This window comes from Burkholderia mycopellens, from assembly GCF_964265025.1.
Classification (GTDB): Bacteria; Pseudomonadota; Gammaproteobacteria; order Burkholderiales; family Burkholderiaceae; genus Burkholderia.
In genome coordinates this window covers 1,953,413-2,179,616 of record NZ_OZ183803.1, presented here as the reverse complement: position 1 = coordinate 2,179,616, position 226,204 = coordinate 1,953,413, and the positions used below count along the sequence as shown (strand labels likewise).

The following is a 226,204-nucleotide window of genomic DNA, read 5'->3' as shown; positions in this document are numbered from 1 at the left end:
ATGCCGACAAGGCAAAGCTGGACGCGGCGCGTCCGCTTCCGCCGCATACGCTGGCGTCATTGCGCGAAAAGCTGATGCTGGAGTGGACTTATCATTCGAATGCGATCGAAGGCAATACGCTGACCTTGCGGGAAACGAAGGTTGTGCTCGAAGGCATTACGGTCGGCGGAAAGTCGCTGCGCGAGCATTTCGAAGCCACCAATCATCGCGACGCGATTCTCTATGTCGAAGAAATCGTCGGCAAGCAGGAAACGCTGTCCGAATGGCAGATCCGGAATATTCACGGGCTGGTATTGAAGGGGATCGACGACGGCGAGGCCGGCAGGTATCGCCGGGAGAACGTCGTGATCGCCGGCGCAAGCACGACGCCACCGGATTTCCTGCATTTGCCGGCTGAAATGGCCGCGCTCATCGATTGGGACACGCAGGCGGGAGCGATGCATCCCGTGGCACGCGCCGCCGAACTGCATACGCGGTTCGTGAAGATCCATCCGTTTGTCGACGGCAATGGAAGAACGGGGCGGTTGCTGCTGAATTTCGAACTGATGAAGTCTGGCTATCCGCCCGCGGTCATTCGCAAGGAAGATCGGCTGGCTTACTACGATACGCTGGACGACGCGTGCACGACCGGCGACTACAGCGGCATTACGCGCCTGGTGGCCGAGTCGGTGCGGCGCTCACTCGATGCCTATCTCGGCGTGCTTGGGTTGCGCCCGTAGGCGAGCCATTCCGAACGCCTGTCGGGACGGCCCGATCACTGCAGCGTCCTGTCTGGGCCGATCAATTCGACTCCGGTAAATGTACCGTCCGCCCGGTGTTCTTTTCCCCACGGAAGGCATTCGTATCCGGTGGTACGGCTGGACTTCAAATCCAGTTGGGGGTGTCAGACAATCCCGGGTAGGTTCGACTCCTGCTGCCTTCCGCCACCCCGTCTTTTCTTTTCGACCCGATACGCTTCAATCCACGTGCAATTGCGGGACTGTGCCGGCGATCGCGCTCAACGAAACTTGATCGGGAAAATTACCAAAGGTATGCGAATTATTTCCCGGCTATAGTGGAGTGGAACGACTGAGGGTAGATGCGGCGTCTTCTGCCGATACCGTTCAGGTAATGACTGTAGACGGGTGCTGTATGAAAAATAAAATTGAAAGGACCGCCGGACCGATCTGGGGCGTGGCTGCGGGATTGCTTCTTGCTGTCGCGGGATTGAGTCTCGGCATTTTCCCGAAGTCCCTGCAAAGCTCGGGAAGCGCGAATGACTTCATGGCGTCCGGTGTTGCGATGCTGGGCATCTTCCTGGTCGTCTATTCCACGCACGAGTTGCGAAGAAGGCGCTCGCACTGAGCGCTCACGCGCCGCTGATTCACGTACGACGATCCGAGCCGTCCGCCGGCTCATCACTGCGCTCGTCCGTCACGCGCTACGCCTTGCTGATTTCGTGTTGATAAACGAGTTCGACGATTCGCTTCGTCGGAATGCTCGCGCGCAACCCGTCGACGCTGTCGATCGGAAACCACTTGCATTTCGCGATCTCGTTGTTCGCTTGCGGCGTATGGTCCGGGCCGACTTCCGCGAAGAACACGTGATGGATCTTTGCGAGCCCGGTGAACTGCATCGAGTAGACGAGAGGCTGGCCGGTCATCCCGGTTTCTTCGCGCAACTCGCGATGCGCGGCTTCGAGCGGCGTTTCCCCGCGCTTGATCGTGCCGCCGGGAAGGGCCCAGCGCGATGCCGCGCGGGCGACGAGCAAAACTTGTTCGCCGCGGTGGCAGACGATGGTCGCGCGTTCCTTGACCGGAGCGGCGCTCGCTTCGGGGGCGGTATTGGGTGCGGGGATTCGGGGCATGGTGTGATTCTACCCAGCACAAATTGATCGGCCAAGGCAGCCTGACCGGGTTTGACGTTTGACCTCAGTCGACACGCGGCCGATGGTCCAGGGACACGTCGAAAGTGCAGGGTGGGGTGCGGGACACATGGCGTGGACCGGCCCGGCCGGGCGCCCTTGCGAAGGTTGGGGTATGCAGCGCCGCATCGCGGCGATGCGTTACGATCGCCGGACCGTCCGTACGCGCTTTCTCTGCGAGCAAGCGTCGCACGGAGCCCGACGTCGTGCGATTCATCCGGTTACTTCTTCTCCGGCAGGAACCAGTTCATCACGAGCGCGCAGATGCCGCCCGTCGCCACCCCCGATTCCAGCACGTTCTTCAGCGCGTGCGGCAGGCTGTTGAGGATGTCCGGCACTTGCGACACGCCGAGGCCGAGCGCGAGCGACACCGCAATGATCAGCAGCGCGCGACGATCGAGATGGACGCCGGCAAGGATGTTGATGCCCGATGCGGCCACCGCGCCGAACATCACCATCGCCGCACCGCCGAGCACGGGCTCCGGCACGGCCTGCAGCACGCCGGCGACGACCGGGAACAGCCCGAGCACCACGAGCATCCCCGCGATCCAGATGCCCACGTAGCGGCTCGCGACGCCGGTGATCTGGATCACGCCGTTGTTCTGCGCGAACACCGAGCTCGGGAACGTGTTGAACACGCCGGCCAGCAGCGAGTTCGCACCGTTCACGAGCACGCCGCCCTTGATCCGTTGCATCCACACCGGGCCTTCGACCGGCTCGTTCGAGATCTTGCTGGTGGCCGTGACGTCGCCGATCGCTTCGAGCGACGTGACGAGGTAGATGATCAGCATCGGCACGAACAGCGACCACGAGAAGCCGATGCCGAAGTGCAGCGGCGTCGGGACCTGGAACAGCGCGGCCTGGTGCATGCCGGTGAAGTCGAGGCGGCCGAGGAACGCGGCCGCGAGATAGCCGATGACGAGCGCGATGACGAGCGCGGTACTGCGCACCCACACGATCGGCACACGGTTCAGCAGGATGATCGTGCCGAGCACGAGGCCGGACAGCGTCAGGTTCTCCGCGCTCGCGAACGTGCCCTTGGCCATCGCGCCATAGCCGCCGCCCATGCTGATGAGGCCGACCTTGATCAGCGTGAGGCCGATCAATAGCACGACGATGCCGGTGACGAGCGGCGTGATCAGGCGCTTCACGAACGGCAGGATGCGCGATACGCCCATCTCGACGAACGACCCGGCAATCACGACGCCGAAGATCGCGGCCATCACGGTCTCGACGGGTGTGCCTTGCTTGACCATCAGGCTGCCGCCGGCGATCAGCGGGCCGACGAAGTTGAAGCTCGTGCCCTGGACGATCAGCAGGCCGGCGCCGAGCGGGCCGAAGCGCTTGCACTGGACGAAGGTGGCAAGGCCGGAAATCATGAGCGACATCGACACGATCAGGGTCGTATCGCGGCTGGACACGCCGAGCGCCTGGCAAATCAGCAGGCCGGGCGTGACGATCGGCACGATGATCGCCAGCAGGTGCTGCAGCGCGGCGACGAAGGCGACCATCGGCGCCGGCCGGTCGTTCGGGCCGTAGACGAGGTCGCGGGCCGAATCGGCGGCGTCGGCGCCGTGGACGGCGGACTGGGCGGGGGAGGCGGGATGCATGGCGAGCGGGCCGGACAAGGTGGAAAGTGCGGCATTTTAGCCGAACGGCCAGCCGGCGCCGCTGCGATAGCGGGGATTCGACGGATCGGGAAAACGGCGGCGGATCGGCGCCCGGGCCGGCCGTGGCCGCGGCGCCCGTCGGTCAGCGGGCCTGCCGCGAGGCGGGCGCAGTCGGGATGTCAGTCGGGGCGGTAGTCGCATGGAACCCGGGCAGCGCCGGAATCCGCCGCTCCATGAACTGCAGGAACGTGCGGGTCCGAAGCGGCAGATACCGGCGCGACGCGTACACGAGGTGCAGCGCGTGCGGCGGCACCATGTCCCACTTCGGCAGCAACCGCACGAGTTGGCCGCTGTCGATCAGGTCCTGAACGAGCCACGCAGGCCCGCTGCCTACCGCGTTGCCTGCCAGGAAGCATTCCCGCAGGGCCATCGAGCTGTTCACGCGATACCGGCCACGCACCGGAACGACGGCTTGCTCGTCGCCGCGGGCGAAGGTCAGTTCGTTGCCGATGTCCGCGCGCGCGTAGCCGACATACTCGTGCTTCGCGAGGTCGTCCGGCCGGCGGAGCGTCGGCGCCTGCGACACGTACCCCGGCGTGGCGACCAGCAGGCGCGGCGATGACGCGATGTGCCGGGCCACGGCATCCGGCGGCAGCAAGTGGCCGAGGCGAATCGCGACGTCGACGCCTTCTTCGACCAGGTCGATCACGCGGTCGGTCAGTTGCAGTTCGACCTCGATTTCCGGCCACGCGGCGAGGAATTCGAGCACGAGCGCGTTCAGTCTCAGCTCGCCCAGCCCCAGCGGCGCATTGACGACCAGCTTGCCGACCGGCCGCACCGTTTGCCCGCGCACCTCGGCCACCGCGCTCGCGTATTCGTCGATCACGCGCTTGCAGCGATCGTAGAACCGGCGGCCTTCGTCGGTGGGCGCGAGGCTCGTGGTCGAGCGTTCCAGGAGACGAACGCCAAGTTCCCGTTCGAACGCGGCGACGATCTTGCTGATCGTCGGCTGGCCGGTGCCTTCCTCGCGCGCGACGGCCGAGAAATTGCCGAGTTCGATCGCGCGGACGAACACGCGCATGGATCGCAGCGAATCCATCTTATTCCTTTATGGCATGAACCTTATTCAAGTCTCCCATGTTCCCGCGCAATTGAGAATGACCTAACGTTCGCGAACCTTCAATCCCTGATGAGGAGTCGACATGAACATGAACGAGGCAACGCAATCTTCGCCACTGAACGGAGCGCACGTCGTGGTATTCGGCGGGAGCTCCGGAATCGGCCTCGAGGCCGCGGCCGCCGTGAAGGCGAAAGGCGCCGGCGTCACGCTGGTCGGCCGGACCCGCGCGAAGCTCGAGTCTGCCGCACAGGCGATCGGCGGCGCGCGCATCGCGGTGGCCCACATCGCCGACCGGCATGCGGTGCAGGCTGCCTTTGACGGGATCGCGCGCGTCGACCATCTGGTCGTCACGGCCGGCCGGTTCATTGCCGGCAAGCTGAACGAGACCGATCCCGATCACCTGCTCGCCGCGCTGCACGAGCGGATCGCCGGGCCGGTCTACGCGATCCGCGCGGCGTTGCCGCGGATGCCCGCGACCGGCTCGATCGTGCTGACCGGCGGGCAATTGTCGGATCGTCCGGCCGCGCAGGGCGTGTCCGTCATTGCCGCCGCCGTGCGTGGTGTCGAGGCGCTGGCGCAGTCGCTCGCGCTGGAATTGAAACCGATTCGCGTGAACGTCGTCGCACCGGGCTTCGTCGAGACGCCGCTGTACGACGCGTTCGGCCCGGAAGCGCGCGACACGATCCTCGCGGGCGCCGCGGCGGCGTTGCCCGGCGGCCGTGTCGGGCGCGCCGACGAAGTGGGAGAAGCGATCGCGTTCCTGCTGGGTAACGGCTTCATGAACGGCGAGATCCTGCACATCGACGGCGGCGGCCGGCTGGTCTGAGCCGCGTGTCAGCCCGCCGCGCGCGTGCCGGTGCGGCGCGCCGGCGGGCGTGGCGCGCGGCCCTCCGGATACGCGCGCTGGCAGACGGCGATGACCACCTCGCGCAGGCGGCGATGCACGGGATCGCCGTGCATGCGCGGATGCCACAGCGCGGACACGAGGATCTCGGGCAGGCGCACCGGGATCTCGAAGCTGCGCAGCCCGAGGGCCTCCGTGAGCCCCGGCGCGAACGCATTGCCGAGGCTCGAGCGCGGCACGAGCGCGATCAGGTCGGTGCTGGCCGCGACCCGCATCGCATCGGGGTAGCCCGGTACGACGACGTGCACGGTGCGGTGCGGGCCGGCCTGGTCGGTCGAGTGGTCGGCCGGCCCGCCGAAATCGCCGAGCTGCGACGCGATCACGTGATGGCAGGCCGCATAGCGCGCCGGCGTGATCCTGCCCGATGCGAACAGCGGGTGTCCGGCGCGTGCCACCGCGACGTGCCAGTCGCGAAACAGCATGCGGGTGTGCAACTCGGGTGCATCGTCGCCGCGCTTGCCGATTTCCAGGTCGACGGCGCCGTCGCGCAGGGCTTGCGGATCGCGGTCGGGCTTCGGGACGAAGCGGATGCGCACCTGCGGCGCGATTTCGCCGAGTGCGGCGACCACCGGGCCGGCCAGCATTTCCATGAACGATGCGGCCGTGCGGATCGTGAACGTGGATGCGTGCGTCGCGATGTCCACGTCGGCCGTTGCCGGCCGCAGCACCGTGCGCGCATCGCTGGCGATCGCGTGCACGCGGTCGCGCAACGCCGCTGCGTGCGGCGTCGGCACGAGCTTGCGCCCCGCGCGCACGAGCAACGGATCGCCGATGGACAGCCGCAGCCGCGTGAGCGTGCGGCTCATTGCGGACGTGCTCAAGCCAAGCCGGCGCGCGGCGCCGGTCACGCTGCCTTCCGACAGCAGTACGTCGAGCGCGGTGACGAGGTTCAGGTCGATGTCTTCCATGGAGACAGGATACGCCTCCACGCGGTTTGGCATGGCGTTCGATGCAACGATGAGTTGAATCGGGTGCGTCTGGCGCCTGTCGTGATGCGCACCTATAGTGGCGGCATGACGAAACCAGGCAAAGGCGGAAACCATGCAATCAACTGTATCTGACGGGAACGCGCCCGCGATCCTGCTCGTCGCGGCCTCGCGCGGCCTCGGGCTCGCGATGGCGGAGGCGTTCCTCGACAAAGGCTGGCGCGTGACGGGCACCGTGCGCGCAGGATCGGGGCGCACCAAGCTGCACGACCTCGCCGACCGGTTCGACGGCCGGCTCGAGATCGAGACGCTCGACATCTGCGAGCCGGTGCAACTGGCTGCGCTGCGCGAGCGGCTGTCGGGCCGGCGCTTCGACATGCTGTTCGTGAATGCGGGAACCACGAACGAGCCCACCGAAACGATCGGCGAAGTGACGACCGACGAGTTCGTGCGCGTGATGATCACGAATGCGCTGGCGCCGATGCGCGTGATCGAGACGCTGCAGGATCTCGTGACCGCGGACGGCCTGATCGGTGCGATGTCATCGGGGCAGGGCAGCGTCGCGAACAACGTCAGCGGGATGCGCGAGGTCTATCGTGGCAGCAAGGCCGCGCTGAACCAGTTCATGCGCAGCTTCGCGGCGCGTCAGGCCGATACGCGGCGTGCGATGGTGCTGATGGCGCCCGGCTGGGTCCGCACGGAACTGGGTGGGCCGGATGCGCGCCTGACGATCGAGGAAAGCGTGCCGAGTCTCGTCGACGTGTTGATCGCAAAGCGTGCGCGCCCGGGGCTCGAATATCTCGACTATCTGGGGAGGACGGTGCCGTGGTAGTCGGCGCGTCGCGCGAGTAGAGGCCTATTGCGATCCGCCGTGTTTTTCGTTGCACGGTAGTGCCGCTGCGAAGGTCCCGCCGATTCAATACAATGCGACGACCCGCCCGTGACACGGCGTTGCGCCGTCGCGTTCGAATCCTTCCGGTTCGCCGCACATCGCATGCGTCCCCGTCGCGACGGCCCCCAGTCGAACCCGGAGCGCAACATGAACGAACCTTACCTGCAGGTCATCGCGCATTTCCACGCCAAACCCGGCAACGGCGATCGCGTGATCGAATTGCTCGCGGAGCTCGCGCTGGCGACGCGCGCCGAGCCGAAGAATCTCGACTACGCCTATTTCCGGTCGCCGGAGGACCCCGACCACGTCGTGATCCTCGAACGCTATCGCGACGCGGATGGCCTCGACGTGCATCGGGAAACGCCGCATTTCCAGCGGATCGGGTTCGGCGAGATCATTCCGTTGCTCGATCGCCGCGAAGTGTCGCACTACATGGTGCAGCCGGACACCGGCACGGCGACGCCACCGGGAGGCACCCGATGAACCCGTTTCAATTCCGTACCGTTGCGACGCAGGTCGTCGAATTCGGCGCCGCGCGCCGGCTCGGCGCGTTGTTGCGCGAGCGCTTTCCGGCGCTCGTGCGGCTGTGTGTCGTCACCGACGCGTTCCTGCATCGCAGCGGCGTGCTCGCGCCCGCGCTGGAGAGCCTCGCCGCGCACGGCTGGCAGGTCACCGTGATCGACGACGTGATCGCCGATCCGCCCGAGCACGTGGTGCTGGACGCGACCGAACGGGCCGTCGCGGCCGATGCCGAGATCGTGCTCGGCCTGGGCGGCGGATCGTCGATGGACGTCGCGAAGCTGATCGCGGTGCTCGCGCCGGGGCGGCAGGCGCTGGCCGACATGTACGGCGTCGACCAGGTCACGAGCGCGCGACTGCCGCTCGTGCAGATGCCGACGACGGCCGGCACCGGCTCCGAGGTGACGGCCGTGTCGATCGTCACGGTCGGCGAGGCGCGCAAGATGGGCGTCGTGTCGCCGCACCTGTTCGCGGATCTCGCGATCCTCGACGCCGAATTGACGCTCGGCCTGCCGCGTGCGGCGACGGCCGCGACGGGCATCGATGCGATGGTGCATGCGATCGAAGCCTACACGTCCGCGCGGCTCAAGAACCCGGTATCCGACATGCTGGCCGTGCACGCGCTGACGCTGCTGTCGCGCAACCTGCTCGTGGCGTGCGACGACGGCCACGACCGCCACGCGCGTGAAGCGATGCTGGTCGGCGCGATGTTCGCGGGGCAGGCGTTCGCGAATGCGCCGGTCGCGGCCGTGCATGCGCTGGCCTATCCGGTCGGCGGAATCTTCCATGTGCCGCACGGGCTGTCGAATGCGCTCGTGCTGCCGCACGTGCTGCGTTTCAACGCGCCGGCCGCCGCGCCGCTGTATGCGGAACTCGCGGCGATCGTCGCGCCGTCGGCGACGGGCAGCGATGAAGCGCGCACGCACGCGCTGATCGCCGAGATCGACCGGCTGATCGTCGCGACGGGCATCCCGCGCACGCTGCGCGAGGTCGGCATCGGAGAAGGTGACCTGCCGAGGATGGCGTCGGATGCGATGCTGCAGACGCGCCTGCTCGTGAACAATCCGCGCGAGGTGACGGAGGCCGACGCGCTGGAGATCTACCGGCAGGCGTGGTGATGCGGTGGGCGTGCGCGTCGTGCCGCCCGTCACGCATTCACGCATTCACGATGCGCTCGCAGCCGGTCGCGCGGGCCGCGTCGCGATGCATGCGCACCCGAGCGCAACGGCCACGCGCCCGCATCCGGCCCACGGCGTGACATGCTCGGCAGCCTGTGCGTGTGCCTGGGCTGGACGCTGTTCGGCTTCGCCAGCGCGCGCTTCTGCCGGATGGAAGTCGGCGCCCATGCGAAGGCGCCGGGGAAGTCGCCGCAGGCGTGACGGGGCAGCGGTCGCCGCCGTTATCGGGCAGGGCGGGCCAGCAGCGGCGGGAGGTCCTGCTTCAGCAGGTCGACAACGGCCCGCACGCGCGGCGGCAGCGGCCGCTGCGCATGCACGAGCACGTTGAGCGCGAAGTCGGGAATCACGTACCGCGGCAGGAGCTCGACGAGCCTGCCGGCCGCGAGCGCCTCGGCGCAGGCCGGCTGCTGGACCACGCCGATGCCGCCGCCGGCCATGATCGTGTCGAACATCGGGCGCCAGTGGCTCGTCGTGATGATCGTGCGGATGCGCGCGTATTCGAGCGAGCCGCCGTCGCGCTGCAGCGGCAACCGTTCGCTGGCGAAGACGCCTTTCACGCGGATGAACGGATGGTTCGCGAGATCGGCCGCCGTGTCGATCGGGCCATGCCGCTCGAGATACGACGGCGCGGCGACGAGCCGGCGGCCGACCGCGCCGACCGGATGCGCGACGAACCCGCCGTCGCCGAGCTGTCCGACGCGGATCGAGATGTCGACGCCTTCGGTGACCGGATCGACGAGGTCGTCGTTCAGGACCAGATCGATGTGCAGATTCGGATACGCGGTGCGGACATGCATCAGCACGCCCGGCAGTACGACCTCGCCGACGCATTGCGGCGCCGCGAGCCGGATCGTGCCGTCGAGCGCGTTTTCCGTCTTCGACACCGACGCGACCGCGTCGTCGGCCGCTTCGAGCAGCGCCTTGCTGCGTTCGTAAAAGATCCGGCCTTCTTCCGTGCATGCAAGGGTGCGTGCGCTGCGCAATAGGAGCCGTGTGCCGAGATGCTTCTCGAGTCGCTCGATGCGTTCGCTGACGGCCGGCTGGCCCATGTCGAGATCCCGCGCCGCGCCGGACATCGTGCCGCGCTCGACCACCCTGACGTAGATGCGCATCGTCGCCAGCAAATCCATGAAGTCGCGCCCCTTGTCCGGTTCCGGTTGATGCCGATCGACGGATGGTATCAAAGCGGGGCCGCCCGAAGGTGCGCGGCGAACCGATACTGACCATCGGTTGCCGAAGCCGCGTGTGTTCGTCGGCGCGATGCGTGACAATGCGCTTCCGTGCGAACGACTGGAGACGAAGACATGACGCAACAGGATGACGTGGTGCGCACGCGCTGCGTCGCATGGCAGACCGTGCGGACGTGGCAGGCGGCCGAATGGTGCAGGCTCGTCGAGTCGCGAACGGGAATCGACCTGTCGGGTTCGGTGTCGGGCGCGATCGACGGCTCGCCGTTTCGCATCGACTATGCGATCGCATGCGGCGCCGACTGGCTCACGCGCTCGGCACGCATCACGCAGTGGGGCGGCACGCAGCCGCCGCGGCAGTGGGATATCGCGTGCGACGCGGGGCGATGGACGATCGATGGCGTCGACGTACCGGCGCTCGCGGGCGCGACCGACGTCGATCTCGGTTTCAGCCCGTCGACGAATACGCTGCCGATCCGACGGCTCGGGCTGGCCGTCGGCGAGTCGGCCGTGATTCGTACCGCGTGGCTGCGCTTTCCGGATTTCGCGTTCGTGCGCGGCGAGCAGCGCTATACGCGTACCGCGGAGCGCGTGTATCGCTACGAAAGCGACACGTATGCGGCTGATGTCGCGGTCGACGCAGCGGGCCTCGTCACCGACTACGACGAATGGCGGCGCATCGGCGCGACGCCCGCATGCTGATGCACGCGTACCGCGCCGTGTGCCGGTAGCGGCGGCGCGTCAGCGTGCGCTCGCGACCGACAGCTTGCCCGGAATCAGTTTCAGCACGCTGAAGGTATCGGCGATGGTCTGCTGATAGGCGAGCGTCGCGTCGCCGATCGGCTGCACGCCGTAGCCGGCGCGCTTGAGCGCGACTTCGAGCGTCGGCGCGTCGAGGCCGACGAGCGGCGACAGTTGCGCGGCGACTTCCGGCACGTGGTCGCGCGCCCAGCGATCGACCGCGTCGACTTCGTCGAGCAGCGCGCGCAGCACCTGCGGGTGAGCGGCCGCGTATTTGCGCGCGGCGAGGTAGTACTGCGTATTGCGCACGAGCCCTTCGCCGCTCGCGATCACGCGTGCGCCGATCTGCCGCTCGGCGGCGGCCAGGTACGGATCCCAGATCACCCACGCATCGACGCTGCGCTGCACGAACGCGGCGCGGGCGTCGGCGGGCGTCAGGTAGATCGGCTGGATGTCGGCATACGTCAGGCCCGCGCGTTCGAGCGCCTTCACGAGCAGGAAGTGGACGTTCGAACCCTTGTTGAACGCGACCTTCTTGCCGCGCAGCTGCGCGACGGTGCGGATCGGCGAATCGGGCAGCACGACGATCGCCTCGCCCTGCGGCGCGGGAGGCTCGTTGCCGATATAGACGAAATCGACGCCGCCCGCCTGCGCGAAGATCGGCGGCGTCTCGCCGACCGTGCCGACGTCGATCGCGCCGGCGTTCAGGCCCTCGAGCAATTGCGGGCCGGCCGGGAATTCAAGCCACTGCACGGTGACGCCCTGGCTCGCGAGCCGCTTCTCCAGCGTGCCGCGCGCCTTGAGTACGACGAAGTTGCCGTATTTCTGGAAACCGATGCGCAGCCGCGTGCCGCTGTCTTGCGCGTGCGCGGGCAGGCCCGCGAGCGGGCCGAGCGCGAGCCCGGCCAGCCCGGCGGCCGCGCCTTGCAGCCACTGGCGGCGATGCGGGTTCGCCGGTGTCGGTTCAACGTCTGCGTGCGGTGTGTCGTTCATCGAGGCGTCCTGCGTGCGAGGGAGCGGGCCGCGCGCGAACGGCGCGCGGTTGGCGCAGGGCGGGGCCGGGTGCGGGCGCTGCACGCCACGGGCCGGCCCGCGCCGGACTCGTGACGATACGTCCGTGTGCGCCGGCGGCCAACCAACGAATGCGCATATGCAAATCAGCGGCGGCGCGTTGACGATGTTCGAACCGGTGATTCGCACAAGCGAGCGCCGTCGGCACGGCGGGCCGCGCCGGCGAAATCGCCGGATTGCACGCGCGGCCGCGCCGACGCTCGATAAACGGCTGACGCGACCCTCAATCGGAGCCGGCCGGGCTTTCCTCGATCGAATCGACGCGATCCGGATAGAACGCGAGATGCCCGCGGATCGCATCGACGGCCGGATAGGGCGCCTCGTAGGTCCAGACGGCATTGACCGCGCGCTCGCCGCCGGCCGGAATCGAGTAGTAGGCGGCGTCGCCCTTGTACGGGCAGTACGTCGCGTGATCGGTGCGTTGCAGCAGCGTCAGGTCGGCGTCCTCGCGCGGGATGTAGAACACGGCCGGGTAAGCGGCTTCGCGCAGCGCCAGCGCGCGGCACGTATCCGCGACGACCTTGCCGGCCGCCTTGACCACGACGCGCCGCGGGTGCGGTTCGACCGTGATCGGATGATCGGGGCCCGGCGTCTTCACCGGGCGAGCGGACGTATCGGAGCTGACAGGCATCGTGGGTCCTCCTGGAATCGGCGGCGCGGCGCTGCCGGGCGGATCCCGGCGCGTCCGTGCCGACGTTGGCCAGCCGATACGATGCGCCATTTCGGGCGAGTCTGCAGGGGGCCGGAAGACGGCGACGCGGGACGGCCGCCCGGCGCTCGCGTGGACGTTTTCATGCGCGGGCAGCGGGACGCATCCACGACGATAAGCAACGCGAAATTAATTGGTAAGCGATCGGCGGGCGGCGCGCGAAGATCGGCCGTCGTCATTTGCATGACAGCCCTCTGCTGTCTCCGTCACCATGAAGAACGCTTTCGTTTCGTCAGCCGCGCGTCGTGCGCGTGGCGCATTTCCTGCCGCGACGGCCCTGCGCTGCATTGCGGCGTCGCTGCTGCTTGCCGGCGCGGCCACGCAGGCGCTCGCCGCGCCGGCCGGCAAGACGCTCGTGTACTGCACCGAAGGCAGCCCTGCCGGCTTCGATCCGGGCCAGCACACGACGAGTACCGATTTCGACGCGAGCACCTACCCGGTCTACAACGGGCTCGTGCAGTTCAAGCGCGGCACGCTCGATCTCGAACCCGCGCTCGCGACGAGCTGGGACGTGTCGCCCGACCAGCGCACGATCACGTTCCACTTGCGGCGCGGCGTGAAATTCCAGAGCACCGCGTGGTTCAAGCCGACGCGGCCGTTCCAGGCCGACGACGTCGTTTTCACGTTCCGCCGGATGCTCGATCCCGACGATCCGTTCCGCAAGGCCTACCCGGTCAGCTTCCCGTATTTCAGCGACCTCGGCTTCGACCGCAATGTCGAGCGCATCGACAAGGTCGACGACGACACGGTGCGCTTCGTGCTCAAGACGCCCGACGTCGTGTTCGTGCGCAATCTCGCGATGGCGTTCGCGTCGATCCTGTCGGCCGAGTATGCGTCGCAGCTCGCGGCGCGCCACCGTGAGGCCGACATCAACCAGTTTCCGGTCGGTACCGGGCCGTTCCTGCTGCGCATGTACCAGAAGGATGCGCTGATCCGCTACGACGCGAATCCCGACTACTGGAAGCCGGATGACGTGAAGCTCGCGCGCCTCGTGTTCGCGATCACGCCCGATCCGGCCGCGCGCCTGCAGAAGCTGGTGGCCGGCGAGTGCCAGGTATCGGCATTCCCGCGGCCGGCCGATCTCGACACGGTGCGGCGCGACCCGAAACTGACGTTGTTCTCGGGAATGGGCTTCAACGTCGGCTTCGTCGCGTACAACACGCAGCATGCGCCGCTCGATCGCGTCGACGTGCGGCGTGCGCTCGACATCGCGATCGACAAGGCGGCGATCGTGAAGACCGTGTTCAACGGCGACGCGAAGATCGCGACGAACCCGATGCCGCCCGCGCAATGGTCGTACAACCCGCGCCTGAAGGATGCGCCGCGCGATCCGGCGGCCGCGAAGGCGCTGCTTGCGCAGGCCGGGTTCCCGAACGGCTTCGACCTGACGCTGTGGGCGATGCCCGTGCAGCGGCCGTACAACCCGAATGCGCAGCTGATGGCGCAGCTGATCCAGCAGGACTGGGCGAAGATCGGCGTGCGCGCGAAGATCGTCAGCTACGAATGGGGCGAGTACAACCGCCGCGCGAAGCACGACGGCCAGCACGACGCGATCCTGTACGGCTGGTCGGGCGACAACGGAGACCCCGACAACTGGCTCGGGACGCTGCTCGGCTGCGACGCGGTGCACGGCAGCAATCTCGCGAAGTGGTGCAACCAGGATTTCGAGAAGCTGGTGGATGCGGCGCGCGCCAATGCGGACGTCGCGAAACGCACGGCGCTGTACGAACAGGCGCAGGTCGTGTTCAAGGACCAGGTGCCGTTCACGCCGATCGCGACGTCGATCGTGTCGCTGCCCGTGTCCAAGCGCGTACACGGGCTGACGTTCTCGCCGCTGGGTGGGCACCGCTTCGACGGCGTCTGGCTGGATTGACGGGAGAGCCGCGCGGACGGTGCTTTCGTCCGCGGGGTGTGACGGCGGGAACGGCCGGCGCGATGCGGTGCGCGCCGGCCGCCGTCAAGCCGGTTCAGTTGAGCGCGACCGCCGCCGCGGCTTCGACCGGCGAGCCTTCGAGCGCGACCGACGGCCGGCCGTCGGGGCCGACCGGCACGTCGCCGGTGAGCGTCGTGCGATAGAGCTGGCGATCGAAGTCGAGATCGAAGATGTCGGCAGGCGCGAGGTGGGCGGTCGCGCGGTTGTCCCAGAACGCGATGCTGCGCGGTTCCCACTTGAAGCGGATCGTGAATTCCGGCCGCGTCACGTGTTCCCACAGCAGCTCGAGCAGTGCCTGGCTCTCGCGCGGCGTCAGCCCGACGACCGATTTCAGGAAGCTCGGGCTCACGTACAGCGCGCGTTCACCGGTCTCCGGATGCACGCGCACGAGCGGATGCTCGGTCACGAGCGGACGGCGCTCGACCGCCTCGTCGAACGCGTCGGTGGCGCGCGCGCCGGCCGGCGGCGTGAAGCGATGAATGCCGCGCAGCCCGTCGACGAAGCCGCGCAGCGGCGCGGACAGCGTTTCGTACGCCCGCACGAGGTTCGTCCAGTGCGTGTCGCCGCCGTACGGCGGGATCGTCACGCCGCGCAGGATCGACGCCCACGGCGGGTTCACGGCGGCCGTCACGTCGGTGTGCCAGCCGGTCCACGGCCGGCGCACCGGTTCGCCTTCGAAGCGCGTCGCCTTGCGGTGCTTCGCGATCGAGTAGACGGCGGGGTGTCCGTCGACGTGCCCGAACACCGGATGGCCGACCGTCGGCTCGCCGAACTGCGCGGAGAACGCGACGTGCTGCTCGTGCGTGAGGAATTGCTCGCGGAAGAAGATGACGCGCCATTTCAGCAGCGCGGCGCGGATCGCCGAGATCTGCGGCGTGGTCAACGGTTGCGTGAGGTCGACGCCGCGTATTTCCGCACCGATATGGGCGGACAGCGGGATCACGTCGACCGGCTGGGCGGCGGGTTCGAGTAGGGCGCTCATGCGACGCTCCTGGCGGAAGTGAACGGGGCGGATGGCCGACATCGTTGCGGGTGCAAGCGTCGGTCCGGTGGCGGGAGGTTCATCGTGGTGTGTCCGGTGGCGAATGGCGGGGAACACGCGACGGCGCGCATGGAACGGCACCGCCGCGAGACGCGGGCGTTATTGCAGCGTCGCGCCCGGCCCCTTCAGCACGACGCTCCGGCGGCCGTCGATGCCGACCGGCACGTCGCCATGCACGGTCGCGCGGCGCACGACGCGGCGCGCATCGCCGTAGTCGTTGATCGCGTAGTGCTGCGTCGCGCGGTTGTCCCAGATCGCGACGTCGCCTTCCTGCCAGTTCCAGCGCACGGTGTTCTCGAGACGCGTCACGTGTTCGTGGAACACCTGCAGCAGGTGCGCGGAATCCTGCGCCGACAGGCCCTTGAGTCGCTGCACGAAATGCCCGAGCACGAGCGTGCGTTCGCCGGTTTCCGGATGGACGCGCACGACCGGGTGCTCGGTTTCGTAGACGGTCGACGTAAACACTTCGCGGTAGCGCTTCAATTGCGTATCGTCGGCATGCACGTGCGTCGACGCGTAGTCGTACGCGTTGGTATGCAGCGCCCACAGCGTGTCGGCGAGCGCGCGCAGCGGGTCGGGAAGGTGCGCGTAGGCGGCGGCCGTGTTGGCCCACACGGTATCGCCGCCGAACGGCGGAATCACGACGGCGCGCAGGATCGAGATTTTCGGGTACGCATCGACGAAGGTCACGTCGGTATGCCACGAATTGGCGCGGGCGCCGTGCGCGGAATCGAGTTCGAGCAGGTGCGCGCTGCCGTCGACGGACGGCACGGTCGGGTGCGCGACGGTATGGCCGAAGCGGCGTGCGAACGCTTCCTGTGCGGTGTCGTCGAGATGGTGCTGGCCACGGAAGAACAGCACCTTGTGGCGCAGCAGTGCGGCCTGGATCGCGTCGAACGTCGCGTCGTCGAGCGTGCCCGACAGCCGCACGCCGGCGATCTCGGCGCCGATCCGGCCGGCGACCTGGCGAAGCTGGAGCGGGGCGGCGGCCGTGCGCGGCGCGGCGTGCGAAGCATGCGAGGACGGGTGAGCGGCGTGCTGGACTTCGGACATCGGGAGTCTCCTGGAGTCGGGTCGGTCGAGTTCCCATTCAAGCAGGGACCGTGCGTAATCGGAACCGATGAATCGTCACAACCTTAGCGTGTGCGCAGCGATGATCGATATGCGTCGTCGTGCTGAGCAATCCGGCGCGTCACGCGTGCTACCACGCCATCCGCCATTCGCCGATCCGGTGCGGGCGCGGCGCGTCGATACGCTTGCCGCCCGCGCGATCGTCACCCGGCGGTTCGCGCTCGTCGAAATCCGCGAGCACGGTGTCGCGCAGCCGCGCGAATGCCGGCGAATCGCGCCGGCGCGGGCGTGGCAACGCGACGTCGACGATGCGTTCGATGCGGCCCGGGCGTGGCGCCATCGTCACGACGCGGTCGCCGAGATACACGGCTTCGTCGACGTCGTGCGTGACGAGGATCATTGTGATCCGCTCCTGTTCCCAGATGCGCAGCAGCTCGTTCTGCATCCGCGCGCGTGTTTGCGCGTCGAGCGCGCCGAACGGCTCGTCGAGCAGCAGCACGCGCGGGCGGTTCACGAGGCCGCGCGCGATCGCGACGCGCTGCGCCATCCCGCCCGACAGCTGGTTCGGATACGCGTGCTCGAAACCGTTCAGCCCGACGAGCGCGATGTGATCGGCGACCGCGCGCCGCTTCGCGGCCGCGTCGAGCGGGGCGTTGCGCAGCGCGGCCGCGATGTTCTGCGCGACGGTCAGCCACGGGAACAGTCGGTGATCCTGGAACACGATGCCGCGCTGCAGCGACGTGTCGCGCACGCGTTCGGCGCCGGCCCGGATCTCGCCCGTGTAGTCGGCGTCGAGCCCGGCGATCAGCCGCAGCAGCGTCGACTTGCCGCAGCCGCTCGCGCCGACGATCGTGACGAATTCCCCGGCGCGCACGTGCAGCGACACGTCGTCGAGTACGGCGAGTGCGGCGCCGCGTTGCGCGTAGTGCTTGCTCACGTGGAGGATGTCGAGCGAATCGGAGGCGAGGGTCGTCATGGCGGTGCGAGGAAGGGGGCGGGGAAGGAAAGGGCGATCAGCGCGGCAGGTCGCCGCGCCGGGCCAGCACCTTGCGTTCGATCGCACGCGCGATCGCGTTCAGTGCCCAGCCGGTCACGCCGACGACGATGATCCCGAACAGCACGAGATCCATCCGGAATTGTTCGCTGCCGTCGATCAGCGTGTTGCCGATCCCGCTGCCGGCGACCAGCAGGTATTCGGCGCCGAGCGTCGCGAGCCACGAGTAGATCAGGCCGAGATACAGTCCGGTGAAGATCGACGGCAGCGCGGCCGGCAGGATCACGTAGCGCACGAGCTGGCGCCGCGAGTAGCGCAGCGCGCGGGCAACGTCGACATACGCGCGCGGCACCGCATGAATGCCGTCGCAGGTGTGCGCGGCAACGGGCAGCAGCGCGGCGAGCGACAGGAACACGACCTTGGCGACGTCGCCGAGTCCGAACCACACCGAAATCAGCGGAATCCACGCGAACAGCGAGACCTGCTTGAACGTGTCGAAGCTCGGGCCGATCATTCGCGCGGCGACGCGCGACAGCCCGAGCGCAGCGCCGAGCAGGAGCCCGCCCGTCGCGCCGAGCGCGAAACCGCACGCTTCACGCGCGAGCGATGCGGACAGCGCGCGGCCGAGTGCGCCGCTCGCGGCTTGCGCCCATGCGGTGCGCAATACGTCGGCCGGGCCGACGAGCAGCCCGCTGTTCACGAGGTGCGCGGAAGCGATCGCCCACCACAGCGCGAATGCGGCGAGCGGCAGCACGAAGCCGCGCCAGTCGGGCGCGTGCAGGCGGCGGGCGGCCGGGGCGGGCGGCGATGCAGCGTCGGGCGAGGCGGGGTGCGTCACGGGGGGATCTCCTTCGGTTACGCGGGCAGGGCGGGCGGTTCAGCCGCGGAACGCGGACGGCACGCCGCGGCGCAGGCGCGCTTCGAGTGCGTCGAGCAGCCGGTTGATCAGCAGGCCGACCGCCCCGACGACGATCACGGCCGCCATCACGAGATCGAGCTGGAACAGTTGCCGCCCGTACACGATCAGGTAGCCGAGCCCTTCGGACGATGCGACGAGCTCGACGACGACGAGCGCGAGCCACGACTTCGTGAACGCGAGCCGCACGCCGGTCGCGAGCGTCGGGATCGCGGCGGGCAGCACGACGTGCACGATGCGTTGCCGGTGCGTGTAACCGAATACGCGCGCGACTTCGTCGAGCGCGGGCGGTGTCTGGCGAAACCCTTGCAACGTGCTCAGCGTGACGGGCACGAGCGCCGCATGCGCGATCAGCAGGTACTTGAGCGGTTCGCCGACGCCGACGAGCAGCAGCAGGAACGGTAGCCAGCCGAGCACCGGAATCTGCACCAGCGCGTTGAAGCTCGGCAGTACGTACGCTTCCAGCGTGCGCGACAGGCCGAGCGCGACGCCGGTCGCGAAGCCGAGCAGCGTGCCGGCGGCGAACCCGACCAGCACGCGCTGCAGGCTGATCAGCGTGTGGCGCACGAGATCGCCGCTCGTGGCGAGCTCCTCGAGCGCGTCGAACACGCGTTCGGGCGGCGGCAGGATCTGCGGCGCGATCCAGCCGCGCGCGCTGCCGACGCTCCACAGCGCGAACAGCAGCGCAGGCAGCAGCCACGGCGCGAGCCGCCACGACCACCGTTGCACGGCCGCCGCACGGTGCGGCGGCGCGGCCAGCGCGTGGCGCTCGGATGACGGGATGGAAACCGCGGTGTCGCTCATCGGGGCGGGTCCGGGTCAGGAAAGGGGCTTGCCGGCCGCGTCGTAGCGTTGCCAGTAGCGTTCGAGCTTCAGCGTGCGCAGCGCATTGTCGAGATACTTCGGCTCGAACCAGCCATCGACGTCGACCGGCTGGCGGATCAGCTTCAGCGCCAGCGCATCCTGCGCGACGGACTTGTAGCGCGCGACGACGAACGGGTCGATCAGCGGTGACAGGCGATCTTTCAGCCGCTGGTTCGCATAGTCGGCCTGCCACGACGAAACGGGCACGCCGCTCTTCGCCCACAGCTTGAACAGCGCATCGCGGTTCGCTTCGTCGGACGACCATTGCGCGCCCTTCACGAGCGCGTTGACGACGCGCTGCACGATGTCCGGATGCGCGCGCTCGAAATCGTCGAGCACGAGCAGGTGGGTCTGGCGCGTGAACTGCGGGCCGTCATTCTGCGATTCGTAGATGATCTTCGCGAGCCCCGCGTCGCGCAGCTTGTACAGCTGGTAATCGCCCACCGACGCATCGATGCCTTTCGACGCGAGTGCGGCGAGCGAGCTCGCGGAGTCGAGATTGATCACGCGCAGGTCGCGTTCGGTGAGGCCGTTTTTCGCGAGCGCATTGTCGGCGACGAGCTGCAGGTTCGTGCCGCGGAAGATCGACACGCGGCGGTCCTTCAGGTCCTTGATCGAGCGGATGGTGGAGTCGGGCGGCACCGCGATCTTCACGCCCGAACGCACGCTCGCGGCGAGCAGCAGGCGCGTCTTGATCCCGTTCGCACGCGCGAGCACGGCGGGCAGGTCGCCCTGGTACGCGAAGTCGAGCGCCTTGTTCGCGATCGCCTCGTTGACGGCCGGCCCGGCGCCCTTGAAGAACAACCACTGCACCTTGATGCCGTCGGCCGCGAACTCCTTTTCGACCAGTTGCTGCAGCTGCGCGGTGGCGGCGCTCGATCCGCCGAACGTCGGCGGATCGCCGGCGCCTTGCTGGGCGACACCGATGCGGATGGTGGCGGGCTTGTCGGCGTGCGCGGCGGCGGCCGGCAACGCGATGAGGGACGCGATCAGCAGCGATCGAAGCAGGCGCAGTGGAAGCATGAATCGATGGATCCGGAACGTTGGGGGGAGCGAGTCCGGGCCTCAGCCCGTCGGCGCATTCTCGATGACGGGCCGGGGCCGGACAAGAAACGATTTGAACTATGCTTATCGCCGCCTGGCGGGTTGCCGCGCCGGGCGTTTCGTTCCATATGAACGTGAATTCCATTCACATGCATCTGAAATTCATTCTGAATTCAAATCAAGTCGATTGATAACGAAAGCCGAATCAGGAAATTTCCAATTGAAAAATCGCGGTGAAGACGAGCACGGATTCGCGTGGAGATCGCTCGTCGAATCGGGGCGTGAAAACGGGGTCGGGTAATCGTGGAAATGTGATGTGAGCCCGTCATGTGTGCCGGGACGGTCAATCTGGCGCGGCCAGACGGGCGCATGTGAAGCGCCCCGGCATGTCGGTAAATCGAATGGAAACGGTTAGGTTTTCGGCTGGTAAATCATGCCAAGAAACAGTTCATGCGTCTGTTCAGATAAGCGAATCATTCGATCCGATGTGAGAAAAAATGACCGCAAATGAACGGAATCGCTTTCATCGTTGCAGGGTTAAATCCATAAATACATTTCGACGCCAAATAATTTGAATTCGCCTGAAAAATTGTCTATACCCTAGACGAATCAGCGCGGTTGCCTTGTGCGGGAAAGACCGCACCGTGGATGCAGGCACGCACGACCGAAGTCGTCGTTGCACGCCGCGTGTTGCAGTGATCGAGAGGATTCCGGGGGGGCGAACGACCTCGTGCCAGAGGCGTGCGCACGTGTCGCAACGGGCGAATGTCCTGCGCAACCGCCGGAGCAACGGAGCGTCTTTGCGTTCAACGGTCGGTCACCGACCCCGTTACACGGAGGTTGCCATGCTGCAATACGTCAAGTCCCTGCTGCGTGACGAACGTGGCGTCAGCGCGCTCGAGTACGCCGTGCTGGCCGGTATCGTCGTGGTCGCGCTGGCGGCGGTCGGCGTGATCCTCAGCAGCACCACCGGTGGCTTGCCGAGCGTGTTCACGTCGCTGATGAGCAAGGTGACGAGCCTGATCTGATCCCCTGAACCCGCGCGCCACCGACGAACACCGGGATCCGCTGCGGTAGAACGTATCCGGCCGGGGCGTGTCGACGGACGGCTCTCTCATGCTCACGTTCGTGCAGTCGGTGGCCACGGTCTTGCTGGCCGCGCTCGCGGCGCAGGATCTGCGCGACCGGCGCCTGTCCAATCGCGTCGTGCTCGCGTTCGCGGCGCTGTATTTCGTCGCGGCGGCGCTCGCGCACGACGGGTTCGCGCCGCTGGCCGGCCACGTCGCCGCCGGTGCGTCGATGCTGCTGTTGTTCGGCGGCATGCGCCACGCGGGCTGGATCGGCGGAGGCGACGTCAAGCTGGCGGCGGCGGTATTCCTGTGGGCCGGCCCGGCATGGGCGTTTCCGGTGCTGACGGGCGTCGGCGCGTGCGGTGCGTTGTGCGGCCTCGCGTTGCTGGCTTCACGGCGGCGGCACGCCGCGCAGGTCCGCGCGGTCGCCGCGCGCGGCGTGCCGTACGGCGTTGCGCTCGCGCTCGGCGGCACGCTGGCCGTCTGGGCGTCGTTTCCACACACGGTTTCGCTTATCTAGCCGGGGGGACGCACGCCGCCATGCCCAAACCGCTGAGACTGGCCGTGCTGGTCGTTGCCGCCGGCATCGGTGCGTTCATCCTGCGCGAACTGTACGTCGCCGCGTCGACGCCGTCGGTGCCGGCCGAAACGGATCAGGCACGCGTGCGGGTCGCTGCCGCCGATCTGCCGGAAGGGCTGCTGCTGCGCGACAACGATCTGGCGTGGAAACGCATGCCGCGCGCACAGGTGCCGGCCGGCGCGTTCGTCGAGTCGCAGCCGGGCGCGGACCTGAAGGGCGCGCTGCTGCGCAACCACGTCGGCGCCGGCGCGCCGATTCGCGTCGAGAACGTGATTCCGGCCGGTGCGCCGGATTTTCTCGCGGCGGCGTTGCAGCCCGGCATGCGCGCGATCTCGGTGCCGGTCGACGACGTGTCGGGCAATGCGGGGCTGATCCAGCCGGGCGACTTCGTCGACGTGCTGCTGACGCAGCAGATCGGCGGCTCGGCGACGTCGCCCGGCACGTTCGAAGCGGAAACGGTGGTGCGGCGCGCGCGCGTGCTGGCGGTCGGTTCCGAATTCCAGCGCGCGAAGGCGCCGGCGAGCGCTCCGGACGCGGCAGCCCGCGCGCGCACGGTCACGCTCGAGGTCGCGCCGCGCACCGCGCAGGTCGTGCTGGTGGCGACACGCCTCGGCTCGTTGTCGCTCGCGCTGCGCAGTTTCGCGACGAGCGACCGGCGGCAGCCGGCAGGCGGCGGCGAACAGGAGCCCGATACGCAACCCGTATGGGCCGGCGACGTGTCGCGCGCGGCCCGCGAGGCCGCACGCGAGCCGTCCGCCGGGCCGGATACGGGCGCGCGGCCGGCGTGGCGGAGCAACGCGGTCGTGATCTATCGCGGTTCGTCGGTCGACGACGGTTCGCGTGGCGGCGGCACCGGCACGCCGGGCCTGCCGCCGCTGCCGTCCGGGCTGCCGGCCTGGCCGGCGATGCCCGCGACGACGGGGGGCGCCAATGTCGCGGCGGAGACGACTGCGCAGCCACCGGCCGTGGCGGCGCAGTGACGGATTGACGATTCGGGCCGGCCGCCCGGCGGCCGGCATTTGACGGGAACACGCATGGTGCGCATGGTTCGTTGGATCGCTTTCTGGTGCCTGGCCTGCATCGTTGCATCCGGGAGCGCGTCCGCGCAGGTCGCACGCGCGCCGGACGCGGGCGCGGCGCTGTCGATCGCGACCGGCAAGGGGGAGCTGCTGTCGCTGCCCGAGCCCGCGACCGCGATGTTCGTCGCCGATCCGACCATCGCGGACATCCAGGTGCCGTCGCCGCGCACCGTGTTCGTGTTCGGCAAGAAGGCGGGCACGACCACGCTGATCGCGCTCGGCGCGAACCATCGCCCGATCCTGCGCAAGACGGTGATCGTGCAGGTCGACACGGCGTCGCTGCAGGGCGTGCTCGACAGCCGCTTTCCGCAGCTGAAGCTGGCGGTATCCGGTGCGCCGGGCTCGCTGATGGTGTCGGGCAAGGTGCCGAGCGCGGCCGACGCGGACGCCGTGATGCAGTCGCTCGCGCCGTACCTGCACGACAAGGAGAAGATCGTGAACCGGCTCACGCTGTCGCGCCCGATCCAGGTGAACCTGCGCGTGCGGGTGACCGAGGTGAGCCGCAACCTCACGCAGCAGCTCGGCATCAACTGGAGCGCGCTGGGCGGCGCCGGCAACTTCGTCGGCGGGCTGTTCAACGGGCGCACGCTGTTCGATCCGACGAGCGGCCTGTTCAACCTGTCGCCGACGGGCGCCTTCTCGGTGCTCGGCGGATTCCGCGCGGGGCGCTGGTCGATCGACGTGGTGCTCGACGCGCTCGACCAGGAGGGCCTGATCACGATGCTCGCGGAACCGAACCTCACCGCGATGTCCGGCGAGACCGCGAGCTTCCTCGCGGGCGGCGAGATTCCGATCCCGGTGGCGCAGGCCGGTTCGTCGACCGGCGCGATCACGGTCGAGTTCAAGCCGTTCGGCGTGTCGCTCGATTTCACGCCGACCGTGCTCGCCGACAACCGGATCAGCCTGAAGGTGCGGCCGGAAGTGAGCGAGATCGATGCGAGCAACAGCGTGACGACCGGCGGCGTCAAGGTGCCGGGGCTCACGGTGCGGCGCGTCGAGACGACGGTCGAGCTGTCGAGCGGGCAGAGCTTCGCGATCGGCGGGCTGCTGCAGAGCCAGACGGCCGACACCGTGTCGCAGATTCCGGGGCTCGGCCGGCTGCCGATCATCGGCCGGCTGTTTTCGTCGAAGAACTTCCAGGACAACAAGACCGAGGTGGTCGTGATCGTCACGCCGTACATCGTGCAGCCGACCGGGCCCGGCCAGCTCGAGCAGGCGATCGACACCGTCGCGCGGCCGAGCAGCGACCTGGAGTTCGCGGTGCAGCGCAGCCTCGGGCTCGACCTGCTGTCGGGCGACACGCCGCGCCTCGTCGGCGCCGCGGGCTTCGTGTACTGAACCGGAGGAACGCGCATGCGAACCCGATCGACCGTCGCCGCACTGCTGCCGCTGGCGTTGGCGGGCTGCCTGTCGGCGCCGCCGCCGGTCAACCTGCCCGATGCGCGGTCGATCGGCTTCGACGGCGCGCACGCGGTGGCGCCCGATTGCGCGAAGCTGATGCAGCCGTCGCATCTCGTCGACGCGGGGTTCGCGCGGCCGGGCGTGCCGTTTGGCTGCGCGACCTACTCGAACCTCGCGGCGATGCTCGCGCGGCCGGAGGATCTCGTCGCGCCCGTGCCGTACGGCGGCGCGGACGCGCAGACCGCGGCCGAAGCGGTGCGCCGCTACGTCGAGGATCGCGTGAAGCAGCCGACGCCCGACAAGACGCTGACGACCGGCTCGCCCAGCCATTGAACCGACCCGGATGCCATCACGATGCCGCCCATGAACCTCCTCGACCGTCAGCACACCCGGCGCGCCGCGTCCGCGGGCGCGGCCGATCTCGTCGCGGTCGTCTCCGATGCGGGCAGCGATGACGTGATACGGCGCGTCGCGCAGGAGCTGTCGATCACGCGTACCCATCTGCAACTGGGCGTCTGCGACGATGCGATCCGGCTGCTGCAGCAGTCCGAGCGTTCGCCGCGCCAGCTCGTCATCGACGTGTCGGATTCGGTGCTGCCGGTGTCGGACCTGATGCGGCTCGCCGACGTGTGCGATCCATCGGTGCGGGTCATCGCGATCGGTACGCAGAACGACGTGGGGCTGTTTCGCAACCTGCTCGGCATCGGCGTGCAGGACTACATCGTCAAGCCGCTGACCGTCGAGCTGATGCGGCGGGCGCTGACGGCGACGGAGTCGGTCGTCCAGGCGCGCACCGGCAAGGTCGTCAGCTTCGTCGGCGCGCGCGGCGGGGTCGGCGCGACCACGATCACGGTGAGCCTCGCGCGCTTCCTGGCGGGCGAGAAGCGCCGCCGCGTGGCCTACGTCGACCTGAACCTGCATGGCGGCGGTGCGAACGCGATGCTCGGGCTGTCCAGCAACAACGGGCTGATCGAATTGCTGAACATGGGGCAGCGCCCCGACGACGCGTTGTTCGAGCGCATGTTCGTGACGAAGGGCGACCGGTTGCACGTCCTGTCCGCCGAGCTGGCGTACGGCGCCGACGCGCCGGTGGGCGACGAGGCCGTCGCGCGCCTGGTCGACATGCTGAAGGACCGCTTCCACTACGTGCTGTTCGACGTCGGGAGCGGCGCCGGCAAGCTGCTCGAGGACGCGCTCGCGGCGTCCGATCTCGTCCATGTCGTGGTCGACCGTTCGGTGCACGCCGCGTACGAAGCGGCGCGGCTCGTGCGTTTCGTGCGGGAGCTGCCCGGCGAGCGGCTGCTGTCGCTGGTGCTGAACAATCCGCTCGCGCCGGTCGCGGGCCGCGTCGAGCCGGTCGATTTCGAGGAAGCGTTCGGCGGCGCGAAGCTGCATGAACTGCCGCACGAGCCGCAGACGCTCGCGGTTGCCGAGAACCTTGGCGAGCCGATCGAAGGCGGGAAGCGGAACGGCTTCGTGGACCAGATCCGGCAGCTCGCGAGCGGCATCACCGGCGAACCGATGGTCGTCGCCGAGCCGTGGTATGCGCGGCTCGTCAAGTGGAGGAAGGGATCGTGACGTTCGGTACCCGCAACCGGCCGCCGGCGGACCCCGTGCCGGCCGCGACACAGGCCGCTGTACAGGCCGCAACGCCCGCCGTGAAGCGTGAGCCCGCACCGGCCCCGGTCTCGGCCGCGGCAGACATGCCTGCGCCGGCTTCGGCCCGCGCGCCCGTGGCCGCGGATACCCACGAAGCGCTGATCCGGTCGAGCAAGTTCGACGCGATCCGCACCGCGGTGTTCGCGTCGATGAACATGTCGGCGGCGTTGATGAGGACGCGCGACGAAGTGCGCGCAGGCATCGAGCAGGTGGCCGCGCACACGGTCGATCGCGAGCGCCTGAAGATCTCGGCCGGCGAGCAGGTGCTGATCGTCGATGCGATCCTGAACGACATGTTCGGGGTCGGGCCGATCGAGCCGCTGCTCGCCGACGACACCGTCACCGACATCCTCGTCAACGGGCCCGACCAGGTCTACGTCGAGCGCGCGGGCCGGCTCGAGCTCACGTCGCTGAAGTTCCGCGACGACGCGCACGTGGCGAGCGTCGCGCAGCGGATCGCGGCGGCGGTGGGGCGTCGCGTCGACGAGAGCAGCCCGATGGTCGATGCGCGGCTCGCCGACGGCAGCCGCGTGAACGTCGTGCTGCCGCCGATCGCGCTGCGCGGCCCGTCGATCTCGATCCGCAAGTTCGCGAAGCGCGACATCACGCTCGCGCGAATGGCGCAGCAGGGCAACATCTCGCCGCCGATGCTGCAGGTGCTGAAGGTCGCGTGCGCGTGCCGGCTGAACATCGTGATCTCGGGCGGCACCGGCTCGGGCAAGACGACGCTGCTCAACGCGCTGTCGCAGCACATCGAGCAGCACGAACGGATCGTGACGATCGAGGATGCGGCCGAGCTGCAGTTGCTGCAGCCGCACGTCGTGAGCCTCGAGACGCGGCCGGAAAATACCGAGGGGCTCGGCGGGATCTCGCAGCGCGATCTCGTGCGCAACGCGCTGCGGATGCGGCCCGACCGCATCATCCTCGGCGAGATTCGCGGCCCCGAGGCGTTCGACGTGCTGCAGGCGATGAACACGGGCCATGACGGCTCGATGACGACGATCCACGCGAATTCGCCGCGCGATGCGATCAGCCGGCTCGAGAGCATGGTCATGATGGCGAATGCGAACCTGCAGCTGCTGTCGATCCGGCGCCAGATCGCGAGCGCCGTGCACCTGTTCGTGCAGATCGAGCGGATGCGCGACGGCGTGCGGCGCGTCACGCGGATCACCGAGATCGTCGGGATGGAAGGTGAGGTGGTCATCACGCAGGACCTGTTTGCGTTCCGCCAGGAAGGCGACACGACGCGCGATGCGGTGAAGGGCGTGTTCGAGGCGTCGCCGCTGCGGCCGGGATTCGCGGCGCGCGCCGCGTATTACGGCGTCGAGGATGCGCTCGCCGAGGTGTTCCGGACATGAGGGCCGCCGACCTGTTCGCGGTGGGCGTGTTCGTGATGATCGTTGCGATCGGGCTCGTGCTGTCGTCGCGGTTCGATCGCGCGAGCCGCACGCCGGCCCAGCGCATCCGCGCCCGGATGCGGCGGTTGTCGCCGTCGCTGGCCGGACGCGACGGGCACGCGCCCGCCGCACCGGGTGTCGCGCTGCTCAACCTCGAGCGTCGCCAGGGCCGCCTGCGCGCTTGGCTGCAGCGCCGCGTGACCCGCGTGCGCGCGGTCGGCGGCAAGGGCGGCGTGAGGATCGTCGTCGCCAGCACGATCGCGGGCGCGATCGCGGCGATCGTCGCGGTGAAGCTGATCGGGCCGCCGGGCTTCCTGCGTCCGCTGATCTACGCCGGGTTGCCGCTGGTCGCGATGCGCGCCAGCTACCGTGCGCTGGTCGAGCGTTTCCGGATGCGCTTTCTCGAAGCGTTCCCCGACGCGATCGACGTGATCGTGCGGGCCGTGCGCGCGGGCATTCCGGTCACACAGGCGATCAGCATGGTCGGCGACAGCGCGGCCGAGCCGGTGCGCGCGACGTTCCGCTCGATGGGGGACGGCCTGCGGGTCGGCGCGGATCTCAAGGACGTGCTGACGCACGCCGCGGACCGGCTGATGATCGCGGACTTCTCGTTCTTCACCGTCTACCTGCTGTTGCAGCGCGAGACCGGCGGCAGCCTCGGCGAGACGCTCGACGAGCTGTCGAGCATCATCCGCACGCGCCGCGACATCCGCGTGAAGACCCGCGCGCTGACCGCCGAAGGACGCATCACGACGAACATCATTTCGGCGGTGCCGTTCGTGATGATCGGCGCGCTGTTCGCCGTGAACCGCGACTACGTGATGCTGCTGTTCACGACGCACCCGGGGCACACGATGCTGACGATCGCGGCCGGGTTGCTGACGGTCGGCCTGCTGGTGATCCGCAGGATCTCGAAACTGGATACCGCGCGATGACGCTGTCGATACTGGCCGCCCGCGGCCTCGAGTTGCTGTTGTTGCTCGCCTGTGTCGCGGTGGCGCTCGGCACGCCCGGCGGGGGCACCCGCCAGCGGATCGCCGCGCGCGTGCGGCTGGCGGCCGGCCAGCATCCGCCGGCACCGGTGGCGGGGTGGCGGCAGCCGGGCGGCGTTCGCCTGGATCTCACGCGCCGGCTCGCGCAGCTCGGTGAACGGCTGCCGGTGCTCGACCCGATGCAGCGCGTGAAGCTCGGCCTGCAACTGACGCGCGCCGGCTTTCGCGAGCGCCGCGCGGTGTCGGTGATGATCGGGATCAAGCTGAGCTGCGGCGTGCTGTTCGCGTGCGGCGCGATCGTGTTCAGCCCGCTGATTCCGCGCTTCGGCGAATACTTCGTGATCCGCGCGCTGGCGATGATCGCCGCGTTCGTGATCGGCGTGATCGTGCCGGAATACGTGCTCGGCGTGATGATCCGGCGGCGGCGGCGGATCGTCGCCGCATGCTTTCCCGATGCGCTCGACCTGCTGGTGATCTGCACGATGGCCGGCAACAGCCTCGCGTCGGGCATCCGACGCGTCGCGCACGAACTGTCGCGCATCTGCCCGCCGCTCGCCGACGAGCTGACCGTGTGCGCGGACGAGCTGACGCTGAGCGGCGACGTAGCCGCGACGCTCGCGCATTTCGCGACGCGCGTCGATTTCACGTCGGCACGCTCGCTCGCGACGACGCTGACGCAGTCGCAGCGGTTCGGCACGCCGATCACGCAGGCGCTGCGCACGCTGTCGCGCACGGAGCGCACCGAGCAGATCGTCGCGCTCGAGGAACGGGCCGCGAAGCTCGCGCCGAAGATCACGCTGCCGATGATGCTGTTCATCCTGCCGACGGTCTGCCTGATCGCGGCGGGCCCGGCGGCGATCCGCCTGCTCGAGGTATTCAGATGACACGATCCGTCGTACGCGCATTCGCACTCGCGGCCGTACTGCCGGTGCTGGCCGGCTGCGGCACGCCGGGCATCCAGACGCGGCCGGTGCTGTCGCACAAGAGCGACGACCCGCAGGCCGAATTGCGCATCGCCGACAGCGCGCTCGCCGGCGGCAACGTCGATCTCGCGTCGACGCTGTACGAGAAGGTGCTCACGACGCATCCCGACTCGCTCGCGGCGCGGCTGGGGCTCGGCGACGTCAACTACCGCGCGGGTGACCTGGAGCGCGCGCGGATCCTCTACGACGAAGCGCAGCGGCAGGCGCCGGCGGAGCTCGGCCCTCGGCTCGGGCTCGCGCGCGTCGCGTTGCGGCAGCGGCGTCTCGACGAAGCCGCGCAGCGCTATCGCGACCTGCTGGCCGCGCAGCCGAACCATCCGCTCGCGGCGGAAGGGCTCGGCACCGTGCTCGACCTGCAGGGGCGTCATGCGGATGCGCAGGTCGTGTATCGCGACGCGCTGCGCGCGCATCCGGACGCGCAGGGGCTGCGCGTCGACCTCGGGTTGTCGCTCGTGCTGAGCAACCGGCCGCGCGAGGGCGTGAACGTGCTGCTCGACGTCGCCGGGCTGCCGTCCGCGCCGTGGCAGGCGCGCCAGAATCTCGCGTTCGCGTACGGCGTGCTCGGCAATACCGATTCGGCGAAGAAGCTGCTGTCCGCTGAATTGCCCGCGTCGGCGGTGGCCGACAACCTGCGCTTCTACCAGGCGGTGCGCGCGCGGCTTGCGTCGCGCGGGGTTTCCGGAGGCGCCGGTAGCCCGCCGCCGCTGTCCGGCGCGGCGCTGGAGCCGGGCGTCGTGCCGCCGGGCGCGGGGGCTGAAAAATGACACGCGGGGCGACGGGCGCCCGCCATGCGCGCGGCGTCGTGTCCCTCGAGTTCGTGCTGATGCTGCCGTTCCTGCTGATGGTGCTGATCGGCATCATCGACACGAGCCTGATCCTGTGCGACAAGGCGGTCATCACGAACGCGAGCCGCGAGGCCGCGCGCGCCGGCGTCATGCTGCGCGTGCCGATGCTGACCACGACGCAGATCGCCAGCATCGCGCAGAACGCCATGCAGAACAGCCTGATCACCGGCGGCACCGCGACGACACCGGCGGTGACCGTGACGCAGGCGAACGGCACGACGTCGGGCACCGCGCTGACGGTGACCGTGACCTACACGTATTCGGGGCTCGTGCTCGGGTCCGCGTTCAGTGCGCTGACCGGCCCGGTGACGGTCTCGGCGACGTCGGTGATGCTCTATGAATGACGTGACTGCGACGCAGCCCGTCGGCCCCGTGCGGCAGCGCGGTTCGGTTGCGCTGTTCTTCCTGCTGTTCCTGATTCCGCTGCTGTCGTTCGGCGCGCTGGCGATCGACATCGCGTGGGTGGTCACGGTGAACAACCAGTTGCAGAACGCGGCCGACGCGGCCGCGCTCGCGGGGGCCGATGCGATGATGTCGCCGAGCGGCGGCGCGGTGAACTGGTCGCAGGCCGCAGCGGCGGCGAACGGCGTGATCGCGCAGAACTCGGCGGCCGGTGCGGCGCTGTCGACCGGCACGGTGACTACCGGATACTGGAACGTGACGCGCAACCCCGCATCCATGCAGCCGACGACCATCACGCCCGGCCAGTACGACGTGCCGGCGGTGCAGGTCACCGTGTCGCGCGCACCCGGTGTGAACGGCGGTTCGATTCCGCTGCTGCTTGGCGGGCTGCTGGGGATCCCCGGTGCATCCGATAGTGCGACCGCGGTGGCGGTGCTGGCGGCGCCGGGCGGGGTCGGGGCAGGCGGGTTGTTTCCGGTCGCGATCGACCAGTGCGTGTACAACCTGTACTGGAACGCGGCAACCAACCAGCCGCTGATCAATCCGCTGACGGGCCAGCCGTTTGAATTCTCGATCACGAACGGCCAGATCTACGGCCTGCTGTGCATGGGCGGGCAGTGGACGTCGTTCCTGTCGACCGCGACCGACACGGCGACGATGAGCGGCCTGATGGCGACCGGCAACCCGACGACGCTCAACATCGGCGACAGCATCAATCTCGCGACCGGCGTGAAGGCGACGCTCTATACGTCGGTGCCGGTCGGCAAGACGGTGGTGCTGCCGGTCGTCACGCAGACCGCGACCAGTACCAGCGTGCCGATCGTCGCGTTCGCGCCATTCCATATCGACGTGTCGCTCGGTGGCTCGTACAAGTATATCCAGGGCCACTTCGTCGCCGGTGTGAAGATGACAGGCGTGGCGACCGGGGTCGGGCCGTACTATGGCGTCTACGTGCCGCCGCGGCTCGCGTTTTGAGCCCCCGGGCCGGCGCGGCGCACCAGCACGAGGAGCGCGAACAGCGTCACGACCGGGCCGATCTGCGGCCATTGCAGCCACGGGTTCAGGTATTCGACGACTGGCAGCAGCCACATGAGCGCGATCGCGGTCTGCTCGCCGCGCAGCCAGCCGTCCTGCCATCCGGCCGCCAGCATGCACGCGATCGCGATGCCGAGCCAGGCGAGCTCGTAGTGCCACACGTACGGGTTCGCGACGAGCGTTGCGACCGCCAGCACCGCCGCGCGCAAGCGGATGTCGCGCGAGCGCGTCCACACGAGGCAGGCGGCGGCGATCGCCAGCGCCGCGATGCACGCTTGCGCGACATACGCGACACCGGGCGGCAGGCCCGCGAGGCGGAACGCGGCGAACGGCGTCGGCGACACGAGCCAGAACATGATGCTTTGCTCGAGGAGGAGCGAGCGCGCGACCGCCGTGCCGGCGACGAACAGCCGTAGCGACTCGACCCCGCAGATCAGGACGCTCAACGCGGCGAACGCGGTGGTGGCCAGTGCGGCCCACGCGATCGTGCGCCATGCGCGCGTGGCGACCAGCACGAACGGAAACAGCAATGCCATCTGCGGCTTGGCCGACAGCAGGCCGATGCAGAGGCCGGCCCACATCGGCCGACGCTCCGCCCAGCAGACGGCCAGCGCCGCGCACGACGCGGTCAGGAACGCGTTCTGCCCGAATATCCCGGTGACGAACACGCATGGGGCGGCGACCAGCGCGAACCCGCCGACGCGCGATGCGCCCGGGATCGCGCCGAGCCGCGATACGCGCGAGGCGGCGAATCCGAAAACGCCGACGCCGAACGCGACGAACAGCGGATAGCCGATCGCAAAGGGCAGCAGCGCCAGCGGCGTCACGAGCAGCAGGTTGGTGGGCGGGTACAGCCACGCGACGAGGTTTCCCCGGCGGAACTGCGGGAACAGGTCGGCCGCCAGCCGCGAGAAGGTCGGCAGATCGTACGCTTGCCATGGCGAGCCATGCAGCATCACGTACGACGCCGACCAGAACACCGCGTAGTCGGGGCCCGGGCGCGTCAGCGCGGTGGCGGGCGCGTCACGGACGACGGCTGCCCAGGTGGCGAGCAGCAGCGCGTAGCACGCAAGCGCGACCGCGCTGTACGCAACGACGCGCCGGGGTGTCAGCCACGCGCGGACGGGATGATCCGCCGATCGTATCGATTGCCGGGGGAGATCCATGCGTCGTGTGTGTGGTTACTTGACGGACGCTTTCCGCGCCGCACCGTGGCCGGCGGCCGCGGGCAGCGCCGTCCGGCGGCGGGCCGCGTGCGTGCGCTTGAGCGGGAACTGCAGCAGCTTCGACGCGGGATGTGCGGCGGCGTCCCGCTGCGCGTGGTAGCGCCGCCGCACGAGATAGACCGGACGCTGCTTCGACTCGTGATAGATGCGGCCGAGGTATTCGCCGATCACGCCGATACCGATCAGCTGGATGCCGCCGACGAACAGCATCACGGAGATCAGCGATGCGTAGCCGTGCACGGGATTGCCGAACAGCAGCGTGCGCATGACGATGAACGTGCCGTAGACGAACGACAGCGCGGCGAACGCGAGACCGATGTAGGTCCACACGCGCAGCGGTACGGTGCTGAAGCTCGTGATGCCTTCGAGCGCGAAGTTCCAGCGCCGCCATCCGGAGAATTTGGAGCGGCCGCCGCTGCGTGGCGCACGCGTGTATTCGACGATTTCGGTGCGATAGCCGACCCACGCGAACAGGCCTTTCATGAAGCGCCGGCGCTCGGGGAGCGCGCGCAGCGCGTCGACGACCTGGCGGTCCATCAGGCGGAAATCGCCGACGTTCTCGGGCATCTCGACTTCGGAGAGGCGGTTGTGCACGCGGTAGTAGAGCGCGGCGGCCACGCGCTGCAACAGCGGGTCGCACATGCGGTCGGTGCGCTTCGCGGCGACGACCTCGGCGCCGGCGAGCCAGCGTTCGACCATCGTGGGGATCAGCGCGGGCGGGTCCTGCAGGTCGGCGTCGATCAGGATCACGGCGGTGCCGGCGGCTTCGTCGAGGCCGGCGGTAAGCGCGGCCTCCTTGCCGAAGCGCCGGGTGAGATCGACGATGCGCACGCGCGGGTCGCCGGCGGCGACGTCGATCAGCCTGCCGAGCGTGTCGTCGCGGCTGCCGTCGTTGATGCAGACGATCTCGAAACGGATCGACTCGACCGATTCGAGGATGGGCAGCGTTGTTGCAAAGAACGTGTCGATTGCTTCGTCCTCGTCGTGGAACGGCACGACGAGCGAGACCAGTGGCTTTCTGGCATGCGCGGACATACGTCCCCCGAGAGATCCGGCCTGCGCTGCACCGTATGGATCCGGTTGTCGTCCGCGGCAGGCCGGGCGACAGGTGTTTCGATCCATTGTAGGCAGGAATCGGGGATTCGTAACACGAATTGAGGCGGGTGCGGCAGCCCAATCGTCGAGCGGCTGCCGTTCGCTGCATTCGAGCGCGCCGGCGGTCGCGGCGCGTGGCGGGCCGCGCGGCATCGCGCCGTGCCTGCCGCATTCGAGCGCGGCACGTTCAACCCGTCGGAGCCGACGCGGCTGGTCGCCGCGATGCGCACGCTCGTCGCCTCGACGTTCGGCGACGACCTGCCGCCCCTCGACATGGCGCGCCCACGCTGAACGCAGCCCTGCGCGGCCTCGCTCAGGCGGATACGTTGCGGATCGCGATCGATCCGACATCGACGCGCCGCGGCAGGATCGCGTCGGCCGCCGCGCGGTCGGCGACACGCTGCAGCACGTCGATGTCGGCGTCGCTGAGGCTGCGCTGCGCGAGCGCGGCCCGGCGCGCGATGTCGGTGGCCGCGTCGGTCGGCAGACGCGTGAGCGACGCATAGACGCCCGCATAGTCGGCCGGATGCGCAAGCGCCCATTGCCCCGCGCGGGCGAGCCGCGCCAGCACGTCCGCGAGTGCCGCGCGCTTCGCGCGATCGTCGAGCGTCTCGACCGGCGACGTCAGGAACGCCAGCCCGGAATTGATGCCGCTGCCGTCGCGGACGATGCGCGCGCCGCGCCGTACCGCATGCCCGTAGTACGGGTCGAACGTCGCCCAGATGCCGATCCGTTGCGCCTCGAACGCGGCGAACGCATCGACGGGCAGCACGAAGCGCACGTCGACATCGCGCGGCGCGAGGCCGTGTTCGCGCAGCGCGCCGTACAACTGGTACTGCGAGATGCTGCCGCGCGCGGACGACACGACGACGGTTTGTCCTTTCAGGTCGGCGACGGTGCGCACGGGCGAATCGGGCGGCACGACGATGCCGAGCGACGCCGGCGAGCCGACGCGCGTCGCGACGATCCGCAACGACGGGTCGCCGAGCGCGGCCGTCAGCACGGGCAGGTCGCCGGCCGGCGCGAGATCGATTGCGCCCGCGCGTTGCGCCTCGAACAGCGGCGCGGCACCCTGGAAGTTGGCCCAGCGGAACCGGTAGCGCGTACCGTCGAGCACGCGCGCGGCTTCCGCGAGCGCGCGCAGGCCGCCGGCCTGGTCGCCGAGCACGAGCGTGACGCCGGACAGATCGGCGCTGGCTGCGTGGGCGGGCCGTGCGATGCCGCCGGCGAGCGGTGCGGCGGCGAGGGCGGCCAGACGCTGCAGCACGCGGCGGCGCGCCGGAGCAGAGGAGGGATTCATCGGCGGGGTGTCCTCGGTGATCCGCGCGCGGGCGGCGCGGCTGCCGGGCAGGTTACGGAATCGGTTTCCGGCCGACAAACATCGAATCGTGCAATGCATATTCGTGCGGCGACGGCCGGCATCGCCGCCAGCGCCGCACGCGGATGTTTCATGCGGGGTCGTGCGTGGCCGACGGAACCGTCCGCAGGAACGCGCGGACCGCCGGCGCCTTTTCGAAGCGCCGATGCGCGAGCGCCAGTTCCGACGTGATCGGCTTGCCGGCGATCGGCCGGTACACGACGCCCGGCAGCGACACGCAACCGGCGAGCGCGTCGGGAATCACGGCGACCCAGCCATTCACGGATACGCACGCGAGCACCGCGAGCAGGCCGCCCGGGCGTGCGGCGATCAGCGGTGCGAAGCGGCCGCGGCGCGCCACTTCGAGCGTGCCGCGCTCCTGTTCGGGTACCGCGAAGCGCGCGTCGGCGAGATCGGCGGCGCGAAGGGTCGCCATCGACGCGTAGCGCGACCCGGCCGGCACGGCCGCGACGAACACGTCGCGCTGCAGCGTGACGACCCGCAGGCCGCCGGGCAGCGGCATCGGCGGGCGCACGTAGGCGAGGTCGAGCCGGCCCGTGTCGAGCTGGTTCGCGACGTCGTCCATCGGCACTTCGCGCAGGTTCAGTTCGATGCGCGGATGCGCGTCGCGAAACGCGCCGACGGTGCGCTGCAGCGTGCCTGAATAGACGGCCGACGACACGTAGCCGATCTCGATCCGGCCGAGTTCGCCGCGCTCGGCCAAGGTCGCGAGTTCGCGGCCGCGCTGCAGGTGCTCGACCGCGGCGCTCGCCTCGGCGAGATAGGCCTCGCCGGCCGCGCTCAGCGTGACCGCGCGGCGCGACCGGTGAAAGAGGCGCACGCCGAGCACGCGTTCGGCCTCCTGGATCTGCCGCGTGAGCGCGGGCGGTGCCATGTCGAGCGCTTCGGCCGCGCGGGCGAAGTGCAGATGCCGGGCGACGCTCAGGAACGCGCGCACGTGGCGGAATTCGAGCCGGTCCATGATTGCAGTTTTCGTTAATAAAACAGCTTGGAAGTGTCAATGACAGGCAATACGGGGAAAGCCTAGCATACGGCTCGTCGATCTCGTTCCGGAGTAGCCGATGTCCCAGTCTTCACCGGCGTCGCGCGCAGGCGCGGCCGCCGCCCCGCGCACGGGCGCCCGCATGCCCGCCGCCGCGACGCTCGCCGTCGCGTCCGCGACCTGCTCGCTGATCGTGCTCGACACGAACGTCGTCGCCGTGTCGCTGCCGAGCATCGCGCGCAGTTTCCACGCGAGCTTCGCCGATATCGAATGGGTCGTGAGCGCGTACATGACCGCGTTCGCCGCGTGCCTGCTGCCGGCGGGCGGGCTGGCTGACCGCTTTGGCCGCAAGCGGATGCTCTTCACGGGGCTCGCGCTGTTCTTTCTCGCGTCGCTCGGCTGCGGCGTCGCGCCGACGGCCGGCTGGCTGATCGCCGCGCGGGCGGTGAAGGGCTGCGGCGCCGCGCTGCTGCTGACGGCCGCGCTCGCCGTGATCGCGAACCGTTTCCCGGACGGGCGCGAACGGGCGCGCGCGTGGGCGATCTGGGGCATGTGCATGGGGATCGCGACGGCCATCGCGCCGCTCGTCGGCGGCGCGATCACGCAATGGATCGGCTGGCGCTGGGTGTTCCTGCTGAACCTGCCCGTCTGCCTGCTGCTCGCGGCCGGTGCGCGCGTTGCGATCGACGAGTCGCGCGATCCGCACGCGAAGCGCGTGGACGCGGCGGGCAGCCTGCTGTTCGGCGCGGCGCTCGCGTGTGCGATCGCGGCGCTGATCGGTGCGCCGTCGCACGGCTGGCTGTCGGCCGCGACGCTCGGCCGGCTCGCGCTCGCCGCCGCGCTGTTCGCGGCGTTCATCGGCGCGGAGCGCTGGCAGGCGCGGCCGATGATCGATCTCGCGCTGTTCCGCCAGCCGCGCTTCGTCGGCGCCGTGCTCGCGATGTTCGGCTATGCAGCGTGCGCGCAGGTGATGATGACGTTTCTGCCGCTGTACCTGCAGAACGCGTTCGGGATGTCGGCGATCGACGCGGGGCTCGGGATGCTGCCGTTCGCGTTCGCGATGATCGCCGGGCCGTCGCTCGGCGCGGCGCTGGCCGCGCGCGTGGCGTCCGGCGGCGTGCTGGCGGGCGGGCTCGCGCTGATCGGCGCGGGCAACCTCGCGACCGCGGCGCTGACGGCCAGTGGCGACTACCGGCTCGTCGCGCTCGGCATGGTCGTGACGGGCTGCGGCGCGGGCATCATGAACGGCGACACGCAGAAGGCGATCATGGCGTGCGTGCCGCCGAACCGCACCGGCATGGCATCGGGCATCAGCACGACGACGCGCTTCTCGGCGATCGTGACGGCCGTCGGCGTGCTCGGCGCGGTGCTGGCGGCGAGCACGCATGCGCGGCTCGACCGCTTGCTGTCCGCCGCGCCGGGCCTGCGCGCGTTCGCCGATGCGCCGTTCATGTCGAGTCTGCTCGCCGGCGATCTCGCGCAGGCGCTCGGCCGCGTGCCGCCGTCGGCCGCCGGTGCGCTCGCGCAGGCGGCGCCCGTCGCATTCGCAAGCGGGTTCGCCCATGCGCTGACGGTGAGCGGCGTGCTTGCGCTGGTCGTGGCCGTCGTTGCCCACACGTTGCTTGCGCAACCGATGCGCGAAGCGTGACGGCGCGCCGCGCGCGCTGTCAACTCTTCAATGCGTTGCGATCGGCTTCGGCCTCGTGCAGGTCGCGCGTCGCTTCGCGCAGCTTGTCCTGTTTGTCGGCGAGCTTGCGCCGGGCCTTCTCGACCTTGCGCGCGTCGTCGTGCGTCTGGGCTTCGCGTACGCGCGCCTGCGCATCCCGCACGTCGCCCCGAGCCTGTTCGACATCGCGCTGCTTGTCCTGCACCTTGCGTTCGGCACGCGAAAGCTGGCCGGCGTCCGTGCAGTTCTCCTGAATTTGTGCGAGCGCGATCTGCTGGCGCATCAGCTGTTGCGTATGACCGAACCGCTTCGCTTGATCGATCTGCGTCTGCAGCGCGCGGATGCGCGTCGCGCAATCCTGTGTGTCGGCGAATGCGGGGGAGTGGGCCAGCAGCACGAACGGTGCGGCCACGGCGATCAGGTAGGTTTTCATCGGCATGCCCTCGGATTCCGGATGACTCTCTCGAATGCCGTCATTGTGCATAGCGCGTCTGCCGCGAGTAAATAGGACGGGGCCTACCGCGGGCGCCGCCGCATCGCATTCAATGCGGCTTCGTTGTCGCGCGGTGCGCACGCGTCGCGCGTGCGATGGGTGTCCGGTGGGTGCGGCCGCAATGCGTGGCACGACGTCGCACCGGCGAACGCGGCGTATCGGGCGCAGGGGCGGCGCTCGCGTCGGCCGCCTGGACGGCCGAGACGGCCGAGACGGCCGGTAACGCGGCCTCGGCGTCGAGCCACGCACGCGTCGCTTCCGCGATCAGCCCGCGCAACCAGCGCACGCCCTCGGCGCACGCACCCGATTCGTTCCAGGTCATCCGGTACACGATGTCCGGCGGTTCGGCCGGCAACGCGACGGCGGCGAGCGGCAGCAGCTTCGCGTAGTGCCGCGCGAGCCGGTATGTGGTGGTCAGGAGCATGTCGGTGCGCACCAGCGCATGCGCGGCGAGTTCGAAATGCGGCAGCGTGACGACGATCCGCCGCTGCAGGCCCACGCGTTCAAGTTGCTGGTCGATCGCGCCGGACGCTTCGCGCCACGACGGTGTCGGGCACAGCTGCGGTGCTTCGGCAAAATCGGCAGCCGTCATCGTGCCATGTCGCGCGAGCGGATGCGCCGCGCGCATCAGGCACACGATGCGATCGTCGAACAGGTCGTCCTGCCGGAACCGCGACGCGCGTGCCGGGCGATTGTCGATCACGACGTCGAGTTCGCCGTCGGCCAGCGCGCGCTCGTCGTCGAAGCCGTCGCCGAGCGGATGGAACACGAGTTGCGCGCTCGGCGCGCGTTCGCGGAACAGCGCGACGAGCTTCGGCACGAACAGCACGTTCAGGTAGTCGGGGCAGCCGATCCGATAGGTGCGCACCGACGTGCGCGCGTCGAACGTCGGCTGCTGGATGCGGATGAAGTCGATCACGCGCAGCGCGTTGCGCAGCGGTTCGATCAGCCGTGCGCCGAATTCGGTCGGCACCATCCCGTAGCGGCTGCGCACCAGCAGCGGATCGCCGAGCAGCGTGCGCAGGCGCTTGAGCGCGGCGCTGGTGGCCGGCTGCGACATGTTCAGGCGCACGGCCGCACGCGACACGGTGCGCTCGGTCAGCAGCACGAGCAGGATGCGCATCAACCGTGCATCGAGCACGTCGAGCGCGCCCGCGGCGTCGGGCGCGCCGCCGGGCGGCGTGTTCGGTTCTAGCGTGTCCCGCATGCCGATACGTCTCCCGGCGCCCCGATGCCCGAGCGCGACGCAGCAGCGGGCCGGCGGCGCGTCATTGTGCGAAGGTGCCAGGCCAGCCGACGATCCGCTTCGGGCGCGGCGGCGCGTACGTGCGGACCTTCGACGTCTTCAGCTTCAGGCGCACCAGCGACTCGGCGAGCGCGACCGCCGCCGATACGCCGTCGACGACCGGTACGCCCGTGCATTCCTCGATCTGCCGGTCGAGGCCGGCCATCCCGCCGCAGCCGAGACAGATCACTTCCGCGTGATCGTCCTTCACCGCGCGCTGCGCCTGGCCGACGATCGACTCGATTGCGCGGGCAGGGTTTTCCTCGAGTTCGAGCACCGCGAGGCCGCTTGCGCGCACCGACGCGCAGCGCGCATCGAGCCCAGCGAGCTTCAGGCGATCCTCGATCAGCGGCACCGTGCGGTCGAGCGTCGTGACCACCGAGTAGCGGTGGCCGAGCAGCATCGCGACGCTCGCGGCCGCTTCGGTGATGTCGACGACGGGCACCGTCAGCAGTTCCTGCAGGCCTTCGCGGCCGTGTTCGCCGTAGCCGGCCTGGATCACCGCGTCGTACGGCTCGTCGTAGCTCAGCACGCGATCCATCACGGCGATTGCCGCGAGGTAGCTCTCGAAGTTGCCTTCGACCGACTCCGCGCCGAAGCGCGGCGTCAGCCCGACGATCTCCGTGCCCGGCGACGCGGCGGCCTGCGCCTGTGCGGCGATCGCGTCGGTGATCGACTCGGTCGTGTTGACGTTGACTACCAGGATCCTCATTGCGACTCCGTATGCAGGTGTTTCAGTGTTGGGCGCAGGCGACCGCGATGGATTCGCCCGAGCGCTCGTCGTAGTGCCGTTTGCGATCGGCCAGCAGCCAGTACACGCTGCCCGCGATGGCCGCGCCGAGCAGCCACGAGAACGGCGTCATCGCGCTGAAGGCCGGCACGACGGCGAGCGTGATCGAGATCAGCGCGGACGGCACGAGCGCCGCGAGCGCCTTGCGGTTCACGCCGCGCGTGTAGAAGTAGGCGCCGCTCGGCGCTTCGGTATAGAGGTCGGGCACGTTCACGCGCTGCTTGCGCACGAGCCAGTAGTCGACCGTGATGATCCCGTACAGCGGGCCGAGCAGCGCACCGAGGCCGGACAGGAAGTAGACGATCACGATCGGGCTGTTGTACAGGTTCCACGGCAGGATCAGCACGGCGACCGTCGCGCTGATCAGGCCCGCGCGGCGGAACGACAGGCGATGCGGCGCGAGACTCGTCAGCACGAAGGCCGGCGCGACGAAGTTCGCCATGATGTTCACGGCGACCGTCACGATCAGGAACGCGAGGCAGCCGAGCACGAGGAACAGCTTGTTCGGCACCGTCGCGATGATTTCCGTCGGGCTGTGGATGATGTGGCCGTTCAGCTTGAACTGCGCGCCGGCGAGCACGAAGCTGATCGTCGCGAACACGAGGATGTTGACCGGCAGGCCCCAGAAGTTGCCGACCCGTACCGTCTTCGCGCTCGGCGACGAGCGTGCGAAATCGCAGAAGTTGAGCACCAGCGTGCCGTAGATCGCGAGCCACAGCGAGCCGCCCGCGAAGATCTGCGTCCACATCTTGAAGCCGGTCGGCGGCTTGCCGATCGACATCGCGAGATGGCCGCCCGTGCGGCTATACATCCAGGCGGCAAGCGACAGCGTCGTGACGAGGATGACCGGGCCGGCCAGCCCCTCGTACTTGCGGACCATTTCCATCCCGTACGTAAGGATGCCGATCTGCACGAGCCAGATCGCGACGAACGTGACCCAGCCGAGCGTCGACAGCCCGAAGATCGCATTCTGGTCGAATGCGGCGAGGCCCGGCCAGATCGCGGTGAGCAGCACGCGCAGCACGACCGACGCGAGATAGGTCTGGATACCGAACCATGCGATCGCGATCACAGCGCGGATCAGCGCCGGCAGCAGCGCGCCGTAGATACCGAAGCTCATCCGGCTGATCACGGGGAACGGCACGCCGGTCTTCTGGCCCATGTAGCCGGTGAGGTTCATGAAGCAGTACACGAGCACCGCGCCGATCGCGAGCGACGCGAGCATCTGCCAGCCCGACAGGCCGAGTGCGAACAGCCCGATCGCGAACGAGTAGTTCGCGATGTTGTGCACGTCGTTGGTCCACAGCGCAAAGATGCTGTAGCGGCCCCACGTCCGGCCCTCGGCCTGGGTCGGCGCGAGGTCGGGGTTGTGCAGCCGCGGGCTCAGCGCGGGGTCGCGCGCGGCCGAATCGGTTCGATGCGATGCGTCGTCCGCGCCGAGCGCGAGGCCCGGGCGGTGGGTGGCTTCCAGTTGCACGCCGTTGTCTCCTTCCATGTGCGGGGCGCGCAACCGGCAGCGTGGGAACGCTGCGCCGGCCCGGCCACCGTGGACGTTATGTCTCGGATTTGTTCGCGAGTATGGAAGGCCGGCACGGCGATGGGAAATTAAATATTCGGTTGGGCGTCATTTGAAAAATGAATGCAATGCGGGCGTCGGCGACGGCCGGTGCGGCACGGGAATTGCTCGCCAGCGGGCTCCATCCACATCGACATCAGCGGAGGTGTCATGCAGCGATATTCACTTCGTCATGTGTCGCGGGCCGTCTTCGCCGGCATCCTGATTGCGGGCCTGGCGGCAGGTGCGGGCTGCCAGAAGAAGAGCGACAGCAGCGGCGCGAGCTCCGACACGAGCGCAACGGGCGGCATGTCGGCCGCGCCGTCGGGCACGCCGAGCAGCGGCGCGGCCGGCAGCAGCAGCGACAGCGGCGCGAGCATGCCGGGCGCGGCCTCCGCGCCGGACGGCGCGAGCGGCGGCTGACCCGCGGCTGACCCGCGGTGATCCCGCGGTGATCCCGTGTGCCGGACGTTGCCCCGGCCGTGTGCGGGTGCGACGTCCGCTTGAAGCGGCGCCGTGCCGGGTGGTGCACGTGCGCGCTGCCGCGCACATGAAAGATTTGCAAGGACCGTTGTAGTGATTCCCGGACCGGTGCCGACGGCCTGATGCCGGCGCACGCCGGCCGGACGAGGAGGTGCGATGCAGAACGTGGAATCGAACCGTGCCCCGAAAGATCGGGGAGACGAGGCGGCGAAGCGCCCGGCGCCGGCGGCGCGCCGCATGCCCGATGCGGCGGGCGGGCGCCCGTTGACGCCGGAAATGATTGCCGCGAAGACGCCGACCGGCCTGCCGCCGATCGAACGCGGTACGCATGCGCCCGACAGCGACGACCCCGTGCGGCGAGCGGCCGCCCGGATCGCGACGCTCGACAACGCGTGCATGGCGATGACCGACACCATGGTCGACGTCGACGTCGACGGCAAGGGCATGGAGGCGGCCGCGGGCGCGTCGAAATGGCACGACAACGTGATTCATTCGAACGCGTCGCTCGACGAAGCGGTCGAGACGCCCGACCAAGGGCTTGGCGGGATCGAGAGCCGTCCGTCCGGCAACCTGCCGCAGATCGCGACGCGGCCGGGCTGGCACGTGCGTCATGTCGGCGCCGTCGACGTCGACGTCGAGCACGGCGACGGCGCGCGCGCCGAGCATGTGATCGTCCTGGAGCGGAACAGCTGACGGCGCGGCGAGAAGGTGCGGCGGGCGGCACGATCGCGCCGGCCACCGCGACCGTTGGCGGTCCTTATTGCGGACCGAGTTCCTGCGCGGACGTATCGGCGTCGTTGCCCTGCGCAACCAGGACGTGGATATCGTTCGGCGTCACGTCGCCGACCCCGCCCGACGGGATCGTCAGCAGCAGCCAGTCGGCGTTGTTGTTGATGGTGACCGGCGCGGTCTTGAGGATCGGCGTCTTGCTGCCGGCCGTCGTGACGATCACCTGGTAGCTGCCGCCGTTCAGGTAGATCGAATCCTGCGTCGATGCCGGCACCGCGTTCTGGTAGGCCGCGCCCGCGAGCGTCGGGCTTTGCGTCGTGATGTCGGTGCCGGGCGGGACGATGTACATGTCGACGTTCTGCGCGTTCGGCGACGCGTTGAAGCTGCGCACGCGCGCCTTGTCCGACAGCAGGCCCTTGTCGTACGGATCGTCGATCACGGAAATCAGCGACGTCGTGCTCGGCAGTGCGATCGTCGTGTAGTGATGGCCGTTTGCCGCGCTGAACGATTGCGCGGCGATGGTCGTCGTCGTGCCCGAGACGTCATAGCTGGCGTTCTGCGTACCCGAGTCGACGTCGTGATAGCGCGTCACGCCCTTGTACGCGATACCGCCCTGGTCGAGCTTCGCGTTCAGGTAGTAGTCGAGGTTCGGCCCGGCCGGCACCGCGTTGATGAAGCGCGCCTGCGGCTTCGAGATGCCGAGTTCGGTGCCGACGTCGTTGCCGTCGCCGCCGCATGCCGCGAGCACGGAAACGACCGAGCACAGGGCGACCAGCGTTCGTATTGATTTCATGTTGTCCTCTCGTTCAGGGAACCTGCTTGCGATGCGGGATCGCCGCGCGAAGGGTCGCGCGGTGCGCAGCGCCGGTTGTGGGAAGGATGCTGCCCGCCGGATCGGCGGGCGCGTGGATGACGCAAGCGATGTGCCTGCGTGACGAACGGCGGCGGGAGCGAGCCGGGAGGCGGCGGTGGGAAGCGGCGGTGGAAAGCGCGCACGCGCCGCAGGGGCAGCGTGCGCGGGGTGGGGCAGGTCGTGTGGGGCGGGTCGCGCGCTCGGCGCGGTTGTAAAAACGACCGCGTCGCGCGCGGGACGGGCTGTGTCAGCGGTTGACGAGCCGGGCCGGATAGGCGAGCGCGAAGGCGCAGCCGATCACCATGCACGCGGCGAAACCGTACAGCCCCGCGCTTTGCGAATGGAACGTGTCGCGCAGCCAGCCGATGAAGTAGGTGCTGCCGAACCCGCCGAGGTTGGCGATCGAGCACGCGAACGCGATCCCGCCGGCGGCGGCCGGCCCCTTCAGGAACGTCGACGGCAACGCCCAGACGACCGGCATCGCGGCGGCCGCTCCCGCGTTGATCAGCGAGAACAGCAGCACCGTCCCGAACGTGCCGTGCGACGACGATGCCGCAATTGCCAGTGCGACGGCCGACACCATGAACGGCACGACGATATGCCAGCGGCGTTCGCGCGCGCGGTCGGAACTTGCGCCGCAGTACAGCGTGGCGAGCACGGCCGCGGCATTCGGGATCACCATCAGCCAGCCGATGTGATATGCATCCTTCACGCCCGTGTCGCGCAGGATCGTCGGCAGCCAGAAGCTCACCGCATAGAGGCCGAGCAGCACGCACAGGTCGATCAGGCCGAGCGCCCATACCTTCGGATCGGAGAACGCCTTGCCGAGCGCATGGCTCTTGTTGCCGGACGGATCGGCGTCGAGGTTCGCACGCAACGCGTGCTGCTCGTCGGCAGTCAGCCACTGCGCGGATTCGATGTTGTTGGGCAGCCAGCGCAGTACCGCGAAGCCGAGCAGCACCGATGGCAGCGCTTCGAGCAGGAACAGCCACTGCCAGCCGCCGAGCCCGTGCGTGCCGTCGAACGCGCGCATGATCCAGCCGGAGATCGGGCTGCCGATCATGCTCGACAGCGGCAGTCCGACCATGAACAGCGCGACGATCCGCGCGCGGCGCGCATCGGGATACCACTGCGTCAGGTACAGCAGCACGCCGGGCAGGAAGCCGGCCTCGGCCGCGCCGAGCAGGAAACGCACGATGTAGAACTGCATCGGCGTGTGCACGAACATCGTCGCCCCCGACAGCAGGCCCCACGTGATCATGATCCGCGCGATCCACAGCTTCGCGCCGACGCGTTGCAGCACCAGGTTGCTCGGGACTTCGAACAGGATGTAGCCGGCGAAGAACAGGCCGGCGCCGAGCCCGTACACGGTATCGCTGAACTTCAGCGCGTCGAGCATCTGGAGTTTCGCGAGCCCGATGTTGATGCGGTCGAGATAGGCCGCGAAGTAGCACAGGCAGAAGAGGGTAATCAGGCGCAGCGTGACCTTGCGGTAGAGATTGCCGTGCAGCGCGTCGTCGGGGGAAACGGCGGCGCTCGGGTGTGCGGTAGACATGGGATTGCCCCTGTTCGAAGGTGACGGATGAATGGGTGGCCGATCGACGCGAGCGAACGTTCCGCTGCGCACTGGAGTCTGTATATCACGGCAATTAAGTAGCGTACACGCTAGAAAATACCGAATCACACAGGCACGGTTCCGGCCACGTTACGGCAAGCATTCGTGTGAAAAAACCCACGTGTTTGACGAGGTTCTTGATGGGGATTCATGCATGTTTCAAGAGGGTAGCGAGAGGAATTGGCATGCACATGATTCGTGCGTATGCACTTAAAAGTGGAGTGTATGCACGAAAGTTTGCCGATGTACGCAAGCACTTGCGCGGCAGCAGGTTCGAACGTGCTTGGCTTGCCGTCTCGGCGACGTTTCCGGCGGACGATGCGCAGCCGTCAGGCGATCGTCAGGCGCGCCGCGCGCCGGGTACCGCGCATGCTGATGCACCGCAATGAAGCGGCAACCCGGCTTCCGGTCGAGCCGAATTGAGGGTGTACACTGCTTGTCTTTCACTGACTTGCGGCACGAGCCTTTACTTTCATGGCGTCTTCCAAGGATTCCTACGACTTTCACGACCAGGTCGGGCACCTGCTGCGCCGCGCGTATCAGCGACACGTGTCGATCTTCCAGGAGGCGATTCCCGATTCGGATCTCACGGCCGCGCAGTTCGTCACGCTGTGTGCGGTCAAGGAGCGCCAGGCGTGCTCGCTGAACGACATCGTCAAGGCGACCGCGATCGACCAGGCGACGATCCGTGGCGTGGTCGATCGGCTGAAGGCGCGCGCGCTGATCGAGGTGCTGCCCGATCCGAACGACGGCCGCAAGCTGATCGTGCGCGCCACCGCGACCGGCCTCGCGCTGATCGACCGCACGGTGCCGTTCGCGCGGCAGGTGACGGAGCGCACGTATGGCGCGCTCAATCCGGGCGAGCGGGTCGCGTTGCAGTTTCTGCTGCGCAAGATGATGGAAGAAGACGGCGACGCGTGATGCGCGCCGCTCGCGGGCGGTGGTCGTGCCCGTCTGGTTGGCCCGTTTGTCGGCCGGCTGCGATTCCGCGATGAAGCTGGCGGCGCTCAAGCCGCGCTGTTTGCCAGATGCTCACCGGCTGCGTCGACCGTCATCAACCGGCCTGCGTCGCGCAACGCGGCCCGGACCGTCTCCGGCGTAAACGGCGGCGCATAGAACCGCACGCCGGTCGCATCGAACAACGCGTTCGCGACGGCGGCAGGGCCCGGCACCGACGCCGATTCTCCTGCGCCGAGCGGCGGCTCGCCTTGCCTCGGCATCAGCACGACATCGACGTCCGGCACTTCCGCGAAGGTCAGGATCGGATAGCTCGCCCATTCGCGCGACGCGACCTTGCCGTCGGCGAAGCGCACGCGCTCCTTCAGCGTGCGGCTCAATACCTGGATCACGTTGCCGTGGATCTGGTGGCGCACGCCGTCGGGGTTGATCATCGTGCCCGTGTCCTGGCCGACCGTCACGCGTTCGATGCGGATCTCGCCCGACACGCGATCGACGCTCAGGTCGACGATCCACGCCGACCACGCCGCGCCGAAGCCGGGGAAGCGGCTGTGCACGTAGCGCGCGTAGGCGATCCCGCGGCCGCGCACGAGCCGCGATGGAGCGGCTTCATGCGGCGTGCGTCGCACGCGCGGCGTCCAGCCCGCGCGCTCGGCCACCGCCTGCAGTAGTTCGGACGCGCGCGTGTCCTGCAGATGGCGCAGCCGGAATGCAAGCGGGTCGATGCCGGTCAGCGCCGCGCATTCGTCGACGAACGCATCGTGCGCGAACGAGTTCGGCAACGCCGACACGCCGCGCAACCACGACGCGCGCACGAGCGGTGCGAGATCCTCGCAGACGAAGCGGCGATGCGGGCTCGCGTAAGGCGACACGGCCGTGCGGTCGCCCATCTCGAACACGCGCGGCTCGGGCGCGATCGTGCCGGTCAGCAGCGCCGCGAGCAGCGGCGCGTCGTTCGACGGGTAGCGCGTCGTGAAATCGTAGCCGAGCAGGCGGCCGTCACGCGTGACGGTGCCGGTCACCTGCATCAGCTGGCCCGTGCCTTTCGGTTCCCACAGATGTTCGTCCGCGCGCGACAACTGCACGCGCACCGGGCGGCCGACCGCGCGCGACAGCAGCAGCGCGTCGCCGCACACGTCGTCCGCGCCGTTGCGGCCGTAGCAGCCGGCCGCTTCCATTCGCACCACGTCGAAATCGGCTTCGTCGCGCGCGACGAGCGTCGCGAGGTCGTAGCGCAGCGATACGGGGTTCTGCGTGCCGGACCACACGGTGATCCGGCCGTCGCCCGGTTCGCGGTAGTCGGCGAGCGCGCATGACGGGCCGATCGAGCCGTGCATCTGGAACGGCCACGCATAGGTGCGCGATAGCGTGATCGTGTCGGGCTGCGTACGTGCGGCGTCGACATCGCCTTCGTCGAGCAGCACGCGGCGTGTGGCCGGCGCGGCGGCGATCGCGGCGGCCGGTTCGTCGAGCGACGGCAGTGCGGGGAGCGGCCGCCACGTCACGCGCAGCTGGCGCGCCGCGCGGATCGCGTGTTCCTCGCGCTCGGCCACCACGCCGACGAAATCGCCGATCGCAACGACGGCCACGAGCCCCGGCACGTCGGCCACCGACGCGCGGTCGACGTCGACGAGCGAGGCGCCGACGAATGCGCCGCTGTCGTGACCTGCATACGGCGGCCGCACGACGCGACCGTGCAGCATGCCGGGCACGCGCATGTCGTGCACGAACGTGAGCTGGCCGGTTGCCTTCGCGGGCAGGTCGACGCGCGGCGACGACCTGCCGACGATCCGGTATTGGGCGGGGTCCTTCGTGCGGGTGTTCAGGTCCAGCGTCAGCGCGATCCGGTGCGCGGCGACGAGCGTGGCGAACGTGGCCGTTTGCCCGTTCGCCGAGATCGTCGCATCGTCGATGTGCAGTTGCGCCGCGTCGACGTCGAACCGTTCGGCGGCAAGCGCCAGCAGCGCGTGGCGCGCCTGCGCGGCCGCACAGCGCAGCGGCGTCGCGGAAATCTGGATCGTCGCGCTCGCGATGGTCGGGCCCTGGTTCGGTGTCGCGGCCGTGTCGCCGAGCACCATCGTCACGCGCGCGGCCGGCACATCGAGTTCCTCGGCGACGATCTGCGCGAGCGACGTGCGGATGCCGGTGCCGAGATCGACGTGGCCGTTGAACGCGAGGATGCGGCCGTCGTCGAGAATCGCGACGAACACTTCCGGCAGCGCCGGCACGTAGGACGACAGGCTGCCCGGCTGGCCGGGCGCCGGCTTGACGGGCGGCGCGGGCGGCCGGATCACGGTCAGGCAGCCGTTGCGCGCGAGCAGTTCGGAGCGGTTCACGGATGACGGGTCCTGTCGAGGGAGAGGCGGCGCGCGGCCGGATGCAGCGTATGTGGGGCGAGGCGGCCGGCGGCCCGGGCGTCCTGTTCGCGGTGTGTGGCGAGGGCAATGACGGTGACCGTCGCGAGCGCGCGCGTGCCCAATCTAGGCCGCCAAAAGCGCAGCGTCAATCGGGCGGGCGCCCGCCGGCCAGTCACGCCGCCGGCCCGCCGCGACGGATCATCGTGTGCGCGCCTGCATCGCATCGATCGCCGCGATCGCATCGTCGAGCGGCATCACCGCCGCGTATTTCTGTTGCATGTCGAACAGGTTCGCGTCGTGCGGCGCGATCGCGCGATCCCCGACGCAATCGGCGAGCACGAGCGGGCGGAACCCGTGCGACATCGCGTCGACCACGCTCGCGCGCACGCAGCCGCTCGTCACGGCGCCCGCGACGAGCAGCGTCTGCACCGCCCGTTGCGCGAGCCACGGCGCCAGTTGCGTGCCGAAGAATGCCGACGGCACGGTCTTGCGCACGACGAGTTCGCCTGGCGCCGGCGTGAGCTCCGGCACGATCGCGCTGTTCGGATGGTGCTCGGTCAGCGTCGCCATGCCGGGCACCTTCAGCGAGAACACGTTGTCGTCGCTGCCGTCGTCCGCATACACGATGCGGCTGTGCGCGACGGGCCAGCCGCGTTCGCGCGCGAGCGCGAGCGCACGCGTCGTGCGCGCGATCGCCGGTGCGATGTTGCCGCCGCCGAACGTGGCGGGATCGGCGAAGCCGACCACGAAGTCGACGATCAGCAGGCCGATGTTGCCGTGCGGCGGCAACGGCGTGCCGAAACCCTGCTGGCGATAGACGTTGGCTTCGGCGTGGCGGGAAAGATCGTTCATGGTGTCGGGTGCTCGTGGGTCACGCGGGTTGATCGGTCACGCGGCCGTCGCGCACGACGGTTGCGCCGTCGAGTTCGACCGTGCAGCGGCGCAGCGGGATGTCGATGTGGCAGGTGGTCGTGCGGTTGCCGCCGCCTTCGTTGTTCGGGCCGAGCGAGAACAGGAAGTTGCCCTCGAATGCGCGCGCGTCCATCCCGATCGTCGCCTCCCGGTCGTACAGCCCGAGCGTCGACCAGCGCGCCCGCGGCTGCAGTCCCCAGCCGACATGCGAGATCGCATAGCCTTCGGGGTCGGCGAAGGTCTCCATGTAGTCGCGCAGCAGGTCGGCGTCGACGCCGCCTTCGATGCGCGTTGCATAGCCGCCTTCGACGGTCAGTACGATCGGTTCGCTCACGTAGCGCTTCTGCGGCAACAGGATGTCGCCGCGATCGATCACGATCGTGCCGCGCGCGGTGCGGTCGTTCGGGTAGGTCAGCGCGAAGCCGCTCGGCCAGTGGTCCCAGCGGCCCGGCGCGTCGACGAAGCCGTATTCGGCCGTCGGCGGGAACTCGCCGAGCGGGCACACGAGCGCGGTGCCGGCCGCCGACGTCACGCGCATCTCGCGGGCGGCGGCGATCCGTTTCGCCGCGGCGAGCACGCGCGTGCGGTCGGCGAGCGTGGGCACCATCCGCACGAGCACTTCGGGCGGCTCGACCGCGAGCAGGATTTTCGTGCCGGACTTCAGGATGTCGTGCTGCTCGGGCGAGAACAGCAGCGTCATCAGGTCGAGCACGAGGTCGCTCTCGCGCAGCGCGGCGATCGCGGCCTTGTTGCCCGTCAGCGGCGTCGTGCCGAGATACGCAAGCGGGTCGCGGCTGAACGCCTTGTCGCCGTTCACCGGCGGCAGGTCGAGCCGGTTGACGATCGCGCCCATCGTTTGCGTCGCGATCAGTGCGCACGACAGTGTTTGCGGGTGAGTGGCCGCGCTCGTCAGGATCGTGACGGTCTGGCCCGGTTCGAGGCGTGACAGCGCGAGCACCTGCTTCCAGGCGTCGATCAGTTGGGTATCGCTGACTGGCATCGTCGGCTCCGGTAAAGGCGTGAAGGAAAGGGGCGGGCGCCGCGCGATCAGGCCGCGAGCGGCGCGCCGAGGAAGTCGCCGAATGCCGCGTAGAAGCCCGGCGCGTTGTCCCAGGGAATCATGTGGCCGGCGTCGGGCACGCGCACGTGCCGCATCGACGGCGTCGCGCGCTGCAGTTCGGCGACGTCGTCGTCGCGCACCACGTCGCCGCGTTCGGCCGTGATCAGCAGCGACGGCACGGCCAGCTGCGCGGCGTCCGCGTGGAAATCGTCGGTATGAAAACCTTCGTACGTCGCGCGCACCGCGCGCTCGTCGCAGGTATGCAGCCATTCGGCGCGCAGCTGCAGTTCGGCGTCGGTCCAGGTCGGGCAGAACGCGCGCATGCCTTCGGCGTCGGTGCCGGCGCGCGCGAGCGCCATCGAGTCGATGTACCACGGCAGCTTGCCCGGGTAGTCGCGACGGTTCGGGCCCGACACGGGCGGATCGACGAGCACGACCGATTCGAGCCCGCGGATGGTGCGCCGCGCCGCGCGCGCGGCGATCCGCGCGCCCATCGAATGGCCGACGAGGCTCGTGCGCGGCAGGCCGAGCGCGGCGATGAGTGCCGCGATGTCGTCGGCCTGCGCATCGAGGCTGTAGTCGAGCGATGGCGACGCGTCGGACAGCCCGCGGCCGCGCACGTCGACCACGTAGGTATCGAACGCCGCGCCGAATACTTCGCCGACGAAACCCCACGTGATCGCGGGGCTCGTGATGCCGGGAATCAGCACGATTGCCGGGCGCGCTGCGCGCGCGCCGGTCGCGCCGCCGTAGCGCAGGTAGTGCTGGCGGATGCCGTTCGCGCGAACATTCGCGCCGTACAGGAAAGTCGAGGGCATGTGGGCTCCGTCGAAAGGGGCGCGCTCAGTACGCGCCGGACAGCAGTGCGCCCGCGCCGGGCACGATCGGTTCGAGGTCGAGTTCGCGCAGCATCGCGTAGGTCGTCGCGATCGCGGCCGTGATCACGGGCTTGCCGGTCATCGCCTCGACCTTCGCGACGGCCGGCAGCGACGGCATCTGCACGCAGGCGGACAGCACGATCGCATCGGCGTCCTGGTAAGGCAGCGTCTTCACGATATCGGGCAGGCGCGCCGGGTCGTGGCGGCCGACGTCGAGGTTGTCGGGGATTTCCAGCGCGCGGTACGCGAGCACGTCAAAGCCTTCGTTGCGGATGTAGTCGACCACGAGTTCGGTCAGCGGCAACATGTACGGCGCGACGACGACGATCCGCTTCGCGCCGATCACCTTCAGCGCGTCGATGAGCGCGCCTGCGCTCGTCAGCACCGGCGCCTGTGCGCCGTTGTCCGCCGTGTGCTTCGTCAGGCGCGCCTGAGACACGCGGTGGTAGCCGTGCCCCATCGCCATGATCGCGACGAGGCACGCGTAGCCGAGTACGTCGACGCGCGCATCGCTCAGTTCCACCGCGCAGCGGTCGGATTCGGCATCCATCGCCGCGAGTTCTTCCTTGACGACCTTCTTCATCCGCATTCGGCTCGAGTGATACGTGAAGCGCTCGGGGCGGATCGCTTCGCGCAGCCGCAGCATCGCGGGAATCTCGGTTTCCATCGTCGTGTTGGAACTCGGCACGATCTGGCCGATGCGGTAGGTCTTGCTCATGGCGGGGGAGGCTCCGTGTCGGTAAGGATGGGGCGGCACGCTGGCGCGGGATCGCCGGATGTCGAGCAAAGTCTAGTGTGTACATTTGAAAATCGCAATGGATAAAAATGGCGTCGATCTTTGGTTGATCCCTTTTCACCGCGAATATTCGTGGAATTATTGGTGTTTTCCCGAATGTCTCCGCGACTGGCGACAATCCGCTTGTCCTGAATAAATTGAGTGTGTACGCTTTATAAACGCCATTCAATCCGCCCGTTCTCGCGCCGTGTCCGGCGACGGGCCCACGATCAGGAGATCCGCATGAGCACACCCCGTATCGCAATCATCGGCGCCGGCCTCGGCGGCACGGCCGCCGCGGCGCTGCTTCAGCGCGGTGGCTACGACGTCGCGCTGTACGAGCAGGCGCCGGCGTTCTCGCGCCTCGGCGCGGGCATTCACCTCGGCCCGAACGTGATGAAGATCATGCGGCGCATCGGCTGCGAGGACGCGCTGGAGACGATGGGTTCGCATCCGGATTGCTGGTACAGCCGCGACTGGCAAACGGCCGACGTGCTCGCTCGGATCCCCCTCGGCGACTACGCGCGCAAGGCCTACGGCGCGAGCTACCTGACCGTGCATCGCGGCGATTTCCATGCATTGATGACGCAGGCGGTGACGCCCGGCACGATCCGCTTCGGCAAGCGGCTCGCGGCCGTGGACGACACCGGCGACGCGGTGCGCCTGACGTTCGCCGACGGCAGCGTCGAGATGGCCGACATCGTGATCGGCGCGGATGGTGTGAATTCGCGGATCCGCGAGCACCTGCTCGGCGCGGAGCCGCCGCGCTACACGGGCTATGTCGCGCACCGCGCGGTGTTCCCGGCGTCGCTGCTCGGCCACAAGCCGTACGACATGTGCGTGAAGTGGTGGTCGGAGGATCGCCACATGATGGTCTACTACGTGACCGAGAAGCGCGACGAGTATTACTACGTGACCGGCGTGCCGCAGGCCGAATGGCCCGAAGGCGTGTCGATGGTCGACAGCAGCCGCGACGAAATGCGCGAGGCGTTCGCCGGTTTCCACGCCGACATCCAGCACCTGATCGATGTGTCGCCGTCGATCACCAAGTGGCCGCTGCTCGAACGCGATCCGTTGCCGTTGTGGAGCCGCGGCCGCCTCGTGCTGCTCGGCGACGCGTGCCACCCGATGAAGCCGCACATGGCACAGGGCGCGGCGATGGCGATCGAGGATGCCGCGATGCTCGCGCGTTGCCTCGACGAAGTCGGCGTCGGCGACTACGCGGGCGCATTCGCGCTGTACGAGGCGAATCGTGCGGCGCGTGCGTCGAAGGTGCAGCTCGTATCGCACAACAACACGTGGCTGCGCACGAACGAGGATCCGTCGTGGGTGTTCGGCTACGACGTGTTCGACGTGCCGCTCGTCTCGCCGTCGCGCAACAGCGTCGCGGCCGTGGCCTGACGCGTACGCGGCCCCGCGCCGGCCGGCGCTTCGCCGTCGCGAGCGCCGATGCGCCGGTACGGGTGTTTTTCGGCGTGTTATATGTCAGGCGCGCCGGCGGCAGTGCCCGCCGCCGGCCCCCGGCCCCTCGGCCCGCGCGCCGCATTCCGGATCCATTCATGTCCCATCCCGCTTCTCCGTCGCGGCCGCTGGCGTTTCGCGTGAACGGCGCGCCGCACACCTTCGACGATGCCGCACCCGACGCGCCGCTGCTGCTGGTCCTGCGCAACGACTGCGCGCTCAACGGCCCGAAATACGGCTGCGGGCTCGGGCAGTGCGGTGCATGCACGGTGCTGGTCGACGGGCAGGCAACGCGTTCGTGCGTCGTGCCGGCCGCCGCCGCGAGCGGGCGCGACGTCACGACGCTGGAAGGACTCGGGTCGCGCGACGCGCCGCATCCGATCCAGCGCGCGTTCATCGACGAGCAGGCCGCGCAGTGCGGCTATTGCCTGAACGGGATGATCATGAGCACGAAGGCGTTGCTCGACCGCGATCCCGCGCCGGACGATGCGGCGATTCGCGATGCGTTGCGCTTCAACCTTTGCCGCTGCGGCACGCACCTGGAGATCATCCGGGCCGTGCATCGCGCGGCTCGCTACCTGCGAGGCGGCGATGAAGCCTGACACAGGCCTGCCCGTCGCGTCGGCACGCGCCACGTTACCCGAGCCGCGCGATGACGTTAGCGTCGATGCATTGTGCGCGCACCATGCGCGCTACACATGGCCGATCGGAGATGTGCATGCAGGCGCGCAGGTATCGCTCGACGTCGAAACGCGAACCGCGTCCGACGGACGAATGACGACCTGGCGCTATCGCGCGCGGGCGGCCACGGACGATCTTCACGCGTCGCATGGTGCGAAGACCGAGCGCGCGGATACCGGCCCTGCCGCGCCGTTCGTCTACCGGCATGCGCAGACGTCGATCGAGCTTGCCGATGCCGGCCACGCGATTCCCGGCCACGCGCACGTGTTCGCGCGCGAATCCTTCGTCGACGAACTCGCGGACGCGTTGCGGCGCGACCCGGTCGCGTTGCGCCTGCAGCACCTCGATGCGGCGCGGGACGCGGGGCCGCGCGAGATTATCCGGATGGTCAGCGAGCGCGCCGCATGGGGCGCGCCGGCCGCGGTCGACCCGGGTGCCCATGCGCACCTGAGCGGGCGCGGCTTCGCTTTCGATGGCGCCGCGGCGTCTTCCGGCAACACGCCGCCGGCAGCCGACGCGATACGCGACGGCGACGCGCGCTGGTCCGCATGGGTCGTCGATCTCGATGTCGACCGCGCGACGGGCAACGTCGCGGTGCGGCGCGTCGTGGCCGGGCAGGGTGCCGGCGAACCGGGAGACGCGTCGATGGCCGGCTTGCCCGCCTGGCAGATCGAGGCGGCGATTTCGCGCGTGATGGGGGCGCGCTTGTCCGCGCGGCGCGCGCACGACGAAACCGGCACGGGGGCGCGGCCGGATGCGATCGCTCACGAACTGATCGCGTTCGACGACACCGTGCATCGCGCGCACGGTGAACTGTCCGCGCACGATGCACGCCGGATCGAGCAAGCGGCGGCGCCCGCGGCGGCGGCGATCGCGAACGCACTGTACGATGCGACGGGCGTGCGGTTTCGCGCGCCGCCGTTCGACGCCGAGCGCATTCGCGCGGCGCTCGCGCGACCGGTGCCGGCCGATTCCGGCGAAGCGGGGCGCCGCGACCCGCGTCGCGCATCGCGCTGGCGCCGCTGGCTGGCCGGCGGCGGCGTGGGCGGGGTGGTCGGCGGGCTGATCGGTCTGGCCTGCGCGATCCTGCCGGGCCCCGCGTCGATCGCACCCGTTGCGCCCGGCGGCGCGGATGGCGCGATGTGGAGCGCGGCAACGCTCGAACGCGGCCGCCTGGTCGCCCTCGCCGGCGATTGCGCGGTGTGCCACACCGCGCCAGGCGGCGCGACCAACGCGGGCGGGCTCGCGCTCGATACGCCGTTCGGCGTGATCTACACGACGAACCTCACGCCGGATCCCGAAACCGGCATCGGCCGATGGTCGTATCCGGCGTTCGCGCGCGCGATGCGCGAAGGCATCTCGCGCGACGGCACGCACCTGTACCCGGCGTTCCCGTACACGGCGTTCGCGAAGCTGAGCGAGCCCGACCTGCTCGCGCTCTATGCGTACCTGATGTCGCAGCCGCCGGTGAAGCATGTGCCGCCGAAGACCAAACTGCCGTTCCCGCTCGACCAGCGGCGCCTCGTCGCCGGCTGGAACTGGCTGTTTCACGATGCGCGGCCGTTCGTGCCGGACCCGGCACGCTCCGCGATGTGGAATCGCGGCAAGTATCTGGTCGACGGCGCCGGGCACTGCGGCGCGTGCCATACGCCGCGCAACGCGCTGGGCGCGGAGAAGGGCGGTCGGGCGTACCTGTCGGGAGGCGAGGCCGAGGGGTGGGTCGCGCCGCCGCTCGTCGCGTCGCCGGCGACGCCGGTGCCGTGGACCGAAAGCGCGCTGTTCGACTACCTGCGCACGGGCTTCTCCGCGCAGCATGGCGTCGCGGCGGGGCCGATGGCGCCCGTCGTCGCGGGGCTTGCGTCGCTGCCCGCGGCCGATGTCCGGTCGATCGCGCACTATCTCGCGTCGCTGTCGCCGCCCGTCGATACCGCGGCGGCGGCCGATGCGGCGGCCCGGCGGGCGCGCGGTGCGCAAGCCGTCGCGACGCTCGGCCTCGAGAACGGCCGCCGGGCGTTCGACGCCGCGTGTGCGGTCTGTCATGCGGAATCGGGCGGCGTCGGGCATTTCGGCGTCCGCCCGCTGATGGGGCTCAACACGAGCGTCAGCCAGGCCGCGCCGGACAACCTGCTGCGCGTGCTGCATCACGGGATCGACCAGCCGGCCACCGGCGAGCTGGGCTACATGCCGGGCTTCGGCGACGCATTCGACGATCGGCAGATGGCCGAACTGGCCGCGTATATCCGTGCGCGCTACGCGCCGGGACAGCCGGCGTGGCGGAACCTGGCGGAAGCGTCGGCCAGGATCCGGCAGGAAGCCGCGCACTGATCGGCCGCCGGGCAACGCACTGCGGCGGGCCGGCCGGGAAAAACGACTCGCTCGCGCGATCTGGCCCGGAAACAGGGCGGAAATATTTCCCCATTTTCATCATCGTTTAACCATTCGAAACAATGTGTTCACCGAAAGGGGCATGATCTCCGGCGATCGAGCAGGCATACTGTTGCCTATGTTGTTCAATGCGCGTCGAACGGCGCGCGCTTGCCCCCCATGTCCACTCCAGTTTCCTTTCGAACCTTGCGATGGTTGACCGTCGCGGCTGCCGCATGCTTGCTCGCCGCGTGTTCGACCGCTTCCGACGTGACCGCGACGTCGAACCCGAACGTGTATACCGTGACGACGCGCACGGTCGGCGTGTCGACGACGTGGGCCGACGCCCACACGAAGGCCGTCGACGAAGCCACCAACTACTGCACGCAGCGCGGCATGCGCGCGAGCATGAAGCAGGAATCGCTGACCGGCGGCAGCCGTGTCGGCGCGCGCTCCGAACTCGCGTTCGAGTGCCATCCGACCTTCGAGACGGCGTCGAACCCGCGCGGTTGAACGACCGGCGGCGGCGCCGCCGCCCGCGTTTTCCTTCCCCCGCAAGCAAGACGACCCGCGATGCCGTTCACGCACATCGCGGGTCGGCGCACGTCCGGTGCAGGCTGCGGCGGTTACGCCGGCTGCGCCTCGTACAGCTTCACGCACGCGGAGAAGTCGAGCGTGCCGAGCCCCTGCTGGCTCATCGACTGATAGAGCTGCTGCGCGAGCGCGCCCATCCACACCGGCTGGCGGGCGCCGCGCGCCGCTTCGGTCGCGAGCCCGAGATCCTTAAGCATCAGGTTCGCCGCGAACCCGCCCGCGTAGCCGCGCGCGGCCGGCGCGGTGTCGCTCACGCCCGGATACGGGTTGTAGGTGTCCGAGCTCCAGCAGCGGCCGGTCGACGTATTGATGATGGCGGCCAGCACGGCCGGATCGATCCCGAGCGCCGCGCCGAGCGCCATCGCTTCGGAGACGCCCATCATCGAGATCCCGAGCAGCAGGTTGTTGCAGATCTTCGCGATCTGCCCGGTGCCCGTGCCGCCGCAATGCACGACGTTCTTGCCCATGTCGAGCAGCACGGGGCGGAGGCGCTCGAACAGCGCGGCGTCCGCGCCGACCATGAAGGTCAGCGTGCCGGCCTGTGCGCCGCCGGTGCCGCCCGACACGGGCGCGTCGGCGAGCGGGAAGCCGCGCTGCGCGGCGGCGTCGGCCACGGCGCGTACGGTGCCGGGATCGATCGTGCTGCAGTCGATCAGCGCCGCGCCGGCGCGCGCGCCGGCCAGCACGCCGTCGTCGCCGAGGTAGACCGCGCGCACGTGCTGCGCGGCCGGCAGCATCGTGATCACGACCGCGCCGCGCGCGGCCGCTTCACGCGGCGAGCCGGCGGCCGCCGCGCCGGCGCGCACGGCGGCCTCGACCGCGTGCGCGTCGAGGTCGAACACCGTCAGCGTGTGGCCGGCTTTCAGCAGGTTGGCGGCCATCGGGCCGCCCATGTTGCCGAGTCCGATGAATGCGATTTCCATGTACAGGTCTCCGTGTCGACCGGACCTGGCGCTTTAGCGCCTTGTCCGGTTCCATGCTTCGCACTCAGCGCAGCGCGATCGTCGTGTTCACGCCGCCGGCCGTCGCGTCGTCGTCGAACCAGCGCGCGGTGACCGTCTTGGTCTGCGTGTAGAACTGGACGACCTGCTTGCCGTACGGGCCGAGATCGCCGAGTTTCGAGCCGCGCGAACCCGTGAAGCTGAAGTAGGGCACCGGCACCGGGATCGGGATGTTGATGCCGACCTGGCCGATGTCGATCTCGCTCTGGAACTTGCGCGCGGCCGCGCCGCTCTGCGTGAACAGGCCCACGCCGTTGCCCATCGGGTTGCGGTTGACGAGCGCGATCGCTTCGTCGAGCGTGTCGGCTTCGAGCACGACCACCACCGGCCCGAAGATTTCTTCGGTGTAGATCGACATGTCGGTCGTCACGCCCGAGAAGATCGTCGGGCCGACGAAGTTGCCCTGCTCGTAGCCGGGCACCTTCACGTTGCGGCCGTCGAGTTCGAGCTTCGCGCCGGCCTTCACGCCTGCGTCGATCAGCGACAGGATGCGTTCCTTCGCCGCCTTCGATACGACGGGGCCGACGTCCGTGCCCGCTTCCGCGCCCGCGTTGACCTTCAACAGCTTCGCCTTTTCGACGAGCTCGGGCAGCCAGTCGCGCGCTTGGCCGACCAGCACGACGACCGACGTCGCCATGCAGCGCTGGCCGGCCGCGCCGAAGCCCGCGCCGACGAGTGCGTTGATCGTCTGCTCGCGGTGGGCATCGGGCAGCACGACCGCGTGATTCTTCGCGCCCATCATCGACTGCACGCGCTTGCCGTGCTGGCTGCCGAGGTTGTACACGTGCGTGCCGACGCGCGTCGAGCCGACGAACGAGATCGCCTTGATGTCCGGATGCGTGCAGAGACGGTCGACCACCGTCTTGCCGCCGTGCACGACGTTCAGCACGCCCTGCGGCACGCCGGCCTCGATCGCGAGCTCGACGAGCTGCATCGTCGACAGCGGATCCTGCTCCGACGGCTTCAGCACGAACGTGTTGCCGCACACGATCGCCATCGGGAACATCCACAGCGGAATCATGCCGGGGAAGTTGAACGGCGTGATGCCCGCGCACACGCCGATCGGCTGGCGCAGCGTGTAGGTATCCACACCACCAGCGACGTTTTCCGCGAATTCGCCTTGCTGCAGCGTGCCGATCGAGCACGCGTGCTCGACCACCTCGAGGCCGCGGAAGATGTCGCCCTGCGCGTCGGGCAGCGTCTTGCCTTGCTCGGCTGTCAGCGTGTGCGCGATCCGTTCGAGATTGCGGCGTACGAGATCCTGGAACTTCAGCATGATGCGCAGCCGTGCGCCGATCGGGGTCGTCTTCCACGTCTGGAATGCACGCTGCGCGGACGCGATCGCGGCATCGACCTCGTCGAGCGTCGCAAACGGCACGCGGCCGATCGTTTCCTGCGTCGCGGGGTTGACGATGTCGCCCCATTCGGCACTTTGCGATTCGACGAACGCGCCGTCGATCAGCAGCTTGGCGGTGGGCAGGGCGAGGGTGGTCTGGGGAACTGCGGCGTTCATGGAACTCTCCGGGAGGGAAGCGGTGTTGCGATGAAAAAGCAGCCTGTTTCCGCCGCCCGTGCAGGCACGGCGGACAGCAGGACGAACTGGATCCGGACGGATGCCGGCAGGCGCGCTCAGGCGCGCGGAGGCCGCATCAGCGCGGTACACATGAGCGCGAACACGCCGAAGCCGACGAGGTACGCGATCACGTAGTGCGGCTGGCCGCCGCCGGCCTTGAGCAGCGACGTCGCGATCATCGGCGCGAAGCCGCCGCCGATCACGCCGGCCAGCTGCACCGACAGCGAGATGCCGCTGTAGCGGATTTCCGCGGGGAACTGCTGCGCGAACAGCAGCGATTCCGGCGCATAGAGGATCGGGAACACGACACCGAGGCCGAGCACGATCGCCCACCATGCGTACGACACCTGCTGCGTGCCGAGCATCATGAAGAACGGCGCGGCGAACGCGCCCATCAGCACGAGGCCGATCGCGAACATCCGGCGCTGGCCGATGCGGTCGCTCAGGTGGCCGCACAGCGGCATCGTGACGAGCGACAGCGCCGCGCCGGCCGTGATCGCGTGCAGCATGGCGGCCTTCGGCAGGTGCAGCTGCTGCGTCGCGTAAGCGAGCGCGAACGTGACGACCATGTAGAACCAGGTGTTCTCCGCGGCGCGCGCGCCGACGATCGTCAGCACCTCGCGCGGATGGCGGCGCAGCGCGGCCGTCACCGGCGACTTCTCGGCCTTGCCCTGGCGCTGCATCTTCTCGAAGTCGGGCGATTCGGGCACCTTCGCGCGGATGAACCAGCCGAGGCCGACGAGCGCGATGCTCGCGAGAAACGGCACGCGCCAGCCCCACGACAGCATGTCGGCTTCCGGCAGCGCGGCCACCGCGGCCATCGCGACCGACGACAGGATCAGGCCGAGCCCGACCCCCGTCTGCGGCAGGCTGCCGAACAGCCCCTTGCGGCCCTTCGGCGCGTGTTCGACGGCCATCAGCACCGCGCCGCCCCATTCGCCGCCGACGGCCATCCCCTGCAGGAAGCGCATCGCGATCAGCAGCGCGGCGGCCCAGTAGCCGATGCGGTCGTACGACGGGATCAGCCCGATGATCATGCTCGGCACGCCCATCAGCAGCAGCGTGATCATCAGCATCGACTTGCGGCCGATCCGGTCGCCGAAGTGGCCGAACACGATGCCGCCCATCGGCCGGCCGATGAAGCCGACCGCGAACGTGCCGAATGCGGCGAGCGTGCCGACGACCGGGTCCAGCGACGGGAAGAAGATGCGGTTGAACACGAGCGCGGCGGCCGTGCCGTAGAGGAAGAAGTCGTACCACTCGATCGTGGTGCCGGCCATGCTGGCCCAGCCGGCCAACAGGTAGTGCTTCGCGGTGCGCCCGGGCGCCGGCGCCGCGACTGTCGCATGCTCATCGAGGGTGGATCGGGTCTGCATGGTGTCTCCGTGGTGGTGCCGCGGCTCGTGGTCCGCAGGTCACGGTCGAGTATAGTTATGCGCAGATTCATCATGTACCGATAAAGAAACCGGTTGGATGTGCATTTATGCATATCAACGACCGGCCTGGAGACGCCAGCCTTTTTCTCGACGATGCGACATGCCACCGAGCCGGTTTCCGGCAACCTGAACTGGGACGACCTGCGCTTTTTCCTCGAAGTCGCGCGCACGCAGCGCGCGAGCGGCGCCGCGAAGCGGCTCGGGGTCGACTACACGACCGTCGCGCGGCGCATTCGGGCGCTCGAGGCCGCGATGGGCACGCTGCTGTTCGACAAGTCGCGCTCCGGCGGCTTCATGCTGACGGTCGAAGGGCAGCGGCTCGTCGCGTATGCGGACGCGATGGAGACGACCGTGCAGTCCGCGTGCGACCAGGTCGCGAACACCGGCGAGGCGTTGTCGGGCCACGTGCGGATCGGGTCGACCGAGGGGTTCGGCTGCTTTTTCCTCGCGCCGCAGCTCGCGCGGTTTCGCGCCGCGCATCCGTACGTGACGGTCGACCTGCTGCCGGTGCCGCATTTCGTCAACCTGCCGAAGCGCGAGGCCGATCTGGCGATCACGCTCGAGCGGCCCGAGCGCGGGCCTTACGTGGTCACCAAGCTGTGCGACTACCAGCTGCGGCTCTATGCGACGCGCGACTATCTCGCGAACCACGCGCCGATTACCTGCACGGACGATCTCGCGCAGCACGCGTTCATCAGCTACGTCGACGATCTCGCATTCAGCAACGAACTGCTGTATCTGGACCGCGCGGTGCCGGGCGCAACGGCCGGGCTGCGCACGACGAGCGTGATCGCGCAGTACTTCGCGGCGCTGCAGGGCGGCGGGCTCGCGATCCTGCCGTGCTTCATGGCGGGCACGCAGCCGGCGCTGGTGCCGGTGCTGCCGGACGACGTGGTCGTCACGCGGTGCTTCTGGCTGACGTGCCGCGAGGATCTGCGCAAGCTGCGGCGCGTGACCGCGCTGTGGGATTACCTGCGGGCGGCGGCGGACGCGAATCGCGCGCTGCTGTCGGGCGAATCGGGGACGATGAGATTCGTCGGCGACGCCGATTAGCCGGTGACGGAAGCGGCGGCGATCGCTGCAGCGGCGTGCCTGCAGCGCAACGCGGAGGCGAGGGCTATCATCGCGCCATGTCCGTACCGGCAGTTGCCAGGAGAGTGTCGTGGAAATTCATTCGCAGTGGACGTTCGATTGCCGGCCCGAGCATGTCTGGCCGCATTTCCTCCATGCCCGGATGGACGATACGCGGCCGTTGCTGTTCCGCCTCGGCGTGCCGAAGCCGGTCAGCTGCCGCGTGCTCGAAGGCGTGCCGGCCGTCGGCAACACGCGGCAGTGCACGACCGATCGCGGCACCATCGACCAGCGGATTCTCGTGCTCGACGAGCCGCGCCGGCTGCGTTACCGGATGGTGGCGTCGACGGTGTGGTGCCGCGACTGGGTCGGCCTGCTCGAGGACGAATTCACGCTGACGCCCGTGGAAGGCGGCCGGACACGCGTCGAACGGCGTACCGTGTTCAGTGCGCGCGGCCTCTTCAGGCCGATCAGGCAGATCAGGCAGATCGGGTTGTGGCTCGCGTTGCAGCAGGCGCACCGGTATGCGGCCCGCAACTGGCGGCGTCTCGCGATGGCGGCGCAGGGGCAGGCGGCCGAGATGGCGTCGGCGCGCTAGGCCTTGGGAGCCGGCGCTCGACGAGCCGCCGGCCTCCCCGCGATCGCGCACCGGAACCCGGTTTTCAACGCGGGCACGCGAGCCGGTCCGCGAGTTCGTTCAGGTTCCTGACGTCGAAGTCCCACGCATCGTCGGCTTTCAGGTCGGTCGTCTGGCCGGGCCCGTGTTCGGTCGGCCGCAGCACGAACGCGGTCGATAGCCCCTGCCGGCGCGCGGCCGCGAGGTCGCCGTTGTGCGCGGCGACCAGGCACAGCTCGGCCGGCTCGACGCCGAGAATCTCGACCGTCTCGCTGTAGACCTGCGGCGACGGCTTGTACGCGCGGACGACTTCCGCGCCGAGAATCGCATCCCACGGCAGCCCCGCACGTTTCGCGACGTCGACCATCAGCCGGATGTTGCCGTTCGACAGCGGCGCGATGATGAAGCGCCGCTTCAGCCGGTGCAGCGCCGCGACGGCGTCGGGCCACGGGTCGAGGCTGTGCCACGCGAGGTTGAGCGCGTCGATGTCGGCGTCGGGCACGTCGACGATCCCGTAGCGGTCGAGCGTGCGGACGAGGTTCTCGCGATGCAGCACGTCGAGCCGCACGTAACGGCGGCGCCCGCTGCGGATTTCCTCCATCGACGGCGAATATTCGGCCCGCCATGCATCGGCGAATTCGAGCGGGTCGAGCGCGGGGGCGTGGCGGTCGAGGAACGCGGCGGCGCCGCGTGCGACGCCGTTTCTCCAGTCGACGATCGTTCCGAAGACATCGAAAACGAGCGCCTTGATTTCGGCAGGGTTCGTCATGGTGATCCCGTGAAGGTCGTTCGATGAGGACACACATCGCCGTGCCGCCGGAATGCGCGACGCCGGTTCGATCGTCATTGAATCACGGATCCGAAAATGCGGCCTGGCCGGCCCGCGATGGCGTCCGCCGGCCGCCGCAACGGATTCCGGGCGCGCTGGCGTGGCCGCGGGAAGCCGGCCGTCCGGTGCGACGTGATCGTCGTGTGCGGGCCGCGCCATCCGCTGCCCAGGCGCGCGGATCCCGGCGCGGACGACGGCACGCGAACGCAGCCGGGGCGTCGCCACAATCTGACGAATCGTTTGCAAACGCGGCGCACGCGAGCCGTTTCCTCGCCGAGGGCCGTCGCGCCGAGCGCAAGTCTTTCAGCTAGCTGACTGCCGTCTGCAAACGCCGCGCCGACCGCGCGTAACCCCTGATGCGAGCGGATGCGCGGGGCGTCACGGATTGGTGTTAAATAGGTTTCGGCGCGCGATGGCACGGCGCGCAATACGGGGCGCACCGGGCATCGGCGTAAACCCGGAGCGAAAAACGGCACGAAGGATCGAAAACGAATCGGGCGCATCAGACCCGATCGGACAGACGGCAGGATTCATCTTGAATACCGAACCGCAAAGTTCTCGCTACAGTCTCGGGCTCGCGGCGGAAGTGCTCGCGTCCGAGCAAAGCGTGCTGAGGCTGATCACGCGCAACACACCGCTGCCGGAGCTGTTGGTCGAAGTCTGCCGGCGTGCCGAGGCTTTGCTCGGCGACGGTGCGTCGTGCACGATCCTGCTGCTCGATCCCGACGGCGTGCACGTGCACGTCGGCGCCGCGCCCTCGCTGCCCGCGCAGTACAGCGCGGCGATCGAAGGGGCCTGCATCGGGCCCGTGGCCGGCTCGTGCGGCACGGCGATGTACCTGCGCCGGATGGTCGCCGTCGAAGACATCGAAACCGATCCCCTGTGGGCCGACTACCGTGCTGTCGCATTGCCGCTGGGCTTGCGTGCGTGCTGGTCGGTGCCGTTCCTCGACGATACCGGCGCCGTGCTCGGCGCGTTCGCCGTCTATCACCGCACGCCGCGCCGGCCGGGCGACGAGGAAACCGAACTGTTGCGCGATATCGGCAATAGCGTCGGCCTCGCGGTTCACCAGGACCGGATGGTGCGGCAGCTCGCGCGCAGCGAGGAACATCACCGGCTCGTGGTCAACAGCCTGCAGGAAGGGATCCTCGTCGTGTCGCGCGACGGCGTCGTGGTCGCGAGCAACCCGAGTGCGAACCGGATGATGCGCGTGAAGGGCGACCTCGTCGGCCGCCGGCTGTCGACGGTGATCCTGCGCAAGCTGCGCGAGGACGGCACGCCGATCGCGCCCGACGAATGGCCGAGCCGGCGCGCGCTCGAGACGGCCACGCCGCTGCTCGGCTACACGGTCGGTTTCGGCCTCGCGGACGGCGACATCATCTGGGTGCGCGGCAACGCGGTGCCGATCGTGAAGCCGGGCGAGACGCAGGCCGATTCGGTGCTCGTGTCGTTCAACGACATCGGCCCCGTGCGCGAAGCGCAGCAGCAGTTGCGCTACCTGGCGACGCGCGATGCGCTGACGGGCCTCTACAACCGCCGCTGGCTCGGCGACCGCATGCGCGAGCTGTTCGGCGGGCACGAGGCGGCGGGCGGGCCCGCGCGCGTCGCGATCCTGTTCATCGATCTGGTCGGCTTCAAGAAGGTCAACGACACGGCCGGCCACGACGCGGGCGACGCGCTGCTGCGCAGCGTCGCCGCGCGGCTCGCGGCCTGCGCGGGCGGCCGGTATGCGCTTACGCGCGTCGGCGGCGACGAGTTCGTGATCCTCGTCGACGACTGCCAGGATCCCGACCGGCTCGCGGCGCTCGCACGCGAGGTGATCGACACGATCGCGAAACCGTTCGCGATCGCGAACAACGAATACTGGCTCGGCGTGTCGATCGGCATCAGCGTCGCGCCGCGCGACGGCGACGATGCCGTCACGCTGATGCGCAACGCGGATTCGGCGATGTACGACGCGAAACAGCGCGGCCGCAACCACTTCACGTTCTTCACCGCGCAGCTCAACCTGCGGCTGCAGCGCCGCTTCGCGATCGAGCAGTCGCTGCGGCGCGCGCTTTCGTCGGACATGCTGCGGCTCGCGTATCAGCCCGTCGTCGATGCACGCAGCGGCCGCACCGTCGGCGCCGAGGCGCTGCTGCGCTGGACGAGCCCGGAGCTCGGGCCGATGTCGCCGGCGGAGTTCATCCCGGTCGCGGAAGATACGGGGCAGATCGTCGCGATAGGCCAATGGGTGCTCGAAACCGCGTGCCGACAGGCCGCCGAATGGCGCCGCACGATCGCGCCCGATCTGATGCTGGCCGTCAACCTGTCGCCGCGGCAGTTCCACGAAGGGCTCGTCGAGTCGGTCGAGCGCTGCCTCGCGCAGGCGCGACTCGATCCTTCCGCGCTCGAACTCGAGATTACCGAAGGACTGCTGATGAATGACACGGACACCGTGCTGCCGATGCTCGAGGCGCTCACGGACATGAACGTGCGGATCTCGGTCGACGATTTCGGCACCGGCTATTCGTCGCTCGCTTACCTGAAGCGCTTTCCGCTGCACAACCTGAAGGTCGACCGCTCGTTCGTGTCGGGCGTGCCCGATCATCACGATTCGGTGGCGATTACGCAGGCCGTGGTCGCGATGGCGCATTCGCTCGGGATGAAGGTCACGGCCGAAGGCGTCGAGACGCAGGCGCAATCGTGGTTTTTGCAGCAGATCGGCTGCGACATGCAGCAGGGCTATCTGTTCAGCCGCCCGCTGGACCCGACCGACTACGCGCGCCGGCTCGGCGCCGTGTGAGCGCGGCGCGCGTTCGGCGCTCAGTCGACGCGCGGCCCGCCGAAATCGCCGGGGACCGGCGTCGTCGGCGTCGCATCGATCTCGACGCGGTTCTTGCCTTCATGCTTCGCGCGATAGAGCGCGCGGTCGGCGGCTTCGATCAGCACGGTCGTCGGCAGGCCGGGCATCGGCACGATGCTCGCGCCGCCGATGCTGATCGTCACGGTGTCGCCCGTCGACGAATGCGCGTGGCGCAGCCGCAGTGCCTCGATCGCGAGGCGGATCTTCTCGCCGAGCAGCCGCGCGGCGCCCGGCGACGTGGCCGGCATCACGACCGCGAATTCCTCGCCGCCGAAACGCGCGGCAAGATCGCCCGACTGGCCGAGACAGCGCTCGATGGTCGACGCGATCTGCTTGAGCACGCTGTCGCCCGACACGTGGCCGTACGTGTCGTTGTACAGCTTGAAGTTGTCGACATCGATCATCAGCAGCGACAGCTCGCTGCGCTCGCGCATACCTCGCCGCCATTCGGCGGCGAGGTATTCGTCGAGATAGCGCCGGTTCGACAGCCCGGTCAGGCCGTCGGAATGCGTGAGACGCCGCAGCTCGAGATTGGCTTCGAGCAACTGCTGCTGCGATTGCCGCAGCGCGCGATAGGCCTCGTCGCGCTGCAGCAGGTTCATGTACGAGCGCGAGTGGTAGCGCACCCGCGCGACGAGCTCGATGCGGTCGGGCAGCTTCACGAGGTAGTCGTTCGCGCCGGCCGCGAACGCGGCGCTCTTGATCACGGGCTCTTCCTGCGTCGACAGCACGATGATCGGCACGTCGCGCGTCGCCGGATTCGTCCGGTACGCTTTCACGAGGCTCAGCCCGTCGATGCCGGGCATCACGAGGTCCTGCAGGATCACGGTCGGCCGTGTCTCGATCGCGGTGGCCATCGCGTCGTCCGAACGCGGGCAGTAGTGGAAATCGATGCCTTCCTCGTCGACGAGCGCGCGCCGCACGGCTTCCGCGACGATCGTCTGGTCATCGACCAGCAGCACCATCGCCGGCACGTCGGCGGGCGGCGTGTAGGAGCCGCCTGGCGGGCGAGTCAGGTCAATGGTCATGGTCGATGCGGGGTGTTGCAGTCGTTGCGGTTGTTGCAGGGGCAGCCATGGGTGTTGCGCGTGTTCATCGTCGGGCTCAGATTCTCGCGAGCGCCGCCAGTTCGCCCGCGATGCGCCCGAGCGGCAGGATCGCGCGCGCCGCGCCGAGTGTCGCGGCCGCCTTCGGCATGCCGTACACGGCGCTCGTCGCCTCGTCCTGCGCGATCGTATGGTAGCCCTTCATCCGCAGCGCCTTCAGGCCGATCGCACCGTCGCGTCCCATTCCCGTCAGCAGCACGCCGATCACGCGGCCGGCCCAGTGCTCGGTCAGGCTGTTGAAGAACACGTCGACCGACGGGCGATACGGCGTGGCGGCCGGTTCGCGCGTGTATTCGAGCGTGCCGGCGCGCGTGATGCGCAGGTGGTCGTCGGTCGCGGCGAGCAGCGCGACGCCCGGCTGCGGGCGGTCGCCTTCGCGCGCGACGCGCACGGCGAGCGGCGTCTGGCCGTCGAGCCATTGCGCCATGCCTTCGGCGAACGCGCGGTCGACGTGCTGGACGATCACGATCGGTGCGTTGAAATCGGCCGGTAGCGCGCCGAGGATCGACGCGAGCGCGCCGGGGCCGCCGGCCGATGCGCCGATCGCGACCAGCGGGCCGCCGTCGGCGCGTGAGGCCATGCCGGCGAGGCGCGTGCCGCCGGGAGCGTCGAGCAGGCGTCCGATCTGGTCGATCTTCGCGAGCAGCAGCCGGGTCGTGTCGCCGGCCGCGCCGTCGCCGAGCCGCGGCGTATCGACCGCGTCGAGCGCGCCGGCGCCCATCGCCTCGAACACGCGCCACGCATTCGCGCCGATACAGCTCGTCACGATCAGGATCGCGCACGGTCGTTCGGATCGCATGATCCGCCGCGTCGCTTCGATCCCGTCGAATTTCGGCATGATCAGGTCCATCAGCACGACATCGGGCGGCTGCGTGGCGCACAGCTCGACGGCTTGCGCGCCGTCGGTCGCGACCCACAGCACGCGGTGCTCGGGCCGGCGCGCGATCGCGCGGCGCATCGCCTCGACGGCAAGCGGGAGGTCGTTGACGATGCCGATGTTCACAAGCGGAATTCTCCGGTCGGTGCGTAATGTTGGAGGTGGGCCGGGTTCATGGAAGGGGCTGCCTGTTCGAGGCCGCCGGGCAGCATCGGCGGCCGGACGGCGCGGCATTCTTTTCGGTTGGCGACGCCCGAATGCTGTCATGCGGCGCGGGCGGCGGCAATCGAAAAATTCGCGCATTGTGCCGTTTCAGTGCGTTTCCTCTATGACGACGCGTGTCGGGAGGCGGCCGCCGGCCGCCGAATGGCACGTGAAAGCCGGTCGCCGCTGGCGGGCGGACGGCACGCCATGCGATCATGACGCGCCAATCGAACTCTCCCGCCATCCGTCACGCGAAATCCGCCGAACCCCATGAACCAGACGCCTCGTTTTCAAATGACCGCGCGCGCCGTCGCGGTGTGGCTGTGCGTCGGGGCGGCGTCTGCATGGCGGCGCGGCACCGGCGGGGAGCCGGCCGCGAGGCGTTCGCGATGACCGCGCCCGACACGCTGCTTGTCAGCCGCGACCCGTACGCGCCGATCGTGATCGAGCACGACGGCCGGTTGCTGTACCGGATCTACATCGAGAGCGGGCACGCGTCGTTCTACCGCGACTTTCCGGTCGATCCGGACGCGGTGCGCGTGCTGCGCGACGACGCCGAGCGCTTTTACTTCCTGTTCGCGGCGCTTCACCCTCCGTACCAGCTGAGCGCAACGAACCTGTCCGACGCGGAGCGCGAACGCTACTTTCGCACGATCCTGTTTGCCGACCGCGACGAGGTCGAAGCCTTCATGACGGAACGCGACCGCGCCAGCAACGGCGCGGTCGCGAACCTGCTGAGGATCTTCACGCAGGCCGACTACCGGCAGCTGCGTGCGGGCCGATGGTTCGACACGGGCGCCGGTACAGCGGCCGCGTAGCGCCCGCGCCAGCCTGCCATCCGCTTCACCGGGCGCGGTCGCGCCGTCAATGACTGCGCGCGTACCCCTGGATCAGCGCACGCATCATGCCTTCGACCGTCGCGTCGAGCAGGTCGGCTTCCTGCTCGGACTCCTCGACGAGCGCGGCATACGCGGTCGCGAGCGTCACGCGATCGACTTCCTGGCGTTGCTCCATCAGCGTCACCATCCCGTCCTTCGCCAGATGAGCGGAGAACGCGCGGCTGCCGATGGTCTGGAATACGTCAATCATGGCGGCTCTCCCGTCCGTTGCCGATGCTTTCCAGTGTAGTCGGCGCACCGGGGCTTCGCCACGCGCGGCGGCCCGTCGCACGCCGCCCCCGGAGCGGGCACGCGCGTGCCGGGACCGGTGCGTCCGCGCCGGCCGTCCGTCCGTCGATTCCTCGGATGAAATACCGCCGACACATGGCCCGGGCACGGTGTTCGCACGTTTCAACGTTTACCCGGAGCAGTAAATTGTCGACTATTTATCGATAAAGTCTCGTGCTAGATTGCGCCGTCAGAGCCCGGTCCAAACCGGGCAGGCGGCGTATGCCAAGGCGCCGCGCGTCCGATACAAGGAGGAGCAATGCTGGTGCTGATTGGGGTGCCGATCGTCGTGATCGGTTTTGCGCTGCGCTTCAATGCGCTGCTGGTGGTCACGATCGCGGGGCTCGCGACGGGGCTGGCGGGCGGGCTGAATCTCGTCGACATCGTCAGCGCGTTCGGCAAGGCGTTCACCGAAAACCGCTACATGGGGCTCATCTGGCTGACGCTGCCGGTGATCGCGCTGCTCGAGCGCAACGGGCTCAAGGAGCAGGCGAAGCACATGATCTCGCGCGTGCAGGCGGCCACCACGGGCCGCGTGCTGATGCTGTACTTCGTGCTGCGCCAGACAACGGCCGCACTCGGCCTCACGTCGCTCGGCGGCCATGCGCAGATGGTGCGGCCGCTGATCGCGCCGATGGCCGAGGCCGCCGCGGTCAACCGCCACGGCGAGCTGCCCGAATCGGTGCGCCAGCAGATCCGCGCGCATGCGTCGGGTGTCGACAACGTCGCCGTGTTCTTCGGCGAGGACATCTTCATCGCGATCCAGTCGATCCTGTTGATCAAGGGCTTTCTCGAACAGAACGGAATCTCCATCGAGCCGCTGCACCTGTCGGTGTGGGCGATCCCGACCGCGATCGCCGCGCTCCTGATCCACTGCACGCGCCTCGCGCTGCTCGACCGCCGGCTGGCGCGCGGCTTCGGCCTGGTGGCGCAGGAGGGCGCGCGATGATCGGCCTCGAAGCGCTGTACACGCTCGCGGGGCTGATGTTCGGCGCGTTCGCGTTCTTCAACCTGACGGATCGCACGAACCCGCGCCGCATCGTCAATTTCGCGTTCTGGGCGATCTACGCGGTCACGTTCCTGTTCGGCGCGTGGCTGCCGCATTTCGTGACGGGCTGCCTCGCGATCGCGCTCGCGGTGATCGCCGGCTCGGGCAAGCTCGGGCGCGGCCAGTCCGATGAAGCCGGGGAGGCCGCGGCCGCGCGGCGCGAGACGCTCGCGCAGCGTTTCGGCAACAGGCTGTTCGTGCCCGCGCTGCTGATCCCGGTCGTCACGCTGATCGGCACGTTCGCGCTGAAGCGGGTGCCGTTCGTCGACCAAAAGAGCGTGACGCTGATCTCGCTCGTGCTCGGCACGCTCGTCGCGTTCGCCGTCGCGCTCGCGATGCTGCGCGATTCGCCCGTGCATGCCGTGAAGGAGGCGCGCCACACGATGGATGCGGTCGGCTGGGCCGCGATCCTGCCGCAGATGCTCGCGGCGCTCGGCGCGCTGTTCGCGGTCGCGGGCGTCGGCGGGGTGGTGTCGGGGCTCGTGAAGGAGTGGGTGCCGATCGATTCGCCGTTCGCGGTGGTCGCGGCCTACACGGTCGGCATGGCGCTGTTCACGATGATCATGGGCAACGGCTTTGCCGCGTTCCCCGTGATGACGGCCGGCATCGGCCTGCCGCTGATCGTCCACCAGTTCCACGGCAACCCGGCGATCGTCGGCGCGATCGGGATGCTGAGCGGCTTCTGCGGTACGCTGATGACGCCGATGGCCGCGAACTTCAACATCGTGCCGGCCGCGCTGCTCGAACTGAAGGACAAGAACGGCGTGATCAAGGTGCAGTGGCCGACAGCCGTGCTGCTGCTCGCCGTGAACACGCTGCTGATGTACGCGTTCGCATTCCGCTTCTGACTCGATGGACGAGATCCTCATGACCGACCGACTGACCCCCGAACTCGCGTCGAAATTCGCGTCGCTCGCGCTCGCGCACCTGACCCGCGAATATCCGAACAAGCTCACACATTCGCTCGCCGGCCCGCAGGACGTGCAGGGGCCGCGCGCACTTCACCCGATCTTCTACGGCAGCTACGACTGGCACTCGTGCGTGCACGGCTACTGGCTCGTGCTGCGCGTGCTCGAACGCTACCCGGCATTGCCGGAGGCCGAACGCATCGTCGCGATCGTCGATGCGCACTTCACCGATGCGAACGTCGCCGGCGAGCGGGCGTATCTCGCGCTGCCGCACAACGCCGGCTTCGAGCGTCCGTACGGCTGGGCGTGGCTGCTCGCGCTGTCGGCGCAGCTGGAGCGGCTCGCGCTGAAGGGGGCGCTGCCGCAGGCCGCCCGTTGGGCGAAGACGATGGCGCCGCTTACCGACCTGTTCGTGTCGCGCTTCGAGACCTTCCTGCCGAAAGCGACCTATCCGCTGCGTGTCGGCACGCACTTCAACACCGCGTTCGCGCTGGCGCTCACGCTCGATTTCGCGCGCGATACGCAGCGCGACGGGCTCGCGGCGCTGATCGTCGATACCGCGAAGCGCTGGCACCTGAACGATGTCGCGTGCCAGGCGTGGGAGCCGTCGGGCGACGAATTCCTGTCGCCCGCGCTGATGGAGGCGGAGCTGATGCGGCGCGTGCTGCCGGGCGCCGAATTCGACGGCTGGTTCGCGCGCTTCCTGCCCGATCTCGCGCGCGGCGAGCCGGCGGCGCTGTTCGAGCCGGCGACCGTCAGCGATCGTAGCGACGGGAAGATCGCGCACCTCGACGGGCTGAACCTGAGCCGCGCGTGGTGCCAGCGTGCGCTCGCCGGCTCGCTGCCGGAAGGCGATGCGCGGCGCGCGAAGCTGCTCGAGGCGGCCGACCGGCATCTTGCGAGCGCACTCGCACACGTGGCCGGCGACTACATGGGCGAGCACTGGCTCGCGACGTTCGCGCTGCTGGCGCTGGAGGCGTAGCGCGCGAAACCCCGCCGGCGGCAAGGTCTTCGGCGCGCGGCTATACTCGCCGCTCGGGTTGCGTCGTGCGATGCAGGTGCGCGAGGCGGCCATCCATCCGTTTGCCGCCTCGCCATGGACAAGCTCATTTCCTACGTCGCCGCGATCCACGGGCTCGCCGGCCCGGTGTCGATCGTGTCGCACACGACGTCGCACGACCGCTGGACCGACGACGACGTCGAGGTTACGCGCGACGAAACCGAATACCGCTTCGACAACGGTGCGATCGTGCGCCGCTCGGTCGAGCAGGATCGCGCGCCGTCGGACCTGCTGTGCGCGGAATGCTTTATCGACTACGACGTGCTCCGCCATCCCGATGCCCAATCGATCGGCCCGACGCGGATGACGTTCGACAACGCGTGTCGCGAGACTTTCTGGTTGCGTTATCACCTTGCGTGACTGCGTGACTGCGTGACTGCGTGACTGCGTGAACGCTTGAGCGTGTGATCGCACGTCGGCATGAACACACTCGACCGCGTCAACCCGGCGGCGCGCCCTCAGCCGCATGCAGCAGCGGCGCCAACCGCGCGGCCGCCTCCCGCATCTTCGGCACGTTCTCCAGCAGGTCGCTGAGCGTCGCGCGCGCGGTCGGCGCATGCACGGCGAGCGTCGCGAGCACGCGGCCGCTACGCATCCTTCACCGGCACCGCGACAGCCACCATCCCGCGCACGAATTCCTCGTCGCGATGGCGTTCATCCCTGACCCGCGCAAGCCGCTGTGGCTCGGTGTCGCTAGCCTGGGTGTGCCGGCCGTCGCCTACGGGCTCACGCGCCGCCGCCGCGAGCATCCGGACGACAGCGAACTGCCCGCCTATCCGCCGCGGTCATGCGCGGCAACGCATGACGCCGAAGGCCCGGCCCGCAAGCCGGGCCTTCGCGCATGCGGCTTCCGGCCCGATCCGATGGCCGGCCAGCGCAACTATCGGGCCGACCGATAGCACCGATCAGAGGATGCGACTTTATGTCGGCCGCGTGCCGGCATAGCATGGATGAACCGATTCACGGGTGCGCCCCGGCGGGCGCGCCCTCATCCACGAACGAGGACAGGCGATGGAACATCGGGCACGCGAGCGGGACGAGCAGGCCGAGATCAAGACGACGACGTGCTACATGTGCGCGTGCCGCTGCGGCATCCGCGTGCACCTGCGCGACGGCGAGGTGCGCTATATCGACGGCAATCCCGCGCATCCGCTGAACCAGGGCGTCATCTGCGCGAAAGGTTCGTCGGGAATCATGAAGCAGTATTCGCCCGCGCGGCTCACACAACCGCTGATGCGCAAGCCGGGCGCCGAGCGTGGCGACGCGCAGTTCGAGCCGGTGTCGTGGGAGGTTGCGTTCGACGTGCTCGAAAAGCGTCTCGCGCACCTGCGCGCCACCGACCCGAAGCGGTTCGCGCTGTTCACCGGGCGCGACCAGATGCAGGCGCTCACCGGCCTGTTCGCGAAACAGTTCGGTACGCCGAACTATGCGGCGCATGGCGGGTTCTGCTCGGCGAACATGGCGGCCGGGATGATCTACACGATCGGCGGCTCGTTCTGGGAATTCGGCGGGCCGGATCTCGACCACGCGAAGCTGTTCTTCATGATCGGCACGGCGGAAGACCATCATTCGAATCCGCTGAAGATCGCGCTCGGCAAGTTCAAGCGCGCGGGCGGCCGCTTCATCGCGATCAATCCGGTGCGCACCGGCTATGCGGCCATTGCCGACGAATGGATTCCGATTCGTCCCGGCACCGATGGCGCGCTGTTCATGGCGTTGATGCACGAGCTGATCGCGCGCGACGCGTTCGACCGCGAATTCGTGTCCCGCTTCACGAACGCGGCCGAGCTGGTCGACCAGCGCGACGGCGCCGACACGTTCGGGCTGTTCGTGCGTGACGCCGACGCGCCGGAGGTCAATGCGCTGTATCCGCAGAACCGGATGTGGTGGGACACGAAGACGAACCGCGCGGTGCTGCATCATGCGGAAGGCGCGGAGCCCGCGCTCGACGGCCGCTATACGCTCGACGACGGCACGCCCGTCGCGCCGTCGTTCACGCTGCTGCGCGAACAGGTGGCCGAATGCACGCCCGAATGGGCGGCCGACATCACCGGCATCGCGGCCGACACGATCCGCCGCCTGGCGCGCGAGATGGAGACGGTTGCGCGCGACCACGCGATCGAGCTGCCGGTGCGCTGGACCGACTCGTGGGGCAAGGCGCACGAATCGGTGAAGGGCGTGCCGATCGCGTTCCATGCGATGCGCGGGCTCGCCGCGCATTCGAACGGTTTCCAGACGATCCGCGCGCTCGCCGTGCTGATGTCGCTGCTCGGCACGATCGACCGGCCGGGCGGCTTCCGGCACAAGGCGCCGTATCCGCGCGCGGTGCCGCCGTCGGCGAAACCGCCGAACGACCCGGCGCAGATCCAGCCGAACACGCCGCTCGCCACCGGCCCGCTCGGCTGGCCCGCGGGCCCCGAGGACCTGTTCGTCCATCCGGACGGCACGCCCGCGCGGCTCGACAAGGCGTTCTCGTGGGAATACCCGCTCGCGGTGCACGGGCTCATGCATTCGGTGATCACCAATGCATGGCGCGGCGATCCCTATCCGATCGACACGCTGCTGATCTTCATGGCCAACATGGCGTGGAATTCGTCGATGAATACGACCGAAGTGCGCAAGATGCTGGTCGACAAGCGCGACGACGGCGAATACCGGATCCCGTTCCTCGTCGTGTGCGATGCGTTCGCGTCGGAGATGACGGCATTCGCCGACCTGATCCTGCCCGACACGACCTACCTCGAACGGCATGACGTGATGTCGGTGCTCGACCGTCCGATCTCCGAATTCGACGGGCCGGTCGACTCGGTGCGTGTGCCGGTGGTGCCGCCGGCCGGCGAATGCAAGCCGTTCCAGGAAGTGCTGATCGAGCTGGCGAGCCGACTGAAGTTTCCGGCGTTCACGACGGCCGACGGGCAGCGCAAATACCGCGACTATCCGGATTTCGTCATTAACTTCCAGACGGCGCCCGACTCGGGCACCGGCTTCCTGATCGGTTGGCGCGGCAAGGACGGCGACAAGGCCGTCGTCGGCGAGCCGAACCCCGACCAGTGGAAGCGCTATGCCGAGAACAACTGCGTGTACCACCACCGGCTGCCGGAGCCGCTGCAGTACATGCGCAACTGCAATGGGCCGTACATGCAGTGGGCGGTCGACAACGGGATGCGCAAGTTCGGCGTGCCGATCGTGATCCAGCTCTACTCGGACGTGATGCAGAAATTCCGGCTCGCCGCGCAGGGCCGCACGTCGGGCCGCCAGCCGCCCGACCACCTGCGCGAGCGCATCGCGCGCTATTTCGATCCGCTGCCGTTCTGGCATCGCTCGCTCGAAAGCGGGCTGACCGATGCGGGCCGCTATCCGCTCGCGGCGATCACGCAGCGGCCGATGGCGATGTACCACTCGTGGGATTCGCAGAACGCGTGGCTGCGGCAGATCCACGGCGAGAACCACCTGTTCGTGAATCCGGTGACCGCCGCCGCGCAGCAGATCGGCGACGGCGCGTGGATCTACGTCGAATCGCCGTGGGGCAAGGTGCGTTGCCGCGCGCGCTACAGCGAGGCGGTCGAGCCTGGCACCGTGTGGACCTGGAACGCGATCGGCAAGGCGGCCGGCGCGTGGAACCTCGGGCCGCAGGCGGGCGAGTCGCAGCGCGGCTTCCTGTTGAACCACGTGATCACCGACGAGCTGCCGGATGCGGCACGCGGCGGCGCGCGGATGTCGAACTCCGATCCGATAACGGGGCAGGCCGGCTGGTACGACGTGCAGGTGCGGATCTATCCGGCCGAAGCCGATGCGGCGACGACCTTGCCGCAGTTCGCGCCGATGCCGGCGCTGCCGGGCACGCCACGCGTGCTGCGGCGCGTGCAGGCGTATTTCGCGGGAACCGGCGCATTCGCCGCGCGGCTGCGGCGCGCGACGTCGGCCGGCCCGAAGCCTGAAGATCGCTGAGCGAAGGAGCACGACCATGACCCAGATGGCCCTCGTCATCGACCTGAACGTGTGCGTCGGCTGCCATGCCTGCGTGACCAGCTGCAAGGAATGGAACACGTCGGGCGAGGCCGGCAGTCTTGCCGACCTGCGCCCGTACGACGACGATCCGTCCGGCACGTTCTTCAACCGCGTGCAGACCTACGAAGCGGGCGTGTTCCCGATGACCGACACGATCCACTTCCCGAAATCGTGCCTGCACTGCGAGGATCCGCCGTGCGTGCCCGTCTGCCCGACCGGCGCGAGCTACAAGCGCAAGTCGGACGGGATCGTGCTGGTCGACTACGACAAGTGCATCGGCTGCAAGTACTGCGCGTGGGCGTGCCCGTACGGCGCACGCGAGCTCGACGAAGGCCGCAGGGAGATGACGAAGTGCACGCTGTGCGCGGACCGCATCGACAACCCGGCGCTGCCCGAACGCGACCGGAAGCCGGCCTGCGTGCTCGCGTGCCCGACGTCGGCGCGGCTGTTCGGCGACGTGCACGATCCGGAGTCCGATGTGTCGCGCGCGATCCGCGAACGCGGCGGCTATGCGCTGATGCCAGAATGGGGCACGCGGCCGTCGAACCATTACCTGCCGCGCGTGAAGACCGAAGCATCGTGCGGCTGCGGGAGTCGCGGCGGGTGCGGCAGCGCGTCGAACGGCCGCGACGAGGACGAGTCGTTCGAAGCCCGCGCGGCGCGCGGCGACCTCAATCTCGCGTCGCTCGCGACGCGGCGCTGAGCGCGAAGCCCTTCATTCATACGAAAAAAACGGAGTCCCCATGCGCCCAGCCTTTTCGGTCGTCTTTCTTACCACCCTGTGCGGCGCGGCACAGGGCCTGCTGCTGACGCTCGTGCTCGTCGAGGCGCTGACGCGCGCGGCGGGCGTCGAGATCGCGGCGTCGTTCTACGTGACGGGCGCCGCGCTGTCGGTCGCGCTCGGCGCACTCGGCTTGCTGGCGTCGTTCTTCCATCTCGGCCACCCCGAACGCGCGTGGCGGGCGATCGCGATGTGGCGCACGTCGTGGCTGTCGCGCGAATGCATCGCGCTGCCGGTGTTTCTCGCGTGCGCGTTCGCGTATGGCGCGGCGCACCGGTTCGGCTGGCCCGGCACGTTGCTGATCGGTGCGGCGGGCGCGCTCGCGAGCGTCGCGCTGTTCGTGTGCACGGCGATGATCTACGTGTGCCTGCGCTTCCTGCAGGAATGGGCGAGCCCGCTGACGCTCGTGAACTTCGTGCTGCTCGGCTGCGCGTCGGGCTGCACGCTGGCGACGGCGTGCGCCGCGTGGCTCGCGCCGACGCTGGTCGGCCGGCTCGCCGTGGCCGCGTGCGTGCTGACGTTCGCGGGCTGCGTTACACGGCTCGCGTCGCTCGCACGCAATGCGCGACTGCGGCCGAAGTCGACCGTGCAGAGCGCGACCGGGATCCGCAGCGAGAAGGTCGAACAGACGTCGCGCGGCTTCACGGCCAGCGCGTTCAATACGCGGGAGTTCTTTCACGGGCAGGGCAACGGCACGCTGCGCGCGGTGAAGGCCGGCTTCCTGGTCGGCGCATTCGCGGTGCCGTGCGTGCTGACCGGCGCGCTCGCGCTCGCGCCGACGTCGGTCGAGGCCGCCGTCGCGCTCGGCGCGGCATTCGTGATCCAGTATGCGGGGCTGGTCGCGGAGCGTTGGTTCTTCTTCGCGGATGCGCGCCATCCGCAGAACATCTACTACCAGCGCGCGTCATGACGTCGCGTGTGCGCGTCCACGCCGTTCGGGAACTCGTACGTTTCCGCGAGCGCGCGATCGTAATCGTCCCCGATGATCACGACGTCATGCTGCCGCGCGCAATCGAGCGGGGCGCGGCTGCGTTCGACCGGCATCGTCGCGGCGGCCGGGCACGGGTGGCGCGGCGTCACGTACACGCAGTCGCAGCGCGAGGGCGTATCGCCGGGCGAGCCGGGCGCGATCCCGTGGCCATTGACGCCGCCGCCGACGGCGGCGTTACTGATAGAAGTTGAGCGTGACCATCGCCGAACGGCCCGGCGCCCACGTCGCGTAGATCGGATACGCGCTCGCGTAATACTTCTTGTCGAACAGGTTTTGCACGTTGAGCTGCACGTCCATCGTCTTGTTCACGCGCCACGTTGCGGCCGCGTCGAAGCGCGCATAACCGGGCGTCCATTTCTTCGTCGTCGCGGATACCGACGCGTAGGTCTGGCTCATCACCGTCGCACCGGCGCCGAGCGTGAGCTTCGGCATCACGTCGTAGCTCGTCCACAGCGTGAAGTTGTGCTTCGGCACCATCACCATCGGCAGGCCCGATGCGCCCGGGCTGCCGGGGCCCGCGTCGGTCGTGATCGCGTTCAGGTACGAGTAGCCGCCGAAGATGTGCCACTTCGGCGTCAGGTTGCCCGCGAAGCCGAGTTCGACGCCGCGCACGCGCTGCTTGCCTGCGTTGATCGTGTGACCGAGGCCGTCGCTGACGCGCGCGTTGGTCTTCTCGGTCTGGAACAGCGCCGACGTCAGCGACAGCTGATCCTGCAGCACGTCCCACTTCGCGCCGATCTCGATGTTGCGCGAGCGCTCCGGTGCGAGATCCTGGTTCGTCGCGGTGATCTGGTCGGTGCCGCCGCCGAGGCCGCCGTTCGAGCCGGGCGGGTTCGACGACGTGCCGTACGACGCATACAGGCTCACGTTGCTCACCGGCTTGAACACGAGGCCGAACTGGTAGCTGAACAGGTTCGACGTGTTCCACAGGTCGGCCACGCCGGCCTGCTTGCCGGTCGTGTCGTAGCGGTCGAAGCGCAGCCCCGTGTTGAACTGCCAGCGCTCGGACAGCTTCACGGTATCGAAGAGGTACGCGGACACCGTGTCGGTGCGCGTGTTCGTCGTCGCGCCGGGGAAGCCCTTGTCGCCGTTCAGCACGATACTGCCGGTCCACGGCATGTTCGGGTTCCAGCCGCCGGCGAGCGGCGTGCAGTTGCCGGCCACCGAGCACGGGCCGCCCGAGCGGATGTTGTTGCCGGCCGAATCCGACACGAGGTAACCCTCGTAGCGCGCCTGTTCATGGCTGAACTCGACGCCGGCCGTCATCGTGTGCTTCATGCCGAACAGGCTCGCGCTGCCGGTCACCTCGGTCTGGTTCGAGAAGCCGTTGAGCGCGTACTTGCCGCTCTTCGCCTGCAGGCTCAGCATGGTCGGGTTCGACGCGAGGATCTGCGGGTTGGTCGCCACGTAATCGAGCGTCGAGCGGCCGAACATCGTCGTGTTCTTCAGCTTCCAGTCGTCGTTGATCTTGTGCTCGACGCGCACTTCGGCGGTGTCGGTCTGCCCGTAGCGGTAGTCGCGCGTGTTCAGCCCGAAGAACTGCCCGCGATCGGTCGGCACCGGCGTGCCGCCCGACGCGCGGAACGGCACGCTGAAGTCCGGCATGTCGTACGAGTTCATGTGGTAGTAGCTGACCGTGACGGTGGTCGGCGTATTCAATCCGAACACGATCGACGGCGCGACGCCCCAGCGCTTGTTGTACACGTCGTTGCGGCCGGCCTGGTTCGCGTCGTGACCCATCACGTTCAGGCGCACGGCGGTCGTGTCGTTGATCCGGTGGTTCGCGTCGACCGTCGCGCGCTTGTAGCCGTCGGTGCCGAAGCCGATGCTGCTGTTGATGAAGTCGTCGTTCTTCGGCGTCTTCGTGACGATGTCGATGCTGCCGCCCACCGAGCCGCGGCCCGCATAGACCGAGTCGGGACCCTTGATCACGCTGATCTGCTCGACCGCGAACGTTTCGCGGTTCTGCAGCCCCGAGTCGCGCATCCCGTCGACGAAGATCGAATTGCGCGATTCGAAGCCGCGGATCACCGGGCGATCTGCTGACGGGTTCGCGGCCGCATCGCCGCCGAGGAACGTGATGCCCGGCACCGAACGCAGCGCGTCGGCGAACGACGTGACGTTCTTTTCCTTGATCAGTTGCTCGGGGATCACCGTGACCGAGCGCGGCGTGTCGAGCAGCGGCGCGGTGAACTTGTACGACGGCGAACGCTTCACCTGCATGTCCGACGGCGCGCTCGACTGGACCGTGATCGTCGGCAGCGTCGCCTGCACGTCGGCGGACGGGGCAGGCCGGTCGGCGGAAGGTGCGGCAGCGGGGGCGGTTTCGGCGGAAGCGAGCAGCGGGGTCAGGAAAACGGAGCAGGTCAGCGCCGATACGAGGGCGCGAGGCCTCGTCTTGAACTGGGCGGGCATATCGGGAAGCAGCAGAAGATTCGGTGAGCGGGTGCGTCTTCTCGATGCCGGCCAGGCCGCGCGGGACATCGGAAAACGTCAATGCAAATGCGTATGATTCGCGTTTGCGGTCGCAATTGTACGGATTGGTACGAATTCTGTAAACGATTGAATGGTTCTTGTACTCATTCGGTCAGGCTTTCGTGGGGGCGCGATTGCCTTTGCGTCGCGTGCAACACCGCTTTCCATCGCCCGGCCGGCGCGCGGCGGCGACGACTCGCTACACTGCCGTACCGGTTGGACGGGCCCCGGCAAGCAGGCCCCGAGCATGGAGACAACACAAGATGGACACCCAACGCGCAGCAGTCGTCACCTACCGAGGCGATGCGATCGAGAACACGCACGTCGCCCATGTGGCGGTGGTTGATGCACGCGGCAGGCTGCTGGCCCGGTTCGGCGATCCGTTCCGGATGACGCTCGCCCGTTCGGCGGCCAAGCCGGCGCAGGCGCTGTCGGTGATCGAGACGGGCGCGCCCGACCGCTTCGGCTTCGACGATGCGGACATCGCGCTGATGTGCGCGTCGCACAGCAGCGAGGACCGGCACATCGAACGCACGCGCGCGATGCTCGCCAAGGTCGACTCGCACGAATCGGACTTGCGTTGCGGCGGCCATCCGCCGTTGTCGGATGCGGTGTACCGGTCGTGGATCAAGCGCGACTACACGCCGACCGGCGTATGCAGCAACTGTTCGGGCAAGCACGTGGGGATGCTGGCCGGCGCGCGGGCGATCGGCGCGGCGATCGCCGATTACCATCTGCCCGACCATCCGATGCAGGTGCGCGTGAAGCACGTGGTGGCCGAAGCGTGCGGGCTGCGCGATGACGAAGTGGGCTGGGCGATCGACGGGTGCAACCTGCCGACGCCGGCATTTTCGCTGGATCGGCTCGCGCGTCTGTACGCGTCGCTCGCCGACGGTGCGGATACGGTGGAGGCGGGCGGCGGCGAAATCAGCGAGCGCGTTCGCGCGCTGGCGCGGATTCATCGTGCGATGACCGCGTATCCGGAACTGGTTGCCGGCGACGGGCGCTATTGCACGGTGCTGATGAAGGCGTTCGACGGCCAGGTGGTCGGCAAGCTCGGCGCCGACGCCTGCTACGGAATCGGCGTGCGTGCGTCGGCGCGTACGCGGCAACTGGGCGCCGACGGTGCGCTCGGCATCTCGGTGAAGATCGAGGACGGCAATCTCGACGTGCTCTACATGGTCGTCAGCGAACTTCTCGAGCGGCTGCAGATCGGCACGGCCGAGCAGCGCGCGCAACTGGCGGGCTTCCATCGGCCCCGGATGCTCAACACGCAGGGCGTCGAGATCGGGCACGCCACGTTCCCGTTCGAGTTGCAGCCGGGCTGAACGGCGTGGCTGCGTTGTGACGCCGCCGGCCCGCGACCCGGGCCGCGCGAAGCGGCGCGAGCGTGACTACGCGCTCGCGCCGCGAATCTTCGTCAGTTCCAGCTCCGACAGCTCGCCGATATGCGCGAGGTGTTCCGCGAGAAAGTCCTTCAGCACGCGCAGCTTCGCCGAACTGCGCCGGTTCGCCAGATACGCGATGTAGATGTATTCGCCCGTCAGCCGGTTCTGCAGCCGGTAGCGCGGCAGCACGGCTTCGAGCCGGCCGCTCGCGAGCAGGTCGCGCACCAGCCAGATCTCGAATTCCGCGATGCCGAGCCCCGCGCAGGTCGCTTCGAGCAGCAGCTCCGAATGGTCGGTGACGAGGTTGCCGGCCGGCAGCACGCTGTGATGCGCGTCGCCGTTCACGAGCGCCCAGCGCGGATCGCCTTCCGGATGCACGTAGCGCAGGCAGTTGTGCTGCTTGAGGTCGTCCGGCGTGGACGGGCGCCCGCAGCGGTCGAGATAGCCGGGCGTCGCGCACAGGATGCTGTCGTTGCGCGACAGGCGGTGGACGACGAGGTTGTCCAGGTAGTTCTCGCCCTCGTGAATGTCGAGATCGAAGCCGCCGGCCACGAGGTCGTTGTGGTTGTCGGTGAGCCGCACGTCGAGCTGGATCGTCGGGTAGCGCGCGAGAAACGGCGCGACCAGCGGCGCGAGATGGCGGCGGCCGAACGCCACCGGCGCGGTGAGCTTCAGCGGGCCGCTCGGCTGCGCATTCAGCTCGGCGACGACGCGCAATGTGTCGTCGAGATCGGCGATCAGCGTGACGGCGCGCTCCAGGTAGATATGGCCGGCTTCGGTGAGCGTCACGCTGTGCGTCGAGCGGTGCAGCAGCGCGACGCCGAGTGCCTCCTCGATCGCCGTGATCTTGCGCGCGACCGTGGACGTCGACACGTGCATCTCCTTCGCGACCGCCGAAAAACTCCCCGTTTCGACCACTCTGACGAACGCGCGCATCGCGCCCATGTGATCGATGCCGGTGTCTCTCGCGCCTCTTTTCATTCGATTCTCGCTGTTGCATCCCACGCAAAACTGCTTTCGATAATACAGAAGCGAGCTTGTTTTTGCAAAGGCATAGAATGCGAACCCGTCGCGTCGGGAAGCGGCGAACGACGAGCGGCACGAGACACCCAGGAGGGCACGATGGCAGAAACCGGCTTCCGCGTCGAAGCGGATCTTTTAGGTAAGCGAAGCATTCCGGACGAGGCCTACTACGGCGTCCATACGCTGCGCGCGAAGGAGAACTTCGATATTTCGGGCCGCACCATTGCGTCGCTGCCGTACTTCGTGATGGCGCTCGCCGCGGTGAAGGAGGCCGCGGCTGACGCGAACTGCGAGCTCGGACTGCTGCCGAAGCCGTACCGCGATGCGATCGCCGCCGCGTGCGTCGAGATCCGCGAAGGGCGCCTGCACGACCAGTTCGTCGTCGACATCATCCAGGGCGGCGCCGGCACGTCGACCAACATGAACGCGAACGAGGTGATCTGCAACCGCGCGCTCGAAATCATGGGGCACGCGCGAGGGCAGTACGAATACCTGCACCCGAACGAGCACGTCAATCTCGCGCAGAGCACCAACGATGTCTATCCGACCGCGATCCGGGTCGCGACCTGCTTCGCGGTCGAGCACCTGCTCGAAGCGATGGCGCGCCTGCGCGATGCGTTCGCGGAGCGCGCCGACGCGTTCGCCGGCTTGCTGAAGCTCGGCCGCACGCAGTTGCAGGACGCGGTGCCGATGACGCTCGGCCAGGAGTTCTCGACCTACGCGGTGATGATGACGGAAGACATCGCGCGCCTGCAGGAAGCCGGCTGGCTGATTCGCGAGATCAACCTCGGCGCGACCGCGATCGGTACGGGGATCACCGCGCATCCGCAGTATGCGGAGAAGGCGCTCGCGGCGCTGCGGCGCATTACCGGGCTCGACCTGAGCACCGCGCCGAACCTGATCGAAGCGACCCAGGATTGCGGCGCGTTCGTGCAGGTGTCGGGGGTGCTCAAGCGGATCGCCGTGAAGCTGTCGAAGATCTGCAACGACCTGCGGCTGCTGTCGAGCGGCCCGCGCGCGGGGTTCGGCGAGATCAACCTGCCGCCCGTGCAGGCCGGCTCGTCGATCATGCCCGGCAAGGTGAATCCGGTGATCCCGGAAGTCGTCAACCAGGTTGCGTTCGAGGTGTTCGGCAACGACCTGACCGTGACTTTTGCCGCCGAGGCCGGACAGCTTCAGCTCAACGCGTTCGAGCCGGTGATCGCCAGCGCGCTGTTCCGCAGCTTCAGCCATCTGACCGCCGCCTGCACGACGCTCGCGCAGCGGTGCGTGAGCGGGATCACCGCGAATCCCGAGCGGTTGCGCGAAACGATGGAGCGCTCGGTCGCGCTCGCGACCGCGCTGAACCCGTATATCGGCTACAAGCGCGCGACCGCCGTGGCGGCCGAAGCGCATGCGACCGGCAAGTCGATTCGCGAGATCGTGCTGGAGCGCGAGTGGATGACCGATGCGCAGGTCGACGAAGCGCTGCAGCCCGAAGCACTGATCCGGCCGCGCGTGCTTTGACGCCGGCTGCGCGGCGCCGGCACATGCCGCCGGCGGCCCGCGCGCGACAGATCCAGAAGCGCTCCCGGCGCGGGGCGCGACACATCAAGAAACACACATCAAGAAACTACGGAGACTCACGATGAACCACAGCAGCGAGCGCCCGGCCGATCCGGCCGGCGGCGCGGATTCCCGCCATGCGGACCCCGATGCGATGTTCGCGTCGCACGAAGCCGGCTATGCGAAGCAGTTGAAGCCGCGGCACGTGCAGATGATCGCGATGGGCGGCGCGATCGGCACCGGCCTCTTTCTCGGCGCGGGCGGGCGCCTGCAGCACGCGGGGCCCGCGCTCGCGCTCGTGTATCTCGTCTGCGGCGTGTTCGCGTTCCTGATCATGCGCGCGCTCGGCGAGCTCGTGATGCACCGGCCGACCAGCGGCAGCTTCGTATCGTACGCACGGGAGTTCATGGGCGAACGCGCATCGTTCGTCGCGGGCTGGATGTACTACCTGAACTGGGCAATGACCGGCATCGTCGACATCACCGCGGTCGCGATCTACATGAAGTACTGGGCCGTGTTCACGGACGTGCCGCAGTGGGTGTTCGCGCTCGGCGCGCTCGGGATCGTGTCGTTGATGAACATGATCGGCGTGAAGGTGTTCGGCGAGATGGAATTCTGGTTCTCGCTCGTCAAGGTGGGCACGCTCGCGGTGTTCCTCGCGGTCGGCGCCGTGTTTCTCGCGAGCGGCCATCCCGTCGCCGGCCAGATGCCGGGGTTTCACCTGGTCGCGGATCACGGCGGGATCTTTCCGCACGGCATCCTGCCGGCCGTGCTGATCGTGCAGGGCGTCGTGTTCGCTTACGCGAGCATCGAGCTCGTCGGGGTCGCGGCGGGCGAGACCGCCGATGCGCGCAAGGTCTTGCCGAAAGCCATCAACAGCGTGATGTGGCGCATTGCGCTGTTCTACGTCGGCTCGGTCGTGCTGTTGACGATGCTGCTGCCGTGGACGGCGTACAGCGCGCACGAAAGCCCGTTCGTGACGTTCTTCAGCAAGCTCGGCGTGCCGTACGTCGGCACCGTGATGAACGTCGTGGTGCTGACCGCCGCGCTGTCGAGCCTGAACTCCGGCCTCTATTCGACCGGGCGCGTGCTGCGCTCGCTCGCGATGGGCGGATCGGCGCCGCGCTTCGTGTCGCGGATGAACGCGCGCGGCGTGCCGTATGGCGGGATCCTGATCACGGTCGCGATCAACGCGATCGGCGTGCCGCTGAACTACATCGTGCCGGCCCAGGCGTTCGAGATCGTGCTGAACATGGCGTCGCTCGGGATCATCACGACGTGGGGCTTCATCGTCATGTGCCAGATTCTGTACCGCCGCGCGGTCGATCGCGGCGAGCTGAAGGCCGTGTCGTTCCGGATGCCCGGCGCGCCGTTCACGTCGTGGCTCACGCTGGCCTTCCTCGTCGGTGTGCTGGTGCTGATGGCATTCGACTATCCGGGCGGCACATGGACCGTCGCGACGATTCCGGTCGTCGTGCTCGCGCTGATGGTCGGCTGGAAGCTGGCGAAGCGCGGTACGGCGCGAGTGCAGGCGGCGGATGCGCGTGCGTCCGCGGCCGCGCGCGTCGTCGCCGATCCGGCGCAGGGCGCCTGAAAATGGTATGCGCCGGGGCGCTCCGGTCCGTTCGCGGCCGGTGCCCCGGCGCCTCGTGACAGTCAGTTCAACCCGGTGCGCTCGCCGACCCAGCGGGCGAAATCGCCGGCCATCTCCGCGGTCAGTTCGTGGCCGGCCGCGTACAGCCGCGTATCGTGCGCGACGCCGAGCGCCGTGAGTTTCGCGTCGGCGGTGTCGGCCCACGCGACGGGCAGCTTGTCGTCGGCGCGGCCGTGCACGATCAGCGCATGGAGCGGGCGAAGCGCATCGCGCGGTGCAATCAGCGGATCGATTTCGGGCAGGATGCGCCCGCACAACACCGCGAATGCGGTGACGTCCTGCGGCGACGTGAGGCCGACGCTCGCGCTCATGATGCCGCCCTGGCTGAAGCCGGCGATCACGGTCGGCAACGCGGCGCCCGCGTCACCGCCGGCGTGGAAGGCGCGCAGCAGCGTAATCAGCTTGATCCGGCTCGCGTTCGCGCGGGCCGCGTCGATTTCGGGGCCGCTCGGGCCGAAGCGCACCGGAAACCATGCGTGCTGGCCGGGCCCGAACGCGAGCGGGCCGCGCAGGAATGCGATCTCGATGCGCGGATCGATGACGTCGGCCAGGTTCAGCAGGTTGGTTTCGTTGCCGCCGACGCCATGCAGCAGCAACAGGCGGGCAGCGGGGCGGCCGGTGGCGGGGCGCAGCAGGTACTGGAGGCCAGACTCGGGATCGGTGGTCAGCGGCAGGACGTCGGTCATTGCGTGGGTCCGGAAAGGGAAGCGATGCGACAGTCTAGAGCGTGCGGGCGGCGACGTGAATCGCCGGCGTGCGATTGATTGTTTCCGCCCGGGAATGAATGCCATGGCGCAAGCCGGGCGCGCCATCGTCTACTGAACCACGGCCATGTCGTTGCACAAGATCCGGTGCCGTTTCGGTACCGGGAGCGTGCGACATCGTTGCGTCGGCTTCGTCGGTGCCGCACGGATGCCGACTTCCGCCTACGCGCATCCCTCTCTAACGACACGATCGATGTGAGTGACTGGCGTCGCGCCCGAATATCGATTCATCGAGGGCTGGCGAAAAAATGCGCCTTGACCAACCCGCATCGCTACGCCGAAAACCGCATCGCCGTTGCAGCGCGCGCCGCGCTGGGTCACGCACGCGCGTCAAGCGCTCCGCCCTGTCCCGCTAGGGAAAACCATAGTACTCGGGATGCCTCTCGCGAAAGCTCGAGTAAGCACGCAGTCAGCTTCGCTGTTCAGAATCGCCGCACACATTCAAGAGCAAACCAGGAGACAGGCGATGCATGATGGGTTGGTGAAAAAAATCGAAGCGCATCCGAAGTATGCGCTGCTCAAGCGGCGCCGCAACACGCTCGGTGTCTGTCTGACGGTGCTGATGCTGATCGTGTACTACGGCTACATCGCACTGATCGCATTCGACAAGTCGTTCCTCGCGCAGCCCGTGAGCAGCGGCGTGACGAGTGTCGGCATACCGGTCGGCATGGCGGTGATCGTATTCACCGTCGTCATCACCGGCATCTACGTGCGCCGCGCGAACAACGAATACGATCAACTGACGCAGGACATCCTGCAGGACGTCGCCCAATGAAGAAGACACTTTCGATGACGCTGGTCGCGCTGCTGGCCGCGGGCGCGTGCGGCGCGGCCGTCGCGGGCGGCGGCGATGTCGGGCAGACCGCCAGGCAGGCAACCAACACCACGGCCATCGTCCTGTTCGCGCTGTTCGTGGCAGGGACGTTGTGGATCACCAAGTGGGCGGCTTCGCGCACACGTTCCGCCGCGGATTTCTACACGGCCGGCGGCGGCATCACCGGGTTTCAGAACGGCCTGGCGATCTCGGGCGACTACATGTCGGCGGCATCCTTCCTCGGCATTTCCGCCGCGGTGATGACGTCGGGCTACGATGGCCTGATCTACTCGATCGGTTTTCTGGTCGGCTGGCCGGTCATCACGTTCCTGATGGCCGAGCGGCTGCGCAACCTCGGCAAGTTCACCTTCGCCGACGTCGCGGGCTACCGCTTCGAGCAGGGGCCGATCCGCAGTTTCGCCGCGGTCGGCACGCTGGTGGTGGTGGCGTTCTACCTGATCGCGCAGATGGTGGGCGCGGGGCAGCTCATCAAGCTGCTGTTCGGTCTCGACTACTGGGTGGCGGTCGTCATCGTCGGCGCGCTGATGATGGTCTACGTGCTGTTCGGCGGCATGACGGCCACCACATGGGTGCAGATCATCAAGGCGTGCATGTTGCTCGCGGGCGTGACCTTCATGGCGATCATGGTGCTCGCGCAGTACGGCTTCAGCCCGGAGGCGCTGTTCGCCCATGCCGTGGAAGTCAAGACCGCGATCGCCGCGAATGCGGGCAAATCGCCGGACGACGCGACCCGGATCGGGCTGTCGGTGATGTCGCCGGGCGGGTTCATCAAGGATCCGATCTCGGCCATCTCGTTCGGCATGGCGCTGATGTTCGGCACCGCCGGCCTGCCGCACATCCTGATGCGCTTCTTCACGGTGCCGGATGCGAAGGAAGCGCGTAAATCCGTGTTCTGGGCCACCACCTGGATCGGCTATTTCTATGTGCTGATCTTCATCATCGGTTTCGGTGCGATCACGCTGGTGCTGACCAATCCGGAACTGGCCGACGTGGCCAAGGGCGTGATTAAGGGCGGCGCGGGCACGGCCAACATGGCCGCGGTGCTGGTGGCCAAGACGGTGGGAGGCGACGTGTTCTACGGCTTCATCTCGGCCGTGGCCTTCGCGACGATTCTGGCGGTGGTGGCCGGGCTCACGCTGTCGGGCGCGTCCGCGGTGTCGCACGATCTCTATGCCACCGTTTTCAAGAACGGCAACGCGAACAGCGCCGACGAGTTGAAGGTGTCGCGCATCACGACGCTGGTGCTCGGCGTGATCGCCGTGCTGCTGGGCATCGCGTTCGAGAAGCAGAACGTCGCGTTCATGGTGTCGCTGGCGTTTGCCGTGGCGGCATCGGCCAATTTCCCGGTGCTGTTCCTGTCGATGATGTGGAAGGGCTGTACCACGCGCGGTGCGGTCATCGGCGGGTTCCTGGGGCTGGTCTCGTCGGTGGGGCTGACGATCGTGTCGCCGTCGGTGTGGGAAGCGACGCTCGGTTATCCGAAGGGTTCGGCGTGGTTCCCGTATACGTCGCCTGCCTTGTTCTCGATGACGATCGGCTTCGCGGGCGTGTGGCTGTTCTCGGTACTCGACACGAGCCTGCGCGCGAAGGCCGAGAAGGGTGCGTTCGCCGCGCAGCAGGTGCGCTCGGAAACGGGGCTGGGGGCGACGCGCGCCAGCAGCCACTGACCGGTAGCCGGTCACGCCCGCCCCGGAGGGCGACGATGCGATGCGCGTGATCGTCGCTCGTCGGCCCCGGGGCGGGCGGCATCGTTTTCATCGGTTCGCCGCATCGCTCGCCGACAATGAAAAATCGCGAATTCGACTGGATTCGCCGATAATTCGCAAACGTTTTGCGAAAGCCATATTGCGGCCAATCCGCGGGTTAACTAAATAAAAAAATATCTGTATCCCGGATTTTCCGGCCGCGCCGTGATGCCACTGAAAGCCTTGAGGTAGATGGTTAACGGCAGATTTCACCAATACTTTAGGGTTCTTTCGCCACAATTATTCATTTCATTTTTATCAATGAACGATTGATTTTCGGTCATCGGAGCGTCATACACCATCCCCGATAATTCGGCGCTCACATTCTTTCAATAGACCAAACGCCGATCGAAGCCGGATCGCTGCGGGGAGCTGTACTCATGACCATCCGTCATCGCATTACGCTGCTAGTCGTCCTGACGTTCTTCGCGCTGTCCGCGATCGGCATCTATGCCGTGTACCAGACGCGCAAGAGCGCGGCCGAGGTACGCCAGGTCACCCAGGGAATCGTGCCGAGCGCGCTCGCGTCCGCCGACCTCGTCGCCGATGTGAAGAACATCCAGATCGCGACGATGACGCTCGTCTACGCGCCCGACGCGAACACCGCCGCGCAGGCGCGCGACGAGCTGAAGGCGAAGCAGGGCGCGCTGCGCGCCGCGCTCGACGTGCAGGCGAAGTCGGCGGTCGGCCACGCGCAGGTCGGGCTCGTCTCGCAGGCGAAGGACAGCGCCGCGAACTATTTCGCGGCGATCGACGACACCGTGAAGATGAAGGCCGACGGCAAGCCCGAGATGGCGCAGGCTTACCTGTTCGCGAACGTCGCGCAGTATCGCGACGAACTCGAAAGCATCGTCGACACGCTGCGCGTCGAGAAGAACCGACAGAAGGACGACGCGATCAGCGCGCTGAACGGGATGCTCGCGACGACGGCGACCGCGATCGGGGGCGTCGCCGGCACGGTGGTCGTGCTGCTGACCGCGCTCGGCCTGCTGCTGTATCGGCAGATCACGCGCCCGCTGATCGGGATGCAGACGGCGATGAGCGAGATCGCGACGAGCCAGGATTTCACGCGCCGCGTGCCGGTGGGCCGGATGGATGAAATCGGCCACTCGATCGTCGCGTTCAACGGGATGATCGAGAAGATCCAGGAGAACTCGGCGCAGCTCAAGCAGAAGACGGCCGACATCCAGGCGATGCTGCAGAACATGCAGCAGGGGATCCTGACCGTCGTCGAAGGCGGCGTCGTGCATGCGGAGTATTCGGCGTACCTCGAAACCATCTTCGAGACGGGCGACATCGCCGGCCGCGACCTGATGGCGCTCGTGTTCGACGACTCGAACATCGGTTCCGACGCACGCTCGCAGGTCGACGCGGCCGTGCACGCGTGCCTCGGCGAAGACAGCATGAACTTCGCGTTCAACGAGCACCTGCTGGTGAACGAAGTCGCGAAGCGGATGCCGGACGGCCGCGAGAAGTGGCTCGACCTGAGCTGGTCGGCGATCACCGACGAGACCGACACGGTCGTGCGCCTGATGCTGTGCGTGCGCGACGTGACCGAGATCCGCGAGCTGACCGCGCAGGCCGGCGAGCAGCAGCGCCGCCTCGAGATGATCGGCGAGATCCTGTCGATCAGCCAGGACAAGTTCCACGACTTCGTGCACAGCGCGAAGGGCTTCCTCAGCGAGAACGAGCGGATGATCCGCCAGCACGAGCGCGCCGATCACTCGATCGTCGCGGCGCTGTTCCGCAACATGCACACGATCAAGGGCAATGCGCGCACGTACAGCCTCCAGCACCTGACGAACATCGTCCACGAAGCGGAGCAGGCGTACGACTCGCTGCGCCGCGCGGACGGCGGCCCCGAGTGGAACCGCGATGCGCTGATGGACGACCTGGCGCGCGTGCGCGAGGCAGTCGAGCACTACGCGACGATCAACGCGGTCACGCTCGGCCGCAGCGGCGAACCGGTGCAGGGCGCCGACTTCCTGATGGTCGAACGCGCGCACATCAGCGAGAGCCTGCGCGTGCTCGACGGCGCCGATCCGGCCAACGCGTCCGACTGGCACGCGGCCCGCGACGCCGTGCGCCGCATGCTGAGCCAGCTCGGCACGCAAGGCATCGGCGATGCGCTCGGCGGCGTGATCGAGTCGCTGCCTTCGCTCGCGGCCGAACTCGGCAAGCCGGCGCCCGTCGTGCATATCGACAGCCACGGCCACCGCGTGCGCAGCGAAATCGCCGCGACACTGAAGAACGTGTTCATGCACCTGCTGCGCAATTCGATGGACCACGGGATCGAATCGTCCGACGAGCGACGCGCGGCCGGCAAGGCGGCGTCCGGCACGATCGACATCGCGGTCGGCGTGGGCGGCGGCGAGCTGTGGTTCGTGCTGAGCGACGACGGTCGCGGCCTCGCGCTCGACCGGATTCGCGGCATCGCGCGCGAGCGCGGGTGGATCGATGCGAATGACGAAGCGGCGCTCACCGACGAAGCGGTGGCCGAGCTGATCTTCCGGCCGGGCTTCTCGACGGCGAGCACGGTGACGGAAGTGTCGGGGCGCGGCGTCGGCATGGACGCGGTGCGCAACTTCCTGAAGCGCGACGGCGGCGACATCGCGCTGCGCTTCACCGACGATCGCGTCGGCGCGCCGTATCGCGCGTTCGAGACGATCGTGTCGTTGCCGGCCCGCTTCGCGGCGGACGGCGCCGCTCAGGGCGTCGCACACGAGCGTGCGCGCCGCGCGGATATCGGCGCGGCGGAGTGACGACGTGATCGTGCAGGCGTGGATGATCCAGATCGCCGCCGCACTGGCGGGCGGCGCCGTCGTCACGATCGTTGCGGCGGTCGTGTTTCGCTTGACGCGCAAGCGACTCGTGACGGCGCTCGAACGCGACGTGGAGCAGTTGCGCGGCGCGCTCGACGCAGCCGATGCGCGCATCGCCGAGGCCAGGTCGGCGCATGCGGAGGCGTCCGATGCATGGGCGCAGCGCGAGGCTCAGCTCGAGGATGCGCTCGCGCGCGAGACGTCCGCGGCCGGCACGCAGCGCGATACCGTGCAGGCGCTGTCGGCGGATCGCGCCGCGCTGGCGCAGCACGCGATGAAGATCGCCGACGAAGCCGCGCGCCTGCGCGGGCTCGCCGGCACCTTCGAGCGCTGGCACGAGCAGATGATCTCGCTGACCACGCAGAACCAGGACATGCGCGCGAAGAACCAGGAGTTGTCGGCAATCGTCGCGCACGTGTCGATCGTGTCGCTGAACGCATCGATCGAGGCCGCGCGCGCCGGCACGGCCGGGCGTGGCTTCTCGATCGTCGCCAGCGAGGTGCGCGGGCTGGCCGCGCGCTCGCAGGAACTGTCGAACAGCTATCGCGACAGCCTGAACCGCAACGACCTCGTGACGGCCGCGACGTTCCAGGACATCCAGGCCGGCGGCAAGATGATCACGGCCGCGCTCGCGACCGTCGAGTCGCTGGCCGGGCAACTTCACGCGCGGATCGAAGGAGGCGTCGCGTGATCAGCGCGCAGGCGAAAGCCGGCTTCGAGCGGATCTTCTTCGACGCGGCGCGCACGCGGCTCGCATCCGGCGGTGCGTGCGACATCCGTCTGGCCGCGGGTCCCGCACACGATCATGCGCACGCGAAGCCGCGTGCGAAGCCGAAGGTGACCGAGCATGTCGCGGTGCTGACGATCTCGGCGCTGCATTTCCGCCTGCTGCTCGCACTGCGCTTTAGCGACGACGAGGCGACGCGCCGCCAATTCGCCGGCGCGACGGCGGGCACGAGCAGCCAGCGGCCGCTGCCCGAAGCGTTCATGGAAGTCGCGAACCTGTGCTGCGGGGCGATCAATCAGGCGCTGACCGCACCGTTTCCCGACCTCGGGATGTCGACGCCTTATCTGCTGAGCGGATCGAGCATCGACTACTTGCCGGCGCTGGCGCCCGATCACGTGGCCGCGTACGACCTGACGCTCGACGGCGACGTGCGGGTCGGCGCGACGTTGTGCGTGTGCGCGAATGCGCCGGTCGATTTCCATGTGCCGGAAACGGCCACGGTGGATACCGGCGGCGAGCTCGAATTGTTCTGATCGACTCCGACCGACCATGAGGAATTCTTGAGATGACCCTGGACAAACCCGTCAGCAAGGTGCTCGTGCTCGACGACAGTCGCGCGCATGCCGACGCGATCAAGCGTTTCTGCGACGAGCACAACCTGATTGGCCTGACCGTGCGGCGCAACCGGCTGCTGAAGGTGCTGCGCTCGAACATCGATCTCGGCGCGATCCTGCTGGCCGAGGATTACGGCGGTTCGCCGGCCGAGAGCGCGATCATCGCGACGCAGATCGATGCGCTGCGCCCCGAGTTGCCGATCATCCTGCGTCGCGAGTCGCTCGCGTCGCGCGACGGGCTGCCGGCGGCGCTCGCGCGCGTCGCATGCGCGGCCTACGTCGCCGACGACATGACGCCGCTCAAGCGCGCGATCGACGAATACCTGTTCGGCCACGATTACCCGAACGCGCTCGTGCGCGGCATCTCGGAGATCACCGAGGCGCGCATCGACAGCCTGTTCCCGGGCATGACGATCGAGCACGAGACACCGTGCATCGTGCGCGACCAGATCATCTTCGGCGAAGTGTTCAGCCTGATCGCGCTCGAAAGCGCATGGTGCCGCGGCTACATGCTGCTGCAGACGAGCGAGCAGCCGCTGCTCGACATGCTCGGCGGCACGCGCGATGCCGGCCGCGCGCCGGATTTCCGCGACGTGAACAGCGTGCTCGGCGAGCTGACCAACCTCGTATGGGGCGCGTTCAAGAACCGCTACCTCGGCGACGCCGAGGCGCTGGCGCGCCATCCGGTGCAGGTGCCGCTCGTCGTCAATCACAAGCAGAAGTTCATCTCGTTCGGCGGCGATTGCCCGCAGCTCTGCTTCAAGTACCGGATGACCGACCCGGCATCGGGGCGTTCCGTCTGCCTCGATCAGCGCTTCGTGTTCAGCCTGAGCTGGTCGCCGGAGGACTTCCGCGAATCGGTGCAGGACGTGGGGCCGATGGTCGAATCGGGCGAGCTCGAACTGTTTTGACTATTGAAGTCAGCAACAAGGAAAGGAAGGGGAATACGACATGGCAAAGATTCTGGTGGTCGACGATTCGGGCACGGTGCGCGACGAGGTCGCGGGCTTCCTGCGCAATCACGGGCTCGACGTCGCGACGGCCGTGGACGGCAAGGACGGCCTCGCGAAGCTCAAGGCGACGCCCGGCGTGCGCCTCGTGATCAGCGACGTGAACATGCCGAACATGGACGGCCTGACGATGGTCGAGAAGATCCGCGGCGAGCTGGCGAACTCGACGGTCAACGTCGTGATGCTGACGACCGAAAGCAGCCCGGCGATGAAGGAGCGCGGCAAGGCCGCCGGCGTGAAGGGCTGGATCGTGAAGCCGTTCAAGGGCGACGCGGTGCTCGACGCGCTGAAGAAGCTCGCGGGCTGACGCACATCGGGCGGCAGCGCGCCCGCTCCCGCCCGCGCATTCAGTGCTGCGGTTCGGGTGGCGTGGCCGCCGCGTCGCCGGTTGTGGCCGGCACGCGTGGCGCGGCCGCCTGCCATTGCACGACGATCATCCCCGCGAAGATCCGCGCGACGCCCTCGATGCGGCCGGGTGTCGCGAGCCGCTGCGCGAGCCCCATCAGCCCGTAGTGGTCGATCGGCAGCGACGCGAGCGGCGCGTCGCCGCGCGGCGCGGCGTGGCCGGCTGCGCGCGCAATTTACAGCGTGCCGCGATGTCCGTATCCTGCCGGATGCCGAGGGCGGCGTGCCTGCGCGACCTGCGCAGCACGCTCGGCATTCAGGACAAACATTCAGGAACGGGACACCATCCGATGAAAATCAAAATCGATCGGGCAGCGCTCGTACGCGGCGCATGCGCGATGCTGGTGGCTGTGCTGGCAGGCGGGTGCGTCGGCACGGGGCAGCAGAATCCGCAACAGGCCGCCGTCGGCGACGGTTCGTCGTACACGTGCCACCCCGTGCAGGTCGACGGGCAGGCAACGGCCGGCAGAGGCGTCAACGGGTGCTACTTCGTGCTGCACGACCCCGCGACGAAGCAGGCGCTGCCGAACACGCGCTATGCGTTCGCGCTCTACACGAGCGCGGCCCAGGACAACCGGGAACTCGAAGTCGAAGGCACGACCGACGCGCAGGGGCGCACGATCTACCTGCGTTCCGCCGCGCCGATCGATGCGTCGCGCATGGTGCTCGTCCGCACGATCGGCGACGGCCCGACGGGGCGCATTCCCGTGCTGGTCCGGCCGCAGGACGGCAAGCGCGTTCCGTTCGCGGAGTACCAGGTCACCGGCTGCAACGGCCCGTATGAAGGGGTGACCGACGAAACGGGGCGCGGCGTGATGTATCGCTGCAAGACGCAGTCGAAGATCGACGTGTCGTTCTATCGGTCACGCCCCTAAGGTGAGCGGGATGGCATCCGGATCCGGCCGCACCGCCGCGCAGCAGACGGAGACGCTGATCGCGAAGGGCGTCGTGTTTACCGTCGCGGGCACGTGCCTGCTGATCGCCACCGCCCTGTACACGCAGTCGACGCGCGAATTCCTGCGAACCTCGATCGTCGTGCCGGGGCGAGTCATCAAGCTGAACGCAGGCCCGCATCATCCGGAGATCGCGTTCACGACGCTCGCGGGCGAGCGGGTCGAATACGCGCAGGGCGGCGAGGTCAGCGTGCAGGACGGCGCGACCGTCGAGGTGCGCTACACGCCCGACGAGCCCAGGATGAGCGCGCGGATGAATACGTTCGGGGCGATCTGGGGTGGCGTACTGACCATCGGCGGGATGGGTGCCCTGTTTTTCCTGGCCGGCGTCGGGCACGTATGGTCGGGCGTGCGTGCATGGCGCGGCAGGCGGATCCCGGCCGCGCGCTGAAGCCGTAGCGCGTTCGTTACCGGCCCGACGGCGCGACGCTCGCGAATTCGTCGACGACGGCTTCGATCACCGCCTGTACGCGTGCGGTCTTGTACAGGTCGGCATGCGCGACGAGCCACACGTCGAAATGATTGCATCGTCGGGGCATGAGGCGCACCAGTTCCGGCTCGGTTTCGGCGCGAAAGCACGGCAGCTCCGCGATGCCGAGCCCCGCAAGTGCGGCTTCGACCAGCATCATCGTCGACGATGTCTGGAACATCACGCGGCCGCGCGACGTCGATTCGCCGCACAGGGCGTCCCACATCGTCGGCACCACCGGCTGCTGGTACATCACCAGATCGTGTCCTTCGAACGCGCTGCCCGCGGCCGGTTCGCCACGCTCGGCCAAGTAGCGGCGCGATGCGTAGATGCCCGTTTCGAGATGACCGAGCCGCCTGACGATCAGGTCCGGCGATTCCGGCCGCAACGTGCGAATCGCGAGATCCGCTTCGCGGCGCGTGAGATTGGCGATCTCGGCCGACGTCACGCACACGACGTCGATGCCGGCATGCCTGCGCCGCAAGCTGGCGATGGCGGGAATCACGAAACGCTTGCCGAGCGTGTCGGTCGTGGCGATTCGCACGGACCCGGCAAGCTGCTCGTCGAGGCCCATCACGCGCCGCTCGATCGTGAGCGACGCCCGTTCCATCGTTTCGGCGGGCTCGAGCAACGCTTCGCCGGCGGTCGTCAGCACATAGAGGGCCGGGGTTCGGAGAAACAGGCGGGCCGAGAGTTCGTCTTCGAGCGCGGCGATCCGACGCCCCACCGTCGCCTGATCGACGTTCAGTTGCGCCGCGGCGCCGCGCAGCGTGCCGGTGCGCGCGAGGGCCAGGAAGAAGCGGGCGTTGTCCCAGTTCATGCGGGTCGGCAGTGTCATCGGGCAGGGTGGCGGCAGACAGTGGAGATGCATATCTGCATCAGGCAAATGCGAAATTATCACTTTTCTGCATCGCGTGCCGTTTCTAGACTCCCGGCATCTGCCTGGAGGTTTCATGCCTGATTGCAATCCTGTTTCCCTTCCCGTATCCATCACGGCAGCGGCCCGCCCGACGGCCCGCGAACGCCGCTTCACGCTTGCGCTCGTCGCGATCGGAATGTTCATGGCGGTACTCGATACGACGATCGTCAACGTTGCGCTGCCGGCGATGCGCGCGAGTCTCGGTGCGACGGTCGCGGAGCTCGCGTGGATCGTCGACGCGTACACGCTCAGCTTCGCCGCGCTGATTCTCGCGGGCGGCGCGCTCTCCGACCGGTTCGGCGCCAAGCACGTCTACCTCGCGGGGCTGGCGCTGTTCGTCGCCGCATCGGCGGGATGCGGCTTCGCATCGTCCGTGGCCGTCCTCGTGGCCGCGCGACTCGCGCAGGGCATGGGCGCCGCGCTCTTTTTACCCGCGTCCCTCGCGGTCGTGCGCAGCACCTTCGACGTGCCTGCCGAGCGGGCGCGGGCGATTGCGGTATGGGCGGGCATCGCGTCGGTTGCGGTGGCCGTGGGGCCGGTGCTGGGCGGCATCCTTGTGGACGATTTCGGCTGGCGCAGCGCGTTCCTGATCAATGTGCCGACCGGCGCGGTCGCGTTTGCCGGGGCGGCCGTACTCGTCCGGGCGTCGGTCGCGCGGCAAACACGCCACTTCGATTGGGCCGGCCAGTGTGTCGGTGCGATCGCGCTCGGCGCGCTGTGTTTTGCCGTGATCGAACTGCCGACGCGCGGCCCGGGCGCGGCGGAAGTCCGGTGCGCGCTTCTGGTCGCCGGACTCGCCGCAGCCGCGCTGGTCGTCATCGAGCGGCGTGTTCGCGATCCGATGGTTCCGCTGGCGTGGTTTCGCAATCGCACCTTCGTCGCGATGAACCTGATGGGCAGCCTCGTCTATGTCGGCTACTTCGGCTTGCTGTTCGTGCTGAGCCTGTACCTGCACGGGCGCTTCGGCATGAGTGCGCGGCAGACGGGGCTGACGCTGTTGCCGTTCGCGCTGAGCCTGTCGTTCGGCAATCTGTTGTCCGGAAAATTACAGGGCCGGGTGCGCCCGGTCCGGCTGATGGCGAACGGTCTCGGGATGGCGGCGCTGGCCGTTCCGGCGCTCGCGGCCGCGCTTGCGCTGCGCGCGCCGTGGCCGGTAGCCTGGACGGCGATGGCCGCATTCGGCACTGGGACCGCGCTGTCCGTGGCGCCGATGATCGCGACCGTACTCGAACAGGTGCCCGCGGACGCGGCGGGTGTGGCGTCGGGATTCCTCAATGCGGCGCGACAGGCAGGTAGCTTGTTCGGCGTGGCCATCGCCAGCGCCGCGACGATGCTGTTGCCGAATCCGACCGCCGCGCTGTGGGCGGTCGCGGCGGTCGGTTGTGTCGCCTATGCGACGGCCGCCCTTGCCGCGCGGACGGCCGGCACGGCGAAACCCGCGCAGCGAAGCCGCTGACGCGCGAATCGCGTGGTCCGCACGGCGGTACGTGGCAAGCAGGTCACCGCGCAGGCACGTGCGGCCGCGCGGACTGGACGCCGCACGGAATGTGGAGGACCATTTCACCGACATGCCGCGAACGCGCGCGCACCATCGCTGCCCGTTCGCGCCGCATCGAATCCTGCCGAACCCCATCGAGCGGAACATCATGGAATCCGATCAAGAGACTGCCGGGCCGATCCTGTTGCGCGATGCGCGCGACGGCGTCGTCACGCTGCGGCTGAACCGCCCGCAGCAGTTCAACGCATTGTCCGAGGCGATGCTCGCGAGCCTGCACGATGCGTTTGCGTCGCTCGCGGCCGATCCGGGCGTGCGCTGCGTCGTGCTGGCCGCCGAAGGCAAGGCGTTCTGCGCGGGCCACGACCTGCGGCAGATGCGCAGCAAGCCCGAACTCGACTACTACCGCGCGCTGTTCGCGCAATGCAGCCGCGTGATGCTCGCGATGCGCGCGTTGCCGGTGCCGGTCATCGCACGCGTGCACGGCATTGCGACGGCGGCCGGCTGCCAGCTCGTCGCCGCGTGCGACCTGGCGATCGCGGCCGATACCGCGCGCTTCGCGGTATCGGGCATCAACGTGGGGTTGTTCTGTTCGACGCCGGCCGTTGCGTTGAGCCGCAACGTCACGGCGAAGCGTGCGTTCGACATGCTGATGACCGGGCGCTTCGTCGATGCGGCGACGGCCGCCGCGTGGGGGCTCGTCAACGAGGCCGTGCCCGAGGACGCGCTCGATGCGGCCGTCGCACGCAAGGTTGCGGAGATCGTCGGGAAGAGCCCGGCCGCGGTGCGTTACGGCAAGCAGATGTTCTATCGCCAGCGCGAGTTGCCGCTCGACGAAGCCTACGCGTATGCGGGCGACGTGATGGCGCGCAACATGATGGAAGAGGATGCGGGCGAAGGCATCGACGCGTTCCTCGAGAAGCGCAAGCCGACGTGGCGCGCGTAGTGCGTCGCCGGATGGCGCGCCGAACGGAGCGCAAGGGCAGTCATCCACGCGTGTCCTGCCCGCCGGAAAGCAAACGGGCCGCCCGAGGCGGCCCGCGAATCACGCGGCAGGCGAGGCGATGCAACCGCGCCGCCGCATCGACGCCGGTCAGCGCCCGTAGCTACCGGTGCGCAGCGCGGGCTGTTCGCTCGACGCACCCGGCGGCACGATCACGACCGGCACACGCTGCGCGAGCGCGCACATCAGCTCGTAGCCGATCGTGCCGCTGGCTTGCGCCACGTCATCTACCTTGACCTGGTCGCCCCACAGCTCGACGCTCGACCCGATGCCCGCGTTCGGGCACTGCGTCAGGTCGACGGTCAGCATGTCCATCGACACGCGGCCGACGACGCGCGTCATCACGCCGTCCACCGCGATCGGCGTGCCGGTCGGGGCGTGGCGCGGATAGCCGTCCGCATAGCCGCATGCGACGACGCCGATCCGCATCGCCCGGTCGGCCGTGAAGCGGCGGCCGTAGCCGACGGTTTCTTCCGGCGCGATCGTCTGCACGCCGATGATCTTGCTGGTGAGCGTCATCGCGGCCATCAGCGGCGTGTCGGCGATATCCCGCGCCGCACCCGTCGGCGATGCACCGTACAGGATCGTGCCGGGCCGCACCCAGTCGCGGTGTGCGCGCGGATGCCACAGCACGGCGGCCGAATTCGACGTCGAGCGCTCGCCCGGAATCCCCGCCGTGGCCGCATCGAACTGGTCGAGCTGCCAGTCGACTTCGCCTTCGTCGGCGTTCGCGAAATGCATCATCAGCGTGATCTTGCCGATCGACGGCGCGTTGGCCGCACGTTCCCACGCGGCACGGAAAGCGGCAGGCCGGTAGCCGAGCCGGTTCATCCCGGAGTTCATCTTGAGCTGGATGTCGATCGGCTGCCGCGGCTTTGCCGCGATCAGCAGGTCGAGCTGTTCGTCGCAGTGCACGGCGACCGTCAGGCGGTTCCGATCGGCGAGGTCGACGTCGGCCGGCTCGAAGATCCCTTCGAGCAGCAGCACGGGCTTGTCCCAGCCGAGCTCGCGCACGCGCACGGCTTCGTCGAGATCGAGCAGCGCGATGCCGTCGGCGGCGGCGAGGCCCGGGTAGATCCGCTCGATGCCGTGGCCATATGCGTTGGCCTTGATCACGCCCCACACGCGCGATCGCGCGGCGGTGCGGCGGATGAAGTCGAGGTTGTGGCGGACAGCGTCGGGGCGGATATGGGCGACGATGGGACGGGGCATGGCGATGTCTCGGGTCGGATGTCGTTCGGTGCGCGCGGCGGCGCGCGGCGGCCTGGCGCGACAATGCGCCGGGCCAGTGTTGAGCGCTATCTTATTGGTGTTCGACCAGTTTTAATTAACGTTTTTGTCGATGATTTGGTGGAAATTGTGGTGCCCGACCAGGCTGGCCGCGACGGCCGGCGACCGCTCCAGCCGAGTCTCCCGTCTAGAAAACCGGTGCGTGAACGGCACGGCGCAATGCTAAGCTCTCGGCGATCTTGTCATTGATCAATGTAATCATAAAGGAGGAGACTTTTGATGACGACGTCCCAGCTGTGCCTGTTCATCGTGGCGCTGTTGCCGTTTTCGATGACGTTTCTCGCGAAAGCCCGCAAGGGCTACGACAACCGCGCGCCGCGCGACTACCTGGCGAAGCTCGAAGGCTGGCGCGCCCGCGCGCAGGCCGCGCACCAGAACGCGTGGGAGGCGCTCGCGCTGTTCACGGCCGCGCTGGTGGTCGCGTGGCACAACGGCGCGAACCTGCATCGCGTCGACCAGCTTGCGATGGCATTCGTCGCGATCCGCGTCGTCTATATGCTGATGTACCTGCTGAACTGGGCATCGCTGCGTTCGCTCGTGTGGTTTGGCGGGATGGCGTGCGTGGTCGCGCTGTTCTTCGCTGTGCCGTAAGCGGCGCATGCGGGCGAGGCCGGCGCGTTACTTGCCGGTCGCGCCGCCCGTGCCGCGCACGAGACTGTCGTTGGATGCGGGCGCAACGATCGGGCCAGCGACCGGTGCCGCTTCCGCTTCCGCTTCGCGGCGCAGGAACTCGATCAGCGGATCGAGCAACCGGTGCCGCGTCGACGGGTTGCGGCGCAGCACGAAGCGCCACGACGCAGTGCGTTCGATGCCCGGCTTCAACGGCACCAGGCGCCCGCTGCGCAGCTCCGGCTCGATCAGCGGCATGCGGCCGAGCGCGATGCCCGCGCCGCCGACCGCCGCGCCGATCACCTGGCTGAAACTGCTGTAACGGACGATCTTCGTCTCGAAGTCGCCCGGCAAGCCGAATTCGGATGCCCAGTTGCGCCAGTCGATCTCGGGGCTGTCCTCGTGCATCTCCTGCAGCAGCCGCGAGCGGCACACGTGCCCCGATGCGTACGGAAACAGCTCGGGGCTGCATACCGGGAACACGGTCTCCTGCATCAGCACGTCGTCGTCGGCCCGCAGCCGGTGCGCGGGCACGTGCACGATCGCCAGATCGACGCCGCTGCGCGCGTAATCCGGTTCGTCGTCGAGCACGACGGCATGCAGCGGCGTTTCGGGATGAAGCGACGAGAATTCCGCGAGGCGGCGTGCGAGCCACATCGCCGAAAACGGTGCGTTGGCGGAGACGGTGAGCCGTTGCGCGGTGCCGCGAATGTCGGCGCAGGCGTCGGTCAGCCGCGACAGCGCATCGCTGACCGCCGGCAGCAGGCGTGCGCCGGCCGGCGTGACGCTGATGCCGCCGAGCCCCGTGCTGCGTTCGAGCAGCCGCGCGCCGAGCGATTCCTCGAGCGTGCGGATCTGGTGACTGACCGCGCTCGTCGACACGTTCAGCTCGACCGCCGCGCGCGCGAACCCGCCGAGGCGGACGGCCGCCTCGAAAGCCCGCAATGCGCCGAGGGGAGGGAGGTGCGACATGCGGGGTATTGTAGTTGACTCAACACCCGTTGAAAAATCATCTTTTGCCGCGCGCGGGCCGCGCGGGTAGCCTCGATCCGGTCAAGAAAAAACGTCATCAGACACGACTGGAGGGCTTCATGTATTTCGACCGACGACTATGGGCAATGATGGCGGGACTGCGCTGGCGGGTTGCCGCGGCCGTCGCGCTCGGCCTGCTCGCGATGGGTGTCGGGATCCTGCGCTTCGTCTTTCTCGGCCGCGTGCTGGCGCTGGTGTTTTCCGGCGCGCCGGCGCGCAGCATCGGCGAAGCCGTCGTTGCAACGGCGGCCTGCGTGCTGCTGCGTGCATGGCTCGACCATCGCCGCACGGTGCTCGCGCAGCACACGGCCGGGCGCGTGCAGGCCACGCTGCGCGCGCGGCTGTTCGACCGGATCGCGGCGCTCGGCCCCGCATGGTTCAGCGGTGAGCGCACGGGCGGCGTGATGCTGGCCGTCGTCGACGGCGTCGAGCAGCTGCAGACCTTTTTCGGCACCTACCTGCCGCAGCTCGTGATCGCCGCCTGCGCGCCGGTGATGATCTTCGCGGTGCTCGCGTGGTGGGACGTGCCGACGGCCGCGATCCTGCTGGTCGCGGCGCTCGTCACGCTTGCGTTGCCGCAGCTCGTGCATCGCGCCGACAAGCGTGCGGCGCTCGCGCGTTCGGCCGCGTTCAAGGCTTTCGGCGAGGAGTTTCTCGACGCAGTGCAAGGCCTGCCGACGCTGAAGGCGTTCGGGCAAGGCACGGCATTCGGCGCGAAGCTGGCCGCGAAGGCGCGCGCGCTGTCCGACAGCACGTTCTGGGTGCTCGCACTCGGCCTGCTGACGCGGCTCTTTACCGATCTCGGCACCGGCCTCGGCGCGGCCGTTGCCATCGCGGTCGGCGCGTGGCGCGTGCGGCACGGCGACATGAGCCTCGAGGCGCTGCTGATCGTGCTGATGGCCGGCAGCGAAATTTTCCGGCCGCTGCGCGACCTGCGTTCCGTGCTGCACCAGGGGATGATCGGCCAGTCGGCGGCGAATGCGATCCACGCGCTGCTCGACGCCGGCAGCCACGCGCCGGCCGCCGATGCGCCGCGCGTGCCGGGCCTGCGGCCGGAGATCGGGTTCGACGCCGTCAGCTTCGCGTATCCGGGGCGCCGCGCCGGCGCGCATGCGGCGCTGAGCTTCTCGGTGCGCGAGGGCGAGACGGTGGCGATCGTCGGGCCGAGCGGCGCGGGCAAGTCGACCATCGTGCGCCTGCTGCTGCGCCAGCACGATGCGCAGGGCGGCGTGATCCGCATCGGCGGTCACGACGTGCGCACGCTCGATGCCGGCCAGGTGCGCGAGATGATCGCGGTCGTCGCGCAGGATGCGACGCTGTTCGACGGCAGCGTCGCCGACAACCTGCGGCTCGGCCGCCCCGATGCGAGCGACGCGGACATGATCGCCGCGGCGCGCGCCGCCAACGCGCACGATTTCATCTCGGCGCTGCCCGACGGCTACGCGACGCGCATCGGCGAACGCGGGCTCATGCTGTCGGGCGGCCAGCGCCAGCGCCTCGCGATTGCCCGCGCGCTGCTGCGCGATGCGCCGATCCTGCTGCTCGACGAGGCGCTGTCGTCGGTCGACGCGGAGAACGAAGCGCTGATCCAGCAGGCGCTCGACCGGCTCACGCGCGGGCGGACCACGCTCGTGCTCGCGCACCGGCTGTCCAGCGTGATCGGCGCCGACCGCATCCTGGTGCTCGACCAGGGGCAGGTGGTCGACGAGGGCACGCACGCGGCGCTGATCGCGCGTGACGGCCCGTATCGCCGGCTGATGGGGCCGCAACTGGAAGCGGTCGCCGAATCGGTCGGCGTGGCGACGACGGCCGGCGCGACCGCGCGCGCGTCGTCGGGGCCGCAGGTGCGGCCGCTGAACGACGATGCGGCGGAGATCGGCTGGCCGGAAACCCTGCGGACGCTGCTGCGCTTCGTGCGTCCGTGGACGGGCAAGGTCGTGCTGACGGTGTTGTTCGGGATCGGCCGCGTGCTCGCGTTCATCGGCGTCGGCGTGATCGGCGCGCGGGTGGTCGGCGCGGTGCCGGGCGGCCACGTGAGCCCGGCGCTCGTCACCGCGCTGCTCGTGATCGCACCGGTGGCGGCCGTGCTGCACTGGCTCGAATCGTGGCTTGCGCATGACATGGCGTACCGGCTGCTCGCGGAGATGCGCATCGCGCTGTTCGGGACGCTCGAACGCCTCGCGCCGGCCGGGCTGCTGCGCCGCCGATCCGGCGATCTCGTGTCGCTCGCGACGCAGGACGTCGAGACCGTCGAGTATTTCTATGCGCACACGCTGGCGCCCGCATTCGTCGCGGTGCTCGTGCCGGCCGCCGTGCTGGTGCTGCTTGCGTCGGTGGCCTGGCCGCTCGCGCTCGTGCTGCTGCCGTTCCTGTCGTGGGCCGGGCTCGCGCCGGTGCTGGCGCGGCGCGATGTCGACCGGCTCGGCACCGGCGCACGCGAAGCGCTTGGCCAGCTCGGCGCGCACCTGACCGAAACGATCCAGGGGCTCGCGGAGCTGACCGCGTTCCAGGCCGTCGCGCGCCGGCGCGCAGCGTTCGTGGCCGAAGTCGATGCGTACCGCAAGCAACGCGCGAAGCTGCTCGACGACCTGTCGGCGCAGAGCGCCGCGCTGGAGATCGCGAGCGGGCTCGGCGGGCTGGTCGTCGCGGCGCTCGGCGCGCTGCTGTGCGCACGCGGCTGGTTTCCGCGCGAGTCGTTGCCGCTGCTGGTGCTGGTCGCGGTGGCCGCCTTCATGCCGGTGGCCGAAATCGGCCAGGTCGCGCGCCAGCTCGCCGACACGATCGCGTCGACGCGCCGTTTGCGCGCGCTGGAGAAGGAGCCGGTGCCGGTGACGGACGGCACGCTTGCGATGCCTGCCGATCCGGCGGTGCGTTTCGAGGCCGTGTCCTTCACGTACCCGGGCCGCAGCGTGCCCGCGATCGACCGCGTGAGCTTCGAGGTGCCGCCCGGCAGCACGATCGCGCTGGTCGGTGCGTCGGGCGCCGGCAAGTCGACGGTCGCGAGCCTGCTGCTGCGCTTCTGGGATCCGCAGCAGGGCCGCGTGACGCTCGGCGGCGTCGACCTGCGCGACTTGCGGCTCGACGACCTGCGGCAGCACATCGCGCTGGTTGCGCAGGATACCTACCTGTTCAACGACACGCTCGAAGCGAACATCCGGCTCGCCGCGAACGACGCGTCCGACGCGGACGTGCGGCGCGCGATAGACCATGCGGCGCTCGGCGAATTCGTCGCGAGGCTGCCGGACGGGCTCGCGACGCGCGTCGGCGAGCGCGGCGTGCAACTGTCGGGTGGCCAGCGCCAGCGTGTCGCGATTGCGCGCGCGTTCCTGAAGGATGCGCCGGTGCTGATCCTCGACGAAGCGACGTCCCATCTGGACACGATCAGCGAGCAGCAGATCCGTGCGGCGCTGGAAGACCTGATGACGCAGCGCACGTCGATCATCATCGCGCACCGGCTGTCGACCGTGCGCAATGCCGACCTGATCCTCGTGATGGAACACGGCAGCGTGATCGAAGCCGGACGGCATGCCGACCTGATCGCGCGGCAGGGTGCGTATGCGCGGCTCGTGTCGCATCAGGCGAGCGGGGTAGCGGCGTAAGCGGCGCTGCATCGGTGCGCGGCCGACCGGCTGGGCCGCGCGCATTCCGCAACATTCGTTGAGCCGCACCGGCGATTGCCGGCATCGCGGGGGCAACCGCCCCGGCACGACGCCGCGCGTCGAAGCGCTGACGATCCGCGCTGACAGACGCGCTGAAAAACGGGCTGACAAGCGGGCGACAAGCGGGCGACAAGCGGGCGACAAGCGGGCGACAAGCGGGCGACAAGCGGGCGACAAGCGGACCGACAAGCGGGCGACAAGCGGACCGACAAGCGCGCTGGCGGTGGCGATCCGCGCCGCGCGGTTGCGCCGCTATCCTCCTCTCGCGCGTGACGCCCGGCGCGGCAAACCTGCCGGTCCGCGCCAGTCACCGCCAACTGTTCGTCAGACATCGCCATCGACCCGCGCGGCATGATCCGGCCCGGCTCGGCCCGGCCGCTTTGCCCCCGGGCCGCATTCCCTTTCCTCCGATTTATCTGCCTCGCACGTCGCGGGTTTGTCTCGATGCATTTATCCGTTGCGGACTTTTTTGTTGTCGTAGTATCGCCGTTGACAACACATGTTGCACTAATGTCTAATTCGGCATCGCATGTTGCGGTGCGGCTTGATGTCGTCGTCCCGCCGGCCGTCCGGCCGGTCACATCGCTCAATCATGCGGAGAGAAACCATGAGTCGCCGTTCCTTCCTGAAAGCCGTCGCGGTCGTTGCCGCGCTCGGCGCAAGCCTCGCACACGCGGATACCAGGACGCTCGTCGTCGGCACCGACACGTCGTTCATGCCGTTCGAGTTCAAGCAGGGCGACAAGTACGTCGGCTTCGATCTCGACCTGTGGGCGGAGATCGCGAAGGACCAGGGCTGGAAATACTCGATCCAGCCGATGGATTTCGCGGGCCTGATCCCGGCGCTGCAGACGCAGAACATCGACGTCGCGCTGTCGGGGATGACGATCAAGGAAGAGCGCAAGAAGGCGATCGACTTCTCCGCGCCGTACTACGACAGCGGTCTCGCGGCGATGGTCCAGACCGGCAACACGACGATCAAGTCGATCGACGACCTGAACGGCAAGGTGATCGCCGCGAAAACAGGCACGGCGACGATCGACTGGATCAAGGCGCACCTGAAACCGAAGGAGATCCGCCAGTTCCCGAACATCGACCAGGCGTACCTCGCGCTCGAAGCCGGCCGCGTCGATGCGGCGATGCACGACACGCCGAACGTGCTGTTCTTCGTGAACAACGAAGGCAAGGGCAAGGTGAAGGTCGCGGGCCAGCCGGTCAGCGGCGACAAGTACGGGATCGGCTTCCCGAAGGGCAGCCCGCTCGTGCCGAAGGTCAACGCGTCGCTCATGAAGATCCGGGCCGACGGCCGCTACGCGCAGATCTACAAGAAGTGGTTCGGCGCCGAGCCGCCGAAGATGTGAGCGTGACGCCGCAACAGCGCGCGGCCGTGCGGCCGCGCCGGTCTTGAATCGAACGGGGAGCGACAAGTGAATTTCGATTGGTCGGCGATCTGGGCGGCGTTGCCGGACCTGATGGACGGGGTCCGGTTGACGGTGTTCATCGCATTTTTCGGGCTGGTGGGCGGCTTCGTCGTCGGGATGATCGCGGGCATGTTCCGCGCATACGGACCGAAGGCGATGAACGTGCTCGCACAGGTTTATATCGAATTGATCCGCGGCACGCCGATCGTCGTGCAGGTGATGTTCCTGTATTTCGCGCTGCCGTTGCTCGCGCATATCCGCATCGACGGCCTGACGGCCGCGATCATCGCGATCACGGTGAATTCCGGCGCGTATCTCGCGGAAGTGGTGCGCGGCGCGCTGCTGTCGATCCCGAAGGGGCTGACGGAAGCGGGGCTCGCGATGGGCTTGTCGATGCCGCGCGTGCTGCTGAAGGTGGTCGGGCCGCTCGCGTTCCGGCGCCTGATTCCGCCGCTCGGCAACCAGTGCATCGTGAGCCTGAAGGACACGTCGCTGTTCATCGTGATCGGCGTCGGCGAACTGACGCGCAAGGGGCAGGAAATCATCGCGGGCAATTTCCAGGCGGTCGAGATCTGGACGGCGGTGGCCGTCATCTATCTGCTGCTGACCGGCGCCATGACGCTGACGCTGCGGCTCGTCGAGAAGAGGATGCGCATCCTATGAGCATGATCGAATTCCAGAACGTGTCGAAGAGCTTCGGCCACGTGCCGGTGCTGAAGCACATCGACCTGAAGATCGACGCGGGCGAGGTGGTCGTCGTGATCGGCCCGTCCGGCTCGGGCAAGTCGACGATGCTGCGTTGTATCAACGCGCTCGAGAAAATCACCGGCGGCGAATTGCTCGTCGACGGCCAGAGCGTGCGCGGCAACGCGACGACGATCCGCAACATCCGGCTCGAAGCCGGCATGGTGTTCCAGCAGTTCAACCTGTTTCCGCAGATGACCGCACTCGAGAACGTGATGTTCGGGCCGATCCAGGTACGCGGCGCATCGCGTGCCGACGCGCGTGACCAGGCGATGGCGCTGCTCGACAAGGTCGGCCTCGAATCGCGCGCGAATCATTATCCGTCGGAGCTGTCGGGCGGCCAGCAGCAGCGTGTCGCGATTGCGCGCGCGCTCGCGATCCGGCCGCGGCTGATGCTGTTCGATGAGCCGACCTCGGCGCTCGATCCGGAATTGCGCCACGAAGTGCTGAAAGTGATGCAGGATCTGGCTACCGAAGGGATGACGATGATCGTCGTCACGCACGAGATCGGCTTTGCGAAACGGGTCGGCACGCGCCTGCTGTTCATGGATCAGGGCGGGATTGCCGAGGACGGCCATCCGGTCGACCTGATCGACCGGCCGCCGACGCCGCGCCTGAAGGAATTCCTGAAACACGTGTCCTGAACGATATCGAAACATCCGACATGCCGCCTTCCCTTTCTCCCGTCATCGCCGGCGCGTCGTTCGACATCGGCGTGCGCCTCGGCGAGCTCGCCCGCCCCGTATTCGATGCATACATGCAGCAGAGCAGCGCGTGGCAGGCCGTGCGGCGCTGGCGCGGCCATCCGTTCGTCGCTGCGCTGCGGCAGGCGGCGCTGGCCGCGTACCCCGATCTCGTCGCGGAACTGGACGGGATCGCGGCAGGCATCGGCTGGCCGGCCGAGGACATCTTCCTCTGGAATTGCCGCGGCGAGCTGATCCACAACGCGCCGGACGGCTGCACGACGCTCGCCGCGCGCGGCGCTGACGGCACGCGCTGGATCGCGCACAACGAGGACGGCGATCCGTTCCTGCGCGAGCGCTGCCTGCTCGTCGACGTGCAGCCGGCGGGCAAGCCGGGCTTCATCAGCTTCTACTACCCCGGTTCGCTGCCGGGCCATACCTTTGCGGCGAACCGGGCGGGCATCGCGCAGGCGATCAACAACCTGCGGATCCGCACGCCGGCAGCGGGCGTGCCGCGCATGATCCTCGCGCGCGCGGTGCTCGATGCGACGTCGCTCGACGCGGCGGCCGACGTGCTGCGCGGTCATGCGCGCGCAAGCGGCTTTCATCACACGATCGGTGCGACCGGCGATGAACGCTTGCTGAGCATCGAGGCGAGCGTCGCGCGCTGTTCGGCGATCGACGTCGCGCGGCTCGCGGGGCATGCGAACCATCTCGTGCATCCCGGCTGCGACGCGGAGGCGCAGATCGTCACGCAATCGTCGGCCGACCGCCAGCGCCGCGTCGATGCGCTGACGCCCGCCATCGACGCGATCGACGAAGCCGCGCTGCGGCGCGTGCTCGGCGATCGCGCACCGGAAGGGTTGCCGATCTACCGCGACGATCCGGCCGACCCCGACGACGAGAACACGCTGGCCACGGCCGTGTTCGCGATCGGCGCGGCATCGATCGATTTCACCATTCACCAACACGGCACGCCGCGTTTCGCGACGCGCATCGTGCCGTCCGGACGCGCGCACGACGCGTCCTGATCCATGAGGCAACGCATGACGACCGTTTTCCATCGCGCTCCGCGCGTCACCTTGCCCGTTGCCGTCGCAGGCGACGGCATCGAGATCATCGACTCGACCGGCAAACGCTATATCGACGCCTGCGGCGGCGCGGCCGTTTCGTGTCTCGGCCACAGCAACCAGCGCGTGATCGACGCGATCAAGCGACAGGCGCAGCAACTGGCGTACGCGCATACGTCGTTCTTCACGACCGACGTGGCGGAGGAGCTGGCCGACCGGCTCGTCGACGCCGCGCCGGCCGGCCTCGAACACGTGTATTTCGTGTCGGGCGGCTCCGAGGCGGTCGAGGCCGCGCTGAAGCTCGCGCGCCAGTATTTCGTCGAGAAGGGCGAGCCGCAGCGCCGCCATTTCATCGCGCGGCGCCAGAGCTATCACGGCAACACGCTCGGCGCGCTCGCGATCGGCGGCAACGCATGGCGGCGCGAGCCGTTCCTGCCGCTGCTGATCGAGGCGCACCACGTGAGCCCGTGCTATGCGTATCGCGACCAGCAGGCGGGCGAAACCGACGACGCGTATGCGCAGCGCCTGGCGGACGAGCTCGAGCAGAAGATCGTCGAGCTCGGCGCGGACAACGTCGCTGCGTTCGTCGCGGAGACGGTGGTGGGCGCAACGGCCGGCGCGGTGCCGCCGGTGCGCACGTACCTGAAGAAGATTCGCGCGGTGTGCGACAAGTACGGTGTACTGCTGATCCTCGACGAGATCATGTCGGGGATGGGCCGCACGGGCTACCTGTACGCGTGCGATGAAGACGGCGTCGCTCCTGACCTGCTGACGATCGCGAAAGGGCTCGGCGCGGGCTACCAGCCGATCGGCGCGACGCTCGTCAGCGACCGGATCTACCGGACGATCGTCGACGGCTCGGGTTTCTTCCAGCATGGCCACACGTACCTCGGCCATGCGACCGCATGCGCGGCGGCGCTCGAAGTACAGCGCGTGATCGCTGAAGAGAAGCTGCTCGACAACGTGAAGGCACGCGGCGAGCAGCTGCGCGCGTCGTTGCGCGAGCATTACGGCGCACATCCGCATATCGGCGACGTGCGCGGCCGCGGGCTGTTCGTCGGCGTCGAGCTCGTGCGCGATCGCGACAGCAAGGCGACGTTCGATCCGGCACTGAAACTGCACGCGGCGGTCAAGCGCGAAGCGATGCAGCGCGGCCTGATGGTGTATCCGATGGGCGGCACGATCGATGGCGTCCACGGCGATCACATCCTGGTCGCGCCGCCTTTCATCTGTACCGCGCAGCAGATCGATACGATCGTCGAGCGGCTGTCGGGCGCGATCGGTGCGGCGCTTGCGTCGGCCGGCGCGTGAACGCATTCATCGAACCTTGTCCGGACATCGCCATGACCAACAGATTGCCTCCGTTCGATCCCGCGTCGGCCACCGATGAGCAGAAGGCCGTGCTGGCCGACATTCTCAGCGGCCCGCGCGGCAACCTGAACGGGCCGTTTCTCGGCTGGATCGCAAGCCCCGAGCTGGCGCAGCATGCGCAGAAGCTCGGCGCGTTCTGCCGCTACCGTACGGGCCTGCCACTGCGCCTGTCGGAACTCGCGATTCTCGTGACGGCCGCGCGCTGGCGCTCGCAGGCCGAGTGGCACATCCACCATCCGATCGCGCTCGACGCTGGCGTGCCGGCCGCGACGGCAGAGGCGATCCGGTGCGGCATCGAACCTGCATTCGAGTCGGACGACGATGCGTTGATCCATGCATTCGCGAGCGAACTGTACGACACGCGGCGCGTGAGCGACGCGACATTCGCGCGCGCGCAAGCGCGCTTCGGCCACGAGACCGTCGTGAATCTCGTTGCGTTGCTCGGTTACTACGCGCTCGTCGCGATGACGCTGAACACGTTCGGCATGCGTGCGGAAGGGCAGGCTGAATTGCCGTTTCCGGAGTAACGGCGGCGCATCGAAGGCGCCGGAGCAGGGCGGCGATACGTCTGACGAACGCCGCGCCGACCTGTTCCGGCACAATGCAACCAAATGTATTCGTGCGGGATCGACGGCCGATCGCCGCGTATGATGGCTTGTTCACGTCGATATGAGCGGTGAGCAAGCATGACGAGTACCCGCAAGACCTTGATGATCGCCGGTGGGCTCCTGGTCGCCGCAGCCGGCACTGCCTACGTGATGCTCCTGCGCGCGGATCACCGCGCGATCGAAGAGGCCGGCATCGGCGATTCGGCCGCGCCGGTTGCCGCGGCACCCGCGAACAACGATCACGCGGTGCAGGGCGCCATCGCGCCGCCAGCCCCGGCAGCCCAGGCCGATACGGCATCGAAGCAGGCAGCCGTTCCGCCTCCACCCGCACCCGTCCCGGCAGCACCCGCGCGTGTCAGCGCCGCACCGGCTCCCGTTCCCGTCGTCAGCGAGAAAGCGCAGCCGAGCGCGCCGCCGCCGAAGGTCAACGTCGTGACCGTCGATGCACAGGATTCGACCCCGCCGCCCGCACCCGCGCAGGTCACGCAACGCGCGCCGCGCAAGCGTGACGGCCTCGAACGCCACGCGGCCACGGCACCCTCCGCCACGCAATCCGAAACGCCGGAGACGGCCGCCCTCGTCAGGGAGTCGGCGAAGCTCGATCCGTCGTTGCCGCCGCCGCCGATGTCGTCGGTGCCGTCGAGCAGCGGTGCGTACCGGCAGGGCCGTTCGTCGTCGGGTGCGAATCCGGTTGCCGCTGCGATGACCGAGCAACTGGTCAGGGAGTCGAGCAACGTCAAGCCGCCACCGTCACCGGCGCCGGCGAACAGCGGCCCGACCGCCACCCAGTAACCGCGATCGCTTCCGGAATAAAAAGGGCCCCGCACGCCGACCAAAGCATGCGGGGCCAAGAGAGACAAACTGTTGCGCCGACGGGCTGACGCGCGTTACGCGGCGACCGCTTCCTCGGCCTGCGGCTGCGCGGCGGCAACCGGTGCAACGTCCTGCCGGATCAGGTGATCGAACGCGCCGAGCGATGCCTTCGCGCCTTCGCCCACGGCGATCACGATCTGCTTGAACGGCACCGTCGTGACGTCGCCGGCCGCGAACACGCCGGGCACCGACGTCGCGCCGCGCGCATCGACGACGATCTCGCCGTGCTTCGACAGTTCGACCGTGCCTTTCAGCCATTCGGTGTTCGGCACGAGGCCGATCTGCACGAACACGCCTTCGAGATCGATGCGCTGCGTTTCACCCGAGCGCAGATCCTTGTAGACGAGCCCGTTCAGCTTGCTGCCGTCGCCGGTCAACTCGATCGTTTGCGCCTGCGTGACGATCGTCACGTTCGGCAGGCTGCGCAGCTTGCGCTGCAGCACTTCGTCCGCGCGCAATTGCGCACCGTATTCGATCAGCGTGACTTCCTTCACGATGCCGGCGAGGTCGATCGCGGCCTCGACACCCGAGTTGCCGCCGCCGACCACCGCGACGCGCTTGCCCTTGAACAGCGGGCCGTCGCAGTGCGGGCAGTACGCGACGCCGCGGTTACGGTATTCGCGCTCGCCCGGCACGTTGATTTCGCGCCAGCGCGCGCCCGTTGCGAGGACGATCGTCTTCGCCTTCAGCACCGCGCCGTTCGCGAGGCGGATCTGGTGTACGTCGCCCGGAATCAGCGCGTCGGCGCGCTGCACGTCCATGATGTCGACGTCGTACTGCTTCACGTGCTGCTCGAGCGCGGTCGCGAATTTCGGCCCTTCGGTTTCCTGCACCGACACGAAGTTCTCGATGGCCATCGTGTCGAGCACCTGGCCGCCGAAACGCTCGGCGACGACGCCCGTCGCAATGCCCTTGCGCGCCGAGTAGATCGCCGCCGCCGCGCCTGCCGGGCCGCCGCCGACGATCAGCGTATCGAACACCGGCTTGTTCTCGAGCGACTTTGCGGCACGTGCGCTGGCGCCCGTATCGAGTTTCGCGAGGATTTCCTTCACGCTGCTGCGGCCCTGGCCGAACGATGTGCCGTTCAGGAACATCGTCGGCACGGCCATGATCTGGCGCGACTCGACTTCATCCTGGAACAGTGCGCCGTCGATCGCGACGTGACGGATGCGCGGGTTGATCAGCGACATCACGTTCAGCGCCTGCACGACTTCCGGGCAGTTCTGGCACGACAGCGAGAAGTACGTCTCGAACGTGTAATCGCCGTCGAGCGCACGGATCTGTTCGATCACGTCGTCGTCGAGCTTGATCGGGTGGCCGCCCGTCTGCAGCAGCGCGAGCACGAGCGACGTGAATTCATGGCCCATCGGGATGCCGGCGAAGCGGATGCCGGCCGGCTTGCCGGGCTCGCCGATAGAGAACGACGGCTTGCGCTCGGCGTCGTCGCGGCGTTCGGTCACGGTCACACGATCCGTCAGCGAAGCAATCTCGTTCAGCAGCGCCAGCAGTTCCTGCGATTTCGCGCTGTCGTCGAGCGAGGCGACGAGTTCGATCGGGCGCGTGATCTTTTCGAGGTACGCTTTGAGTTGGTTCTTGAGATTGGCGTCGAGCATGGCGTTTCGGATTCCGTATTGATGATTCTGGTCGGGCACGTCGTGCCGGAGGAGGGCGCGGGCCGCATGCCGCGGCGGCCCGGAATCGGGCGTCCCGCGCGCCTCGTGCGAGGCGCGCGGAGCGATCGTCAGATCTTGCCGATCAGGTCGAGCGACGGGGTCAGCGTTTCCGCACCCGGCGTCCACTTGGCCGGGCAGACTTCACCCGGGTGCGCCGCGATGTATTGCGCAGCCTGCACCTTGCGCAGCAGTTCGCCCGCGTCGCGGCCGATGCCGTTGTCGTGGATTTCGCACAGCTTGATCTCGCCTTCCGGGTTGATCACGAACGTGCCGCGCAGCGCCATTCCTTCTTCCTCGATCAGCACGTCGAAGTTGCGCGACAGCGTGAGCGTCGGGTCGCCGATCATCGGGTACTTGATCTTGCCGATCGTGTCCGACGTGTCGTGCCACGCCTTGTGCGTGAAGTGCGTGTCGGTCGACACACCGTAGATTTCGACACCCAGCTTCTGGAATTCCGCGTAACGGTCGGCGAGGTCGCCCAGCTCGGTCGGGCAGACGAACGTGAAGTCGGCCGGGTAGAACACGACGACGGACCACTTGCCCTTGAAGTTCTCTTCCGAGACGGGCACGAAATCGCCATTGTGGTAAGCGGTTGCCTTGAACGGCTTGATTTGGGTGTTGATGATCGGCATCTGGAGAATTCCTTTGCTTCAGTGGTGAGTGGAGTGTTGCCAGTATCCGGGTTCACCCTGACTTTGTGAAATTGCTTGTTTCAATCCGGGGCATCGGGAATTTCTATCTGCTTCCGGCCCTCGTTTGCGTGGGGTGCGCGGAGGGCGCTCGAGAGAGTGCGTGCGCGGGCGCTCGTTCGAGGCAAGCGTGAGGGGAGAGGGTGCACGGTCGCGAGGATCGATACCTTTTCGATCCCGATGCGAAGTGGCGTGACGCGCGATTCGGTTATGCCGTGTTCGGCGAGCGGGCCGATTTGCCGGCGAGGCACGCGCGATCCTTCTTGCAGGAGCGGTTTAGGGCAAATGCGTCGCACCGGCGCATTTGCATCGCCGCCGCGCACATCGGCTCAGACCTGATAGGGCACGCGAACGCCGGGTTCCGTGGCGGGAAAGTCTTTCGTGTTGCGCGACACGAGCAGCAGCCCGTTCACTTGCGCCGACGCCCAGACGATCGCGTCGGGCAGGCGTATGCGGCGTTCCTTGCGAATGATCACGGCGCGATTCGCCACCGTGCTGTCGAGCGCAATGACCTCGAATGACGAGAGCCATGCGCGGATCGGGGCTTCGTCGCGTGCGGACGTGCCGACCAGGACTTCCATCCACGAGATCGTGCTGATCGCACGATAGTCGTAGCGGCCCAGTTCCGCGCGGGCGGATTCCACGCCGCCCAGATAGTCGATCAGGATGTTGGTGTCGAAGAGCGCTTTTACCATTCCGAGCGCATTTCCTCCTGATACGCGAGCCCGTCGACCTTGCGATCTTTCCAGAGACCGAATACGTCGTCGGCGAGCGGGCGCTTGTGCAGGGCAATGTAGGCACTGATCGCGTCGCGAATGATGGCGGCGCGAGGACGATGTTCAGTCTCGACGATGGCGGCCAGCTCGTCGAGCTGGCCATCCGGCAGATCAACCAGAATCCGGCTCATGACAGCCTCCGATATATGATATGCATATCATATATATTCGATCGAGCGCATGCAACACTCAGGCGGCGCGGCGTCTTCGCGTAAGCCGCTGTCCGGCAACGCGGGAGGCGAGCCGCTCAAATCCCCGCCATCTTCCTCAACCATTCCGCCAGCCGCCTGGCCCCGTCCGGCATGTCCGCGTCGCCGCGCGTGCACAGGTAGTAATCGCGCCCGTCGTCGAGCGTGTGATCGAACAGCTTCACGAGTTCGCCATTCGCCAGCTCGCGTTCGACCAGCGGCGCGCGCAGCAATGCCGCGCCGAGATCCGCGCGCGCGGCGCTCAGCGTGAGCTGGCCGTCCTCGAACATCGGCCCCACCGCGTGCGACACGTGCCGCACGCCGGCGCCTTGCAGCCAGTTGACCCACGTGCTGCGATCCTCGTCGTGCACGAGCGGTGCGCGCGCGAGATCGGCCGGCGTGCGAAACGGCCCGTGGCGCTTCAGGAACGACGGGCTGCACATCGGCACCATCGCGCCCGGCAGCAGCCGCTCGCAGCGGTAGCCGGGCCAGTCGCCGGTGCCGAAGCGGATCGACAGGTCCGATGCATCGCTGCGGTAGTTGCGGTGATGCGCGTACAGCACGGTCACGTCGACGTCTGTGTTGTCGGCCAGGAACGCGTGCAGCCGCGGGATGAACCAGCCGATGCCGAGCAGCGGAATCAGGCTGACGGTGATCTGCCGCAGCGACGAGCGGTCGCGCACGAAACGCGTCGCGCTGCGCAGCACCGAGAACGCGGCGCTGATCGAGCGGTAGTAGTCGCGGCCTTCGTCGGTGAGCGCGAGCAGCCGGCCCTCGCGCACCGTCAGCGGCGTCTGGATGAACGCCTCGAGCAGCTGCAACTGATGGCTGACCGCCGACGGCGTGATGTCGAGCTCGCCCGCCGCCGCGGTGACCGACCCGAGACGCGCAAACGCTTCGAACGCACGCACCGCGCGCAGCGGCGGATCGTGCGGTAACTGTTCGATATTTTTCATGTGTCGAATTTTATCGAAAAGTCAGGGTAAGCGACAACATAAGAATATCCAGTATTTACAGGGACATAGGTTAATGTGTTGGGAACGGCATAAGCATCCAACAATTGGGTATTTAGGGTTTGGGTGCAGAATATTTAATATTTTTCATGTTTTGATCCGATTCCCCGATCCATCCCCGCACATGAAAATCGCTTTTCTTCACGCCAGCCTCGCTTTCTCGGCGGCCGCCTTGGTCGCCTCCGTTCCCGCGTTCGCGCAATCCGCGCCGCAGACGATCCTGATCGGTCTTGCCGCGCCGCTCACCGGCCCGTCCGCGCGGATCGGCAAGGATCTGCAGAACGGCGCGCAACTCGCGATCGACGACGCGAACGCGAAGCATCCGACCATCGGCGGCAAGCCGGTGGTCTACAAGCTCGTCGCGGCCGATGACCAGTCCGATCCGCGCACGGCCGTCGCGGTCGCGCAGCAGCTCGTCGACAAGCACGTGATCGGCGTCGTTGGTCACTGGAACACGGGCTGCAGCGTGCCGGCGTCGCGCGTCTACCGCGATGCGGGTATCCCGCAGATCGCGCCGGCGTCCACCGGCCATCAATACACGCAGCAGGGCTATGCGACGGCCTTCCGGATCATGGGTCACGACGATGCGGGCGGCCATTTCACCGGCGCGTACGCGGTGAAGACGCTGAAGGCGAAGCGCATCGCGGTGATCGACGATCGCACGTCGTTCGGCTCGGGCCTGGCCGACCAGTTCATCCAGGGCGTGCAGGCGAACGGCGGCGCGATCGTCGATCGCCAGTACGTGAACGACAAGACGACCGACTTCAGCGGGGTGCTGACCGCGATCAAGGGCAAGCGCGCGGATCTCGTGTTCTTCGGTGGTCTCGATGCGCAGGCTGCGCCGATCGCGCGCCGGATGCGCCAGCTCGGCGTGAACGCACCGCTGCTCGGCGCGGGCGGCTTCGTGAGCCAGACCTTCCTGTCGCTCGCGGGCAAGGACGGCGACGGCGTGACGGCGCTCGAACCGGGCTTGCCGCTCGACCGGATGCCGGGCGGCAAGGCATTCGACACGCAATACCAGGCGCGCTTCCGCGCCCCGATCGAACTACATGCGCCGTTCGCGTACGACGCGGCCGCCACGTTGATCGCGGCCGCACAGAAGGCCGGCACGACGCAACCGGCGAAGCTGGTCGCGGCAGTGCGTGCGATCGACCGGCCCGGCGTGACGGGGCGGATCGCGTTCGATGCCGAAGGCAACCTGAAGGACCCGGCCTTCACGATCTACCAGGTGCGCGGCGGCAAGTGGGCCGTCGTCGACGTGCTCGGCGGCTCGCGCACCGCGACCAAGTAGACGACCCGGCGCGACACAACGATCAAGCGACCAAGACGATCCCCATGACCGACACCACCCATCCATCCGCCGCCGCCGAGGACTCGCGCCTCGGGATCCTCGCGCGGCGCCGCATCGAAGCGGAAATCATCAAGCCCATCTACGAGATCATGAAGCGCGAGTTCGGCGCCGAGCGCGCGCAGGCCGTGATCGCGGAAGCCGTGCGCGGCGCGGCGGTCGACGCCGGCCGCACGTTCGCCGCGCAGGAGCCTGGCGGCACGAGCGTGAAGTCGTTCATCGCGCTGCAGGTGTTGTGGGAGAAGGACGACGCGCTCGACGTCGAGGTGCGGCGCGCGGACGACGCGCATTACGACTACGACGTGCATCGCTGCAGCTACGCGGAGATGTATCACGCGATGGGGCTCGGCGAGATCGGGCACCTGCTGAGCTGCGCGCGCGACAGTTATTTCATCCAGGGCTATGCGCCGGACATTGCGCTCACGCGTACGAGCACGATCATGCAGGGTGGCAAGCGCTGCGATTTCCGTTACGCGCGGCAAGCCGCGCCGGAGAACGGCGATGCGTGACGACAACGCAATGGCCGAGCGCGTGAGCGCGCCGCGCGTCGACGGCGACCGCCTGTGGGCGTCGCTCGACCGGATGGCGCAGATCGGCGCGACGCCGAAGGGCGGCGTCTGCCGTCTTGCGCTGACCGATCTCGATCGCGAATCGCGCGACCTGTTCGTGCAATGGGCGCAAGACGCCGGCTGCACGGTACGCGTGGACCAGATGGGCAACGTGTTCGCGCGCCGCGCGGGGCGCAATCCCGGCGCCGCGCCGGTCATGACCGGCTCGCACGCCGATTCGCAGCCGACGGGCGGCCGCTACGACGGCATCTACGGTGTGCTCGGCGGGCTCGAGGTCGTGCGCGCGCTGAACGACGCGGGCATCGAGACCGAGCGCCCGATCGACGTCGTGATCTGGACCAACGAGGAAGGTTCGCGCTTCGCGCCGGCGATGGTGTCGGCCGGCGTGTTTTCGGGCGTCTATACGCTCGAATACGGGCTGTCGCGCACCGACGGCACGGGCCGGACGATCGGCGAGGAACTGGCGCGAATCGGCTATGCGGGCGCGGAGCCCGTCGGCGGCTATCCGGTGCACGCGGCGTACGAGTTGCATATCGAACAGGGCGCGATTCTCGAGCGGGCCGGCAAGACGATCGGCGTCGTGACGGCCGGGCAGGGGCAGCGCTGGTACGAGGTGACGCTCACCGGTGTCGATGCGCACGCGGGCACGACACCGATGGAGTTTCGTCGCGATGCGCTGGTTGGCGCCGCGCGGATGATCTCGTTCGTCGAGGTGCTCGGCCGCCGTTACGCGCCGTACGCGCGCGCGACGGTCGGGATGATCGAGGCGCGGCCGAACTCGCGCAATACCGTGCCGGGCGGCTGCTTCTTCACGGTCGAATTCCGCCATCCCGACGACGCGGTGCTCGACGAACTGGACGCGGCGCTGCGCGCGGAACTCGCGCGCGTGACCGACGAAACGGGCCTCGGCGCGCAGATCGAGCAGATCTTCACGTATGCGCCGATCCCGTTCGCGGCGCGCTGCATCGACACGGTGCGCGATGCGGCACGGGCGCTCGGGCTGTCGCACATGGATATCGTGTCCGGCGCGGGTCATGACGCGTGCTATGTGGCGCGCGTTGCACCGACGGGGATGATCTTCGTGCCGTGCGTCGACGGGCTGAGCCACAACGAGGCCGAAGCGATTACGCCCGAGTGGGCGGCGGCGGGCGCCGACGTGCTGTTGCATGCGGTGCTGCGGAGCGCGCAGGAAACCTGAGCGCGATGCTTGCGGTCCGGCAGGAGGTTGTACGCCGGGCCGCGCCGATTCTCGCCTGATGATGGAAGCGCGCGGTCCGTTTCAGGCAGGCGGCGAGTGCAGATCGATGTATCGCAGGATTATGTTGAATCTAGCTGTGCTGAAGAACAGTCTAAGCCAGCCCGTGTTAACCACGGCAAGGTTTACCAGTCGTTTTACCCCTGGCAGGGCTTGGGTAGCTGGCAGATGCAGCCAGACTACGAACCGCTCAAAGTCTAGCTTAGCAGATGTCATTTCCCCCTCTGTATCGGCGTCTACTACTCGCGCCCTACGCGAACTGGTTATGGTGAAGCGTAGGTGCCAAGTAGGTGTCTGTGCGCTGACTGAACGGAAACGGTCGACGAAGTCTCAGGCATTAATTTCAGCCGGTATCTTGAGGGGCCGCAGAGCTGCAGGTCGCTAATGCCCGAGGATCAAGCTTGGTTCTAGCTAATCGATTGATGCAATAGGACCAGTCGCCATTTAGCTACTGCGCCATCGAGTTATGCAACAGCCAATGACGCTCGGTGGGCTTGATTCTGAGCATTGCGATACGGTTTAGCGAAATGCAACAGCAATCTCCGTTGGTTGGACACGTCGCACCTCATTGATTAGGCCAGTGCCAAGAAGCCAGCCAAGAGTTTTTTTAGCTGTAGCGCATCGTCATCAGGCTCCAGTTCGAACGTGCCGACCTCGAACGCGGCATGGAATGCAGCTTCTGCCAGCCATGGTGCCCCGCCTTGGCGGGGAAGCAACAGATACGACCCGCAAGGTCGTTCGCCTCGCCATCGGAGACTGTCTCGGTAGATATGCGCCGACTGCATTGCGTCAAGGACATTCAGTCGGCTGGCTCGGTACTTGGCGTCTAACACCAGGAAGCGCCGGCCGCGCGACGACTCGGAAGTCAGCACCAGATCGGGCTCTCGTAAACGCGACAGGCTTTTGAAACCTGACCTGCTTGGTTGATCCCAAGCAGGAAAGGTCGGTTGAAGATGGATCGCAATGGCTGCATCGGCTACTTTTCCGCACACCCGCAGGCCGACCGTAGCGGAGTCATTGGAGTCGACTCTCCAACCCGCAACGGGCGATATTGCCTCAAGCAATTTCCACACCCTGAGGAAGCACCACCGCTCGAATACCTCCCAGGTTGGGCTGATTGGCAATGGATCGGAATGGGTGTCCCCCAGGATTCCTGTTTGCAAAGCTTTCCATGCCAGTTGGAAGGCGCGGGCATAGTTCGGCTGTGCCGATATGGCATTCAGACCGGCTGCAGTGATCTCGGGGCGTGTCACGACGCTCAAAACAGGAGAGCTTTGGAGTTGTCGTAAAGCGTCAACGAATTCCCGCAAGATGTGTAGACGACGCGGAACCTTTACTGTGAGCGAATCGTCGGCACTATTAATGGCGCCTGCAAAGCGTCGGCATAGCGCGGTAGCCTGATTTGCGAGTCGGTCGACCATGACTGCAATAACGCGATTTGCGGCGTTGTCAAACGTGTGTTCCGAATGCGGTACGTTGATGTGCGATGGCGCGTCCGTGGAGGTAACCTCCAAACCGAGTATCTGGCCAACGAACCGGCTACGGGCCAGTTCCCGCACGGTAGTGGTGTCGAGTCGCCGCGCTTGATGAGGCATGACGTTGAGACGATCCCGGCGCAGGTGTGACAATGGGCGGGAGCAGATCGCTTGCAAAGCGGCAAGCGCAATCGGGCCGTAGCGGCGCAAGCGGGAGTAGATGATCTCCAGCGAAGTCGTATCATCCTCATTCCCGAATGCTGACCAGCTCGCGCCTGCACCAAGGAGTAATTCTGGTTTGAACGCCAGGATCTCGTCGATCATGCGCAGGAATTGCGGATGGCCGACCTTATCTGGTGACGGTCCGACGTCCAAGCTGTAGGTTCCGTGGAGTTGCCCCGGATCGTCCAGTACTTCTGCTACGACGCGTCCTGCATAGAAGCCGGGACACCAGAGAAACGTATTGTGGGCGGGTTGCCGTTCTAATGGCGTGTCATCGATGAGCACGTGGGAGCCAGGGCTTGCGATGCGGATAACGTATGTCTCTGACTCCACAAAGCCTGTAGCGGTAGCGCCAACTGGTATGTCCCATGACTGCCCACTCTCGTGACTGACTCGGAGCATGGTAGATTCATCTCCAGAAACGAACGCTGCCAAGTCTTGCAAGATCGTCCGAAAGCTGAGCCACTTTGTGCTCGGAGACAATGCACTTTGCTTCTCCAAGCAGTTTGGCGGTGTCCGTCAGCGCTTTGCGCAGCCGATCACCGTCTTCACCGCGGATCTTGGGTAGCACCTTGGCGTATACGGCCTGATCGACGGCCTCAAGAAATTCGATTGCGCCTCCGGCGAGCGCTGCCCGGACGTACCCGATTACGTCGCCGATCGTGCGCCAGCCGAAATGCAGGCGCGCTGGCGACAAGGCACTACCTAGCTGCTTCATCAGCAGCCTGAGTTGCGCAACGTGCGTAGCATCGAGTCCGCTTGTTTCCCAGGCCGGATACGATTCGGTATCGATGTCCCAAAACTCGATGACGGCAGCACGGTCGAGTACCTTGTCGCTCAATCCGTGCGTCGTCTCGTCCATGTTGACAGTGCCGATGATCAAGAGGTTTGACGGGTATGAAATGTTGGGCGGAATTTCGTCAACAGCGTCATCCTGTGCATGCAGTTCGATCTGCCCCCCTGTTTCCATCGCTGAAAGCAATGGAGCGAAGTATTGCTCCGGATGAGAGAGATTCATCTCGTCCAGTATCACGGTGTAGGGACGATCCGGATCGCGGACTGCATCCAAAACGAAATTCAGGAATCCTGTTCGTATGTATCGATCGGTGTTCAGAGGGTTCACATATCCTAAAAGCGCAGTGGGATCGTGCCAACCAGGTTGTACGGGCAAAACATAGACTCCACCCGATTCGGATGGCGATGCTTTGCTCCAGAGCGCAGTGGCATAGCTGCGAGCCAATTGGGTTTTTCCAGCACCGCTAAGACCCGTCAGTATTACAAAATGACGACGATCATGGCTCCATAGCGCGGCGTCGAGCTGAGCCACCATTTTGCGGCTGAATACAAGGTCGTTTGGAAAATTCGCAAGAAGTTGGTCCACGGTGGGTCGTTCGAAGACGACCGGTATGAATTCAACCGACTGTGATGTCGCTGTGGGCGGCGAGACAGGTGTTCCCTCGAGCCTGCCGGGTTCCCAATAGATTCTGCTTGCCCATTCTTGACCGCGAGGTGTCAGTGACATTGACTTGCCCGAGGTGAAGTCCGCCAAGCCAATAGCACGCAGCCATGAGATCAATGCGGTCGGAGCAAAGTTGGTGGTCCAGCCGGGGTTGACCTGCCGCAGATCGGCGATCAACGTCTTGTGCTCTCGAGGTCCTTTACGCAAAAGATAGAGCAGGTTGTCGAAGCCGAGGATTTGGGTTAGTAACCATTCAGACAGATCGTCTGGATCCTCCGATTCCAGAAAAGCCGCGCCTCTCGATGTCAGAACCAGTTGATCGCCTTCTGCGGCAAGAACTCCCCATTCGGCGATGAGCGCGTTGATGTTGGTGTTGACCGAGCTCGGAGCCAGCTTGGGGTTAACCGAGCGAACGTGTTCGCGGAAATCCTCACGTGAACAACCATCTTTCACGAATTGCAGCATCGCGAGGATAGACGCTACCGCACCCCCGATGGCCAGCATGCCACGTCGTCGTCGACTGGCCGGCAGCGGTCGAAGCTGTATCTGTCCAGGTGTGTCGCCAGCTTCCACGGTGACCCCTTCTGCTACCTGCTTGTCACTGCCCTTAAGAAGTAGCCAGGGAAGCTTGAGTCGAGTCAGTTCAGGCGGCTCGTCGGAGGGGATTAGAATCTCGGACCAGATACCGTCAAGGCGATCCAGGACCCGCTGATGGAGCACCGCCAGCCCATCCCGTGCTTTACCCACGCCTAACGCCTTGGCGAGGCGCACAAGAGCATCGAAATCGGCGAGGCTCGTGAAATGTTTCGGTTGTAGGGCGGCAAAAACTCGGGTCAACTTGAGTCTGGGAACACGTGATTCAAGCTGCCGAATTCGATCGGCTGTTGCATCCCACAGACGCTGCAACTCATTCGTGATACCTTGACTTGCCTGGGTAGCTTCAAGGGTTCTTGCTTCCCAGAATATGTCAATGATTGTTTGATCCGTCCAAAACGTCTTCGTTGGAACAAACCCTTGGCCTGTCGCGGAAATCGCTTCGCTTTCCCATAGCTCGCGCTGAAAGGCTGCGGTTCGAAAGTCGTGTTCTGTTGCCGCTTGTACTTTGTCGAGGTGTGTGGACAGATTTTCTGTCCATTTTTGGTAGCTTGGCGTGTTTCGCCGAGCTGCGAGCGCCTGGTTGGAGGCTGCGATCAGGTCGGTGTCGTTAACGAGATTCATTCGTTATCCCCGTATTTCTGGTTAGTTTGCATGCTGGAATCGCGGCGAAGGCCGTGGTATCCCCGATCCTCGATCAGAGTTTAGCTCTGAAGTTGTTCTTCGGCGCGGGCGCGCTTTTCGGCTTTCCGGTACTGGCGGGCTTGCTCCTGTTAGGCCGCTGTCCGCGTTCCTGCTCTACGCGAGAGAACTCGTCGCGGGCGAGGCCACCGACGGCATGCTTGATCACGTCGATCGTCAGCTGATTCGAGCACCGAAACCATTCCTTTCCCTTGCGGTGTTTGCGCAGGTACAGGTGGACGTCCTGTTCGACAGCGTGTGCGTCCGGTACAAGGAGCGAGTATTCAAAATCACCATGGGGTAGGGCGCATGGGTTCCGTTGTGCTGCGCCGCACGTTCGCCGGGCGTGCCGGTGGTGAAGCCTACCTTGACTAGGCCGAGCATCGCCTTGTTCTACGTCTCGTAGACGTAGCCTTCCACGGTTCCTTCTGCTGGGGTGGAGTTCAGTGCAGGTTGTCCGCGGCCTGCCAAATCGTAGCGAGCTGGGTGTGGCCATGTACCTTAGCCTGGGCGGCGGCCACGAGTGCGTTGTGCAGCGGGGGCAGCACGGCGTTGTACGCCGCCACGGCACGTGCGAGGCCCTTGCATGGACCCATGTCCGGGATCACGTTGCCGACCTTCACGGTGTTCCCGTCTAGGCAGGTCCCACGCCACTGCGAGATGCGGGCGTTGAGGGCGTTCTCGGCCTTCATTTCATCGGACTGCGCCCGGTCGATCGAATCGTCCGCGATCGAGATCTGCGACTTGTCGACACCCATCTGACCAACGATCACCTCGGCCTGGCCCTGCGCAACACCGTTGCCGGTGGCTTCGAGGCGTTGGGCGCGATCAAGCTTTGCCTGCTCGACGGTCACGGCGTGCTCGTAGTAGGCCAGCGCCCGGGGCAGGCGTTCGAGGTGCTGGTGTGCACTGGCGACGAAGCGGTTCAGGCTGTCGGTGAGAGCGCTAACTTGGCGGTTGAGCTGATCGACCTGCTGGCTCCGTTGGCGCGCGGCGATGATCGGCTGGCCGGCCTGGTTGAGCAGAGCGACCACTGTGTCGAAATCGGGAGGCTGCCCTTTGGCGAAGTGCTCGACACCGGTTTGGGCACCGTTGCCCACCGAGAGGTCGATCCCACTTGCGGTCACGGTCCCGCTGAAGTTTTGCCCAATGGGCAAGGGCGTTTCGAGGACAGTGAGAGTGATGCTATTCCCATCGACCGCCCCCGACACGTTGGCGCTGCGCGACGCCAAGGTGCCATCGTTGTTCAGCCCGGCATGGCGCAGCGTGCCGGTGAAGCGATGGTCGGGCGTCTCGGTGATTTGGAGGAGATCCGCCTGGTTGCCGAAGTGGGCCACATACGCCCCGGAAACGGAGCGGTCACCGCACCCGCCGAGGAGGAGGATGCTCCCCACAATCGCCGTCAGGCATCTCGCCAGGCCCAGGCCTTTGCGTTGTTGATCCGTCATCCCGCCCCCGATCTCGGATGGTCTTTCCGCGTTGTCTACGCAGTATACCGCCACGACATTTTGACCGATGGATGGATTGGCGAGACGAGGGTAGACCGCTAAGTCGTCAAAAATCGAGCTATTCCGATGGCGTATGGCCGTCCTGGGACGAGGCGAGCATGAGCTTCACGTGTCGCCGCATCACATGGAACGCGGTATCGGTGCGCCCCGGCATCGCCACCGGCGGGCCATCGGCCGCAAAGCCGAGCTTCTCGTAGAACCGGTATGCCGATTCGCGTGCCGTGCACCACACGAGCGCGGCCCCGCGTGCTTGCGCGTGCCGCACGCAAACCTGCACCAGCACGCGCCCGAAGCCCATTCCGCGAACGGCGGGATGGACGGCCATCCCCCGAAGCCGCCACGCCGGCCGCGCATGATCGTCGTCGCGCAACTCCTCACAGAGCGACGCAACGGCGACGATGCCCGACGCGTCGCGGACGCCGACATGCAGTGTCGTCGGCGCATGGTCACCGGCCAGTTCGCACGCGCCCAGATCGCCATTCAGCAGGATCATTGCCCGGAGCGGGTGCGTCTGCGCGGCGTCGATCGGTGCGATGGTGAACAGCGTGTCGCCTGACGTCATCAACGTTCCTTGAGTGATTCGATTTTGCCGCGCGTTACCGGCCGGCCTTGCGCCGCGCCATATACGCGAGATACGCGACGATCTGGTCGAGTTCACGGTCGCTCAACTGGTCGGGCGGAAACGCCGGCATGCTGCGGCCCGGCCAGTCGCGCACCGATGCCGGGTTACGGATATAGCGGCGCAGCGCGGCGGGCTGGAAGTAGTCGACCGGGTTCATCGGTGCATTCAGGTCGGGGCCGGCATGGCTGCTGCCCGCACCGTCGAGGCGGTGGCATGCGAGGCATTGCGTGACGAACAGGCGCTGGCCCGCGCGAGCCGGATCGTTCACCGGCAACGCGGCATCGACGGCGAGCGACGGCCAGCGCGCGAGCGGCGACGACTCGATCGTGATGCGCACGATCTGGTACGGCCACTGCTCGCCGCGCACCGACGACGCGTCCGGCCCGAGCCAGACCAGATAGAACGGCCCGGCGCTGACCTGCTTGCCGGGCAGCTTCGGCCACGGATGCGCGGGATCCTCGATCGCGAGCCACGGGACGGCGCCGGCCGGCGTGCGCCGGCGCACGAGATCCAGCGGCAGTTGCGCGGCGAAGCCGTCGGCCGCTCGGGTCTCGAGCACCCCGTCGGCCGGCAGCGGCGTGTCGCCGAGCAGTGCGGCGAACGGCACCGCGCGGAACGTCATCGGCCGGCCGTATGCGATGTCGCGCGGCACCTGGATGTCGGTGGCATCGGGGCGCGCGAGCAGCGTCTGCCGGGTGAGGGCGCGGGCCGTGCCGTCCGTCTCGAGTTCAAGCGCGGACTGCGCCGACGCGCGTTGTCCGATCAGGCATACCGTCAGCAGCAAAAGCGAAAACCACCGGCGCTTCAGCATTCGTTCTCCGGAAAAGGGCGTTCCGGCCGCGACAGGAGGCGCACGCCGCGGCCGATGGAAGGAATCGGGCGACAGTCTATCCGGTACGCGCGGCGCTGGCGACTGCGGCGCGGGAAGGGGCGGCCGCGACCGGACGGATCGACCACCGCGTGCGCGGCGATCGGGGGGCGGGACGGATGGGGCGTCGCGCGGCGCGGCCCGGGCGCGACGGGGCGACCGAGCCGGGGCGCCGGCCCGCCGCGTTCACGGCGATCCCGTTACCGGGCCGCCGTCAATGACTCGAACAGGACACTTCGCGCTTCGGCAGCGGCGTTTCATGCTCCGGTTCGAAATCGGCTTCGCGTGTGCCCGACGGCGTCAGCGACACGAAATGCATCGCGGTGCCGGGTATCGGAAAGCCGGCGATACCGGTCGAGCCCCACGGAATCGGCGAACGCTGCACGCCGCTGACCGACATGTCCGCCGGCCCGAGCGCCAGCGTCAGCAGCCGCCCGTCGCGGAGCGGCACGTAGGCATGCGTGCCGGACACACCGATGCCGGATTCGCGCACCGACGCCGGCAGGCAGTCGAGCGTCGCCGTGCGGCGGCCGTCCGGCGCGATCAGCATCGCGACGCCGCGATCGTCCGCCGTCGTCGTGACGACAATGAAGCGGTCGATCCCGGGCACATAAGCCGACGCGTACACGTAGTACTGGATCGCGTCGTTCAGCGTCCCCAGTTTGTCCAGCTTGGCCGTGACCGGGTCGAACATCGCGTATTCGAGCGTCGCGTTCGTGCTGCCTTCGATGTATTTCTGCCACACGAGCAGCGCGATATGCGGCGAGCCCGCGACGACGGGCCACCACTCGCGGCGGTGCGGCACGACCGCGACCTGGTTCAGCACGCGTCCGGCCGCGTCGTAGGTTTTCACGTAGACGCCGTTGCCGGTGCCGAGATTGTCGACGCCGCCGCCGTCGATCCAGTCGGCGGAATAGAACACGACGAAACGGTCGGCCGCCGTGGCGACATGCCCCGAGTGGCCGCCCGATTCGACGTCGTTCGGATAGGGCTTGATCGGCTTCAGGTCACGGCGATAGACGCCGTAGCGCTGGCTGACCTCCTGCGGCGCGTTCCAGCCGTCCTCGAACGTGACGAAGATATCGCCGCGCGCGTTCTGCGCGATCGATACGGGCTCCTGCGCCTCGGGGCGGCTGATGAACGTATGGACGTGCAGCAGGTGCGGCTTGCCGGGCAGCCATTCGCCGACGTACACGTCATGCGGCCAGTTGCCGTTGCGCATCGCGCCGCGCGGCACGATGCCCGAGCTGCTGAAGAACACCCAGCGCTTGCCGTTGCCGGCGTCGGCCACGCCGATGCCGTGCATGAAGCTGCGCGGATCGACGCCCGGGTGAGGCGACGGGGCGTCCTGCACGGTGACCGTATGCACGGCCAGCGTGGCGGCGCAGGCCGGCGGCGGCGCCGTGACGAAGCCGCATGCGCCGCACAGCGTGACCGCGACGCACCGCGCGACCACGCGCACGGGGCGCGCTCGGCCCATCATTCGACGGTCACCGATTTCGCGAGGTTGCGCGGCTTGTCGACGTCGGCACCGCGCGCGCAGCCGACGTGATACGCGAGCAGTTGCAGCGGAATCACGTTGACGATCGGCGACAGCAGGTCGCCCGATTCGCGCACGCGGATCAAGTGCGTGTCGCGATCGGCGTCGATCCCGAGACGGTCGCCGGCCAGCACGTAGAGCCGTCCGCCGCGCGCGCGTACCTCGGCCATGTTGGATTTCAGCTTCTGGAACAGGCGGTCGTCCGGTGCGATCGTGACGACCGGCATCGCGCTCGTGACGAGCGCGAGCGGGCCATGCTTCAGTTCGCCGGCCGCGTAGCCTTCCGCGTGGATGTACGACACTTCCTTGAGCTTCAGCGCACCTTCCATCGCGATCGGGAAATGAATGCCGCGCCCGAGGAACAGTGCGTTCTCGGTGCGCGCGAACTTCGCGGCCCAGCCCATGATCTGCGTTTCGAGGGCGAGCGCGTGGCCGATGCGCTCGGGCAGCGCACGCAGCTGCTTCAGGTGCTGTGCGACCTGCGCCGCATCGAGCCGGCCGCGCAGCTGCGCGAGCGTCAGGGTCAATACGAACAGCGCGACGAGCTGCGTCGTGAACGCCTTGGTCGACGCGACGCCGAGCTCGATGCCGGCCCGCGTCAGGAAGCGCAGCGGCGCGTTGCGCGCGATCGTGCTGGTCGCCACGTTGCAGATCGCCATCGACAGCGCCTGGCCCCTGTCGCGCGCGCGCTCGATCGCGCCGATCGTGTCAGCCGTCTCGCCCGATTGCGAAATGCCGACGACGAGCGTGCGCGGATCGGCCACCGTATCGCGGTAGCGGAATTCGCTGGCGATCTCGACCTGGGCGGGCACGCCCGCGATGGCCTCCAGCCAGTACTTCGCGGTCAGGCCCGCGTAGTAGCTGGTGCCGTAGCCGAGCAGCAGCACGCTCCTCACTTTCGACAGCAGTGCGCGTGCGCCGTCGGTCGCGTCGAACAGCGCCGGCGAGATCGTGTCGATGCCGTCGAGCGTGTTGTCGATCGCCTTCGGCTGCTCGAAGATTTCCTTCTGCATGAAATGCTGGTACGGGCCGAGCGCGGCGTCGCCTTCGCGTGCCTTCACCTGGCACAGCGGGCGCTGGGCTTCGTGCCCGCCCGAGTCGACCACGGCGATGCGGTCCGGCGTGATCAGCGCGACGTCGCCGTCTTCCAGGTAGACGAAGCGGTCAGTCAGGTCGCCGAGCGCCGCGCAGTCCGACGCGAGGTAGTTCTGTTCGGCGCCGATGCCGATCACGAGCGGCGAGCCCGCGCGCGCGGCGACGAGGCGCTGCGGCTCGCGCGCGCTCAGCACCGCGATCGCGTACGCGCCGTGCAGCCGCTTGACGGCGCGCACGACCGCGTCGAACAGGTTGTCGCGATAGAGGCTGTGGATCAGGTGCGCGATCACCTCGGTGTCGGTCTGGCCGCGAAACGTATAGCCGCGCTCCCGCAACTCCACGCGCAGCGTGTCGTGGTTCTCGATGATGCCGTTGTGCACGACCGCGATCGTGTCGCCGGACATGATCGGATGCGCGTTCATTTCCGACGGTGCGCCGTGGGTCGCCCAGCGCGTATGCGCGATGCAGGTCTGCGCTTCGAGGCCCAGCGTCAGCACGCGGGCCTGCAGGTCGGTCACGCGCCGCAACGTGCGTTCGCTGCGCAGACGGCCATCGTCCTGTACGGCGATGCCGCACGAATCGTAGCCGCGATACTCGAGCCTGCTCAGCGCATTGACCAGTTGCGGCACCTGATTGTTCAGGCCGCTTGCTCCGACGATTCCGCACATGATTCACCTCGTCCATAAAAGGTTGCCGCGCTGCCGGCCACGCAAGGCAGCACGGTGTCGGGAGCGGCGCCGCGCGGCACCGATGCGGTGCCGTGCGCGGCGGCGCGTCTGCGCCGACCTACTCGCGGGGCTGCGGCCCCGCGTGGGTTACCCATTCGATGCCGGATATCGAGCCGTTCGCGTCGTGCGACGCGACGAGAATGCGCGTGGTGCGCCGCGCGCCGCGCCGGTGGGCGCCGGCCAGGGCGTTCGCCGGCACCGAGCGCACCTTTGCGCTGGCCGAGCGGCGCAGCATCTTCGACACGCGCAGCCGGTACGCCAGCGGATGCACGACGCGCCCCGCGATCAGCCACGTGACGATGGTGCCGGCGATGATCGCGATGCCGGTCGCGTAGAACACCATCTGTTCGATCGGCATCTCGGCCGGGTTGAACGGCAGCAGGTAGCGGTACGTATAGATGCAGATCGATGCCCATACGGCGCCCACGAGTGCCGGCCGCAAGAGCCGGAACCAGATGATCAGCACGGACCCGACGATGCGGCCGCGCTCGGCGATCATTTCGCGCGGTGCGCGCAGGGAAAGGTCAATAATCGGCGCGTTCTTCATGTTGAATGCCTCGGTCGGGGCTGACCCATACGGCCCGCTTGCCGCGGCCCCGCAGCACGATGGCAGGCAGGGCGACGACGGTGGTGATCATGCTGATCAGCCAGAAGGCGACGGGATACCAGACGGTGTCAAGGAAATACATCAGGAGTTTTTCGTCGTACCGACGATCGATCATGCTGCCGATGATCAGTTGCATGATGCAGGTGGCGACCAGCAGCATGCCGTGCCAGTGCGGCACGACCGATACGTGCCAGCTTTGCGGCAGCGGGTACACGACACCGATGAGTGCGAGCAGCAGGATGAACGACATCGAGTAGGCCCACGCAATGCCGATCAGGTACTCCGCGAACAGCGGCCACATCATCATCTGCGTTGGCCGCGCGAGCGTGCCCGCGTACTTCATCAGCACCTGGATGCCGCCCTTCGACCAGCGCAACCGCTGCCGGAACAGGCCTTTCACCGTCTCCGGCATCAGGATCCAGCTCAGCGCGTGCGGCTCGTACACGACGCGCCAGTCGCGACACTGCAGCTTCCAGCTGATGTCGATGTCCTCGGTCAGCATGTCCGAACTCCAGTAGCCGACGTCGGCGAGCGCGGTCTTGCGGAACATCGTGATCACGCCGGATACCGTGAAGATGCGGCCGTACACCTGCTGCGTGCGCTTGATCAGCCCGACGATCGACGAGAATTCGCCGACCTGCATGCGGCCGAGCAGCGACGTGCGCGTGCGGATGCGCGGGTTGCCGGTCACGGCGCCGACGCCCGGATCGGTCAGGAAATGCTCGAGCATCCAGCCGATCGCGTCGTGCGCGAGCAGCGCATCGCCGTCGATGCACAGCAGGTATTCCGCGTTCGACACGGCCGCCGCGGTCGTGAGGCCGACCGCCTTGCCTTCGTTGCGCGCGTGATGGATCACGAGCAGCCTCGGGATCTCGACGGCGAGCTCGTTGAGGATCTCGCCGGTGCGATCCTGGCTGCCGTCGTTGACCGCGATGATGTCGTAGTTCGGATACTGCATCCGGTCCAGGTGGCGGATCACGCTGCGCGCGTTCGCGGCTTCGTTGAAGCAGGGCACGACGATCGAGATCTTTGGGATGCCGCTCGACGCGATCGTCCGCGTGGACAGCTCGCGGCCTTCCTCGAGCAGGAAGTAGTGCACGACGCCGCCGATCATCCACAGGTACGACATGAAGAACGGATAGTAGAAGACGAAATCCTGCAGGCGCTGGATGAGGCTGTGGGTGGTCATGGCGTCCTCGTCCCCGGTGTTTTCTGCATCTGCATCAGTGCGTTGATCGAGGTCGGGTCGAGGCGCGACTGCAACGACATCACGTCGCGCATCGCGTCGAGATCCGGCCGGTCGTTCAGGAAGTTGTCCGGGTAGTAGCCGAAATTCACCGCACCCTCGCTGCGCAGCCGCCGCATCTGCGCGAGCAGCGTGCCGGCCGCCACGTCCTTGTGCGCGTGCCAGTCGTACGACTGCAGTTCGAACACGGTGCGCTGCAGTCCGAGCTTCTTCGCACGGACGGCCTGCACGAGCTGGTCCATCCAGCCTTCGGGATCCTTCGCCTGTTCCATGTACGGCATCGCCATCAGCGCGACGTAGTCGTACGTGGCGAGGAAATCGTCGTAGTTCTGCGCATACCACGCTTCCGATTCGGGCTTGAGCACCGGCAACGCGAAGATGTTGCGCGCGGTCAGCACGTCGCCCACGTTCTGGTGGGCCAGCACGATCTGTTCGAGCTGGCGGGTCAGGTCGATCAGGTAGCGAGACTTCTGCCGGGTCCAGCGTTTCATCAGGTCGGGATTCTCGCGGATCTTGCCGACGTCGGCCGGCAGCCCCCACTGCGAATAGGTGCGCAGCGCGTGCCGGCCCGCATCCTCGTAGTCGTCGAGCACGGCGTCGTCGCTGAACAGGATGCCGCTGAACGATGCGTGCTTGCTGAGATCTTCGTAGATCTGCTGGATCATCAGCCGCGCGTCCGGATCGAACGGGCTCAGGCGGAACGTGCGCGTGCCGTTCTCGCGGGGCGGCGCGCCGCCGTAGGCGCTCACGGCCTCGAGCCCGCGCTGCCTGTCGGCCGGCGGCCGGAACGCGAGCACCGGCATCCATGCGTACACCTGCACGTTGGAACGCGTGTTGAGCTGCCACGCGGCACGCGAGAACAGGTCGGCGCGCATCGGCAGGTGCCGGTTCGGGAAATACACGGATTCGGCCACGCCCGTGCCTTTCGGGTCCGCATACGCCTGCAGGTACACCGATTTGGGCTGCATCCGGTAGATGCGTTCGATCAGCTTGCCGAGATTCGCTTCCTGCCGCGCGGGGTCCGGATCGTAGACCTGGTCCAGGTCGACCTGCACGGTGCGCTCGGGCACGTCGACGTCGCCGCGGTTCGAAGCCGGCTCGCGCATCGAGCGCTCGAACCCGCCGATGTCGACGTCGTACATCATCAGAATCCGCCGCAGCCGGTCCAGCGGCACGTCCGGCGTATTCGGGCCGGCATCGAGGCTGAACTGGATGTCCATGCCGAGTGACGTCGATATCTGGCGCACGGGCTGGTTTTCCGCGCCGTATGGCCAAACCATCGAGCGTGCGACGATGCCGGTATGTTCGTGGATCTGGCGCACGCATGTCTGCAGGTCGTCGTGCACGCGCGCTTCGAATTCGGCGTCGGTTTCATAGCGCTTCTCGTCTTGCAGGTAAAGGTGCGACGTGGTCGCCGGCAACTCGTTGCCTTGCGGATTCGCGACCGCGCCGTGATGGAGGTTGTGCGTGTGGCAGCCGAGCTCGACGAGCGGCGACTGGCCGACCTGCTTCACCTCGTCCCACGACATGAAGTAGTCGCGCGGCACCTGGACCGTGTCGCTGAGGCGGATCGGCGTATCCGGCGGTGTATCGATCCACGCGGTGACGATGCCCATCACGGCCGGATACTTGAACCGCTCGAGCAGCGGCAGCACCTTCGTGTAGTGGCTGCGAAAGCCGTCGTCGAACGTGAGAAGCACCGCGCGCGGCGGCAGCGGCTGGCCGCCGTGCCGCGACTCCTCGATCTGCTTGACCGTGATGGTGTGGTAGTTGTTGGTCTGCAGCCACGAGAAGATCGCGGTCAGCGTACCGGTATCGACCGCGAACGGGTCGACCAGCGCCGACGCCGACGAAAACGACGCCATCAGGTTGTCGCGCACGTCATGCATGCAGATCACGCGAAACGTCTTGCCGTCGGCCGGATCGGACGGCGGCAGCAGGTCGATCATCCTGGCGTTGGTCACGCCGGGAAACAGCGAACAGGCGGCAAACGTACCGAGGCATCCGCACATGAAGGTTCGTCGGGATTGCATGACTCGATCTCCTTGCTAGAACGGCAGGTTGACCGACATGAAGCCGGTTTCGGAGCGTTCGCGCTCGCCGTCGTACGCGTGGCTGCTGATCTCGACGCCATAGCTCAGCGTGATGTCATGCTTGAACGTCCACGCGTGCTCGAGGCGCGCGCTCCACAGGGGGCTGGTGCCGAAGCCGCGCTCGTTGTACACGCCGCCGGACACCGAGACGCGCTGCTGCAACCCCATGTCGCCCTGCTTCCACAGGGTCAGCTGGTGCATGACGGTCGCCGCGGCCGCATAGTCGCGGCCCGGGTTGAAGTAGGGCGCGTCCTGGCGCGTGTTGCTGTCGGTGCCGAGATCCAGCGATACGTTGACCTGCTGGTTGGCGCTCGTATACACGCGCTGCGTGGCGGTTGCCGAGATCTCCTGGTGCAGGTTCGAATCGCTGTAGCGGCTCACGCCGTAGCTCAGCTTGACCTCGCGACGGTCGTTCTGGCGATACACGACCGAGACGTTCGCCGAGCGGCCCCAGATGTGCGCGACATACGCCTTCCACGGCAGCGAGTTGTCGTTGGTGTCGAGCTCGCCGCTGACCGTCCAGTAATCGTTCAGCGCGTAAGCGACCGACCCGCGGCCGCCGGTTCGGCCGTCCGTGCCGAACGAGCGCGTGACTTCGCCCAGGACCGTGAGCGGCCCGTGCCGGTAGTCGCCGCCGACGCCCGTACGCGTGCGGCTGACGTTGCCGGAGTCGGTCTGCGCATAGCCGAAGAACGTGTGCGAGAAGACGCGCCAGTTGTCGCCGAACGGTTGCGAATACACATAGCTGTCCGACGTGAAGCTGTTGTCGGCCAGTGCGCTGTTGCCGTGCTCGTAGCTCAGGTCGGTCGTGAACACGGGGCTGCGGTACGCGCTGTAGTCGCGCTTGAATCCGCGCACGGCGCCGCTGTCCGGGAACGTGTTGTCCAGGGTCTGGTCGACGCTCTTCGCGGTCGCGTAGTCGTCGGCCGTGAGCGCCGCGCGGCCGAGGCCCGCGAGCATCTCGACGCTGTCCGGGTGGTCGGTCAGCGACGCGCGATACATCGCGATCGCCTGGCGCGGATGCGACTGGCCGGACACCGCATCGGCGTGCGCGGCACGGATCTCCGCGTTGAACGGCACCTGCTTCTCGAGCGCTTCGAGCGCGGCGATCCCCTGGTCGACGTGACCCGTGTAGATCAGGTATTGCGCGCGCAGCCGGTAGTAGCGCAGATAGTCGCCTTCCTCCGGGCCGTAGGTGCGGACCTCCTTGGCCGGCGGCAGCGACGCGCCCATTTCGTCGAGCACCTGCTTCGCGTCGGCCGCGCGGCCCTGGTCGACGTACGACCAGAACAGCCCTTCGCGCAGTTCGATCGGGCGCGTGCGTGCACCGTACTGGAAGCCGCGGGTCGCGCGGTCCGTCGACGATGTGCTCGCCTGCTTCAGTGCGCGCTGGTACACGGCGGTTGCCTTGGCCGGTTCGCTCAGGTACAGGTAGGCGTCGCCGACAGCCGACAGCGCATCGATCGAGATCTCCGCGTTCGACGGAATGGTCTCGAACGTCGTGACGGCCGTCTTCATGTCGCCGCGCGCCGCATAGGCGACCGTGCGGTCGCCCGCGAGCGCCGTCCGGACCGGTGTGTACTCGGGCGTGGCCGGCATCCGCTTGTCGAGATCGTCGGCCGCGCGCAGCGCGTTGTCGATGCCGTCGAAGCGGTCGGAACTCGTCATCGCGCGCGACTTGTCGCGGCCGCCGCGCACCTGCTGGCGAATCGACAGTTCCTCGAGTTGCGCGATGTCGACGGCAGAGAACGCATCGGGCCGCGCCTTCGCTTCGTCGAGCGCCTTGATCGCGCCGCCGCTCGCCGCGAGACCGAACACGTCGTTGCGCACGGTCTCGACATCGGCGGTACGGAGATTCGGCGCCTGGGCGTTCGGGGCCTCGACGTCGGGGCCTTGCGAGGGTTGTGTCGGTTCGCCGGGTAGCTGGGCGCCGGGCGTCCGGGCGTTCGGCGCCGGAGACGACGGCGGTGGCGAGTCAGGCATCCGGGGAACAGGCGCAGGCGAGGTCGGCATCGGGGTGCCGGAGGCCTGCGCGATCTGCGTCGGCGCATTCGACGGTGTGGCGGGGGCGGCTTGCGCGACCTTCGACGGGATGTCCGAAGCCGGCACGACCGGCGCCGGCGAAGCGGGGGCAGACGTGTCGGGCGTCGTCGAGGCGGGACGCGCCGATGCATCGGGCGGCCGGGCGATCTCGGCCTGCGCAAGCAGCATCGGCGCTTCCGGTGTCTGCGCGACCGGTGCCGGCGTTTTCGGTGTATCCGGCGCTCGCGCACCCGCCACCGGGGCGCTCGAGCGCGGCGCTTCCGGTTCCACCACGACCGTGGTCGGCACGGCCGGCTGCGGGTTCGACGCCTGCGCGATCTGCATCGACGCATCCGAAGCCTGCGCGATCGGCGTCGGCGCATGCGGGGGTGGGGCGCCCGCCGCGTCAGCGATCGGGATCGATACGACCGTTGGCTGCATGCCGGGCGGTGGCGCGTCCGGCGCGCCGTTGGACCCGGCGATTTCGTTGACGCGGCCCGCTTCCATATCGCCGTCGGCGGCGAAGCAGGGGCCGGACGCGACGAGCAGCAACACCAGCGGCGCATGCAGGAGGATCCGCCGGTTGGACGGCGTGACGGTGGTGCATTGTTGTTGACGATTGCTGTCCACGAGGGGTCCTCCTTTCGAAACGACCACATCGGTTGCTTGCCAGGCGACGCATGCCGTCGCGCGGCCGGGCTGCGAGTGCTCGGCGATGCGGGCCCGGCTCAGAGCCGGTTGCGGACCGCCTGACCCAGCAATGCCCGCGATTCGCTGTTCGTCGGGTCGATCGCGAGCGCCCGGCTCGCGTTGTGTTCCACGCAGCGCCATTCGTCGATCACCGCGCACGAGCGCGCCTTTGCCAGCGCTCGCGCGCTTTCCAGTTCCGCATGCGTGATGCTTGCCGTCTGCATGTGCCCGGTGTCGGCGCCATACGGCCGGGGCCTTGGCGCGAAGTCCATGCGCCGGCTCGTGCCTGCCAGCGTTTCGGCACGCTGCGCACGACGCTCGGCACCGTGTCGCGCGGCGGCACGACCGTAGGCCGATGTCGCATGCGTACCGGCCGCGAGCGTCACGGGCGGGGCAAGCGGTTGCTGCCGGTGTTGCGCGACGGCGCGGGGTGCGGGCCGCGGCGCAGTTTCCTGCTCGGCCGCGAGCGTGACGGGGGGCGCTGTCGCGCTCGCGGGGGCTTCCGAAGCGGACGGCTGCGGTGTGAAGGAGGGGGCGGCCTTTGCGAGTGCCGGCGCCGGCTCGGGGGCAGCCGAAGCCGCGGGTCCGCCGGACGCGCCCGTGGCGCGCGCGGTTGCGGCCACGATTGCCTTGCGGGTCTTCCCGACGGCGGTTCCGATCATGCCGGAGATGTCGTGCGCTGCGCTCGCATGGCCGACCGTCGTGTCCCGCTCGGCGTAGGCGAAGATGCCGAAGATTGCGGCGAATGCGACGAAGCTGAGCGCCGCGTTCTTTCCCGGGCCCCAGGTGGGTTTCGGCTGGTGGGTGGGCGAGTCGTCCTGTCGTTCTGCACGAGTCATTCAAAGCTCCTCGATTCGATACGTTGCGGTGAGAGTCGTGATCCGGGCGGGGGCAGGTGGCGCTCACCATCGCAACTGCGTGGTCATCGCACCCGTTTCGACGATCGCGAACTGGGTGGCGCCCTGATAGGTGCCTTCGACCCGGTAGCTCGCATCCGGCACGCTGAACAGGCAACGCGACCCCGAGGCATTGAATTCGACGAGGACGCGACCATGTCGCCGCAGGCGCACCTGGACGTTGGCGAGTGGCTGCCCCGTTTTGGCCGACGCAAACGACACGCCCAGGTTGTACGGCCGGCCGTCGGGCGGAAGCGGTGCGCTGCCGTCGATCCGCGCATCGCCGCAGATGTAAGAAATGACGTAGCGGCCCGCACCCGGATCGGAGGCGGGGGCAGGAGCGGGTGGCTGGGACGCGAGCGCCTGGGCCGTCGCGTTCACGCAGAGCACGGAGAGCGTGGCGCTCAGGAAGGGGCGAGCATGCTGTCGAAACGAGGAAGACATTGCAACCTCCCGTCCGGAATCAATGACGAGCATTTATTCGGATTCAGATTTGCCAGCGTTCTTTTTGCGACATGCTATTGATACACGATGGACTTTTAACCAACAACCGCGTGTGGCCGGAATGGGACGCGGTTAAATATCCTATTTAAATAGGATAACGACGAATTTACGTGAATCTATTAATTATGAAGAAAGTCGATATTGCCGAGTATGAATATTCCTGTCCGGTAGCGATGATCCAGTACGCATTGAATCACGTCGGATGTATCGACTTTCGTGCCGAAAAATAACGACTGATAAAAGAAATTTTTGCGGCTGTGTTCCGGGTGAATTGATTTCGATCCGGATACAGGTCGCGCGATATGAAATGACCGTGCGACGTTTTGGATTGTTACATGGAAATCGAAAACTTTATTTTTTTCTGTAACAGGGTGTTTCTTTCATGATAATCAGACGGAATATGCCGGCACGCCATGTTCGACGTAAAGAAACCATTCCGGAAACGCAAACGATTGCGATTCCTCTGATAACGATGACGGGTCTGGCGTGGTAATTATTCAGGCTATGGCGGGATCGCCGCTTGCTGCCGGGGAGCGGATCGCGTTCGCCGGGAAACGGCGCGACGCGGACGCATGCGCATACCGGATTGCCGCAATCCGGACTCGCGTTCGCGTCGTCTGCGGGAGCGGCGCGAACGCGACGATCAGCGGCTGCCGCCCGCGCTGCGCCGCGCGATGCGCATCGCGGGCGCGGCCGCCGGTGCGGCCGCGTCAGCCGCACCTTCGAGCGCCGCGCGCGGCCGGTTCATGATGTAGGTCCACAGTTGCTCGGCCGCGAGCCCCCGCTTGCGGGCCGACCGGTACAGGCGGATCTCGAGCTCGGTGATCCAGTCGCCCGAACCCGCGCATACGAGCGTGCCGTCCGCGAGTTCCTTCGCGACGCAGCTTTCCGGCAGCCAGCCGATCCCGTGCCCGGCCACGACCATGCCCTTCAGGGCCTCGGACATGTGCGTCTCGAAGCACCGGTGCAGCACATACGGCTCGGTGGCGTTCAGCAGCAGCATCTCGACGATGTTGCCGAGAAACGCGCCCGACGAATACGCGAGCAGCGGCAGCGGCGCATCGGCGGTGCCCGGCAGCTGGAACACCGGCTTGCCGCGCGCATCCGGCGTCGACACGGGCAGGATCCGTTCGACGCCGAGGCTGACGAACGGGAAGTGGTTCGGGTCGAGCACGATCGGCAACTGCGGATGGTGATAGCCGAGCAGCAGGTCGCATTCACCTTCGACGAGCTGTTGCACGCCTTCCGGGACATTGACCGCGTTGACGCGCGCGGTCACGTGGCCGACCTCGCCGTTGAGCTGCTTCAGCCATTCGGGAAACAGCGTGAAGACGAGCGTGTGGGCGACCGCGAAACGCACGACCTGATCGCTGGCCGCGAACTGGTCGTAGCCGTTCACGAGATTGCGCGCCGCATACATGCTGCGCAGGATGTCCGCGGCAAGCCCGCGGAACATCTGGCCGGCCGGCGTCAGCGTGATCGGGTTGATGCTTCGGTCGACCAGCTTCGCGTCCATCCAGGTTTCGAGTGCGGCAATTCGTCTGCTGAATGCCGACTGCGTGAGGTGCCGGTTACGCGCGGCCCGGGAAAAGCTCTTGGTATCCGCAAGGCTCAGGAAATCTTCCAGCCACTTTGCTTCCATGTCGATCTTCGCTTTTTATAGTCGGGCGCCTGAAAGGCGGCGGCACCGTTTGCTGCACGAACTTTCTAGCGTACCGCGCCTCGCGCCAGTCGGCCCGATGTTTTTTTTCGATGGGTGTCAGTCGAAATATGCATGGGCGTTGTCGGCGGGATTACGGCTGCATAGCGTTGAGGTGCCGGACCCGGCTAACCGGACGGTTCATCGCGTCGAACTGCCGGTGCGGCCGCAGACGGTACTTCCCCCAGGGCCGGTTGCGCCGTGCGCGTGCCGGCCCGCCTTCCGATCCTTTCGTTCCGGTGGTACGGCGCCCGGGCGGCCCGTTTTTTGTGCAGTGCAGATTGCACATTCGTGACACGCGGGGGAACTATGTTCGAAAGACGCGGCGCAGCATCGGCCGTGCGCGTTCGCGGCGCACCGCGGCCGCCCGTCGCGTCAGGGGTTGCACCGTTGTGGTGCGCAATGCCGCGCGGGCGTGCCTGACGCGGCGCAAAAACGGGGGGATATCGATGGGATCGCGCAAGGCACGTTCCTTGCAAAGCATTCATTACGCCGGTCCGGCATGCGCAATGCCGGGGAAAACGATCGATGGAGAAAAGATCGATGAAGCCATTCGATGAAATGCTGCAATCCGGCGACATGGTAAGGGCGCCCTACGCGCGCCTGAAGCAGTGGCTCGACACGCAGAATCCCGCGAGCCTCGCCCAGAAAGCCCACGACGCGGAAGGCGTGTTCCGCAAGACGGGCATCACGTTCGCCGTCTACGGCGACGCTGAGGCCGCCGAGCGGCTGATTCCGTTCGACATCGTCCCGCGCATCATTTCGGGCGCCGAATGGAGCCGGCTGTCGCTCGGCATCGAGCAGCGCGTGATGGCGCTCAACGCGTTCCTCGACGACATCTACCATCGCCAGGAAATCGTGCGCGCGGGCATCGTGCCGAAGCACCTGATCGCGCACAACGAAGCGTTCATTCCGGAGATGATCGATTTCCGGCCGCCCGGCAACGTTTACACGCACATCATCGGCGTGGACATCGTGCGCACCGGCGAGAACGCGTTCTACGTGCTGGAGGACAACGCGCGCACGCCGTCCGGCGTGTCGTACATGCTGGAAAACCGCGAGACGATGATGCAGCTCTTCCCCGAGCTGTTCCAGCAGGTGAAGGTGCGCCCGGTCGAGACCTATCCGCAGATGCTGCGCCAGTCGCTCGCGGCCGTGTGCCCGCCGGGCGGCAACGCCGACAACCCGACCGTCGCCGTGCTCACGCCCGGCATCCACAATTCCGCGTACTACGAACATTCGTTCCTCGCCGACCAGATGGGCGTGCACCTCGTCGAGGGCAGCGACCTGCAGGTGATCGACGGCCGCGTCGCGATGCGCACGACCGAAGGCTTCCAGCCGATCGACGTGCTGTACCGCCGCGTCGACGACGCGTTCCTCGATCCGCTCACGTTCCGCCCCGATTCGGTGCTGGGCGTCGCGGGGATCATGGACGTGTACCGCGCGGGCAACATCACGATCGCGAACGCGCCCGGCACGGGCATCGCCGATGACAAGGCGATCTACTCGTACATGCCGGAGATCGTCGAGTTCTACACGGGCCGCAAGGCGCTGCTGGAGAACGTGCCGACCTGGCGCTGCGGCGAAGCCGACAGCCTGAAATACGTGCTCGACCATCTCGACGAACTGGTCGTGAAGGAAGTGCACGGCTCCGGCGGCTACGGGATGCTGGTCGGGCCGTGCGCGTCGAAGGCCGAGCTCGAAGCCTTTGCCGCGAAGCTGCGCGCGCGCCCCGCGAACTACATCGCGCAGCCGACGCTCGCGCTGTCCACGACGCCGATCCTGACCGAAGCCGGCCTCGCGCCGCGCCACGTCGACCTGCGGCCGTTCGTGCTGGTGTCGGACCGGATCCGCATCACGCCGGGCGGGCTCACGCGCGTCGCGCTGAAGGAAGGATCGCTCGTCGTCAACTCGAGCCAGGGCGGCGGCACCAAGGACACCTGGGTGCTGGCCGACTGAGCCGGACGCGACCCCGTGCGCCGGAGCCGGCGCGCGAACCGAATGAAGACGGAGTGGACACGAGATGCTTCTGGGACGTACTGCAAGCGGTCTCTACTGGATGTACCGCTATATCGAGCGCGCGGAGAACATCGCGCGCATCGTCGATGCCGGGCTGCGGATGGCGCTCACGCGCACGTCCGACGCGCCGGCCGAATGGTCGTCGGTGCTCGTCAGCTCGGGCACCGACGACGGCTATCGGCAGAAATACGACGCGTATGCGGCCGATACCGTGACCGACTACCTGCTGCGCGACCGTGACAACCCGTCGAGCGTGCTGTCGTGCATCGAGGCCGCGCGCTCGAATGCGCGGATGGTGCGCACGGCGCTCACGCGCGAGGCGTGGGAGAGCGTGAACGGCGCGTGGCTCGCGCTGCGCCGCGCGCTTGCCCAGCCGGTGCCGGAAAGCGAGGTGCCGGCGGTGCTCGACCAGGTGAAGCGCGAAACCGCGCTGATCCTCGGCAGCTTCTACAGCACGATGCTGCGCAACGAGATCTTCGATTTCGCGCAGATCGGCGCGTTCGTCGAGCGCGCGGACAACACCGCGCGGATCATCGACGTCAAATACCACCTGCTGCTGCCGTCGGTGTCGCACGTCGGCACGATCCTCGACAACTACCAGTGGGAGACGATCCTGCGCTGCGTCGCCGCGCACCGTTCGTACCGCTGGGTGTACGACGTGCAGTACAAGCCGATGAACATCGCCGACTACCTGATCCTGAACGGCCGCATGCCGCGTTCGCTGCGCTATTGCTACGGGCGCGTCGTGTCGAGCCTGAACCTGCTCGCGAAGGATTACGGCGTGACACACCCGTGTCACGACACGGCCACGAAGATCCTGCAAATGCTGTCCGATACGTCGGTCGAGCGGATCTTCAAGAGCGGCCTGCACGAGTTCCTGACCGACTTCATCGGCCGCAACAACAGCCTCGGGCTCGAAATCGCCCAGGCCTACAACTTCGACTGAGACTTGCCATGCGACTCGCCATCCGACACATCTCGCGTTATCAGTTCGACGATCAAGCCACCCATGCGCTGCAACGGCTGCGGTTGCGCCCGCAGTCGGGCCCCGGTCAGACGGTGCGCGCGTGGCAGGTCACGATCGACGGCGTCGAGCCGACGCTGTCTTATGCCGACGGGCTCGGCAACCGGATCGACCTCGTGCGGCACGACCGCGGCGCGAAGGCCGAGATCGTCGTCGTCGCGGCCGGCGTCGTCGAGACGCAGGACCGCTCGGGCATTATCGGCAATCCTGAAGGCTATGCGCCGCCGTGGATCTTCGAGCGCGAGACCGCGCTCACGAAGGCGGGCGACACCGTGCGTGCGCTCGCGGAGGCGCTGCCGATCGAGCCGCGCAGCCTCGATGCGCTGCACTGGCTGATGACGGAAGTGCACGACCGCATTGCGTATGCGCCGAACCTGGCCGCCGACGCGCCCGTCGATGCCGAAACGGCGCTGCAAAGCGGCGAGGGCACGAGCCGCGACCATGCGCATGCGTTCATCGCGGCCGCGCGCGTGCTGAAGATTCCCGCGCGCTATATCTCGGGCTACGTGCTGGCGGACAGCGCGATGCAGCGCATCGCCGACGCGAAGCAGAACGCGGGCGACGTCGAGGAGGAAGAGGCGCTCGCGCTGCAGAGCGGCGAGGGCATGCAGCAGGCGCTCGGCGCGTCACATGCCGCGCAGTCGCAGGGGCTGCCGCAGCCGGCGCTCGGCGCGCAGCAGCAAGCGGCCGGGCTGATGCAGCAACCGGCCGGCCATGCGTGGGCCGAGGCCTACGTCGAGGGGCTTGGCTGGGTCGGGTTCGATCCGTTCATGAATCGCTGCCCGGACGAGCGCTACGTGCGCATCGCGGTCGGCCTCGACTATCGCGACGCGCAACCTGTGACGGGGCTCGGCGCGACGGCCGTCGGCGTCGAGATCAGCGTCGTGCAGACGCCCGAGCTCGTCTGACCTCGCGCACGCTTTCGCCGAATCCGCCAGGCCGGGCCGCCGCGTCGCATCGAGCGCGACGCGGCGCGCGGCCGGCCCAACCCGAACCGAGCTCCCATGTCCATCCACGTCGCGCTGCATCACACCACCCGCTATCGCTACGACCGGCTCGTCAACCTCGGCCCGCAGGTCGTGCGTCTGCGTCCCGCGCCGCACTGCCGGACGCCGATCCTCGCGTATTCGATGACGGTCGAGCCCGCGCAGCACTTCATCAACTGGCAGCAGGACCCGTTCTCGAACTATCTCGCGCGACTCGTGTTCCCGGAGCGCACCGAGCACTTCGAGATCACGATCGACCTCGTCGCCGAGATGTCGGTGTACAACCCGTTCGACTTCTTCCTCGAAGCCAGTGCGGAGCAGTACCCGTTCAGCTATGACGACGCAGTGAAGACCGAACTCGCGCCGTATCTCGCGTGCGATCCGCAGACGAGCGCCGCGCCGCTGTTTCGCGCGTATGTCGACGGCGTCGACCGCACGCCGGCCGGCACCGTGAACTTCCTCGTCGCGCTGAACCAGCAACTGCAGCGCGACATCGGTTATCTCGTGCGGATGGAGCCGGGCGTGCAGACGCCCGAGCAGACGCTCGAGCTGGCCTCGGGCTCGTGCCGCGACAGCGCATGGCTGCTCGTGCAGCTGTGCCGCCATCTCGGCATCGCCGCGCGTTTCGTGTCGGGCTACCTGATCCAGCTCACGCCCGACGTGAAGTCGCTCGACGGCCCGAGCGGCACGTCGGTCGACTTCACCGACCTGCACGCGTGGTGCGAGGTGTACCTGCCCGGCGCCGGCTGGATCGGCTTCGACCCGACCTCGGGCCTGCTCGCCGGCGAAGGCCACATCCCGCTGGCTTGCACGCCGCAGCCGACGAGCGCCGCGCCGGTCGAGGGGCTGATCGACGAGTGCGAGGTGTCGTTCGAGCACGAGATGGCCGTGACGCGCGTGTACGAATCGCCGCGCGTGACGAAGCCGTACACGGAATCGCAATGGGACGGCGTGCTGGCGCTCGGCGCGCAGGTCGACGGCGCGCTCGCGGCCGGTGACGTGCGGCTCACGCAAGGCGGCGAGCCGACCTTCGTGTCGATCGACGATCGCGACGGCGCCGAGTGGAATACCGATGCGCTCGGCCCGACCAAGCGCGGCTATGCGACCGAGCTCGTGCAGCGGCTGCGCGCCGAATACGGCGACGGCGGCTTCCTGCATTTCGGGCAGGGCAAGTGGTATCCGGGCGAGCAACTGCCGCGCTGGGCGTTGTCGATCTACTGGCGTGCCGACGGCCAGCCCGTGTGGCACGATCCGTCGCTGTTCGCCGACGAGCGCGAGCCGTCCGCCTATACGACAGACGACGCGAAGCGCTTCATCGACGCGCTGGCCGCGCGGCTGAACCTGACCGGCGAATTCATCCTGCCCGGCTACGAGGACGTCTGGTACTACCTGTGGCGTGAGCGTCGGCTGCCGGTCAACGTCGACCCGTTCGACTCGCGTCTCGACGACGAGCTCGAACGCGCGCGGCTGCGCAAGGTGTTCGAGCAGCAGCTCGACAGCGTGGTCGGCTACGTGCTGCCGGTCAAGCGCGCGGAAGACGCACAGGGCCGCCATCGGCCGGACCTCGACGGGCCGCGCTGGCAGACGGGCCCGTGGTTCTTCCGCGACGAGCGGATGTACCTCGTGCCCGGCGATTCGCCGATGGGCTATCGGCTGCCGCTCGATTCGCTGCCGTGGGCGAGCCGTGCCGACTATCCGTATCTGGTCGAGCGCGATCCGTTCGCGCCGCGCACCGCGCTGCCGGACGCCGCCGCGATCCGCGCGCGCTACGCCGGTCCCGCCGATGCGCCGCGCTACCTGTCCGGCGTGCATCGCGAGGCATCCGCGCAGACCGTGATGCAGTGGCGCGACGACGGCGTGGCCGGCGGGCGGCCGGCCGCGCGCGACCCGAACCGCCTCCCCGAGCGCTTCGAATCCGCCGCGTGGATCACGCGCACGGCGCTGTGCGTCGAAGTGCGCAACGGCATCCTGTACCTGTTCATGCCGCCGCTGGCCGCGCTCGAGGATTATCTCGACCTGCTCGGCGCGATCGAGTTGACCGCGCACGCGCTCGGCGTGAAGCTGGTGCTCGAAGGCTATCCGCCGCCGCGCGACGCACGGCTGAAGCTGCTGCAGGTGACGCCCGATCCCGGCGTGATCGAGGTGAACATCCATCCGGCGACCAACTTCGACGAGCTCGTCAACCACACCGAATTCCTGTACGACGCCGCATGGCAGTCGCGGCTGTGCAGCGAGAAGTTCATGGTCGACGGCCGTCACGTCGGCACCGGGGGCGGCAACCACTTCGTGCTTGGCGGCGCGACACCGGCCGACAGCCCGTTCCTGCGCCGCCCGGACCTGCTGGCGAGCCTGATCGCGTACTGGCACAACCATCCGTCGCTGTCGTACCTGTTCTCCGGGCTGTTCATCGGACCGACGAGCCAGGCGCCGCGCGTCGACGAGGCGCGCAACGACCAGCTCTACGAACTCGACATCGCGTTCGCGGAGATCCAGCGCAACAAGCTGCTGTACGGGCAGGACATGCCGCCGTGGCTGGTCGACCGCGTGCTGCGCAACCTGCTGATCGACGTGACCGGCAACACGCACCGCAGCGAGTTCTGCATCGACAAGCTGTATTCGCCGGATGCGTCGACCGGCCGGCTCGGCCTGCTCGAGTTGCGCGCATTCGAGATGCCGCCGCATGCGCGGATGAGCATCGTGCAGCAATTGCTGCTGCGCGCGCTGGTCGCCCGTTTCTGGGCCGCGCCGTACACGACGCCGCTCACGCGCTGGGGCACCGCGCTGCACGACCGCTTCATGCTGCCCGCGTTTCTTCAGATGGATTTCGACGACGTGCTGACCGAACTGCGTGACGCCGGATTCGCGTTCGACCCGGCGTGGTTCGCGCCGCACTTCGAATTCCGCTTCCCGTTGTTCGGCCAGATCGCGGTGAACGGCATGCAGCTGTCGCTGCGCGGCGCGCTGGAGCCGTGGCACGTGATGGGCGAGGAGGGCGCGCCCGGCGGCACGGTGCGCTATGTCGATTCGTCGGTCGAGCGGCTCGAAGTGCGCGTGACGGGGCTCAACGACAACCGGCACGTCGTGACCGTGAATGGCCGCGCGCTGCCGCTGCAGCCGACCGGCACCGTCGGCGAATACGTCGCGGGCGTGCGCTACAAGGCGTGGTCGCCGCCGTCCGCGCTGCATCCGACCATCGGCGTGCATGCACCGCTCACGTTCGACATCGTCGATACGTGGCTGCAGCGCTCGCTCGGCGGCTGCCGCTATCACGTCGCGCATCCGGGCGGGCGCAACTACGCGACGTTCCCGGTCAATGCGTACGAAGCCGAAAGCCGCCGGCTCGCACGCTTCGTCGAGATGGGGCATACGCCGGGGCGGATGGATGTCGCGGCCGCCGCGCCGAGCCGCGAATTTCCGTTCACGCTCGACCTGCGACGGCCGTGACCGGACGATGACAGGACGGACGACGATGCTCGGTTCGCGGTACCCGGCGGCTCCGGTCGCTGGCGGCCCCGCCGGAATGCTAGGATGCGGGCAGATTGCGGCCGCGCGCCGCGGCCCGCCGCCTGGGTGGCGGCGCGCGCGCGCGGCCGGGCCCTGACGACGGAACGACACCGTGCCGCCCATAGACACAGATCATCTCGCCGCCCCCGACGCGATCCCCACGCTTTTCGATACCGGCGCGCAGCCGGACGCCGCCGAACTGGCCGCCGCGCTCGCGGCGCCGGCCGCCGCCGGCCGCTACGACGAACTGCGCGGCAGCGCGGCGGGCCTGAACGCGCCTGCGCTCGCGCCCGCGTGGCGCAGCTTCTTCACGTCGATCGGCAGCGACGGCGTGGCCGACCTCGATCGCCGCGCCGACGCGCTGCACCGGCGCATGCGCGAGAACGGCCTGTTCTATCAACTGCACGAGCAGCGCGCCGGCGACGGCGCGGCCGGCCCGTGGTCGCTCGACCTGCTGCCGCTGATCGTCACGCCCGAGGACTGGATCGCGATCGAGCGCGGCGTGCTGCAGCGCGTGCGATTGCTGAACGCGACGCTGGCCGACCTGTATGGCCCGCAGACGATCCTCGAACGCGGGCTGCTGCCGCCCGCGCTCGTCACCGGGCATCCGGGCTACCTGCGCGCGATGCGCGGTGCACGCGTGCCGGGCGATACCTGGCTGCACGTCGTCGCGTTCGATCTCGCGCGCGGCCCGGACGGGCAGTGGCGGATCGTCGCGCAACACACGCAGGGCGCGGCCGGCCTCGGCTACCTTCTCGAAAACCGGCTGATCGTGTCGCGGCTCTTTCCGAGCGGGTTTCGCGGGCTGCGCGTGCAGCGGCTCGCGTCCGCGTACCGCGCGCTGCTGCAGAGCATGCAGGCGCTCAGCCCGGCCCGCAAGAATTCGCGGATCGTGCTGCTCACACCGGGGCCGCACAGCGCGACGTATTTCGAACACGCCTATCTCGCGCGCTACCTCGGCCTCACGCTCGTCGAGGGCGGCGACCTGACCGCACGCGACAACCGCGTATTCCTGAAGACGCTGCGCGGGCTCGAACCCGTGCACGGCATCCTGCGGCGCGTCGACGACGCGTGGCTCGATCCGCTCGAACTGCGGCCCGATTCGATGCTCGGCGTGCCGGGGCTGCTGCAGGCCGTGCGCGCGGGTAACGTGCTGCTCGCGAATGCGCCGGGCTCGGGCTTCCTCGAATCGCCGGCGATGCTCGGCTTCATGCCGCGTCTGGCGGAAGGGCTGCTCGGCGAAACGCTGACGCTGCCGGCCGTGCATTCGTGGTGGTGCGGTGAGGCGGCCGCGTGCGACGACGCACTCCCGCAGCTCGCGCGCGGTATCGTGAAGGCGTCCTATCCACCCGACGTGCAGGCCGGCGGCCCGTTCGAGCCGGTGATCGGCGCGCGGCTCACCCAGGCGCAACTGGCCGAGTGGCGCGCGCGGATTCTCGCGCGGTCCGAGCACTACACGGTGCAGGCCGACCTGCCGCTGTCGCAGGCGCCGACCTGGCCGGGCCAGGACGCGCTCGACGGCAACGGCGGCGCGCGCATCGTGCCGAAGCCGGTGTTGCTGCGCGTCTTCGCGCTCGCCGACGGCGCGAAGCGCTGGCGGCTCCTGCCGGGCGGGCTGTCGCGGGTCGGTACGCGCGACACGCTGTTCAACGCGCCGATGCCCCGCGGCGGCAGTACCGTCGACACGTGGGTGATGACCGAAGGCATCGTCGATTCGACGACGCTGCTGCAGACGCACCTCGGCCCCGACGACCTCGTCGAGCGCCCGCGCGCGATCGCGAGCCGCGCGGCCGAAAACCTGTTCTGGCTCGGCCGGTATACCGAGCGCGCAACCAACCTGATGCGCCTCGCGCGCGCCGCGCTCGAACGGCTGCGAGGCGAGGACGACGTCGACAGCCCCGCGCACCTGGAACTGCTCGACACGTTGTGCCGCGACACGGGCCTGATCGCGGCCGATGCGCCGAACGCCGTCGATGCGCCGCGTGCGTTCCAGCACACGCTCGCGACGTCGCTGACGCGCGGCACGGATCGCACGTCGGGCATTGCGTCCTGCCTGTTCGGGATGCGTGGCGCGGCCGCCGCGATCCGCGAACGGCTGTCGAGCGATCAGTGGCGCTTGATCGACGACGCGACCCAGCTGTTCGCGGACAGCGCGGGCCAACCGGAAGCCGAGGAGCAGATCGGCAACGAGGCGCTGCAATTGCTGGAGCGTCTCGGGCTGCTGCTCGGCGCGATCACGGGCGCGCAGACCGACAACATGACGCGCGACGACGGCTGGCGGTTGCTGTCGATCGGCCGGCAGATCGACCGGCTGGACTTCCTGTGCAGCGTGCTGAAGGTGGCGTTCGACGAAGGCGCGGTGCACCGGCAGGACGGTTTCGAGCTCGTGCTGGAGCTGTTCGACAGCACGATCACGTTCCGTTCGCGGTTTCAGCGCGGCTTCGACGTTGCGCCGCTGTTGTCGCTCGTCGTGCTCGATACCGACAACCCGCGGTCGCTCGGCTGGGTCGTGCAGGCGCTGCGCGGCCGGCTGACGAAGGTCGAGCGAAGCGAAGGCTATGCGCTGTCCGAGCTGGCCGAGACGATTCCCGATGTCCCCGCGTGGTCGCTGCACGAGCTGTGCGAGACCGCCGAAGGCGGCCGGCACGACAAGCTGCTCGATGCGCTCGACACGACGGTGAAGGCGGTCTGGGAATTGTCGAACCGGATCGGCGAGCGCTATTTCAGCCACGTGCGCGAGGCGGGCAGGACGTTATGGTGACGACGAAAGGCGCGGCTAAAGTGCCGCCGGGCTCCGGCAATGCACGGCAGGCGGCGTCACCGGCCGCACCGGCCGCCGTTGCTCCCGGCCGGTTGCTGCGCGTCACGCACGACACCGAATACCGTTACGCGGCGCGCGTCGAATCGGCGCAGCACCAGGCGCGCCTGCAGCCGCTCGTCACGCCGCGCCAGCAGGTGCTGTCGTTCGCGCTCGACATCGATCCCGCGCCGGAATCGGTCGGGACCGAGGTCGATGCATTCGGCAACGCGCGCGCGTCGTTTGCGTTGAACCAGCCGCACGATGCGCTGCTCGTGCGCAGCCGCAGCACGGTACGCGTGACGCCGCCCGTCTGGTCGCGCGGTGCGCGCGGCGAGCCGCCGCCCGCCATCGCGAATCCCGACGGGAAACGGGCGATGGCGTGGGAAGCCGTGCGCGACCGCTTGCGATTTCGCGCAGGGCAACCCTACGACGCGGCGAGCGAATTCGTGTTTACGTCGCCGCATGTCGCGTGCGATCCCGAACTCGCCGCGTATGCGGCTTCGAGCTTCACGCCGCACCGGCCGCTCGTGCAGGCCGCGTGGGAGCTGATGCGGCGTGTGCATGCCGATTTTGCGTATACGCCGAACAGCACCGACATCACGACGTCGGCGCTCGATGCGCTGCGCTTGCGCAAGGGCGTGTGCCAGGATTTCGCGCACGTGATGATCGGCGCGCTGCGCTCGCTCGGGCTGGCCGCGCGTTACGTGAGCGGCTACCTGCTTACGCAGCCGCCGCCCGGGCAGCCGCGCTTGATCGGCGCCGACGCGTCGCATGCATGGGTCGAGGTGTACGACCCGGCGTGGCCCGAGGACAATGGCTGGCTGCAGCTCGACCCGACCAACGATCGTGCGCCGGGCGACGACTACGTGATGCTGTCGATCGGCCGCGACTATGCGGACGTGACGCCGCTGCGCGGCGTGATTCGCGGCGGTGGCGCGGATCAGGAGCTGAAGGTCGGCGTGACGGTGGAGCCGCTCGACGCGCCGTGACGCATGCCGCGTACCTGCGCGCATGCCGTTTAAGTCTTCGTTAATACTGCACGCCTAGCATGGTCATGCCGGCGAACGGATCGGGCTCGATCCGGGGCGCCGGCGGCACGCGCGGGTGCGTCGACGTCACGGCGCCGCACCGTCGCGCATCGTCATTCCCATGCAACGGCGGCGGATCATGATCAAGACCTTCGACTACACACTCGGCAGCGAGACGATTCCGCTCTGCGCGAGCTTCGGCGCGGGGCCGGCGTGGCGCCGTGTGCTCGTGAGCCGCGCGGATTCGATGGAGACGCTGGTGGTGCTCGACGCACGCGGCCTGTCGGGCTTGCTGAAGGTGGCGACCGAAGCGCCGGAAGGGCTGCTCGACGACGCGATCCGCAAGGTCGGCGACGAGCAGCTCGTCGAGCGGGCGATCAGCGGCAAGGCGATCGTCGAAGCGGCTCTGTGACGACACACGTGGCACACGGGCGGCGCGGCTGACCGGATCGAGGAGTATGCTCTCGGTCCGACCGACTCTTTGACGCATGCCTCATGCTCACGACAGGCGCTGCCATTCCCGCATCCCGCCGCTATACGACGATTCGCGTGATCGCGTATCAAGGCATCCTGCAAAACATCACGTCACTGCTGAAGTTCGTCCCGTTCGTGCTGTTTGTCCAGCACGAACGATCGCTGATTGCGTTTTCGGCGTGGTCGTGGCAGTTCCGGGTGTTGCAGGGCGCATTGTTCGTGTCGGCGATTGCGGGGCTGGTCAGTCACGTCGCACTTGCGTTGCGTCGTCGCTGGGGACGCACGCTCGCGCTGGCGACCTGGGGCATATCGTGTGTCGTGTGGCTCCTGTTATCGACATGGGTCCCGGTGCTCGTCGCGTTGCCGTTCGGCATCGTCGGATTCGCGCTGATGTACAACCGGCTCGGCAACGATTACCTGAGCCTGCGGCAGGTCACGCCGGGTTCGACGGTGCGGCGCTTCGTGTCTTTCGGTCTGCTGGCCGCGGCGTCGGCACTGTATTACTGGGCGATATCGTACGCGGCGGCCCACACCGGCGCTTTCGCCTACATCATTCCGAATATCCGGCCGAAGAACCTGCTGCAGGCGGCGGCCGTCCTGCTGGTTCTGGGCACCGCCATCGCGCCGCGCGGGCGGCGCATGTGGAACTGCGGCATCGCGCTGATGACGGCTGCGATCGCGATGCTGGGCATGCTGGCGGGCTACGTGTCGACCGCGACGCCGCTGGTTCGCCATATGCCGCAGGAATATCAACGCACGGCCGTTGCCATTCCGTGGCAGCCGATCATGGTCTACGTGGCCGTTACGTTCTGTGTTGCGCTGGTGCTGATTCGCGTGACGAAGCCGCCGAAGCGTAGCGACTGGGAGCTGGCGGCGAACCCCGACGCGCCTGCGGATCCGGCGCGCGGGGAAACGAGTTCCTGACGTCGCGCGGCTAGTCCGCGAACCGGTCCGTTGCCGCGATCAGCGCTTCCAGGATCCCCGGCTCGTTGTACGCATGCCCCGCGCCCGGCACGATCTCGAACGTCGCATCCGGCCATGCCTTCGACAAATCCCATGCGGTACGCGCGGGTGTCGCGATGTCATAGCGACCCTGCACGATCACGCCCGGGATGCCGGCCAGGCGATGCGCGTCGCGCAGCAGCTGGCCTTCCTCGACGAAGCCGTGGTTCACGAAGTAGTGATTCTCGATCCGCGCGAACGCGAGTGCGTAGTGGCCGTCCCCGAAGTGTGCGGCGAGTTTGGGGTCGGGCAGCAGCGTGATCGTGCGGCCTTCCCAGATGCTCCACGCGCGCGCGGCTTCGAGCTTCGCGGCTTCGTCGTGGCCGGTCAGCCGGCGATGGTAGGCGGCCATCAGGTCGCCGCGCTCGGCTTCCGGAATCGGTGCAACGAATTCTTCCCACAGATCGGGGAACAGCCACGATGCGCCTTCCTGGTAGTACCACAGCAATTCCGCGCGACGCATCGTGAAGATGCCGCGCACGACCAGCGCGCTCACGCGCTCGGGATGCGTTTCCGCGTACGCGATCGACAGTGCGCTGCCCCACGATCCGCCGAACACGAGCCACTTTTCAGCGCCGACCATCTCGCGCAGGCGCTCGATATCGGCGACCAGGTGCCACGTCGTGTTGTTCTCGAGGCTGGCGTGCGGCGTCGAGCGCCCGCAGCCGCGCTGGTCGAACAGCAGGATGTCGTAGCGCTCCGGATCGAACAGGCGGCGATGGTCGGGGCTGCAGCCGGCGCCGGGGCCGCCGTGCAGGAACACGGCGGGCTTGCCGGCCGGGTTGCCGCAGCGCTCCCAGTAAATGCGGTGGCCGTCGCCGGTGTCGAGATGGCCGTGGGCGTAGGGTTCGATCGGTGGGTACACAGGCAGGCTCCGGGTAAGGGTCGACAGGAGGCGGACGACGCGCGGGCCGGTGTGCGAACGGGGGGCGACGGATATTGCGCCGCCGCAAGAAACGTTGTGTTGGCACCGGGCCGGCCGCCGCCGGACAAGGCTTGTCATTATGCCCATTCGCCGCCCGGGACGCCGGCTCGTTGCGGCGTGCGCGGCCGCCGGTGCGGGCCCGGGGATTTTTGAAGCAATTTCATTCCGATATTTTTCATACAAAATCCCGGCGGCATATCGGCGTGCCGAAGCGGGGCGCCGGTCTGCCGCCCATCCACCGTGCCAACGGAAACCAGCCGATGAACCATCGCGTCACGCAATTGACCGGGTTGCGCGCCGTCGCGGTCGCGATGGTCGTGGTCGGACACGCCGAGCACGTGCTGCCCGGCGGCTATACGGGTTGGTACGCGCCGTTGCGGCTGATCGCCGACGGCCGGCTCGGCGTGCTGATCTTCTTCGTCCTTAGCGGCTTCCTGATCACCAACGTATTGCGCGCCGAGTTCGCGCGCACGGGCGGCATCGCGCTGACGTCGTTCTACGTGCGTCGCGCGCTGCGGATCTGGCCGGCCTGCTACGTGTATCTCGCGGCGGTCGCGATCGTGGCCTTCACCGGCTGGTTCGACGTCGACCGCCGGCAGTGGCTGTATGCGGCGCTGCATCTGTGGAATTACTCGGCGTGGTTCGGGCTGACTGCCGACAACACGCTGCATCCGGACGGTGCGTGGTATCTCGGCCATTTCTGGTCGCTCGCGCTCGAGGAACAGTTCTACTGGTTCTGGCCGCTGCTGTTCGTATACGGGATGCGTCGCGGCGGTACGCGCTGGCTGGCCGCGTTGATCTTGATCGTGCCGCTGGTGCGCGCGGCGACGTATTTCAGTGCGCCCGCGCTGCGCGGGCAGCTCGCGATGATGCTTCACACGGGCGTCGATTCGATTCTGATCGGCTGTTACGCGTCGCTCAACCGCGAACGGCTCGAAGCGTGGATTCGTACCTGGCGTGGCGAGGCGCGCATCGCCACCGCGATCATCCTGATCGTGCTGATCGGCATGCCGCTCGCCGAACATCGGCTCGGCGGGTTCTGGAATGCGACGTACGGCGTGACGCTCGAAGCCGCGCTGATCGCGATCGTGATCGTCGTGCTGAATTTCCGTAGCGAGTTCTGGTGCGCGCGATGGTTGCGTGCCCGGCCGGTTGTGTTCGTCGGCACGATCTCGTTCAGTCTTTATCTTTGGCAGCAGCCGTTTGCAAATCCGGATCTGCAGGTTCCGCATGCGTTTCCGCTCGGCATCGTGTGGGCGTTGCTGGCCGCAACGGCCAGCTATTTCCTCGTCGAGAAGCCGTTCCTGCGGTTGAAGGATCGCTATGCGGCGCGCGAGATGCGGCGTGTGCGTGACGACGCGCGGCGGATGCCGGCGTCGGGCGAGGCGATCGGAGCGAAGGTGGCGGAGTAGGCAGGCGGAGTAGGCGGGCGGGGTGGTGTTACTGCGGCCCGCTTACCGTCATTTGAATCGCTTCTTCGAGGCAGGCGAATACCAGAAGTCCCGGTACATATCGCTCCCGTATGATTTGCCGTCGTATTTGACGACCGTGCGCACGGTGCGTTTCCCCGCGTCCGGTTGTTTATCGTCGTTGCTTTCCGCGTTTTTCACGTGTGCCGTAATCGACAGGTCCGCAAAGCCGTTGTGCGACGTTTTCTCGACAGCAATCGTCATGCGGGCGGACTCGCTGCGCAGGTCGCTGGTATCGGGGCCGCACGCGGTGCCTGTGGTGGCGACCCAGCCATTGAGATTGGTACCAAACACGGGGCGGATGCGAGCGCCGTCGCGAATCCACAGGGTCAGTTCGTTCTCCATGTAGGCATCAGGGCAGCTCGGTCCGTGCGCGGTGCTGCTAAACACGACGCCGAACGCCCGCACATCGGGCGATAGCCGGTACGGCGCTGTATCGATGCGATAGCTGTTCTCGCCGATCTGTATCGCCGCATCCTCTTGGACCACCGACTTTTCGGCCGCCGCGACCTTGCCGCCCTCGACGAGCGCGACGACCTGCAGCTTGCTGCTTTCGTTCGGGTTCTGGCTGTTGGGAAGCGAATCGAACGCGACGGCCGCAATCGTCGTTCCGGGCGCATTCGGCATGACCTTGCACGCCGCCGCGACGACGAGCCGGTTCGTGTCGCGTGAGGCGATGCGGGCGCTTGCGATACCGGCCCAGCGGGCGACGGCGGTGACGGTATCGTCGCCGCAAGGCTGATTGTCGGTCGCGTGAACGGCGGGGGCGGCGACGAGCGCCAGCAGCGGTACGAAGCGGAGGATGCTTGTGGTCACGATGGGAACAGGTTCTTCACGGGTTGTCGTGGATGTTGCTTGCCGACCCGAAGCGTACCTCAGCACGCGGAAAGATCGTCGCAGTGCTTGACCGCCTCTGTACCGCCACCGGCATCGGACCCGCTTCACGGGAGCGACGCGGCCCCGATTTCATTCGGCAAACGCGGACGGACGCGCGCCGAACCTGCAGCCCGTCGCGTCCGTCGCAGATGATGGCGCCGGGGCCGGTGTTCGAGCGTTTCCTTCGGCTCGAAGCCGGATCAAAGTCGACGGAATACCAGGCTGGCGTTGACACCGCCGAAGCCAAAGCCGTTGGAGATCGCATATTCCGTCGATATTCGGCGGGCCGATCCGGCGACAATGTCGATGCCTTCCGCTGCCGGGTCCGGCTGGGTCAGGTTCAGCGTGGGAGGCGCGAGCTGGTCGCGTAGCGCAAGGATGGTGAAAATCGCTTCCACGCCGCCGGCAGCCTCGAGCAAATGTCCTGTCGACGCCTTGGTGGCGGATACGGCAGGACCGCGACCCGTTCCAAATACAGTCTTGATGGCCGCCAGTTCGCTGATGTCGCCGACGGGTGTGGACGTCGCATGGGCGTTCAAATGCCCGATCAGCTCAGGTTCGAGATTCGCCTGCCGGAGGGCGAGTTCCATCGCGCGTCGTCCCCCGGCACCGTCCTCGGGCGGCGACGTCATATGGTATGCATCGGCGCTCGTGCCATAACCGAGTACTTCGGCGATGGGGGTGGCGCCTCGCCGCAGCGCGTGTTCGAGCTCTTCTATGACGAGCATGCCGGCGCCTTCTCCCATGACGAAGCCGTCTCGCCCGGCATCGAACGGGCGGGATGCCCGCGCCGGATGATCGTTGAAGCCCGTGGACAGGGTTCTTGCCGCGGCGAATGACCCCAGGCTGACGCGATCGATGCAGGCCTCCGCGCCGCCGCACACGGCAATGTCGGCTTCGCCCGCCCGGATCAGGCGTGCTGCGTCGCCAATTGCCTGGGCGCTGGCGGCACAGGCCGTAACCGGTGCGCCCAGGGGGCCGCGAAGGCCGTGGCGGATGGAGATGTGGCCAGCGGCCATGTTGGCCAGGAAGCTGGGTACGGTGAAGGGAGACAGCCGTCTTGGCCCGCGGTCGTCAGTGATCCTGACGGCCTCTGCAATGGCACCGAACCCGCCCACGCCGGACGCTACGATGGTTGCGGTTCTTTCGCGAGCGCTTTCGGTTTCAGGTCGCCACCCGGATTGATGCAAGGCCTCTTGCGCGGCGCCCAGCGCAAACAGGCTGAACCGGTCCATCTTCTTCTGGTCCTTGGGTTCCGCCGCGAGAGAAGGATCGAATCCCCATGGACAGTCAGGCGTCTGCATGGGCACGACGCCACCGACCTTCGACGCAATGCCGTCCGTGACATCGCCGGGCAAGCCGACCACGCCCGAATGACCCTTCAGGAGGCGGCTCCATACGGATTCGACTCCGCATCCCAATGGCGAAACCATACCCATGCCAGTCACGACAATGCGTCTCGTATTCAAACGGTGCTCCTCTTTTGACTGATGAAGACAGGCCGCCGGAAATTGGCGCAATGCGCCATCCGACACCTCTCACGAAGTTCAGAAATCACGAAGATAGCGCGTCAGTATAGGGATGGGGCGGGTTGGGAATTCGCACATCGCGCCAATTAATATGCAAAGTGCGCCATAATGATCCAATCATGAATCTGTCCCGCCAACGTCCTCTCACTGTGTCGGCGCACTTCCTGCACGGGATGTTGCGTGCCGTTCGCACGCGTCACGGAGAAGACGCGACGGCACAGGTCCTCGCGAGCGCCGCCATCCCGCTGTCTCTTCTCAATCAACCCGATGCACGCATCACTCGGCAGCAGTACGTCGCGTTGTATCGGACGGTCGCGGCGTCGCTCGATGACGAGATGCTGGGGCTATGGTCCAGGCCGATCAGGGGCGGCACGTTGAAGTACCTGATGCTCAGCCTGCTGGACGCGCCAACGGTATTGGTCGCGTTCAATCGTTTTGTTCGTTTCTGGAATTTGCTGCTGGATGACTACCGGTTGCAGATCTCGACGAAGAACGAGCGGGTGCGGCTGGCGCTGGTGGAGCGCACGCCTGGCACGCAGGTTACGCCCCTCGGACATGAGTTGATGATGAAGCTGGCTCACGGTATAGCGTCCTGGCTTCTGGGCAGGGAGCTTGCGCTGCAACGGGTCGAGTTCAGTTTCGCCAGGCCCAGGTACGTGGAAGACTATGCATTCCTGTTTCCCGGGGCGGTGCAGTTCGATGCCGGGATGACGAGCATCCATTTCTCGTACCAGGATTGCGCCGAGCCGTTCAAACGCGAAAAGCACGAACTATGGGCGTTCCTTAACGCCGCTCCTGGAGCCTGGACCTTCAGCGTGTTTCATCACGGTTCGATTGTTGCCAAAACACGTGAGCATCTCGAACGGAATATCGCGCAGCCGCTGACGATACAGGCGCTCGCGCAGGCGTTGCATACGTCTGTACGCACGCTCAATCGTAGATTTGCGGAAGAAGGCACCCATTTCCAGCAGGTGAAAGACGGGCTGCGACGGGATATCGCGGTCGATCGCCTGACAAACTCGAACACCAGTGTGGCAGTGCTGGCATTTGATCTTGGTTTTTCCGACGCCACCGGTTTTTGTCGTGCGTTCAAACACTGGACCGGAAGTAGTCCTACGGATTATCGCAAGGATACGCGTCGAGATGAGTGATGAGAAGGCGTCGGGACTCGACAGCGCGTGTCGCATGGCCGGCGATGGCCGAACGCCGACAACCGGGGCCCGTGTTTTCGAGAAGGCCGCGAAGAATAAAAAAGGCCCTTGCGGGCCTTTCTTCGACAACGGAAGGGGCGGGCGAACGCTTACCGCGTCAGTGCCGTGAACTCCTCCAGCAACCGATCGACGTCAGCCGCCTGGATCGCGCCCATCGTCGAGATGCGGAACAGCTCCTTCGACAACCCGCCTTGCCCCGCGTAGATCACGAAGCCACGCGCCTTCAGCCCGTCGTGCAGCGTCTCGTACGTCACACCTTGCGGCAACCGGTACGCACGCAACACAACCGACGATTCACCTTCCGGCAGTACCAGCGGCATCCCGCGCGCAGCCAGCCCGGCTTGCGCCTGATCAGCCAGCGCCTTGTAATGCGCATGCCGCGCACGCCAGCCACCGGCCTCGTCAAACTCTCGCAGCGCCTCGACAAGCGCGTAATAGGCATGCACGGACGGCGTAAACGGCGTGTTCCGCTGATCCTGCAGCTTCGCGAGACGGCCGAGGTCGAGGTAATACGTGCGGCTTGCCGCCTTCGCGAGCGCGCTGCGACGCACGATCACGAACGCTGCACCCGGCACGCCGTGCAGGCACTTGTTCGCGGTGGCAGCAACCGCATCGATATCGCCGCCAGCAAAATCGATCGCTTCCGCGCCGAAGCTGCTCACACCATCGACGAGCATTTTCACGCCGCGCGAGCGGCAGACTTCCGCGATCGCGCCGAGATCGTTCAAGCGACCCGTCGTCGTTTCATGATGAATCACCGCAACATGCGAGTACCCACCCGCATCGAGTCGTGCACCGATCTGCGCGAGATCGGGCGCCTGCATCCACTCATGCTTCAGCACGTCATGCGCGATGCCATATTGCGTCGCGATCTGCGTAATCCGCTCGCCATACACGCCGTTCTCGATCACGAGCAGCTTGCCGTCCTTCGGCACGAGCGCCGCGATCATGCTCTCGACGGCAGCCGTACCCGAACCGGTCATCAGCACCGCCGTCCACTCGGCCGGATCAAGCTCGTACGCGGCGACGAGACGCGCCCGCGCCTCATCCTGCAGATCGAAGAATTCGCTTTCGCGATGGCACAGGTCGGGTTGCAGCAGGCTGCGGCGCACGCGTTCGGTGAGCGTGACCGGGCCGGGGTTCAGCAGCAGCATCAATGGGCTCCTTCAACGTGGGCTTCGGTCTGCGCGGCGCCGATGTGCCGCATCAGACGAGTCTTGACCTCGACCGGCGTCACGGTCGGGCGGGGCAGGCCGTCGGGCACGCCGGTACGGATCGCGAGACGAACGAACTGCACTCCATCGCCCGGCGCCGCCAGCGTCGCATCGAGCACGTCGAGCGTGTCGCCTTCGACCGCCGACGCGTAACCGCATGCGGCCGCGACGCCCGCGAACGACACATGCTGCGACACCGTTGCCTGGCCGCCCGTCGATTCGTGCGCGCCGTTGTCGAGCAGCACGTGCGTCAGGTTCGCCGGGCCGTAGGTGCCGAACGTCGCGAACACGCCCATGCGCATCAGTGCGGCGCCGTCGCCGTCGATCGCGACGACACGCAGGTCGGGGCGCGCGAGCGCGAGGCCGAGCGCGAGCGGCGTCACGCAGCCCATCGAGCCGACCATGTACAGCTGGTTCGGGCGATCGTCGATCGCGTAGAGTTCGCGGCCGCAGAAGCCGGTCGATGCGAGCACGACCGTCGAATCGACCGGCGTGTGCGCGATCACGCGCTGCAGCGCGTCCTGGCGGGTCGGCCAGGCGTCGGCCGACGCGGCGCGCGACGACGCTTGCGCCGCGACATGCGCGCGCGGCTTCGCCGCCGGGCTCGCTTTCAGTTCATACGGCGCGACGCTGCCTTTCTGCATCACGAGCGCGTACGGGCGGCCCGTCGCGTCCATGTGCGCGATCGCGCGGTCGAGTGCCGGGCCGACCTGTTCCGGGTCGGTCGGGAACGTCTCCCACGGAATCTCCATCGTGTCGAGCATCGCCGGCGTGATCGGGCCCATCAGCGCGTGCTGCGGCTCGTCGGCCACGCCCGGCTGGCCGCGCCACGTGACGATCAGCAACTGCGGCAGGCGGAACGTCCACGTGAGCGACGTGAGCGGGCTCACCGCGTTGCCGAGCCCCGAGTTCTGCATCATCGCGATGCCGCGCTTGCCGCCGAGCGTCGCGCCCGCGATCAGCGCGACCGCGTCGCCTTCGTTCGCGGCCGACACGTAATTCAGCGTCGGGTCCTGCAGCACGTAATTGATGAACGGCGTCAGGTACGAGCAGGGCACGCCCGCGTACCAGTCGAAACCGCGCGCGCGCGCGGCCTCGACGAACTGGGCCGCTTCGATCATTGCGCGCCCCCGTTGGCGGTGCCCGGTTCGGACAGCGGCGTCTGGCCGTGCGCGAAGTCGCCCGCGCGGCGGAAGTCCTCGAGATCGTTGACGCCGCGCCAGTGGCCATGCACGTACTGCACCTCGATCTTCTCGCCGGCGGCGATCAGTTCGTTGAGCAGCGTGGGGATGTCGAGCGTGTCGAAATCGTCGCGCGCCTGCAGCGTCGCGAGCGTCGCCTTCAGGCGGTCGACACCGGCGCCGCGCACGTTCAGCAGGCCGATCCAGCGGCCGTGCGGCGTGCCTGCGGCGACGTCGCTCGACACACGCTGCAGATAGGTTTTCTGGCCGAACAGGCCGCGATCGTCCTCGGCCGTGCAGAGTGCGAAATCGCGCACGCTCTGGTTGGTCGGCTCGGTCAGCGACGAATCGACCACCACGCTGAACTCGGCCTCGCTCTCCGCGAGGTCGCGCAGGATGTAGCTGCGGAACAGCAGGTCGCCGTACGAGATCACGGTGTCGCCGGTCAGGCGTTCGGCCGCGCATGCGAGCGACGCGAGTTCGCCCGTCTGCGCGTGGCGTTCGTTGACGACGAGCTTGATGCCCGACGTGTCGATCGCGTCGGCACGATAGCCGCCGACCACGGTGATGTCGTTCACGCCGTGTTTCTTCAAGCCGTCGACGAGCCAGCGCAGCAGCGGCTTGCCGGCGACCGGCAGCATGACCTTGGGTTTGTCTTCGGTCACGGCTTCGAGGCCCTTGCCGCGGCTCGCGGCGAGCACGATCGCCGCATTCGACGCGCGCGACGACGACGACAGGTAGATGCGCTCGGCCGCCGAGTATTCGTCGGCGTCCTGCAGGCGGAAGATCTCGTTGACCGATGCGACGCGGTCTTCGACGTTGATCAGCGTTTCGTTCTCGTGGATTTCGCGTGCGGTCGCCTGCATCGCGGATGCCGATGCGCGGATCAGGTGGTTCGCCCAGATCACGGTGCTGATGCCGGCCTGACGGAATACGTCGGTCGGCGTGCTGTAGTACTTGGTCGGCACGATCACGAGCGGCGCCTTGCCGCTCCATTCGCGCGCGAACTGCAGGATCTCGTCCGGGCGCGACAGCTTGCTGTGGATCAGGATCGCGTCGGCTCCGGCTTCCGCGTACGCGTTCGCGCGGCGCAGCGCCTCGTCCATCCCCCAGCCCGCGATCAGCGCTTCGACGCGCGCGACGATCGAGAAGTCGGGATCGGTCTGCGAATCCTTGCCGGCCTTGATCTTGCCGCAGAACTCGTCGATCTCGGCGAGCGGCTGGCGTTCGCCGTCGATGAAGCTGTTCGTCTTCGGAAACTGCTTGTCCTCGATGCAGACGCCCGCGATGCCGCGCTGCTCGAGCTTCTTCACGAGGCGGCGCACGTTGTTGAAGTTGCCGTAGCCGGTGTCGCCGTCGAGCAGGATCGGCAGGTCGCTCGCGTCGGCCATGAATTCCAGCACGTCGACGACCTGGGTCCAGCTGGCTTCGTTGTTGTCGCGCACGCCGAATTGCGCGGAAATCGCGAGGCCCGACGCCCAGATGCCCTTGAAGCCGGCTTCGCGGACGATCCGTGCGGACAGGCCGTTGTGCGCTTCCATCAGGAATTCGAGGTCGCTGCTGACGAGCATGCGACGCAGGCGCGCGCTGCGCGATTCGGTGAAATTGGGTTCGCGTGCGTTCATCGTGCGACTCCTGCAGTGGTGCGTTGAATCAGGGGGAGGATTTCTTGCGTGGCGCGAGCGACGTCGTTCGGGAAGTCGATCTCGATCCACGGCGAGCCGGTGACGTCGGCGACGTCGAACGAATGACCGCCTTCGAGCAGCAGGTCGCGCACGGCTTCCTCGTGCGGCATGTTCGCGCGGCCGCTGTCGACGTAGCCCGCGACGATCGCCGCGAGGCGGCGCGCGGTGCCTTCGGTGAAGCGGAAGAAGCCGACCGATTCGCCGATCGTGTCGTAGTCGAGGTCGACCGCGAGCTGCTTGCGCAGTTCGACCGGCACGCCGTTCTTCAGGCACAGCTTGACGGGTTCGTCGCCGGCCTCGAAGTCGCGGTCGATCAGCAGGCGGTCGACCGCCTTGTCGGCATCGGCCACCAGCGCGTGCAGGATGTTCTCGTCATACAGCACGTCGGCGTCCATCAGCAGGACGTCGCCGCCGCGCGTCATCGCATCGGCGACGGTATGCACGGTCAGCACGCTGCCGAGGTCGTAGCGCTCGTTGATCACGATCTCGGCCTGGCGGCCGAGGCGCTTCAATTCCTGCTCGACCTTCCCGGACTGGAAGCCCAGCCCGAGCACGATCTCGTCGACGCCTGCGGCGTCGAGCACGCGCAGATGGCGCTCGAGCAGCGAAACGTCGTCGAAGCGCAGCAGGCACTTCGGGAACTGCGCCTCGGGCGGTTGTTGCAGGCGCAAGCCGAGGCCTGCCGCAAGAATGATGGCTCGCATGGGTTCTCCAACCAAAAAGCCGGCGGATCTGAACGATCAGTCGGCGAGCGGCTGCGGCGCACGGCGCCGCTGCCAGTTTCTTTCACTGAAATGCAGATAGAGCAGGCCGGGCAGGCCGAGCGCGAGTTCGCGCGCGCGCTTCGCAAGCGACAGCGCGAGCGCCGCGTCGGGCGGCAGTCCGACCAGCGGCGCGAGGAGCAGGTAGCCGCCTTCCTGCGCGCCGAGCGAGCCCGGGATCGCGAAGGCCGCGCCGCGAATGGCCTGGCCGACGCTCTCGAGCAGCAGCGCGTCGAGCCAGCTCACCGGGTGCCCGAGGAAGTGCAGCGCGAGCCACACTTCCGCGGTGCCGACGATCCAGCCGACGAGACTCAATGCGAACGTCTTCGCGACCTTCGCACGATCGCGGTACAGCGTGCCGACCGCATCGTCGATCGCGTCGGCGCGGGTGGCCAGCGACGACCAGTCGCGCGGGCCGAGCAGCTTCGACGCGAGGCGCAGGCCGCGGCCGAACAGCCCGCGCCGCTGCGCCACGTAGAACAGCGCGGCGAGGGTGCCGAGCACGCCGGTGGCGATCAGCGCGGGCGTGCGCAGGTGCGCGACCGATTCGTGCGTCGCATACAGGCTGAACGCGGCGATGCCGATCAGTGCGAACGCCATCTGCGCGAGCGCCTGCATCGTCGTGCTGACGGTGACGGCCGCCGCCGCGTCGGCCATCCGCGTGCCGCGCTGCGCGAGGTGGCGCACCATCAGCACGGGGCCGCCGATCTGCCCGGCGGGCAGCAGGCTGTTCACCGATTCGCCGACCCAGCGCGCGCGCAGCGCGTTGCCGAGCTCGGCGCCCGGCTGGCCGGGGCGGAACATCACCGACACCGCCATCGCATCGATCACGAGCGGCACGACGTGGAACGCCGCGACGAGCGCGAGCCCCCAACCGGCCGCGAGGAACGTGGACGCGACCGCGCCGACGCCCTGCCATGCAAGGAGTGCAACGAAGAGTGCGGTCCCGAGGGACAGCAGGATGAGCCCGGCGCGTGTCATGACCCGGTCGTGCGTCGCGTCGCCAGTTGCTTGAACACCTGGCGGAAACCGAAATACGCGATCGCGTCCTTCATGTTCGAGATGAAGCGCTTCCACGGCCGCATGCCGGGGTTCGTCACGTATTCGAAGGTGAGCGACACGCGCATCTCGTTCTGGCCGAGCGGCGTGATGCGGTGGCGCAGCTTGTCGCCGTCGAACAGCACGATGCCGCCGTCGGCGATCTGGACGGAGCCCGGTTCGTCGGCCACGTCCGGATTGCGCGTGTGCAGTTCGTAGTCGAGCCGGCACGACGATTCGTCGATCACGCCGATCAGCAACGTGTAGCGGCGGCCGTCGTAGTACGACGTGTCGTAGTGCCAGCCGATGTGGTCGCCGGGCTTCGTGTAGTAATACAGTGCGTATGCGTGCGGATCGTCGTCCGGCGACAGCATCAGCTTGTCGCCCGTGACTTTCTCGAGGAAGGCGATGAGCGCCTTCGAGCGATACAGTTCGGCGATGTACGGGGCCTGCTCGTCGATCGTATGGCGGCTCACGCTGCCGCCCTGCTTGTGGCCGGGCAGGTAATTGCGGTTCAGGCCGGCCTGCATCGCGCGGGCGGCATCGGCCAGCTTCGCGTGCGCGTCGGCCGGCAGGAATGCGTCGAGGTACAGGAACGAGCCCTGGCGCGTGTAGTCGCCGCGCAGGCGCTCGAGGTCGAGGCGGCCGACGCAGTCGGCCACGGTGCGATCGGGATCGGCTACGGCCGCGCGCACGGGCGCGGGGCGTGCCAGGCTCAGCACGGAGTCGTCGCGCGTGCTAGTCATTTGGAAGCCTGGATTTCGGTTGGATTCTGAGCAACGTTGCCGCGCCGGACGATGCGCCACCAGTCGATCACGACCCAGGCGGCGAACAGCGGGGCGCCGATCGACGCCGCGAGCAGGAACGGCTCGACGCCGTCGAACAGCGTCACGAGCGGCAGCAGGTAAAGCACGTCTTCGGTTTCGAAGCCGCCGGCGAATGCCTGCTTGGTGCCGGCCTTGCCGGCGAACGATTCGATCCGCATGCGCAGGAAGAAGATCAGCGCGACGGCCGCGCCGGCCACCGCACCGAGCAGTACCGGCGACGCGGCCATCTGGCCGCCCTGGGCGACGATGCCGATGCCCATGCTGACGAACAGCGCGACCGTGACGAGCGCGTCTGCCGCGAGGTCATAAAAATGACCGATCTTGCTCGACTTGCCGCTGATGCGTGCGAGTTCGCCATCGGTGTGGTCGACGAAGTTCGACAGCACGATCAGGAACGCGCCTGCATTGCTCCAGCCGAAGCCGCCGTGCGCGAGGCACCAGGCGCCGGCGAGGCCGATCAGCAGACGGACGGTAGTGAGGTGATTCGGGGTGACGGGCGTGTCGACCAGCGGCCGGACAAGCGAGCGCGCGAGCCGCGCATCCCAGGTGCGTGGCAGGGGCGGTTCGGAACGTGTAGCGGTTTTTCTTTGGTCCATCGGCGAAATATATACGGAATTGTAATTTGTTGCTTTTTATTCGATCAATGTCCTGACATGAGGGAGTGTTACCGCGTCTTGCGGCGATAGGCCGGCCGAAAAGCGCGTACGCGAAAGGGCGGCCGAACGGGGCTGCGGGTTTCGTATTCCAGTGTGGTTCGCGCCGCGCGGCTGTCAAGGACGGACGGGCCTCGGAGGCCGGTGCGGCGGTGCCTTTCGCGTGTCCCGATGCGCGTCGCGCGGCACGTGCGAGCTTGACGTGCGTCAGGCCGGGACAATCCGCATCGGGTGACAATTGGCCGCGCCGGACGGATGTCGGTCATTGCCGGTCGACGGGCGATAAATTGCGGTGGAAATCCGTCGATTAATGCACGCAGGTTGGCGATCGGCGGCCGGACTTTCTGCCCGATGCTTTCGCGCACCTTTCGTGTGCATCCGGTTCAAACGGCGCGCCTGTCACAGAACGGTCGTTCGATACCCGGCAAATCCGGCAAGGATCTTTTTCATTTGGCGGACATTTCGCGGCGATCGCCTCTGCGATACTCCGATCGTGCCTGTGGTGCCGGCCGCCCCTCGCGGCCCCAAGGGCTTCATGTCGCTCAGGAGACACCCCCCGCGACGTCAACGACAGACCCAAGCGTCAGAAACCAGCCATGTCTTCATCACGCATCCTCGCTCCCGCCCTGCGTTCGCTCGTCCGCACCGCCGACGAAGCCGCCGCGCTGATCCGTCCCGGCATGACCGTCGCCATGAGCGGCTTCACGGGCTCGGGCTATCCGAAGGCCGTACCGGCCGCGCTTGCCGCCCACATCGACGCGGCGCACGCGCGCGGCGAGGACTTCCGGATCAACGTGCTGACGGGCGCGTCGACCGCGCCGGAACTCGACGGCGCGCTCGCCCGGACCAACGGCATCTCGATGCGCCTGCCGTACCAGTCGGACCCGACGTTGCGCGACAAGATCAACGGCGGCGAAGTCGACTACCAGGACGTCCACCTGAGCCACGTCGCGCAGTACGCATGGTTCGGGCTGTACGGCGATCTCGATGTCGCGATCGTCGAAGTCGCGGGCATCCGTGAGGACGGGCTGCTGATTCCGTCCGCGTCGATCGGCAACAACAAGACCTGGCTCGAACGCGCGAAGCACGTGATTCTCGAGGTCAACGCGCGCCAGCCGCTCGGCCTCGACGGGATGCACGACGTCTATTACGGCACCGCGCTGCCGCCGCACCGCAAGCCGATTCCGCTGACGAAGAGCGACGACCGGATCGGCGAGCCGTACCTGCGTTGCCCGGCCGACAAGGTCGTCGCGATCGTCGAGACCGACGCGCCGGATCGCAGCAATGCGTTTTCCGCGCCGGACGCGACGTCGAAGCAGATCGCGCTGCAGCTGATCGACTTCCTGCGCCATGAAGTGAAGCGCGGCCGCCTGCCGGAAAACCTGCTGCCGCTGCAGTCGGGCGTCGGCAACATCACGAACGCGGTGCTCGCGGAGCTCAGCTCGGCCGGCTTCTCGAACCTGACCGCGTACACCGAGGTGATCCAGGACGGCATGCTCGACCTGCTCCAGGACGGCACGTTGAGCTTCGCGTCGGCCACCGCGCTGTCGCTGAGCCCGGCCGCCGTGCAGCGCTTCGCCGACGAAATCGCGACGTTCCGCGAGAAGATCGTGCTGCGCCCGCAGGAGATCAGCAACCATCCGGAACTCGTGCGCCGGCTCGGCTGCATCGCGATGAACGGGATGATCGAGGCCGACATCTACGGCAACGTGAACTCGACGCACGTGATGGGCACGAAGATCCAGAACGGCATCGGAGGCTCGGGCGATTTCGCGCGCAACGGCTACCTGTCGTGCTTCATGTCGGCGAGTACCGCGAAGGGCGGGGCGATCTCGCGGATCGTGCCGATGGCGAGCCACGTCGACCATACCGAGCACGATGTCGCGGTGGTCGTCACCGAGCAGGGCCTCGCGGACCTGCGCGGCCTGTCGCCGAAGCAGCGTGCACGCAAGGTCATCGCGAGCTGTGCGCATCCCGATTACCGGCCGATGCTCGAGGACTACTTCGAGCGCGCGTCGCGCGAAAGCTTCGGCAAGCACACGCCGCATCTGCTCGCCGAGGCGCTGTCGTGGCACGAGCGCTACGTGCGAACGGGCACGATGAAGGCCTGACGCACGCGCGGCGCTCCGCGTTCCGGATGCGGGGCGGGGAGCCCGCCGGCCGAGCGGAAGGCGCCGCCCGCATCGGCGCGTCAATCCATCGCCGCGTGCGCGACATCCACGCTCGCCGCTTTCCGCGGCGGGCGGATCAGCAGCAACAGCGGGATCATCAGCAGCGTCGCGACGAACATCAGCTTGAAGTCGTTCAGGTAAGCGATCATCGACGCCTGCTGGTTGATCGTGCGGTCGAGCAGCGCGAGGTCGAGGCGGCTGCCGGCCATTGCCTGCACGGCCGGGTTGAACAGCGTGATGTGGGTCGCGAGGTCGGCATGCGCGACCTGCGTGTTGCGCGTCATCAGCGTCTGCACGATCGAGATGCCGATACTGCTGCCGATGTTGCGCATCAGGCTGTAGGTGGCCGTGCCGTCCGCGCGCAGCTCGGGCGGCAGCGTCGAGAACGACAGCGCGCTCAGCGGCACGAACACGAGCCCCAGCCCGAAGCCCTGCACCACGCCGGGCCACACGATGTCCGCTTCGGACAGCACGACCGTGTACTGCATCATCTGCCATAGCGCGAGCGCGGAAATCGACAGCCCCGCGAGCAGCAGCATGCGCGCATCCACGTATTTCAACAGCCTTCCGACGAACAGCATCGCGATCATCGTGCCGGCGCCGCTTGGCGCGGTGACGAGGCCCGTCGTCGCGACCGGGTAGCCCATCAGGTTCTGCAGCATCGGCGGCAGCAGCGCGCGTGTCGCGTACAGCACCGCGCCGACCACGAAGATGAACAGCGTACCCGTCGCGAAGTTCGGGTCGCGCAGCAATTCCGACTTGAAGAACGACGCCTTGCCGACGGTTGCCGTATGCACGAGGAAGAACGCGAAGCCGAGTGCCGCGACGAGCGCCTCGATGCGGATCTCGTACGAGCCGAACCAGTCGAGCTGTTCGCCGCGGTCGAGCATCGCCTGGAACGCGCCGATCGCGAGCGCGAGCGTTGCGAAGCCGAACGCGTCGAACTTCACGTGCGGGCGCGGCGCGCGCGCGGGCAGGAAGGTCATCACGCCGGCGAGCGCGAACGCGCCGATCGGCACGTTGATGAAGAACACCCAGCGCCAGTTGTAGCTGTCGGTGAGCCAGCCGCCGAGCGTCGGGCCGAGGATCGGGCCGACCATCACGCCCATCCCCCAGATCGCCATTGCCTGGCCTTGTTTCTCGCGCGGATTGATGTCGAGCAGGATCGATTGCGACAGCGGCACCAGCGCGGCGCCGAACACGCCCTGCAGCAGACGCGCGCCGACGATCTGCACGAGCGTCTCGGCGAGCCCGCACAACGCCGAGGCCACCGTGAAGCCCGCGATCGACACGATCAGCAGCCGTTTTACGCTGAGCCGGTCGGACAGCCAGCCGGTGAGCGGTGTCGCGATCGCCGCGGCGACGATATAGGAGGTCAGCACCCACGTGATCTCGTCCTGAGACGCGGACAACGTGCCCTGCATGTGCGGCAGCGCGACGTTCGCGATCGTGCTGTCGAGGGTCTGGATCAGCGTGGCGAGCATGATCGACAGGGTCAGCATCGGCCGGTTCAGGGCGGGCGAGGCGGGGGCGTCGGCGGCGGGGTTCAAGCGGGTGTCTCCGTGGGGCGGTCGCCGTGGGCGGCGATCCGGTATCGCTGGATTTATAAGCACGCTTATTATATATCCGCTTATTGCCGGGCCGCGAGCCGCGGGCCGTTCCAGGCTTGACCCTATAATCGCCGCATGGACAAGACTTACGAGAACCGGATCGGCTATCTGATCGCCGACGTCGCCCGCTTGAACGGACGGCTGTTCGACCGGCGCGCGAAGCGCATCGGGCTGACGCGCGCGCAGAGCCGTGTGCTCGCGTACCTGACGTGGAAGGGCGAGATGAATCAGGCGCGGCTCGCCGAATGGCTCGAGATCACGCCGATCTCGCTCACGCGGTTGCTCGACCGGATGGAAGGCTATGGCTGGATCGAGCGCATCGCGAACGACGACGATCGTCGTGCATTCGTGATCCGGCTGACCGACAAGTCGCGCGAGATCTTTCCGCAGATGCTCGAAGTGGGTGACACCGTCGCCGACGACGGGCTGCGCGGCTTCACGCCTGACGAGCGCGATACGCTGGTGCGGCTGCTCGGGCGCGTGCGCCGCAACCTGATCGACTGCGGCGGAGAGTGATCCGCGCCGCCGTTCGGGCGGCCCGGATGAGCGACTTGAAAACGCCGGGTGGCAGCGCTGCCCGCCTGCCGGCATGCGGCGTCGTGATCGCCGTCGTGCCGGTGCGGATGCCCGGCGGGGCGTTCGTCCGGTTGGCACAGGACGATGCGCCCGTCATGCTCGACGAAGTGTTTGCGTGGGCGTCGATGTCGGCTCGGTCGAGCCGACGCTATCTTTTACGGCTTTGTTGACGAAGCCGCGTGCTCAACGCAGCAGCGCCGCGAGTGTGAGCGCCGCCAGATAAAGCCCCACACCGTAAGACAAATGCGTGATGAGACTACGCCTGCGCGCGACGCCCGGGTGCGGCGTGCGCGACGCCGCGATGCCGAAGCCGAACGCGGGCTGCATCACGAAGAACGGCGCGACCACGCTGGCGAGGCCGGCGACGAGTGCGGGAAGCGGCGTCGGCGTGCCGATCCATTCCGTGCCGGCGATCGCGACGGGCAGCGCCGCGAACGCGATGCCGATCGCGTAATGCGCGATCCAGCCGAGCGTGCGTTCGCCCGGCATGGGCGCTGCGGCGCCGATCGACACATGCCGGAACCGGCCGCGCATCATGTGGCCGATCCAGCGGCCGACCAGCGCATAGTCGAGCGACGGAATGCCGAATGCACGCCGCCGGAACAGCGTCCACAGATCCATCACGAACGTGGCGCCCGCGCCGATCGGCAACAGGTTGAGCAGGACGTCGGTCGGGCTCATCGCGACCCTCCGCGAAGAAGGGAAAAGGCGGGGCGGTACAGCGCAATACAGCGTGGTTTCAGCGGTTTCATGGCAGTCCGGGCTTGTCTTTGTGAAGTCGAACGACTATCTTGCGACTTCAAGTTCACTTGAGGTCAAGCATGAGCCGGCTGGACATTGCGGATGTGGCGCGTCGCTCGGGATTGCCCGCGTCGACGCTGCGCTACTACGAGGAAAAGGGGCTGATCGTCCCGACCGGCCGCCACGGGCTGCGGCGGCAATACGACGAGTCGGTGCTGGAGCGCCTGGCGCTGATCGCACTGGGCCGCGAGGCAGGTTTCTCGCTCGACGACATCCTCGCGATGGTCGGCACGGACGGCCCGCCCGCGATCGATCGCGCAAAGCTCGACGGCAAGGCCGACGAACTCGACCGCACGATCCGCCGTCTCGGCGCCGTGCGCGATGCGTTGCGACATGCGGCCGTGTGCCCGGCGTCGAACCATCTTGAATGTCCGTCGTTCCAGAAGCTGCTGCGCATTGCCGCGCATCGCCATCCGGCGCGCCGCGCGAAAACGGATAGCGCGTAGGCGGCGAACGCGCATCGGCGGATTGGGGTGGCGGCAGGGCGGCGCGCCGCACCATTCCAAACGGACATCGAAAACACGAACAACGGGGTTGCTGCGTGTGGTTTGTATGGGTGCTTTACGTGCTTCCGGCCGCATATGCGGCATCGAAGGTCGGGCCGTATTACGGGTTTCTCGCCGGGTGCGCGACGATGGCCGCCGTGCTGGCGGCGCAGACCGCGCTGCTGATGTGGGGAACCGCTTGGGTGAAACGGCGGCGTGGGGGCGTTGGGCAGCCTGACATGACCGCACCGCCCGCACCGGCCGATAGTCTGGACGACGAACCGGTTGACGCGCCCGATGATGTACCCGATGTGCCGCTTCGATACGGCGAGCAGGCACGATTCAAGCAACTGGTTCTGATTACCGACGCTGCGCGGCCCGACGTCACGCGCTGTTTCTACGACAACGCGAAGCGGACGATCGAAGCCTACGTGGATGTCGAGGCGGGGCGCGACGGTTCGGGCGCGGCGATGGTGTCGACGGCCGACCTGGCCCCGGCGAACGGCCTGCCGGCCGCGCCGCCGGACGACACGCTGACCGTGTTCGTGTCGAACGACGGCGCGTGGTCGGGATTCCGCGTCGGCGACCAAAGCTTCCGGTTCCGCCACGGCGCAATCACGAGACTGCGGCTCACGCAGGTGATTCCGGTTCGCTGGAAGGGCGGCTACACGGTGACCTTCTGGTTCGACGTGCCAGACCGGAAAAGCACAGCCGGTTACGTGTCGGATTCGACCTGGTTCGATGTCGGCGTGGGCCATTCCAGTCGCCGCACACGTACGCTCACTCATGCATGTCGCGAGATCGCGTCGGTGCTCGACGTCGCGTTCGACATCGACGAGGCCGGCGACGACTGACTCATCCGGCGTAATACACGCGGCATTCCTGCTCGCGCCCGCGCACGATGCGCTTGCCGACGAGCGAGCCATACGTTTCGGTGAAGACGGTGCGCTGGTGCTCGCGCTGCAGCGCGTCGTAGAAATAGAGCGAGACCCAGTCCGTCGGGCGGGACGCCTCCGGCGTGCGCATCGCGGCATGCAGGCACAGCGCGGTGAAGTGCCAGCCGCCCTTGGTCATGTGCATCACGGGCAGCCGCACGTAACCGTCCGCGTTCGGCCGCCGGTGCGTGGTGGCGCGTTGCGCCGCGCCAGGCGTCGGCAATACGCCGGCGGCGGCCTTGTTGCGGTACAGGCGGTCGATGTAGAGCAGCAGTTCGACGGGCGGCTCCGTGCCGGGGCCGGCGTCCTGCACGTGGCCCTGCCAGCGCCGGCGGCGGCTCAGCACGTCGTCGAGCGCGGCGCGGATGCCGGCCGCGCGCCGCGGGCCGACGCCCGAGATCGTTTCGAGCTGGCCGTTGCGGGCCGCGCGTTCGAGCTCCTCGAGCGTATCGATGTGCAGCAGGTCGTGAATGCGCAGTGCGAGCGCGTGGCCGATGCCCGGCACGGCTTCGAACGCGGAGGTGCGTTCGGCGTCGCCGCACAGCCGGTCGAGCTGGCGCCAGCGCCCCGTCACCAGCAGCTCGGCAATCGCCTGGGCGACGCCCGTGCCGATCTCCGGCAGCGTCCCGAGCGCATCGACGCCGCCGGACTCGAACAGCACGCGGATGTCGAGGTCGAGCGCATCGACCGTCTCGGCCGACGCGCGGTACGCGGCGACCCGGTACGGATTCGCGCCCTGGTCAGCCAGCCGCTGCGCCGCCTCGCGCAGGCAGGTCGCGATATGCCGGTTTTCCTCGTACGTTTGGCTGGCGGTCGTCTGCATGCCGAGGGACCTGGGGAAGCACAAACGGAATGGACACGGCGAACGATGCGCCGGTCGGCTTTGCATCATTGTCGCGACGCGCGATCAAGAAAACTTGATGCACGTCAATGGCAAACGTAGCACAGGTTCGCAGCGCACGGTCGTGCCGGAGAGCGACACGACCGTGCGTCGCGTGACGCGATCACGCATCGAGGAACGACTGCGCGTTCTCGGCCTCGGCGGCCGTGCGCAAGGCAGCGAGCGCCCGTTTCTCGATCTGCCGCACGCGTTCGCGCGACATGCCCGCGTCCTGCGCGATCGCGTCGTAGGTATCGGGCTCGGTGCCGCCGAGACCGAACCGCCGGCGCAGCACGTCGGCCTCGGCCGGCGTGACCGACCGGAGCAGCGACCTCACGCATTCGCGCATGCGCGTGTCGGCCAGTTGCTCGAACGGGCTGGCCGACGCCTGGTCCTCGATCAGTTCAACCAGGCCGGTGTCCGCGTCGGGCAGCGGCGCGTCGAGCGACACGGGCTCGGCAGGGAGCGCGAGCAACGCGCGCAGCTTGTCCTCGTCGAGGCCGGTTTCGGCCGCGAGCTCGGCCGGCGTCGCCCGGCGGCCCGTGCGCTGGTGAAAACGCAGCGCATGCCGCTGCACGCGCTGGTACTGGTCGCCGACGTGCACGGGCACGCGGATCGTGCGTGCGCGATCCGCGACCGCGCGTGCGATCGCCTGGCGGATCCACCAGGTCGCATAGGTCGAGAACTTGAACCCGCGCCGGTATTCGAATTTCTCGATCGCACGCATCAGGCCGAGGCTGCCGTCCTGCACGAGATCGGGCAGGTCGACGCCGCGGTTCATGTACTTGCGCGCGATCGACAGCACGAGCCGCAGGTTCGCCTCGAGCATCGCGCGCGTGGCGTCGCGCACTTTCTGCTGGCCGTCGGTGAGCGCTGCGGCGAGTGCCCGTCGCGCGACCGCGTCGAAGCAGGCGGCTTCGCCCGCCGTGGCGCCCTGCGGCGCAGAAGCGAGTGCGCGCACGACACCGCTCGCGTCGTCGACGGCCGGCGCGACCCACGCGATCGAGCCGAGCAGGGCGGCTACGCGGTTGCGCGCGTCGCGGTATTCGGCCGAACCGAAGCCATGCGCGTGCAACGCGCCGCGCAAGGCCGCGACGGCCGTCTGCAGTGCGTCATAGCTGGCCGGCGCGGGCGTGTCGCCCGCGTCGTCACCGTGCGATCCGGCGGCGCCGGCCGCAGCCGTTGCGCGATGACGCGCAAGCAGCGCGTCGACTGCCGCCGGATAGCCGGCGAGCGCGTGCAGGATCTGGTGGCGGCCCGTCTCGATCTCACGCGCCAGCACGATTTCGCCTTCGCGCGTGAGCAGCGGCACCGCCTGCATGCGGCGCATGTAGAGCGCGAGCGGATCGGTCGACGCGCTCGTGCCGCGTGCGAGGTCGCGAAGCAGCGCGCGACCTTCATCGAGCGCATCGCGATCGACGTCGACCGGCGCCGAACCGGCGAACGGCGCTGGCGCGGCCGGCTCGTCGAGCACGGCGATGCCGATGTCGGCGAGCGCGGCGCGCACGACGTCGAGCGCGTCGGGGCTGTCGCTTTCGGGCGGCAGCGCGTCGACGAGGTCGGCGTGGGTCAGATAGCCCTGTTCGCCGGCGAGCGCCAGCAACTGGATGATCGGATCGAGCGGCGTGTCCGCCCGGGAAGTGGGGCGTGGCGTAGTCATGTCGATGGCGGCGCGAGCCGCGCTCCTGTCTGGGCGGGCCGAAGTCCGCTGGTTTCGGGCCGCCGGTTGCTCGCGAACCCCGTCCGCGCCGGCCAGCCTGACATCGTTCAAGTTGAGGGCATTTGCGCGAACTTCAACGCGAGTGCGGCAGACGGGCCAGCACGCGGCGTGCCCGCGCGCCCGTCCGGTGCAGGAAACAAAAAGTAACCGATCATACCGAGCGGAAATCTGCAGGGGACGTAAGCTAGAGTCAGGCGCACGCCCGACGGCGACGCGCGGATTCTGCCGGAGCAAGACATGACCCCGATTCCTGCCGCGAGGTGTGCGGTATTCGCATTGACGACGCTGGCCCTCGGCGGCTGTTATTACACGAGTCCGTATGGCTATGCTCCGTACTACACGCCGGCCACGCTGACGCAGCGCGAGATCCCCGTCACACCGGCTGCACCGGCCACCGCTGCGCCGGGCCCGACCTCGGCGGCGAGCGCGCCGCCCGTGGCCGACCCGTCTCCCGTCTACGTCACGCCGGCCTATCCGCCGCCGTATCCCTATCCATATCCGTACTATGCCCCTGCGTATTACCCCGGTTGGTACGGCTGGGGCGCGCCGGCGATCTCGGTCGGCTTCTGGGGCGGATGGGGCGGCGGCTGGCGTGGGCGCGGCGGGTACTGGCATCGTCCGTGGGGCGGCGGCCACTGGGGTGGCGGCTGGGGCGGACATCGGCATTGACCGGCGCGCGGCGGCACCGCGCGGGAGAGCATCATGAGCATGAGGAATACGATCGTTCGCGGCCTGTGCGTCGCTTTGCTCGGCCTGGCGGCCGTGCCGGGTCTCGCGGACGCGCAAAGCACCGGCTACACGAACTCACCGGCGGAACTGTTCGCCGGGCCAGCGCCCGACTATCCGGTCGTCGCGCAGATTCCGCCGGGCACCGCGCTGGACGTGTTCGGCTGCCTGAGCGACTACACGTGGTGCGACGTCGCGCTGCCCGGCGTGCGCGGCTGGATCGACGCGCAGTTGATCGACTATCCGTACCAGGGCGGTTACGCGCCGCTGCTCGACTACGGCGCGATCATCGGCGTGCCGATCACCGGATTCGCGATCGCGGCGTACTGGGATCGCTACTACCGCAACCGGCCGTGGTATCACGACCGCGATCGCTGGGCGCATCGTCCGGAGCCGAGGCTCGGCCCCGGTGGCGAACCGCCGCGACAGGGGCGCCCGCAACCGGGCGGGGCGGTGCAGGTTACACCGGGCGGTCCGCCGCCCGTGCATGACACGCGGCCGTCGGCTGCGCGCGGCGGCTGGAACGGCGCGATCCGCACGCCGCCGCCGGGTGCAGCCGGCAATGCGCGTCCGGCAGGGCCGCCACCGGCCGTCATGCGCCCGCCGCCCGCACCGGGCGGAGAGGTCCGCACGATGCCGGCGCCGGTGCACCCGGGTGGCGGTGGGGGTTACGGCGGCGCGCGGCCGCAAGGCGGCGGGAACGGCGGTGGAAGCCATGGGGGCGGTGGCGGCGGTAGCGGTGGCGGCGGCCCGGAAGACTTCCGTCACTGACGATGCCGGCGCTTTCGGTGGGCGCCGGACGAAAAAAAACCGCTCCGGAGAGCGGCTTCTGGATCGGGCGAGCGGGCGGTCGCACGGCCCGCAGCCTGACCGGCTGCGCGTTGCGGGCAGCCGGTCAGGCCGCCCCTGTCAGTCGTCGAGCAGCGACAGGTCGCGCACGGCGCCCTTGTCGGCAGACATGACCAGCTTCGCGTAGGCCTTCAGCGCCGCGGATACCTTGCGCGGACGCGGCTGCGCCGGCTTCCAGCCCTTCGCGTTTTGCGCTTCGCGGCGGCGCGCCAGTTCCTCGTCCGACACCAGCACGTTGATCGTGCGGTTCGGGATGTCGATGCGGATCTTGTCGCCGTCGCGCACGAGGCCGATCGCGCCGCCCGCTGCCGCTTCCGGCGAGCAATGGCCGATCGACAAACCCGACGTGCCGCCCGAGAAACGGCCGTCCGTCAGCAGCGCGCATGCTTTGCCGAGGCCCTTCGACTTGATGTAGCTGGTCGGGTAGAGCATTTCCTGCATGCCGGGGCCACCCTTCGGGCCTTCGTAGCGCACGATCACCACGTCGCCGGCCTTGACCTTGTCGTTCAGGATGTTTTCGACGGCTTCATCCTGCGATTCGGTCACGTGCGCGGTGCCTTCGAACACGAGGATGCTCTCGTCGACACCGGCCGTCTTGACCACGCAGCCGTCGAGCGCGATGTTGCCCGTCAGCACGGCGAGGCCGCCTTCCTTCGAGAACGCATGCTCGTACGAGCGGATGCAGCCTTCGGCGCGATCGAGGTCGAGGCTCGGCCAGCGCGTGTTCTGGCTGAACGCGACCTGCGTCGGGATGCCGGCCGGGCCGGCCTGGTAGAACGTGCGCACCGCTTCGTCCTGCGTGCGGACGATGTCCCACTGGTCGAGGGCGTCCTTCAGCGACGGCGTGTGCACGGTCGGCACGTCGGTGTGCAGCTTGCCGGCGCGGTCGAGCTCGCCAAGGATCGCCATGATGCCGCCTGCGCGGTGTACGTCCTCGATGTGGTACTTGTTCGTGTTCGGCGCGACCTTGCACAGCTGCGGCACGACGCGCGACAGGCGGTCGATGTCCTTCATCGTGAAGTCGATGCCGGCTTCCTGCGCGATTGCAAGCAGGTGCAGGATCGTGTTGGTCGAGCCACCCATCGCGATGTCGAGCGTCATGGCATTCTCGAATGCCTTGAAGCCCACCGAGCGCGGCAGCACGCGTTCGTCGTCCTGCTCGTAGTGCTGGCGGGTGAGCTCGACGATGCGACGGCCGGCGCGCTTGAACAGTTGCTCGCGATCGGCGTGCGTGGCCACCACCGTGCCGTTGCCGGGCAGCGACAGGCCAAGCGCTTCGGTCAGGCAGTTCATCGAGTTCGCGGTGAACATGCCCGAGCACGAGCCGCAGGTCGGGCAGGCCGAGCGTTCGACTTCGGCGACTTCGGCGTCGGAATACGACGGGTCGACCGCGATCACCATCGCGTCGACGAGGTCGAGTTTTTTCACTTCGATGGCCTTGGTGACCGGGTTCGCGAGGCGCGTCTTGCCCGCTTCCATCGGGCCGCCCGACACGAAGATCACCGGAATGTTGAGGCGCATCGCGGCCATCAGCATCCCCGGCGTGATCTTGTCGCAGTTCGAGATGCAGACCATCGCGTCCGCGCAGTGCGCGTTCACCATGTATTCGACCGAGTCCGCGATGATGTCGCGGCTCGGCAGCGAATACAGCATGCCGTCGTGGCCCATCGCGATGCCGTCGTCGACCGCGATCGTGTTGAATTCCTTCGCGACGCCGCCGGCAGCCTCGATCTCGCGCGCGACGAGCTGGCCGAGATCCTTCAGGTGCACGTGCCCCGGCACGAACTGGGTGAACGAGTTGACGACCGCGATGATCGGCTTCGAGAAATCGTCGTCTTTCATGCCGGTGGCGCGCCAGAGCGAGCGCGCACCTGCCATGTTGCGGCCGGCGGTGGAGGTTTTGGAACGGTAAGTGGGCATTGTCGTTGCTGAAGAAATATCGCGGGAAAAGGGTGGAGGCACGGGGAATAAAGGCCTCTCGCGCGCCCGTGCGAACAACCTCTTGAGCTGCGCCCAGGGCAAACCGCGCAATTATCCCACAGCCGCCGCGGGCGTGGCGCCCATGGGGCAGGCCACCGGCGCGGGCGGCGTGCCCGGCGCGGAACCCGCGCACGGCTGCGGGCCGCCGGCGTGACCGTCCGCAGCGGTGGCCGGCTCGTGCACGGATCGGCGGCGAACACGCGATCCGGCCCCGCGCGTCGGCGTCAGTCGAGCAGCGTCAGGATCTCGTCGTACAGCGCCTTCGGAATCCGCACGCCGTTCGCGATGCTGCGCGCGCGGGCGTCGAAGCGGCGTTGCGACGGCAGCCGCGCACCCTGCGCGACGATCGATTCGAACATCCGTTCGCCGCGCGCGAGCCCCGTGTCGAGATCGTCGCCGAGGAACACCTTCGGGTCGAATGCGATCACGAGTTCGCCATGGCACGGCGTCGCGCCGACGCCTTCGTCGAAGTCCATCGACTCGCGGCTCGTCATGTCGCCGATCAGCGCGCCGCCGAGCAACTCGACCATCGCCGCGAGCGCCGAACCCTTGTGGCCGCCGAACGTGCGCATCGCGCCCTGCAGCGCGGCCTTCGGATCGGTGGTCGGCCGGCCGTCGGCGTCGATCGCCCATTCCGGCGGGATCGGCTTGCCCTGCTTCGCATGCAGCTCGATGTCGCCGCGCGCGATCGCGCTCGTCGCGAAATCGAACACGAACGGCACGCCGCCCGGGCGCGGCCACGCGAACGCGATCGGATTCGTGCCGAACACCGGCTCGCGGCCGCCCTCCGGCGCGACCCAGCTGTGGCTCGGATTCATCGCGATGCCGACCAGCCCCTCGGCCGCGATGGCCTCGACCTCGGGCCACAGCGCGGAGAAGTGGTAGCAGCGGTTGATCGTCAGCGCGGCGATGCCGTGCTGCTTCGCCATTTCGACGAGCACCGGCAGGCCTGTCTCGAAGCTCAACAGCGAGAAGCCGCGATGCGCGTCGACCGAGACGATCGACGACGACAGGCGGCGCAGCGTCGGCACCGCTTGCGGATCGACCTTGCCCTTCTTCAGCGAACGCACGCAGACCAGCAGCCGGTATACGCCGTGCGAATGGCATTCGTCGCGCTGGCCCTGTGTGATCACGTTGGCGATGGCCCGCGCATGGGCGTCGGACAGTCCGTTGTGCGTCAGCACGCGCAGCGCGAGCGTGTGGACTTCATCGAGCGACAGGACGACTTCGGCGATCGGCTCAGACATGGTTCGCCTCCCGCGGCGCCGGCACGCCGTCGATGCGTTGCGGCACGTTCAGCGGATTGCCGTCGCGGATCACATCGGGCAGCAGCGTGTCCGGCAGGTCCTGATACGACACGGGGCGCAGGAAGCGTTCGATCGCGCGCGCGCCGACGGACGTCGTGCGCGTGTCCGACGTGGCCGGGAACGGGCCGCCGTGCACCATCGCATGGCCGACCTCGACGCCCGTGCCGAAGCCGTTGACGAGAATGCGGCCGGCCTTGCGCTCGAGCAGCGGTCGCAGCGCGGCGAACAACGCGGCGTCGCCGTCGGCAAGGTGCGCGGCGATCGTCAGCTGGCCTTCGAGCGACTTCAGCACGCGCTGCAGCGTGCTGGCGTCCGGGCAACGCACGATGAGCGAAGCGGGGCCGAACACTTCGTCGCGCAATTCGGGATGCGCGATGAACGCCTCGGCCGAGGTCGCGAACAGCGCCGCGCGGGCCTGCAGCCGATTGCCTTCGGCGCCTTGCGCGAGCAGCTCGACCGCAGCGTGATCGCGAAGCGCCGCGACACCTTGTTCGTAGCTGGCGTGGATGTGCGGCGTCAGCATCGTTTGCGCGGGCGCGGCACGCACCGCAGCGGCGGCCGTTTTCTCGAACGCGCGCAGCGCGGGGCCGTCGACCGCGAGCACGAGGCCCGGGTTCGTGCAGAACTGGCCGGCGCCGAGCGTGAGCGACGCGGCGAACTGCGGCGCGATCGCTCCGTGGCGCGCGTCGAGCGCGGCGGGAAACAGCAGCACGGGATTGATCGAGCTCATTTCCGCATAGACGGGAATCGGCTCGGGGCGGGCGGCCGCGATGTGCATCAGCGCGACGCCGCCGCGGCGCGAGCCGGTGAAGCCGACGGCCTTGATGCGCGGATCGGCGACGAGCGCCTGGCCGATTTCGCGCGACGCGTCGAACAGCAGCGAGAACACGCCGGCCGGCATCCCGCATTCGCGCGCGGCCTGCTGGATCGCGCGGCCGACGAGCTCCGACGTGCCCGGGTGCGCCGAATGCGCCTTGACGATCACCGGGCAGCCGGCCGCGAGTGCCGAGGCCGTGTCGCCGCCGGCGACCGAGAACGCGAGCGGGAAATTCGATGCGCCGAACACGGCCACGGGCCCGAGCGCGATGTTGCGCAGGCGCAGGTCGACGCGCGGCAGCGGCTTGCGTTCGGGGCGCGCCGGATCGATTCGCGCGTCGAGAAAACCGCCGTCGCGCACGAGCGATGCGAACAGCGCGAGCTGGCCGACCGTGCGGCCGCGCTCGCCTACGATGCGGGCGCGCGGCAGGCCCGTTTCGGCGACGCAGCGCTCGATCAGGTCGTCGCCGAGCGCCATGATGTGGCGGCCGATTGCGTCGAGAAACGCGGCGCGGGCGTCGAGCGACGTTTCTCGATACGTGTCGAATGCGTCGTCGGCGAGCGCGCAGGCCGTCTCCAGGTCGTGCAGGCTCGCGCCGCCGAAGGCGGGTTCGAGCGGCTCGCCGGTTGCGGCGGCGATCGCGTGGAGGGTGCCGTTCTGTCCTGCGACGGCCGATTGGCCGATCAGGAGCTGACCTGTGAGTTGCATGGTTTTCCTCGGAAAAAGCAGGGGCCGGGCATGGGGCGCCCGGCCGAAGGGATCATGGGAAAAGGAACGGGCGCGTCAGTCTTCGTCGTCGTCGAGTTGCAGCTTGTCGGCGCGCACACCGGTATTCGCGCCCCAGTAGTAGATGACGAGCGCGACGGCCGCGACGACGACCGTGTCGTACGGATGCGCAAGCCGGCCCGTGCCGCCGAAGCCGCCGAGATACGACAGCACGATCATCGCGGCATAGAACGCAATCAGCCACGCGGACGAACGCACTTGCTCGGCGAGGCTCAGATGCGCGGTCGGCACCCAGCGGCGGCATGCGAGATAGATCGCGAACATCGCGATCTGCAGGCCGAGCAGCCAGGACACCGTGCTCCAGCCCGACCAGTAGACGATCAGCGCGGCGATCACGAACGACGCGGGGCCGGTGATGCCGAACGCGCTTGCGCGGAACGGCCGCGGCAGGTCGGGCGCGGTGCGGCGCAGTGCGGCGACCGATACCGGTGCGACCGCATAGCTCAGCACCAGCGCGGCCGACACGATGTTGATCAGCGCTTCCCACGACGGGAACGGCATCGTCCAGAAGATCGCGAGGCCGAACGTGAGCCACAGGCCCGCGCGCGGGATGCCGGACGCTTCGTCGACGCGCGTGAACACCTTGAAGAAGGTGCCCGTCTTCGCCCAGCCGTAGACGACGCGCGGCGTTGCGTTCATGTAGATGTTGCCGCAGCCGCTCGGCGAGATCATCGCGTCGGCGACGACCATCACCGCGAGCCAGCCGACGCCGAGCGCCAGCGCGATGTCGCGGTACGGCAGCGTGAATGCCTTGCTGATGTCGTGCCAGCCGCCGGCGAGCATCGCGGTGGGGATGCTGCCGATGAACGCGAGCTGCAGCAGCACGTAGATCAGTGTCGACAGCAGGATCGACAGGATCAGCGCGATCGGGATCGTGCGCTGCGGATTGCGCACCTCGCTCGCGACCGACACGATCGGCGTGAGCCCGAGGTACGCGAAGATGATGCCGCCCGCGGACACGGCCATTTCGATGCCCGGCATGCCGAACGGCGCGAAGCCGTGCACGGTCAGGTTCGCGGGCTTGAAGAACGTGAACAGCACCGCGATCACCGACAGCGGCACGATGAACTTGAAGATGCTGATGATGTTGTTCGCCTTCGCGAACGTCTTAACGCTCGAATAGTTCAGGTAAAAGAAGAAGCACAGCAGCGCGGCCTGCACGAGCCAGCCGAGCGTGGTCGGGTCGCTCGATCCCACGACGGTCAGGCCCGGAAACCACGCGGCCGCGTACTGGCGCGCGGCGACGACTTCGATCGCGATCAGGCTCGAAAAGGCGATCAGCGTGATGAAGCCCATCAGGTAGCCGAGCAGCGGGCCGTGCGAGAACACCGGGTAGCGGACCACGCCGCCCGCGCGCGGCAGCGCGGCGCCGAGTTCGCAGTAGACGATGCCGAGCAGCAGCACCGCGAAGCCGCCGAGCAGCCACGAGAAGATGCCGGCCGGGCCCGCGATCGTCGACACGTGACTCGCGGCGAACAGCCACCCCGAACCGAAAATGGCGCCGAGACCGATGAACGTGAGATCGGTCAGCGACAGCTGTTTCTTGAACTTGCCGTGACCCGCGTCGGGGTGCGCGGAACGGGAAAGCGGGACAGACGGGTGAGCGTTGCCTTGGCCTGGCATGGGCTTGTCTCCTGGGAGGAATATCGGCACAGGCTTGAGGTGCGCCGCGCTCCGACGGAGCAGCGGCGCAAGCCTGCCGGCCGGCGTCGCCCGGTTCGAACGACCGGGGCGGGCCGCGGGCCGTTCACGCGCGGCGCGGGCGGGCGCCGGGGCGAACGGGCCCGCAGGCCATGCCGGACCGAAGACGGCGGAGCGAAGGGGTAAGCCTTGCGCCGCCGCCGGGGGAGTCGATCAGAGACCGACGTCGGGCAGCGCCGGGCGCGTGGCGAGCGCCTTGGCGACGATGGCCTTCACTTCCGCGAGTGTGTCGCCCTGCAGCGCGAGGCGCGGCGGACGCGTGATCGCGCTGCCGCGGCCGACCAGCTCTTCGCACAGCTTGATGCACTGCACGAGATCGGGGCGCGCGTCGAGGTGCAGCAGCGGCATGAACCAGCGGTACAGCGCGAGCGCTTCGTCGAAGCGCTTTTGCTTCGCGAGACGGAACAGCGTCTCGCCTTCCTTCGGGAACGCGTTCGACATGCCCGACACCCAGCCTTCGGCGCCGACGGCAATGCTCTCGACCACGACGTCGTCGAGGCCCGCGAACAGCACGAAGCGATCGCCGACCGCGTTGCGCAGGTCGATGAAGCGGCGCGTATCGCCCGACGAATCCTTGAAGCAGACGATGTTCTCGCAATCCTGCAGCGCGATCAGCACGTCGGGCGTCACGTCGTTCTTGTAGATCGGCGGGTTGTTGTAGACCATCACCGGCAGGTCGGTGCTGGTGGCGACCGCGCGGAAGTGCGCGGCGGTTTCGTGCGGCTTCGCCGAGTAGACGAGCGCGGGCATCACCATCACGCCGTCGACGCCGACGCGCTGCGCTTCACGCACCGTGTTACGCGCGAATTCGGTCGTGAATTCGGCGATGCCGGCGATCACCGGAATCTTGCCGCCGGCCGCGTCGCGTGCGGCCTCGATCACCTGGAGCTTCTCGTTCGTCGACAGCGACGTGTTTTCGCCGACCGTGCCGCAGACCACGAGGCCCGATACGCCGTCGTTCACCAGGTTCTTCACCACTCGGTGCGTGGCGTCGATGTCGAGGGAAAAGTCCGGCTTGAACTGGGTGCTGACGGCCGGGAAAACCCCGGTCCACTGAATGGCGTTTCGGCTCACTTCAATCTCCTACGTGTTTGTATCGGTCGGCCGACAGGTGTCGGTGTGGCAACCAGTATCGCCGCGCAAATGCCCATCACGCTTGAGTCGTATCGCGGAGCAAAATGACGAAATCGGCACAGCGACCGGACGGCGCGGGAAGGGCGCTTCGCACTATGCCGATTTCGTCGTCGTCCTCATCGAAAAGCCACAAGCGGGCGGACGCGCGACGGAGGAAGCTGTGCTCCTTTCCCCACTTCGGACGGCTCATGATGAAGCGCATCCAGATCATCGATTCGCACACGGGCGGCGAACCCACTCGGCTCGTCGTGTCCGGTTTCCCCGCGCTCGGCAGCGGCACCATGGCCGAGCGCCGCGACGTGCTCGCGCGCGAGCACGACCGCTACCGCACCGCATGCATTCTCGAACCGCGCGGCAGCGACGTGCTGGTCGGCGCGCTGCTGTGCGAGCCCGTGTCGCCCGATGCGGCGGCCGGCGTGATCTTCTTCAACAACAGCGGCTATCTCGGGATGTGCGGGCACGGCACGATCGGCGTCGTGCGCACGCTGCACCATATCGGGCGCATCGCGCCTGGCGTGCACCGGATCGAAACGCCGGTCGGCACCGTCGAGGCGACGCTGCACGACGACCTGTCGGTCAGCGTGCGCAACGTGCCCGCGTATCGCCATGCGAAGGACGTCGCGCTCGACGTGCCGGGTTACGGCCCCGTGAAGGGCGACATCGCATGGGGCGGCAACTGGTTCTTCCTGATCAGCGACCACGGGCAGCGCGTCGCCGGCAACAACGTCGCGGCGCTCACCGCGTATGCGTCGGCCGTGCGCGAAGGGCTCGAACGCGCGGGCATCACCGGCGCGAACGGCGGCGAGATCGACCATATCGAGCTGTTCGCCGACGATCCCGAGCACGACAGCCGCAGCTTCGTGCTGTGCCCGGGCCTTGCGTACGACCGTTCGCCGTGCGGCACCGGCACGAGCGCGAAGCTCGCGTGCCTCGCGGCCGACGGCAAGCTCGCGCCGGGTGCCGTATGGCGGCAGGCGAGCGTGATCGGCAGCGTGTTCCAGGCGAGCTACGAGCAGGCCGAAGGCGGCATCGTGCCGACGATCCGCGGCAGCGCGCACCTGAGCGCGGAAGCGACGCTGCTGATCGAGGAAGACGATCCATTCGGCTGGGGTATCGCGCCGTGAGCGACACGAAGGCAGATGTCGTCGTGGTCGGCGCCGGCATCGTCGGCGCGGCGTGCGCGCACGAACTCGCGCAGCGCGGGCTGCGCGTGCTCGTCGTCGACGACGCGAGCGGCGGTGCGACCGGCGCGGGGATGGGCCACCTCGTCGCGATGGACGACAACGCGGCCGAACTCGCGCTCAGCCATTACTCGATCGAACTGTGGCGCGCGCTGAGCGGCCAGATGCCGGAAGGCTGCGCGTACCGCAACTGCGGCACGCTGTGGCTCGCCGCCGATGCGCACGAAATGGATCTGGCGCGCGCGAAGCAGGCGACGCTGGCCGCGCACGACGTGGCGGGCGAGCTGATCGATGCGGCGACGCTCGCGCAACTGGAGCCGATGCTGCGTGCCGGCCTGGGCGGTGCGCTGAAGATTCCCGGCGATGCGATCCTCTATGCGCCCGTCGCCGCGAACTGGCTGCTGCAACGCGCGCCGCGCATCACGTTGCGGCGCGACCGCGCCGTCGCGGTCGATGGCGCGAGCGTGACGCTCGCGAGCGGCGACACGCTGCGCGCGGAGCGGGTGGTCGTCGCGAACGGCGTTGCCGCGCGCACGCTGCTGCCCGAATTGCCGCTGCGCCCGAAAAAGGGCCATCTGCTGATTACCGACCGCTACCCGGGCCAGGTGTCGCACCAGCTCGTCGAGCTGGGCTATGCGGCGAGTGCGCATGCGAGCGACGGCACGTCGGTCGCGTTCAACGTGCAGCCGCGGCCGACCGGCCAGTTGCTGATCGGTTCGTCGCGCCAGTTCGACACCGAGGACGCGCAAGTCGATCCGCCCGTGCTCGCGCGCATGCTGCGCCGCGCGGTGGGCTATCTGCCCGGCCTGGCCGACCTGAACGGCATCCGCGCATGGACGGGGTTCCGTTCCGCGAGCCCCGACGGGCTGCCGCTGCTCGGCGAGCATCCGGCGCGGCCGGGCGTGTGGCTCGCGGTCGGGCATGAAGGGCTCGGCGTGACGACCGCGCCGGGTAGCGCGCGGCTCGTCGCTGCGCGGATGGCCGGCGAACGGCCGCCCATCGATATCGAACCGTATTTGCCGGGACGCTTCCTCACCGCGTCCCTTGAAGCCGGAGCGCTGACATGATCATTCATCTGGACGGCCGCGCGCTGACGGTGGCCGACGGCGCGACCGTCGCGGCCGCTGTCGCGGCGAGCGGCGACGACACGACGCGCGTGTCGTGCACGGGCGCGGCGCGTGCGCCGTTTTGCGGGATGGGCGTTTGCCAGGAGTGCAGGATGACGATCGACGGCCGGCGCCGGCTGGCCTGCCAGACGCTGTGCCGTGACGGGATGCAGGTGGAGCGCACGCGATGAAACAGGAACGACTGAGCGTCGACGTCGCGATCGTCGGCGCGGGCCCGGCCGGGCTGTCGGCCGCACGGGCCGCCGCGCGAAGCGGTGCGACGGTTGCGATCGTCGACGACAACCCGCGGGCGGGCGGGCAGATATGGCGGCAAGGTGCGACGGCGACGCCGACGCCGGCCGCCGCCGAGCGGTTCGCCGTATTGCGGCAGCCGAACGTCACGCATCTCGCGGCGACGCGCATCGTCGCCGAAACGCAGCCGGGCACGCTGCTGCTCGAAGACGACGAACGCGGGCTGCTGCTCGATTTCCGGACGCTGATTCTCTGTTGCGGCGCACGCGAGCTGCTGCTGCCGTTTCCGGGCTGGACGCTGCCGGGGGTGACCGGCGCGGGCGGCTTGCAGGCGTTGATCAAGTACGGACTCGACGTGCGCGCGCAGCGCACGGTGATCGCGGGCAGCGGGCCGCTGCTGCTGGCGAGCGCCGCGACGGCCCGTCAGGCCGGCGCACGCGTATCGCATGTGCTCGAACAGGCCGCATGGGGCGACGTGGCCGGTTTCGGGGCGGGGCTGTGGCGCTGGCCGTCGAAGCTCGCGCAGGCCGCGAAGCTCGTCACCGCCGCCTATCGGCCCGATGCGCATGTCGTCGAAGCGTTCGGCGACAAGCGGCTCGAGCGAGTGCGGATTCGTCAGGGCGATCGCGAGTTCGACGTCGACTGCGACCGGCTCGCATGCGGCTTCGGCCTCGTGCCGAATACCGTGCTGCCGAGCCATCTCGGCTGCCGGATCGACAACGGCGCGGTGGCGATTGATGCGCACCAGCACACGAGCCGCGACGGGGTCTTCGCGGCGGGCGAGTGTACGGGCGTCGGCGGCAGCGAACTGGCGATGGTCGAAGGCGAAATCGCCGGCTATGCGGCGACCGGGCAGGCCGCGCAGTTGGCCGCGCTCGTCGCGCGGCGCGCGCATTGGCAGGCGTTTGCCGATGCCGTGCGCGAGCGTTTCGCGATTCGTGAGCCAATCCGCCGGCTTGCGCGGGCCGACACGCTGCTGTGCCGTTGCGAAGATGTGCGTTTCGATTCAGTCGCGCAAGCGCCGGGCTGGACGGCCGCGAAACTGCAGTCACGCTGCGGGATGGGCGCGTGCCAGGGCCGTGTGTGCGGCGCGGCCGCGCAGGCACTGTTCGGCTGGACGCCGCCCGTGCCGCGCACGCCGCTCGTGCCCGCGCGGGTCGGCACGCTGATGCTGGATGGCACGGCGGCCTGTGACGGCGCGTGATGTGATGTGATGCGTCGTCGCGGCAACGCAACAACGCAACAACGCAACAACGCAACAACGCAACAACGCAACAACGCAACAACGCAACAACGCGGCCCGGTTGACGCCGGGCCGCGCCACATTCAATCCGCTTGCACGTTCCCCCATCCGCCGACCTGCGGAGCTGCACAGGCGCGCAGGCACTCGATTGTCGCGGCCACGGCCGCGCGATTCGCGCTGTCGGGGTGCCAGTACATCGACACCGCGCCCTGACCCTCGAGCTGCATCGGCAGGATCCGGATCGCGTTCAATTGCGCGAAGCGCTGCGCGGCGCGGTGCGACGCGACACCGAGCAGGTCGGTGTCGTTCAGCAGCGTGAGGTTGAGGATCGACGAATTCGATTCGACGCAGTGCGGTGGCCGCACGCGCCCGGCGGCCGTCAGCGCGGCTTCCAGCGCGTTGTGCACGGGCGTGCCCGATGGCCACACGATCCACGAATAGGCGAGCACGTCGTTCCAGCCGACCGACGCCGCACCGGCGAGCGCGTGGCCCGGCCGCGCGACGAACACGACCGGATCGACATACAGCGCTTCGGCATGCAGCAGCGGATCGACGGAAGTCGACCCGGAGCGGCCCACGACGATATCCAGTTCACTGCGCGCGAGCTGCGGTATCAGCAGGTTCATCGTGCTTTCGGTCATCCGAACTTGCGCGCGCGGCATCCGTTTCAGCAATTGCGACACCGCGAGCGGCACCGTGTCGGCCGCCGCCACGCCCGACGTGCCGATCGTCACGAGGCCGCTGCCGCCTTCCCGCAATGCGGCCATGTCGTCGCGAGCGATGTCGAGCTGTGCTTCGACGCGCCGCGCATGCTCGATCAGCGCTTCACCGTAGGGCGTCGGCCGCAGACCGCGTGCATGCCGCTCGAACAGCGGCAGCCCGACATCCTCTTCCAGTTCCTTCAGCCATTTCGACAGCGCGGGCTGCGTGGTCGCGAGCGCGACCGCCGACTGGCTCAGATTGCCGGTGCCGGCAACGCTCAACAGTACCTGCAGGTGCCGCAGTCGCAGCCGGTGGGTCCAGTCCATCGCATGCCTTGTCGCGTGTAGGTATATCCAGAAATATATGGATCAGATGATTTAACCATTTTACCGGGTATGTCTGGGTCGAATATAAATCGGCTGACGGACTGCAACACGGTCCCCGACCCGACAGACACAGTGCCGACGCCGATCGGCCGACGCCAAGGAGACAACATGACGACCCGCCATCCGGACGTGCCGCGCGCCACCTACTACGCACGGATCGCCGAGCAACGCCTGGCGCCGCTGTGGGAATCGCTGCACAACCTCGTGCCGACATCCCCGCAGCCCGCCGCGCAGGCTGCGATCTGGAAGTACGCGCAGGTGCGCGACCTCGTGATGCAGGCCGGCAGCGTGATCAGCGCGGAGGAAGCCGTGCGTCGCGTGCTCGTGCTGGAGAACCCGGGGCTGCCCGGCAAGTCGAGCATGACGCCGACCCTGTACGCGGGCTTGCAGCTGATCCTGCCGGGCGAGTTCGCGCCGAGCCACCGGCATACGCAGTCGGCGCTGCGCTTCATCGTCGAAGGGCGTGGCGCGTGGACGGCCGTGAACGGCGAGCGCACGACGATGCATCCGGGCGACTTCATCATCACGCCGTCGTGGGCATGGCATGACCACGGCAACCTGTCGGAGCAAGAGGGCGGCGAGCCGGTCGTGTGGCTCGACGGGCTCGACATCCCGCTCGTCGCGAGCCTCGACGCGGGCTTCGCGGAGAACTACCCGGAAGCCGTGCAGCCCGTGAGCCGCCCGGAAGGCGACAGCTTCGCGCGCTTCGGTCACAACATGGTGCCGGTGCGGCATCGCGTGACCGATCCGACGTCGCCGGTATTCAGCTACCCGTATGCACGCACCCGCGACGCGCTCGACGCGCTGTACCGGAATGGCGAACTCGACGCATGGGATGGCGTGAAGCTGCGCTATGTGAACCCCGCGACGGGCGGTTGGCCGATGCCGACGATCGCCACCTTCATGCAGTTCCTGCCGGCCGGTTTCGACGGTCGCACATACCGCAGCACCGACGCGACGATTTACTGCGTCGTCGAAGGCAGCGGCACCGCGCACATCGGCGGCAACGCATTCGCATTCGAGCCGCACGACATCTTCGTCGCGCCGTCGTGGGCGCCCGTGCGGCTGTCGGCATCGTCCGACAGCGTGCTGTTCAGCTATTCCGACCGGCCCGTGCTGTCTGCGTTGAACCTGCTGCGCGAAGCGCGCGACTGACGCCGGCCGCTTTCAGCGATTCATTTCCCGTTTCCCGTTTCCCATGCGCCGTCGCGGCGGCGCCCCGTTCATTCGTATTTACGCTGGAGCCACTCATGACTTTCGTTTTCCCGCCCGAAGCGCCCGTGGCGCTCCCCGTCGCCGGCAGCGACGCGCAGTTCGCGGTACGCCGCGTCTATTGCGTCGGTCGCAACTACGCGGCCCATGCGCGCGAAATGGGCTTCGATCCCGATCGCGAGCCGCCGTTCTTCTTCTGCAAGCCGGCCGATTCGATCGTGCCGGTCGCGTACGGCGAAACGCTCGATCTCGCGTATCCGTCTCAGACGCAGAACTATCACTACGAAGCCGAACTCGTCGCGGTGATCGGCAAGGGCGGTTCGGACATTCCGCTCGAGCGCGCGCTCGAACACGTGTGGGGCTATGCGGTCGGCCTCGACATGACGCGCCGCGACCTGCAGATGAAGATGCGCGAGATGGGCCGGCCGTGGGAGATCGGCAAGGCGTTCGACCGCTCGGCGCCGATCGGGCCCGTGCATCCGGCAAGCGACGTCGGTCATTTCGAGCAGGGCGGCCTGTGGTTGACCGTCAATGGCGCGACGAAGCAGCAGAGCGACGTGTCGCACCTGATCTGGTCGGTTGCGGAAACGGTGGCCGACCTGTCGAAGTTCTTCCGCCTCGAACCGGGGGACGTGATCTTCACGGGCACGCCCGAAGGCGTCGGCGCGGTCGTCGCGGGCGACGTGATGAGGGTCGGCGTCGAACGGCTCGGCGAGCTGACCGTGCGCGTGGTCTGACGCATCTTCCTCGAAAGGCGACATCGTGCAACTGCATAGCTTCTTCAATAGTTCGACATCCTACCGGGTGCGCATCGCGCTCGCGCTGAAAGGGCTGCCGTACGACACGCTGCCGGTGAACATCCGTACCGGCGAGCATCGCGAGGCGGCCTACGTCGCGAACGTGAACCCGTCGGCAGCCGTGCCGGCGCTGGTCGATGGGGATTTCCGTCTCGGGCAGTCGCTCGCGATCCTCGATTACCTCGACCAGATCCAGCCGGAGCCGCGGCTGATTCCGCTCGAACCGCACCGTCGTGCGCGCGTGCTGGAACTGGCGACGCTGATCGCATGCGACATCCATCCGGTCAACAACCTGCGCGTGCTGCGCTATCTCGACAGCGAGCTCAAGGTCACACCGCAGCAGAAGACCGCGTGGTACCGGCACTGGATCGCGGAAGGGATGGCCGGCGTCGAGCGGCTGCTCGCGCGCGCGGACGCGGGGCCGTGGTGCTTCGGCGACACGCCGACGCTCGCCGACCTATGCCTCGTGCCGCAGGTCGCGAATGCGTTGCGGATGGATTGCGACCTGAGTGCGTATCCGCGCAGCCTCGCAGTGTTTGAACACGCGCGGCGCGAGCCGGCGTTCGACGCGGCACAGCCGCAGCGACAACCGGATTACGTCGCATAACACGAAGCAGGAGACAGACATGGGCGAGACAAAAGACAAGGGCCGGCGCGTGCTGGTGATCGGCGGCGGTATCGGCGGGCTCGCGGCGGCGCTTGCGCTCGCGCGCCAGGGCATTCGCGTGAAGCTGCTCGAACAGGCAGGCCAGATCGGCGAGATCGGTGCAGGGATCCAGCTCGCGGCGAATGCATTCAACGCACTCGACGCGCTGGGTGTCGGCGAAGCTGCGCGCCGCCGGGCGGTGTTTACCGACCGGCTGCAGCTGATGGATGCGGTCGACGCGCGCGAGGTGGCGCGCATCGATACGGGCGCCGCGTACCGCGAGCGCTTCGGCAATCCGTATGCGGTGATTCATCGCGCTGACATTCACCTGTCGATCTACGAGGCGGTCAAGGATCATCCGCTGATCGAATTCCGGACGAGCACGCAGGTGTGCGGCTTCGAGCAGGACGGCAACGGCGTGACCGTGACCGACCAGCACGGCGAACGTTTTCGCGCCGATGCGGTAATCGGCTGCGACGGCGTGAAATCCGCGATCCGTCATGCGCTGATCGGTGACGCCCATCGCGTGACCGGCCACGTCGTGTATCGCGCGGTGGTGGACGTCGACAACATGCCGCAGGATCTGCGGATCAATGCGCCGGTCGTGTGGGCCGGCCCGCATTGCCATCTCGTCCACTATCCGCTGCGCGGCGGGCGGCAGTACAACCTCGTCGTCACGTTCCACAGCCGCGAACAGGAAACCTGGGGCGTGCGCGAGGGCAGCAAGGAGGAAGTGCTGTCGTACTTCGACGGCATCCATCCACTGCCGAGGCAGATGCTCGACCGGCCGACGTCGTGGAAGCGCTGGGCGACCGCCGATCGCGATCCGGTCGAACGCTGGAGCGAGGGCCGTGCGACGGTACTCGGCGACGCCGCGCATCCGATGACGCAATACCTCGCGCAGGGCGCGTGCCAGGCGCTCGAGGATGCCGTGACGCTCGGCGCGGCCGTGGCACGGACCGACGGCGATTTCGAGGCGGCGTTCGCGCGGTACGAGCGCGTGCGGATTCCGCGCACCGCGCGCGTGCTGTATTCGGCGCGCGAGATGGGGCGGATCTATCACGCGAAGGGTGTCGAGCGGCAGGTGCGCAACGGGCTTTGGGGCGGACGCACGCAGGCGCAGTTCTACGACGCGCTCGACTGGCTGCACGGCTGGCGTGCGGAGGATTGCCTGAAACCCGTCGCGTAACGCGCGTTTTCAGCCCGATTCCGGCGGCGCGCATTTCAACGACATGACGCGCGACCGCCTTCCTGGAGGAGACCCCATTATGGCCGATACGCTGTCCATCGACGTCAGCGAATGGATCGACCGGCATCGCGTTGCGCCGTTTCAGGCCGCGATCGTCGTCCTGTGCTTTCTGATCGTCGCGATCGACGGGTTCGATACCGCGTCGATCGGTTTCATTGCCCCCGTCATCCGCGCGGAATGGGGCCTGTCGCCCGCGCAGCTCGCGCCTGTGTTCGGCGCGGGGCTCGCCGGGTTGATGGCCGGTGCGCTCGTGTTCGGGCCGCTCGGCGACCGGTTCGGCCGCAAGCGCCTGCTGCTCGCCTGCGTGGCGTGCTTCGGCATCGCGAGCGCCGCGTCGGCGAGCGCCGGCGGCCTGACCGAGCTGATCGCGTGGCGCTTCGTGACCGGGCTCGGGCTCGGCGGCGCGATGCCCAATGCGATCACGTTGACGTCCGAATACTGCCCGGCGCGGCGCCGTTCGCTGCTGGTGACGACGATGTTCTGCGGCTTTACGATCGGCTCCGCGCTCGGCGGGCTCGCGGCGGCGTCGCTGATCGAGCATTGCGGCTGGCGCTCGGTGCTCGTCGTCGGTGGCGCCGCGCCGCTGCTTCTGCTGCCGGTGCTCGCGTGGCGTTTGCCGGAATCGGTGCGCTATCTCGTCAACACCGGCGCGGCTCGCGAGCGGATCGCGGCGATGCTCGGTCGTATCGCACCTGATCCGCATCTTCCAAGCGCGTCGTTCATCGCGCCAGCCGGCAAGCCGGCCGGGTCGCCGCTCGGCCGCCTGTTCAGTGCCGACCTGCTGCGCGGCACGCTGCTGCTGTGGCTCGCGTTCTTCATGAGCCTGCTCGTCATCTACCTGCTGTCGAGCTGGCTGCCGACGCTGCTGCGCACGACCGGCGCGACGCTGCAGACGGCCGCGCGCGTGACCGCGATGTTTCAGGTCGGCGGCACGCTCGGCGCGATCGTCCTCGGCGGGTTGATGGACCGTTTCGACCCACATCGCGTACTGGCCTGCAGCTATGCAGCGGCCGGCGTGTTCGTTGCCGCGATCGGCGTGTTTGCCGCATCGCCGTGGGGCGCCGCGCTCGCCGTGTTCGCGGCCGGTTTCTGCGTGTCGGGTTCGCAGGTCGGCGCAAACGCGCTATCGGCCGCGTTCTATCCGACCGAGTGCCGCACCACCGGCGTGAGCTGGGCGAACGGGATCGGCCGTGGCGGCTCGGTGGTCGGATCGATGGCGGGCGGCGCGATGCTGGCGATGGGCGTGCCGTTGTCGACCGCGTTTGCCGTCGTCGCGGCGCCGTGCGTGATCGCGGGGATGGCGGTGCTGGCGCTCGGCGTGGTCCGTGCCGATGCGGCGCGCCTCCCTGCCGCGAAAGCGATTGCCGGCGAGCAGGCCTGAGCGAAGGAGGGTGCAAGGCAGCCAGTCGGCAAGCGGTTGGGATCAATATATGAATTAATATAATATTGATTCTTTAACTGTTACTCCTCCGTCGATGAAGGACGATCTTTCCACCGGGTTGCCGGAACCCGACCTGATGCGCGCGGCCGCCGAATCGGCCTGCGCGCTGCTCAAGGTGCTGTCGAATCCCGACCGGCTGCTGCTGCTCTGCGAACTGTCCCAAGGCGAGCGCTGCGTGAGCGATCTCGAGACAGCGCTGGATATCCGCCAGCCGACGCTGTCGCAGCAACTCGGCGTGTTGCGGGACAACGCGCTGGTTCGCACGCGCCGCGAGGGCAAGAACGTCCACTATTCGCTCGACAGCCCGGCCGCGATCGCGGTGATGGCCGTGCTGTACGAACAGTTCTGCGGCCCCGCCGCGAAGGGGCGGCGCGATGCAGATTGATGCCCTTCATTTCACGCCGTGGCTGTCGCTGGCCGGCGGCGTGCTGATCGGGCTCGCGGCCGCGTGGCTCGTCGCGTTCAACGGCCGGATTGCCGGCATCAGCGGCATCGTCGGCGGTCTGTTCACGGCACGCGCGGGTGAGCGCGACTGGCGCGCCGCGTTCGTCGCCGGGCTGATCGCCGCACCGCTCGTGATGCGCGTCGTCGGGCACCATCCGACGCCGCAGGTCGATGCAGGCTGGGTCGAATTGGCGGCAGCCGGGCTGCTGGTTGGCGTCGGCACGCGGTATGCGGGCGGTTGCACGAGCGGCCACGGCGTGTGCGGGATGTCACGCGGTGCGCTGCGTTCAATGGTCGCGACGGTGGTCTTCATGGCCGCCGGCTTCGTGACCGTATTCGTGCGACGGCACGTGCTGGGAGGCTGACATGCAGGCAGGATTCGCGTTTCTGGCGGGGCTGCTGTTCGGCCTAGGCCTCATCGTGTCGGGCATGGCCAATCCGCAGAAGGTGCTCGGTTTTCTCGACCTGGCGGGCCGCTGGGATCCGTCGCTCGCGTTCGTGATGGCCGGCGCGACGGGCGTGGCCGTGTTCGCGTTCGCATGGGCGAAGCGCCGGACGCGGTCGTGGCTCGGCTTGCCGATGCAGTTGCCGGCCGTGCGGGCGATTACCGTGCGCCTGGTTGCCGGAAGTGCCGTGTTCGGCATCGGCTGGGGGATCGCCGGGTTCTGCCCCGGGCCCGCGATCGTGTCGATCGGCTTCGGGTCGGCGAAGGGGATCGTGTTCGTCGTCGCGATGGTGGCGGGGATGGGGGTTTTCGAGTGGGGCGAGCGGCGCAGGAGCGTGCGGTGATGTCGTGACCGCCGCGTGCCGAACAGGCTGCGGCGGTTGAACCGGTCAAGGTTGGTCGATCTGCATGAGTGCGGTCGAACCGGATCGCTCCGGATCTCCTCCAGATGATGCGGTGTCAGCTAGCCGCCCCTGGGTGACGCGGCAAGCCGCCATTTCAGGAATGTTCGCGCACATGATGGCCGCCGCGTATCCGTCCGGACAGCCGGCGCAGGATCGCGCGCCATGCAACGATCAAGCGTCTCGGGCGTGCCGGCTCCACGACCGTCGCACTGGCCGCTCCCGTGCCGTCGGCCGACAGCGCCACGTGGCCGGCCGTCTCGAGCGTCAGGCATTCGCCCTCGTCGAGCAGGCGGCGAATGTGCAGTGGCTCGTCGGGCAGCCAGTTGAGCCTGCCGTGACGCAGCGTGACCGCAAGCGCGCCGTCCAGCGCGATCACCTGGCTGCCCTTGTCGAACCACGCAAAGTGGCTTTGCCCGGCGTCGAGCCGGATGTGATGCGTTTGCATGGCGATTCCCTGTCCCGGTTGCGCGGCCTCGCGACGGCGAGGCGACAGCGTGCGATCAGGTTAGGGAAACGGCCACCGGCGCGACAGATTCAGGGGCCGGGAATCTGTTGCGGTGCAGACGACGATTTCGTGACGCTGTATCGGTGGGTTTCCCCGGAATCTGTATCTGGCGTGCGATCGGCCGCGCGGGCACGATCGCCTGCATGACGCCTTTCACCGATTCATCCCGCCCGCCCTTGCCGATGGACGGCGAACCGCTTTACGAACGGCTCGCCGAGCATTACCGCCGCATCATCGCGGCCGGCACGCTGTCGCCCGGCGACCGGATGCCGTCGGTGCGCGCATTCATGGCACAGCACGGCGTGAGTCTATCGACCGCGATCCAGGCGTTCCGACGGCTCGAGGATACCGGCTGGTGCGAAGCGAAGCCGCGCTCCGGCTACTTCGTGCGGCGCCGCGCGGCGGTCGCGCTCGAAACGCTGCCGGAAAGCGATGGGCCACCGCTGAGCGTCGAGCCGCCGTTCGCGGGCCTGCACGAACGCGTATCGCGCGTGATCGACCGCGCGAACGCGGCGCCCGATGCGCTGAATCTCGGCGGCGCGTCCGCGCTGGCCACGCTGTATCCGGCCGAGCGCCTGCAGGCGCTCGCGATCCGGCTGTTGCGGCGCAAGCCCACCTTGCTGACCGATGCGGGGCCCGTTGGCGGTTCGCCCGAATTCCGGCAGACGATGGCCAAGCGCGCGCTGTCGTACGGCGTGACGGTGACGCCGGACGACGTGATGTCGACGAGCGGCGGCGTCGATGCCGTGAATCTCGCATTGCGCGCGGTGGCGCGCCCCGGCGACACGATCGCGATCGAATCGCCGGCCTTCTTCGGCTTGATCCAGTTGCTCGAAAGCCTCGGCTTGCGCGCGCTCGAAATCCCGGCCAGCCCGACGACCGGCCTGTCGATCGAGGCGCTCGAAGTGGCACTGACCGCGTATCCGGACATTCGGGCCGTGGTCGTCGTGCCGAACCTGCAGAACCCGCTCGGCTGCGTGATGCCCGACGAGCGCAAGGCCGCGCTGGTCTCGCTGTGTTCGCGCCATGGCGTGGCCGTGATCGAGGACGAGCCTTATCGCGAGCTCGTCGAGGCGCCGCAGCCGGTCAAGCCGGTGAAGGCATGGGATCGCGACGGCACGGTGATCTACTGCCCGTCGTTCAACAAGGTGCTGGCCCCCGGAATGCGGCTTGGCTGGATAAGCGCGGGGCGCTGGCACGCGCGCGTGAAGATGCTGAAGTTCGCGCACAGCCGGCACAACGCCGCGTTGCTGCAGGCCGTTGCGGCCGAATTCGTCGGCTCGGGCGCGTTCGATCGCCATCTGCACCGGTTCCGCGAACAGTTGCGCGTGCAGCGCGACGTGACGATCGATGCGATTGCGCGGCATTTCCCGGCTGGAACCCGGATGAACCAGCCGCCGGGCGGAATGCTGCTGTGGATCGCGTTGCCGGAGGGCGTGCGCTCCGAAGCGCTGTTCGACGCCGCGCTGGCGCACGGGGTCAGAATCGCGCCCGGCTCGATCTTCTCGAATTCCGACCGCTTCGACGGCTATATCCGGCTCGCTTGCACGCGCGTGTTCGATGCGGCGCACGAAGCGGCATTCGAAACGCTCGGCCGCCTCGTACGGGAAGCCACGGCAGCCAGGTAAGCGCGGTGTCGGCCGGCCGGGCTTGCGAACAGGCAAGCCCCGCGGCTTTTCGAGCGACCGACGCCGCCAGCCGCCGCCATTTCATCGGCTGGCCGAATGCATGGCGAGGTGCTGGCGGATCAGCGACAGGTAACGATCGCCGACCGAGAAATCACGCGCGGCGCGGGGCCGTTCGGCCTGGCGCAGCGTGGCCGGTGCGCTCATGCCCAGATACCGGCATACGGCGGACGGGAAGGGCTTGCGCGTATGCCCGAGCTGGCGAGCCGCGCGCTCGACGCGGGCATCACCGACCTGGGCACGGAGCCACGCCAGCACTTGGCGATCGGCTTCGTTGACGATACGGATTAGATGTTCCATCGCGCACCTCACTGTTCATAAATACAGTACTGTAAATATAACCAGTGTTTGCGGCGACCGCAAGCGGGTGCGCGTGCGGCTGGCCGTTCGGCCAGGGTCAGCGAGCCGGCACGGCGGTTCGGGCGATCCGGCCAGCAGCGGCAGCGGGCGCCACGGGGGGAGCGATCTTCGTATAGCGCGCGTCCGTCAGCGTGCCGAGGAACGCGACGATGTCGTCGATTTCCGCATCGGTGAGCGCGGGCGGCGTGCCGGGCCGGCGGTTCATCGGCGTCGAGTTGACGTTGATGTTGCCGCGATAGGCGGCCGGCACGTCGTCGAACGTTCTGGCCCCGTGATACCAGAAGCCCGGGTCGGTCGAGCGCGTGTTGTAGAACGCGACCGCGTCGCGCAGCGTCGTGAACACGCCGTTGTGCATGAACGTCTGCTTGACCGCGACGTTGCGCAGCCCCGGCGTGCGCAGGTAGCCGCACCATTGTGTCGGCTCGGGCCAGCGCAGCCGCCGTGCGGTGTCGCACAACCCGTTGTCGAAATGGCGCGGATCGCGGTTCGCCGGCAGCGCGCGGTTGCGCGGCACCGCGATTGCGTCGTAGCCGAAATCGGTGAAGAGCGAACGCTCCGGGCGGCTCGACGTCTCCGACAGCGTATGGCAGCTCATGCAGTTGCCCTTGTCCGGATTCCGGAACAGCGCGAGCCCGCGCATCTCGGCCGGTGCGAGCGGCTTGCGGGTGCGCAGGAACGTGTCGAAGCGCGACGTGAACGGCGCCATCTCGTCGCTCTGCAGATAGGCCTCGACGGCCAGGCCCAGCGCACGCACCAGTTGCTCGGGATCGCGCCGCACCGTCGCGCCGAAGCGTGCGGCGAGATCGGGCGCGAGTTCGGTCGCGTCGACCTTGCGCAGCAGCGCGGCCGGCGACCGGTTGTTCATCTCGTCCGGATCGAACAGCGGCCCGCGAATCTGCTCGGCGAGCGTATCCGCGCGGCCGTCGCTGAACAGGCCGCCGAACGGCGACGGCGCGGGTGCGTCGTCGTCCTGGTAGAAGTGGCGGCGTGGGACGTAGCGCACATAGAGCAGCGACGGTGCGTTGCGCCGGCTGAAGTGCCCGGGCCGGCTGCCTTCCGGCACGCCGGGCCCCGCGAGCGAGGCGGCCGACAGCGTCGGCGCGAACGCGCGGCCGGGGTCGTGGCAGCCCGCGCACGACATGCCGCGTGGCTCGGACAATCTCGGATCGAAGAAGATCCGGCGGCCGAGCGCGACGAGCGTCGGGTCGGGCGCGAAGCGCGCGGTGGCTGCGTCGATCTTGCCCGTTACCTGCGGCGTGCCGTTGCCGATGGTATCGACGACTCGCGAAGGCGGAGCACCGGGAAGCAGGACCGTTTCGGCCGGCGCGGCGCGAGCCGCGAGCGCCACGCCGGCGAGCACGGCAGCGGCGAGGGTGCGCAGCATCTGCCGGCCGCGTGCATGGCGGCCGTCACATCGAACTCCTTCACTCACGGCGCAATGAACCCCGTCTTGTCGCAGGCGAGCGTCGTGCCCGACTGGTTGCACGATGCGAGCAGCTTGCCGGCCGCCGAATATGCGTGGAACACCCAGCCGGTCGCCGGGGCGGCGCGGCGCTCCATGATCAGGAAGCCGAAGCTGTTGTTGTGCGACAGCCGCTCGATCACGGCGCCCGGTGCGGGCGTCAGGCCGGCCGGGAACGGGTCGGGCAGCGCGACGTCGAGATTGTCGCCGCCGTTGCCTGACACGATCGTCGCCGGATGCCCGGACGAGAAGTTGATCGCCTGGAAATCGTGCACGTGGCCGTGCAGCGCGACGTGCACGCCGGGCGGGTAGTACGCCTGCGCGTTGAGGCTCGACATCACCGACTGCAGCGCGAGATTGCCCGGCGCGGGGGTGCTGCCGGCGATCGGCGCGAACGCGAGGATCGGATGGTGGTTCGTGAAGATCGTCGTCGTCATGCCGGCCTTCGACGCGAGCGCGGCGACCGTCTGGAACTGCTTCTGGTAGATGCCGAATTGCGCGTCGGTCGTCTTGAGCGGCGTGCGGCCTACCTTCGCGGTGTCGAACACGATCACCTGCGAGCCGCCGCCGAGCGACACCGCATAGGGTTCCGAATAGTTCGCGTTGTTGTCGTTGGCCGGATCGTCGCACGAGCGCGCGGCCGAATACGGGCGCGGATCGAGGAAGCGGAACCAGCCCTGGCCCGCCCGCGCGCATTCCTCGTGGTTGCCACGCACGACGACCCACGGCGCCTTCGCGAGCAGCGGGGCGGCCGGGCGGAACAGGTCGGCCTGCCACGTATCCCAGCCATAACCCCACGGGCTGTCCTTGCAGCCGGCGATGTCCGGCGGGCACGCGTTCTCGCGATAGTGGTAGTCGCCGATATGCATCACGAGGTCGGGCGACAGTTTCGCGACGCTGGCCGCGATCGTGTCGAGCGGCCAGACGGTCGCGTCGTTGCACGCCTGCCAGGCGTTGTCGGCCTTCTTCATGCGGCAGCCGGTGTCGGCGATGATCGCGATGCGTTGCGGCTGCGCCTTCGGCAGCGGCAGCGTGCGGCCCGCGACGCTCGCCGCCTGCGCGCCGGCCGGCAGCGTCATCTCGCAGACGGACACCGGGAAGCTCGACGGCTTCGAATCGGACGGATCGCTGGCGGTCGGCCGCTGGGCGAGGGTCGCGGCGCCTGCGCGCAGCGTCATGCGCGACAGCTTGCCGTCGACGGTCAGTTGCGGGCACAGCGGATCGCTGGCCGAAGCGGGCGTGTAGTTCGTGATGACGCGCGCGATCGCCTGGTTCGCGTCGCCGATCTCGACCCATGCGGCCTGGACGTTGACCGACGCACTCGCCGGATCGGCCGGCGAATCGATGTGGTTCGAGCACGCGGACAGCGCCGCGAGGGCAACAAGGGGGGCGCAGCACGCGAGCAGCGCGCGCGGGAAGAGTCGTCGCATGGTAGGTACCGTAGGAAAGTCGTCAACGATACGCAGCGCAAATGTAAGAAATATGAAAAAAACGGGGCGACGGGGCGCGCACGCGGGCCGGGCGTCGACATTGCGGCGGCAGGTCGCGGCCGGAGGGCCTTGACCTCAAGCCGGCTTGAAGCAGCAAAGTGCGAGGCACGATCAACGAACCAGAAGGGGAATCGACGATGGAAACCAGCCGGCCCAATGACGAACAATCCGCGTTATGGAACGGCCCGTCGGGGCGTGCCTGGGTCGATACGCAGGCGCCGATCGACCGGATGCTCGAACCGCTGGAGAACTTGCTGGTGGATGCGGCGGCCACGTCGTCCGCGCGCAGCGTGCTCGACGTCGGTTGCGGCACGGGCGCGGTCACGCTTGCGATCGCGCGGCGGCTCGGTGCGGGCACGCAATGTACGGGCATCGATATCTCGGCCAGGATGATCGACGCCGCGCAGGCGCGCGCCGAACGCAGCGGCGTTCACGCCTGCTTCGTGCGCGCGGACGTGCAGACGCACGCGTTCGAGCCTGCGAGCGTCGACCTGATCGTGTCGCGCCTCGGCGTGATGTTCTTCGACGATCCGGTCCGGGCCTTCGCGAATCTGCGGCACGCGGCGCGGCCGGATGCGCAGATGCGGTTCGTCGCATGGCGCAGCGCGGCCGACAACCCGTTCATGACGACGGCCGAGCGGGCCGCCGCGCCGTTGCTGCCGAACTTGCCCGCGCGGCGGCCCGGCGCGCCGGGGCAGTTCGCGTTCGGCGACCGGCAACGAATCGCTTCGGTGCTGTCGGACAGCGGCTGGGCCGACGTTACGATCGAGCCGATCGATATGGCGTGCGCGCTGCCCGAACCCGCACTGGACGACTACATCGCCCGGCTGGGCCCGGTCGGGCTCGCGCTGCTGGAGACGGACGACGCGACGCGACGGCGTGTGGTCGACACGGTGCGTGCCGCGTTCGAGCGCTACGTGCACGGCGCGGAGGTACGCTTCGACGCGGCGTGCTGGCTCGTGACGGCGCGGGCTCCTTCCGCGTAATGCGTGGCAATCGAGGTGGATCGAGAAAGGGCCGTCTGCCGCCCCCATACATTGCTGCCCGCGCACGACGAAGCCGCGCGGCGAAACTTCGCCGCGCGCCATGCGCGGTTCAGCGTTTGCGCGCGCGCAGCATCAGCCACGCGCAACCGCCGGCAACCAGCACGAGACCGAGCAGGACGGACTCGACGCCGAGCGCGAAACCGGGCGGCATTTCACCGCTGTTCGGCGCGGGCGACAGATTGCCGCCCATCGCGACGGCCCCGCCGGCCAGCAGCGCCATGCAGACGATCCAGTAGAGCTTGCCGCGCGGCGCGGCGGCCCGGATCCGCCACAGCGCGATGCCGGCCCCGCCGAGATAAAGCACGGCGAGCGTGCCGAGCGCGACGAGGTCGGTGGAGCGGCTTTGCAGAAACCCGCTCATCGCGTGGCTCCGTCGATCGCGCAGCAGGGGCGCCGCGCGGTCAAGGCTCCGGCGGACGCGTTCATTCAGCCTCCGTCGCGTGCCCCGGCGCGCGGCTCAGCAGATGCGTGCGCGTGTCGGCCGCGAGCGACACGTAGCGTTCGTACTGGCGCAGCACGTCGGCAATCACTTCATCGCTGCGCAGGTATTCGACGTCGTAGCCGAGCCGCCCATCCTCGAAGAACGTGACGATCCCGTACACGTGGGCCCGCTCCGCTTCCGGCTCGGCCGCCTCGCGCACGAGGAACGCCGCCGCGGATTTCACCGTCACGCGCACGCCGTACACGAAATCGCGGTGGTCGGCGGTCGGCACGGTGAGGCGCACGGCATCGTCGCTGTCGCGTTGCACGTTCGCATCGACGCCGCCCGCGCGCAGTTCGTCGGCGACCTTGCGCAACGCGGGCTCGACCGTCTCGGCAACGAACTGGCGTGCCTCGGCCTCGGTCGTCTGCCGCAGGATGTGGGTCAGGCGGTGGCGCCAGTGCTGGCCGGTCCAGAAGCTCGTCGCGGGCGCGACGTCCTGCGAATAGTGCACGCGGTCGGCAGCGAGCCCGCGCCACAGCCCGTAGCAGAGCGCGATCATGATGATCGCGACCGGCAGCGCGGCGATCAGCGTCATCGCCTGCAATGCGCCGAGCCCGCCCGCGACCAGCAGCACCGCGGCCGTCACGCCCAGCAGTGCGGCCCAGAACAGCCGTTGCCAGACGGGCGAGTGCGCGTTGCCGCGCGTCGCGATCTGGTCGATCACGAACGCGCCCGAATCGGCGGACGTCACGAAGAACACCGCGATCAGCACGATCGCGACGATCGACAGCAGTTGCGGCATCGGCAGGAAGTCGAAGAAGCGGAACAGCAGCGCGTCGACATTGGTGGCCGTTTGCGCGAGCGCGCCGGCCGCGCCGTGCGTATCGAGCCAGATCGCGCTGTTGCCGAACACGGTCATCCACACGAGGTTGAACGCGGTCGGCACGAGCAGCACGCCGATCACGAACTGGCGGATCGTGCGGCCGCGCGAGATGCGCGCGATGAACATGCCGACGAACGGCGACCACGACACCCACCATGCCCAGTAGAGGATCGTCCAGCCGCCGAACCAGCCTTCCTCGCGCGGCGGTGCGTACGCGTACGTCCTGAAGGACAGGTCGACGAGGCTCGACAGATACTGGCCGATGTTGTCGCCGAGCGCGCGCAGCAGGAACGCCGTCGGACCTGCGACGACCACGAACGCGAGCAGCAGGAACGCCAGCAGCAGGTTCAGCTCGGACAGTCGCCGCACGCCCTTGTCGAGGCCGGTTGCGGCCGATACGCCCGCGAGGATCACGACGACCGCGACGAGCCCGATGCGAAACAGGTTGCTGCCGGTGTCCCAGCCGGCGACGGTATGCAGGCCCGCGCTCAGCTGCATCACACCGTAGCCGAGCGTCGTCGCGATGCCGGCGACCGTGCCGACCAGCGCGAACGCATCGACCGTGTGGCCGATCCACCCGTTGATGCGCTCGCGCAGCACCGGATACAGCCCGGAGCGCAGCGTCAGCGGCAGGTTGTAGCGGAAGCCGAAGTACGCGAGCACGAGCCCCATCAGCCCGTAGATCGCCCACGCATGGAAGCCCCAGTGGAAGAAGGTCATCAGCATCGCCTCGCGCGCGGCGGCGGGCGTGCCGGGGTCGACGGTCGGCGGTTTCAGGAAGTGCTGCATCGGCTCGCCGACGCCGAAGTACATGAGCCCGATGCCCATGCCGGCTGCGAACAGCATGGCTGTCCACGATACGAAGCTGAATTCGGGCTCGGCATCATCGGGGCCGAGCCGGATGTTGCCGAAGTCGCTCGCGGCGATCAGCACGAGAAACACGAGGAAGCCGGTGACGGCGAGTACGTAGAACCAGTCGAAGCGCGCGATGACCCATTGCTGGCCGGCGGAGAACAGCGCGCCGGCTTCGCTTGGGCGCAACGCGCACACGACGAGCAGCGCGCCGATGACCGCGAGCGCGGGCAGGACGACCTGTGGCTTGAATGTCGTGCGGGGCGAGGGACGGGAATCTGGCATGGCGGGCATCCAGTTGTGGGCGCAACAAGGCGCGACGCCGCCCGGCGCGCGGGTTGCGCGTCGGACCCTGATACGGCGTGCGTCGAGTGTACCGCGGTGTCAGGACTGCAAGAAGGGGTATGCAGAAGAGATAAGCCTGACGAATTGTAAGGTATTGAGGGGATCGCGAAAACCCGCGGGGTTCGCCCGGCGGGCGGACCGGGCGCCGAAAACGCCGTGGCGGACGTGCGTCGGGCGCCCGGACGGCGCGCGTGGAATGCGAGAAGTGCGAGAAAAGCGCGTCGCCCGGGGCAGGGGCAGCGCGGCGATGGCGCTGCCGTGGGGGTTCAGAACGTGACGGCGATGCCGGCCATGCCGACGAACTGGCCGCGCGTCGTCGACGGCGTGAGCTGCTGCGAATCGCCGACGATCGGTGCCGCGTCGATGACGTGGCCGGCGCCTTGCGCACCGAGCGTCTGTCCGCTCGAATGCGTGTATGCCTGTAGTGCATAGAGTGTCGTGCGCTTCGACAGGCTGTACGACTCCTTCAGCGAATACTGCTGGTAGCGGGCTGCACTGTCGATGCCGTTCGCCTTCGACGCGCGCGTGTATGCGAACGCGCCGGCCACCGAGAACACCGGTGTGAAGCGGTACGCGGCGAGCGCGCCGTAGGTGTTGAACACGGCCGTGTCCGTGAACGCGGAGCCGTTGCCGGGCAGGTACTTCACGTTCGAATAGTTGACGCCCATCGTCAGGTCGCCGAGCGTATAGTTACCGGCTGCCGCGACCTGCTCGACGGCCTTCGCGGTCAGGTAGCCCTGGTTCAATACGGACACCGCGAAGCTGCCCGAGGCGGCGGTCGCCGGATTCAGGAAGCCGGCCGACGAGCCCGAGCTGTTGATGCGCAGGTAGCCGGCCGCGACGCCGATCGGCCCGTTCGCATAACGCAGCGCGGCGCTGAACGTGTTGCCCTTGCCGGTCGCACCCGCAATGCCGCCGAATGCGTACATCGCGCTTGCGGTCAGCCCCGCGAAGGTCGGCGACGTATAGGTAACCGAATTGTTCACGCGGATCGTCGTGTCGAGGCCGTCGATGTCGCCCGGATGCGCGCCCGTTGCGCCGGTCAGCCAGCTGCTCGACGCGTACGGGCCGACGAACAGGAAGTAGGGCGTGTACTGGCGGCCGGCCGTCATCGTGCCGTAATGATCGTTGCGCAGGCCGACGAACGCCTGGCGGTTGAAGATCGTGCCGGCGGCGGATTGCGCGCCGGTGTTCAGGTTGAAGCCGGACTGCAGGTCGAAGATCGCATGCGTGCCGCCGCCGAGATCCTCGTCGCCGCGCAGCCCGAACTTCGACGCATACAGGTTGCCGTCGCGCATGTAGATGTTCGAGTGGCCCTGCTGGTTGTTCACGTACGCGAGCGAATCGTCGACGACGCCGTACAGCGTCACGCTGCTCTGCGCGTGGGCGGCGGTCGTGCCGAGCGACGCGGCCGATAAAATCAGGATTGCATAGCGGTTGACGGGTGCTTTCATCGTCGAATCTCCAGATCTCTTCATCTTTTCAAGGTGGGCGGGAGGCTCGATCGCCTCCTCTGTGACGGGCGGCGGGCCGCATGAACGGCCCGCCTTGCCAAGGTCATGCGGTTCAGTTGTCGAATGCGACGACGAGGCGGCGCCATGCGCCATCCTGCGCATCCTGCTCGACGCGCGCGCCGCGCACGGCGACCGGGCCTTGCAGCGACGCGGGCAGCAGGATCTCGATGCGATCGGCCGGGCGCGCCGGGCGACCGTCCCAGCGCACCGATACGCCGAGCGCGCCCGACGCCTCACGGCCGGTCTCGATGCGCCACAGCCCGTATTCGCCGTCGCGCCATGCTTCCGTCTCGCCGTCGTCCTCGATGCATTCGCCCTGTGCGACGCCGTCCTCGATGCGCGGCGCGACGAGGAAGCCGCGCGTGTCGGCACGCGCGCCGAAATGCTGTTCCGCGACGTTCAGCGGCAGCACACGGCCCTCGCGCAGCAACATCACCGGCGTGTCGAACGGCGCGGGCAGCGTCACGCTCGTGCCGCCGTCGAACGACTGCGCGCTCGCGCAGCACATCCAGCGCGCGCCCGACGGCAGGTAGACGGTGCGCTCCGTCAGGCCGGGATCGACGACCGGGGCGACGAGCAGCGCGTCGCCGAGCATCATCTCGTCACATTCGTCGTAGCAGCGCGCATCGCCGGGGAAATCGGCGAAGGTCGGCCGCAGCACGGGCTCGTAGCGCGTCGTCGACAGCCACAGCAGGTGATAGAGGTAGGGCAGCAGCCGGTAGCGCTGCTTGATCAGCGACGCAATCTGCGCGGTGATCTCCGGGTACATCCACGGCTCGTTGACGGTGCCGTCGTCGTTCCACGAATGGATGCTGAAGCGCGGCATGAAGATGCCGAACTGCACCCAGCGCAGCAGCAGTTCCGGCGACGGCGCGGGCCCGGAGAAGCCGCCGATGTCGTGGCCGATGTTCGACACGCCCGACAGTGCGAGCCCCAGGCCCATTTTCAGGTTGTAGCGCAAGGTTTCCCACGACGTGTAGTTGTCGCCGGACCAGGTCTGGACATAACGTTGCATGCCGGCGCCGCCGGAGCGCGACACCAGGTAAGGCCGTTGCCCCGGCGCATGCGCGCGCTGCGCTTCACGCGACGCGCGCATCATCAGCATCGTCTGCAGGACTTTCGCCTCGCGCGCGGGGAACGGCTGGCCGAAGCCGTGTGCGATCGCGTCGGGCGACCAGATCTCGTATTCGTTGTTGTCGTTCCAGGTCGACTCGATCCCGTATTCGAGCAGCGCCGACGTGACCTGCTCGCGCCACCAGCGGTACGCGTCAGGCTGCGTAAAGTCGAGATACGCGCCGACCTCGTCCCAGAACTGCACCCACGCAGGCTCGCCGGACGCCGAGCGGATCAGCAGCCCGCGCTTTGCGGCGTCATCGAATGCGGGATGGTCGCGCAGCAGGCACGGCTTGATGTTCGCGCACAGGCGAATGCCGTGGTCGCGGTAATGCTTCACGAAGCCCTTCGCGTCGGGAAACTTGTCGCGGTTCCAGTTGAACACGTAACGCTTCGCGCCGATCGACGTATAGCCCGACGACAGGTGGAACGAATCGCACAGGATGTCGTGCGTGTCGCACTGTTCGACGAACTGGTTCATCTGCTGCTGCGCGTCCGGCGCATCGGTGTAGCTCATCGTCGAGCCCGAATAGCCGAGCCCCCATTTTGGCGTGCGCGCGGGGCGCCCGGTGAGCCACGTGAAGCGCCGCGCGGCCGCGAGCGGCGTGTCGGGCGATGCGATGAAGTAGTAGTCGAGATCGCCGTGCTCGGCGACGAAATAGCGGTACGGGCCGTGATAGTTGTCGAGCTCGCGGCCCATGTCGAACGCGCAGTCCGACAGCGTGTCGTAGAACAGCCCGAACCCCTGGCATGCATCGGGCGACCACGTGATGTAAAACGGAATGTGCTTGTACAGCGGATCGGTGTGCTTCGCGCTGTAGCCCATCGCGTCGATGTTGCGCATTTCGAAGCGCGCGCCGGTGCGGTCGAGGTCGCCCGCACGTTCGCCGAGGCCGAACACCTTGTCGCCCCGCTCGCGGGCGACGTAGTGATACGCGCGATCGTCCCACCAGCCGAAGTTGTACGCCTGCGTCGCGCGGTCGGCGAGTGCGACGCGCCACGTGCCGTCCGCGCCGCGCATCGACCACGTGCAATGGCCGCCTTGCCGGCGCACCACGACGCGGATCTGCGCGGTCTCGATGCGCACGCCGTCGTCGTCTTCGTCGAGCGTATAGGCGGGCAGGGCAAAGCCGTCGAGGTCGAGGCGGTCGCGCCCGTCGAGCGGCACGTCGTCGAGGCCCGGTGCGATCGACCAGGTGCGCGGGTTGCGCGCCGTCGCGTCGGGCAGCACGCGCACGCGCACGATGTCGTCCTCGAGCACGAAGATCTCGATGGTCGCGCCCGCGTCGGACGCGAGCAGCACACGGTTCGCGTGCCGGCCGGCGACGCGGAACACGGGCGGATGAAGAAGCGAAGTCATGAATGCGATTTCCTGTGAAAGCGAAGGTCAGGCGTGCTGTGCGAGCAGGCGTTCCTGCTTCGACTGCCCGCGGATCAGCACCGCGAGCAGCGTGACGCCGATGATGTCGAACAGGCCGAGGCACGCGAACAGCGGCGCATAGCCGATCTTGTCCGCGAGCGCGCCGACCAGCAGCGAGAAACCGAGCCCGCCGATCCACGCGGCCATCCCGGCGAAGCCGCTCGCGGTGCCGACTTCCTCGGAATCGAACACGTCGGCCGACAGCGTGTTGACGAGCGCGGAGATCATCTGGTGCGCGAAGCCGCCGACGCAGAACAATGCGATGGCCGTGTACGGCGACGCCACGAGACCGATCATCGCGGGCCCGAGCATCAGCACCGCGCCGAGCGCGACGCCGGCGACGCGCGACCACACGAGCGGCAGTTTGAAGCGGTTGGCGAGAAACGGCGACAGGTAGCCGCCCGCGATGCCGCCGGCGTCGGCCGCGAGAAACGGCATCCACGCGAAGATCGCGATCTGCGTGAGCGGCATGTGGCGCTCGGTCGCGAGGTACAGCGGAATCCAGAAGCTGAAGGTCTGCCACGCGGGTTCGGCGAAGAAGCGCGGCAGCGCGATGGCCCAGAAGCGCCGCGCGGTGACCACGTCGCGGATGCGGCGCTTCGACACCGGCGGCATCGTCGCCTGGCCGTCGCGGATCAGCGCGCGCTCCTGCGGCGTGATGCGCGGATGATCGGCCGGCGACCGGTACTGCGTGTACCAGAGCGCGGCCCACACGAAGCCGAGCGCGCCGGTGACCATGAATGCCGCCTGCCAGCCGAACCGCATCGAGATGAACACGACGAGCGGCGGCGCGATCGCGGCGCCGAGCGACGTGCCCGCGTTGAAGTAGCCGACCGCGACGGATTTCTCGCGATCGGGAAACCATTCGGCAACCGCCTTCATCCCCGACGGAATCGCGGCGGCCTCGAACAGGCCGAGAAAGCCGCGCAGGATGCCGAGCGACAGCCAGCCCGACGCGAAGCCGTGCGCAACGCCGACCACCGACCACAGCATCGCGAACAGCGCGAACCCGAGCCGCAGCCCGATCAGGTCGACGACGAAGCCGCACACGGGCTGCATGATCGTGTAACCGATCTGGAACGCGCCGACGATGTACGAGTACTGCTGCGTCGAGATCGCGAACACCTGCTTCAGCTCGGGGGCGAGCACCGCGAGGGAATTCCGTGCGAGGTAATTGAGGATCGTGCCGAGACACACGAGCACGATGATCCACCAGCGCAACGCCTTGACTGTCTTCACTGCTGTCTCCTGTCGGGCAGGGCCGGTGCGTGGCGCCGGCCCGATCCATGACGACCATCCGTTCGGGATGGCCTGTTTCGCTTTATTTGTACGATGTCCGATCTTGATGAGCGCCAGTTTTCCCGGATTGAGCCGGAATGCTGGTGTTCAAGTGAACATTTCGACGTCGCAGAAGGCTAATGTTATCTGACGACTGATCATTTGCGAACATCCTATGTTCGAATTCGAATCCGGTCAACGTGAAATTGCATTCGAACGAACTTGGTCGGGGTTTTCCCCGACTCAGCAGGGCAGGCAACAGGCGCGGCGCCGCACGGCGATCACGTGTCAAAGGCCCCAGCGGCGGGGCTGTGCGGGCGTCGGGCAATCGAAAGGAGCGGGACGGGGCACGACAATCCGGATGAAAATTTATTTCTTTTCGGAATAGGAGTTGTGTAAATTCATTTTCACCATCCTTGCAACCACCCTTCGCATGACGCCACTCGTTCCGCACGACGCCAGTCAAGACGAACCCGCGATTGCCGAGCGGATCGCGTCGGCGATGCCGTTGATGACGCCGATCCACCGGCGCATGGGGGAGTTCGTGCTCGCGAATCCGTTCCGCGCGGCGACGATGCGCATCGACGAACTCGCGCAGGCCGTGAACGCGTCGATCGCGACCGCGAACCGCTTCGCGAAGGCACTCGGTTTCGACGGCTATCCGGCGATGCGCGCGGCGCTGGTGCGTGGCTTCGAGGCGACGCTCGGGCCGGTCGAGCGGCTGCGTTCCGCGCAGGAGCAGGAGTCCGGCGTACGCGGCGCCGCGTGGATCGATGCGGTATTCGACCAGGCCGTCGCGAACATCGAGAACACGCGCGCGCAACTGGACGCGGCCGATGTCGAGGCCGCGGTCGAGGCGATCGTCGGCGCGCGTCGCGTGCTGATCCTCGGCGCGGGGTCGAGCGCGTTTCTCACCGGGCTGATGGAGCACGGGCTGTCCGTCTGCCATGACAACGTGCAGTCGCTCGCGCTGCTCGGCGGCCCGTCGCACGCGGCGCGGCGGCTGTATACGGCCGACTCGCGCGATCTCGTGATCGCGCTCGCGTTTCCGCGCTACGTGAAGGACACGATCGAACTCGCCCGCCGCGCGGCCGCACGCGGCGCACGCGTACTGGGGATTTCCGACGGCCCGCAATCGCCGCTTGCGCCGATCGCGTCGCTGAACCTGTACGTCAAGGCCGAACGGCGCTTCGCGGCCACGTCGGAAGCGGCCGTGCTCGCGATGATCGAGGCCCTGATCGACGCGGTCGCGCTGCGCACGCACCGGTCCGCGAAATCCGCGGCCGAGATGACCGAATTCCTGCTGCCGTGGCTCGTCCAGCCGCAAGCGACGCTGCCGGCCGCCAACCCACCTTCTCACCGTCCGAAAAAAACATGACTTCATCCGCGATCGTTGCGATTCACGGCGGCGCAGGCACGATCCTGCGCGAGGCGATGGATTCCGACACCGAACGTCAATACCGTGCCGAACTGACGGCGATCCTGACGGCCGCGCAGCAGGTGCTGGCCGATGGCGGCAGCGCGCTCGACGCCGTCACCGTCGCGGTGCGGATGCTCGAGGACTGTCCGCTGTTCAACGCCGGGCGTGGCGCCGTCTATACGGCCGACGGCAAGCACGAACTCGACGCGGCGGTCATGGACGGCGCGACGCTCGGCGCCGGCGCGATCTGCTGCGCGACGCGCGTGCGCAATCCCGTGCTTGCCGCGCGGCGTGTAATGGAGGCGAGCGAGCACGTGCTGTTCGCGGGTGAGGGCGCCGATGCGTTCGCGGCCGCGCAGGGGCTCGAACTCGCGGAACCGGGCTACTTCGACACCGAGGCGCGTCACGCGCAGTGGCTCAAGGCGTGCGCAGCGGCGGGCACCATGCTCGACCACGACGCGGCGAGTCTCGCGTTCGGCAAATCGCGGCAGCAGCCGGCCGAACCGCTCGATCCGGACCGCAAGCACGGCACGGTCGGCGCGGTCGCCTGCGACCGGCACGGCCACATCGCGGCGGCGACGTCGACGGGCGGCATCACGAACAAGCAGCCGGGGCGTGTCGGCGATTCGCCGATCATCGGCGCGGGCTGCTATGCGGACGACGCAACGTGCGCGGTGTCGGCCACCGGCACCGGCGAGATGTTCATCCGGCTCGTGACCGCGCATGACGTGGCCGCGCAGATCGCGTATCGCGGCGCATCGCTCGCCGACGCCGCGCACGACGTCGTGATGAACAAGCTGCCGCGCCTCGCGGGCCGCGGCGGGATCATCGCGGTCGACGCGCAGGGCAACGTCGCGATGCCGTTCAACACCGAAGGGATGTACCGCGGCTACGCGCGCGTCGGTGAAGCGCCGGTGGTCGGCATCTATCGCGACGACGACACGGCCTGATCCCGGACCGCACGAGGAGGAAACCCACGATGACTTCGAGCCGTAACCCGTCCGGCCTGGTGCTGCCCGAGCAGCGCGTGGTGGCCGTCGACGACCTGTCGGTCACGTTCCGCCGCGAAGGCGCGACGTTCGACGCGGTGCGCAACGTGTCGTTTCACGTCGATCGCGGCGAGACGCTCGCGATCGTCGGCGAATCGGGTTCGGGCAAGTCGGTCACCTCGCTCGCGCTGATGCGGCTCGTCGAGCATGGCGGCGGCGCGATCACGAACGGCCGGATCGCGTTCCGCCGGCGCGGCGGCGCGCTGGTCGATCTTGCGCAGGCCAGCGGCGCGACGATGCGCGGCATTCGCGGCGCGGACATCGCGATGATCTTCCAGGAGCCGATGACGTCGCTGAACCCGGTGTTTACCGTCGGTGACCAGATCAGCGAGGCGATCGCGCTGCATCAGTCGAAAAGCATGTCGGAAGCGCGCGCGGAGACGCTGCGGCTGCTCGAACTCGTGCGCATCCCGGAGGCGCGCCGCGTGTTCGCGCGCTATCCGCACCAGCTGTCGGGCGGGATGCGGCAGCGCGTGATGATCGCGATGGCGCTGTCGTGCCGGCCCTCGCTGCTGATCGCCGACGAGCCGACGACCGCGCTCGACGTGACGATCCAGGCGCAGATCCTGCAACTGGTGCGCGGGCTGCAGGACGAAATGAACATGGGCGTGATCTTCATCACGCACGACATGGGCGTGGTGGCCGAAGTGGCCGACCGCGTGCTCGTGATGTATCGCGGCGAGAAGGTCGAGGAGGGCGAATCGGAGCGCATCTTCGCGGCGCCCGAGCATCGCTACACGCGCGCGCTGCTCGCGGCCGTGCCGAAACTCGGCTCGATGCAGGGCACCGATGCGCCCGAGAAATTCCCGCTGCTGAAGGTGGAGGGCGCGAGCGCGGCAGCACCGGCGGCGTCGCCCGCCCCCGCCGCGAACGACGAGGCGCAGCCGCCCGTCGATCGGTCTGCGCCGCCGATCCTGCGCGTGCGCGATCTCGTGACGCGCTTCCCGGTGAAGAGCGGCGTGTTCGGCCGTGTGTCGCAATACGTGCATGCGGTCGAGCGCGTGAGCTTCGAGCTGCGCGCGGGCGAGACGCTCGCGCTGGTCGGCGAATCGGGCTGCGGCAAGTCGACCACCGGCCGTTCGCTGCTGCGCCTCGTCGAATCGCAGAGCGGCTCGATCGAGTTCGACGGCCGCGACATCAGCGCGCTGAAGGGCCCGGAGCTGCAGGCGCTGCGCCGGAACATCCAGTTCATCTTCCAGGATCCGTTCGCGTCGCTGAACCCGCGCCTGACCGTCGGCTTCTCGATCATGGAGCCGCTGCTCGTGCATGGCGTCGCGAGCGGCCGCGACGCGCAGGCGCGCGTCGACTGGCTGCTCGACAAAGTCGGCCTGCCGCCGGAGGCCGCGCGCCGCTATCCGCACGAATTCTCGGGCGGCCAGCGCCAGCGGATCGCGATCGCGCGTGCGCTCGCGCTGAACCCGAAGGTCGTGATCGCCGACGAATCGGTGTCGGCACTCGACGTGTCGGTGCAGGCGCAGATCGTCAACCTGATGCTCGACCTGCAGCGCGAGCTCGGCGTCGCGTACCTGTTCATCTCGCACGACATGGCCGTGGTCGAGCGCATCAGCCATCGGGTCGCGGTGATGTATCTCGGCCAGATCGTCGAGATCGGCCCGCGTCGAGCGGTCTTCGAGGCGCCGCAACATCCGTATACGAAGAAGCTGATGAGCGCGGTGCCGGTGGCCGACCCCGCGCGCCGGCATGCGCCGCGCCAGCTTGCGGCGGACGAGATTCCGAGCCCGATCCGCGCGGTCGGCGACGAGCCGGTCGTCGCGCCGCTCGTCGCGGTCGGCCCCGATCATTACGTCGCGACGCACCGCGTCGGCGGCGCGTACTGAAGACATGCATCGCGACGGCGGTGCGCGAGCGTGCAGGAAGTCGAAACCGAAACGCCCGTGAGGCGTCACCGATTCACCGATAGGAGCCCAGCAACATGACCAAGCAGCATTCGTTCCCGATGTTTCGTCCGCGCGCGTGTTTCGTCGCGCTCGCCGGCGCGTTCGCGCTGTCGGCCGCAGTGCCCGCGTTCGCGCAGCAGACCGCGGTGATGGCGGTGGATTCGACGTTCACGACGATGGACCCGTACGACGCGAACGACACGGTGTCGCAGGCCGTCGTCAAGTCGTTCTACCAGGGGCTGTTCGGCTTCGACAAGGACATGAAGCTTGTCAACGTGCTGGCGACAGGCTACGACGCGAGCCCCGATGCGAAGGTCTACACGATCAAGCTGCGCCAGGGCGTGAAGTTCCACGACGGCACCGATTTCAACGCGGCGGCCGTGAAGGCGAACTTCGACCGCGTGACCGATCCCGCGAACCACCTGAAGCGCTACAACATGTTCCGCGTGATCGAGAAGACCGAAGTGGTCGATCCGTACACGGTGAAGATCACGCTGCGCGAGCCGTTCTCGGCGCTGATCAACACGCTTGCGCACCCGTCGGCCGTGATGATCTCGCCGGCTGCGCTGAAGAAGTGGGGCCGCGACATCGCGCTGCATCCGGTCGGCACGGGCCCGTTCGAGTTCGTCGAATGGAAGCAGACCGACGACCTGAAGGTGAAGAAGTTCGCCGGCTACTGGAAGAAGGGCTATCCGAAGATCGACGCGATCGACTGGAAGCCGGTGGTCGACAACAACACGCGCGCCGCGCTGATCAAGACGGGTGAAGCCGATTTCGCGTTCCGCATCCCGTTCGAGCAGGCGGTCGACCTGAAGGGCAACCCGAAGGTCGACATCGTGGAGCGGCCGTCGATCGTGCAGCGCTACGTGTCGCTGAACATGCTGCAGAAGCCGTTCGACAATCCGAAGGTGCGGCAGGCGCTGAACTACGCGGTGAACAAGGAAGCGCTCGCGAAGGTCGCGTTCTCCGGCTTCGCGACGCCGTCGACCGGCGTGGTGCCGCAGGGTGTCGACTACGCGACGAAGCTGGGCCCGTGGCCGTACGACCCGGCGAAGGCACGCGCGCTGCTGAAGGAAGCCGGCTATCCGAACGGCTTCGAGACGACGCTGTGGTCCGCCTATAACAACTCGACGTCGCAGAAGGCGATCCAGTTCGTGCAGCAGCAGCTCGCGCAGGTCGGCGTGAAGGTGCAGGTGCAGGCGCTGGAAGCCGGCGAGCGCGTCGCGAAGGTCGAGAGCGCGCCGGATCCGGCTAAGGCGCCGGTGCGGATGTACTACATCGGCTGGTCGTCGTCGACGGGTGAAGCGAACTGGGCGATCACGCCGCTGCTCGCCGGCGCGTCGGCGCCGCCGAAGCTCGTCAACACCGCGTACTACAAGAACGACACGGTCGACGGCGACCTGACGAAGGCGCTCGAAACGGTCGATCGCGCGAAGAAGGCCGACCTCTACGCCGATGCGCAGAAGCAGATCTGGACCGATGCGCCGTGGATCTTCCTCGTGCAGGAGAAGATCGTGTATGCACGCAGCAAGCGGTTGCAGGGCGCATACGTGATGCCGGACGGCTCGTTCAATTTCGACGAAATCTCGCTGAAATGACAGTGGTGATGACGGCGGTTCGTCCGCCATGCGGTGCCGGCGGCGCAAGCCGCCGGCACGCTGATTCGATCGGTGCCCCATGCTGAATTTTCTCGTCAAACGCCTGTTCGGCCTGCTGCCCACGCTCGCGATCGTCGCGGTGCTGGTGTTCCTGTTCGTCCACCTGCTGCCGGGCGATCCGGCGCGGCTCGCGGCCGGCCCCGAAGCCGACGACGCGACGGTCGCGCTCGTGCGTGCCGATCTCGGGCTCGACCGACCGCTGCCCGCGCAGTTCATGACCTTCTTCACGAAGATCGCGCACGGCGACTTCGGCATGTCGACGCGCAGCAAGCGGCCGGTCTCGACCGAGATCGGCGAACGCTTCATGCCGACGCTGATGCTGACGCTCGTCAGCATGGTGTGGGCGACGGCGTTCGGGATGGCGATCGGGATCGCGTCGGCGGTGTGGCGCAACCGCTGGCCGGACCGCCTCGGCATGACGCTCGCAGTGTCGGGCATCTCGTTTCCCGCGTTCGCGCTCGGCATGCTGCTGATGGAAATCTTCTCGGTGAAGCTCGGCTGGCTGCCGGTCGTGCCGGACGGCTCGTGGAAAAGCTACGTGCTGCCGTCGCTGACGCTCGGCGCCGCGGTCGCGGCCGTGATGGCGCGCTTCACGCGAGCGTCGTTCGTCGAGGTGCTGAACGAGGATTTCGTGCGCACCGCGCGCGCGAAGGGCGTGCACGAGCCGATGGTGGTGCTCAAGCACTGCCTGCGCAACGCGATGATTCCGGTCGTCACGATGATGGGGCTGCAGTTCGGTTTCCTGCTCGGCGGCTCGATCGTCGTCGAGGTCGTGTTCAACTGGCCGGGGCTCGGGCGCCTGCTCGTCGATGCGGTGACGATGCGCGACTACCCCGTGATCCAGGCGATCGTGCTGCTGTTTTCGCTCGAGTTCATCCTGATCAACCTGACCGTCGACGTGCTGTACGCGGTCATCAACCCGACCATCCGGTTCAAGTGAGGCACGCATGAACGCGACAGTCCAGACCGCGGCGCCGGCCGCACCGACCGCGATCCGCACGCCGTGGCGCGAATTCTGGCGCAAGTTCCGCAAGCAGACCGTCGCGCTCGTCGCGGGCGGCTTCGTGCTGGCGCTCGTCGTGCTGGCGTTCGTCGGCCCGCACATCGTGCCGTTCGATCCGGAGAACTATTTCGACTACGACGCGCTGAATGCGGGGCCGTCGGCCGTGCACTGGTTCGGCGTCGATTCGCTCGGTCGCGACATCTTCAGCCGGATCGTCGCGGGCACGCGCATCTCGCTCGCGGCCGGCTTCTTCTCGGTCGCGCTCGGCGCGGTGATCGGCACGTTCTTCGGGCTGCTCGCCGGTTACTACGAAGGCTGGTGGGACCGCATCACGATGCGTGTGGCCGACGTGCTGTTCGCGTTCCCGGGCATCCTGCTCGCGATCGGCGTGGTCGCGATCCTCGGCAACGGGATGGTCAACGTGATCTGCGCGGTCGCGATCTTCAGCATCCCGGCGTTCGCACGGCTGGTGCGCGGCAACACGCTGATGCTCAAGCACATGACCTATGTCGAAGCCGCGCGCAGCATCGGCGCGTCGGACTGGACGATCATCATGCGGCACATCCTGCCGGGTACCGTGTCGTCGGTCGTCGTCTACTTCACGATGCGGATCGGCACGTCGATCATCACGGCCGCGAGCCTGTCGTTCCTCGGGCTCGGCGCGCAGCCGCCGACGCCGGAGTGGGGCGCGATGCTCAACGAGGCGCGTGCGGACATGGTGACGGCGCCGCACATCGCGATCTTCCCGAGCCTCGCGATCTTCCTGACCGTGCTCGCGTTCAACCTGCTCGGCGACGGGCTGCGCGACGCGCTCGATCCGAAGCTGGAGCGCCGTTGATGCGCACTTCACCGATGTGGACGGCGATGCTGCCGGCCGGGCCGCGCGGCACGATCGCCGACGTGCCGGGCGTGACGGTCGGCCATTGCACGCTCGATGCCGGAAACGTGCAGACGGGCGTGACCGTCGTGAAGCCGCATCCGGGCGACGTGTACCGCTGCAAGGTGCCGGCGGGGGTTGCCGTGATCAACGGGTTCGGCAAGAGTGTCGGGCTCGTGCAGGTCGAGGAGCTTGGCACGCTCGATACGCCGATCGCGCTGACCAATACGTTCGGCGTCGGCGCGGTCGCGCAGGCGCAGATTCGCGCGGCGATCGCGGCGAATCCGCAGATCGGCCGCGACTGGTCGACCGTCAACCCGCTGGTGTTCGAGTGCAACGACGGCTATCTGAACGATATCCAGGCGTTCGCGGTCACGGCCGCGCATTACGACGACGCGTGCCGCACGGCGTCGCGTGACGTCGCACGCGGCGCGGTGGGTGCCGGGCGCGGGATGTCGAGCTTCGACCTGAAGGGCGGGCTCGGTTCGGCATCGCGCGTCGCCGTCGCGGCCGGGCGGCCTTATACGGTCGGCGCGCTCGTGCTCGCGAATTTCGGCCGGCTGCCGATGCTGACGCTCGGCGGCGTGCCGCTCGGGCGCATCGTCGCGCAACGGCGTGCGGCCGAGGCTGCGCGCGCGGCACCGCCCGAGCAGGGCTCGATCATCCTGTTGCTGGCCACCGATGCGCCGCTCGATGCGCGGCAACTATCGCGGCTCGCGCGCCGCGCGGGCGCGGGGCTGGCCCGCACGGGCTCGGTCTACGGGCACGGCAGCGGCGACATCGCGCTTGCCTTCTCCACCGCTTACACGATCGCGCACGACGCGTCGACGGTCGCGCTGCCGGCCCTCGTCGCCGATGCGGCGCTCGATCCGCTGTTCATGGCCGCGGCCGAAAGCGTCGAGCACGCCATCGCCGATGCATTGCTGCAGGCCGTGACGGTGGCCGGGCGCGATGGCCATGTGCGGCAATCGCTGCGCGATGCGGTGCCCGATCTCGACTCTCTGCTCAACGCACACCGTCCCAACTATTCATGAAGATCCTGATTTCGACCGACATCGAGGGCGTCGCCGGCGTGTTCGCCACCGAGCAGACGCGCGCCGGCAATCCGGAATACGAGCGTGCGCGTCGCTGGATGACCGCCGAGGCGAACGCGGCGATCGAAGGCGCGTTCATGGGCGGTGCGCAGGCGGTGTGGGTCAACGATTCGCATGGAGGCTTCCGTAACCTGCTGCCCGACGGGCTCGATGCGCGTGCGCGCGTCGTGCTCGGCAAGCCGCGCACGCTCGGGATGATGGCGGGCCTCGAACAGCGGCCGGACCTCGTGTTCATGATCGGCTATCACGCGAAATCGCAGACCCGCGGCGTACTAGCGCACACGATCAACAGCTTTGCGTTCACGCAGGTATGGCTGAACGGCGTCGAACTCGGCGAAGCCGGGCTGTACGGCGCGCTGGCGCGGGAATATGGCGCGCACGTCGCGCTGGCCACCGGCGACGACGTATTCGCCGAGGAAACGCAGCCGCTGTTTCCGGATGCGCATTTCGAGACGGTCAAGACGGCCGGCGGCGCATCGAGCGGCGATACGCTCACGCCCGCCGCGTCGTGTGCGCGGATCGCGACGGCTGCGCGCGAAGCGGTCGCGCACGCACTGTCGGCAGGTGTGCGCGCCGGCGCCCATCGGCCCGCGCCGGCCGCTTGCACGCTGCGCGTGCAGACGGCGGCGCTGGCCGACCTGTTCTGCGTGCTACCGTCGCTGGCGCGCGTCGATGCGGTGACGCTGCGCTTCGACGGGCCTTCGGTCGAGCACGCGGTGCGCACGCTGAACAGTCTGTCGGCGATGTCGTTCATGCTGCGGTGATGCGGGTCAACGCCATGCTGCCTGCGCGCCGCGCGTCGTCAGTGGTCGCCGGCGGGGCTCGTGTTCACGGCGAGCAGGAACGCTTCCATCGCCGCGACCAGCGCGAGCGGCGTCTCGTTCATCGGGTAGTGGCCCGCATTGCGCAGCACGTCGACGGTGGCGAGCGGATAGCGCCGCAGGTAGGTGCGGGCCATCAGCGCCGCGTCGAACGCCGGATCGTGCTCGCCGATCAGCACTTTCACCGGGTGGATGCCGGCGATCTCGTCGCTGAAATCCGTGTCGGCCCACGCGCGGAAGTACGCGCCGAACGCCGTCGGCGACGAACGGGCTGCCGAATACGCGGCTTTCCACTCGACCCAGGCGGCGGGCAGCCGGCCGCCGGTGCTGCGATCGATGATGGTCCGGCGATCGGCGACGTGGTTGGCGGCGCGTTCGAATAGCGCGCGCTTCTCCGCGTCGAACGGCAGGCCGCCGCACGGCACGGGCGTGATCGGTACCAGCGCGCGCACGCGCCCGGGCGCGATGACGGCGATTTTCTCGGCCGCCATCGCACCCATCGAGTGCCCGACGACGCTGAAGGTCGCGAAATCGAGCGCGTCGGCCAGCGCGAGCGCGTCGGCGGCGATCTCGTCGATCGTGTAGCGGCCCGCCGAGTCGCGCATCTGGCCGTAACCTCGGTAGTCCATGAATACATAGCTGAAGTGGTCACGCGACAGCCATGCTTCGACGGGTTCGAACGCGTGGGCGTCGCCGAACCAGCCGGGCAGTACAAGAACAGGGTGGGGGCCGTTCCCCACGCGATGAAACGTATTCGGCATGTCCGCTCCGATGCAGTAAACCGGCCGATCAGGCCGACGGGTCTTGCGGCCGTCAGGTCGCGCAAGGGTGGAGCGGATCGTAAATCGCGCGAAGGAGACCCGCCTTCGATATCGGGTCATTGATGATGGAATTCGGGCCGTGAGAAATACGTTGTTAGATCCCTACGAAAACATTCCCCGGAGCGTGGTCGTGACCGCCAACGACTATGCGGCGGGCACGACGTTTCCGGCGCACGCGCATGCGCGCGGGCAATTCGCGTTCGCGTCGCGCGGCACGATCAGCGTGTCGACGCCGCACGGGCACTGGCTGGTGCCGCCGCAGCGCGCGTGCTGGGTGCCGGCCGGCGTGCGGCACGAAATGACGATGACCGGGCCGGTCACGATGCTCAACACGTTCGTGTCCGGCGACGCCGCGCGGGAGGCGGGCCTGCCCGAACAGTGCGGTGTCTATGGTGTGTCCGCACTGCTGCGGCAACTGATCGACGATGCGATCGACCTGCCGGCCCTGTACGACGTCGGCGGGCGCGCGGGCAAGCTGATGGCGCTGCTGGTCGCGGAAATCGCGACGATGCCGCGCCTGTCGCTGCATGCGCCGCTGCCTGCCGACGCACGGCTGGCGAAGGTGTGCCGGCATCTGTTCGCGTCGCCGTCGATCGCGGCCGATCTCGACCAGGTGGCTGCCGATGCAGGCGTGAGCCGCCGCACGTTCACGCGGCAGTTTCGCGCGCAGACGGGGGTGAGTTTTGCCGCATGGCGCCAGCAGGTGTGCATGCTCGCGGCGATCGCACGCCTGAGCGACGGGCAGCCGGTGACGCGCGTCGCGCTCGATCTCGGGTACGCGAGCGCCAGCGCGTTCACGTCGGCGTTTCGCCGCATTCTGGGCGATACGCCGAGCCGCTATCTGGAGATTCGGCGCTAACCGGAGGGAGTCGGCGCACGCCGGACCGGTGCGCCGGCTGCCGCCAAAAAATACGCGCCTGCCAACTTCGGTCAGACGCGTTTAAAGGCACTCGGTCAGAAAAAATGCGCGCACAGCCTGCCGGGCGGTGTCGCGCATGACATGCGTCATTGTTGCCGATCGCGATTCAATCCCGGGGTGCTGTTCTGGATAACGAAGCATACGCCGCATAACGCGCAAACGATATCCTGCGGAATCGACGAGTTGTGTGCGGTCGCAGCATGCGTTTCAATCGCGCGTTCGATACAGGGGGCGGAAGCCCGCGATAACGGGCATCGGCACGCATGACCCGGCGCAACGCGCCGCAGCATCGAATGATGACGGCGGAACACGAAAAACGCCGCGTGGCGCGATGCCTGTCGGTATCGCGCCACGCGGCGGTGCGGTAGCGGGCGAAGCCGGCGTGCGCCGGCATGCGCGTTACACGTCGAAGAACACGGTTTCGTCCGGCCCCTGCATGCGGATGTCGAAGCGATAGACGACCGGGCGGCCCGGCTGCGCGTCGCGTTTCGCGACGAGCGTCGCTCGGCGCTCGGCCGGCACGGCGTTCAGCACGGGGTCGGCTGCGTTCGCGGCGGCTTCGTCGTCGAAGTACACGCGCGTGAACGCGTGGGTGAGGATCCCGCGCATCATCACGGTCACGTTGATGTGCGGCGCTTCGTCGGCGGCGATGCGGCCCGGCTTCACTGTCTCGACGACGAAGCGCTGCTGCGCATCGGTGCCGGTGCCGACTCGCGCGAAGCCCGTGAAGCCGGATTTCGCGATGTCGTCGCGCGACGCGGGGTAGCGGCCGGCGCCGTCCACCTGCGTGAATTCGAGCACCGCGTCGCCGACGACGTTGCCGTCGCCGTCGAACACCTGGCCGACCAGCAGCACGTGCTCGCCTTCGGCGTGTGCCGCGGCGATCGTCGGCGTGAACAGGCTCTTCAGGTCGTAGTCGTATTGCTGCGGGCACAGGCCGTACGCGAAATACGGGCCGACCGTCTGCGAAGGGGTTTGCTTCAGCGTCGTCATGGTTCAGCGCTCCATCGGGGTGGCGTCGCGGCCGCGCAGCA

202 protein-coding genes, 1 tRNA gene and 3 pseudogenes (2 of these 206 cut by a window edge) are annotated in these 226,204 nt (G+C 67.9%); 109 read left to right on the top strand and 97 right to left on the bottom strand.

Translation table 11 applies throughout. The features are described 5' to 3' along the window. The 3 genes from ACPTTC_RS28025 to ACPTTC_RS28015 form a co-directional block, all read left to right on the top strand. Positions 1-719: the 3' portion of a Fic family protein gene (locus ACPTTC_RS28025; protein ID WP_423395726.1), read on the top strand. It extends 37 nt beyond the left edge of the window; the window shows 719 of its 756 coding nt (coding positions 38-756); its start codon lies off the left edge, out of view; it ends in the stop codon at positions 717-719. 111 nt (positions 720-830) lie between these two features. Further along, positions 831-926, top strand: a tRNA-Sec gene (locus tag ACPTTC_RS28020). Between the two features lie 205 nt (positions 927-1,131). Continuing rightward, positions 1,132-1,344, top strand: coding sequence for a hypothetical protein (locus ACPTTC_RS28015; RefSeq protein ID WP_423394810.1), 213 nt, complete (start codon positions 1,132-1,134; stop codon positions 1,342-1,344). A 76-nt stretch (positions 1,345-1,420) separates the two neighbouring features. Here the strand turns inward: ACPTTC_RS28015 and ACPTTC_RS28010 are convergent, their stop codons facing one another. From ACPTTC_RS28010 to ACPTTC_RS28000, 3 genes are all read right to left on the bottom strand, one after another. Further along, entirely contained in the window at positions 1,421-1,846 is a 426-nt protein-coding gene (locus tag ACPTTC_RS28010; protein ID WP_226194989.1) for an NUDIX hydrolase, read from the bottom strand. Between the two features lie 278 nt (positions 1,847-2,124). Continuing rightward, on the bottom strand, positions 2,125-3,513 hold the full coding sequence (locus ACPTTC_RS28005; protein WP_423394809.1) for a nucleobase:cation symporter-2 family protein: 1,389 nt from the start codon (positions 3,511-3,513) through the stop codon (positions 2,125-2,127). A gap of 142 nt (positions 3,514-3,655) precedes the next feature. Further along, the gene (locus ACPTTC_RS28000) at positions 3,656-4,612 is read right to left on the bottom strand and encodes a LysR substrate-binding domain-containing protein (protein WP_423394808.1); all 957 of its coding nucleotides are present in this window, start codon (positions 4,610-4,612) and stop codon (positions 3,656-3,658) included. A 103-nt stretch (positions 4,613-4,715) separates the two neighbouring features. On the opposite strand from ACPTTC_RS28000, the gene ACPTTC_RS27995 reads away from it, so the two are divergent. Next, on the top strand, positions 4,716-5,459 hold the full coding sequence (locus ACPTTC_RS27995; protein WP_423394807.1) for an SDR family oxidoreductase: 744 nt from the start codon (positions 4,716-4,718) through the stop codon (positions 5,457-5,459). Between the two features lie 8 nt (positions 5,460-5,467). Here ACPTTC_RS27995 and ACPTTC_RS27990 read toward each other — a convergent pair whose 3' ends face one another. Then, on the bottom strand, positions 5,468-6,445 hold the full coding sequence (locus tag ACPTTC_RS27990) for a LysR family transcriptional regulator (protein WP_423394806.1): 978 nt from the start codon (positions 6,443-6,445) through the stop codon (positions 5,468-5,470). 133 nt (positions 6,446-6,578) lie between these two features. On the opposite strand from ACPTTC_RS27990, the gene ACPTTC_RS27985 reads away from it, so the two are divergent. The 3 genes from ACPTTC_RS27985 (at position 6,579) to ACPTTC_RS27975 (ending at position 8,992) form a co-directional block, all read left to right on the top strand. After that, positions 6,579-7,295: an SDR family oxidoreductase gene (locus tag ACPTTC_RS27985; protein ID WP_423394805.1), complete on the top strand. Its 717-nt coding sequence runs from the start codon at positions 6,579-6,581 to the stop codon at positions 7,293-7,295. A gap of 207 nt (positions 7,296-7,502) precedes the next feature. Then, positions 7,503-7,838, top strand: coding sequence for a putative quinol monooxygenase (locus ACPTTC_RS27980; RefSeq protein WP_423394804.1), 336 nt, complete (start codon positions 7,503-7,505; stop codon positions 7,836-7,838). After that, on the top strand, positions 7,835-8,992 hold the full coding sequence (locus ACPTTC_RS27975; protein ID WP_423394803.1) for an iron-containing alcohol dehydrogenase: 1,158 nt from the start codon (positions 7,835-7,837) through the stop codon (positions 8,990-8,992). The genes ACPTTC_RS27980 and ACPTTC_RS27975 overlap by 4 nt, the downstream gene beginning before the upstream one ends. Positions 8,993-9,273: 281 nt before the next feature. Here the strand turns inward: ACPTTC_RS27975 and ACPTTC_RS27970 are convergent, their stop codons facing one another. Then, complete coding sequence (locus ACPTTC_RS27970) at positions 9,274-10,182, bottom strand: LysR family transcriptional regulator (RefSeq protein WP_423394802.1); 909 nt, start codon at positions 10,180-10,182, stop codon at positions 9,274-9,276. Positions 10,183-10,356: 174 nt separating this feature from the next. On the opposite strand from ACPTTC_RS27970, the gene ACPTTC_RS27965 reads away from it, so the two are divergent. Beyond that, positions 10,357-10,941: a putative glycolipid-binding domain-containing protein gene (locus tag ACPTTC_RS27965; RefSeq protein ID WP_423394801.1), complete on the top strand. Its 585-nt coding sequence runs from the start codon at positions 10,357-10,359 to the stop codon at positions 10,939-10,941. A 39-nt stretch (positions 10,942-10,980) separates the two neighbouring features. Here the strand turns inward: ACPTTC_RS27965 and ACPTTC_RS27960 are convergent, their stop codons facing one another. Then, positions 10,981-11,973, bottom strand: a complete 993-nt coding sequence (locus tag ACPTTC_RS27960) for a sulfonate ABC transporter substrate-binding protein (RefSeq protein ID WP_423394800.1) — start codon at positions 11,971-11,973, stop codon at positions 10,981-10,983. A gap of 301 nt (positions 11,974-12,274) precedes the next feature. Beyond that, a complete protein-coding gene (locus tag ACPTTC_RS27955; protein ID WP_423394799.1) occupies positions 12,275-12,682 on the bottom strand; it encodes a DUF427 domain-containing protein in 408 nt (135 codons plus the stop codon). Between the two features lie 289 nt (positions 12,683-12,971). Between ACPTTC_RS27955 and ACPTTC_RS27950 the strand changes: the two genes are divergently transcribed. After that, the gene (locus ACPTTC_RS27950; RefSeq protein ID WP_423394798.1) at positions 12,972-14,633 is read left to right on the top strand and encodes an ABC transporter substrate-binding protein; all 1,662 of its coding nucleotides are present in this window, start codon (positions 12,972-12,974) and stop codon (positions 14,631-14,633) included. A 94-nt stretch (positions 14,634-14,727) separates the two neighbouring features. Here ACPTTC_RS27950 and ACPTTC_RS27945 read toward each other — a convergent pair whose 3' ends face one another. The 6 genes from ACPTTC_RS27945 to ACPTTC_RS27920 all read right to left on the bottom strand — a co-directional run bounded on the left by ACPTTC_RS27945 (position 14,728) and on the right by ACPTTC_RS27920 (position 20,603). Continuing rightward, positions 14,728-15,675 carry a TauD/TfdA dioxygenase family protein gene (locus tag ACPTTC_RS27945; RefSeq protein ID WP_423394797.1) on the bottom strand — a complete coding sequence of 316 codons (948 nt, stop codon included), beginning with the start codon at positions 15,673-15,675 and terminating at the stop codon, positions 14,728-14,730. Positions 15,676-15,834: 159 nt separating this feature from the next. Beyond that, entirely contained in the window at positions 15,835-16,788 is a 954-nt protein-coding gene (locus ACPTTC_RS27940) for a TauD/TfdA dioxygenase family protein (RefSeq protein ID WP_175950672.1), read from the bottom strand. Positions 16,789-16,936: 148 nt separating this feature from the next. Next, complete coding sequence (locus tag ACPTTC_RS27935; protein WP_423394796.1) at positions 16,937-17,782, bottom strand: ABC transporter ATP-binding protein; 846 nt, start codon at positions 17,780-17,782, stop codon at positions 16,937-16,939. A gap of 37 nt (positions 17,783-17,819) precedes the next feature. Beyond that, a complete protein-coding gene (locus ACPTTC_RS27930) occupies positions 17,820-18,638 on the bottom strand; it encodes an ABC transporter permease (protein WP_423394795.1) in 819 nt (272 codons plus the stop codon). A 39-nt stretch (positions 18,639-18,677) separates the two neighbouring features. Further along, positions 18,678-19,520 carry an ABC transporter permease gene (locus tag ACPTTC_RS27925; protein WP_423394794.1) on the bottom strand — a complete coding sequence of 281 codons (843 nt, stop codon included), beginning with the start codon at positions 19,518-19,520 and terminating at the stop codon, positions 18,678-18,680. Between the two features lie 15 nt (positions 19,521-19,535). Next, the gene (locus ACPTTC_RS27920; protein WP_226194971.1) at positions 19,536-20,603 is read right to left on the bottom strand and encodes an ABC transporter substrate-binding protein; all 1,068 of its coding nucleotides are present in this window, start codon (positions 20,601-20,603) and stop codon (positions 19,536-19,538) included. Here ACPTTC_RS27920 and ACPTTC_RS27915 point away from each other — a divergent pair. From ACPTTC_RS27915 to ACPTTC_RS27855, 13 genes are all read left to right on the top strand, one after another. After that, a complete protein-coding gene (locus ACPTTC_RS27915; protein ID WP_423394793.1) occupies positions 20,602-20,925 on the top strand; it encodes a hypothetical protein in 324 nt (107 codons plus the stop codon). The genes ACPTTC_RS27920 and ACPTTC_RS27915 overlap by 2 nt on opposite strands. A 544-nt stretch (positions 20,926-21,469) precedes the next feature. Beyond that, positions 21,470-21,652 carry a Flp family type IVb pilin gene (locus ACPTTC_RS27910; RefSeq protein ID WP_175950667.1) on the top strand — a complete coding sequence of 61 codons (183 nt, stop codon included), beginning with the start codon at positions 21,470-21,472 and terminating at the stop codon, positions 21,650-21,652. Positions 21,653-21,740: 88 nt separating this feature from the next. Next, on the top strand, positions 21,741-22,214 hold the full coding sequence (locus tag ACPTTC_RS27905) for an A24 family peptidase (RefSeq protein ID WP_423394792.1): 474 nt from the start codon (positions 21,741-21,743) through the stop codon (positions 22,212-22,214). Positions 22,215-22,234: 20 nt separating this feature from the next. After that, a complete protein-coding gene (gene cpaB / locus ACPTTC_RS27900) occupies positions 22,235-23,254 on the top strand; it encodes a Flp pilus assembly protein CpaB (protein WP_423394791.1) in 1,020 nt (339 codons plus the stop codon). 54 nt (positions 23,255-23,308) lie between these two features. Next, positions 23,309-24,691 (top strand): type II and III secretion system protein family protein, encoded by a 1,383-nt coding sequence (locus ACPTTC_RS27895; protein ID WP_423394790.1) that lies wholly within the window; start codon positions 23,309-23,311, stop codon positions 24,689-24,691. Between the two features lie 15 nt (positions 24,692-24,706). Beyond that, positions 24,707-25,087 carry a CpaD family pilus assembly lipoprotein gene (locus ACPTTC_RS27890; RefSeq protein ID WP_423394789.1) on the top strand — a complete coding sequence of 127 codons (381 nt, stop codon included), beginning with the start codon at positions 24,707-24,709 and terminating at the stop codon, positions 25,085-25,087. A 21-nt stretch (positions 25,088-25,108) separates the two neighbouring features. Next, a complete protein-coding gene (locus ACPTTC_RS27885; protein WP_423394788.1) occupies positions 25,109-26,332 on the top strand; it encodes an AAA family ATPase in 1,224 nt (407 codons plus the stop codon). Next, a complete protein-coding gene (locus ACPTTC_RS27880; RefSeq protein ID WP_423394787.1) occupies positions 26,329-27,771 on the top strand; it encodes a CpaF family protein in 1,443 nt (480 codons plus the stop codon). Before ACPTTC_RS27885 ends, ACPTTC_RS27880 begins: the two co-directional genes overlap by 4 nt. After that, positions 27,768-28,745 carry a type II secretion system F family protein gene (locus ACPTTC_RS27875; protein ID WP_423394786.1) on the top strand — a complete coding sequence of 326 codons (978 nt, stop codon included), beginning with the start codon at positions 27,768-27,770 and terminating at the stop codon, positions 28,743-28,745. The genes ACPTTC_RS27880 and ACPTTC_RS27875 overlap by 4 nt, the downstream gene beginning before the upstream one ends. Next, positions 28,742-29,686 carry a type II secretion system F family protein gene (locus ACPTTC_RS27870; RefSeq protein ID WP_226194961.1) on the top strand — a complete coding sequence of 315 codons (945 nt, stop codon included), beginning with the start codon at positions 28,742-28,744 and terminating at the stop codon, positions 29,684-29,686. Before ACPTTC_RS27875 ends, ACPTTC_RS27870 begins: the two co-directional genes overlap by 4 nt. Further along, positions 29,683-30,549: a tetratricopeptide repeat protein gene (locus ACPTTC_RS27865; protein ID WP_423394785.1), complete on the top strand. Its 867-nt coding sequence runs from the start codon at positions 29,683-29,685 to the stop codon at positions 30,547-30,549. The genes ACPTTC_RS27870 and ACPTTC_RS27865 overlap by 4 nt, the downstream gene beginning before the upstream one ends. After that, entirely contained in the window at positions 30,546-30,974 is a 429-nt protein-coding gene (locus ACPTTC_RS27860; protein WP_423394784.1) for a TadE/TadG family type IV pilus assembly protein, read from the top strand. The genes ACPTTC_RS27865 and ACPTTC_RS27860 overlap by 4 nt, the downstream gene beginning before the upstream one ends. After that, a complete protein-coding gene (locus tag ACPTTC_RS27855) occupies positions 30,967-32,007 on the top strand; it encodes a TadG family pilus assembly protein (RefSeq protein ID WP_423394783.1) in 1,041 nt (346 codons plus the stop codon). The genes ACPTTC_RS27860 and ACPTTC_RS27855 overlap by 8 nt, the downstream gene beginning before the upstream one ends. On the opposite strand, the gene ACPTTC_RS27850 is transcribed toward ACPTTC_RS27855, so the two are convergent. Both ACPTTC_RS27850 and ACPTTC_RS27845 read right to left on the bottom strand, forming a co-directional pair. Further along, positions 31,980-33,233, bottom strand: a complete 1,254-nt coding sequence (locus ACPTTC_RS27850) for a glycosyltransferase family 87 protein (RefSeq protein ID WP_423394782.1) — start codon at positions 33,231-33,233, stop codon at positions 31,980-31,982. The genes ACPTTC_RS27855 and ACPTTC_RS27850 overlap by 28 nt on opposite strands. A 15-nt stretch (positions 33,234-33,248) precedes the next feature. Then, positions 33,249-34,328, bottom strand: a complete 1,080-nt coding sequence (locus ACPTTC_RS27845) for a glycosyltransferase family 2 protein (protein ID WP_423394781.1) — start codon at positions 34,326-34,328, stop codon at positions 33,249-33,251. Between the two features lie 132 nt (positions 34,329-34,460). Between ACPTTC_RS27845 and ACPTTC_RS27840 the strand changes: the two are divergent. Further along, positions 34,461-34,679, top strand: a pseudogene (locus ACPTTC_RS27840) (hypothetical protein); the annotation flags it as partial. A 22-nt stretch (positions 34,680-34,701) separates the two neighbouring features. On the opposite strand, the gene ACPTTC_RS27835 reads toward ACPTTC_RS27840, so the two are convergent. Then, positions 34,702-35,688: an ABC transporter substrate-binding protein gene (locus ACPTTC_RS27835; protein WP_423394780.1), complete on the bottom strand. Its 987-nt coding sequence runs from the start codon at positions 35,686-35,688 to the stop codon at positions 34,702-34,704. A 148-nt stretch (positions 35,689-35,836) separates the two neighbouring features. Continuing rightward, on the bottom strand, positions 35,837-36,727 hold the full coding sequence (locus tag ACPTTC_RS27830; RefSeq protein ID WP_226194955.1) for a LysR family transcriptional regulator: 891 nt from the start codon (positions 36,725-36,727) through the stop codon (positions 35,837-35,839). Between the two features lie 100 nt (positions 36,728-36,827). On the opposite strand from ACPTTC_RS27830, the gene ACPTTC_RS27825 reads away from it, so the two are divergent. Then, positions 36,828-38,396, top strand: coding sequence for an MFS transporter (locus ACPTTC_RS27825; protein WP_423394779.1), 1,569 nt, complete (start codon positions 36,828-36,830; stop codon positions 38,394-38,396). Positions 38,397-38,415: 19 nt separating this feature from the next. Here ACPTTC_RS27825 and ACPTTC_RS27820 read toward each other — a convergent pair whose 3' ends face one another. From ACPTTC_RS27820 to ACPTTC_RS27805, 4 genes are all read right to left on the bottom strand, one after another. Beyond that, positions 38,416-38,853, bottom strand: a complete 438-nt coding sequence (locus ACPTTC_RS27820; RefSeq protein ID WP_423394778.1) for a DUF1090 family protein — start codon at positions 38,851-38,853, stop codon at positions 38,416-38,418. Positions 38,854-38,956: 103 nt separating this feature from the next. Then, complete coding sequence (locus tag ACPTTC_RS27815; protein WP_423394777.1) at positions 38,957-40,114, bottom strand: LysR family transcriptional regulator; 1,158 nt, start codon at positions 40,112-40,114, stop codon at positions 38,957-38,959. 61 nt (positions 40,115-40,175) lie between these two features. After that, positions 40,176-40,904 carry an aspartate/glutamate racemase family protein gene (locus ACPTTC_RS27810; RefSeq protein WP_085043156.1) on the bottom strand — a complete coding sequence of 243 codons (729 nt, stop codon included), beginning with the start codon at positions 40,902-40,904 and terminating at the stop codon, positions 40,176-40,178. 22 nt (positions 40,905-40,926) lie between these two features. Then, a complete protein-coding gene (locus ACPTTC_RS27805; RefSeq protein ID WP_423394776.1) occupies positions 40,927-42,477 on the bottom strand; it encodes an NCS1 family nucleobase:cation symporter-1 in 1,551 nt (516 codons plus the stop codon). Between the two features lie 231 nt (positions 42,478-42,708). On the opposite strand from ACPTTC_RS27805, the gene ACPTTC_RS27800 reads away from it, so the two are divergent. Beyond that, positions 42,709-42,960 (top strand): hypothetical protein, encoded by a 252-nt coding sequence (locus tag ACPTTC_RS27800; RefSeq protein WP_175950650.1) that lies wholly within the window; start codon positions 42,709-42,711, stop codon positions 42,958-42,960. A gap of 216 nt (positions 42,961-43,176) precedes the next feature. Continuing rightward, entirely contained in the window at positions 43,177-43,713 is a 537-nt protein-coding gene (locus ACPTTC_RS27795) for a DUF3005 domain-containing protein (protein ID WP_423394775.1), read from the top strand. A gap of 64 nt (positions 43,714-43,777) precedes the next feature. Here the strand turns inward: ACPTTC_RS27795 and ACPTTC_RS27790 are convergent, their stop codons facing one another. Beyond that, complete coding sequence (locus ACPTTC_RS27790; RefSeq protein WP_423394774.1) at positions 43,778-44,542, bottom strand: DUF4397 domain-containing protein; 765 nt, start codon at positions 44,540-44,542, stop codon at positions 43,778-43,780. 307 nt (positions 44,543-44,849) lie between these two features. Further along, positions 44,850-46,157: an MFS transporter gene (locus ACPTTC_RS27785; protein WP_423394773.1), complete on the bottom strand. Its 1,308-nt coding sequence runs from the start codon at positions 46,155-46,157 to the stop codon at positions 44,850-44,852. A 534-nt stretch (positions 46,158-46,691) separates the two neighbouring features. Here ACPTTC_RS27785 and ACPTTC_RS27780 point away from each other — a divergent pair. Then, positions 46,692-47,138, top strand: coding sequence for a MarR family winged helix-turn-helix transcriptional regulator (locus tag ACPTTC_RS27780; RefSeq protein ID WP_085043161.1), 447 nt, complete (start codon positions 46,692-46,694; stop codon positions 47,136-47,138). Between the two features lie 86 nt (positions 47,139-47,224). Here ACPTTC_RS27780 and ACPTTC_RS27775 read toward each other — a convergent pair whose 3' ends face one another. The 5 genes from ACPTTC_RS27775 to ACPTTC_RS27755 all read right to left on the bottom strand — a co-directional run bounded on the left by ACPTTC_RS27775 (position 47,225) and on the right by ACPTTC_RS27755 (position 53,099). Further along, positions 47,225-49,510 (bottom strand): molybdopterin cofactor-binding domain-containing protein, encoded by a 2,286-nt coding sequence (locus tag ACPTTC_RS27775; protein ID WP_423394772.1) that lies wholly within the window; start codon positions 49,508-49,510, stop codon positions 47,225-47,227. Between the two features lie 219 nt (positions 49,511-49,729). Further along, a complete protein-coding gene (locus ACPTTC_RS27770; protein ID WP_175950643.1) occupies positions 49,730-50,383 on the bottom strand; it encodes an isochorismatase family protein in 654 nt (217 codons plus the stop codon). Positions 50,384-50,402: 19 nt separating this feature from the next. Continuing rightward, positions 50,403-51,443 (bottom strand): 2,5-dihydroxypyridine 5,6-dioxygenase, encoded by a 1,041-nt coding sequence (locus ACPTTC_RS27765; RefSeq protein ID WP_175950642.1) that lies wholly within the window; start codon positions 51,441-51,443, stop codon positions 50,403-50,405. Positions 51,444-51,490: 47 nt separating this feature from the next. Next, the gene (locus tag ACPTTC_RS27760) at positions 51,491-52,321 is read right to left on the bottom strand and encodes an alpha/beta fold hydrolase (protein WP_423394771.1); all 831 of its coding nucleotides are present in this window, start codon (positions 52,319-52,321) and stop codon (positions 51,491-51,493) included. Between the two features lie 25 nt (positions 52,322-52,346). After that, on the bottom strand, positions 52,347-53,099 hold the full coding sequence (locus tag ACPTTC_RS27755) for a maleate cis-trans isomerase family protein (protein ID WP_423394770.1): 753 nt from the start codon (positions 53,097-53,099) through the stop codon (positions 52,347-52,349). Between the two features lie 300 nt (positions 53,100-53,399). Here ACPTTC_RS27755 and ACPTTC_RS27750 point away from each other — a divergent pair, with 300 nt between their 5' ends. From ACPTTC_RS27750 to ACPTTC_RS27740, 3 genes are all read left to right on the top strand, one after another. Beyond that, positions 53,400-54,557 carry an FAD-dependent monooxygenase gene (locus tag ACPTTC_RS27750; RefSeq protein WP_423394769.1) on the top strand — a complete coding sequence of 386 codons (1,158 nt, stop codon included), beginning with the start codon at positions 53,400-53,402 and terminating at the stop codon, positions 54,555-54,557. A 158-nt stretch (positions 54,558-54,715) separates the two neighbouring features. Continuing rightward, complete coding sequence (locus ACPTTC_RS27745; RefSeq protein ID WP_423394768.1) at positions 54,716-55,219, top strand: (2Fe-2S)-binding protein; 504 nt, start codon at positions 54,716-54,718, stop codon at positions 55,217-55,219. Then, positions 55,209-57,623, top strand: coding sequence for a c-type cytochrome (locus tag ACPTTC_RS27740; RefSeq protein ID WP_423394767.1), 2,415 nt, complete (start codon positions 55,209-55,211; stop codon positions 57,621-57,623). Before ACPTTC_RS27745 ends, ACPTTC_RS27740 begins: the two co-directional genes overlap by 11 nt. Positions 57,624-57,808: 185 nt before the next feature. On the opposite strand, the gene ACPTTC_RS27735 is transcribed toward ACPTTC_RS27740, so the two are convergent. Continuing rightward, positions 57,809-57,979, bottom strand: coding sequence for a hypothetical protein (locus tag ACPTTC_RS27735; protein ID WP_226195286.1), 171 nt, complete (start codon positions 57,977-57,979; stop codon positions 57,809-57,811). Here ACPTTC_RS27735 and ACPTTC_RS27730 point away from each other — a divergent pair. Then, positions 57,933-58,175 carry a hypothetical protein gene (locus tag ACPTTC_RS27730; protein ID WP_226195271.1) on the top strand — a complete coding sequence of 81 codons (243 nt, stop codon included), beginning with the start codon at positions 57,933-57,935 and terminating at the stop codon, positions 58,173-58,175. The genes ACPTTC_RS27735 and ACPTTC_RS27730 overlap by 47 nt on opposite strands. Positions 58,176-58,288: 113 nt before the next feature. Here the strand turns inward: ACPTTC_RS27730 and mmsB are convergent, their stop codons facing one another. The 3 genes from mmsB to ACPTTC_RS27715 form a co-directional block, all read right to left on the bottom strand. Then, positions 58,289-59,179, bottom strand: a complete 891-nt coding sequence (mmsB, locus tag ACPTTC_RS27725; RefSeq protein WP_423394766.1) for a 3-hydroxyisobutyrate dehydrogenase — start codon at positions 59,177-59,179, stop codon at positions 58,289-58,291. Positions 59,180-59,243: 64 nt separating this feature from the next. After that, a complete protein-coding gene (locus ACPTTC_RS27720) occupies positions 59,244-60,770 on the bottom strand; it encodes a CoA-acylating methylmalonate-semialdehyde dehydrogenase (protein ID WP_175968079.1) in 1,527 nt (508 codons plus the stop codon). A gap of 116 nt (positions 60,771-60,886) precedes the next feature. Then, a complete protein-coding gene (locus ACPTTC_RS27715; RefSeq protein ID WP_175950634.1) occupies positions 60,887-62,206 on the bottom strand; it encodes an MFS transporter in 1,320 nt (439 codons plus the stop codon). Between the two features lie 153 nt (positions 62,207-62,359). On the opposite strand from ACPTTC_RS27715, the gene ACPTTC_RS27710 reads away from it, so the two are divergent. Both ACPTTC_RS27710 and ACPTTC_RS27705 read left to right on the top strand, forming a co-directional pair. Continuing rightward, a complete protein-coding gene (locus tag ACPTTC_RS27710) occupies positions 62,360-63,319 on the top strand; it encodes a LysR family transcriptional regulator (protein WP_423394765.1) in 960 nt (319 codons plus the stop codon). A 109-nt stretch (positions 63,320-63,428) separates the two neighbouring features. Then, the gene (locus tag ACPTTC_RS27705; protein ID WP_423394764.1) at positions 63,429-63,935 is read left to right on the top strand and encodes an SRPBCC family protein; all 507 of its coding nucleotides are present in this window, start codon (positions 63,429-63,431) and stop codon (positions 63,933-63,935) included. A gap of 64 nt (positions 63,936-63,999) precedes the next feature. Here the strand turns inward: ACPTTC_RS27705 and ACPTTC_RS27700 are convergent, their stop codons facing one another. Beyond that, positions 64,000-64,722 carry a haloacid dehalogenase type II gene (locus tag ACPTTC_RS27700; protein WP_423394763.1) on the bottom strand — a complete coding sequence of 241 codons (723 nt, stop codon included), beginning with the start codon at positions 64,720-64,722 and terminating at the stop codon, positions 64,000-64,002. Positions 64,723-65,317: 595 nt separating this feature from the next. Between ACPTTC_RS27700 and ACPTTC_RS27695 the strand changes: the two genes are divergently transcribed. Then, positions 65,318-67,567, top strand: coding sequence for a putative bifunctional diguanylate cyclase/phosphodiesterase (locus tag ACPTTC_RS27695; RefSeq protein WP_226194934.1), 2,250 nt, complete (start codon positions 65,318-65,320; stop codon positions 67,565-67,567). A 20-nt stretch (positions 67,568-67,587) separates the two neighbouring features. Here ACPTTC_RS27695 and ACPTTC_RS27690 read toward each other — a convergent pair whose 3' ends face one another. Both ACPTTC_RS27690 and ACPTTC_RS27685 read right to left on the bottom strand, forming a co-directional pair. Beyond that, positions 67,588-68,655: a diguanylate cyclase domain-containing protein gene (locus tag ACPTTC_RS27690; RefSeq protein ID WP_226194933.1), complete on the bottom strand. Its 1,068-nt coding sequence runs from the start codon at positions 68,653-68,655 to the stop codon at positions 67,588-67,590. A gap of 76 nt (positions 68,656-68,731) precedes the next feature. Then, entirely contained in the window at positions 68,732-69,736 is a 1,005-nt protein-coding gene (locus ACPTTC_RS27685) for a chemotaxis response regulator protein-glutamate methylesterase (protein ID WP_423394762.1), read from the bottom strand. A 467-nt stretch (positions 69,737-70,203) separates the two neighbouring features. Here ACPTTC_RS27685 and ACPTTC_RS27680 point away from each other — a divergent pair, with 467 nt between their 5' ends. Beyond that, the gene (locus ACPTTC_RS27680; protein WP_226194931.1) at positions 70,204-70,632 is read left to right on the top strand and encodes a hypothetical protein; all 429 of its coding nucleotides are present in this window, start codon (positions 70,204-70,206) and stop codon (positions 70,630-70,632) included. 46 nt (positions 70,633-70,678) lie between these two features. Here the strand turns inward: ACPTTC_RS27680 and ACPTTC_RS27675 are convergent, their stop codons facing one another. Next, on the bottom strand, positions 70,679-70,903 hold the full coding sequence (locus ACPTTC_RS27675; protein WP_006750126.1) for a hypothetical protein: 225 nt from the start codon (positions 70,901-70,903) through the stop codon (positions 70,679-70,681). A 336-nt stretch (positions 70,904-71,239) separates the two neighbouring features. Here ACPTTC_RS27675 and ACPTTC_RS27670 point away from each other — a divergent pair, with 336 nt between their 5' ends. The 4 genes from ACPTTC_RS27670 to ACPTTC_RS27655 all read left to right on the top strand — a co-directional run bounded on the left by ACPTTC_RS27670 (position 71,240) and on the right by ACPTTC_RS27655 (position 74,356). Then, positions 71,240-71,929, top strand: a complete 690-nt coding sequence (locus ACPTTC_RS27670; RefSeq protein WP_226194930.1) for a DUF969 domain-containing protein — start codon at positions 71,240-71,242, stop codon at positions 71,927-71,929. Further along, a complete protein-coding gene (locus ACPTTC_RS27665; RefSeq protein ID WP_423394761.1) occupies positions 71,926-72,876 on the top strand; it encodes a DUF979 domain-containing protein in 951 nt (316 codons plus the stop codon). The genes ACPTTC_RS27670 and ACPTTC_RS27665 overlap by 4 nt, the downstream gene beginning before the upstream one ends. Positions 72,877-72,895: 19 nt before the next feature. Further along, complete coding sequence (locus ACPTTC_RS27660; RefSeq protein ID WP_423394760.1) at positions 72,896-73,918, top strand: DUF2891 domain-containing protein; 1,023 nt, start codon at positions 72,896-72,898, stop codon at positions 73,916-73,918. Positions 73,919-74,032: 114 nt separating this feature from the next. Beyond that, on the top strand, positions 74,033-74,356 hold the full coding sequence (locus tag ACPTTC_RS27655; protein WP_175950621.1) for a hypothetical protein: 324 nt from the start codon (positions 74,033-74,035) through the stop codon (positions 74,354-74,356). Positions 74,357-74,435: 79 nt separating this feature from the next. Here ACPTTC_RS27655 and ACPTTC_RS27650 read toward each other — a convergent pair. Then, positions 74,436-74,640, bottom strand: a pseudogene (locus ACPTTC_RS27650) (IclR family transcriptional regulator); the annotation flags it as partial. On the opposite strand from ACPTTC_RS27650, the pseudogene ACPTTC_RS27645 reads away from it, so the two are divergent. The 4 genes and pseudogenes from ACPTTC_RS27645 to ACPTTC_RS27630 all read left to right on the top strand — a co-directional run. After that, a pseudogene (locus ACPTTC_RS27645) lies at positions 74,635-74,781 on the top strand (GABA permease); the annotation flags it as partial. The pseudogenes ACPTTC_RS27650 and ACPTTC_RS27645 overlap by 6 nt on opposite strands. A gap of 226 nt (positions 74,782-75,007) precedes the next feature. Next, complete coding sequence (locus tag ACPTTC_RS27640) at positions 75,008-77,944, top strand: molybdopterin-dependent oxidoreductase (protein WP_423394759.1); 2,937 nt, start codon at positions 75,008-75,010, stop codon at positions 77,942-77,944. A 16-nt stretch (positions 77,945-77,960) separates the two neighbouring features. Next, on the top strand, positions 77,961-78,707 hold the full coding sequence (locus ACPTTC_RS27635) for a 4Fe-4S dicluster domain-containing protein (RefSeq protein WP_423394758.1): 747 nt from the start codon (positions 77,961-77,963) through the stop codon (positions 78,705-78,707). 40 nt (positions 78,708-78,747) lie between these two features. Further along, entirely contained in the window at positions 78,748-79,695 is a 948-nt protein-coding gene (locus ACPTTC_RS27630) for a dimethyl sulfoxide reductase anchor subunit family protein (protein ID WP_423394757.1), read from the top strand. Here ACPTTC_RS27630 and ACPTTC_RS27625 read toward each other — a convergent pair. Both ACPTTC_RS27625 and ACPTTC_RS27620 read right to left on the bottom strand, forming a co-directional pair. Then, complete coding sequence (locus ACPTTC_RS27625; protein WP_423394756.1) at positions 79,677-79,865, bottom strand: hypothetical protein; 189 nt, start codon at positions 79,863-79,865, stop codon at positions 79,677-79,679. The genes ACPTTC_RS27630 and ACPTTC_RS27625 overlap by 19 nt on opposite strands. An 85-nt stretch (positions 79,866-79,950) precedes the next feature. Then, positions 79,951-82,191, bottom strand: coding sequence for a TonB-dependent receptor (locus ACPTTC_RS27620; protein WP_423394755.1), 2,241 nt, complete (start codon positions 82,189-82,191; stop codon positions 79,951-79,953). Between the two features lie 323 nt (positions 82,192-82,514). On the opposite strand from ACPTTC_RS27620, the gene ACPTTC_RS27615 reads away from it, so the two are divergent. Next, entirely contained in the window at positions 82,515-83,579 is a 1,065-nt protein-coding gene (locus tag ACPTTC_RS27615; RefSeq protein WP_226194924.1) for an asparaginase, read from the top strand. A 66-nt stretch (positions 83,580-83,645) separates the two neighbouring features. Here ACPTTC_RS27615 and ACPTTC_RS27610 read toward each other — a convergent pair whose 3' ends face one another. Continuing rightward, positions 83,646-84,620: a LysR family transcriptional regulator gene (locus tag ACPTTC_RS27610; RefSeq protein ID WP_423394754.1), complete on the bottom strand. Its 975-nt coding sequence runs from the start codon at positions 84,618-84,620 to the stop codon at positions 83,646-83,648. A 141-nt stretch (positions 84,621-84,761) separates the two neighbouring features. Here ACPTTC_RS27610 and ACPTTC_RS27605 point away from each other — a divergent pair, with 141 nt between their 5' ends. Both ACPTTC_RS27605 and ACPTTC_RS27600 read left to right on the top strand, forming a co-directional pair. Further along, positions 84,762-86,168: an aspartate ammonia-lyase gene (locus ACPTTC_RS27605; RefSeq protein ID WP_423394753.1), complete on the top strand. Its 1,407-nt coding sequence runs from the start codon at positions 84,762-84,764 to the stop codon at positions 86,166-86,168. Positions 86,169-86,289: 121 nt separating this feature from the next. Next, a complete protein-coding gene (locus tag ACPTTC_RS27600; RefSeq protein WP_423394752.1) occupies positions 86,290-87,801 on the top strand; it encodes an amino acid permease in 1,512 nt (503 codons plus the stop codon). A gap of 62 nt (positions 87,802-87,863) precedes the next feature. On the opposite strand, the gene ACPTTC_RS27595 is transcribed toward ACPTTC_RS27600, so the two are convergent. Beyond that, positions 87,864-88,547: an alpha/beta hydrolase gene (locus ACPTTC_RS27595; protein ID WP_423394751.1), complete on the bottom strand. Its 684-nt coding sequence runs from the start codon at positions 88,545-88,547 to the stop codon at positions 87,864-87,866. 544 nt (positions 88,548-89,091) lie between these two features. Between ACPTTC_RS27595 and ACPTTC_RS27590 the strand changes: the two genes are divergently transcribed. From ACPTTC_RS27590 to ACPTTC_RS27560, 7 genes are all read left to right on the top strand, one after another. Further along, complete coding sequence (locus ACPTTC_RS27590; protein ID WP_226194919.1) at positions 89,092-89,400, top strand: DUF485 domain-containing protein; 309 nt, start codon at positions 89,092-89,094, stop codon at positions 89,398-89,400. Further along, positions 89,397-91,127, top strand: coding sequence for a cation acetate symporter (locus ACPTTC_RS27585; RefSeq protein WP_423394750.1), 1,731 nt, complete (start codon positions 89,397-89,399; stop codon positions 91,125-91,127). Before ACPTTC_RS27590 ends, ACPTTC_RS27585 begins: the two co-directional genes overlap by 4 nt. A gap of 458 nt (positions 91,128-91,585) precedes the next feature. Next, on the top strand, positions 91,586-93,967 hold the full coding sequence (locus tag ACPTTC_RS27580) for an ATP-binding protein (protein ID WP_423394749.1): 2,382 nt from the start codon (positions 91,586-91,588) through the stop codon (positions 93,965-93,967). Positions 93,968-93,977: 10 nt separating this feature from the next. Beyond that, entirely contained in the window at positions 93,978-94,718 is a 741-nt protein-coding gene (locus tag ACPTTC_RS27575; RefSeq protein ID WP_423395725.1) for a methyl-accepting chemotaxis protein, read from the top strand. Continuing rightward, positions 94,715-95,287, top strand: a complete 573-nt coding sequence (locus ACPTTC_RS27570; RefSeq protein WP_423394748.1) for a hypothetical protein — start codon at positions 94,715-94,717, stop codon at positions 95,285-95,287. The genes ACPTTC_RS27575 and ACPTTC_RS27570 overlap by 4 nt, the downstream gene beginning before the upstream one ends. A gap of 32 nt (positions 95,288-95,319) precedes the next feature. Continuing rightward, the gene (locus ACPTTC_RS27565) at positions 95,320-96,279 is read left to right on the top strand and encodes a chemotaxis protein CheX (protein WP_423394747.1); all 960 of its coding nucleotides are present in this window, start codon (positions 95,320-95,322) and stop codon (positions 96,277-96,279) included. Positions 96,280-96,319: 40 nt separating this feature from the next. After that, positions 96,320-96,685, top strand: a complete 366-nt coding sequence (locus ACPTTC_RS27560) for a response regulator (protein ID WP_011355572.1) — start codon at positions 96,320-96,322, stop codon at positions 96,683-96,685. 40 nt (positions 96,686-96,725) lie between these two features. On the opposite strand, the gene ACPTTC_RS27555 is transcribed toward ACPTTC_RS27560, so the two are convergent. Further along, complete coding sequence (locus ACPTTC_RS27555) at positions 96,726-96,881, bottom strand: hypothetical protein (RefSeq protein WP_423394746.1); 156 nt, start codon at positions 96,879-96,881, stop codon at positions 96,726-96,728. Between the two features lie 192 nt (positions 96,882-97,073). Here ACPTTC_RS27555 and ACPTTC_RS27550 point away from each other — a divergent pair, with 192 nt between their 5' ends. Both ACPTTC_RS27550 and ACPTTC_RS27545 read left to right on the top strand, forming a co-directional pair. Beyond that, positions 97,074-97,658, top strand: a complete 585-nt coding sequence (locus ACPTTC_RS27550; RefSeq protein WP_423394745.1) for a hypothetical protein — start codon at positions 97,074-97,076, stop codon at positions 97,656-97,658. A gap of 10 nt (positions 97,659-97,668) precedes the next feature. Next, positions 97,669-98,127: a DUF3592 domain-containing protein gene (locus ACPTTC_RS27545; RefSeq protein ID WP_423394744.1), complete on the top strand. Its 459-nt coding sequence runs from the start codon at positions 97,669-97,671 to the stop codon at positions 98,125-98,127. A gap of 16 nt (positions 98,128-98,143) precedes the next feature. Here ACPTTC_RS27545 and ACPTTC_RS27540 read toward each other — a convergent pair whose 3' ends face one another. Next, positions 98,144-99,025 (bottom strand): LysR family transcriptional regulator, encoded by an 882-nt coding sequence (locus ACPTTC_RS27540; RefSeq protein ID WP_069261119.1) that lies wholly within the window; start codon positions 99,023-99,025, stop codon positions 98,144-98,146. Positions 99,026-99,158: 133 nt separating this feature from the next. Between ACPTTC_RS27540 and ACPTTC_RS27535 the strand changes: the two genes are divergently transcribed. Then, positions 99,159-100,580: an MFS transporter gene (locus ACPTTC_RS27535; RefSeq protein WP_423394743.1), complete on the top strand. Its 1,422-nt coding sequence runs from the start codon at positions 99,159-99,161 to the stop codon at positions 100,578-100,580. A 190-nt stretch (positions 100,581-100,770) separates the two neighbouring features. Next, positions 100,771-101,565, top strand: coding sequence for an enoyl-CoA hydratase (locus tag ACPTTC_RS27530; RefSeq protein WP_423394742.1), 795 nt, complete (start codon positions 100,771-100,773; stop codon positions 101,563-101,565). 147 nt (positions 101,566-101,712) lie between these two features. Here ACPTTC_RS27530 and alr read toward each other — a convergent pair whose 3' ends face one another. Then, complete coding sequence (gene alr / locus ACPTTC_RS27525) at positions 101,713-102,834, bottom strand: alanine racemase (protein ID WP_423394741.1); 1,122 nt, start codon at positions 102,832-102,834, stop codon at positions 101,713-101,715. Positions 102,835-103,131: 297 nt separating this feature from the next. Between alr and ACPTTC_RS27520 the strand changes: the two genes are divergently transcribed. Continuing rightward, on the top strand, positions 103,132-103,503 hold the full coding sequence (locus tag ACPTTC_RS27520) for an MAPEG family protein (RefSeq protein WP_423394740.1): 372 nt from the start codon (positions 103,132-103,134) through the stop codon (positions 103,501-103,503). 27 nt (positions 103,504-103,530) lie between these two features. On the opposite strand, the gene ACPTTC_RS27515 is transcribed toward ACPTTC_RS27520, so the two are convergent. Then, the gene (locus tag ACPTTC_RS27515) at positions 103,531-104,493 is read right to left on the bottom strand and encodes a LysR family transcriptional regulator (protein ID WP_423394739.1); all 963 of its coding nucleotides are present in this window, start codon (positions 104,491-104,493) and stop codon (positions 103,531-103,533) included. Positions 104,494-104,612: 119 nt separating this feature from the next. Between ACPTTC_RS27515 and ACPTTC_RS27510 the strand changes: the two genes are divergently transcribed. The 8 genes from ACPTTC_RS27510 (at position 104,613) to ACPTTC_RS27475 (ending at position 114,900) form a co-directional block, all read left to right on the top strand. Further along, positions 104,613-108,152, top strand: coding sequence for an ATP-binding cassette domain-containing protein (locus ACPTTC_RS27510; RefSeq protein WP_423394738.1), 3,540 nt, complete (start codon positions 104,613-104,615; stop codon positions 108,150-108,152). 667 nt (positions 108,153-108,819) lie between these two features. Continuing rightward, positions 108,820-109,572, top strand: coding sequence for a glutamine ABC transporter substrate-binding protein GlnH (gene glnH / locus ACPTTC_RS27505; RefSeq protein WP_423394737.1), 753 nt, complete (start codon positions 108,820-108,822; stop codon positions 109,570-109,572). Positions 109,573-109,638: 66 nt separating this feature from the next. Next, positions 109,639-110,295, top strand: a complete 657-nt coding sequence (gene glnP, locus ACPTTC_RS27500) for a glutamine ABC transporter permease GlnP (RefSeq protein WP_059607785.1) — start codon at positions 109,639-109,641, stop codon at positions 110,293-110,295. Then, positions 110,292-111,020, top strand: coding sequence for a glutamine ABC transporter ATP-binding protein GlnQ (gene glnQ, locus ACPTTC_RS27495; protein WP_059237091.1), 729 nt, complete (start codon positions 110,292-110,294; stop codon positions 111,018-111,020). The genes glnP and glnQ overlap by 4 nt, the downstream gene beginning before the upstream one ends. A 20-nt stretch (positions 111,021-111,040) precedes the next feature. Further along, entirely contained in the window at positions 111,041-112,090 is a 1,050-nt protein-coding gene (locus ACPTTC_RS27490) for a C45 family autoproteolytic acyltransferase/hydolase (protein ID WP_423394736.1), read from the top strand. Positions 112,091-112,105: 15 nt separating this feature from the next. Continuing rightward, the gene (locus ACPTTC_RS27485) at positions 112,106-113,440 is read left to right on the top strand and encodes an aspartate aminotransferase family protein (protein WP_423394735.1); all 1,335 of its coding nucleotides are present in this window, start codon (positions 112,106-112,108) and stop codon (positions 113,438-113,440) included. 32 nt (positions 113,441-113,472) lie between these two features. Further along, positions 113,473-114,027, top strand: a complete 555-nt coding sequence (locus ACPTTC_RS27480) for a carboxymuconolactone decarboxylase family protein (protein ID WP_423394734.1) — start codon at positions 113,473-113,475, stop codon at positions 114,025-114,027. 159 nt (positions 114,028-114,186) lie between these two features. Continuing rightward, positions 114,187-114,900, top strand: a complete 714-nt coding sequence (locus ACPTTC_RS27475; RefSeq protein ID WP_423394733.1) for an extensin — start codon at positions 114,187-114,189, stop codon at positions 114,898-114,900. 95 nt (positions 114,901-114,995) lie between these two features. Here ACPTTC_RS27475 and ahpF read toward each other — a convergent pair whose 3' ends face one another. From ahpF to ACPTTC_RS27450, 5 genes are all read right to left on the bottom strand, one after another. After that, positions 114,996-116,594 (bottom strand): alkyl hydroperoxide reductase subunit F, encoded by a 1,599-nt coding sequence (gene ahpF, locus ACPTTC_RS27470; RefSeq protein WP_423394732.1) that lies wholly within the window; start codon positions 116,592-116,594, stop codon positions 114,996-114,998. 128 nt (positions 116,595-116,722) lie between these two features. Further along, positions 116,723-117,286 carry an alkyl hydroperoxide reductase subunit C gene (gene ahpC, locus ACPTTC_RS27465; protein WP_006488685.1) on the bottom strand — a complete coding sequence of 188 codons (564 nt, stop codon included), beginning with the start codon at positions 117,284-117,286 and terminating at the stop codon, positions 116,723-116,725. Between the two features lie 386 nt (positions 117,287-117,672). Then, positions 117,673-118,038 carry a type II toxin-antitoxin system VapC family toxin gene (locus ACPTTC_RS27460; RefSeq protein ID WP_423394731.1) on the bottom strand — a complete coding sequence of 122 codons (366 nt, stop codon included), beginning with the start codon at positions 118,036-118,038 and terminating at the stop codon, positions 117,673-117,675. Further along, positions 118,032-118,250, bottom strand: coding sequence for a ribbon-helix-helix protein, CopG family (locus ACPTTC_RS27455; protein ID WP_175950590.1), 219 nt, complete (start codon positions 118,248-118,250; stop codon positions 118,032-118,034). The genes ACPTTC_RS27460 and ACPTTC_RS27455 overlap by 7 nt, the downstream gene beginning before the upstream one ends. Before the next feature lie 116 nt (positions 118,251-118,366). Continuing rightward, positions 118,367-119,263, bottom strand: coding sequence for a LysR substrate-binding domain-containing protein (locus ACPTTC_RS27450; protein WP_423394730.1), 897 nt, complete (start codon positions 119,261-119,263; stop codon positions 118,367-118,369). A 181-nt stretch (positions 119,264-119,444) separates the two neighbouring features. On the opposite strand from ACPTTC_RS27450, the gene ACPTTC_RS27445 reads away from it, so the two are divergent. The 3 genes from ACPTTC_RS27445 to ACPTTC_RS27435 are packed head-to-tail and all read left to right on the top strand — an operon-like array spanning position 119,445 to position 122,435. Further along, positions 119,445-120,611 carry a branched-chain amino acid ABC transporter substrate-binding protein gene (locus ACPTTC_RS27445; protein WP_423394729.1) on the top strand — a complete coding sequence of 389 codons (1,167 nt, stop codon included), beginning with the start codon at positions 119,445-119,447 and terminating at the stop codon, positions 120,609-120,611. Positions 120,612-120,655: 44 nt separating this feature from the next. Next, positions 120,656-121,177 (top strand): L-2-amino-thiazoline-4-carboxylic acid hydrolase, encoded by a 522-nt coding sequence (locus ACPTTC_RS27440; protein WP_423394728.1) that lies wholly within the window; start codon positions 120,656-120,658, stop codon positions 121,175-121,177. After that, positions 121,170-122,435, top strand: a complete 1,266-nt coding sequence (locus ACPTTC_RS27435; protein ID WP_423394727.1) for a Zn-dependent hydrolase — start codon at positions 121,170-121,172, stop codon at positions 122,433-122,435. The genes ACPTTC_RS27440 and ACPTTC_RS27435 overlap by 8 nt, the downstream gene beginning before the upstream one ends. Positions 122,436-123,064: 629 nt before the next feature. Here the strand turns inward: ACPTTC_RS27435 and ACPTTC_RS27430 are convergent. From ACPTTC_RS27430 to ACPTTC_RS27360, 15 genes are all read right to left on the bottom strand, one after another. Further along, positions 123,065-124,474 (bottom strand): DUF2357 domain-containing protein, encoded by a 1,410-nt coding sequence (locus ACPTTC_RS27430; RefSeq protein ID WP_423394726.1) that lies wholly within the window; start codon positions 124,472-124,474, stop codon positions 123,065-123,067. A 124-nt stretch (positions 124,475-124,598) separates the two neighbouring features. Then, positions 124,599-126,866: an McrB family protein gene (locus tag ACPTTC_RS27425; protein ID WP_423394725.1), complete on the bottom strand. Its 2,268-nt coding sequence runs from the start codon at positions 126,864-126,866 to the stop codon at positions 124,599-124,601. Positions 126,867-126,939: 73 nt separating this feature from the next. Further along, positions 126,940-127,419 (bottom strand): GIY-YIG nuclease family protein, encoded by a 480-nt coding sequence (locus ACPTTC_RS27420; RefSeq protein ID WP_423394724.1) that lies wholly within the window; start codon positions 127,417-127,419, stop codon positions 126,940-126,942. Next, complete coding sequence (locus ACPTTC_RS27415; protein ID WP_423394723.1) at positions 127,367-128,371, bottom strand: hypothetical protein; 1,005 nt, start codon at positions 128,369-128,371, stop codon at positions 127,367-127,369. Before ACPTTC_RS27415 ends, ACPTTC_RS27420 begins: the two co-directional genes overlap by 53 nt. A gap of 118 nt (positions 128,372-128,489) precedes the next feature. Next, complete coding sequence (locus tag ACPTTC_RS27410; RefSeq protein ID WP_423394722.1) at positions 128,490-128,993, bottom strand: GNAT family N-acetyltransferase; 504 nt, start codon at positions 128,991-128,993, stop codon at positions 128,490-128,492. Positions 128,994-129,027: 34 nt separating this feature from the next. Then, positions 129,028-129,864, bottom strand: coding sequence for a c-type cytochrome (locus tag ACPTTC_RS27405; RefSeq protein WP_423394721.1), 837 nt, complete (start codon positions 129,862-129,864; stop codon positions 129,028-129,030). A 271-nt stretch (positions 129,865-130,135) separates the two neighbouring features. Beyond that, entirely contained in the window at positions 130,136-131,404 is a 1,269-nt protein-coding gene (locus ACPTTC_RS27400) for a hypothetical protein (protein ID WP_423394720.1), read from the bottom strand. Next, complete coding sequence (gene glmS / locus ACPTTC_RS27395) at positions 131,401-133,224, bottom strand: glutamine--fructose-6-phosphate transaminase (isomerizing) (RefSeq protein WP_423394719.1); 1,824 nt, start codon at positions 133,222-133,224, stop codon at positions 131,401-131,403. The genes ACPTTC_RS27400 and glmS overlap by 4 nt, the downstream gene beginning before the upstream one ends. A 118-nt stretch (positions 133,225-133,342) precedes the next feature. Next, a complete protein-coding gene (locus ACPTTC_RS27390) occupies positions 133,343-133,831 on the bottom strand; it encodes a Biofilm PGA synthesis auxiliary protein PgaD (RefSeq protein ID WP_226194889.1) in 489 nt (162 codons plus the stop codon). After that, on the bottom strand, positions 133,809-135,080 hold the full coding sequence (gene pgaC, locus ACPTTC_RS27385) for a poly-beta-1,6-N-acetyl-D-glucosamine synthase (protein WP_423394718.1): 1,272 nt from the start codon (positions 135,078-135,080) through the stop codon (positions 133,809-133,811). The genes ACPTTC_RS27390 and pgaC overlap by 23 nt, the downstream gene beginning before the upstream one ends. After that, a complete protein-coding gene (gene pgaB / locus ACPTTC_RS27380; RefSeq protein ID WP_423394717.1) occupies positions 135,077-137,170 on the bottom strand; it encodes a poly-beta-1,6-N-acetyl-D-glucosamine N-deacetylase PgaB in 2,094 nt (697 codons plus the stop codon). The genes pgaC and pgaB overlap by 4 nt, the downstream gene beginning before the upstream one ends. Before the next feature lie 15 nt (positions 137,171-137,185). Further along, complete coding sequence (pgaA, locus tag ACPTTC_RS27375; protein ID WP_423394716.1) at positions 137,186-139,882, bottom strand: poly-beta-1,6 N-acetyl-D-glucosamine export porin PgaA; 2,697 nt, start codon at positions 139,880-139,882, stop codon at positions 137,186-137,188. A gap of 98 nt (positions 139,883-139,980) precedes the next feature. Next, positions 139,981-140,781 carry a hypothetical protein gene (locus ACPTTC_RS27370; protein WP_423394715.1) on the bottom strand — a complete coding sequence of 267 codons (801 nt, stop codon included), beginning with the start codon at positions 140,779-140,781 and terminating at the stop codon, positions 139,981-139,983. A 63-nt stretch (positions 140,782-140,844) separates the two neighbouring features. Next, entirely contained in the window at positions 140,845-141,282 is a 438-nt protein-coding gene (locus ACPTTC_RS27365; protein WP_423395724.1) for a hypothetical protein, read from the bottom strand. Positions 141,283-141,985: 703 nt separating this feature from the next. Next, entirely contained in the window at positions 141,986-142,984 is a 999-nt protein-coding gene (locus ACPTTC_RS27360; RefSeq protein ID WP_423394714.1) for a LysR substrate-binding domain-containing protein, read from the bottom strand. 600 nt (positions 142,985-143,584) lie between these two features. On the opposite strand from ACPTTC_RS27360, the gene ACPTTC_RS27355 reads away from it, so the two are divergent. From ACPTTC_RS27355 to ACPTTC_RS27320, 8 genes are all read left to right on the top strand, one after another. Continuing rightward, complete coding sequence (locus ACPTTC_RS27355; protein WP_175950575.1) at positions 143,585-145,000, top strand: circularly permuted type 2 ATP-grasp protein; 1,416 nt, start codon at positions 143,585-143,587, stop codon at positions 144,998-145,000. Between the two features lie 64 nt (positions 145,001-145,064). Then, complete coding sequence (locus ACPTTC_RS27350) at positions 145,065-146,006, top strand: alpha-E domain-containing protein (RefSeq protein WP_175950574.1); 942 nt, start codon at positions 145,065-145,067, stop codon at positions 146,004-146,006. 8 nt (positions 146,007-146,014) lie between these two features. Then, positions 146,015-146,992: a transglutaminase family protein gene (locus ACPTTC_RS27345; protein WP_423394713.1), complete on the top strand. Its 978-nt coding sequence runs from the start codon at positions 146,015-146,017 to the stop codon at positions 146,990-146,992. Positions 146,993-147,088: 96 nt separating this feature from the next. Continuing rightward, a complete protein-coding gene (locus ACPTTC_RS27340) occupies positions 147,089-150,514 on the top strand; it encodes a DUF2126 domain-containing protein (RefSeq protein ID WP_423394712.1) in 3,426 nt (1,141 codons plus the stop codon). 172 nt (positions 150,515-150,686) lie between these two features. Beyond that, positions 150,687-153,335 carry a circularly permuted type 2 ATP-grasp protein gene (locus ACPTTC_RS27335; protein ID WP_423394711.1) on the top strand — a complete coding sequence of 883 codons (2,649 nt, stop codon included), beginning with the start codon at positions 150,687-150,689 and terminating at the stop codon, positions 153,333-153,335. Beyond that, positions 153,329-154,363: a transglutaminase family protein gene (locus ACPTTC_RS27330; RefSeq protein ID WP_423394710.1), complete on the top strand. Its 1,035-nt coding sequence runs from the start codon at positions 153,329-153,331 to the stop codon at positions 154,361-154,363. Before ACPTTC_RS27335 ends, ACPTTC_RS27330 begins: the two co-directional genes overlap by 7 nt. Before the next feature lie 178 nt (positions 154,364-154,541). Next, the gene (locus ACPTTC_RS27325) at positions 154,542-154,814 is read left to right on the top strand and encodes a hypothetical protein (RefSeq protein ID WP_069259665.1); all 273 of its coding nucleotides are present in this window, start codon (positions 154,542-154,544) and stop codon (positions 154,812-154,814) included. An 83-nt stretch (positions 154,815-154,897) separates the two neighbouring features. Then, entirely contained in the window at positions 154,898-155,800 is a 903-nt protein-coding gene (locus ACPTTC_RS27320) for a hypothetical protein (RefSeq protein ID WP_423394709.1), read from the top strand. A gap of 10 nt (positions 155,801-155,810) precedes the next feature. On the opposite strand, the gene pip is transcribed toward ACPTTC_RS27320, so the two are convergent. Beyond that, entirely contained in the window at positions 155,811-156,743 is a 933-nt protein-coding gene (pip, locus tag ACPTTC_RS27315) for a prolyl aminopeptidase (RefSeq protein ID WP_423394708.1), read from the bottom strand. Between the two features lie 320 nt (positions 156,744-157,063). On the opposite strand from pip, the gene ACPTTC_RS27310 reads away from it, so the two are divergent. Next, positions 157,064-158,215 (top strand): acyltransferase family protein, encoded by a 1,152-nt coding sequence (locus ACPTTC_RS27310; protein ID WP_423394707.1) that lies wholly within the window; start codon positions 157,064-157,066, stop codon positions 158,213-158,215. Positions 158,216-158,263: 48 nt separating this feature from the next. Here the strand turns inward: ACPTTC_RS27310 and ACPTTC_RS27305 are convergent, their stop codons facing one another. Then, positions 158,264-159,088: a multidrug ABC transporter ATPase gene (locus ACPTTC_RS27305; RefSeq protein WP_423394706.1), complete on the bottom strand. Its 825-nt coding sequence runs from the start codon at positions 159,086-159,088 to the stop codon at positions 158,264-158,266. Between the two features lie 260 nt (positions 159,089-159,348). Next, positions 159,349-160,617: a beta-ketoacyl-ACP synthase II gene (gene fabF / locus ACPTTC_RS27300; protein ID WP_423394705.1), complete on the bottom strand. Its 1,269-nt coding sequence runs from the start codon at positions 160,615-160,617 to the stop codon at positions 159,349-159,351. Between the two features lie 179 nt (positions 160,618-160,796). Here fabF and ACPTTC_RS27295 point away from each other — a divergent pair, with 179 nt between their 5' ends. Next, positions 160,797-161,828 (top strand): AraC family transcriptional regulator ligand-binding domain-containing protein, encoded by a 1,032-nt coding sequence (locus ACPTTC_RS27295; RefSeq protein WP_423394704.1) that lies wholly within the window; start codon positions 160,797-160,799, stop codon positions 161,826-161,828. A 149-nt stretch (positions 161,829-161,977) separates the two neighbouring features. Here ACPTTC_RS27295 and ACPTTC_RS27290 read toward each other — a convergent pair whose 3' ends face one another. Genes ACPTTC_RS27290 through ACPTTC_RS27260 form a run of 7 tightly spaced genes read right to left on the bottom strand, consistent with a single transcriptional unit; the run spans position 161,978 to position 169,190 of the window. Beyond that, on the bottom strand, positions 161,978-163,042 hold the full coding sequence (locus tag ACPTTC_RS27290; protein ID WP_423394703.1) for a 2-aminoethylphosphonate aminotransferase: 1,065 nt from the start codon (positions 163,040-163,042) through the stop codon (positions 161,978-161,980). After that, the gene (gene aepY / locus ACPTTC_RS27285) at positions 163,042-164,223 is read right to left on the bottom strand and encodes a phosphonopyruvate decarboxylase (protein WP_423394702.1); all 1,182 of its coding nucleotides are present in this window, start codon (positions 164,221-164,223) and stop codon (positions 163,042-163,044) included. The genes ACPTTC_RS27290 and aepY overlap by 1 nt, the downstream gene beginning before the upstream one ends. After that, a complete protein-coding gene (aepX, locus tag ACPTTC_RS27280; protein WP_423394701.1) occupies positions 164,220-165,908 on the bottom strand; it encodes a phosphoenolpyruvate mutase in 1,689 nt (562 codons plus the stop codon). The genes aepY and aepX overlap by 4 nt, the downstream gene beginning before the upstream one ends. Next, positions 165,905-166,672 (bottom strand): NTP transferase domain-containing protein, encoded by a 768-nt coding sequence (locus ACPTTC_RS27275; RefSeq protein ID WP_423394700.1) that lies wholly within the window; start codon positions 166,670-166,672, stop codon positions 165,905-165,907. The genes aepX and ACPTTC_RS27275 overlap by 4 nt, the downstream gene beginning before the upstream one ends. A gap of 36 nt (positions 166,673-166,708) precedes the next feature. Then, positions 166,709-167,710, bottom strand: coding sequence for an HpnL family protein (locus ACPTTC_RS27270; protein ID WP_423394699.1), 1,002 nt, complete (start codon positions 167,708-167,710; stop codon positions 166,709-166,711). Further along, positions 167,707-168,513, bottom strand: coding sequence for a HalD/BesD family halogenase (locus ACPTTC_RS27265; protein WP_423394698.1), 807 nt, complete (start codon positions 168,511-168,513; stop codon positions 167,707-167,709). Before ACPTTC_RS27265 ends, ACPTTC_RS27270 begins: the two co-directional genes overlap by 4 nt. Continuing rightward, positions 168,510-169,190, bottom strand: a complete 681-nt coding sequence (locus tag ACPTTC_RS27260; protein WP_423394697.1) for a CDP-alcohol phosphatidyltransferase family protein — start codon at positions 169,188-169,190, stop codon at positions 168,510-168,512. The genes ACPTTC_RS27265 and ACPTTC_RS27260 overlap by 4 nt, the downstream gene beginning before the upstream one ends. 653 nt (positions 169,191-169,843) lie before the next feature. Here ACPTTC_RS27260 and ACPTTC_RS27255 point away from each other — a divergent pair. After that, positions 169,844-171,358, top strand: coding sequence for an acetyl-CoA hydrolase/transferase family protein (locus ACPTTC_RS27255; protein ID WP_423394696.1), 1,515 nt, complete (start codon positions 169,844-169,846; stop codon positions 171,356-171,358). Between the two features lie 80 nt (positions 171,359-171,438). On the opposite strand, the gene ACPTTC_RS27250 is transcribed toward ACPTTC_RS27255, so the two are convergent. Further along, positions 171,439-172,968 carry a DHA2 family efflux MFS transporter permease subunit gene (locus ACPTTC_RS27250; RefSeq protein ID WP_423394695.1) on the bottom strand — a complete coding sequence of 510 codons (1,530 nt, stop codon included), beginning with the start codon at positions 172,966-172,968 and terminating at the stop codon, positions 171,439-171,441. Positions 172,969-173,103: 135 nt separating this feature from the next. Here ACPTTC_RS27250 and ACPTTC_RS27245 point away from each other — a divergent pair, with 135 nt between their 5' ends. Both ACPTTC_RS27245 and ACPTTC_RS27240 read left to right on the top strand, forming a co-directional pair. After that, positions 173,104-173,544 carry a MarR family winged helix-turn-helix transcriptional regulator gene (locus tag ACPTTC_RS27245; protein ID WP_069621794.1) on the top strand — a complete coding sequence of 147 codons (441 nt, stop codon included), beginning with the start codon at positions 173,104-173,106 and terminating at the stop codon, positions 173,542-173,544. A 26-nt stretch (positions 173,545-173,570) separates the two neighbouring features. Further along, a complete protein-coding gene (locus tag ACPTTC_RS27240) occupies positions 173,571-173,774 on the top strand; it encodes a hypothetical protein (RefSeq protein ID WP_423394694.1) in 204 nt (67 codons plus the stop codon). Positions 173,775-173,787: 13 nt separating this feature from the next. Here ACPTTC_RS27240 and ACPTTC_RS27235 read toward each other — a convergent pair whose 3' ends face one another. Beyond that, complete coding sequence (locus ACPTTC_RS27235) at positions 173,788-174,285, bottom strand: DUF2938 domain-containing protein (protein ID WP_423394693.1); 498 nt, start codon at positions 174,283-174,285, stop codon at positions 173,788-173,790. A 140-nt stretch (positions 174,286-174,425) separates the two neighbouring features. On the opposite strand from ACPTTC_RS27235, the gene ACPTTC_RS27230 reads away from it, so the two are divergent. Both ACPTTC_RS27230 and ACPTTC_RS27225 read left to right on the top strand, forming a co-directional pair. Next, positions 174,426-174,851, top strand: coding sequence for a helix-turn-helix domain-containing protein (locus ACPTTC_RS27230; RefSeq protein ID WP_423394692.1), 426 nt, complete (start codon positions 174,426-174,428; stop codon positions 174,849-174,851). 110 nt (positions 174,852-174,961) lie between these two features. Continuing rightward, entirely contained in the window at positions 174,962-175,744 is a 783-nt protein-coding gene (locus ACPTTC_RS27225) for a hypothetical protein (RefSeq protein ID WP_423394691.1), read from the top strand. A gap of 1 nt (position 175,745) precedes the next feature. On the opposite strand, the gene ACPTTC_RS27220 is transcribed toward ACPTTC_RS27225, so the two are convergent. Next, positions 175,746-176,648, bottom strand: coding sequence for a helix-hairpin-helix domain-containing protein (locus ACPTTC_RS27220; RefSeq protein WP_423394690.1), 903 nt, complete (start codon positions 176,646-176,648; stop codon positions 175,746-175,748). A gap of 181 nt (positions 176,649-176,829) precedes the next feature. After that, complete coding sequence (locus ACPTTC_RS27215; protein ID WP_423394689.1) at positions 176,830-178,365, bottom strand: sigma-70 family RNA polymerase sigma factor; 1,536 nt, start codon at positions 178,363-178,365, stop codon at positions 176,830-176,832. Positions 178,366-178,662: 297 nt separating this feature from the next. Between ACPTTC_RS27215 and ACPTTC_RS27210 the strand changes: the two genes are divergently transcribed. Beyond that, the gene (locus tag ACPTTC_RS27210) at positions 178,663-179,094 is read left to right on the top strand and encodes a hypothetical protein (protein WP_423394688.1); all 432 of its coding nucleotides are present in this window, start codon (positions 178,663-178,665) and stop codon (positions 179,092-179,094) included. Positions 179,095-179,133: 39 nt separating this feature from the next. Next, positions 179,134-179,922, top strand: coding sequence for an SH3 domain-containing protein (locus tag ACPTTC_RS27205; protein ID WP_423395723.1), 789 nt, complete (start codon positions 179,134-179,136; stop codon positions 179,920-179,922). 138 nt (positions 179,923-180,060) lie between these two features. Here the strand turns inward: ACPTTC_RS27205 and ilvD are convergent, their stop codons facing one another. The 5 genes from ilvD to ACPTTC_RS27180 all read right to left on the bottom strand — a co-directional run bounded on the left by ilvD (position 180,061) and on the right by ACPTTC_RS27180 (position 187,665). Next, positions 180,061-181,920, bottom strand: a complete 1,860-nt coding sequence (gene ilvD / locus ACPTTC_RS27200) for a dihydroxy-acid dehydratase (RefSeq protein ID WP_175968249.1) — start codon at positions 181,918-181,920, stop codon at positions 180,061-180,063. A 284-nt stretch (positions 181,921-182,204) separates the two neighbouring features. Further along, positions 182,205-183,227, bottom strand: coding sequence for an Ldh family oxidoreductase (locus ACPTTC_RS27195; RefSeq protein ID WP_423394687.1), 1,023 nt, complete (start codon positions 183,225-183,227; stop codon positions 182,205-182,207). Next, a complete protein-coding gene (locus tag ACPTTC_RS27190) occupies positions 183,220-184,812 on the bottom strand; it encodes an aldehyde dehydrogenase (NADP(+)) (RefSeq protein WP_423394686.1) in 1,593 nt (530 codons plus the stop codon). Before ACPTTC_RS27190 ends, ACPTTC_RS27195 begins: the two co-directional genes overlap by 8 nt. A gap of 75 nt (positions 184,813-184,887) precedes the next feature. Continuing rightward, positions 184,888-186,513, bottom strand: a complete 1,626-nt coding sequence (locus ACPTTC_RS27185) for an APC family permease (protein ID WP_423394685.1) — start codon at positions 186,511-186,513, stop codon at positions 184,888-184,890. 231 nt (positions 186,514-186,744) lie between these two features. Continuing rightward, positions 186,745-187,665: a dihydrodipicolinate synthase family protein gene (locus ACPTTC_RS27180; RefSeq protein ID WP_423394684.1), complete on the bottom strand. Its 921-nt coding sequence runs from the start codon at positions 187,663-187,665 to the stop codon at positions 186,745-186,747. Positions 187,666-187,916: 251 nt separating this feature from the next. Here ACPTTC_RS27180 and ACPTTC_RS27175 point away from each other — a divergent pair, with 251 nt between their 5' ends. From ACPTTC_RS27175 to ACPTTC_RS27160, 4 genes are read left to right on the top strand one after another with little or no spacing between them, the layout of a single operon-like run. Continuing rightward, positions 187,917-188,849, top strand: a complete 933-nt coding sequence (locus tag ACPTTC_RS27175) for a 4-hydroxyproline epimerase (protein ID WP_423395722.1) — start codon at positions 187,917-187,919, stop codon at positions 188,847-188,849. Beyond that, positions 188,846-189,973 carry an NAD(P)/FAD-dependent oxidoreductase gene (locus tag ACPTTC_RS27170; RefSeq protein ID WP_423394683.1) on the top strand — a complete coding sequence of 376 codons (1,128 nt, stop codon included), beginning with the start codon at positions 188,846-188,848 and terminating at the stop codon, positions 189,971-189,973. The genes ACPTTC_RS27175 and ACPTTC_RS27170 overlap by 4 nt, the downstream gene beginning before the upstream one ends. Next, positions 189,970-190,203 carry a 2Fe-2S iron-sulfur cluster-binding protein gene (locus tag ACPTTC_RS27165; protein ID WP_011355492.1) on the top strand — a complete coding sequence of 78 codons (234 nt, stop codon included), beginning with the start codon at positions 189,970-189,972 and terminating at the stop codon, positions 190,201-190,203. Before ACPTTC_RS27170 ends, ACPTTC_RS27165 begins: the two co-directional genes overlap by 4 nt. Beyond that, positions 190,200-191,468, top strand: coding sequence for an FAD-dependent oxidoreductase (locus ACPTTC_RS27160; RefSeq protein WP_423394682.1), 1,269 nt, complete (start codon positions 190,200-190,202; stop codon positions 191,466-191,468). The genes ACPTTC_RS27165 and ACPTTC_RS27160 overlap by 4 nt, the downstream gene beginning before the upstream one ends. Positions 191,469-191,590: 122 nt before the next feature. On the opposite strand, the gene ACPTTC_RS27155 is transcribed toward ACPTTC_RS27160, so the two are convergent. Continuing rightward, complete coding sequence (locus ACPTTC_RS27155; RefSeq protein WP_423394681.1) at positions 191,591-192,535, bottom strand: LysR substrate-binding domain-containing protein; 945 nt, start codon at positions 192,533-192,535, stop codon at positions 191,591-191,593. A 168-nt stretch (positions 192,536-192,703) separates the two neighbouring features. Here ACPTTC_RS27155 and gtdA point away from each other — a divergent pair, with 168 nt between their 5' ends. The 8 genes from gtdA (at position 192,704) to ACPTTC_RS27115 (ending at position 199,173) form a co-directional block, all read left to right on the top strand. After that, positions 192,704-193,750 (top strand): gentisate 1,2-dioxygenase, encoded by a 1,047-nt coding sequence (gene gtdA, locus ACPTTC_RS27150; protein ID WP_423394680.1) that lies wholly within the window; start codon positions 192,704-192,706, stop codon positions 193,748-193,750. A gap of 95 nt (positions 193,751-193,845) precedes the next feature. Further along, on the top strand, positions 193,846-194,544 hold the full coding sequence (locus tag ACPTTC_RS27145) for a fumarylacetoacetate hydrolase family protein (protein WP_175950540.1): 699 nt from the start codon (positions 193,846-193,848) through the stop codon (positions 194,542-194,544). A 25-nt stretch (positions 194,545-194,569) separates the two neighbouring features. Continuing rightward, the gene (maiA, locus tag ACPTTC_RS27140) at positions 194,570-195,211 is read left to right on the top strand and encodes a maleylacetoacetate isomerase (RefSeq protein WP_423394679.1); all 642 of its coding nucleotides are present in this window, start codon (positions 194,570-194,572) and stop codon (positions 195,209-195,211) included. 19 nt (positions 195,212-195,230) lie between these two features. Beyond that, the gene (locus ACPTTC_RS27135) at positions 195,231-196,439 is read left to right on the top strand and encodes a 3-hydroxybenzoate 6-monooxygenase (RefSeq protein WP_423394678.1); all 1,209 of its coding nucleotides are present in this window, start codon (positions 195,231-195,233) and stop codon (positions 196,437-196,439) included. A gap of 79 nt (positions 196,440-196,518) precedes the next feature. Continuing rightward, the gene (locus ACPTTC_RS27130) at positions 196,519-197,880 is read left to right on the top strand and encodes an MFS transporter (RefSeq protein ID WP_423394677.1); all 1,362 of its coding nucleotides are present in this window, start codon (positions 196,519-196,521) and stop codon (positions 197,878-197,880) included. Positions 197,881-197,974: 94 nt separating this feature from the next. Continuing rightward, positions 197,975-198,325 carry an ArsR/SmtB family transcription factor gene (locus ACPTTC_RS27125; protein WP_175968261.1) on the top strand — a complete coding sequence of 117 codons (351 nt, stop codon included), beginning with the start codon at positions 197,975-197,977 and terminating at the stop codon, positions 198,323-198,325. Continuing rightward, complete coding sequence (locus ACPTTC_RS27120; protein ID WP_423394676.1) at positions 198,315-198,749, top strand: YeeE/YedE family protein; 435 nt, start codon at positions 198,315-198,317, stop codon at positions 198,747-198,749. Before ACPTTC_RS27125 ends, ACPTTC_RS27120 begins: the two co-directional genes overlap by 11 nt. Before the next feature lies 1 nt (position 198,750). Further along, positions 198,751-199,173: a DUF6691 family protein gene (locus ACPTTC_RS27115; RefSeq protein WP_423394675.1), complete on the top strand. Its 423-nt coding sequence runs from the start codon at positions 198,751-198,753 to the stop codon at positions 199,171-199,173. A gap of 154 nt (positions 199,174-199,327) precedes the next feature. Here the strand turns inward: ACPTTC_RS27115 and ACPTTC_RS27110 are convergent, their stop codons facing one another. Continuing rightward, the gene (locus tag ACPTTC_RS27110) at positions 199,328-199,678 is read right to left on the bottom strand and encodes a hypothetical protein (RefSeq protein ID WP_423394674.1); all 351 of its coding nucleotides are present in this window, start codon (positions 199,676-199,678) and stop codon (positions 199,328-199,330) included. A gap of 203 nt (positions 199,679-199,881) precedes the next feature. Between ACPTTC_RS27110 and ACPTTC_RS27105 the strand changes: the two genes are divergently transcribed. Beyond that, positions 199,882-201,366: a PLP-dependent aminotransferase family protein gene (locus tag ACPTTC_RS27105; RefSeq protein WP_423394673.1), complete on the top strand. Its 1,485-nt coding sequence runs from the start codon at positions 199,882-199,884 to the stop codon at positions 201,364-201,366. 81 nt (positions 201,367-201,447) lie between these two features. Here the strand turns inward: ACPTTC_RS27105 and ACPTTC_RS27100 are convergent, their stop codons facing one another. From ACPTTC_RS27100 to ACPTTC_RS27090, 3 genes are all read right to left on the bottom strand, one after another. Further along, positions 201,448-201,723 carry a hypothetical protein gene (locus ACPTTC_RS27100; protein ID WP_175950534.1) on the bottom strand — a complete coding sequence of 92 codons (276 nt, stop codon included), beginning with the start codon at positions 201,721-201,723 and terminating at the stop codon, positions 201,448-201,450. Between the two features lie 97 nt (positions 201,724-201,820). Next, positions 201,821-203,167, bottom strand: coding sequence for a cytochrome-c peroxidase (locus ACPTTC_RS27095; RefSeq protein ID WP_423394672.1), 1,347 nt, complete (start codon positions 203,165-203,167; stop codon positions 201,821-201,823). A gap of 44 nt (positions 203,168-203,211) precedes the next feature. Then, a complete protein-coding gene (locus tag ACPTTC_RS27090) occupies positions 203,212-204,675 on the bottom strand; it encodes a metallophosphoesterase family protein (protein ID WP_423394671.1) in 1,464 nt (487 codons plus the stop codon). A 197-nt stretch (positions 204,676-204,872) separates the two neighbouring features. Here ACPTTC_RS27090 and ACPTTC_RS27085 point away from each other — a divergent pair, with 197 nt between their 5' ends. Further along, positions 204,873-205,721 carry a class I SAM-dependent methyltransferase gene (locus ACPTTC_RS27085; protein WP_423394670.1) on the top strand — a complete coding sequence of 283 codons (849 nt, stop codon included), beginning with the start codon at positions 204,873-204,875 and terminating at the stop codon, positions 205,719-205,721. 109 nt (positions 205,722-205,830) lie between these two features. On the opposite strand, the gene ACPTTC_RS27080 is transcribed toward ACPTTC_RS27085, so the two are convergent. The 5 genes from ACPTTC_RS27080 to ACPTTC_RS27060 form a co-directional block, all read right to left on the bottom strand. Then, positions 205,831-206,142: a hypothetical protein gene (locus tag ACPTTC_RS27080; protein WP_423394669.1), complete on the bottom strand. Its 312-nt coding sequence runs from the start codon at positions 206,140-206,142 to the stop codon at positions 205,831-205,833. A gap of 61 nt (positions 206,143-206,203) precedes the next feature. Then, complete coding sequence (locus ACPTTC_RS27075) at positions 206,204-208,225, bottom strand: BCCT family transporter (RefSeq protein WP_226194838.1); 2,022 nt, start codon at positions 208,223-208,225, stop codon at positions 206,204-206,206. 326 nt (positions 208,226-208,551) lie between these two features. After that, the gene (locus tag ACPTTC_RS27070; RefSeq protein ID WP_423394668.1) at positions 208,552-209,739 is read right to left on the bottom strand and encodes a porin; all 1,188 of its coding nucleotides are present in this window, start codon (positions 209,737-209,739) and stop codon (positions 208,552-208,554) included. A 112-nt stretch (positions 209,740-209,851) separates the two neighbouring features. Continuing rightward, positions 209,852-212,272 carry a TIM-barrel domain-containing protein gene (locus tag ACPTTC_RS27065; RefSeq protein ID WP_423394667.1) on the bottom strand — a complete coding sequence of 807 codons (2,421 nt, stop codon included), beginning with the start codon at positions 212,270-212,272 and terminating at the stop codon, positions 209,852-209,854. 27 nt (positions 212,273-212,299) lie between these two features. Continuing rightward, positions 212,300-213,571 (bottom strand): MFS transporter, encoded by a 1,272-nt coding sequence (locus ACPTTC_RS27060; RefSeq protein ID WP_423394666.1) that lies wholly within the window; start codon positions 213,569-213,571, stop codon positions 212,300-212,302. Between the two features lie 472 nt (positions 213,572-214,043). Here ACPTTC_RS27060 and ACPTTC_RS27055 point away from each other — a divergent pair, with 472 nt between their 5' ends. The 8 genes from ACPTTC_RS27055 to ACPTTC_RS27020 all read left to right on the top strand — a co-directional run bounded on the left by ACPTTC_RS27055 (position 214,044) and on the right by ACPTTC_RS27020 (position 223,373). After that, positions 214,044-214,988: a MurR/RpiR family transcriptional regulator gene (locus ACPTTC_RS27055; protein WP_226194835.1), complete on the top strand. Its 945-nt coding sequence runs from the start codon at positions 214,044-214,046 to the stop codon at positions 214,986-214,988. Next, positions 214,985-215,980 carry an isoaspartyl peptidase/L-asparaginase family protein gene (locus ACPTTC_RS27050; RefSeq protein ID WP_423394665.1) on the top strand — a complete coding sequence of 332 codons (996 nt, stop codon included), beginning with the start codon at positions 214,985-214,987 and terminating at the stop codon, positions 215,978-215,980. Before ACPTTC_RS27055 ends, ACPTTC_RS27050 begins: the two co-directional genes overlap by 4 nt. Positions 215,981-216,009: 29 nt before the next feature. After that, on the top strand, positions 216,010-217,917 hold the full coding sequence (locus ACPTTC_RS27045; protein WP_423394664.1) for a dipeptide ABC transporter ATP-binding protein: 1,908 nt from the start codon (positions 216,010-216,012) through the stop codon (positions 217,915-217,917). 95 nt (positions 217,918-218,012) lie between these two features. Next, on the top strand, positions 218,013-219,575 hold the full coding sequence (gsiB, locus tag ACPTTC_RS27040; protein ID WP_226194833.1) for a glutathione ABC transporter substrate-binding protein GsiB: 1,563 nt from the start codon (positions 218,013-218,015) through the stop codon (positions 219,573-219,575). Between the two features lie 79 nt (positions 219,576-219,654). Beyond that, on the top strand, positions 219,655-220,575 hold the full coding sequence (gsiC, locus tag ACPTTC_RS27035) for a glutathione ABC transporter permease GsiC (RefSeq protein ID WP_175950521.1): 921 nt from the start codon (positions 219,655-219,657) through the stop codon (positions 220,573-220,575). A 7-nt stretch (positions 220,576-220,582) separates the two neighbouring features. After that, entirely contained in the window at positions 220,583-221,476 is an 894-nt protein-coding gene (gene gsiD, locus ACPTTC_RS27030) for a glutathione ABC transporter permease GsiD (protein WP_423394663.1), read from the top strand. Beyond that, positions 221,476-222,549: a P1 family peptidase gene (locus ACPTTC_RS27025; protein WP_423394662.1), complete on the top strand. Its 1,074-nt coding sequence runs from the start codon at positions 221,476-221,478 to the stop codon at positions 222,547-222,549. Before gsiD ends, ACPTTC_RS27025 begins: the two co-directional genes overlap by 1 nt. Continuing rightward, positions 222,546-223,373 carry a M55 family metallopeptidase gene (locus ACPTTC_RS27020; protein WP_423394661.1) on the top strand — a complete coding sequence of 276 codons (828 nt, stop codon included), beginning with the start codon at positions 222,546-222,548 and terminating at the stop codon, positions 223,371-223,373. Before ACPTTC_RS27025 ends, ACPTTC_RS27020 begins: the two co-directional genes overlap by 4 nt. A gap of 38 nt (positions 223,374-223,411) precedes the next feature. Here the strand turns inward: ACPTTC_RS27020 and ACPTTC_RS27015 are convergent, their stop codons facing one another. Then, a complete protein-coding gene (locus tag ACPTTC_RS27015) occupies positions 223,412-224,191 on the bottom strand; it encodes an alpha/beta fold hydrolase (protein WP_423394660.1) in 780 nt (259 codons plus the stop codon). A gap of 139 nt (positions 224,192-224,330) precedes the next feature. Between ACPTTC_RS27015 and ACPTTC_RS27010 the strand changes: the two genes are divergently transcribed. Then, positions 224,331-225,110: an AraC family transcriptional regulator gene (locus tag ACPTTC_RS27010; protein WP_423394659.1), complete on the top strand. Its 780-nt coding sequence runs from the start codon at positions 224,331-224,333 to the stop codon at positions 225,108-225,110. A 459-nt stretch (positions 225,111-225,569) separates the two neighbouring features. Here the strand turns inward: ACPTTC_RS27010 and pcaG are convergent, their stop codons facing one another. Both pcaG and pcaH read right to left on the bottom strand, forming a co-directional pair. Then, on the bottom strand, positions 225,570-226,163 hold the full coding sequence (pcaG, locus tag ACPTTC_RS27005) for a protocatechuate 3,4-dioxygenase subunit alpha (RefSeq protein ID WP_085037803.1): 594 nt from the start codon (positions 226,161-226,163) through the stop codon (positions 225,570-225,572). Between the two features lie 3 nt (positions 226,164-226,166). Further along, on the bottom strand, positions 226,167-226,204 hold the 3' end of the coding sequence (gene pcaH / locus ACPTTC_RS27000) for a protocatechuate 3,4-dioxygenase subunit beta (RefSeq protein ID WP_175968287.1). It continues 670 nt past the right edge of the window; 38 of the gene's 708 nt are visible here — the last part of the coding sequence; the start codon falls outside the window, past its right edge; the stop codon is at positions 226,167-226,169.

What these genes read in the sequence shown, in the direction of transcription:
- ACPTTC_RS28015 (WP_423394810.1), top strand. Translation starts at nt 1,132, where the DNA reads ATGAAAAATAAAATTGAAAGGACCGCCGGACCGATCTGGGGCGTGGCT.
- ACPTTC_RS28010 (WP_226194989.1), bottom strand. Translation starts at nt 1,846, where the DNA reads ATGCCCCGAATCCCCGCACCCAATACCGCCCCCGAAGCGAGCGCCGCT.
- ACPTTC_RS28005 (WP_423394809.1), bottom strand. Translation starts at nt 3,513, where the DNA reads ATGCATCCCGCCTCCCCCGCCCAGTCCGCCGTCCACGGCGCCGACGCC.
- ACPTTC_RS28000 (WP_423394808.1), bottom strand. Translation starts at nt 4,612, where the DNA reads ATGGATTCGCTGCGATCCATGCGCGTGTTCGTCCGCGCGATCGAACTC.
- ACPTTC_RS27995 (WP_423394807.1), top strand. Translation starts at nt 4,716, where the DNA reads ATGAACATGAACGAGGCAACGCAATCTTCGCCACTGAACGGAGCGCAC.
- ACPTTC_RS27990 (WP_423394806.1), bottom strand. Translation starts at nt 6,445, where the DNA reads ATGGAAGACATCGACCTGAACCTCGTCACCGCGCTCGACGTACTGCTG.
- ACPTTC_RS27985 (WP_423394805.1), top strand. Translation starts at nt 6,579, where the DNA reads ATGCAATCAACTGTATCTGACGGGAACGCGCCCGCGATCCTGCTCGTC.
- ACPTTC_RS27980 (WP_423394804.1), top strand. Translation starts at nt 7,503, where the DNA reads ATGAACGAACCTTACCTGCAGGTCATCGCGCATTTCCACGCCAAACCC.
- ACPTTC_RS27975 (WP_423394803.1), top strand. Translation starts at nt 7,835, where the DNA reads ATGAACCCGTTTCAATTCCGTACCGTTGCGACGCAGGTCGTCGAATTC.
- ACPTTC_RS27970 (WP_423394802.1), bottom strand. Translation starts at nt 10,182, where the DNA reads ATGGATTTGCTGGCGACGATGCGCATCTACGTCAGGGTGGTCGAGCGC.
- ACPTTC_RS27965 (WP_423394801.1), top strand. Translation starts at nt 10,357, where the DNA reads ATGACGCAACAGGATGACGTGGTGCGCACGCGCTGCGTCGCATGGCAG.
- ACPTTC_RS27960 (WP_423394800.1), bottom strand. Translation starts at nt 11,973, where the DNA reads ATGAACGACACACCGCACGCAGACGTTGAACCGACACCGGCGAACCCG.
- ACPTTC_RS27955 (WP_423394799.1), bottom strand. Translation starts at nt 12,682, where the DNA reads ATGCCTGTCAGCTCCGATACGTCCGCTCGCCCGGTGAAGACGCCGGGC.
- ACPTTC_RS27950 (WP_423394798.1), top strand. Translation starts at nt 12,972, where the DNA reads ATGAAGAACGCTTTCGTTTCGTCAGCCGCGCGTCGTGCGCGTGGCGCA.
- ACPTTC_RS27945 (WP_423394797.1), bottom strand. Translation starts at nt 15,675, where the DNA reads ATGAGCGCCCTACTCGAACCCGCCGCCCAGCCGGTCGACGTGATCCCG.
- ACPTTC_RS27940 (WP_175950672.1), bottom strand. Translation starts at nt 16,788, where the DNA reads ATGTCCGAAGTCCAGCACGCCGCTCACCCGTCCTCGCATGCTTCGCAC.
- ACPTTC_RS27935 (WP_423394796.1), bottom strand. Translation starts at nt 17,782, where the DNA reads ATGACGACCCTCGCCTCCGATTCGCTCGACATCCTCCACGTGAGCAAG.
- ACPTTC_RS27925 (WP_423394794.1), bottom strand. Translation starts at nt 19,520, where the DNA reads ATGAGCGACACCGCGGTTTCCATCCCGTCATCCGAGCGCCACGCGCTG.
- ACPTTC_RS27915 (WP_423394793.1), top strand. Translation starts at nt 20,602, where the DNA reads ATGAATCGATGGATCCGGAACGTTGGGGGGAGCGAGTCCGGGCCTCAG.
- ACPTTC_RS27920 (WP_226194971.1), bottom strand. Translation starts at nt 20,603, where the DNA reads ATGCTTCCACTGCGCCTGCTTCGATCGCTGCTGATCGCGTCCCTCATC.
- ACPTTC_RS27910 (WP_175950667.1), top strand. Translation starts at nt 21,470, where the DNA reads ATGCTGCAATACGTCAAGTCCCTGCTGCGTGACGAACGTGGCGTCAGC.
- ACPTTC_RS27905 (WP_423394792.1), top strand. Translation starts at nt 21,741, where the DNA reads ATGCTCACGTTCGTGCAGTCGGTGGCCACGGTCTTGCTGGCCGCGCTC.
- cpaB (WP_423394791.1), top strand. Translation starts at nt 22,235, where the DNA reads ATGCCCAAACCGCTGAGACTGGCCGTGCTGGTCGTTGCCGCCGGCATC.
- ACPTTC_RS27895 (WP_423394790.1), top strand. Translation starts at nt 23,309, where the DNA reads ATGGTGCGCATGGTTCGTTGGATCGCTTTCTGGTGCCTGGCCTGCATC.
- ACPTTC_RS27890 (WP_423394789.1), top strand. Translation starts at nt 24,707, where the DNA reads ATGCGAACCCGATCGACCGTCGCCGCACTGCTGCCGCTGGCGTTGGCG.
- ACPTTC_RS27885 (WP_423394788.1), top strand. Translation starts at nt 25,109, where the DNA reads ATGCCGCCCATGAACCTCCTCGACCGTCAGCACACCCGGCGCGCCGCG.
- ACPTTC_RS27875 (WP_423394786.1), top strand. Translation starts at nt 27,768, where the DNA reads ATGAGGGCCGCCGACCTGTTCGCGGTGGGCGTGTTCGTGATGATCGTT.
- ACPTTC_RS27870 (WP_226194961.1), top strand. Translation starts at nt 28,742, where the DNA reads ATGACGCTGTCGATACTGGCCGCCCGCGGCCTCGAGTTGCTGTTGTTG.
- ACPTTC_RS27865 (WP_423394785.1), top strand. Translation starts at nt 29,683, where the DNA reads ATGACACGATCCGTCGTACGCGCATTCGCACTCGCGGCCGTACTGCCG.
- ACPTTC_RS27860 (WP_423394784.1), top strand. Translation starts at nt 30,546, where the DNA reads ATGACACGCGGGGCGACGGGCGCCCGCCATGCGCGCGGCGTCGTGTCC.
- ACPTTC_RS27855 (WP_423394783.1), top strand. Translation starts at nt 30,967, where the DNA reads ATGAATGACGTGACTGCGACGCAGCCCGTCGGCCCCGTGCGGCAGCGC.
- ACPTTC_RS27850 (WP_423394782.1), bottom strand. Translation starts at nt 33,233, where the DNA reads ATGGATCTCCCCCGGCAATCGATACGATCGGCGGATCATCCCGTCCGC.
- ACPTTC_RS27845 (WP_423394781.1), bottom strand. Translation starts at nt 34,328, where the DNA reads ATGTCCGCGCATGCCAGAAAGCCACTGGTCTCGCTCGTCGTGCCGTTC.
- ACPTTC_RS27835 (WP_423394780.1), bottom strand. Translation starts at nt 35,688, where the DNA reads ATGAATCCCTCCTCTGCTCCGGCGCGCCGCCGCGTGCTGCAGCGTCTG.
- ACPTTC_RS27830 (WP_226194955.1), bottom strand. Translation starts at nt 36,727, where the DNA reads ATGGACCGGCTCGAATTCCGCCACGTGCGCGCGTTCCTGAGCGTCGCC.
- ACPTTC_RS27825 (WP_423394779.1), top strand. Translation starts at nt 36,828, where the DNA reads ATGTCCCAGTCTTCACCGGCGTCGCGCGCAGGCGCGGCCGCCGCCCCG.
- ACPTTC_RS27820 (WP_423394778.1), bottom strand. Translation starts at nt 38,853, where the DNA reads ATGCCGATGAAAACCTACCTGATCGCCGTGGCCGCACCGTTCGTGCTG.
- ACPTTC_RS27815 (WP_423394777.1), bottom strand. Translation starts at nt 40,114, where the DNA reads ATGCGGGACACGCTAGAACCGAACACGCCGCCCGGCGGCGCGCCCGAC.
- ACPTTC_RS27810 (WP_085043156.1), bottom strand. Translation starts at nt 40,904, where the DNA reads ATGAGGATCCTGGTAGTCAACGTCAACACGACCGAGTCGATCACCGAC.
- ACPTTC_RS27805 (WP_423394776.1), bottom strand. Translation starts at nt 42,477, where the DNA reads ATGGAAGGAGACAACGGCGTGCAACTGGAAGCCACCCACCGCCCGGGC.
- ACPTTC_RS27800 (WP_175950650.1), top strand. Translation starts at nt 42,709, where the DNA reads ATGCAGCGATATTCACTTCGTCATGTGTCGCGGGCCGTCTTCGCCGGC.
- ACPTTC_RS27795 (WP_423394775.1), top strand. Translation starts at nt 43,177, where the DNA reads ATGCAGAACGTGGAATCGAACCGTGCCCCGAAAGATCGGGGAGACGAG.
- ACPTTC_RS27790 (WP_423394774.1), bottom strand. Translation starts at nt 44,542, where the DNA reads ATGAAATCAATACGAACGCTGGTCGCCCTGTGCTCGGTCGTTTCCGTG.
- ACPTTC_RS27785 (WP_423394773.1), bottom strand. Translation starts at nt 46,157, where the DNA reads ATGTCTACCGCACACCCGAGCGCCGCCGTTTCCCCCGACGACGCGCTG.
- ACPTTC_RS27780 (WP_085043161.1), top strand. Translation starts at nt 46,692, where the DNA reads ATGGCGTCTTCCAAGGATTCCTACGACTTTCACGACCAGGTCGGGCAC.
- ACPTTC_RS27770 (WP_175950643.1), bottom strand. Translation starts at nt 50,383, where the DNA reads ATGAACGATCTTTCCCGCCACGCCGAAGCCAACGTCTATCGCCAGCAG.
- ACPTTC_RS27765 (WP_175950642.1), bottom strand. Translation starts at nt 51,443, where the DNA reads ATGCCAGTCAGCGATACCCAACTGATCGACGCCTGGAAGCAGGTGCTC.
- ACPTTC_RS27760 (WP_423394771.1), bottom strand. Translation starts at nt 52,321, where the DNA reads ATGCCCTCGACTTTCCTGTACGGCGCGAATGTTCGCGCGAACGGCATC.
- ACPTTC_RS27755 (WP_423394770.1), bottom strand. Translation starts at nt 53,099, where the DNA reads ATGAGCAAGACCTACCGCATCGGCCAGATCGTGCCGAGTTCCAACACG.
- ACPTTC_RS27750 (WP_423394769.1), top strand. Translation starts at nt 53,400, where the DNA reads ATGAGCACACCCCGTATCGCAATCATCGGCGCCGGCCTCGGCGGCACG.
- ACPTTC_RS27745 (WP_423394768.1), top strand. Translation starts at nt 54,716, where the DNA reads ATGTCCCATCCCGCTTCTCCGTCGCGGCCGCTGGCGTTTCGCGTGAAC.
- ACPTTC_RS27740 (WP_423394767.1), top strand. Translation starts at nt 55,209, where the DNA reads ATGAAGCCTGACACAGGCCTGCCCGTCGCGTCGGCACGCGCCACGTTA.
- mmsB (WP_423394766.1), bottom strand. Translation starts at nt 59,179, where the DNA reads ATGGAAATCGCATTCATCGGACTCGGCAACATGGGCGGCCCGATGGCC.
- ACPTTC_RS27720 (WP_175968079.1), bottom strand. Translation starts at nt 60,770, where the DNA reads ATGAACGCCGCAGTTCCCCAGACCACCCTCGCCCTGCCCACCGCCAAG.
- ACPTTC_RS27715 (WP_175950634.1), bottom strand. Translation starts at nt 62,206, where the DNA reads ATGCAGACCCGATCCACCCTCGATGAGCATGCGACAGTCGCGGCGCCG.
- ACPTTC_RS27710 (WP_423394765.1), top strand. Translation starts at nt 62,360, where the DNA reads ATGCGACATGCCACCGAGCCGGTTTCCGGCAACCTGAACTGGGACGAC.
- ACPTTC_RS27700 (WP_423394763.1), bottom strand. Translation starts at nt 64,722, where the DNA reads ATGACGAACCCTGCCGAAATCAAGGCGCTCGTTTTCGATGTCTTCGGA.
- ACPTTC_RS27690 (WP_226194933.1), bottom strand. Translation starts at nt 68,655, where the DNA reads ATGACCATTGACCTGACTCGCCCGCCAGGCGGCTCCTACACGCCGCCC.
- ACPTTC_RS27680 (WP_226194931.1), top strand. Translation starts at nt 70,204, where the DNA reads ATGACCGCGCCCGACACGCTGCTTGTCAGCCGCGACCCGTACGCGCCG.
- ACPTTC_RS27675 (WP_006750126.1), bottom strand. Translation starts at nt 70,903, where the DNA reads ATGATTGACGTATTCCAGACCATCGGCAGCCGCGCGTTCTCCGCTCAT.
- ACPTTC_RS27670 (WP_226194930.1), top strand. Translation starts at nt 71,240, where the DNA reads ATGCTGGTGCTGATTGGGGTGCCGATCGTCGTGATCGGTTTTGCGCTG.
- ACPTTC_RS27665 (WP_423394761.1), top strand. Translation starts at nt 71,926, where the DNA reads ATGATCGGCCTCGAAGCGCTGTACACGCTCGCGGGGCTGATGTTCGGC.
- ACPTTC_RS27660 (WP_423394760.1), top strand. Translation starts at nt 72,896, where the DNA reads ATGACCGACCGACTGACCCCCGAACTCGCGTCGAAATTCGCGTCGCTC.
- ACPTTC_RS27655 (WP_175950621.1), top strand. Translation starts at nt 74,033, where the DNA reads ATGGACAAGCTCATTTCCTACGTCGCCGCGATCCACGGGCTCGCCGGC.
- ACPTTC_RS27640 (WP_423394759.1), top strand. Translation starts at nt 75,008, where the DNA reads ATGGAACATCGGGCACGCGAGCGGGACGAGCAGGCCGAGATCAAGACG.
- ACPTTC_RS27635 (WP_423394758.1), top strand. Translation starts at nt 77,961, where the DNA reads ATGACCCAGATGGCCCTCGTCATCGACCTGAACGTGTGCGTCGGCTGC.
- ACPTTC_RS27630 (WP_423394757.1), top strand. Translation starts at nt 78,748, where the DNA reads ATGCGCCCAGCCTTTTCGGTCGTCTTTCTTACCACCCTGTGCGGCGCG.
- ACPTTC_RS27620 (WP_423394755.1), bottom strand. Translation starts at nt 82,191, where the DNA reads ATGCCCGCCCAGTTCAAGACGAGGCCTCGCGCCCTCGTATCGGCGCTG.
- ACPTTC_RS27615 (WP_226194924.1), top strand. Translation starts at nt 82,515, where the DNA reads ATGGACACCCAACGCGCAGCAGTCGTCACCTACCGAGGCGATGCGATC.
- ACPTTC_RS27610 (WP_423394754.1), bottom strand. Translation starts at nt 84,620, where the DNA reads ATGAAAAGAGGCGCGAGAGACACCGGCATCGATCACATGGGCGCGATG.
- ACPTTC_RS27605 (WP_423394753.1), top strand. Translation starts at nt 84,762, where the DNA reads ATGGCAGAAACCGGCTTCCGCGTCGAAGCGGATCTTTTAGGTAAGCGA.
- ACPTTC_RS27600 (WP_423394752.1), top strand. Translation starts at nt 86,290, where the DNA reads ATGAACCACAGCAGCGAGCGCCCGGCCGATCCGGCCGGCGGCGCGGAT.
- ACPTTC_RS27595 (WP_423394751.1), bottom strand. Translation starts at nt 88,547, where the DNA reads ATGACCGACGTCCTGCCGCTGACCACCGATCCCGAGTCTGGCCTCCAG.
- ACPTTC_RS27590 (WP_226194919.1), top strand. Translation starts at nt 89,092, where the DNA reads ATGCATGATGGGTTGGTGAAAAAAATCGAAGCGCATCCGAAGTATGCG.
- ACPTTC_RS27585 (WP_423394750.1), top strand. Translation starts at nt 89,397, where the DNA reads ATGAAGAAGACACTTTCGATGACGCTGGTCGCGCTGCTGGCCGCGGGC.
- ACPTTC_RS27580 (WP_423394749.1), top strand. Translation starts at nt 91,586, where the DNA reads ATGACCATCCGTCATCGCATTACGCTGCTAGTCGTCCTGACGTTCTTC.
- ACPTTC_RS27565 (WP_423394747.1), top strand. Translation starts at nt 95,320, where the DNA reads ATGACCCTGGACAAACCCGTCAGCAAGGTGCTCGTGCTCGACGACAGT.
- ACPTTC_RS27560 (WP_011355572.1), top strand. Translation starts at nt 96,320, where the DNA reads ATGGCAAAGATTCTGGTGGTCGACGATTCGGGCACGGTGCGCGACGAG.
- ACPTTC_RS27555 (WP_423394746.1), bottom strand. Translation starts at nt 96,881, where the DNA reads ATGGGGCTCGCGCAGCGGCTCGCGACACCCGGCCGCATCGAGGGCGTC.
- ACPTTC_RS27550 (WP_423394745.1), top strand. Translation starts at nt 97,074, where the DNA reads ATGAAAATCAAAATCGATCGGGCAGCGCTCGTACGCGGCGCATGCGCG.
- ACPTTC_RS27545 (WP_423394744.1), top strand. Translation starts at nt 97,669, where the DNA reads ATGGCATCCGGATCCGGCCGCACCGCCGCGCAGCAGACGGAGACGCTG.
- ACPTTC_RS27540 (WP_069261119.1), bottom strand. Translation starts at nt 99,025, where the DNA reads ATGAACTGGGACAACGCCCGCTTCTTCCTGGCCCTCGCGCGCACCGGC.
- ACPTTC_RS27535 (WP_423394743.1), top strand. Translation starts at nt 99,159, where the DNA reads ATGCCTGATTGCAATCCTGTTTCCCTTCCCGTATCCATCACGGCAGCG.
- ACPTTC_RS27530 (WP_423394742.1), top strand. Translation starts at nt 100,771, where the DNA reads ATGGAATCCGATCAAGAGACTGCCGGGCCGATCCTGTTGCGCGATGCG.
- alr (WP_423394741.1), bottom strand. Translation starts at nt 102,834, where the DNA reads ATGCCCCGTCCCATCGTCGCCCATATCCGCCCCGACGCTGTCCGCCAC.
- ACPTTC_RS27520 (WP_423394740.1), top strand. Translation starts at nt 103,132, where the DNA reads ATGACGACGTCCCAGCTGTGCCTGTTCATCGTGGCGCTGTTGCCGTTT.
- ACPTTC_RS27515 (WP_423394739.1), bottom strand. Translation starts at nt 104,493, where the DNA reads ATGTCGCACCTCCCTCCCCTCGGCGCATTGCGGGCTTTCGAGGCGGCC.
- ACPTTC_RS27510 (WP_423394738.1), top strand. Translation starts at nt 104,613, where the DNA reads ATGTATTTCGACCGACGACTATGGGCAATGATGGCGGGACTGCGCTGG.
- glnH (WP_423394737.1), top strand. Translation starts at nt 108,820, where the DNA reads ATGAGTCGCCGTTCCTTCCTGAAAGCCGTCGCGGTCGTTGCCGCGCTC.
- glnQ (WP_059237091.1), top strand. Translation starts at nt 110,292, where the DNA reads ATGAGCATGATCGAATTCCAGAACGTGTCGAAGAGCTTCGGCCACGTG.
- ACPTTC_RS27490 (WP_423394736.1), top strand. Translation starts at nt 111,041, where the DNA reads ATGCCGCCTTCCCTTTCTCCCGTCATCGCCGGCGCGTCGTTCGACATC.
- ACPTTC_RS27485 (WP_423394735.1), top strand. Translation starts at nt 112,106, where the DNA reads ATGACGACCGTTTTCCATCGCGCTCCGCGCGTCACCTTGCCCGTTGCC.
- ACPTTC_RS27480 (WP_423394734.1), top strand. Translation starts at nt 113,473, where the DNA reads ATGACCAACAGATTGCCTCCGTTCGATCCCGCGTCGGCCACCGATGAG.
- ACPTTC_RS27475 (WP_423394733.1), top strand. Translation starts at nt 114,187, where the DNA reads ATGACGAGTACCCGCAAGACCTTGATGATCGCCGGTGGGCTCCTGGTC.
- ahpF (WP_423394732.1), bottom strand. Translation starts at nt 116,594, where the DNA reads ATGCTCGACGCCAATCTCAAGAACCAACTCAAAGCGTACCTCGAAAAG.
- ahpC (WP_006488685.1), bottom strand. Translation starts at nt 117,286, where the DNA reads ATGCCGATCATCAACACCCAAATCAAGCCGTTCAAGGCAACCGCTTAC.
- ACPTTC_RS27460 (WP_423394731.1), bottom strand. Translation starts at nt 118,038, where the DNA reads ATGGTAAAAGCGCTCTTCGACACCAACATCCTGATCGACTATCTGGGC.
- ACPTTC_RS27455 (WP_175950590.1), bottom strand. Translation starts at nt 118,250, where the DNA reads ATGAGCCGGATTCTGGTTGATCTGCCGGATGGCCAGCTCGACGAGCTG.
- ACPTTC_RS27450 (WP_423394730.1), bottom strand. Translation starts at nt 119,263, where the DNA reads ATGAAAAATATCGAACAGTTACCGCACGATCCGCCGCTGCGCGCGGTG.
- ACPTTC_RS27445 (WP_423394729.1), top strand. Translation starts at nt 119,445, where the DNA reads ATGAAAATCGCTTTTCTTCACGCCAGCCTCGCTTTCTCGGCGGCCGCC.
- ACPTTC_RS27440 (WP_423394728.1), top strand. Translation starts at nt 120,656, where the DNA reads ATGACCGACACCACCCATCCATCCGCCGCCGCCGAGGACTCGCGCCTC.
- ACPTTC_RS27435 (WP_423394727.1), top strand. Translation starts at nt 121,170, where the DNA reads ATGCGTGACGACAACGCAATGGCCGAGCGCGTGAGCGCGCCGCGCGTC.
- ACPTTC_RS27425 (WP_423394725.1), bottom strand. Translation starts at nt 126,866, where the DNA reads ATGAATCTCGTTAACGACACCGACCTGATCGCAGCCTCCAACCAGGCG.
- ACPTTC_RS27420 (WP_423394724.1), bottom strand. Translation starts at nt 127,419, where the DNA reads ATGGCCACACCCAGCTCGCTACGATTTGGCAGGCCGCGGACAACCTGC.
- ACPTTC_RS27415 (WP_423394723.1), bottom strand. Translation starts at nt 128,371, where the DNA reads ATGACGGATCAACAACGCAAAGGCCTGGGCCTGGCGAGATGCCTGACG.
- ACPTTC_RS27410 (WP_423394722.1), bottom strand. Translation starts at nt 128,993, where the DNA reads ATGACGTCAGGCGACACGCTGTTCACCATCGCACCGATCGACGCCGCG.
- ACPTTC_RS27405 (WP_423394721.1), bottom strand. Translation starts at nt 129,864, where the DNA reads ATGCTGAAGCGCCGGTGGTTTTCGCTTTTGCTGCTGACGGTATGCCTG.
- ACPTTC_RS27400 (WP_423394720.1), bottom strand. Translation starts at nt 131,404, where the DNA reads ATGATGGGCCGAGCGCGCCCCGTGCGCGTGGTCGCGCGGTGCGTCGCG.
- glmS (WP_423394719.1), bottom strand. Translation starts at nt 133,224, where the DNA reads ATGTGCGGAATCGTCGGAGCAAGCGGCCTGAACAATCAGGTGCCGCAA.
- ACPTTC_RS27390 (WP_226194889.1), bottom strand. Translation starts at nt 133,831, where the DNA reads ATGAAGAACGCGCCGATTATTGACCTTTCCCTGCGCGCACCGCGCGAA.
- pgaC (WP_423394718.1), bottom strand. Translation starts at nt 135,080, where the DNA reads ATGACCACCCACAGCCTCATCCAGCGCCTGCAGGATTTCGTCTTCTAC.
- pgaB (WP_423394717.1), bottom strand. Translation starts at nt 137,170, where the DNA reads ATGCAATCCCGACGAACCTTCATGTGCGGATGCCTCGGTACGTTTGCC.
- ACPTTC_RS27370 (WP_423394715.1), bottom strand. Translation starts at nt 140,781, where the DNA reads ATGACTCGTGCAGAACGACAGGACGACTCGCCCACCCACCAGCCGAAA.
- ACPTTC_RS27365 (WP_423395724.1), bottom strand. Translation starts at nt 141,282, where the DNA reads ATGTCTTCCTCGTTTCGACAGCATGCTCGCCCCTTCCTGAGCGCCACG.
- ACPTTC_RS27360 (WP_423394714.1), bottom strand. Translation starts at nt 142,984, where the DNA reads ATGGAAGCAAAGTGGCTGGAAGATTTCCTGAGCCTTGCGGATACCAAG.
- ACPTTC_RS27355 (WP_175950575.1), top strand. Translation starts at nt 143,585, where the DNA reads ATGAAGCCATTCGATGAAATGCTGCAATCCGGCGACATGGTAAGGGCG.
- ACPTTC_RS27350 (WP_175950574.1), top strand. Translation starts at nt 145,065, where the DNA reads ATGCTTCTGGGACGTACTGCAAGCGGTCTCTACTGGATGTACCGCTAT.
- ACPTTC_RS27345 (WP_423394713.1), top strand. Translation starts at nt 146,015, where the DNA reads ATGCGACTCGCCATCCGACACATCTCGCGTTATCAGTTCGACGATCAA.
- ACPTTC_RS27340 (WP_423394712.1), top strand. Translation starts at nt 147,089, where the DNA reads ATGTCCATCCACGTCGCGCTGCATCACACCACCCGCTATCGCTACGAC.
- ACPTTC_RS27330 (WP_423394710.1), top strand. Translation starts at nt 153,329, where the DNA reads ATGGTGACGACGAAAGGCGCGGCTAAAGTGCCGCCGGGCTCCGGCAAT.
- ACPTTC_RS27325 (WP_069259665.1), top strand. Translation starts at nt 154,542, where the DNA reads ATGATCAAGACCTTCGACTACACACTCGGCAGCGAGACGATTCCGCTC.
- ACPTTC_RS27320 (WP_423394709.1), top strand. Translation starts at nt 154,898, where the DNA reads ATGCTCACGACAGGCGCTGCCATTCCCGCATCCCGCCGCTATACGACG.
- ACPTTC_RS27310 (WP_423394707.1), top strand. Translation starts at nt 157,064, where the DNA reads ATGAACCATCGCGTCACGCAATTGACCGGGTTGCGCGCCGTCGCGGTC.
- ACPTTC_RS27295 (WP_423394704.1), top strand. Translation starts at nt 160,797, where the DNA reads ATGAATCTGTCCCGCCAACGTCCTCTCACTGTGTCGGCGCACTTCCTG.
- ACPTTC_RS27290 (WP_423394703.1), bottom strand. Translation starts at nt 163,042, where the DNA reads ATGCTGCTGCTGAACCCCGGCCCGGTCACGCTCACCGAACGCGTGCGC.
- aepY (WP_423394702.1), bottom strand. Translation starts at nt 164,223, where the DNA reads ATGATCGAAGCGGCCCAGTTCGTCGAGGCCGCGCGCGCGCGCGGTTTC.
- aepX (WP_423394701.1), bottom strand. Translation starts at nt 165,908, where the DNA reads ATGAACGCACGCGAACCCAATTTCACCGAATCGCGCAGCGCGCGCCTG.
- ACPTTC_RS27275 (WP_423394700.1), bottom strand. Translation starts at nt 166,672, where the DNA reads ATGCGAGCCATCATTCTTGCGGCAGGCCTCGGCTTGCGCCTGCAACAA.
- ACPTTC_RS27270 (WP_423394699.1), bottom strand. Translation starts at nt 167,710, where the DNA reads ATGACACGCGCCGGGCTCATCCTGCTGTCCCTCGGGACCGCACTCTTC.
- ACPTTC_RS27265 (WP_423394698.1), bottom strand. Translation starts at nt 168,513, where the DNA reads ATGACTAGCACGCGCGACGACTCCGTGCTGAGCCTGGCACGCCCCGCG.
- ACPTTC_RS27260 (WP_423394697.1), bottom strand. Translation starts at nt 169,190, where the DNA reads ATGGACCAAAGAAAAACCGCTACACGTTCCGAACCGCCCCTGCCACGC.
- ACPTTC_RS27255 (WP_423394696.1), top strand. Translation starts at nt 169,844, where the DNA reads ATGTCTTCATCACGCATCCTCGCTCCCGCCCTGCGTTCGCTCGTCCGC.
- ACPTTC_RS27245 (WP_069621794.1), top strand. Translation starts at nt 173,104, where the DNA reads ATGGACAAGACTTACGAGAACCGGATCGGCTATCTGATCGCCGACGTC.
- ACPTTC_RS27240 (WP_423394694.1), top strand. Translation starts at nt 173,571, where the DNA reads ATGAGCGACTTGAAAACGCCGGGTGGCAGCGCTGCCCGCCTGCCGGCA.
- ACPTTC_RS27235 (WP_423394693.1), bottom strand. Translation starts at nt 174,285, where the DNA reads ATGAGCCCGACCGACGTCCTGCTCAACCTGTTGCCGATCGGCGCGGGC.
- ACPTTC_RS27230 (WP_423394692.1), top strand. Translation starts at nt 174,426, where the DNA reads ATGAGCCGGCTGGACATTGCGGATGTGGCGCGTCGCTCGGGATTGCCC.
- ACPTTC_RS27220 (WP_423394690.1), bottom strand. Translation starts at nt 176,648, where the DNA reads ATGCAGACGACCGCCAGCCAAACGTACGAGGAAAACCGGCATATCGCG.
- ACPTTC_RS27215 (WP_423394689.1), bottom strand. Translation starts at nt 178,365, where the DNA reads ATGACTACGCCACGCCCCACTTCCCGGGCGGACACGCCGCTCGATCCG.
- ACPTTC_RS27210 (WP_423394688.1), top strand. Translation starts at nt 178,663, where the DNA reads ATGACCCCGATTCCTGCCGCGAGGTGTGCGGTATTCGCATTGACGACG.
- ACPTTC_RS27205 (WP_423395723.1), top strand. Translation starts at nt 179,134, where the DNA reads ATGAGGAATACGATCGTTCGCGGCCTGTGCGTCGCTTTGCTCGGCCTG.
- ilvD (WP_175968249.1), bottom strand. Translation starts at nt 181,920, where the DNA reads ATGCCCACTTACCGTTCCAAAACCTCCACCGCCGGCCGCAACATGGCA.
- ACPTTC_RS27195 (WP_423394687.1), bottom strand. Translation starts at nt 183,227, where the DNA reads ATGTCTGAGCCGATCGCCGAAGTCGTCCTGTCGCTCGATGAAGTCCAC.
- ACPTTC_RS27190 (WP_423394686.1), bottom strand. Translation starts at nt 184,812, where the DNA reads ATGCAACTCACAGGTCAGCTCCTGATCGGCCAATCGGCCGTCGCAGGA.
- ACPTTC_RS27185 (WP_423394685.1), bottom strand. Translation starts at nt 186,513, where the DNA reads ATGCCAGGCCAAGGCAACGCTCACCCGTCTGTCCCGCTTTCCCGTTCC.
- ACPTTC_RS27175 (WP_423395722.1), top strand. Translation starts at nt 187,917, where the DNA reads ATGAAGCGCATCCAGATCATCGATTCGCACACGGGCGGCGAACCCACT.
- ACPTTC_RS27165 (WP_011355492.1), top strand. Translation starts at nt 189,970, where the DNA reads ATGATCATTCATCTGGACGGCCGCGCGCTGACGGTGGCCGACGGCGCG.
- ACPTTC_RS27160 (WP_423394682.1), top strand. Translation starts at nt 190,200, where the DNA reads ATGAAACAGGAACGACTGAGCGTCGACGTCGCGATCGTCGGCGCGGGC.
- ACPTTC_RS27155 (WP_423394681.1), bottom strand. Translation starts at nt 192,535, where the DNA reads ATGGACTGGACCCACCGGCTGCGACTGCGGCACCTGCAGGTACTGTTG.
- gtdA (WP_423394680.1), top strand. Translation starts at nt 192,704, where the DNA reads ATGACGACCCGCCATCCGGACGTGCCGCGCGCCACCTACTACGCACGG.
- ACPTTC_RS27145 (WP_175950540.1), top strand. Translation starts at nt 193,846, where the DNA reads ATGACTTTCGTTTTCCCGCCCGAAGCGCCCGTGGCGCTCCCCGTCGCC.
- ACPTTC_RS27135 (WP_423394678.1), top strand. Translation starts at nt 195,231, where the DNA reads ATGGGCGAGACAAAAGACAAGGGCCGGCGCGTGCTGGTGATCGGCGGC.
- ACPTTC_RS27130 (WP_423394677.1), top strand. Translation starts at nt 196,519, where the DNA reads ATGGCCGATACGCTGTCCATCGACGTCAGCGAATGGATCGACCGGCAT.
- ACPTTC_RS27125 (WP_175968261.1), top strand. Translation starts at nt 197,975, where the DNA reads ATGAAGGACGATCTTTCCACCGGGTTGCCGGAACCCGACCTGATGCGC.
- ACPTTC_RS27120 (WP_423394676.1), top strand. Translation starts at nt 198,315, where the DNA reads ATGCAGATTGATGCCCTTCATTTCACGCCGTGGCTGTCGCTGGCCGGC.
- ACPTTC_RS27115 (WP_423394675.1), top strand. Translation starts at nt 198,751, where the DNA reads ATGCAGGCAGGATTCGCGTTTCTGGCGGGGCTGCTGTTCGGCCTAGGC.
- ACPTTC_RS27110 (WP_423394674.1), bottom strand. Translation starts at nt 199,678, where the DNA reads ATGCAAACGCATCACATCCGGCTCGACGCCGGGCAAAGCCACTTTGCG.
- ACPTTC_RS27105 (WP_423394673.1), top strand. Translation starts at nt 199,882, where the DNA reads ATGACGCCTTTCACCGATTCATCCCGCCCGCCCTTGCCGATGGACGGC.
- ACPTTC_RS27100 (WP_175950534.1), bottom strand. Translation starts at nt 201,723, where the DNA reads ATGGAACATCTAATCCGTATCGTCAACGAAGCCGATCGCCAAGTGCTG.
- ACPTTC_RS27095 (WP_423394672.1), bottom strand. Translation starts at nt 203,167, where the DNA reads ATGCTGCGCACCCTCGCCGCTGCCGTGCTCGCCGGCGTGGCGCTCGCG.
- ACPTTC_RS27090 (WP_423394671.1), bottom strand. Translation starts at nt 204,675, where the DNA reads ATGCGACGACTCTTCCCGCGCGCGCTGCTCGCGTGCTGCGCCCCCCTT.
- ACPTTC_RS27085 (WP_423394670.1), top strand. Translation starts at nt 204,873, where the DNA reads ATGGAAACCAGCCGGCCCAATGACGAACAATCCGCGTTATGGAACGGC.
- ACPTTC_RS27080 (WP_423394669.1), bottom strand. Translation starts at nt 206,142, where the DNA reads ATGAGCGGGTTTCTGCAAAGCCGCTCCACCGACCTCGTCGCGCTCGGC.
- ACPTTC_RS27075 (WP_226194838.1), bottom strand. Translation starts at nt 208,225, where the DNA reads ATGCCAGATTCCCGTCCCTCGCCCCGCACGACATTCAAGCCACAGGTC.
- ACPTTC_RS27070 (WP_423394668.1), bottom strand. Translation starts at nt 209,739, where the DNA reads ATGAAAGCACCCGTCAACCGCTATGCAATCCTGATTTTATCGGCCGCG.
- ACPTTC_RS27065 (WP_423394667.1), bottom strand. Translation starts at nt 212,272, where the DNA reads ATGACTTCGCTTCTTCATCCGCCCGTGTTCCGCGTCGCCGGCCGGCAC.
- ACPTTC_RS27055 (WP_226194835.1), top strand. Translation starts at nt 214,044, where the DNA reads ATGACGCCACTCGTTCCGCACGACGCCAGTCAAGACGAACCCGCGATT.
- ACPTTC_RS27050 (WP_423394665.1), top strand. Translation starts at nt 214,985, where the DNA reads ATGACTTCATCCGCGATCGTTGCGATTCACGGCGGCGCAGGCACGATC.
- ACPTTC_RS27045 (WP_423394664.1), top strand. Translation starts at nt 216,010, where the DNA reads ATGACTTCGAGCCGTAACCCGTCCGGCCTGGTGCTGCCCGAGCAGCGC.
- gsiB (WP_226194833.1), top strand. Translation starts at nt 218,013, where the DNA reads ATGACCAAGCAGCATTCGTTCCCGATGTTTCGTCCGCGCGCGTGTTTC.
- gsiC (WP_175950521.1), top strand. Translation starts at nt 219,655, where the DNA reads ATGCTGAATTTTCTCGTCAAACGCCTGTTCGGCCTGCTGCCCACGCTC.
- gsiD (WP_423394663.1), top strand. Translation starts at nt 220,583, where the DNA reads ATGAACGCGACAGTCCAGACCGCGGCGCCGGCCGCACCGACCGCGATC.
- ACPTTC_RS27025 (WP_423394662.1), top strand. Translation starts at nt 221,476, where the DNA reads ATGCGCACTTCACCGATGTGGACGGCGATGCTGCCGGCCGGGCCGCGC.
- ACPTTC_RS27020 (WP_423394661.1), top strand. Translation starts at nt 222,546, where the DNA reads ATGAAGATCCTGATTTCGACCGACATCGAGGGCGTCGCCGGCGTGTTC.
- ACPTTC_RS27015 (WP_423394660.1), bottom strand. Translation starts at nt 224,191, where the DNA reads ATGCCGAATACGTTTCATCGCGTGGGGAACGGCCCCCACCCTGTTCTT.
- pcaG (WP_085037803.1), bottom strand. Translation starts at nt 226,163, where the DNA reads ATGACGACGCTGAAGCAAACCCCTTCGCAGACGGTCGGCCCGTATTTC.